Source organism: Streptomyces sp. LaBMicrA B280 (assembly GCF_049222185.1).
GTDB classification, from domain to species: Bacteria; Actinomycetota; Actinomycetes; order Streptomycetales; family Streptomycetaceae; genus Streptomyces; species Streptomyces murinus.
In genome coordinates this window covers 56557-282933 of sequence record NZ_JBMJCT010000001.1, presented here as the reverse complement: position 1 = coordinate 282933, position 226377 = coordinate 56557, and the positions used below count along the sequence as shown (strand labels likewise).

Here is a 226377-nt window from a genome sequence, read left to right as displayed (position 1 = left end):
GCTCCCCGGGGCGGGTGCCGGGCGGCCGGTCCCCGCGTGACAACCCTCACAGGGAAACGGCAACTGAGCCCCCCGGGTAGTAGGTGACCGTCTGACGACATATGGGATTTGTCCGCCTTGGTGTCGCGGCAAGCCGCTCCGGAGGCGGCCGATCCCAGAGGCCGCACAGCCGCTCCCTCATCACCCCCGTCACCACGCTCTTGACGGCCCGCCAGGCTTCAGCGAACGTCGCGATCGCGAAGTCGGCATCTTCGCGGGCGTCTGACAAGAGGCCCGCGCGGCTACGAGGCCGGGTAGTAGGAGGGCTCGTTGCGGTCTCCTCCGGCGCGTGCTGAGACTGGGCGCTCGGCGATCACCGAGCGAGGTTCACACAATGGGCAAGCATCGCAAGACGCAGCATTTCCGGCGCATGGTCATCGGCGCCGTCGCGGTCGGCACGGTGGGCGTACCGTCCGTCGCCCTGGCCTGTACGGACTGGCCGTCCGGCACCACGGACCGGAGCGCAGCCGCCACCGGCGCCACCGCTCTCGGTCTGGCGGACACCCCCGCGCCCACGGAGACGGCCACGGCCACGGCCGGGCAGACCGCGATACCCCAGCAGCCCGGCATGTCCCAGGCGATACCGAAGCAGCGGGCGCACCACCATCACCCCCGCCCTCTCCCGAAGGCCCCCGGCGCCCCGCTCACCACCGCGGCGCCCCAGACGGCCGCCGCACAGCAGGGCAGCACGCCCCCGGCCGCCCCGGCCGAGCAGACCGACGCTCCGGCGCCCGCCCCCGCCGCGTCGAGCGCCCCGGCCACGGCCACGCCGTCCGCCGACACCGCGTCCGCCGACACCGCGTCCGGCGTCACCGCGCAGATCGTGCGGCTGGTCAACGCCGAGCGCGCGAAGGCCGGTTGCCGACCGCTGACCCTCGACGCGAAGCTCACCAAGGCCGCGCAGGAGCACAGCGCGGACATGGCCGCCCACCAGAACATGTCGCACACCGGCTCCGACGGCTCCGACCCGGGCACCCGCATCACACAGGCGGGGTACACCTGGAGCGCGTACGGCGAGAACGTCGCGTACGGCTACTCGACCGCCGCCGAGGTCATGGCGGGCTGGATGTCCAGCCCCGGCCACCGGGCCAACATCCTCAACTGCGGCTACCAGGAGATCGGTGTCGGACTCGCGCAGCCCGACAGCTACTGGACACAGGACTTCGGCACGGCCCGGTAGCCGTCGGCCGTACGACGGGTCAGCGGTCGGCGAGCGGGTTGCGCAGCGGCAGATACCGCGCGTCCGCCCCGTCCGCGCCCGTCCACCGCAGCAGCAGATTGGTCTTGCCCGGCAGGGTCGGCGAGCCGAGCAGGGCGGGGATCTCGGGCAGCTCGTGCCGGGCCAGTGACCGGCGCACGGCGGGCCAGGGGTCGTACCCGCGATGCCGCTCGGCCAGGGCCCCGGCGATCTCCATGAGGTGGTTGACGATGAGGCAGTAGACCAGGCGCTCCCAGCCCGCGGCGCGCGGGACGTCCGGCAGCAGCTTGACGCCCTCGGCGTCCCGGAACAGCGCCTGGACGGGCGTACCGGCGGAGTCCACCGCGACCAGGGTGTTCTGGAGATGCGCCTCCAGGACGACGCCGTGCGCGTCGAACGCGGTCAGCGCGGGCGGCACGACCTGCTCCAGATACGCCTCCCACCAGGCCGCGGGGTCGGCCGTGGCGGCGAGCGGGCTGCCGTCGAAGCCCTCCGCGAGACCCGCGGCGAGCAGCGGCACGGCGCCCGGCAGCAGATGGTCGCGCAGCCCGTCGCGCACCACCACGGCCAGCTCCTCGTACGCGAAGGACGCGGTGCGATGGCCCCGGTCGGCGAGCCACGCGGCGGACATGCCCGACGCGGCCACGGCGGGTGCCCCCGGCGCGGCGGGCGCCCTCATGACCACGGCGGGTGCCCCCGGCGCGGCGGGCGCCCTCATCGCGGCGAAGGCGCGCCCCGCGGCACCGTCGGTGCGGCGCAGTCGGCGCAGGTCGTGGCGCCAGAGCCGGCGGATGTCGTTGGTGATCCGCACGTCCAGGCTGAACTTCAGGAACAGGTCGGCCCGCGGCTCGTACACCGTGCGGATCGCGGCGGTCGGCCAGGTGTCGAAGGGGGTCGTGCCGAGCCGGACGAGGCGGCCGTCGGCGAAGGCGGGGGCGAGGGTGTCGGCGACCAGGTCGAGCTGCCAGGGGTGGGCGGGCAGCAGCCGGTAGCCGGGCGGCGCGGCGCCCAGGGCGTCCAGGGCGCGGGTGTCGCCCTCCTCGGCCACCTGGTCCTCGCGCACCCCGAGCAGCACCAGCGGGAACCGGGCGTACGCCTCGGGCGCGTACGGCAGCCAGGACGCGACCGGGCCGCCGCCGCGCGCCTTGGGCGCCGGGTGGTAGGGGTGGCCGGTGATCAGGGACTGCTCGGAGCGCAGATAGGGATCGTCGGGCGGGGTCGTACGGGCGCGGGCGGCGAGCAGCGCGGCGACGGCCTCCCGGCTGTCGATCATCTCGGCGGGCAGATCCCCGCCGGGCAGCCCGGTGTGCCGGCGCAGTTCCTCGGCGACGAGTTTGACCAGTTCGGGATGGCCGACGCGGTGCCAGGCGGCGGCCGCGAACAGTTCGGGGTCGGCGGGGCGGCGGCCCGGGCGCACGCGCAGCAGCCGTCCGGTGCCGGGCAGCCGGTACACCGGCCCGCCCTCGGGGGCGCCGGGCAGCGGCTCGGCCACCTCCCGGAGCAGGCAGTTGAGCAGGGGGGCGGCCGCATAGGCGTCGGCGAGCCGGCCGACGGCGGCTGCGGGAGGCTTGAGGTCCACGCGATCCATTCGTTCTTCGCTGGCGTTCTTCTTCGAGCCGTGCTTCTTCGAGCCGTGCTTCTTCGAGCCGTTCTCCTACGAGCCGTTCTCCTACGAGCGTCGCACCCGGGAGGGCGCGTTCTTCGCAAGGGGCCCGGAAGCGATCAGTATGGCTTCGTATCCGACCATGGTGCTGTCTTCCGTACCCGACCATCGTGCCCCGTACCGGCCGCGATCGAGGAGCCGACCGTGTCCCACTCCCCCACCGCCGAGGCCGAGGTCGCCGCGGAGCTGCGGGCCGTACGCCCCGGGCTGCTGCCCCGGTACGACGCCGAGCTGCCCGGTGCCCGCGCGGCCGTGCTGACCCGGCTGTGGCGGGGGCTCGCGCACGAGCCGCTGCCCTGGATCACCGGCCGGGCGAGCGGCGCGTACGGCCTGACGCTGCGGCTGGCCGACGGCCGGGCGCTGCACGGCCCGCACCCGGACCCGTACGCCACGCACCCCTATGTCACCGCCGTACGCCTGGACCGGCGGCGGTACGAGGATCCGGCCCGGCTGATGGCGGAGCTGGCGGCCGGTGCCGGGGTGGGGCCGGGGGCCGAGGGGTTCGCGGCGGAGCTGGGGCACAGCGTGGCCTCCCTGGCGCTGTCCCGCGCCGCGGCCGATCACCCGGAAAGGTGGCCGGAACTCGACTGGGAGTGGGAGCAGCGGGTGGTGGACGGACACCCCTTCCATCCCAACTGCCGTTCCCGGCCCGGGTTCTCGGTCGCGGACCAGCTGGCGTACGCCCCGGAGCACCGGCCCGTGGTGCGGCTCGGGACGCTGCCGGTACCGGCCGCCGAGTGCCTGCTGACCGGTGAGTGGCCGGACGAACTGCGGGACGGGGAACGGCTGTTGGTGCCGGTGCACCCGTGGCAGGCGGCGCATGTGCTGAAACGGTCGCCCGACGACTGGCACCCGGCCCGTCCGCTGATGTCCCTGCGGACGCTGGCCGTGCCCGGCGGCCTCCATGTGAAGACGGCGCTCAGCTCTCGGCTGACCTCCTCGGTGCGGGACATCTCGCCGTACTCGGTCGAGGCGGCGGCCATCCTGTCCGACTTCGCGGCCGAACTCGCCGAGCGCACCGGCGGGTCGCTGGACATCACCCGCACCCTGGGCGCGGTCACCGCGGGGACCTCCGAACTGGCCGCGCTGCTGCGGGAGTCGCCCGAGCGGTGTGCCGGGCCGGGCGAACGGGTGCTGCCGGTCGCCGCGCTCGCCACCACGTCGCTGCCCCGGGATCCCGGGTGGCTGGCCGCGTTCACCCGGCTCGCGCTCACCGTGGGGCTGCGGCTGCTCGATCTCGGGGTGGCCCTGGAGGCGCACGGCCAGAACCTGCTGGTGGTGCTGGCCGCCGACGGGAGCCCGCGGCGGCTGGTCTACCGCGATCTGGCCGACATCCGGATCAGTCCGGCCCGCCTCGCCCGGCACGGCATCGCGCCGCCCGCGCTCGCCGGACGGCTGGTCACGGACGACGAAACCGCCCTGCGCCGCAAGCTGTTCGGCTCCCTGGTGGCGGGCGCGCTGGCATCGGTGGCGGGGTCGGGACCGGCGCTCGGGGCGGCCCTGGCGGCGGTCGTACCAGACCTTCCCGACACGTCCGATCTCGCGGCGCTGCGCCGAGGTCCGGTGCCCGCGAAGGCGCTGACGCTGATGCGGTTGTCGCCGGGGACGCCGGGCGACCAGTGGACGGAGCTGCCCCACCCGCTCGTTTTGGAGCCCGGCACGATTGATCAATAGGATCCGTCGATGATCAGAAGACAACGGCTGGCGGTAGGAGTGTGCGCCCTGCTCGCCGCACTGGCCGCCGGGCTCACGTTCCCGACAGCGGCGGCCGCCGACGAGACGGAGCAGGCCGCTCCGAAGGTCGAACTGGTGCTGGACGTCAGCGGATCCATGCGGACCCGGGACATCGACGGCGGCACCCGGATGGCGGCGGCGAAGCAGGCGTTCGACGATGTGCTCGACGCGACCCCGCAGGACGTGGAACTGGGCATCCGCACACTCGGCGCCAACTACCCCGGGAACGACCGCAAGGAGGGCTGCAAGGACACCGCGCAGCTGTATCCGGTCGGCCCGCTGGACCGGACCGACGCGAAGACCGCGGTGGCGACGCTGCAGCCGACCGGCTGGACGCCGATCGGGCCCGCGCTGCTGAAGGCGGCGGGCGATCTCGACGGTGGTTCCGGAACCCGCCGGATCGTGCTGATCAGCGACGGCGAGGACACCTGCCAGCCGCTGGACCCGTGCGAGGTGGCCCGGGAGATAGCCGCGAAGGGCATCGGCCTGACCATCGACACGCTGGGCCTGGTGCCGGACTCCAAGACCCGTGACCAGCTCAGCTGCATCGCGGACGCGACCGGCGGCACGTACACCTCCGTGCAGCACAAGGAGGAACTGACCGACCGGGTCGGCCAGTTGGTGCACCGGGCGGCCGATCCGGTGGTGACGCCGGTGGCCGCCTCGGGCGCCGGGCAGTGCACGAGCGCGCCGATGCTGAAGTCCGGTCTGTACACCGACCGCGCGGCCTTCGGGCAGCAGCGCTGGTACAAGGTCGACGTCAAGCCCGGCCAGGAGCTGCGCGCCTCGGTGAGCGTCGCGGACGACCGGGCCGTGAACCCCTCCTACGGGGTGCTGCTGCGGGCGGTGACCGCCAAGGGGCGGGAGATCGTCCGCGGTGAGGCGGCCGGTACCGGGCGCACCGACATGATCTCCACCGGGCTGCGCTACCCGAAGCCGTCGAGCGACGACGACAACGCGCCGGCGGAGACGGTGTGTCTGGAGGTCGCGCACTCCTTCTCGGCGCCCGCGGGCGTGAAGAGCACGCCGGGTCTGCCGCTGGAGCTGACCGTGGACCTGGTCAGCGGTCCCGACCAGGCGCACGACGTGGCCTCGTTCGGTCTCGGCCGCGGCTGGTGGCTGCTGGGCACGCTGGTGCTCGTCGGCTTCCTCGCGGGTGTGCTGTGGGGCTGGCTGTCGCGCTGGCGCGTCGCGATCTGGAGGACGAACTGATGCGTGCCGTACGAGTTCTGAGCGCCCTGGGTACGACACTGCTCGCCCTCGGCCTCGCCGCGGGACCGGCCGCCGCCGACTCCTCGCCCTCCCCGAGCGCCTCCGACGGCTCCGGCGCCTCGGCGCCCACGCAGGCGGGCACGTCCTTCCGTACGGCGACGGAGCTGCAGCAGGGTCAGCGGGCGACGGCCTCCGGGTCCACCGGTGACTACCTGTACTGGTCGTTCCCCGCGGACACCGGGCAGCGGCCGACGGTCGAGGCGACCGTGAAGCTGCCCCAGACGCACGGCGCCGAGACCTGGCAGCTCGATGTGTTCGACGGGCTGCGCCGCAGGCAGTCCTGCCAGTACGGCGCCTCCTCCCGCGCCGCCGAACAGGGCTCGAACTCGGTCGAGTTGGCCTGTGTGATGCGTACGGTGCGCGGCTGGGCGGAGCCGTGGGCCAACGACCCGCTGCCCGGCACGTACTACGTGCGGCTGACGGTCGTGGACATGGGCGCCGCCGACCTCGGCCAGCCGGTGAACGCCGAGATCCGGGTGGACTCCAAGGACATCGGCGGCCCTTCGGCCGTCGACGGCTCCCTGGGCAAGCCGCTGGTCCCCGGTATCGCGGTCAAGTCCGAGGCGCGGGGCGACGATTCCAAGACGGCCGTGCTCTCCAGCTTCGGCTCGCGCGACGGCTGGTCCTCCGGCTGGTGGTCCGACCGCTGGGTGTGGACGGGCATCGGCGCGGTGCTCGCCGCGCTGGCCGGCATCGGCGGATACGCGCTGACACGGGGACACGGCCGACCGCCGACCGTCTGACCCCGTCGTGGAGAAGGGCCCGCCCAGGTGGCGGGCCCTTTTCCGGTCCTCGGCCCCTTTGCCCCTGGCCTTCTGCGGCCTCCTGCTTCCCGCCCCGGTCGCGCGCGGCAGCCGATAGCTTGGCGCCATGTCCGCGTTCATACAGCAGCTTCCGGCGCTGTTCGGGGTCGTCATCGGCGCCGTCGGCTCGTATCTGGCGATCGCCCGCGGCGATCGGATCCGCTTCCACCGCGAGCGGGCGACCCGCTGGGAGGAGCGGCGGCTTGCGATCTACGCCGAGTACGCGAGGGCGCTCAAGCAGTCCGTCACCCTGGCCTACCGGATCGCGGCCCATCTGGGTGTCGACCCCCATCCGCACCCGCTGTCCCCGCAGCAGGCCGCTCCCCAGCTGGCCGAGGCGACCGACGCCCGGGACCCCGCCGGTGAGGCGCTGCTGATGCTCGGCAGCACCGAAGTGGTGGACAGGGCCCGCGAGTGGGTCGTCGCGGTGATGGACATGGAACGCTTCCTGCGCGAGGACGCCCACGACCCCGAGACCTGGCGGGCCATGATGGCGCGGCAGCGGGCGGCCCGGGAGGCGTACTACGCGGCTGTCCGGCGCGACCTCGGGCTGCCGCCCGGCCACTCGGGGGAATGGAGCCTGCCGGCCGCCTCGTGAACCCGCCACCCTGACCGTCGCGTCGGGGGGGTCCGTCAGCCCTCCCGCAGCGCCTTCGCCACCGGCCCCTCGCCCTCCACCGTGACCTGCCCGGCGCGCAGGGCCTCCAGGAGCGGGAGGGTGCCGCGGGCCACGTCCTCGGAGACCGGGGTCGGCAGGGTGAGGCGCGCGTCCGCGGGGGTGGGGGCGGGGCCGTCGCCGTACACCGGTGCCGCGGGCGCCGGTTCCCCGCCCGCGCGGACGTGGAAGTCGCCCTCTTCCAGGTGGACTTCGACCAGCCCCGCCACTCCGAGTCCCTCCAGCGCGCGCAGCAGCGGCAGGGCGAACCAGTGGGCGCGGACCGCGTCCGTCGGGCGGCGCTCACCGAGTTCGGCCTCGCCCCAGACGCCGAACGCCTGGAGGACGGGCAGCAACGCGCTTCCGCGCGGCGTGAGTTCGTAGACATTGGCCGCGCCGGGGGGCGGCAGTCGGCGCCGGGTGGCCAGGCCGTCGCGTTCCATGTCCTTCAGCCGGGAGGCGAGGACATCGGTGCTCACGCCGGGCAGGTCCGCGTGCAGGTCGGTGTAGCGACGCGGACCGGCGAGCAGTTCCCGGACGATCAGCAGGGTCCAGCGGTCCCCGACGAGGTCGAGCGCACGGGCCGCGGAGCAGTACTGGTCGTAGCTTCGGCGAGGTGGCATGCGACGCAGTCTAGACGCGTTGTTGGACTTTCCAAGCTCCAGCTTGGTAAAACCAAGCAACACGAGTTCCCGGAGGGACGCATGGAGTTCCGGCAGTCGAACAAGCTCAGCGAGGTCTGTTACGAGATCCGCGGCCCGGTGATCGAGCACGCGGACGCGCTGGAGGAGGCGGGCCACAGCGTGCTGCGCCTGAACACCGGCAACCCCGCCGCCTTCGGGTTCGAGGCACCGGAGGAGATCCTCCAGGACATGATCAGGATGCTGCCCCGGGCCCATGGCTACACGGACTCCCGGGGCGTGCTCTCCGCCCGCCGCGCCGTCGCCCAGCGCTACCAGAACCTGGGCCTCGAAGTCGACGTGGACGACGTCTACTTGGGCAACGGTGTCTCGGAGCTGGTCTCCATGGCCGTACAGGCGCTCATCGAGGACGGCGACGAGATCCTGATCCCCGCGCCGGACTTCCCGCTCTGGACCGCGGTCACCACGCTGGCCGGCGGCAAGGCCGTGCACTACCTGTGCGACGAGCAGGCGGACTGGAATCCGGACCTCGCCGACATGGCCTCGAAGATCACGGACCGCACCAAGGCCCTGGTCATCATCAACCCCAACAACCCGACGGGCGCGGTGTATCCGAAGGAGGTCGTCGAGGGCATCCTGGACCTCGCCCGCCGGCACGGCCTGATGGTGTTCGCCGACGAGATCTACGACCAGATCCTGTACGACGACGCCGTGCACCACTCGGCCGCCGCCCTCGCCCCCGACCTGGTCGTGCTCACCTTCTGCGGGCTCTCCAAGACGTACCGGGTGGCGGGCTTCCGCTCCGGCTGGCTGGTCGTCACCGGGCCCCGGCAGCACGCGAAGGACTACCTGGAGGGGCTGACCATGCTCGCCTCCATGCGGCTGTGCGCCAACGCGCCCGCGCAGTACGCCATCCAGGCCGCGCTCGGTGGCCGCCAGTCCATCAGCGAACTCACCGCGCCCGGCGGGCGGTTGTACGAGCAGCGCACCGTGGCCTGGGAGAAGCTCAACGAGATCCCCGGTGTCTCCTGCGTCAAGCCCAAGGGCGCCCTGTACGCCTTCCCGCGCCTCGATCCCAAGGTGCACCGCATCCACGACGACGAGAAGTTCGTCCTGGACCTGCTGCTGCGCGAGAAGATCCAGGTCGTCCAGGGCACGGGTTTCAACTGGCCCTCCCCCGACCACTTCCGCATCCTCACCCTGCCCCAGGCCGACGATCTGGAAGCGGCGATCGGGCGGATCGGGAGGTTCCTCGGGGGATACCGGCAGTAGCGCCGATCAGCGGTGCCGGGGGCGGCGAGCGGGGCGGGCGCCGGTGCGGTGGGCACGGCTCACGCGCCGCACCACGCCGCCGTGGCCGCGGTCCTGACGTCGGCGGCCAGCACGTCCGGGTCGGTGTGCCACAGCAGTACCGAGACCCCGAGGGCTCCCGAGGTGCCGGTGTGGGTCCGGCGGGCGGCCCGGCGGACGTGCACGAGTCGCTTGCTGGTCGTCTCGGGGGTGAGCCGGTACCGCTCGCCCGGCATGACGGGGACCCACACCCACGCGGCCTGGGTGCCCGTGGGGAGCGGCTCCGGGACGGGCAGGTCGGCCTGGAGGGCGAGGTTGGCCGTCTCCAGGTTCAACCCCGTGTGCAGCCTGGCCAGTTCGGAGACCAGGGCGCCGGGCGCCCGCCCCGCGACCTCCACCACGACCAGCTCACCGGCACCGTCGACGGCGAACTCCGTATGCACGACGAAGGCCCCCTCGGCGCCGAGGGCGGCGACCACCGCGCGGTTCAACTCGTGTGCGCGACCGGACAGTTCGCTGTCGTGCGGGACGGTCCAGCCGCCGAGGCGGCGGCCGTCGGGCAGGTCGAGCAGCGGGCCGAGATAGGTGCCGGTCTGCACCGGGGTGGGCACGCCGTCGCGGACCAGGCTGTTGACGTGGTGGAAGGTGCCGTCGAGGAACTCCTCGACCTGCCAGCCCTGTTCACCCCGGCGCCCGGCGAGCCAGTCCCGCAGTTCGGGCTCGGTGCGCAGGATGGCGACACCGCGGGAGTTGGCCTCCCGGCGGGGCTTGACGACGGCCGGTAGACCGATGGTCCCGGTGATCAGGGCGAGGCCGTCCCCCGCCTCCGGCACCCCCTCGGTGAGGGCGAGGAAGCGCGGCACCCGCACACCGGCCGCGGCCAGGCGCTCCTTCATCAGCACCTTGTCGATGTAGTGCGCGGGCCGGGCCGGGTGCCGGACGGGCAGGCCGAACTCGGCGCGCAGCTCGGCACAACTGATGAGGCAGTACTCGTCGTTGGTGACGATCTGCACCGCCCGGCCCCCGGCGAGGCACCGGATCCGAGTGGCCCAGGTGTCGCGCGGCGCCCGGTGGACGGCCGGGGTCCCGCCCGGCGCGTCCTCGCGCAGCACCGCTTCGGGCCCGCCGTCGGCGTCGGTGAGGACGACGGTCTCCCAGTGCGCCGGGTCGAAGGTGGCCGCCGGGTCGGTGGTGAGGGGCTGCCGGGAGTGCAGGAGCACCGCCAGGGGACGCGGGTCGGACACGCGGTCGCCGTCGATGATTTCCCCCAGAGCCCATGGATCCCGTCAAGACGCACGAGCTTCGGCCGTTATCGCTCGGGAGTCAAGAGCCCGTCCGGCGCAATCCGTCCTGCGGGCGCCGGTCCGCCGTGGCACGGTGCTGCCAGACGAGCGGGAAGGCGTGGGGATGGGTGACCTCTTTCTCGTCCGGCACGGTGAGACCGAGTGGTCGCGGTCCGGACGGCACACCGGCTGGACCGACGTACCGCTGACCGGGCGCGGCCGTCAGGAGGCGCGTCGGCTGGCGCCGCTGATCCGCTCGCAGCGTATCGGCGCCGCTTTCGTCAGCCCCCTGCGACGGGCCCGGGAGACCGCCGAGCTGATCGGCGTCCATGACGCCGGGGTCGACGCCGACCTGCGCGAATGGGACTACGGCGGCTACGAGGGCGTCACCACGCAGGAGATCCGGCGCACCCGCCCCGGCTGGTTCCTGTTCACCGACGGGGTCGCGCCGGGCCCGCCCGGCCATCCCGGCGAGAGCCCGGCACAGGTCGGCGAGCGCGCCGACCGGATGCTGGCCAGGGTCGACGCAGCCCTGTGCGACACCGAGGGCGCCGTGCTCCTCGTCGCCCACGGCCACTTCCTGCGCGTCCTGACCGCGCGCCGCCTCGGCCTCCCCGCCGGGCACGGCGCCCTGTTCCAGCTGGCCACGGGCGCGTTGTGCCGCCTCGGCACGGAGCACGGCCGGCCGGTGGTGGCGGGGTGGAACATCCGGCCCGGTTGAGGAAGGGCTCCGCGCCCCCCGCCGTCAGACCCTCGTCCCGTGCCCCGTTGTCAGACCCTCGTCCTACGCTTTTCCCCGGGTCGCCGGACCGGCGGCCTTACCCGGCGACGCCCGGAGGGGAGCGCACCGTGAGCCGAGAGCCGACCGCCGCCCAGCGGCGGGTGATCGACGCGGCCGACCCGCTCACCGGCCGGTTGCGCGGCACACCGGCGCAGCTCACGGCGCTGGTCCGGCGGGGCCTCGCCTTCCGGCACCCGCGCCCGCCGCACGACCACTTCCTGACCCCGGCGGGGCAGCGCATACGGGAGGGGGCACCCGGGACACCCGCGCAACAGGAGCAACAGGACCAGCAGGAGCAGCGAGAGCGATCGGCACCCTCCACCGGTGTCTTCGCGGCACGCGTCGGCGGAGCGCGGGAGGCGGCCCCGCCCTCGGACGCCGGGCGGTTGCGGGAGGTGCGCGGTGCGTGGCAGGGCCTGCTGGAGCTGCGCCGGATGACCAACCCGGACGGCTCGACGGACCGCCCGTGCGGCTGGGAGCGCGGCCATCTGGTGCGGGCCGCCGCCCTCGCCCTGGAGGCGGCCGGACACATCCCGGAGACGGCGTCCACCCCCGGCTACCGGGTGCGCGCGACCCCGCAGCCGGAGGCGGTCGCCGTGTACGCGCCGGACCCGGCGGCCCTCTCGGCCTGCGCGGACACGCTGGAGCGGGCGGGGTGGCAGCCGGGCGAGTACACCGAGCCGCGCACCCGCACGCGCTATCTGCTGGCGTCCCCGCGCCGCACCTGACCCGGGGACGCCGCTTCTGCCGCGCGTGGAAGGATCACCGGACGGGCGGCGCCGCCGTGCCGGGCAGCCGCCGTACCGGAGCAAGAGGGGAAAGCCGTGAGCGAACCGTTTTCCGTCCGCGTCACCGTCCGCGGGTACGAGACCGATGTGCAGGGCCATCTGAATCAGGCCGTGTACCTCCAGTACGCCGAGCACGCCCGCTGGTCGCTGCTCCAGTCCGCCGGGATCGGCCAGACCGGCCTGGTGCGCACCGGTGTCGGGCCGGTGGTCCTGGAGACGACGATCCGCTATCGGCGGGAACTCCTCGCCGGTGACGAGGTGGACGTGACCTGCGCCTTCGAGTGGACCTCCGGCAAGACCTTCAAGGTCCACCAGGAGATGCGCAAGGCCGACGGCACCCTGGCCGCCGACGTCACCGGCGTCGGCGGTCTGCTGGACCTGAAGGAGCGCAGGCTGGTCGCCGACCCGGCCGAGGTGTTCCGGGAACTCGCCTCCGACCCGGCCCTGTTCGGCCTGTAGCCACGAGGGCCGGGGGCTCCCGGTCAGGCGGCGCGGAACGCCCCCTTGTGCTCCTCGGCCCACTGCCTGAACGAGCGGGCCGGTCGGCCCAGCACCCGGGGCACCTCCTCGGTGACCAGCGCGTTGCCGCCGTCACGGACGTACCGCATCCCGGCGAGCGCGTCCGCCGCCCGGGTGTCGTCGAAGCCCCAGACGGTCCGCAGGAACGTTTGGGCCTCGTCCGGCGTCAGATCCCGGGTGCCCACCGGGCGCCCGAGGACCGAGGCGAGGACGGCCGCCTGGTCGGGGACGCTGATCGCCTCGGGGCCGGTCAGCGTGTACGTCCGGCCGCCGTGCCCGGCGTCGAGCAGCGCGGCGACGGCCACCGCCGCGATGTCCCGCGGGTCGATGACGCCCGAGGCCCCGTCACCGGTGAGGTTGGGCACCGGCTCCCCGGCGCGGACCGCCGCCGCCCAGCCGAGGGAGTTGGAGGCGAAGGAGGACGGCCGCAGCACGGTCCACGCGGCACCGCTCTCCCGTACGGCCCGCTCCCCGTCCTCGTGCCGGACGCCGAACCGGCCGACTTCGGGGTCGCCGGTGCCGATGGCGGAGAGCTTCACCAGCCGTCCGGCGCCCGCCGCACGGGCCGCCGACACGAGCGCCGTGTCATACCGGGCCGCGTCGGGGCCGGGCGGCGTCACCAGGAACACCGCGCTCACCCCGGCGGTCGCGGCGGCCAGGGAACCCGGGTCGGCGTAGTCCCCGCGCACCACCTCCACACCGGAGGGCAGGTCGGCCCGCGCGGGATCCCGGGTGAGCGCGCGCGTCTTCTCGCCGCGCGCCGCGAGCTGTCGTACGACCGCGCCGCCGATGGTGCCCGTGGCACCCGTCACAAGAATCATGCCGTCCACGATGGGCCGGGCGGGGTGCCGGTCTCTTGGAGATTCCGGCACGGTTCGACCGCCCGGCCGGGCGCCCGGCGCGCTTACCGTGGAAGGGTGCCGAACGCCATCGCCGGTCAGGCGCCGCCCGCGCCCGAGTCCCTGCGCCCCTGGTTCGCCGGGGTGCGCGGATTCTTCGCCGCCGGGCGGCCCGAGGAGACCTTCGTCCATCTGCCCGCCGCCGCCACCAAGGTGGTGCTGCGGGTGCGCGCGGACGGCCGACGCGATGTGCTCGCCGTGGGACCGCGCGTGCGGGCCTCCTACCACGCGAGCAAACAGGGCCTGTCCTGCGTCGAGTTGTGGCTCGCGCCGGGCGCGGTCCGGCCACTGCTGGGCGTCGCGGCCACCGAACTGGTGGGCCGCGCGATCCCCTTGCCCGCGCTCCCCGGCGCGGCCGCGCCCCGGCTCGCGGCCGCGCTGCACCGCCTGGACCCGCGCGACCCCCTGCCCGAACTCATCGAGACGCTGCCCACGTCGCTGCCCGCGGTGGACCCCGCCCGTACGGCGCTGCTGCGAGCCGGGGTCGACGCGCTGTCCGTGCACCCGGACCGGACCCCCGCCCGGGTCCGCGAGGTGGCCGGTGAACTGGCCGTCAGCGAACGGAAGTTGCGCAACCTCTTCGCCGACGGCGTCGGCGTCTCCCCCAAGCACTACGCCCGCATCGACCGCGTCCGCACGATCGTCACCCGCGCGACCACCACCCCCTGGTCCCAACTGGCCGCCGCCACCGGCTACTACGACCAGTCCCACATGACCACCGACTTCCGCACCCTGATGGGCGTCCCGCCCCGCTCCTACTTCACCGACCGCCTCCCGGCGCGATCACCCTGCGGGGCGCGCCTCGGCTGAGACGCCGCCCGGACGCGCCGGACCCGTCGCAGCGAACACCACACGGACACAGCCGTCCGGATCACGAAGGCGATCTCCGCCCCGTGCTGGCCGACGAACTCAACGATGTGCATCGTCCGTTCCTCCCTCGCTCCACCGAATTCCGCTGCTCGGGGCCGCCGTCCGGCCTTGTGACTCCGGTCTACGGGCCCTGTCCGTCCGGCCCGGAGCTCGTTCGGACAGGGCGCGGACGAGGCGGCCGTGACCTGCGGACGGCGCGCGCCGTCCGGATGTCCGAGGTGTCCGCGCGCGGACATGCGCGGTCGTCGGGCGGACGTGTGCGCCGACCCCGTAGGCTCGGTCGGCAGGCACGACGGGGCGGAGGGTCGGTATGACGACGAGCCGGGAGCGGAGGCCGTCGACGGGGGGACTCGCGCTGAAGCCCCTCGATCCGGACGCCCCGGAGCCGATGCGGAAGGTGGCTCGGCGGCTGCGGGAACTGCTGGCCGAGGCGGGGTTCACGGGTGTCCGGGACATCGCGTCCACCTGCGGTGTGGGCAGAAGTACCGTCTCGGACGCGCTGTCGGGCTCGCGCGCGCCGACCTGGACCACCGTGGCGGCGCTGCTCAAAGCGGCCGGGACGGGTGCCAGTACCCGGTGGAAGCGCGCCGTGGAGGAGGCGAAGGAGAGCGAGCGGGAGTGGAAGAGCGCCCGGCGGGGCCACTCGGACGGCACCGGGGCGGCGGCCTCCGGGAGCACGGCGGCCGCGCGCGAGGCGGCCGACGCCGGGCCCGGGACCTTCTCGGTCCGCGCGCCCTACGGTGAACTGCCGGGCCGGGTCCGCGGGCGCGACGAGCTGCTGGCCGCGCTCGAAGGGGACGTGACCGAGGGCTCCGACCGGGTCCAGGTGCTGTACGGGCTGGGCGGTTGCGGCAAGACCACGGTGGCCCTGCGGCTGGCACGGTTCGCACACGGCCTGGGCCACCATGTCTTCTGGATCTCCGGCGCCTCCCGGGACCGGCTGAGCACCGGGATGCGTCAGGTCGCGCGCGAACTGGGTGTGTCCGAGCACGACATCGACGCCGCGTGGTCCGGCCGGTCGAGCGCGACCGACCTGGTGTGGCGCGCCCTCGACGGTGCGGAGCGGCCGTGGCTGCTGGTGGTCGACAATCTGGACGAGCCGCCGGTGGCCGCGTCCGTGGACGGCTCGGTCGGTGACGGCACGGGGTGGATCCGGTCGAGTACGGCCGGGCTCACCGTGGTCACGTCACGGATCGGGAATCCCATGCTGTGGGGCGGCGCCGCGTGGTGCCGTCCCGTCGACACGCTGGCACCACAGGACGGGGCGGCCGTCCTGATCGACCTCGCGGGCGACGCGGGGAGCGAGGCGGACGCCCGGCGGCTCGCGGAGCAACTCGGGGGCCTGCCGCTGGCGTTGCGGCTGGCCGGGTCGTTTCTGGCCCGGGCGCGCCGGGGAGTCGGGCTGCTCACCGCGGGAGGAGACAACGGCCCGGTACGGGACTTCGCGGGCTATATGCGGGAGTTGGAGCGGCTGGGAGCGGAACTGCTCGATCGTGGCGAGCGCTCGGACGGGCTCGCGGACGAACGCCGGCTGCGACGCCTGGTGGGCCGTACCTGGGAGATGAGCCTCGACCTCCTGGCCCGGCAGGGCATGCCCGAGGCCCGGCGGCTGATGCGGCTGCTCTCCTGCTTCGGGCGCGCGCCCTTCCCGATGGACCTGTTGCGCACCGCTCTGGAGACGTGTCCCGAGCTGCTGCCCGGCGACGTGGAGCGGTGCGAGGCCGCCATCGAGGCCCTGGTGGACCTGAGCCTGCTGAGCGTGGAGGACATAACGCTGTCCGTCGACCACGCGGCCGGGTCGGTAAGCGCCCTGCCCTGGTTGACGGCCCACCCCCTGGTCCTGGAGACGAACGCGCTGCAGATCCGCAACGCCCCGGAGCGGACGCGGACACACCTGTGGCGAGCGGCTTCGGTGATCGTCACCCTGTTCGGTCAGATCCCGCCCGATCCCGAGATGTGGAAGATCTGGCAGCTCCTGGTTCCGCACGTCCGGACGGGTCTGCGCCAGGTACCCGACACACCCGAGGACGCGCTCGTCGCCTTCCTGCGCGCGGGCATGGTGGCGCGCAACTACGCGGCGGGGTCCAACAACCACGCGCTCTCGGCGGAGTTGGCCTCGGCACTGCGCGAGCGAGCCGCGGCCCTGCCCGAGGGACACCCGACCCGCCTGGCCGTCCGGCGCGTGAACTATGACGAAGGGGAAGACACGGACCGCTCCGCCGAGGCGAACCAGGTGTACGAAGCCTGTCTTCGACACTACGGCGCGGGCCACGAGGCCACGGTGTCGGCCCGGCTGGCATGGGCGGAGGCGCTGTCCCGGGCGGGCCGCGTGGCGGAGGCCGAACAGGAACTCCGGGCGATGGCCGAGGCGGCACATCAGCTCTCCCAGCCCAAGCCGGTGTTGGTCATCGCCGAGCTCGTGCGCATGCTGGTCGAGCAGGGCAAGGTGGACGAAGCCGCCGAGGAGGCACGCGAGTTGCTCGCGGACCGCGGCGCACGGAAGGAAAACGTCGTGCTCGCCCACCACGCGGCCCACGCCCTGGATGCCGCCGGGCTGCTGACCGGGGCCGAGACGTACTACCGCGCGATCCTCGGCCGGCTCGAAGAAGCCTCGGAGGAAGGCTCGCCGCTCTACCGCGACATGGCCTGGCACCTGGCGGACAACCTCGCCCAGCAGGACCGCGCGGACGAGGCGGCGGACCTGCTCGGCGGGCTGCTGGGCTGGTACCGGGCGAATCCCGCCACCGACACCGACCGCGTCGACACCCTGGAGTGGCTCGCCCACCGGCGGGCATGCCTCCAGATGGCGTCGGACCAGGCCGAGTTGGCGGAGGCCGAGCTGCGAGACGTCCTGGCCGAGGAGTTCGCGGGACTCGGCGCCGCCGATCCGGCCGTGACGCGCCTGCGGTTCCTGGTGGTGGAGACCCTGCTCGCCCAGCAGCGGCCCACGGACGCCGAACGGGCGTTGGACGAGGTCGAGCGGGACCTGACCGAGACCGACGACGACTCGACGTTCCTGCGCCGGGCCCTGTCCGTTTGGCGCGCCCGCTGCCGCTGTGCGCACGGCAGATGCGACCAGGCCGTCGTCCTCTACGACGAGGTCGTCGCGGCGCTGGCCGACGACCCGGCACTCGCCGGGCGCATCGCCGCGGAGGCCGAGCGGTGCCGCCACAGTCCGCGGTGCCCGGCCCCGCCGCCCGCCCCCACCCTCACTGCACCGACGCCAGCTCCTCCCCCGCCTCCATCGGATGCGTGACGTCCTGCGCGTCCCGGCTGCGGCCGAGGTGGTTGAAGACCAGGTTGAGCAGGACCGCCGTGACGCAGCCCGTGGAGATGCCCGAGTCCAGGACGATCCGCGCGGTGTCCGGGAAGGCGTGGTAGAAGTCCGGGGCCGTGATCGGGACGATGCCGATGGCCAGCGAGACCGCGACGATCAGGACGTTGTTGTCCTTGTCCAGGCCGGCGCGTACCAGGGTCTGGATGCCGCTCGCGGCGACCGAGCCGAAGAGGACGACGCCCGCGCCGCCGAGGACGGGGCGGGGGACGACGGCGATCAGGGACGCGGCCGCCGGGCACAGGCCCATCAGGACGAGGAAGCCGCCGCCGAAGGCGACCACGAAGCGGCTGCGGATGCGGGTCATGGCGACCAGGCCGATGTTCTGCGCGAAGGCGCTGCACATGAAGCCGTTGAAGAAGGGGCTGAGGGCGGAGCCCAGGGTGTCGGCGCGCAGGCCGGCCGCGATGGTCCGCTCGTCCGAGGGCCGTTCGACGATCTCGCCGAGGGCCAGCATGTCGGCGGTGGACTCGGTCATCGAGACCACCATCACCACGCACATCGACAGGATCGCGGCGATATGGAACTGCGGCGCGCCGAAGTGGAAGGGGGTCGGGAAGCCGACCAGGTCGGCCGACGCGACCGGGGAGAAGTCGGTGACCCCGAACGGGATCGCGATCAGCGTCCCGGCGATCAGGCCGAGCAGCACCGCGATCTGCTTGACGAACCCGCGGGTGAAGCGGCGCAGCAGCAGGACGATGAGGAGGGTGAGGCCGGCCAGGGTGAGGTTGGTGGTCGAGCCGTAGTCATGGGCCGACGGGTCGGGGCCCTGGGCCCAGCCGAAGGCGACCGGGAGCAGGGAGACACCGATCAGGGTGATGACCGTACCGGTGACGACCGGTGGGAAGAAGCGGACGGCCTTGCAGAACACCGGGGCGGCGAGGAAGCCGAGGAATCCGGCGACCATGACCGCGCCGAAGATCATCGGCAGGGCGTCCGACTTGTCCTTGGCCGAGGCGATGATCGCGGTCATGGGGGCGACACCGGCGAAGGTGACGCCGTTGACGAAGGGCAGCCGGGCGCCGATCTTCCAGAAGCCGAGGGTCTGGAGGAACGTGGCGAGCCCCGCGGTGAACAGGCAGGCGCCGGTGAGGAAGGTGAGGCCGGTGCCGGACAGACCGGCGGCCGCGCCGACGATCAGGGGCGGGGCGACGACGCCCGCGTACATGGCGGCCACATGCTGGAGGCCGCTGGTCGCCATCTTCAGGGCGGGGAGTTTCTCGTCCACCGGGTGGACGGGGACTGGCGCTGCTTCGGCGGATTGGGCGGACACGGCGGGCTCCTCCGGTCGGTTAAGACACGTCGGCTGTGGACGTGGGTTTCAGGGAGGTGGTGCGCGACGGGCATGGGGGCACCTCCCGCTCGAGCGCAGCCGAGAGTGGGGGAGGGACCGGGGACCCCGGCGGGGGTCGTGGACGGGGAACCGTAGGGGTCGTGGAGGGGAACCATGAGAGTCATGGTGGGGAACCGGTCCGGGGCGCGCACGCTCTCGCGCGCGCCCCGGAGCCGGCCGCCGTGGGCCCCGCTCGGGTCCACGGCTGCCGGCCGGGAGCCGTCCCTCCCGGCCGGAGTCGGGGGGTCAGCGCTGAGCGGCGAGCTGCGCCAGGCGCCGGGCCTCGTCGCGGGTGGCGCGCGCGACGGCGTCCTCGTCGACGGTCAACAGGCGTCCGTCCGCGACGATCTGACGGCCATTCACGAACGACGCGGTGACCGGGGCGGCCGCGCCGAAGACCAGGGCGGTCACCGGGTCGGCGATGGAGGCGTGGGCCAGCGTGTCCAGCTTCCACAGCACCACGTCGGCCAGCTTGCCCGCCTCCAGTGAGCCGGTCTCGGCGGCCCGGCCGAGGACGCGGGCGCCCCCGTGGGTGCCGAGCCGCAGGGCCTGGCGGGCGTTCAGCGCGGACTCCTTGTGGGCGCCGAGCCGGTTGATGAGCAGGGCGTTGCGCAGCTCGGTGTGGAGTTCGCCGGACTCGTTGGAGGCGGTGCCGTCGACGCCGAGGCCGACCGGGACACCGGCGGCGAGCATGTCCGGGACCCGTGCGATGCCCGCGGCGAGCCGGGCGTTGGACGAGGGGCAGTGGGCGACGCCGGTCCCGGTGCGGGCGAAGGCGGCGATGTCGGAGTCGTTCATATGGACGCAGTGCGCCATCCACACGTCCTCGCCCAGCCAGCCCGTGGACTCGAAGTAGTCGGTCGGGCCCATGCCGAACAGCTCGTGGCAGAACTTCTCCTCCTCCACGGTCTCCGAGCCGTGCGTGTGCAGCCGTACCCCGAGGTGTCGGGCCAACTCGGCCGCGTTGCGCAGGAGTTCGGTGGAGACGGAGAAGGGGGAGCAGGGGGCGACGGCGACCTGGGTCATGGCGTCGAAGGAGGGGTCGTGGTGCTCCTTGACGGTGGCCTCGGTCGCGGCGAGCGCACCGTCCAGGCTCTCCACGGCGAAGTCCGGGGGCAGTCCGCCGTCCGACTCGCCGCGGTCCATGGAGCCGCGGGCGAGGGTGAAGCGGACGCCCGTCTCCCGGGCGGCGCGGATGATCGCGCCGGACAGGTCGCCGGTGCCGCGCGGGTAGACGTAGTGGTGGTCCATGGCGGTGGTGACGCCGCCGCGGGCCATCATGGCGAGCGAGCCCCGGGCCGCCGTGTAGGCCATGGGTTCGTCGATGCGCGCCCAGATCGGGTAGAGCGCCACCAGCCAGTCGAACAGGTTGTGGTCCGTGGCCAGGCCCCGGGTGATCCACTGGTAGAAGTGGTGGTGGGTGTTGATCAGGCCGGGGGTCGCCAGATGTCCGGTGGCGTCGATCCGGCGGACCACGTTCTCCAGGCCCTCGGGTGCCGGCCCCGCGCCGAGCGCCTCGATGCGGTTGCCGGCCAGGACCAGGTACCCGGAGGCGTACTCGGTGTCGTCGGCGTCGACGGTCGCGATCGAACAGTTCTCGATGACGATGCGCTGGGCTGCTGCCATGGTTCGTCCTTTTCGCTCAGCGGACTTCTGTGGGGAGGGCACGGCAGGACCCTGGGGAGATTTGAGTGCCGCGGCCGGGCTCCGGTGGGGGTGGTACCCCGGCCGCGGGTGCCGAAAAGGAGGTCGATCAGGTGCGGGGGGTGGATCAGAGGTTGGTGAGGTCCACCGGGATCCGCGGTTCGCAGCCGTCCCGCAGGATCGTCGCCTCGATCAGGCCGTAGGGCCGGTCGGCGGCGTAGTAGACCTCGTTGTCGTTCTTGAGCCCGAACGGCTCCAGGTCGACCAGGAAGTGGTGCTTGTTGGGCAGCGAGAAGCGGACCTCGTCGATCTCGCTGCGGTTGTTGATGATGCGCGAGCCCATCTGGTACATGGTCTGCTGCAGGGAGAGCGAGTAGGTCTCGGCGAACGCCTGGAGCATGTGCTTCTTGACCTGCTCGTACGACTTCTCCCAGTGCGGCATCTTCTGCTCGTCGTCGGTCCAGTTGAACCGCCAGCGGCCGGAGACGGAGGTCGCCAGGATGCGGTCGTGGGCCTCCTGGAGGGTCGTGTACTTGTCCTTGACGAAGCCCCAGAACTCGGAGTTGGTCGAGTTCATGACGGTGAGGTCCTTGAGGCCGGAGACGACCTCCCAGGACGAGCCGTCGTAGGTGATCTGGGTCAGCCGGGTCTCCTGGCCCTTGCGGACGAAGGAGTGCTTGACCTCGTCGGCGCCGATGAACTTCGAGTTGGCGTCGGAGGTGCCGATCCGCTCCCAGGCGTACTCCTCGATCCGGATCCGGGCGCGCTGGATCGGCTCCTGGGAGGTGACGAAGTGCCGGGCGAGATGGATGCCGAACTGCTCGGCGGACTCGATGCCGAACTCCTTGGCGAACGCGAACACCGTGTTCTTGGTCGTGTCGGTCGGCAGCACATTCGCGTTGGAGCCCGAGTAGTGGACGTCCTCCATGTCACCGCTCAGCGACACGGAGACGTTGAGGTCCTTGATGTGATGGGTGGCGCCGTCCCGCGTGATCTTGACGACTCGGTTCTCAGCCTTGCCGTACTGGTTCTGTCCCAGGATCACAGGGCGGGCAGGGCGGGAATTGACGGTCATGTAGCTAGCTCCCTCGGTAAACGGAGTAGCCGAACGGGTTGAGCAGCAGCGGTACGTGGTAGTGCTCGCCCGGTACGACGGCGAAGGTGATCGCCACCTCGGGGAAGAACACGGCCGGTCCGCTGTCCCGATTCGCGGGGGCGTCCTGCTGCGCATCGGCTTGCTGGTTCGCTGATTGCTCTCGGAAATACGGCTCTACGGCGAAGTCGAGCCGTACCTGGGTGGTACCCACCGGTGGCGTCGGCAGGTCCTTGCACCGGCCGTCGGCGTCGGTCGCGGAGCCGCCGAGCGCGACCCAGTCCGCGCCTCCGCCCGGGCGGGCGGAGAGGCGGACGGCGACGCCCGCGGCGGGGCGGCCGATCGAGGTGTCCAGGATGTGCGTGGACACGGAGGCGGTGGTGCTGGTGCTCATGGGTCAGGCGTCCTCTTCGACGAGTCGGGCCAGTCGGATGCGGTTGATCTTCCCCAGCTCGGTGCGGACGATCTCCCGCTCCCGCTCCGGCGCGTTGCCGATCCGCTCCTTGACCGCGTCCCGCATCCGCTCGCCGGTCAGACCGGTGGCGCAGATCAGGAAGACATGCCCGAACTTCTCCTGGTAGGCCAGGTTGAGTTCGAGCATCTCGGCCTTGAGCCCATCGGACGCGCCGGCCATGCCGCGCTGCTCGCGGGCGGAGGCCGGATCGCCCGGCCGGGGCCGCCCGATCGGCGGGTGCCCGGCCATCGCCTCCGCCAGATCGGCGGCGGTCAGCTCGGCCAGGGCGGCGTCGCTCGCGGCGTAGAGCTCGTCGGCGGTGGCGTAGGGGCGGGCGGCGGTCAGCCGTCGTACCCACGTCATGGAGGCGCACGCCTCATGGAGGGCGGCGGCGGCCGCCGGCTCCTCCAGATCGTTGAACCGGGCCAGGCCCGGGGGCGTGAAAGTCGACGTCACGGGAGCCTCCGTGGCCGGATTCGGCCTATGTGCTGAACGGGCTGCCGATAGCTAACGCCCCCGGAAACGCCACGTCAACACTTTGTTGAAAATTCCGCGTTACGAGCCGTTACAAGCGGCGACACACCCCCCGGGGACCTCAGTTGCCCTTCTCCCGGTTGAGATAGTTGTAGACGGTGAAGCGGCTGACGCCCAGCGCGCTCGCCACGGTCTCCACCCCGTGCCGCACCGCGAAGGCGCCCCGCGCCTCCAGTATCCGCACGACCTCCTGCTTGGCCCTGCGGTCCAGGTCGGACAGCGGCCGCCCCTCCCTGCGCTCCATCGCGGCGAGGATGTGATCGAGGGAGTCGGCGAGCTGGGGCAGCCGTACGGCGACGACATCGGCGCCCTCCCAGGCGAGCACGACGTCCTCGGGACCGGCCTCGTCGGGCGGCACCATCGTCCCGCCCATGGCGTCGACCAGCGGCTTCACGGCCGCGATGAAGGGCTGCTCCCCGGTCATCTACCACCCTCCCCGTCGCCGTGGCCGCCCCCGCTGCCGTCGCCGTCGCCGCTACCGCCCTCGTCGCCCAGCACATTGACCTGGAGCGAGATCCGGGTGGCGCCGGCCGCGAGGCTCCTGCGCAGCAGCGCGTCCACCGCGGTGAGCACGGGCTCGGCGCCGCCCTCGGCGGTGTTGCCGAACGGGCCGACGTCCACGGCGTCGAGGGCCGCGGTCTCGATGACCTCGCGCGCCGCCAGGGCATGCGCGGGGGCCTCTTCCAGGTCGAAGGGTTCGGTCGTGAACTCCACTCTCAATCGCACGCGCACAACCTAACGCGCCGTGCGCGCCCCGGGGCGCCCCAGCCGGGACCGGCCTCCGGACCCCCTTGACAAGCACCGACACACGGCGGCAATCTTCCAATACGCAGAAACGAACTTCCGTAATGCGGAATTACTACCACGGAAGGGAGCGCGGCCCGACATGCCAGGTTCCGACTGGGGCACCGCCGCAGACCAGCGCTTCAACGTCAACCTGTCGATCCTCTTCACGGAACTCCCGCTCCTGGAGCGCCCCGCGGCCGCCGCCGCGGCGGGCTTCACCGCGGTCGAGCTGTGGTGGCCCTGGGTCGACTCACCCACCCCCGAGCAATCCCGCCTTGACGCCCTGAAACGGGCGATCGAGGACGCGGGCGTACGACTGACCGGGCTGAACTTCTACGCCGGGCGGCTTCCTGGCCCGGACCGCGGCGCCCTGTCCGTCCCCGGCGAGGAGTCCGAGCGGTTCCGCGCCAATGTCGAGGTGACCGCGGACTTCGCCGCCTCACTCGGCTGCACGGCGCTCAACGCGCTCTACGGCAACCGCGTGGACGGCGTGGACCCGGCCGAGCAGGACGCGCTGGCCCTGGAGAACCTGGCCCTCGCGGCCCGCGCCGCCGACCGGATCGGCGCGACGCTGCTGGTCGAGGCGCTGAACGCGCCCGAGTCGCCGCGCTACCCGCTGGTGTCGGCGCCGAGCGCGGTCGAGGTCGTCGACCGGGTCAACGCGGCGACGGGCCTCGGGAACGCGTCGTTCCTGATGGACCTGTACCACCTGGCCATGAACGGCGAGGACCTGCCCGCGGTGATCGACCGGTACGCGGCGAAGACCGGCCATGTCCAGATCGCCGACAGTCCGGGCCGCGGCGCCCCCGGCACCGGTTCGCTCCCGCTGGCGGAGCTGCTCGACCGGCTGCGGAAGGCCGGTTACGAGGGCTGGGTGGGCCTGGAGTACAAGCCGGGCGACCGCCCGAGCGCCGAGGCCTTCGACTGGCTCCCCCGCGAGGCGCGCCCGGCGCGCTGAACTCCCCCGACTTCGCACGGCAGTTGAGAGAGGCACCCCCGAACATGAGCACAACACTCCCGAAGATCGCCTGGATCGGCCTCGGCATCATGGGCTCCCCCATGTCCGAGAACCTGATCAAGGCGGGTTACGACGTCACCGGCCACACCCTGGAACAGGCGAAGCTGGACCGGCTGGCCGCCGCCGGTGGCATCGCGGCCCCCTCGATCGCCGAGGCGGTGCGGGACGCCGATGTGGTGATCACGATGGTGCCCGCGTCCCCGCAGGTGGAGGCCATCGCCTACGGCCCGGACGGCATCCTGGAGAACGTCCGTCCCGGCACCCTGCTGATCGACATGTCCTCGATCACCCCGGGGACCTCGATCGAGCTGGCTGCCGCCGCGAAGGAGAAGGGCGTCCGGGTGCTGGACGCCCCGGTGTCCGGCGGCGAGGCCGGGGCCGTCGAGGCGGTGCTGTCCATCATGGTCGGCGGCGAGCAGGCCGACTTCGACGAGGCGAGGCCCCTCTTCGAGGCGCTCGGCAGGACCATCGTGCTGTGCGGACCGCACGGCTCGGGCCAGACCGTGAAGGCGGCCAACCAGCTGATCGTCGCCGTCAACATCCAGGCGTGCGCCGAGGCCGTGGTCTTCCTGGAGAAGTCGGGCGTGGACCTCCCGGCCGCGCTCGACGTGCTCAACGGGGGCCTGGCCGGTTCGACGGTGCTCACGCGCAAGAAGGACAACTTCCTGAACCGCGACTTCGCGCCGGGCTTCCGGATCGATCTGCACCACAAGGACATGGGCATCGTGACCGACGCCGCCCGCAGCGTGGGCGCGGCCCTGCCGGTCGGCGCCGTGGTCGCCCAGCTGGTGGCGTCCCTGCGCGCGCAGGGCGACGGCGGTCTGGACCACTCGGCGCTGCTGCGGTCGGTGGAACGGCTGTCGGGCGCCCAGGTCTGACGCCTCGCCGGGGCCGGCCTCCGGGCCCCCTTCGAGACTTCCGGGTCGCGGTGCCGCTGACACCTGTCCCGTCGCGCCCAAGTGGTGCCGCGACCCGGAACCATATTCAACAAACTGTTGACGCCCCGTTCACCCCACTTCTAGGCTCCACGCAGACTTCTAGGCTCCACAAAGCGGAAGACGATTTCCGCTGCCACCCGCATGGAAGGTCCACGATGTCGCAGCGCGTGCTCACGACAGAGTCCGGCGCCCCGGTCGCCGACAACCAGAACTCCGCCACCGCCGGCGTCGGCGGCCCGCTCCTGCTCCAGGACCAGCACCTCCTGGAGAAGCTCGCGCGCTTCAACCGCGAGCGGATCCCGGAGCGGGTGGTGCACGCCCGGGGCTCCGGCGCGTACGGGCACTTCGAGGTGACCGACGATGTCACCGGGTACACCCACGCCGCCTTCCTCGGTGAGATCGGCAGGCGTACCGAGGTGTTCGCGCGGTTCTCCACGGTCGCGGACAACCTCGGCGGCGCGGACGCGGTGCGCGACCCGCGCGGCTTCGCGCTCAAGTTCTACACCGAGGAGGGCAATTACGACCTCGTCGGCAACAACACCCCGGTGTTCTTCATCAAGGACCCGCTGAAGTTCCCCGACTTCATCCACTCGCAGAAGCGGGACCCGTTCACCGGCAAGCAGGAGCCGGACAACGTCTGGGACTTCTGGGCGCACGCGCCCGAGGCCACGCATCAGGTGACCTGGCTGATGGGCGATCGCGGCATCCCGGCGTCGTACCGGCACATGAACGGTTACGGCTCGCACACCTACCAGTGGACGAACGCCGCCGGGGAGGGCTTCTTCGTCAAGTACCACTTCAAGACGAACCAGGGCGTCCGCTGCCTGTCCAGCGAGCAGGCGCAGGAGCTGGCGGGCAAGGACCCCAACTCCCACCAGACGGACCTGCTCCAGGCGATCGAGCGGGGCGTGCACCCCTCGTGGACGCTGTACGTGCAGGTCATGCCGGCGGCGGACGCGGCGGAGTACCGCTTCAACCCGTTCGACCTGACGAAGGTCTGGCCGCACCGCGACTATCCGCTGCGGCGGGTGGGCCGCCTGGTCCTGGACCGCAACCCGGACAACGTGTTCGCGGAGGTCGAGCAGGCGGCGTTCTCCCCGAACAACTTCGTGCCCGGCATCGGCCCCTCGGCGGACAAGATGCTCCAGGGCCGGCTGTTCGCCTACGCGGACGCCCACCGGTACCGCCTGGGCGTCAACCACACCCAGCTCGCCGTGAACGCGCCCCGGGCGACGACCGCGGACAACTACGGGCGGGACGGCCTGATGGCGGCCAACTCCCAGGGCCGGTACGCCAAGAACTACGAGCCGAACTCCTACGAGGGCCCCGCCGAGACCGGCCGCCCGCTCGCGGCGCCGCTGCCCGTCTCCGGCCACACCGGCACGCATGCCGCGCCGTCGCACACCAAGGACGACGACTTCTACCAGGCGGGCGAGCTGTACCGGCTGATGTCCGAGGAGGAGAAGCGGCGCCTGGTCGCGAACATCGCCGGGGGCCTCGCCCAGGTCTCCCGCGACGATGTGATCGAGAAGAACCTCGCGCACTTCCACGCGGCGGACCCGGAGTACGGCAGGCGGGTGCGGGAAGCGGTCGAGGCCCTGCGCGAGGACTGAGGGCGGCGATCGACCAGCAGGCGGCGTGCGGGGTCTGACGGGAGGTCATTCCCGCGCACGCGGCCCGCGCCGCACCGGACGGCCCGGTTTGAGGGGTGGCCGTCCGGGGCGGACGCGGGCAGGGCGAGGACCGCGGCGGCGTGCGAGCCAGTGCGGTGGTCAAGGTGCCGGGCCCCTTCTCGACCAGAGTGAAGAGCCCCGGTCTCCATCACACCCCCGCGGTCCCACCCACCCCCACCCCGTCCGGCGGCGCGACCTACCTGTCGCGCCCAGCGCCGCGCCGCCGGACGGCACCACCAGAACGCTCCCTACACCGGGCCGACGCCCACGGCGAGGGAGCGTTCGGCGTTGTCGAGGAGTTCCTTGTAGGTGAGGACCTCCACGCGGGTGACATGCGCGTTGAACGTGCGCAGCGTCTCGGCGACCTCCTCCTCCGGCACATCGGCGTGCAGGGCGGGGTGGCCGACGAGCACGAGGGCGCCGGCGCGGCGGGTCTCGATGCCGAACTCCGCACGGATCCGGGCCCGGTTCTCGTCCAGCCCGACGAGATAGTTGACGGCCTGCCCGACGGCTTCGTGCACGGCGTCGGCGGGCACCCAGGCATTGCGGTGCCGCTTGATCAGGGGCCTCTTGAGCCCCATGGACCGCTTCAGCTCCACGATGTGCAGGGCGCCGTCCGCGCGTATCAGCGGGATGTCCATCTCGTCACCGGGCACCAGCCGGCGCCGGGCGGCCTCCCCGACGTACCGCCCGCCGAAGATCCAGTGGTTCCCTTGCAGGGCGCGTTGCAGGTCCGCCTCCGTGGCGGTGGTGTCGTCCACGACGGCCCGTAGGGCCTGGAGATCCGCGGTACGGCGCTGGAGTTCGGCGGCCTGGAGGATCAGCCGCCCGTCCTGGTCGGCGGCGAGCAGCGCGAGCGCCTCCGGCGAGGTGGCGAGGCGACGGGCTTCCGACGCCGGGTTCTCGATCTCGATCCGGTCGCTGCGCAGCAGACGCTCCAGCCACAGGGAGATCTCCGACATGCCGCGCGGGATCACATAGCGCCCCGGCCGGTCGTCCGGGGCCTGGAGAAAGTTCGTGTCGGCGCGCTGGGACCTAAAGTGACTCAGTACCTCCTGCGCGCTCGCCCCGGGATGGTCACGCAGATACGCCTCGCTCGCCGCGATCAGCCATTCGTGCATGGCATGGAGGGAGGACGCGGCGAAATCCCGGTTCAGCTCCCTTCGTGCGCCGTCCTGGAAGATCCGGTACCGCTCGATAAAATCAAGCTGGTTGATGCGGCCCTCGGCATAGTCCAAGGAGTCCTGCAACAGCCGTACGACGTGCCACTCCCCCGCGCCCGCCGCCGCTCCGCGCGCGACCTCCAGGTGCGCCACGAGCGCCTTCCCCCCTCTGCGTCTGCCGTTGCCACCGCTGTGCATATGAGTGAAGGCGGCGGTCAGCGCCGACCGCACCGCCTCCTCGGCCGTCTCCTTCTCCACCGCGCCGAGCTGGATCTCCAAGGCCATATCACTGCGTGTCGCCATGCGTGCAAGTGTGCCCGCCGGGTCTGACAATCCCGGCGTGCGGGAATACCGCGGGCGTCGCACCCTGAACCCATGGGACATCCCGCTCAGCACCCCCACATCGTCGTCCACGCGCCCGCCCTGGACGGATCCCGGCGGGTCACCGAGGGGGAGGTGACGCTGGGGCTTGCGTCGCATCTGGACGATGTGGTGGAGATCCTCCGGCTGGCCGATCTGGACCGGGTCGAGGTGGAGGAGGACGACCTCATCGAGTGGCAGGGCGGCGGGCCCGAGGAGTGGCCGGGGCTCTCGGAGCACGAGGGGTAGGAGCGCGCACAGCGAAAGGGGCGGCCCGTCCACCGGGCCGCCCCTTCGCCGGGCCGTGTCAGCGCTTCGGCGCGCCGATCGCCGTCGGCGCGTGGGACGCCTCCGTGGCGAGGGGTTCGAACTCGGTGACATCGCTGATGTCCATCGTGCGGCTCATCGAGATGTTCGTGACCCGCTCCAGGATCGCCTCGACCACGACCGGCACCCGGTACCGGGCGGCCAGCTTCTTCGCCTCCTCGAAGGCGGGGCCCAGCTGGTCCGGCTCGGTGACCCGCAGGGCCTTGCAGCCGAGGCCCTCGGCGACCTTGACGTGGTCCACGCCGTAGACGCCGAGCTCGGGCGCGTTGATGTTCTCGAACTCCAGATTGACCTGGAAGTCGATGTCCAGGCCGAGCTGCGCCTGGCGGATCAGGCCCAGGTAGGCGTTGTTGACCAGGACGTGCACATAGGGGATGCGGTGCTGGGCGGCGGCCGCCAGTTCCTCGATCAGGAACTGGAAGTCGTAGTCGCCGGACAGCGCGACCACCGCCGCGTCCGGGTCGGCCTTGGCGACGCCGATCGCGGCCGGGATCGTCCAGCCGAGCGGTCCCGCCTGGCCGCAGTTGATCCAGTGCCGGGGCTTGTAGACGTGCAGCATCTGCGCGCCGGCGATCTGGGAGAGGCCGATCGTGGTGACGTACCGCGTCTCGGGTCCGAAGGCCCGGTTCATCTCCTCGTACACCCGCTGCGGCTTCATCGGCACGTCGTCGAAGTGGGTACGGCGCAGCAGCGTGGCCTTGCGCTCCTGGCAGGAGGCGATCCAGTCCGCGCGGTCGGGGAGCCGGCCCGCCGCCTTCAGTTCCCGCGCCACCTGCACGAACAGCTCCAGCGCCGCCCGCGCGTCGGACACCACGCCGTAGTCGGGCGGGAAGATCCGGCCGATCTGGGTGGGCTCGATGTCCACGTGCACGAAGGTGCGGCCCTTACGGTAGACGTCCAGCTTGTAGCCGGTGTGCCGGTTCGCCCACCGGTTGCCGATGCCGAGGACGCAGTCGGACTCCAGGAAGGTGGCGTTGCCGTAGCGGTGCGCGGTCTGCACGCCGACCATGCCCGCGTTCAGCTCATGGTCGTCGGGCAGCGCGCCCCAGCCCATCAGGGTCGGGATGACGGGGGTGCCGGTCAGCTCGGCGAACTCGGTGAGCAGGGCGCACGCGTCCGCGCCGATGACACCGCCGCCCGCCACGAGGACGGGCCGCTCGGCGGCGAGCAGGTACGACATCGCCTTCTCGATCTGCGCGCGGCTCGCGGCCGGCTTGTACACCGGCAGCGGCTCGTACGTCTCCGGGTCGAACTCGATCTCCGTGAGCTGGACGTCGATCGGCAGGTCGATCAGCACCGGGCCCGGCCGGCCGGAGCGCATCAGGTGGAACGCCTGCTGGAAGACGCCGGGGACCTGGGCCGCCTCCAGCACGGTCACCGCCATCTTGGTCACCGGGCCCGCGATCGCGGCGATGTCGACGGCCTGGAAGTCCTCCTTGTGGATCACGTGCGTGGGCGCCTGCCCGGTGATGCACAGGATCGGGATCGAGTCGCCGGAGGCCGAGTACAGGCCGGTGATCATGTCGGTGCCGGCCGGTCCCGAGGTGCCGACGCACACCCCGATGTTGCCGGGATGCGCCCGGGTGTAGCCCTCGGCCATGTGCGAGGCGCCCTCGACATGGCGGGCGAGGGTGTGCTGGATGCCGCCGCCCTCCTTGAGGGCCTTGTAGAACGGGTTGATCGCGGCGCCCGGCACACCGAAGGCGTCACTGACGCCCTCAGCTTTGAGGATCTCAACTGCCGCGCGGGCAGCGGTCATACGAGCCATCGAGTACTCCTGCCTCGGTGTCGGATGCGTACTCCCGGCGCGCCCCGCGGTGAGCACTGTCTCCAGAGGGTTCCAAATTCCGCATTATGGAATTTGTTTTCTACTATCTGGAAGCAATGTAGGGGTGAGTGTTGACCTCGTCAAGAGACACAAAGACACCGGCAAGTGGCGCGGGAACGCCGGACAAACGCGGTACGGCGGGAGCACCATGGGAGCGCTGTCCCGAGGTGTCGTGCGAGAGTGAGTGGGCCATGCCCGAGAGCGTTCCGGTGCGCTGTCCGGCCTGTCGGCGTGAGCATGTCTACACCGCCCCGGCATACCCCTGCGCCTGCGGAGCCCCGGCCGCCCCGCGGCTGGACCGCGTCGCCGCGCCGGTGGTGGCCGGGCACCGGTCCTGGGACGACGAGTGGATCGGCGCCGCGTGCGCCGGCTGCGGGCGGCTCAACCACTGGCCGCGCCCGGAACTGGGCTGCCCCTGCGGCACGGTGCTGCGGATCCCGGTGCTGGAGACGGACCCGGACCCGGGCCGGGACCCGGCGAAGACCTACGCCGAGGCTCCCGCCGCCCGCGCCGAGCCCGGTGCCGCCCGGCCGAAGGCCCCCGGCGCCGCCCAGATCGGAAGAGCACACCGGCCGAAGGCCCCCGGCGCCGCCCCGCCCCGCCGCGCCTTCCAGCCGCACGCCGTCCGCACCGCCCGGGACGCCGTCACCGCGACCGCGCTGTATCTGCGCTGGCTCGGGTACGGGGACATCCGGCGCGCCGACCAGCGGCCGGTGCACGGCATCGGGCTCGCCGCCCGGGGGCTGCTCGCCCAGGTGGACCCGACGGTACGGCCCGCCGCGCCCCGGGACGTGGAGTGCCTGTGGCTGACCGCAATGACGGAGTCCGCCGACTGCGTCTACTTCTCGCTCGCCGGGTACGGCGACGCCGCCCGCGCCTGCGCGGACTCGCTCGGCGTACCGCTGTTCGTCCTCGACCTCGCGGGCGTCCCGCAGCCGGTGAACGACCCCGCCGACGCCCTGAACGCCGACGGCGCCCCGGAAGCGGGGCGCCGCGCGCGACGGGGGTGAGGCGACGGCTCAGCCCCGGTGGCGCTCCCGCAGTTCGATCTTCCGCACCTTCCCCGACACCGTCATCGGGAAGGCGTCCAGGATGCTGAGCCTGCTCGGCACCTTGTAGTGCGCGAGCCGCCCCCGGCAGAAGGCGTGCAGCTCGTCGAGGGTCAGCGGGTCGCCCTCGTCGTGCGGGATCACACAGGCCAGCACCTCCTCGCCGTACTTCTCGTCCGGCACCCCGACGACCTGGACGTCCCTGATCTTCGGGTGGGCGTAGAGGAACTCCTCGATCTCGCGCGGGTAGATGTTCTCGCCGCCCCGGATGATCATGTCCTTGATGCGGCCGACGATCTCCACGTACCCGTCCTCGCGCATCATCGCGAGGTCCCCGGTGTGCATCCAGCGGCCCGCGTCGATGACCTCGGCGCTCTTCTCCGGCTCGTCCCAGTAGCCGAGCATCACGCTGTAGCCGCGGGTGCACAACTCGCCCGTCTCACCGCGCGGTTGGGTGACACCGGTGGCCGGGTCGACGACCTTGACCTCCAGGTGCGGCAGGACGCGGCCGACGGTGGCGGTGCGGTGCTCCAGGTCGTCGTCGGTTCGGGTCTGCAGGGACACCGGCGAGGTCTCGGTCATGCCGTAGCAGATGGCGACCTCGGCCATGTGCATCTCGGCGACGACCCGCTTCATCACCTCCACCGGACAGGGCGAGCCCGCCATGATGCCGGTGCGCAGGGTGGAGAGGTCGTACGACGCGAAGTCCGGCAGGTTCAGTTCGGCGATGAACATGGTCGGGACGCCGTACAGGGACGTGCACCGCTCCCGCTGCACCGCCTCCAGGCCGGCCCTCGGTTCGAAGGACGGGGACGGGATCACGATGCAGGCGCCGTGCGAGGTGGCCGCCAGGTTGGCCATCACCATGCCGAAGCAGTGGTAGAAGGGGACCGGGACGCAGATCCGGTCCTGCTCCGAGTACTTGACCAACTCCCCCACGAAATAGCCGTTGTTGAGGATGTTGTGGTGGGAGAGGGTGGCGCCCTTGGGGAAGCCGGTGGTGCCCGAGGTGTACTGGATGTTGATCGGGTCGTCGCAGGACAACTCCGCTTCCCGCGCCGCCAGTTCGCTCCGGTCGCCGGACTCGCCGCGCGCGGTGAACGCCGCCCAGCCCGGGTCCCCGAGGTAGACGACCTCGCGCAGCTCGTGGCAGTCGCCGCGGACCTCCTCGACCATGGCGCGGTAGTCGCTGCTCTTGTGGCTGAGGGAGGCGAACAGCAGCCGTACGCCCGCCTGGCGGAGGACGAAGCGCACCTCGTGGGTGCGGTAGGCCGGGTTGATGTTGACCAGGACGGCGCCGATCCGGGCGGTGGCGTACTGCACGAGCACCCACTCGGCCCGGTTGACCGCCCAGATGCCCACCCGGTCGCCCTTGGCGATGCCGCTCGCCAGCAGCGCGCGGCCGAGCCGGTCCACGTCGGCGTCGAAGGCGGCGTACGTCCAGCGGCGCCCGGCCGCCACGTCGACCAGGGCCTCGCGCTCCGGCCAGGTCCGCGCCGTACGGGCGAGGTTGGCGCCGATGGTGTCGCCGAGCAGCGCGGTGGTGCCCGTCCCATGGGCGTACGACAGCCGCGGGGCGCTCGCCGGAAGTCCTCCGCTCACCGGAAGTCCTCCTCACGGTACTCGTCCGCCGAGCCCTGCGCGGTGGCCTCGCGCAGCTCGATGCGGCGGATCTTGCCGGAGACCGTCTTGGGCAGCGCGCCGAACTCCAGGCGGCGGACGCGCTTGTAGGGGGCGAGCACCTGGCGGGAGTGCTCGAAGATCACCTTGGCGGTGTCGGGCCCCGGCTCGTAGCCCTCGGCGAGGACGACGTACGCCTTGGGCACCGCGAGCCGCAGCTCGTCCGGGGCGGGCACCACGGCGGCCTCGGCCACCGCCGGGTGCTCCAGCAGCGCGCTCTCCAGCTCGAAGGGGCTGATCTTGTAGTCGGACGCCTTGAAGACGTCGTCGGCCCGGCCGATGTAGGTGAGGTAGCCGTCCTCGTCGCGGGCCGCGATGTCGCCGGTGCGGTAGTAGCCGCCCGCCATGGCCTCGGCGGTGCGGTCCGGGTCGCCGTGGTAGCCGGCCATCAGGCCGATGGGCGGGTCGGCGAGGTCGAGCGCGATCTCGCCCTCGGTGGCGCCGGGCGCGCCGGTGACCGCGTCGAGCAGCTCCACCCGGTAGCCGGGGCTGGGGCGGCCCATGGAACCGGTCTTCAGCCGCTGGCCGGGAGCGTTGGAGACCTGGACGGCGGTCTCGGTCTGCCCGAAGCCGTCCCGGACCGTCAACCCCCAGGCGCTGCGCACCTGTTCGATGACCTCGGGATTGAGCGGCTCGCCCGCGGCCACCACCTCGCGTGGCGGCGTGCGCAGTTGGCCGAGGTCGGCTTGGATGAGCATGCGCCACACGGTCGGTGGGGCGCAGAAGGTGGTGACCCCGGCGCGGTCCATCTCGGCCATCAGCCGACCCGCGTCGAACCTCGTGTAGTTGAAGATGAAGACGGTCGCCTCGGCGTTCCACGGGGCGAACAGGTTGGACCAGGCGTGCTTGGCCCAGCCGGGCGAGGAGATGTTCAGATGGACGTCACCGGGCTTCAGGCCGACCCAGTACATGGTCGCCAAGTGGCCGATGGGGTACGAGACATGGGTGTGCTCGACCAGCTTGGGGCGGGCGGTGGTGCCCGAGGTGAAGTAGAGCATCAGCGGGTCGTCGAAGAGGGTGGGCCCGTCGGCCGTGAAAGCGGCGGGGGCGTCGTACGCGTCCTCGTACGCCAGCCAGTCCGGCTCCGGTGTGCCGCCGACCGCGATCCGGGTGTAGCGGCCGGGCACCTCGGCGAACTTGGCGGTGTCCTCGGCCCGCACCAGCACATGCCGGACCCGGCCGCGCTCGACGCGGTCGCGCAGGTCGGCGGGGCCGAGCAGCGGGGTGGCCGGGATGACGACCGCGCGCAGCTTCATCGCGGCCAGCATGACCTCCCACAGCTCGGCCTGGTTGCCGAGCATGACGAGGACGCGGTCCTCGGCGCCGACGCCCCGCGCGCGCAGCCAGTTCGCGATCCGGTCGGAGCGCTCGGACAGTTCGGCGAAGGACAGCCGGGTCTCGCGGCCGTCCTCCTCCACGATGTGCAGCGCGGTGCGCTCGTTGCCGGCGGCGATCACGTCGAACCAGTCCAGCGCCCAGTTGAAGTGCTCCGGCCGGGGCCACGCGAACCCGTCGTAGGCGGTGGCATAGTCCTCGCGGTGTGCCAGCAGGAAGTCCCGCGCGTTCCTGAAGGCATCGGTCGCCGTCGTCATCCGTCGTCCTCCTATGGTCCCGACCATTGCCGGGCGGCTCCCTGGCATCGTCTAATCCGTGATGCAGGTCTCACTACCCCCGAACGGGGGTGTGGTCCCCGCGCGCACGGGGGTGGGGTCCGCACATCAGCCGCACCGAAGGAGCGATGAGGTGGCAGCAGAGGCCGTGACGGCGGTGGAGATCCGCGGTGCGCTGCTCCGGCTGCGGCGCGCGACGGGGCTGCCGGTCGCCTTCGGCGGGCTGGTGGAGTCCGGCCGCCCGCAGGTGCGCATCAGCGAGCTGAGCGGCACGTCGACGGCCGCGCTGCGCTCTCTCGCGGTCAGCTCGGGCAGCGGCCTCGGCGGCAAGGCGGTGGCGCTGGCCCGGCCGTGCGCGGTCACGGACTACTCCAGCTCCCGGCACATCAGCCACGAGTACGACATCCCGGTGGCCGCCGAGGGCATCCGCTCGGTGCTCGCGGTGCCGGTGGTGGTACGGCGCCGGGTGCGCGGGGTGCTGTACGGCGCGCTGCGTTCGGCCCAGCCGCTCGGTGACCGGGCGCTCGGCGCGGCGGTCGCGGTGGCGCGGGACGTGGAGCAGACGCTGATCCTGCGGGACGAGGCGTGGGAGCTGCTGACGGCGGCCGGGCGGGGCCCCCTCGGGGGCGCGGGGGCGGGGCCCCGCCGTGCGGCCGCCCGCAGAACGCCGCGGGGGCCGGTACGGGCGCCTGGGAGCAGGTGCGTGAGGCGCACGCGGCGCTGCGGGCGCTCGCGCCCCGGATCACCGATCCGGTCCTGCGCGCGGATCTGCTGGCCGCCTGCGGGCTGTTGACGGCGCCGCGGCCGACCGGCGGACCGGCTCTGGCGCCGCGCGAACTGGACGTGCTGTCCTGGGTGGCGGCGGGCGCGACCAACGCCGCGGTGGCCGAGCGGCTGGGGTTGCGCCCGGAGACGGTCAAGGGCTATCTGCGTTCAGCCATGCGGAAGTTGGGCGCGCACACCCGGGGGGAGGCGGTGACCGCGGCACGCAGGGCGGGGCTGCTCCCGTAGCCCCCGAGACCCGAAGGAAACCTTCCTATTCATGCGCGGATGCTTTGAATTTCCTCATGCTTGACCGTTTGTTATTTCCCTCACCACGGCTTCCGTCCGTGTTTCAAGGATCGTTGCCTAGAATTTGGTCCGGACACGACATACGAGGGGAGCGGTGACCGTGCGACGGGACTTCCAGGAGTCTGCCCGATGCCGCTCGGACCTGGTCATCGGCCGCGAGGAAGTGTGCGCCGCCGCCCGCGCCCAACTCGCCTCCGGCGGCAGTGTGCTGCTCCACGGACCGGCCGGAATTGGGAAATCGACCATCCTGCGGGCATTGGCCGAGGAATACGCCTCGACCGCACACATCGTCCTGCGCTGCTCGGCGACCGAGTCCGAATCCCACCTTCCGTTCCTCGCCCTCGCCGATCTCCTCGGCCTGGTCCTCGACGACGTCTGCCCGCAGCTGCCCGCCGCCCAGCGCACCGCGCTGGAGTCGGCGCTCACCGGCCGGGGCGAGTCCACCCTCCAGCGCGACGGCCTCGCCCTGCGCCTCGCGGTCCTGTCGGCGCTGCGCGCGCTCGCCGCCCGTGGTCCGGTGCTGATCGTCGCCGACGACCTCCAGTGGCTGGATCCGGCCAGCGCCGAACTGCTCGGCTTCGCCGCCCGCCGGCTCGGCGGCACCCCGGTCCAACTCCTGTGCGCCGTACGGACGGAGGGCCAGGACAGCCAGGAGTACGACCGCCATCTGCGGTCCTGCCCGCCGGACACCCTCGCCGTGCGGCTCGGGCCGCTCTCGCACCCCCGGATCGCCGAGCTGCTCGGCCACCGCGGCCACGGGGGGCTGCCCCGCTCCACGGTCCGCGAGGTGCACCGCACCAGCGGCGGCAACCCGCTGTTCGCGCTCGAACTCGGCCGCGCCCTCGCCGAGAGCCGCACCCCGCCCCGGCCCGGCGAGCCGCTGCCGGTGCCCACCTCGCTGCGCGCCCTGGTGCTCAGCCGCCTGGACATGCTGTCCGTGGAGGCCCGCCGCACCCTGCTGGTGGCCAGCGCCGGTGCCCGGCCCACCCCGGCGCTGCTGCACGCGGCGGGCCGGGAGAACGCCGAGGCGGAGTGCGCCCAGGCCGCCGAACTCGGGCTGCTGGCAACGGAGTCGGACGCCCCCGCCGTACGCTTCGCGCATCCCCTCATCTCCGCCGCGCTGTACGCGGAGGCGCCCGCGCAGGAGCGGCGGGCCGCGCACGCGGCGCTGTCCACGGCCGCCTCCGACCCCATCGAGCGGGCCCGGCACCTCGCCCTCGCCACCACCGGCGCCGACCCGGCGGTCGCCGCCCGGCTCTCCGCTATCTGGTGGCGCTGAGCGCGTTCTGGCTGCTGGACGGCCCGGGCGTGAGCCAGATGACGTGGCTGCTCGGCTACTTCTGCTCGGGGCTGCTGGCCGCCCGGCACACCCCGGTGGACGGCGTGCCCAGCCCGGAGGAACGCCGGCTCGGCGCCGCCGAGGACGCCATCACCGCGGGCGAGGTGGACCTCGCCCGGGACATCGCCCGCGAGGTGCTCAAGCGGGCGAGCGTGCCCGCCGAACGGGTGCGCGCCTGGATCATCGTCATCGACACCGCGGGCCACACCATGGCCGAGGTCGACGCCCTCTTCCCGCAGGCCCTCGCGGACGCCGGTGACGACCCGCGGCTGCTCGCCCTGGTCCACTACCAGCTGGGCTGGCGGGCGCTGATCGTGGAGGGCGACTTCACCGCGGCCCGGGACGCCGCCGCGCACGCCGCCGAACTGGCCGCGCGCGGCAAGGACCGGCGCACCGAGCTGCTCGCCCTCGCCTTCCAGGCGCAGACCGAGACCCTGATGGGCCATCCGGAGGCGCCCCGCACCATCAAGCGGGCGCTGCGCGAACCCCAGGACCCGCGGGTGGTCTGGCATCACAACGGGGCGGGCAGCGCCCGGTTCCGCTGGCTGGTCATGGGCGACCAGCTGGCCGAGGCGCGGGCCACCGTCACCGGGCTGCTGCGCGAGGTGCGCCGACGCGGCTCGGTGGAGAGCGAGGTGCACTTCCTGCGCGGCCTCGCCGAGACCGAACTGCGCGCCGGGCACTGCGGCCGCGCCCTCGACCTCGCCCGGGACAGTCTCAAGCTGGCCCGGGACTCCGGGATCGGCGAGACCGCCTCGGCCATGCTCACCTCGCTCGCGGAGGCGTCCGGCGGGGACGTGGACCGGGCGCTGACCCTCGCCCGGGAGGCGGTGCAGCACGCCGAGGGGGACGGCGACCAGATGTACCTCTCCCGGGCCCTGGGCGCCCTCGGATACGCCCAGTTGGTGGCCGGGGACCCGGCGGGCACCGTGCGCTCGCTGCGCCGGGTGCGCAGCCTGGAGATGGGCCTCGGCATCACCGACCCGGCGCGCGGCCGCTGGCAGGGCGACCTCGCCGAGGCGCTGGTGCGCGTCGGGGAGCCCGCCGAGGCGCAGGACGTCATCGACACCGCGCGGGAGCACGCGCTGCGGCTCGGCCGGGAGAGCGTCCTCGCCGTGCTCGACCGCTCCGAGGCGCTGGTGCGGGCCGCGCAGGGCGCGGGCGAGGCGGCGCTCGACCGGCTGAGATCGGCTCAGGACCGGCTCGGCAAGCTGGGCTACGGCCTGGAGGAGGCGCGGGCCGCGTTCGCGCTGGCCCGGCTGCGCGGCCGGCGCCCCGGACCCGCGGCCTACGACGAGGCGACCCGGATGTTCCGCCGCTGCCGGGCGCTGCCCTGGCTGCGCCAGGTGGACGAGGCGCTCACCACCCTCGACGCGGAACCGGCCCGCACCGCCCCCGCCGCCCTGGACGCGCTCGACGTGCTGGACGTACTGGCCGCGATGGAGCGTCAGGTGGCCGCGCTGGTCATGGAGGGCGCCACCAACCGGGAGATAGCGGCGCGGCTGTTCATCAGCGTCAAGACGGTCGAGGCCACGCTCACCCGGGTCTACCGCAAGCTCGGGATCCGGTCGCGGGTCGACATCGTCCGATTGGCCGCAGGTCGGCGCGCGCACTGAGCACGGCGCCTGTTAACTGAGCCGGACCGAGGGTTTTCCCTCACCCGACCCCCTAGGGGGTTCCCTCATTGGGAGCCGAAGCTTCCGGGACCTAGCGTAATGGGCGTACCGCTCGCCCGGGTACAGGGGGTCGGACCCACCCCCCACCACCGTGCACAACCCCCCTACCCGTGCGAACCCCCCACCGGTGCAACCCCACTGAGGAGACTCATGTTCGGGCCCACACGTGCCAGACGCACCGCCGCGATCCTGGTGGCCACCGCCGCCGCCGCGACGACCGCGCTGCTCGCCTCCCCCACGGCGAGCGCGGCTCCCCAGCCCATTGTCGGCGGTACGACGACCACCACCACGGCGTACCCGTTCGTCATGCAGATCACGGACGCCTCCGGCAGCCAGTTCTGCGGCGGCACCCTGGTCGCCGCCACCAAGGTGGTGACGGCCGCGCACTGCATGGCCGGTGAAACCCCAGCCGGCGTCCGCGTCGTCGGCGGCCGTACCAAGCTCAACGGCAGCGACGGCACGGTGAGCAAGGTCAGCAAGATCTGGGTGAACCCGGACTACACCGACGCCACCAACGGCGACGACGTGGCCGTGCTGACCCTGTCGACGTCGATGCCGTACAAGCCGGTGTCGTACGTCTCCTCCTCCCAGACGGGGGTGTACGCGGCCGGTACCACGGCGCGGATCCTCGGCTGGGGAACGACTTCGGAGAACGGCAGCTCCTCCAACCAGCTGCGGACCGCGACCGTACCGCTCGTGTCCGACGCCAGTTGCCGTTCCTCCTACGGTTCGGACTACGTGCAGTCCGACATGGTGTGCGCCGGGCTCAGTTCCGGCGGCGTAGACACCTGCCAGGGCGACAGCGGCGGTCCCCTGCTCATCGGGGGCGTCCTGGCAGGGATCACTTCTTGGGGCGAGGGGTGCGCGGAGGCGGGCTACCCGGGTGTCTACACCCGGCTGGCCACCTTCGCGGACCAGGTCACCGCACAGGTGAACTCGTGACCCGGAAGATCTCCCGAGTACCCCTCGGGTAAGGCCAGGGGGGCGTTGCGAGCGACCACGAGCAGCCCGCAGCGCCTCCCTTTCCACTTCCACGGCCCGCGCCCACGCGCGCGGCGCTACTCGGCGAGGTGCAGGGCGAATCCGCTGCGGCCCGGCTTCTCCAGTCCCGGGCGCAGCCGGACCACCGGGATCTCGTAGTCCCCGCCGTTCTGTGCGCGGTAGGGGACGGGCTCGGTCTCCTCCAGGGACAGCAGCCGCTCGCGCCACCGCCCGGCCGCCGCCGCGAAGTCCTCGGGTGCCATCCGCCCCGCGCGGTACAGCACGAACGGCGGCAGCACCGCCATGCCGGGGTGGTAGAGGATGCCGTGCTGGACGGGGAACAGCAGGTCGTCGATCGGGCCGTTGATGCCGCGGTCGGAGTAGTGGGCCTCGGGGCCGCCGACCGTCACCGACAGCATGGCGCGCTTGCCCTGCAGGGCGCCCTCGCCGAAGCGGTCGCCGTACCGGGTGTCGCTGTGCTCGCCCACGCCGTAGCCGAAGCCGTAGGTGAAGACGCGGTCCACCCAGCCCTTGAGGATCGCGGGCATCGTGTACCACCACAGCGGGAACTGGAGGATCACGGTGTCGGCCCACCGCAGCTTCTCCTGTTCCGCGCGGATGTCGGCGGCGAGCGCGCCGCTCTCGTAGGCACGTCCGGAGTCGGGTACGACGGCCAGCGGATCGGAGGCGGCGGGGCCGAAGTCGGCGGCGTCGACGGTGGACTTCCAGCGCATCGCGTACAGATCGCTGACCCGGACCTCGTGGCCCGCGCCGGTCAGCGTCTCCACGGCGATGTCGGTGAGCGCGCCGTTCAGCGACCGGCGCTCGGGGTGGGCGTGCACGATGAAGACCTTCATATCCGCTCCTCGGATCGTCGGGGCTTCGATCCTCGCGGGATCCGGCGGCGCGGTTCAGGGGCGCTCGTTCCCCAGGTCCGCTGTTCCTGGTACCGGCAGGGCCACCCAACCAGGTTGTCCGGCACGGATACTGGGGCGATGGACGATCTCGCGGACTTCCTGCGCACACGTCGGGCCCGGGTCCGCCCGGAGTCCGTCGGCCTGCACGCCGACACCCGCCGCCGGGTCAGCGGGCTGCGGCGCGAGGAGGTCGCCCAGCTGTCGGGGGTGAGCGTCGACTACTACGTCCGGCTCGAACAGGGGCGGGCGCGCCGGCCCTCGGCCCAGGTGCTCGACGCGCTCGCCCGAACCCTCCATCTGGACGAGGTGGAACGCGAGCATCTGCACCGGCTCGCGAACCGCCCCGGGCGGCCGCGGCGGCGGCCGTCGGTCGCGCGGCCACGGCCCGAACTGCTGCGGGTGCTGGAACTCGTCGGCGACGCGCCCGCGTTCCTCATCGACCACCGGATGACGGTCCTGGCCGCGAACCGGCTCGCCGATCTGCTCTACGGCCGTTCCGTCGAGGGGCTGAACATCGCCCGGCACGTCTTCCTGTACGAGGAGGGGCGCGCGCTGCTCGCCGACTGGGAGGGCTGCGCCCTCGACGCCGTCGGCCATCTGCGGCTGGCCGCGGGCCGCTGCCCCGACGATCCCGAACTGGCGGCCCTCATCGGCGAACTCGCCATGCACAGCGACCGTTTCCGTCAGCTGTGGGCGCGCGCCGACGTCCGTACCCGCACCCACGGCCGCAAGGTCTACCGGCATCCCTCGGTCGGCCGCCTGGAGCTGCACCAGGAGAACTTCGTCCTGCCGGACTGCGCGGGCACCGAGCTGGTCGTGCAGTCGGCCGCGCCGGGCAGCGCCGACCACGACGGGCTGCGGCTGCTGGCCGCGCTCGGCGCCACCGCCGGCCCGCTCGTGCCGGACGCCGTCTGATCCTTCCGGGGCTTTTACCCGGCGGGGACCTTGGACGGGGACGGCGGAGGGAAGGGTTCCTCCTGCGGCCGGCGATGCCGGTGCGGCGTCGAAGACTGCTGAAGGAGCTGAGATGACCGAGGCGTTGGTGCTGGGCGGCGGCGGTGTGGGCGGGATCGCCTGGATGACCGGGCTGCTCGCGGGACTCGCCGATGCCGGGCAGGACGTCACCGGGGCCGGGTTGCTGGTGGGCACCTCCGCGGGCGCGACCGTCGCGGCCCAACTGGGCAGCGGGCTCGGCGTGGAGGAGCTGTTCGCGCGGCAGGTGGAGCCTTCGTTGCAGGCCCGCGAGATCACGGCCGAGATGGACATCGAGAGGTTCGCCGCGCAGATCGGCGCCACGATGGCCACGGCGTCCTCGTCGGCTCAGCTGCGCAGCGCGGTCGGCCGGGTGGCCCTGGCCACGCGAACGGTCGGTGAGCCGGAGCGGCTCGCGGTGATCGAGTCCCGGCTGCCCGAACACGACTGGCCGCGGCGGGCGTTGCGGGTGGTCGCGGTCGACGCGGAGACCGGTGACACGCGGGTCTTCGACCGCGACTCGGGCGTGCCGCTGGTCGACGCGGTCGCCGCCAGCTGCGCCGTTCCGGGGGTGTGGCCGCCGGTGACGATCGCCGGGCGCCGCTACATCGACGGCGGTGTCCGCTCCATGGCCAACGCCGACCTCGCCGCGGGCGCCGCCCGGGTCCTGGTCCTCGTCCCGCTGGGTCCCGTCGAGCCCCTGCCGAGCGACCACGCGTTGGACGACACGGTCGCGGGCCTGCGTGCCGAGGGCGCCGAGGTCGCCGTCGTCGGCCCGGACGAGGCCTCGGCCACCGCGATCGGCGCCAACCCGCTGGACCCGGCGACCCGGGAACCGGCGGCGCGGGCGGGCCGTGCGCAGGGGCGGAAGCTGAGGCTGGAGTGGGCGACGGCCTGACGGGCGACCGGCCCACCCCCTCCAAACCCCCTCCCCCTCAGGGCACTTGGTCGCACACCGACGGCAGCCAGGTCTGTCCCGGCGCCGACCTCAGCGTGTCCAACGTGCTGAGCAGGGACGCGAGACGGGCGGGGTGGGCCAGGTAGTCGATGGTGGCTTCGGCGAAGGCGTCGCGGACGGTGGGCGGCATGGCGTCGGAGGCGTCGAAGCAGTGCGTGGCGGCCGGGGAGCGGAGGGTCTCGTCGAGGGTCTGACGCCAGGTGGGGCCGGTGGCGGCGGGCCGGGCCCCGGTGTCGACGGAGAAGGCGGACTCGGCGTCGGCCCAGGCGCGTTGGGCGGCCGGGGAAGACAGATAGCGGATCAGCCGCTTCGCCTGCTCGGTGGCGTGCAGGAGGGCGACCAGGTCGCCGGAGACCTCCCAGGAGTCCTTGGCGGTGGCGCCCGGGATGAGGTCGGCCGAGGGGACGTAGCGGCCGTCGGCCCGCTTCCAGGCGGCGGACCGGGTGCGGATGAAGGACGCCTGGTGTTCGAGCGTGCAGCCCCGGGGGGTGGCCGTGACCGGTGCGGAGGCCTGCGCGTAGTCCGTCTTCAGGGTGCGGCGCAGCAGCTTCTCCGACGTGCCCGCGCCCATGAGGCGGCCCCAGGTCGTCCAGGCCCGCCGCACCTCGGGCGAGCGCCAGGACAGCGCCCCGCTCGCCCACGACTGGTAGACGCGCGGCCCGAGTTGCTGGAGCAGGATGTCCTCGATCCAGTCGGTGCCCGGCCAGCCGCTGGTCGCGCCGGAGCCCATCCCCACGCACCACTGCGCCGGATCGTCCCGGGCCGCGCGGCGCTGCCCCTCGCCGGTGCCCGCCGGGTACCAGACGATGCTCTTGAGGTCGGCCTTGAGCGGAAACCAGTACACATGCCCGTCCGCGAGCGGGGTCGCCCAGGACGTGCCGAAGTCCCGCCCGGGGATCAGCCCGTCGAGCGGCTGGAGCTGCTTGTGGCCCGCGTAGTCGGCGAGTTCACCGGGCCCGGTCAGCACCACCACGTCCGGCGGCGTCCCGGCCTCGACATCGGCGCCGAGCACCTGGCTCTCGGCCGAGCTGCCCTGGTAGTCCACGTGCACGTGGTACTCGCGCTCGAAGGGTTCGATCACCGCGCGGCGCAGGTTCGCCTCGTCGGGGCCCGTCCAGTTCGCCAGCAGGGTGACGGTCGGCTCCCGGCCGACGGCCCGGACCCCCAGCACGACGGCCGCCGCCAGCAGGACGAGGCAGCTCGCCACCACGGCGACCACCCGGGTACGGCCGCGCACTCGCCCGCTCACCGGGGCCTGAACCGGTACTCGTCGATGTGCCGCCGCAGTCCCGCCTCGGCCAGTGCCATGACCAGGATGCCTCCGATCAGGATCCACCCGGCAGCCGCGGCACGCAGACCGGTGTCCGCCAGGTACGCGGCGGTCGCCCGCCCCGCGTGGTTGAGTTCCCGCCCGGACAGCGGGCGGTCGAGCAGTCGCCGGGTGTCCGTCATCCCCGCGTGCGTCCACACCGTGAACAGCAGCGTGACGGCGAGCCCGGCCGCGAGCAGCGCGCCGGCGGCGAGCAGGCCCCGGTTGTAGCGGCGCCGGAAGCGGCGGCGCAGGAACAGCTGGGTCTCCAGCAGGCAGCAGACCAGCGCGAGCGCGAGCAGCAGCGTCGCGGCCCAGCCGCACCACAGCAGCGGTCCGAAGGAGGTCTGCCGGTGCACGGCCGCGCGCCGCTGCGCCTGGAGGGCCTTCAGCCGGGGCAGTATCCCGGAGCCCGGGTCCGCCAGGACGCTCGTCGCGTAGCTGAGGTACGCCTCGCGCAACACGCTCCCGGCGGGCTGGCGTTGGGCCTGCTGCACCTCGACCACGTAGACGGTGATCAGCGCGGCCACGGTCTGGAGCGCCTGGCGTCCCGACGGTCCCCCGGCATCGTCACCGGCTACGGCGGCGACGCTCTGCGCGGCGACCGAGATCTGCTTCTGGAAGTCGCTGGTGGGGGTCGCGGCACCGGCGTCCGCCTCGGCCTGCCCGAGGGCGTACAGGGCGGTGTCGAGGGAGAGCACCGCAGGGGCGCTGGAGGTGCGCAGCGGATCGGCGTCGCCGTGCACCCCCTCGTAGGACAGGAAGAGGGAGAGCGTCAGCAGCGCGGACAGGGCGAGCAGCAGGCGGTGGCGGACGGCCAGGTCGTGGGCGGTCGTGCTGCCGCCCGCCCGCTCCCCCGGCGCCCGCCGTCCGCCCCCGTCGCCGTCGCCGATGCCGTCCGTGGCGGGTAGGCGGCCGTCGCGGACGGGGTCCGTGCCCGCGCTCATGCCGACGGTCCGTCCAGGCGGCGGCCGCACTCGCCGCCGCAGTACACGGAGTCGGCCGGGCCGAGCCAGCCGCACCCCGGGCACTCCACGAGGGCGTCGGGGTCCGGGGGGACGCCGGGGCCGGGCGGCGGTCCCGCGGCCGGGGGGCGGGGCGGGGTGGTCAGGGCGCTGGAGAGGATCAGGTGCTGCCAGTCGACGTCCTTCAGACCGGTGCGGATCCGGCCGCCGCCGGGGGTGTCCTCGATCCGGCGCAGCGCGTCGCGGAGTTGGGGGTCGCCGAGTTCATCCGCCAGGCGCAGGGCCCGGGTGAGTTCGCGGTCCGCGGTGGCGCGGCCCTCGGTGCCGCGCAGCCAGGCCCGGTAGGCGCGGGCGACGGCGGCACCGGCCTGCCGGTACAGCTCCTGCCGGCGCACCCCGGGATGCCGCCGGGAGGCGTCGAGCGGGTTGTCGGTCCAGCGCACCAGGACGGGGCGCGGGCGGGGCAGCCGTACCGGATGCCCGAAGTCGGGTACGACGACCTCCACGGCGGCCAGTTGGAGGTCCTCGCCGCGCTCCCGGCCGGTCGGGTCGGCGGCCAGCACCACCTGGAAGTGCCGTACCTCCTCGCCCCAGGCGCGGGTGATGTACTCGGTGCCGCGTCCGGCGCCGTGGGCGGGCGGCAGTTCCTGTTCGCCGGGGACGACCTGTTTGACCTGGCGGACGACGGTGCCGGGGGTGGGGGTGAGCCTGATCCGCAGCTCGGGCACCGCCGTGCCGAGCAGGCCGGTCACCAACTCCTCGTAGGCGGCCGTCAGTTCGGCCTCCTCGCGGACGGCTCCGGCGCGGCCGTGCAGCCGTCGGGTGATGCGCAGCAGCAGTTCGGCGTCCCAGTCGTCGCCGATGCCCCAGGCGTCGCAGACGAAGCGGCCCTCGCAGGCGTCCAGCGCGGTCTCCAGGGTCATGGCGGCCCGGTGGTCGTGCTCGTTGCGGCCGTCGGTGAGCAGCAGGACGTGCTTGACCGGTGCGGGGTGGTCCTTCAGCAGCCGGCGCGCGAGGTCGAGCCAGGTGCCGATGGCCGTACCGCCGTCGGCGTCGAGGATGCGTACGGCCCGTACGGCGGCGGCGCGTTCGCCCGGCCCCGCGACGGCGAGCCCCGGGTGGTCGGGGCCTGGGTGCACGACGGAGGCGTGGAAGTCGCCGGAGAGCACGGCGAAGGCGGTCCCCTCGGGCAGCAGCCGGACGGCGGCCGCGGTGGCGTCCTTGGCCGCGTGCAGCTTGGCGGGCGGGAAGAGCATGGAGCGGGAGGTGTCCACGATCAGCACCTCGGCGAGCGCGGGCCCGCCGCCCGGCGTCCGTGCCCCGGCGAGGGCGGCGCCGCCGTGGCCGCGCACACCGATCTCCAGGATGGCGTGCATCTCCCGTTCCGCGCCCTCGCCCTGGGCGTACGGCTCGGCGGGCAGGTCCTTCTCCTGGCCGACCTCCAGGGTCACCTCGATCGGTTCGGCCACGGTCATCGGGGTCTCTCCGCGGGAGTCATGGGCGTCCTCAGAAGGTGGTCAACGGCCGTACGGAGTGGGCCAGATCGAGCAGTCGGCCGTGTTCCGGGGCGGTGCGGGCCTGGGCGGCCAGCTGACGGAAGGAGTGTTCGAGCAGGATGCGCAGGCCGCGCTCGTCGCCGGGCCCCAGGAGGCTCCCGGACGGCCAGGCCGCCGCGCCGCCGCCCAGCGTGTTCTCCCGGACCTCGGCGACCAGCCGGGCCCGGGACTCGCCGTCCTCGGCGCCGCCGTCCAGGCGCAGTTCGGGCAGCCGCCGGGCCGCGTCGGCCAGGTCGGCGGGGGTGGGCGGCAGTCCGCCGATGACACCGGCGCGGATACGGACGGCGGCGACCCGGGCGGCGTCGTGGTGGCGCGAGGTGGCCGGTACGCCGTCCAGGACGCGCACGGCGGCATCCCGGTCGCCACCGGCCAGATGGCCGCGGGCGAGCCCGAAGGCGGCGGCGGTGTGCGCGCTGTCCCGTTTCCACACGGCCTCGTAGAAGCGCATGGCGCGTGCGGTGCGGGCGCCGTGCTCGGCGCGGTGGCCGAGGGCGAGCTTGGGCACGTACTCGCCGGGCAGCGCCCGGTACACGGCCTCGAACCGGGCACCGGCCGGCCCGACCTCGCCCTTGCCGAGGTGCAGGACGCCCCGGTGCCAGGCGATCCGCCAGTCATGGGCGGCGGCGCGCTCGCCGAGCTGGGTCTCGGCCTCGGTGAGCCAGTCGGCGGCCGCGTCCCGGTCGCCGCCCCTGAGATAGGCGCGGCACAGCCACAGCGCGGTCTCCGGGGTGCCGAGGCGGGAGTCGCGGGGCCACTGCCGGGCCACCTGGTCGGGGGCGTCGGGCGAGAAGGTGTCCAGGACCAGGGCGGCGCCGTCGGCGGGATCGGGGACCGGTTCCGGCAGGGCACCGGCGACCTCGGCGGGCGACGGCGGGGACACGTCCAGCTCGGCCGGGCGCGCGCCGGTGCGGGCGGTCCAGTGGTCCAGGGCGGGGATCGCGCCGAGCCCGGCGTCGAGGCTGGCACCGGTGGCACGGAACCGGGTGGAGCTCTCGGGCAGTTGCTCCCCGAACTGGAGCGAGCGGAACTCCCGCAGGACCTCCCAGAGTTGGCGGGACATCTCGGCGGCCGACCGGAACCGGGCCCGGGGTTCGGGGTGCGTGGCGCGATCGACGAGGCGCCGAAAGGAGTCGTGCGCGAGCCCGCGGGCCGGTTCGGTGCCGCGGGCCAGCGCCTGGAGGGTCATGCCGACGGTGTAGAGGTCGCTGTCGACGTGCCAGCCGCGCCGTTCGATCTCCGCCTTCGGCGGCGCGAACGTCGCCGTGTACACATACGCGGACGCGCGGTCGCCGAGCGCGCGGACCGCGCCGAGGTCGATGACCTTCACGGCCCGCCCGAAGTGGATCACGTTGGCGGGCTTCATGTCGCAGTAGAGCAGGCCCCGTTCGTGCATGTACTCCAGCGCGCCGAGGATCTTGCAGCCGTAGCTGAGGACGTGGTCGAGGCGGGGGCGGCCGTGGAAGACGCGCTCGATGTCGTCGGCGTCGAAGAGCTGTTGCAGGGACCGGCCGCCGATGTAGTCCATGACCAGATAGCCGGTGGACGTCCCGCCCGGCGGCCGGTGATCGGCGTACGTGATGATCCGCACGATGTCCGGGTGGTGCAGTTCGGTGAGGGAACGGCGCTCCTCGACGGCGGTACGGCGGGCGAGGGCGCCGCCCGCGTCGATCTGGCTCTTGAGGACGACGCGGTGGCCCTCGGCGCGGGTGTCCTCGGCGAGATGGATCCAGCCGAGGCCGCCGCGCGCCAGGCAGCCGAGGACCCGGTAGTGCCCGGCGACCAGGTCGCCCCGGGCCAGTTGGGGCAGGAAGGAGTACGGCGTGCCGCAGCGGGGGCAGCGGCCGGTGGCGCGGGCGGGCTGACCGCCGTACCCCACCCCGATGAGCATGCCGCAGCCGTCCGTGCCGCAGCGGCGGCCCTCGGTGGGCGGGCGCGGGTCCTCGACCAGCAGGACGTCGTCGGGTTCGGGCACCTCGGGCAGGACGACCAGTGCGTGCTGGTCGAGTTCGCCGACGCCGGCGACGGCGTGCACGGTCGGCGGTCCCGGGCTCTCCTCGACCACGGCGGGCGGCGGCGCGGCCGGGGCGCCGAGCGGTGCGCTGCGCGGCTCGATGTGCCGGTGCCCGCAGGTGTCGCAGTAGCCGGTCCCCATGATGCGGCCCGCGCATCCGGGGCGGACGCAGGAGGTGGTCATGAGCCGCGCTCCGCTCGGGGGTCGGTGGCGCTACGGCGGGGAGGCGGGGGTGGTCGGGGGTGCGGGCGTGTTCGGGGGGTGGGGCGGGGGGCTCAGGGGGACGGGCCGGGGGCCCTGGCGGATCGGCGGGGGACGCGCCCCCAAAGCCCCCGTCGCGCGGGCTCTCGCCGCCCGGACCCCGGTCGTTGTCACCGGAGTCGACCGCGCCGCACGGCACCGCGTCGTCCTTCTCCCCTGCCGGGCCCCTCGCCCCGGCAGGCCCTCTCGCCCCGGCCGCCTGCGAGCAGAACCCGATGAACCGGTCCGCGGCGGCCTCCGCCCGCTCGATGTCGCAGGGTGTCTGCCGCAGCAGGAGGAGCGCGGCCTCGTAGAGCCGGTAGGCCTCCAGCACCCGGTCGCCCTGTTCCTCGGCGCGGCGGCGGCACAGCGGCCACTGGGCGGTGACCCGGCCGCGGAGTTCCGTCCAGCGGCGCAGCCGGGCGTCGAGCAGGCCGAGGGCCGCTTCCAGGCGCCGGGCGCGGCGTTCGGCGGCGTCCTCGAAGGTGAACAGCAGGTCGGCGCGCCGGGGTTCGCGGTCCTGTTCCGAGCTGTGGGCGATCCAGGCGCGCAAGATCAGGCTGCGGCCGACGGCGGCCTCGGCCTGGTCCAGCAGCGGCTCGGCGCCGGGCCCGGCGGTCACCCGGTCCCGGCGGGCGTCCAGCGCGGGCCCCAACTCATCCACGATGCGGTCGAGTTGGGCGGAGAGGTGGGACCAGCGCTCGCGCAGCGGCCGGTGCACCAGGGACTCGGCGGCCTGGGCGGCCCGGCCGCCCCGGCCGCGATGGACCAGCAGCAGCCTGGCCCCGTGCCGGGCGAGCCGGTCCAACAGGGCAAGCAGGGCGTCGGGGTCGGCGCTCCGGTCGACGCCGACGAGGACGGCGGCGAGCGGGACGCGCAGGGTGGTGAGCCGTTCGGGCCGGGGGTCGTCGCGGATACCGAGGCGCTCGGCGATGCGGTCCATGACCTGCCCGGCCGTCAACTGCCGTACGTCCAGGGCGAGATCGTGCGCACCGGCCGGGGGCACGGTCTCGGGCGGGTCGTGGCTGAAGGCGCTGGTGTTGCGCTGGGTGCGCAGTTCGCGGTCGGCGAGGGTGACGGCCCGCTCCAGGGTGAAGGCGCGGTCGCCGCGGGCCGGTACGACGGTGACGAGCACCGGCCAGCCCTCGCCCCGGAACCATCCGGCGAGTTCGGTGGCGAAGGGCACGTCGAGGCGCCCGGCGCCGCTCGGTGCCCGGCTGCGCAGCCGGGGGTCGACCGCGGAGGCGCCGTCGGTCCAGGCGGCGGCCTGCGGGAGATGGCTGAGGATGGTCTCGGTGGGGCTCATCTGGCTGAAGGCGGAGACCTGCCCCTCGTCCACGCTGAGCACGATCCCGATCACCTGGTCGGTGGCGTGGTCGACGACTCCGCCGCCGCTGAACCCGGGGGCGGCCAGCTCGCCGGGGGTGAGCGGGCGCAGCTGCACCCGGCTGTCCCGGCCGCGGGCGGCGACCAGGGTGGCGCCGTGCCAGCGGCCGCCGTCGTCGCCAGCCGGGAAGCCGTACATGCTCACCGGTCCGTGCGGCGAGGCCAACCGGTAGAGGCGGGTGGTGTGTTCGGCGGGCAGGGGTTCCGCGAGGCGCAGCAGGGCGAGGTCGCCGCTGCGGTCGCCGAACGCGTCCTCCTGCTCCGGTACGTGTTCGTCCGGGCGGACGGTCGCGGTGACCGCACCCTGTCCGGGCACGCCGACGAGCCGTACGGCGTACCGCGTGCCCGGGGCGACGACATGGCCCGCGGTGAGCACCCGGTCGGGGGCGAGCAGCACCCCGGCACCGAGCACCTCGCCGTCCGGTGCCTCGATGCGGGCGATCCATGTCGGCGTGCGTAAGCGGGACTTGACGGCTCGCTCCCCCGTGCGCGTCATGGTGCCGAGGCTACTCCCCGCACCGGCGGGGAACTACCGGTGTGCCGTGACCGCGTACGAGTCGGCGGCTCGGGCGCCGGGGAGTTTTATGTGAAGGTTCTCCCATATTCGAACAAATGAACTATAAAATATGTGTATAGTCCCGGCATGTTTCCTTCGAGCAAGAAAACCCGTACGCCGGTGTCCGCGACAGACAAGATGCGGGAACGGCGCCGCGGGTTCCGTCCGGCGACGCTCGTCTCGGCCGCCGTCGGCATGGCGCTGGCGCTGACCGGCTGCGCGCAGGTCGACACCACCTCGCCGAGCGACGCGCGCAAGGAGGCGGCGCAGGGGGCGCCGGCGAGCTTCGGCGGCGGCGTCGACTGCCGCAAGGCCAAGTGCATCGCGCTGACCTTCGACGCGGGCCCCAGCGAGAACTCCCCCAGACTGCTGGACATCCTGAAGGAGAAGAAGGTCCACGCGACGTTCTTCCTGCTCGGCAAGCGGCACATCGAGAAGTACCCGCAGCTGGTCAAGCGCATGTCGGACGAGGGTCACGAGGTGGCAAGCCACACCTGGGACCACAAGATCCTCACGGACATATCCGACGACCAGGTGCGCGAGGAGTTGCGGCGGCCGAACGACGCGATCAAGCGGATCACCGGGCGCAAGCCCACGCTGATGCGCCCGCCGCAGGGCCGTACGGACGCCAACATCCACGACATCTGCAAGGAGTTGGGGCTCGCGGAGGTCCTGTGGAGCGTCACCGCCAAGGACTACGCGACGACCGACTCGGCGCTCATCACCAAGCGCGTCCTCGACCAGGCCGACCGGGACGGGATCATCCTGCTGCACGACATCTACTCCGGCACCGTGCCCGCCGTACCGGGCATCATCGACGCCCTCAAGAAGCGCGGGTACACCTTCGTGACGGTCCCCCAGCTCCTCGCCCCGGGCAGGGCCGAGCCGGGCAAGGTCTACCGGCCCTGAGCCCCGCGAAATGGGCCGACCGGGTGAGCCGGGGCCGAACTCCCGGGCGCGCGCGGGTCATTGCCTACGATCGGCACGTGCCGACCTTCTCCCTCACCCGGACCGTGCCGCTCCCGCTGGACGAGGCGTGGCGCCGGATCACCGAGTGGCCCCGCCACACCGTCGCCGTGCCGCTGACCCGGATCAGGGTGCTCACCCCCGGCCCGACCCAGGTGGGCACCCGCTTCACGGCGCGCACGGGCGTCGGGCCGCTCGCCCTGGACGACACCATGGAGGTGACCGTCTGGCGCCCGCCCGCGGGCGACGAGGGCGGGATGTGCCGGCTGGAGAAGCGGGGCCGGGTCGTCCTCGGCTGGGCGCGGATCGAGGTCGTGCCGGGCCCCGGGGGCCGCAGCCGGGTGGTGTGGCAGGAGGAGCTGCGGGTGCGTTTCCTGCCCCGGGCGTTCGACGGCGTGGTCACGCGCATGGCCCGCGTCGTGTTCGGGCGCGGAGTGAACCGGCTGCTCAGGCGGGCGTGAGCGCCGGACGTCAGGCTCCTCGGCCCGGGGTGATCAGGCCCGTCTCATAGGCGAGGACGACGGCTTGGACGCGGTCGCGCAGGTCCAGCTTCGACAGGATGCGGCCGACGTGGCTCTTGACCGTGGTGTGGCTCAGGAAGAGCCGGGAGGCGAGTTCGGCGTTGCTGAGACCGGTCGCGAGCAGTCGCAGCACCTCCAGTTCGCGCGGGGTCAGGCCGGACAGGTCGCGGTGGGGGGCGAGGGTCCGGGGTTCCTCGGGACGGGCGAAGCGCTCGATCAGCCGACGGGTGATCGAGGGCGCGAGGAGCGCGTCACCGGCGCGCACCAGGCGGAGCGCGGCGACCAGGTGTTCGGGGGTGACGCTCTTGAGCAGGAAGCCGCTGGCGCCGGCCGTGAGCGCGGCGTAGACGTAGTGGTCGAGGTCGTACGTGGTGAGGATGACGACCCGGGTCTCCTGCGGGCCGTCGCCGTCGAGGATGAGCCGGGTGGCCTCGATGCCGTCCGTGCCGGGCATCCGGATGTCCATGAGGACGATGTCGGGCCGTGTGGCACGCACCGCGGCGACGGCCTCGGCCCCGTCGGCCGCCTCGGCCGTCACCTCGATGCCGTCCGCGGCCAGGATCATCCTGAAGCCGGTGCGTACGAGGGCCTGGTCGTCCGCGATGACGGCGCGCAGCGCCGGCCGGTCCGCCGTCATCGCGCGCTCCTCGGGATGCGGGCCGTGACCCGGTAGCCGCCGGCCGGTGTCGAGCCGGTCGTCAACTCGCCCCGGTAGACGGCCAGTCGCTCGCGCAGTCCCAGGTGGCCGCGGCCGCTGCCGCTGCCGCGCACCGCCGGGGAGCCGTCCGTGCCCCTGGTGTCCCTGCCCCTGGTGTCCCTGCCTCCGGTCTCCGTGCCCCCGGTGTCCGTGCCCCCCGTGTCCGTGATCTCGATCTCCAGGCCGTCGTCGGTGTGGCCGACGCGGACGTACGCCTGCGCGCCGGGCGCGTGTTTGATCGTGTTGGTGAGCGCCTCCTGCACCACGCGGTACGCCGCGAGGTCCACCCCCGGTGGCAGCGGTCGCGGCGGCAGCGAGAGGTCGAGGTCCACGGGTGTCCCGGCGGCGCGTACCCGGGCGACCAGCGCGTCGAGCCGCGCGAGGCCGGGCTGGGGCTCCAGGCCGTCGGGCCGTTCATAGTCCGGGGCCGTCAGCAGGCCCATCACATGGCGCAGTTCGGCCATGGCCGCCCGGCCGCCCGCCTCGACGGCGAGCAGGGCCTCCTTGGACTGCTCGGGCGCCATGTCCATCACCTTGCGGGCCGCGCCCGCTTGGATCACCATCACGCTCACATTGTGGCTCACCACGTCGTGCAGTTCGGCGGCGATCCGGGCGCGCTCCTCCGCCACGGCCCGCCGCTCGGCCGCCTCCTGAGCCGCCTTCAGCTCGGTGATCCGGTCCCGGCTCGCGGTCAGCCGCAGCTGGAGCAGGCGGACGAGGCTGGCCAGCATCCCGGCCACCAGCAGGACGAAGCCCGGGCTCGACCATCCGGGGACCACGGGGTCCGCGTGCCGGAAGGCGAAGCCGGACAGCAGGGCGGCGGCCACCAGGACGGCGATCGCCATGACCCGGAAACGGCTGTGCACGACGGCGCTGTAGGCGCCGACGACACAGGCCGTGACGGTGATCCAGGAGGCGGCGTCGCCGATGGCCAGGGCCGCGGCCAGCACGGTCATGAAGACGGTCAGCGCGTACCGGCGCCGCAGTGCCAGCGGCAGCGTCGACAGGACGACGAGGACCCAGGGTACGGGGGGAAGGTGCTGCGCGACGGGGGCCCGGTCCGGGCCGGGCGGCGGCGGGGCCGGCACCCCGGTCCCCACGTCGACCGTGGGCGGTGCGGTGTCCAGCGGCCCACTGCCGGGATGGCGCAGCGCGACGAACAGGGCGACGGCGGTCAGGGCGAGCGCCAGCGCCGCGTCGACGCGCACCGCCCGCCCGGTCGGCGGGGCGGCCTTCGCCTCGGGGCGCAGCGCGTCGACCAGCTTGTGCCACCGGCCGCGCGGGGCTTCCGTCTCCATCCGCACATTGTGGTGTGCTCGGCGCCCCGCCCACGTCCACCCGCACGACCAGGGGGTTGTCCCCGAGGACTACTCCTTGAGGAGGGCTGCCCGAGGGGCCCCGCCGCAGGAAGGCCTCGATGTCGGCTGTGCGGCCGACGCGCGCCGCGGGCCCCCGCTTCTAGGTTCGCTGGGCCGGCAACGACATGTGTCTCCCGCGACCGCAAGGACGGACAAGCCGTATGAGCCAAGTGATCGAACTCGAGGGCGTGGCGAAGCGCTACGACGGCGCCGGTGCCCCGGCGCTCGGACCGCTCACGCTCGGTGTCGCCGAGGGCGAGGCCCTCGCCGTGACGGGCCCCTCCGGCAGCGGCAAGTCCACGCTGCTGAACCTCGTCGCCGGGCTGGACAGGCCGACGGACGGCACCGTGACCGTGGCCGGGCGGCGGATCGACCGCTTGAGCGAGCACTCCCTCGCCAGGTTCCGCCGCGCGCACATCGGCATCGTCTTCCAGTTCTTCCATCTCCTCGACGACCTCACCGTCGCCGACAACATCCAGTTGCCGGCCCAGCTGGCCGGGGGCGGCCGACGCGCCACCGCGGCCCGCGCCGATGAGCTCATGGAGCGGCTGGGCATCCAGAGGCATGCCCGCGCCCACCCGGGCCGGCTGTCCGGAGGGGAGCGCCAACGCGTCGGTATCGCACGGGCGTTGATCAACCGGCCCGCGCTGCTGCTCGCCGACGAACCCACCGGCGCGCTCGACACCGCCTCGGGCCACGATGTCCGCGATCTGCTGGACGACCTGCACCGCGGCGGCCAGACCATCGTGCTGGTGACCCATGACCCGGCGCTGGCGCAGGCATGCGCGAGCCGCACGATCCACCTGGTCGACGGGCGCCTCGCCCTCGACACGCCCGCGCGGGCCGCCCGATGAGCCGGTCCGGGAATCGCGCGCTGGGCCGGGTCGTCCGCTCCGGGGTGGGGCGGCGGCGCACCCGGACCGTGGTCGTCGCCGTGGCCACGATGATGGCCGTGGCCTCGGCCGTCGTCGCCGGGTCGCTGATGGCCGCCTCGGCCGCGCCCTTCGACCACGCCTTCGCCCGGCAGCGGGGCGCGCATCTCACCGCCGAGTTCGATCCGGCGAGGACGAGTGCGGCAGGGCTGGCGCGGACCGGGAAGCTGACCGGCGTCACCGCCGCCGCGGGACCGTACCCGGCCCTCACGCTGCGCCCGGTGGACCGCGCGGGTTTCCCGCTGCCGGCGCTGACCCTGGTCGGGCGGCCGGCCGCGAACGCGGACGTGGACCGCGTGGAGCTGAGGTCCGGCCGGTGGGCGCGCGAGCCGGGCGAGATCGTGCTCAGCGCGTCGTTCGAGGGGCCGGGCGTCGAGCTCGGCTCCGCCCTCAGGGCCTCGGACTCGGCGGACGCCCCGGCCCTCTCGGTCGTCGGCTTCGCCGTGTCGGTGGGCAGGACCGCCGACGCCTGGGCGAGTCCGGCGCAGGTCGACGCGCTGGCGTCGCGGGGCGGTCGCCTCACGAGCCAGATGCTCTACCGCTTCGGCTCCGCGGCCACCGCGGGGCAGATCCGCGCCGACCGGGCGAAGCTCGCCGCGGCCGTGGGTCCGGGGGCGCTGCTGGGTACGCAGTCCTGGCTGGACACCAGGCGCGCCGCGAACCAGGGCGCGGCGGCGACGATCCCGTTCGTGCTGGCCTTCGGTGTGCTCGGCCTCGTGCTGTCGGTGGTCATCGTCGGCAGCGTGGTCAGTGGTGCGGTCGGCACCGGTCTGCGCAGGATCGGTGTCCTCAAGGCCGTCGGCTTCACTCCGCGCGAGGTCGTCCGCGCCTACGTGGCCCAGGCGATGATTCCGGCCGGCGCCGGGATCGCCCTGGGGGTCCTGCTGGGCGACCTCCTGGCCGGGCCGCTGCTCGCGGACACGGCGTCGGTGTACGGCACGGCCTCGCTCTCGGTGGCCTGGTGGGTGGACGTGGCGGTGCCGGCCGCCGCCCTGCTCGTGGTGGGGCTCGCGGCACTGGTTCCCGCGCGACGGGCCGGGAGGCTCCGTACGGTGGAGGCCCTCGCGGTGGGCCGGGCGCCGCGCGCGGGGCGCGGGCGGCGGGTACACCGGGTGCTGCGGCGGCTGCCGCTGCCACGGCCCGTGACCTATGGTCTCGCCACCCCCTTCACCCATCCCGTCCGTGCGCTGGCGATGCTGCTCGCCGTGGCGTTCGGCACGGTCGCGGCGACCTTCGCGGTGGGGCTGACCTCGTCCCTGAGCGCGGTCGGCGCGGCGCAGGATCCGGAGAGCCGGGCCGCGGTCACGGTCACGACGGCCGGGCCGGGCGATGCCGCCGCCCCGCCGCCGCCCGCCGTGGGCGGAGGGGGCCCCGCCGCCGCCCGCCGTGGGCGGCGGGGCGGTCCCGTCTCCCGTAAGCGGCGGCGCGAGCCGGACGTCCAGGGCGGGGGCGGCCGACCCGGGGCGGGTGCGGTCCGCCATCAGGTCGCGGCCCGGCCTGAAGTCGTACTACGGGAAGCTACGGACCGAGGTCCTGGTCGCCGGGGTCTCCGGCCCGGTCCGGGCCGATCTGTACCAGGGCGACGCGCGCGACGGCGGCTACGAGCTGCTCTCCGGCCACTGGCTCACCGGCAAGGGGCAGGTCGTGGTGCCCACCCGGTTCCTGGAACGCACCAGTACCCGGATCGGTGACAGGGTGCGGACGACCTACCGGAACCGGAGCGTCGATCTGCGGATCGTGGGCGAGTCCTTCGACACCTCGGGCGACGGGATGCGGATCCACGCGGACATGGCCGACTTCCCGGCGGCCGAGCCCAGTTCCTTCTTCCTCGAACTGGAGCCGGGCGTTTCGGCGGACGAGTACGCCCGCGGGCTCGCGGCGGTGGTGCGTCCGCTGGGCGGCGACGCGACGACCGTCTCCCCGGCGGAGCACAAGGGGGTCCTCCTCGTCATGGACGCCATCGCGGTGCTGCTCACCCTCATGCTTGTCTGCGTCGCCGGACTCGGTGTACTCGACTCCGTCGTCCTGGACACCCGGGAACGCGTCCATGAGCTGGGCGTCTGCAAGGCGATCGGTATGACACCGCGGCAGACCGTCGGCCTGGTGCTCGCCTCGGTGACCGCGGTCGGCGCGAGCGGCGCGCTGCTGGGGGTGCCGGCGGGCTGGGCGCTGCACCGCCTCGTCGTCCCGGTCATGGGGCACGCGGTCGGCACCCGTATGCCACCGCCGGTCCTGGAGGTGTACACGCCGGTCCAGTTGCTCCTGCTGGGGCTGGGCGGGGTCACGCTCGCGATACTGGGCGCGCTGGTCCCGGCCGGCTGGGCGGCCCGGACCCGTACGGCGATCGCACTGCGCACCGAGTGACGTCGGGCGGTTGGCCCGCCGAAGGCCTTGACCGGGGCGGGAGTTCAGTCCTTGCGGCCCGTCACCGCCACGGTCACGCCCAGGCCGATCATCGCCAGTCCGCCGACGCCGCCGACCGCGGACAGCCGGCGGGGCGAGCGGGCGAACCAGTCGCGGGCGGCGGAGGCGACGAGGCCCCAGACGCTGTCCGAGACCAGCGCGATGACATTGAAGACCAGGCCGAGCAGCAGCATCTGGAGGGGCACGTGCCCCTGGGCGCGGTCCACGAACTGGGGCAGTACGGCGGCGAAGAACACCATCGTCTTGGGGTTCGCCACACCGACCGCGAAGCCCTCGCCGAGGGTACGCAGACCACCTCGCCGCGGGGGGCCGGACCGAGCGAACGCGGCCCGCAGCGAACCGCGTTGCCGCCATGCCTTGACGCCGAGGTGGACCAGGTAGGCGGCGCCCGCGAGCTTGAGCGCGGTGAAGAGCGGGACCGAGCGTTCCACCACCGGTCCGATGCCGAGGGCCACGGCGGCGACGAGGACGTACGCGCCGAGGGTGTTCCCGGCGACCGTGGTCAGCGCGGCCCGACGACCGTGCGCGAGGGCCCGCCCGACGACGAAGAGCACGCTCGGACCGGGTATCACGATCAGCACAAGGGCCAACACCGAGAAGGCGACCAGCCGGTCGAGGGAGACCATGCCCTCATGGAACACAGGGCCCGGGACGGACGGCAATCGCTTTTCGGGGGGCAGCACCCGAAGGCCCGGGGCGGTCGGGGGCCGGGCGGCACACGGCAGCTCAGGTTTCGCAGGGGCCGAGCAGCACACGGCGACCCCGGGCTCTCGGGGCCGGACGACGCGCGGGGGCCCGGTCTCCCGAAGACCGGGGGACACACCGGGGGCCGGGGCTTCGCCGTGCCGAGCGGCACACGGCAGTTCAGGATTCACGGGGACCGAGCGGCATACGGCGACCCGGATTCCTCGGAGCCGGGCGACACGCGAAGGCCCGGATTCCGCAGGGGCCGAGCGGCGTGCGGTGGCCGGGGTCTCACCAGGCCGAGCGGCGTGCGGCGGCCGGGATTTCACCGGGTCAAGCGACACACGGCAGCCGGGGGTTTCACCGGACCAAGCGGCACGCGGCAGCCCGCGTCTCTCAGGAACCGGAGGCGCGCGAGGGCCCGGGGCTCTCGGGGCGGGCGGGGCTTGGGGCGCGGCAGGCCGGGGGCGGCACGCGCGGGCTCGGGTGTCAGGAGGGCCCGGCAGTTCGCGGTGGACCGGCGGTTCGCGGTGGGCCAGGTTTCAGGGGCCGGGCCGGGCGGGCGATATGGGTGGGGTCATGCCACCGAGTCGATGCGGGGGTGGGGTGTCGGGTCGTGGTGGATCGGGGTGTGGCCGCCGGTCAGGGTGGTGCCGGTGCCGCCGCGGCGGGTGGCGATGATCTCTGCGGCGATCGACAGGGCCGTCTCCTCGGGCGTACGGGCGCCGAGGTCCAGGCCGATCGGGGACCGCAGGCGGGCCAACTCGCGCTCGGTGAGGCCGACTTCGCGCAGGCGGCGGGCGCGGTCGAGGTGGGTGCGGCGGGAGCCCATCGCGCCGACGTAGGCGACCGGGAGGCGCAGCGCCACCTTCAGGAGCGGTACGTCGAACTTGGCGTCATGGGTGAGGACGCACAGGACGGTACGGCCGTCGGTCCCGGTGCGCTCCAGATAGGTGTGGGGCCACTCGACCACGATCTCGTCGGCCTCCGGGAAGCGGGTGCGGGTGGCGAAGACCGGGCGGGCGTCGCACACGGTGACGTGGTAGCCGAGGAACTTGCCGACCCGGACCAGGGCCGAGGCGAAGTCGATCGCGCCGAAGACGATCATCCGGGGCGGGGGCACGGAGGACTCCACCAGGACGGTGACCGGCGCCCCGCAGCGCGCGCCCCGGGCGCCGATCTCCAGGGTCCCGGTGCGGCCCCCGTCCAGAAGGGCGCGGGCCTCGGCGGCGACGGTGCGGTCCAGCTCGGGGTGGGCGCCGTAACCGCCGTCGTACGAGCCGTCGGGCCGCACGAGCAGGGCGCGGCCGGGGAGGCCGGCCGGGCCCGCCACGATCCGGGCGAGCGGGCCCGCAACGATCCGGGCGAGCGCCGCCGCCCGGCCACCGGCGGCGGCGGCCAGCGTGGCCGCGATCACCGGCCGGGCGGGGTCGTCCGCCCGGACCGGAGTCACCAGGATGTCGATGACGCCGCCGCAGGTCAGGCCGACCGCGAAGGCGTCCTCGTCGCTGTACCCGAAGCGTTCGAGGACGGTCTCGCCGTCCTTCAGCGCCTGTCGGCACAGCTCGTACACCGCGCCCTCCACACAACCGCCGGAGACCGAGCCGATGGCGGTGCCGTCGGCGTCCACCGCGAGCGCGGCGCCGGGCTGCCGGGGCGCGCTGCCGCCGACCGCCACGACGGTGGCGACCGCGAAGTCACGCCCCTGGCCGACCCAACGGTTCAACTCCTCGGCGATGTCCAGCATCTGTCGGTCTCCTCAAAGGGTGGTTGCCGGTGAAGGGCGTGGCGCTAGTGGACGCCGAGCCAGCTCTCGACGGGGTGCAGCGCGAAGTACACGAGGAAGATGACCGTCAGGCCCCACATGAACGCGCCGATCTCGCGCGCCCTGCCCTGCGCCACCTTGATGGCCGTGTAGGAGATGACTCCCGCCGCGACCCCCGTGGTGATCGTGTACGTGAACGGCATCAGGACGACGGTCAGGAAGACCGGGATCGCCGTGGCCCGGTCGCCCCAGTCCACGTGCCGCGCGTTCATCAGCATCATCGCGCCGATGACCACCAGCGCCGCGGAGGCCACCTCCTGCGGGACGATCGCGGTCACCGGGGTGAAGAACAGGCAGGCCGCGAAGAGCAGTCCGGTCACCGCGGAGGCGAGTCCCGTGCGGGCGCCCTCGCCGACGCCGGTCGCCGACTCGATGAAGACCGTCTGGCCGGAGCCGCCGGTCAGTCCGCCGATCGCACCGCCCGCCCCGTCGATGAACAGCGCCTTGGACAGGCCCGGCATCCGCCCCTTGTCGTCGGCAAGCCCGGCCTCCGTGCCGACGCCGATGATGGTGGCCATCGCGTCGAAGAACCCGGCCAGCACCAGGGTGAAGACGATCACCGCGATGGTCATCCCGCCGACCTTGTCCCAGCCGCCGAAGCCGATGTGCCCGAAGAGCGAGAAGTCCGGCATCGAGACGGCGCCGCCGTGCAGTTCGGGCGCGCCGGACGCCCACTGGCGGGGGTCGATGACGCCGAGCCCGTTGAGGACGGCGGCGGCGACCGTGCCGGAGACGATGCCGATGAGGATGGCGCCGGGGATGTTGCGGGCCTGGAGCATGAAGATCAGCAGCAGGGTCCCGGCGAAGAGCAGCACCGGCCAGCCGGTGAGCTGGCCCGCGGGACCGAGGCTCAGCGGGGTGCCCTTGCCCTGGTGCACGAAGCCGGACTTGTAGAAGCCGATGAGGGCGATGAACAGGCCGATGCCCATGGTGATGCCGTGCTTGAGCGCGAGCGGGATCGCGTTCATGATCATCTCGCGCAGGCCGGTGACGACCAGCAGCATGATGACGACGCCGTAGAGCACGCACATGCCCATCGCCTGCGGCCAGGTCATGTTGGGCACGACCTGCGCGGACAGCACCCCGGAGACCGAGAGGCCGGCGGCGAGCGCGAGGGGCACCTTGCCGACGAAGCCCATCAGCAGGGTGGTGAGGGCCGCGGCGAACGCGGTCGCGGTGATCAGGGCCTTCTGGCCGAGGGTGTCGCCCTGGACGTCCTTGCCGGACAGGATCAGGGGGTTGAGGAGGAGGATGTAGGCCATCGCCATGAAGGTGGTGAGCCCGCCGCGCACCTCACGCGCGACCGTGGATCCTCTCCGGGATATGTGGAAGTACCGGTCGAGCCAGGACCGGCCGGCCGGGACGCGGCTGCCGTCACCGGCGTCCTCGGCCGTGGTCCTGGGCTCCACTGATGGTTGGGTCATGGTGCCGTCTCCCAAGGTTCACAGGGGCACCCGGTCAACTCCTTTGAGCTGAACGGGATTTGGGATGTGCACATAACCCGGGGGACGGCCCGGTGTGGCACGTGTGGGTGGTGAGGGCCGGGGGTGAGCGATTGCCCGGCCCGGGGCGCCGCCGCGACCAGCCGTGCCGCCCGGGCCCATGAGGCTTGAGGAGACACGCGTGCCCGCGGCGGCGGGGCTGCTATCGGGCCGTGCCCGTCAGGTGCTCCGGGCGTACCGGCGTCCTGTCCAGCTCCAGGCCGGTCGCGTTGCGGATCGCCGCGAGGACGGCCGGGGTGGAGGACAGGGTCGGGGCCTCGCCGATGCCGCGCAGCCCGTACGGGGCGTGCTCGTCGGCGAGTTCGAGGACGTCGACCGGGATGGTCGGCGTGTCGAGGATGGTCGGGATCAGGTAGTCCGTGAAGGAGGGGTTCCTGACCTTCGCGGTCTTCGGGTCCACGATGATCTCCTCCATCACCGCGACGCCCAGGCCCTGCGTGGTGCCGCCCTGGATCTGCCCGACGACGGAGAGCGGGTTGAGCGCCTTGCCGACGTCCTGGGCGCAGGCCAGTTCGATGACCTTGACGAGGCCGAGTTCGGTGTCGACCTCGACCACGGCGCGGTGCGCGGCGAAGGAGTACTGGACATGGCCGTTGCCCTGCCCGGTGCGCAGGTCGAAGGCCTCGGTCGGCCGGTGCCGCCACTCCTCCTCCAGCTCCACCGCCTCGTCCTCCAGGACGTCCACCAGATCGGCGAGCACCTCGCCGCCGTCGGTGACGACCTTGCCGCCCTCCAGCAGGAGTTCGGCGGTGGCCCAGGCGGGGTGGTAGGAGCCGAACTTGCGCCGGCCGATGTCCAGGACCCGTTCGCGGACCAGCTCGCAGGCGTTCTTGACGGCGCCGCCGGTGACGTACGTCTGCCGGGAGGCGGAGGTCGAACCCGCCGAGCCCACCTGGGTGTCGGCGGGGTGGATGGTGACCTGGGCGACGCCGAGCTCGCTGCGGGCGATCTGGGCGTGCACGGTGACACCGCCCTGGCCGACCTCCGCCATCGCGGTGTGCACGGTGGCGACGGGCTCGCCCGCGATCACCTCCATGCGCACCCTGGCGGTGGAGTAGTCGTCGAACCCCTCGGAGAAGCCGACGTTCTTGATGCCGACCGCGTAGCCGATCCCCCGTACGACGCCCTCGCCGTGCGTGGTGTTGGACAGGCCGCCGGGCAGCTGCCGTACGTCGGCGCCCTCGCTGGACTCCCACTGGCGCTCGGGCGGCAGCGGCATCGCCTTGACGCGGCGCAGCAGTTCGGCGACCGGCGCCGGGGAGTCGACCGGCTGCCCGGTGGGCATGACCGTGCCCTGCTCCATGGCGTTGCGCTGCCTGAACTCGACGGGGTCCAGGCCGAGTTCCTTCGCCAGCTTGTCCATCTGGGCCTCGTACGCGAAGCACGCCTGGACCGCGCCGAAGCCGCGCATCGCGCCGCAGGGCGGGTTGTTGGTGTAGAGGGCGATGGCCTCGATGTCGACGTCATCCACGACGTACGGCCCGATGCTCAGCGAGGAGGCGTTGCCGACGACGGCCGGGGAGGCGGAGGCGTAGGCGCCGCCGTCCAGGACGATCCGGCACCTGACGTGGGTCAGTTTGCCGTCGCGGGTGGCGCCGTGCTCGTAGTACAGCTTGGCCGGGTGGCGGTGGACGTGTCCGAAGAAGGACTCGAAGCGGTTGTAGACGATCTTGACGGGCTTGCCGGTGCGCAGCGCCAGCAGACAGGCGTGGATCTGCATGGACAGGTCCTCGCGCCCGCCGAACGCGCCGCCGACGCCGGACAGCGTCATCCGCACCTTGCGCTCGGGCAGTCCGAGCACGGGCGCGATCTGGCGCAGGTCGGAGTGCAGCCACTGGGTGGCGATGTAGAGGTGGACGCCGCCGTCCTCCTCGGGCACCGCGAGCCCGGACTCGGGGCCGAGGAACGCCTGGTCCTGCATGCCGAAGGTGTACTCGCCCGTGACGATCACATCGGCCCGGGCGGCGGCCGCGGCGGCGTCGCCGCGCACGATGGGCTGGCGGTGCACGATGTTCGGGTGGTCGACATGCCCGATGTGGTGGTCGTCGCGGTGCTCGTGGACGAGGACGGCGTCGGGGCCGAGGGCCGACATCTCGTCGGTGATCACGGGGAGTTCGCGATACTCCACCTTGATCTTGGCGGCGGCGCGCCGGGCGGTCTCCGGGTGGTCGGCGGCGACGATCGCGACCGGCTCCCCGTGGTGGCGCACCTTGCCGTGCGCGAGGACCGGGGTGTCCTGGATCTCCAGGCCGTAGTGCTTCACCTCGGTGGGCAGGTCGTCGTACGTCATGACGGCGTAGACGCCGGGCAGGGCGAGGGCCTCGGCGGTGTCGATGGAGACGATCTCGGCGTGCGCGACGGTGGAGCGCAGGATCTGGCCCCACAGCATGTCCTCGTGCCACATGTCCGAGGAGTAGGCGAACTCGCCGGTGACCTTGAGGGTGCCGTCGGGGCGCAGGGTGGACTCGCCGATGCCGCCCTTGGTGCCCGAGCCCTGGGTGATCTTCGTGGGAATTCCGTTGGCCGGCATGTCAGACCCCCTCGGACTGGCGGGCGGCGGCCAGCCGGACCGCGTCCATGATCTTCTCGTAGCCCGTGCAGCGGCACAGGTTGCCCGACAGGGCCTCGCGGATGTCGGCGTCGGACGGGTTCGGGTGGCGCTCCAGGAGTTCGTCGGAGGCGACGAGCAGGCCCGGGGTGCAGAAGCCGCACTGGACGGCGCCCGCGTCGATGAACGCCTGCTGGATCGGGGCGAGTTCGACGCCCTCACCGGCCTGGGAGTCGGTGCCGCCCTTGGCCGCCCAGCCCTTGGCCGCGTCCAGGGGGACGCCGTCCGAGCCGCCGCAGGCGCGCTGCCGGGCGTGGTCGGCGAGGCCCTCGACGGTCACCACGTCCCGGCCCTCGGCCTGTCCGGCCGCGACCAGACAGGAGCACACCGGCACGCCGTCGAGCCGTACCGTGCAGGAGCCGCACTCGCCCTGTTCGCAGGCGTTCTTGGAGCCGGGCAGGCCGAGCCGCTCGCGCAGCACGTAGAGCAGGGACTCGCCCTCCCAGACGTCGTCGGCCTCCTGCGGGCGTCCGTTGACGGTGAAGTTGACGCGCATCACGCAGCTCCCTCGGTGTGGCGGGTGCCGCGGTACGACTCCCAGGTCCAGGTCAGGGTCCGGCGGGCCATGACGCCGACCGCGTGCCTGCGGTAGCTCGCGGTGCCCCGGACGTCGTCGATCGGATTGCAGGCGGCGGCGCACAGGTCCGCGAACTGCTTGGCGACGGCGGGGGTGATGATCTTCCCGTTGTCCCAGAAGCCGCCCTCCGCGAGCGCCGCGTTCAGGAACTCCTCGGCGGCCTTGGCGCGCACCGGTGTGGGCGCGGCCGAGCCGATGCCGGTGCGCACGGTACGGGTCCCCGGGTGCAGGGCGAGGCCGAAGGCGCACACGGCGATGACCATGGCGTTGCGGGTGCCCACCTTGGAGTACTGCTGGGGGCCGTCCGCCTTGTTCACATGGACGGCGCGGATCAGCTCGTCCGGCTGGAGCGCGTTGCGCTTGACGCCGGTGTAGAAGTCGTCGATCGGGATCATCCGGGTGCCGCGTGCCGCCGACGCCACCTCGACCTCGGCGCCCGCGGCGAGGAGGGCGGGGTGGGCGTCACCGGCGGGCGAGGCCGTGCCGAGGTTGCCGCCGACGCCGCCGCGGTTGCGGATCTGCGGGGAGGCGACCGTGTGCGAGGCGAGCGCGAGGCCCGGCAACTCGGCACGGAGCTGTTCCATGATCGTGCTGTAGGGCACGGAGGCGCCCAGCCGCACGGAGTCCTCGCCGGTCTCCCATTCGTAGAGATCGCCGATGCGGTTGAGGTCGAGCAGGTACTCGGGCCTGCGGTGGTCGAAGTTGATCTCGACCATCACATCGGTGCCACCCGCGATCGGCACAGCGGTGGGATGCTCGGCCTTCGCGGCGAGCGCCTCCTCCCAGCTGGCGGGGCGAAGGAAGTCCATGACCGGCTCTCTTCTTCGTCTCGTGGTTCTGCGGATTTGAGCCAATCCGTGTGCGGCGGGCCCGGCTCGTTCCTGTCGTGTTGACGTGGAGTGGAGTCAGTACACCGCCGGGTACTCCGACAGGGTCAGTCACTGAAACCATGAAGGAGTTCGCTGGCCAGGGGAAGCATCTTGTAGATTCGTATGAACGGAGGACATCGGTAACCTCTCCGTTTTCCCGGGGAAACGGTCACTCCCCCGTCACCCTCCGAAGATCCATCGTAGGTTTCGAGACACAGAAACGGCGGCAACTGAGATGCGGCTGCGCGCACTGCTGGACACCGACGCGCTGGGCCTGCTGCTGCTCGGCGGCGAGGACGAGCTGGACCGCTCGGTGCGCGGTGTGATGACGACCGACCTGCGGGACCCGAGCCGCTACCTCGCCGGCGGGGAGCTGGTGCTGACGGGCCTGGCCTGGCGGCGCGACGAGGCGGACTCCGAACCCTTCGTGCGCCTGCTGGTGCAGGCCCAGGTGGCGGCCCTCGCGGCGGGCACCGCCGAGCTGGGCGGGGTGCCGGAGGACCTGATCGCGGCCTGCGCCAAGCACCGGCTGCCGCTGCTCGCGGTGGACGAGTCGGTGGCCTTCGCGACGGTCACCGAGCATGTCGTACGACAGGTGTCCGGCGAGCGCGCCGGGGACCTGGCCGCCGTGGTGGACCGGCACCGCAGGATGATGACCTCGGGCCCGGCGGGCGGCGGCCCCGATGTGGTGCTCGACCTGCTCGGCAGCGATCTCGACCTGCGCGCCTGGGTGCTCTCCCCCACCGGCCGGCTGATCGCCGGTTCCAAGGTGGCGGGCCCCGAGCTGCCCGCCGGTACCTGCGCCCGGCTGGCCGCCGAGCAGCTGGCCGCCACCCGCACCGGCCGCCGCGGCCCGCACCGGGTCCAGCTGGACGGTACGACGTACTCGCTCTTCCCGATCCGCTCCTCGGGACGTACCCCGGGCGCCGCGCGCGATGTGCGCGAGACGGTGCTGTCGGACTGGCTGCTGGCCGTCGAGGCCGACGCGAGCGACTGGGACGGGCAGCGGATGGATCTGCTCCAGGGCGTCACGCAGCTGATCGCCGTGGAGCGCGACCGCCGGGAGGCGGCCCGTACGGTACGGCGGCGGCTCGCCCAGGAGGTCCTGGAGCTGGTGCAGACCGGTGCCGCGCCCGCGGAGATCGCGGCCCGGCTGCGGGTGGCCGCGCCGGTGCTGCTGCCCGGTCTCGGCGCGGCCCCGCACTGGCAGGTCGTGGTGGCCCGGGTGGAGTGGGACGGCGAGGAGATCGAGGGCGGCCCGGTGGCCCAGTCGCTGCTGGAGGAGGTGCTGGTCGACCCGTCGGCGACCGGCCCCGAGCCCGCCGACCGGATCGCCGTGGCGCACACCGGGGACGAGGCGGTGGCGCTGGTGCCGCTGCCCGCCGTACCGGCCGTCGCCGCGGACCGGGAGGGCGCGGAGACCGGGCTGCTCGCCGACGCGCTGCTCCAGGTGGTGCGTGAGCCGCTGTCGGCGGGCCTGGACGGCGACGGGCGGCTCACGCTCGGCGTCAGCGCGGCCGTGCACTCCGCGGAGGGCCTGCGCGGCGCCCTGGAGGAGGCGCGGCACGCCCGCCGGGTGGCGGCGGCCCGGCCGGGGCGGGTCTGCGCGGCCGGGCACCAGGAGCTGGCCAGCCATGTGCTGCTGCTCCCGTTCGTGCCGGACGATGTGCGCCGCGCCTTCACGGCCCGGCTGCTCGACCCGCTGACGGACTACGACCGCCGGCACCGCGCGGAGCTGATACCGACCCTGGAGGCGTTCCTCGACTGCGACGGCTCCTGGACCCGCTGCGCCACCCGGCTGCACCTGCACGTCAACACGCTGCGCTACCGCGTCGGGCGGATCGAGCAGTTGACGGGACGGGACCTGTCGCGCCTGGAGGACAAGCTCGATTTCTTCCTGGCACTGCGGATGAGCTGAGCCGGACGGGGCGAAGCGGACGAACCGGGTCCGCGCCCCGCCCCCACGACTTTGTGAAATCTTTCACCCACCCCCTTGGCCAGGCGTGGCGATCGATGCTGGAATGCCGCCACCACTCAACAGCCCGATGGCGTGCCTGGGGAGGTCAACGTGGCGTATACCGCCATGTCTGGGAACGGAACGACCGCCGGTGACGATCCTCTCCAGACCGCGGTATGGCGGTTGCGCTCGCGGGCCTGCTGGGCCGACGCCGCGGCCCTGCTGCCACCGGACACGCCGGGCGCGGCGCTGCAACGGGCGCTGCTGCTCGTGGAGCGCTGCCTGTACACGGAGGGCGGCTGGGCGGACGCGGAGGACGCGCTGCGTACGGCGGAGGCGCTCGCGCACACCGACGAGGAGCGGGGCGCCGCCGCCTGCGAGCGCGGGCAGCTCGCGTACGCCGCGACGCTGCACGGCATCCGGGACCGGGTGGACGAGGCGCGGGCCGCGCTCGGGCGGGCGGCGGCGCTGATCCCGCCGGGGGCGGCGGGGCGGGCGCTGCTGGACTTCCGGCGGGGGCTGCTCGCGGAGAACCTGTCCCGCTCCCCGCAGGCGGCGCGCGCCGCGTACCGCCGGGCGCACGCGGGCGCGACCGCGCACGCCGATCCGCTGCTGCTGTCGTTCACCTGGCGCCATCTCGCCGGACTCGCCCTGCGGGACGGGGAGTTGGCGGAGGCGCGGCACGGGTTCGCCGAGTCCCTGCGGATCCGGGAGGAACTGGGCTACCTCGTGGGTACGGCGCCCGCGCTGGTGTCCCTGGCCGACACGGAGGACGAACCGGCGGCGACCCGGCTGCGGGACGAGGCGCGGCGGCTGTTCCGCCTCCTGGGGGGCGTGCCGACCTGGCTGGCGGCGCAGCTCGCGCCCCCGGCGGCGGGGCCTGCCACGGCGTGAGCGGGGGGCGTGCGGGGCGCGGGGTGCTCAGGCCGCGCCCGCGAAGTGCTCCGCCACCAGTTCCCGTACCACCTCGAGGTCCCGGACCACCAGCGCCTCCAGCAGCGAGACATGTTCCGCCGCGTCCGCGACGAGGTCCGCGCGGGCGTGCCGGACGGGGCCCCCGACCAGGGGCCACTGGGCGCGGCGGTGGAGGTCGCAGGCGATGCGGACCAGTTCGTCATTGCCGGAGAAGGCCAGCATCGCGCGGTGGAAGGCGCGGTCGGACTCGGCGTACGTCGCGGGGCAGCCGGACGCCGCCGCCCGGACCGTGTCCTGCGCGAGCGGCCGCAGCTCGGCCCAGCGCGCGGCCGGGACCGTACGGGCCAGCCGCAGCATCACTGGGACCTCCAGCAGCTCCCGCACCTCCGCCAGCTCGGCCAGCTCCCGCGCGCCCCGCTCGACGACCCGGAACCCGCGGTTGGGGACCACCTCGACGGCGCCCTCCAGGGCCAGCTGCTGCATCGCCTCGCGCACGGGCGTCGCCGAGACCCCGAAGCGGTCCCCGAGCACCGGCGCCGAGTACACCTCGCCCGGCTTCAGCTCGCCCGCGACCAGTGCCGTGCGCAGCGCCTCCAGGATCTGCCCGCGCACCGAGGCCCGCTGGATCACGGGCCGCTCGCCCTCGGGCCTGCGCGGGCCCGGAACCAGTCCCTCACTGTGCGTGTACGCCGCCGCGGAGCCCTGCACGCCCTGCCTCACGGGGTCCTCCTGGCGGCTTGTCGGTACTTGGGGTCATTAACGACGGGTTGTCGGTTGTTCGTCAAGCACCCTAGACGTACCGAGCGGTACGTCAAACTCGATCGAGGTCGACCGAAGGCGATCAAGGGGCGTTCGGGGGGCGATCGGGCCCTCGCGGTCCACTAAGATCAACTCGAATCGGGCCGCCGCGTACGGACAGGTGATTCACCACTTCCTCACCGCTCGCAGGAACTTTCCGTTGAACCATCCGTACGGGTAGTCTTATTCGAACTCAACTCCCGCCCCTCATGCGGCAGTTCGAGCAGATCGCCGTCCCCGGGCATCCCCTCGCACCCTCTTGGCGGCCTCTTGCCGCGAAACCCCCTGAGGGCCGCCCGGAGTGGGTCAATATGGCGGGCGTTACGCCCTATCCCAATGCAAGGGACCCCTGATGAGACTGACCGACATATCGCTGAACTGGCTGCTTCCGGGCGCCGTACTGCTCCTGGGCATGGTGGCGGCGGTAGCGGTGCTCGCGCGCGGAAAGCGCTCCTCCGGGGAGAACGCGAGTGCGGACGACTCCTGGGAGCGCAGCGAGGAGCGCCGCCGGCGCAAGGAGGCCATCTACGGCACCGCCTCCTACGTGCTGCTGTTCTGCTGTGCGGCGGTGGCGGCCGCGCTGTCCTTCCACGGCCTCGTCGGCTTCGGCGAGCAGAACCTGGGCCTGACCGACGGCTGGCAGTACCTGGTGCCGTTCGGCCTCGACGGCGCGGCCATGTTCTGCTCCGTCCTCGCGGTGCGCGAGGCGAGCCACGGTGACGCGGCCCTCGGCTCGCGCATCCTCGTATGGATGTTCGCCGCGGCCGCGGCCTGGTTCAACTGGGTGCACGCGCCGCGCGGCGTCGACCACGCGGGCGCCCCGCAGTTCTTCTCCGGCATGTCCCTGTCGGCGGCCGTCCTGTTCGACCGCGCGCTGAAGCAGACCCGCCGCGCCGCGCTGCGCGAGCAGGGCCTGGTGCCGCGCCCGCTGCCGCAGATCCGCATCGTGCGCTGGCTGCGCGCCCCCCGCGAGACCTACCGGGCGTGGTCGCTGATGCTCCTGGAGGGCGTGCGCAGCCTGGACGAGGCGGTCGAGGAGGTCCGCGAGGACAACCGGCAGAAGGAGCAGTCGCGCCAGCGCAGGCGCGAGCAGCAGCGGATGGAGCGCGCCCAGCTCAAGGCCATCAGCCGGGGCCACGGCCGCTTCGTGAACCGGGTCGGCGGCCGGCAGGTCGAGGTGCAGGCGGTGGAGCGCGGCTCCTCGGGCGCCACCACCGCGGAGCCTGCCATAGCGACCGCGGAACAGCTGCCGGTGCCCTCCCGTCCCTCCCTCCAGCCGGTCCGCAAAGGGTCTGAGTCCCTGGCCAAAGGGTCCGAGCCGGTGACCGTCGACCTCACCGCCGAGGACGACACCATGGCCCTGCCCCGACTGGACTCCCTGGAGCGCAAGCTCAAGGAGATGGAGCAGCAGTTCGGCTAGGTGGGACCGGACTTCATGGGCCGGGGGTGCGATCGTACGGGTCGCACCCCCGGCCCATGTCCGTGCCCGGCCCCCGGCCGTCGCCGCTCACGCCCCTCACGCCGCCTCGGCACCCAGTTCGAACCACACCGACTTGCCGACCCCGTGCGGCCGTACGCCCCAGGCGTCCGCGAGGGACTCCACCAGGACCATGCCCCGGCCATGGGTGTCGTCGTCCGGGTCCGGGGTGCGCACCTTGGGTCTTCGGGGCACGAAGTCCCGTACCTCCACCCGGAGTCCGCCGGGCACCACGACCGCGGTGAGGACGGCGTCGTCGTCGGTGTGCACGAGCGCGTTGGTGACCAGTTCGCTGGTGAGCAGCTCGGCGATCTCCGAGCGTCCGGGTTTGCCCCAGTCCCGCAGCAGCTCGCGCAGCTCCCTGCGGGCCTCGGGCACGGAGCGCAGATCCGCCCGCCCGAGCCTGCGCCACAGCCGCTGCGGCGGCTCCACGACCCGGCCGCGCCCGCCGCGCCGCTCCCGCCCCTCCCATAAGGAATCGTCGGCGGGAAGGCGCACCAGACGCCCCGGTGGCTCCCCGGTGGCCCGTACGGACCGGAGCTCACCGGTGGTCTGCGCGCGCCCCGGCTCCCCCGCGGTCGCCGCCGTGCCCACCGTCTCCCGGGCGCCGCCCGGGACTTCCCCCGGGGTCTCCCCCGTACCGTCCCCCGGTTCCGCGGAGGGGGTCCCGGTGGTCACGGGACCGCCCCCTCGTGCCTGCCTCTTCATGGCCCCCGCCCGCACGCCGCTCGAACCCTGCCCCTCCTGGTCGAACACGTTCACGGGGGATGCTTGCCCAGTGGACCAACGGCCAGTCCTGGCACCGGAGCGATGACCGGCGGTTCGGCCATCCCCGGGGCCCGCCGCACCCGGGGGCGGGGCGGCCGCGGGAACCTGAGGACGGCCTTCCGGGCGGCCCTCTGACGCCGCTGACGCCCCGTGACGGCCGCACCGCCGCGTCCGGCACAGTCGGTCGGCGGACCGTCACGGGCCGTGAAACTGGCCGAAATCCGCTCCCCGGTCCGGGTGGTGTCAGGGGCGGGGCACGTTGCGCAGGTTGGAGCGGGCCATCTGGACCATGCGGCCGACCCCGCCGTCCAGCACGATCTTGGAGGCGGACAGCGCGAACCCGGTGACCATCTCGGCGCTGATCTTCGGCGGGATGGACAGGGCGTTGGGGTCGGTGACGATGTCCACCAGGGCCGGTCCCTTGTGCCGGAACGCGTCCTTGAGCGCGCCGGCGAGCTGCTTGGGCTTCTCCACCCGCACCCCGTACGCCCCGCAGGCGCGGGCCACGGCGGCGAAGTCCGGGTTGGCGTTGGCGGTGCCGTACGCGGGCAGTCCGGAGACCATCATCTCCAACTCGACCATGCCGAGGGAGGAGTTGTTGAACAGCACCACCTTGACCGGAAGATCGTGCTGCACCAGCGTCAGGAAGTCGCCCATCAGCATGGCGAATCCACCGTCGCCCGACATCGACACCACCTGCCGGCGCCGGTCGGTGAACTGCGCGCCGATCGCCATGGGCAGCGCGTTGGCCATCGAGCCGTGCGAGAACGAACCGATGATCCGGCGGCGGCCGTTGGGCGAGATGTAGCGCGCCGCCCAGACATTGCACATGCCGGTGTCCACGGTGAACACCGCGTCGTCGGCGGCGACTTCGTCCAGTACGGCGGCCACGTACTCGGGATGGATCGGGACGTGCCGGTCGACCTTCCTGGTGTACGCCTTGACCACGCCCTCCAGCGCGTCGGCGTGCTTCTTCAGCATCCGGTCCAGGAAGCGGCGGCTGGTCTTCTCCTTGATCCGCGGGATGAGGCAGCGCAGCGTCTCGCGCACATCGCCCCAGACGGCGAGGTCGAGCCGGGAGCGCCGGCCGAGCACCTCGGGCCGCACGTCGACCTGGGCGATCCGCACGTCGTCGGGCAGGAAGGCGTTGTACGGGAAGTCGGTGCCGAGCATGATCAGCAGGTCGCACTCATGGGTGGCCTCGTAGGCGGCGCCGTAACCGAGCAGTCCGCTCATACCGACGTCGAACTTGTTGTCGTACTGGATGAACTCCTTGCCGCGCAGGGCGTGTCCCACCGGGGACTTGACCTTCTCGGCGAACTCCATGACCTCCGCGTGCGCCCCCGCGGTGCCGCTGCCGCAGAACAGCGTGACCTTGCCCGCCTGGTCGATCATCTCCACGAGGGCGTCGATCTCGGCGTCGCCGGGGCGGACGGTGGGCCGGGAGGTGACCAGCGCGCTCTGCGCGGCCTTCTCCGGGGCGGGTTCGGCGGCGATGTCGCCGGGCAGCGAGACCACGCTGACGCCGCTCTGGCCGACCGCGTGCTGGATGGCGGTCTGGAGCAGCCGGGGCATCTGCTTGGCGCTGGAGATCAGCTCGCTGTAGTGGCTGCACTCCTGGAAGAGCCGGTCGGGATGGGTCTCCTGGAAGAAGCCGAGGCCGATCTCGCTGGAGGGGATGTGGGAGGCGAGGGCGAGCACCGGGGCCATGGAGCGGTGGGCGTCGTACAGGCCGTTGATGAGGTGCAGGTTGCCGGGGCCGCAGGAGCCGGCGCAGGCGGCCAGCTTCCCGGTGATCTGGGCCTCGGCACCGGCCGCGAAGGCGGCGGTCTCCTCATGGCGGACATGCACCCAGTCGATGTGGGAGTGGCGGCGGACGGCGTCCACGATCGGGTTCAGGCTGTCGCCGACGACGCCGTAGAGGCGGCGCACGCCGGCGCGGACGAGGATGTCGACGAACTGTTCGGCTACGTTCTGCTTGGCCATGTTCTCTCGTCTGCCCCTTCCGGGGTCCGGGATCCGCGGGTGGTCCCGGACCCGTCCCGGATCCGTGCGTGGTGCCCCGGTTCCATGGAGGCACACGGGGGCCGGTTACGCCTCCCACAGGGCCGCGGCCGTACGGTCGTCGGCGTAGCCCTTGACCCGCACCCGGGCGTCGGCGAGGAACGCGGCGAGGCCGGGCGCGCGGCGGCCGGACCAGCGGCGGGACAGATAGGCGCTCAGGGCGGGCTCACCGCGCAGCGGCTCCGCGAGGCCCGGTGTGCACATCAGCAGCGCATCACCCGGGCGGGCTAGCGAGACCTGGAAGCGGAAGGGGGCGCGGGCGGGCGGGGGCGGCGGCTCGGGCAGCTGTTCGTACGGGCCCTGCGGGACGCCGAGGTCGAGGGTGAGCCGGTCGTCGTCCTCCTCGGCGGGCCCGGGGGTCCTGGGCGGCGCGTGTTCCGCGGCGCGCGGTTCGATGTCCCGCCAGATGCCGTCCCGCAGCTGGAAGAGGCCGCCGTCGCCGACGCCGAAGAAGACGCGGGTACGGCAGTGCGGGTCGGCGGGCAGCAGCAGGCAGCGCAGGGCGGCCGTGTACTCCTCGGGCCGTGCGCCCCGTTCGACGGCGCTCGCGCGGAGCCGGCCGAGGCCCCGGTCGGTGAGCCGGTGCAGGCCCGCCTTCAGATCGGCGCGCCGGGTCGCCCGGATGTCCTCGGCGAGCCGCTGGTGGCTGCGTCCCACCGCCCGGCCGATCCAGCGGCACGCCTCGGCCGCCGCGAGGTGCGCCCCGGGGGTGGCCCGGGCGCCGGTGGCCATCGCGACGAGCACCAGCGCGTGTTCGCCGGTGCCGAACCGGGCGGTCAGCAGCGCGTCGCGGCGCGGCTCGCCCCGGTAGCGCGCCGAGTCCCCGCGCAGCGACACCGACCGCAGGGTCCATGTCCCGTACCGGGCCCCGTCCAGGACGGTGTCCGCCACCAGCTCCCCCAGCTCCTCCGGCTCGGCCTCGGGCAGGGCGGTGGGCTCGGGGTCGTAGGTGGGCGGCCCAGACCCCAAGAAGTCGAGCGCCGACGCGGGCTCGGGAACCACACCCGGGGACTCGTCCACCGCACCCCGACCCGGACCCTCGGACCGGACCGACTGGGTGGGGAGGCCGTGCCGGGTGGGTAGGCCGGGAGAACCTCCGATATCCGGCGAGGCGGGGAAATCGGGGGGACGTGGGGCGCCGGGCGGGGCGGGGAGGTTGGCGGGGGCCGGGGCAGCGGGCGGGGCGGGGAGGTCGGTGGGGGCCGGGGCAGCGGGCGGGGCGGGGAGGTCGGTGGGGGCCGGGGCGGCGGGCGGGGTACCGAGATCGGTGGGGGCCGGGGTGTTGGGTGGGGCGGGGGGATCGGCGGGACCCGGGGTGCGGGGCGGAGCGAAGCGGTCAGTGGGGTCCGGGGGGCCGGGCGGAGTGGAGAGATCGGTGGGGGCCGGGGTGCCGGGCGGAGCGAAGTGGTCAGTGGGGTCCGGGGGGCCGGGCGGAGTGGAGAGATCGGCGGGGGCCGGGGCGGCGGGCGGGGTACCGAGATCGGTGGGGGCCGGGGTGTTGGGTGGGGCGGGGGGATCGGCGGGGCCCCGGGTGCCGGGCGGAGCGGGGAAGTCGGTGAGGTCCGAGGCAACGGACGGAGCAGGGAAGTCGACGGGACCCGAGGTGCTGGGCGGAGCAGGGAAGTCGGTGGGGCCCGGAGTGCCGGGCGGAGCAGGGAAGTCGGTGGGGCCCGAGGCGACGGACGGAGCGGAGAGATCGGCGGAGCCCGGGGCGACGGACGGAGCGGGAAAGTCGCTGAGGTCTGGAGCAACGGGCCGTCCCGGTACGTCGGTTGGGGCCGTCGCATCGGCCGGGGCAGGGGCGTCGGGCGAACCCGGGACGTCGCCCCACGGCGGGGCATCGGCCGGCGACACGGCATCAGTCGGTCTCCTGACGCCCGTGGGAGCCGCGCCACCGGACGGCTCCGGAGCGCCGGACGCCGGGCCCGGCACATCACCCCAGGACGAACCATCGACCGGCGCCACCACGTCGGACGGCCCCCGAACGCCGACTGAGGGCGCCCCATCGGACGCCACCGGAACACCGGGCCCGCCCGGAGCGTCGGCCCGGGACGGGAGATCCGCCGAAGCCGCGAGATCAGACGGTCGCCACGCACCGGACAGGTCCGCGTCATCCGACGGAGCCGAAACATCACCCGGCCCCGAAGCACCACCCCGGGACGGGACGTTCGCCGAAGCCGAACCCTCCGGCAGTCGCCGAACATCCGCCGGAGCCGCGTCATCGGACAGGACCGGATCATCACCCGCCCCCGAAGCGCCGCCCCAAGACGGGACATCCGACGCCGAGACCGAACCCTCCCACGGCCGCCGGACATCCGACGGAGCCGAAACATCACCCGGCCCCGAAGCACCGCCCCGGGACGGGACATCCGCCGAAGCCGAACCCTCCGGCAGTCGCCGAGCATCGGACGGAGCCGGAGCATCACGCGGACCCGAGGCGCCGCCCCGAGAGGGGTCATCCACCGGGGCTACGGCATCAGACGCTCCCCTGAGAGCAGTTGGAGCCGCGTCAGTGGACGGGACGGTGCTCGTGGTCGAGACGTCGGGCGGCGGCGGCGGGGCGTCGGCCTGGGGCGGTCTCTCGCGCACCGTGTTGCGGGCCGAGGTGAAGCGGTCGTCCAGGGAGTCGGGCGCGGTCGTCGGGCCCGTGTCCCCGGTGGCGTCGTCGTACAGCTGACCCCACCAGTCGTCCTCGGGACGGGCGGTGGGCCTTCCCCGCTGCTGGCTCATGCCCTGATTGTCACCACGCGGGCGCGGGGAAAACGGGGCTTCGGGAAATTCCGGCCGCGAAAAGGTGAACGGCCGCCGGACGGTCCCACCCCCCACGGGGGGACCGCCCGACGGCGTGCTCGGTCCTCGCGGACCGGACGGTGTCGGCCACCCGCCGGGTGGCCGGATCACGGCGTACCGATGGCCGCCGTACCGAGCCCCACCTTGGCAGACGCACCTGTGATACGACGATGATGGCGGCGGCGGGTTTACGCCGTGGCCGGTTCCCGCCAGCCACGGCCCGCCGTGACGGCCGTTCTCGGACGGCCGTCGCACGGGATGCCGCGCGTTCAGGTGGCTTGTACGCGCTCGGGGCGTACTCAGGGGAGGGACGGCGGGCGATGCTGACGGCGATAGGTCTGGACGACAGACACGAGGCGGCGTACCGGGCGCTGGTCGCGGTGGGCGCGGCCGATGTGGCCGATCTGGCACGGCGGTTGACGCTCGGGGTGCAGGACACCGAGCGCGCGTTGCAGGGGCTGGAGCGGCAGGGGCTCGCGGCCCGTTCCTCGGCGCGGTCCGGCCGCTGGGTGGCGGCGCCGCCCGCGGTGGCGCTGGGCGCGCTGCTCACCCGGCAGCGGCACGAGCTGGAGCGGGCGGAGCTGGCCGCGGCGCTGCTCGCGCGGGAGTACCGGGCGGCGGCGGCCGAGCCCGCGGTGCACGACCTGGTGGAGGTGGTGACCGGGGCCTCGGCGGTCGCGCAGCGCTTCCTCCAGCTGCAGTTGGGCGCCGCCGAGGAGGTGTGCGCGCTGGTGACCGGGGCGCCGGTGGCGGTGACCGCGCCGGAGAACGAGGCGGAGGAGCAGGCGGCCGGGCGCGGGGTGCGCTACCGGGTGGTGGTGGAGCGTGCGGTGCTCGATCTGCCGCAGGCGCTCGGCGGGTTGACGGAGGCGCTCGGCCGGGGCGAGCGGGTGCGGATGGCGGACCGGGTGCCGACGAAGCTGGTGGTGGCCGACCGCTCGCTCGCGATGGTGCCGCTGACCTCGCACAGCGCGGAGCCGGCCGCGCTCGTGGTGCACGCCAGCGGGTTGCTGGAGCTGCTGGCCGGGCTGTTCGAGTCGGTGTGGCGGGAGGCGCTGCCGCTGCGGCTGAACACGGAGGGCGCGGCGGAGGAGGTGCCGGACGGCCCGGACGCCACCGATCTTGAGGTGCTGTCGCTGCTGCTGGCCGGGCTGACCGACGCAAGCGTGGCCAAGCAGCTGGCTCTGGGCCTGCGTACCGTGCAGCGCCGGGTGAAGCGGCTGATGGAGCTGGCCGGGGTGACCACCCGGCTGCAGCTCGGCTGGCACGCCTATGAGCGCGGCTGGGTCACCCGTGGCCGCCCTGACTGATCCGGCCGAGCGCCGCCCGGACCGTCTCCGCCACCGCCGCCATTCCCGCGTCGGTGAAGTGCAGATGGTCGCCGGGGTCGTACGCCGGGCGGATCCGGGTCGGCTCGGCGGGGTCGCGGACGATCGCGTCGGCGTCGGCGACCGCGTCGAAGGCGCCGCCGGTGCGGATGAAGGCGTTGACCCGCTGCCGTACGTCCTCGCGGCCGTCCGTGTAGGCGGCGTAGCCGCGGAACGGGGTGAGGGTGACGCCGACGACCCGGATGCCGCGGGCGTGGGCGCGGGAGACGAGGGTGCGGTAGGCGTCGGCGTAGGCGGCGGGGTCGTTCGCCGGGGGCAGGCCCTTGATGTCGTTGATGCCCTCGAAGACGACGAGGATCCGCGCCCCGGCCCGGTCGAGGGCGTCCGCGTCGAGGCGGGTCAGGGCGCTGGGTCCGGTGCCGTCGCGCAGCAGCCGGTTGCCGCTGATCCCGGCGTTGAGGACGCCGAGCCCGTGGTCGCGCAGCCGGGCGGCGAGCCGGTCGGGCCAGCGGTGGTCGGTGTCGGGGGTGGAGCCGGTGCCGTCGGTGAGGGAGTCGCCGAAGGCCACGACGCTGCCGGTGGCACGGCCGAGGACATCGACGCCGGTCACGTAGTACCAGGACTTGATGGTCTTCTTGTACGACGACCCGCTCGTGTCATCGGCATGGCCCGCGCCCTCGGGGGCCAGATAGCTGGTCTGGAGGGCGCTCGCGTGGTAGGTGGCGCGGCCGTCATCCTCGGGGGTGTACACGGTGACGAGCAGGTCGGCGGCGTCCGGCACGGTCAGCGGCACCCGGTCGCTGACGATGTCCCGGCCCGCCGCGACGGTCGTGGTGCGCGCGCCGCCGAAGGTGACGGCGTGCAGGGTACCGGGTACGGCGTCCGGTCCCTGCGCCCGGCGCAGCGCCACGGTGACCGCCCCGAGGCGCAGCGGCGCGGTGCCGAGCCGGTTGCTGAGCCGGATCCGTACGGCGGTGCCGCCGACGCTGAGCCGGACGACGTCGCGGATGGCCGCGCCGGGCCGCGCGGCGGTGGTCCCGGACGGCGCGGTCTCCCAACTGCCGGTCCAGCGCGGTGCGGTGTGGACGGCACCGGGTGCGGCGGCGACGCCGACGGTGGCCCGGGTGCCCGGCAGGGCCAGCGCCAGCAGCAGGACCGTGAGGACCCGTTTCACCTTGCCCATGCGCGCCCGCCCTTCCCCGTGTTCCGCCGGAGGTGACCGTGCCACAGCGGCGGCCCGCATCGCCGTAAGTCGGCGGCGATTCCACCCGGTCGGCCCAATGGACGACGGGGCGCGGCACCCGGGGCGGCGGGTGCGGGACGCGAGACCTAGGACGTTCAGCCGATGCGGGGGGCGGCCGGGGGTGCTTCGCTGGTGGCATGACCGGATTCAGCGCGGCGGAACTGTCATATCTGCGCTCCCAGCGCCTCGGCCGGATGGCCACCGTCGATCCGCACGGCCAGCCGCAGGCGAACCCCGTCGGCTACCGCCTCCAGGACGACGGCACGATCCTGATCGGCGGCTACGCGATGGGCGCCAGCAAGAAGTGGCGCAATCTGCGGGAGAACCCGAGGATCGCGCTCGTCGTGGACGACATCGTGAGCGTCGACCCCTGGCGGGTGCGCGGTGTCGACATCCGGGGCAGGGCCGAACTCCTCGTCGGTCCGCACGCGTTGGGGCCGCAGCTCAGCGAAGAGGTGATCCGGATCCATCCGGAGCGGGTGCTCAGCTGGGGCCTTGAGGAGCCCGCGCCGTGACCCTGCCCCGTTCGGCGTCGGCCATGAAGTCCAGCATCGCCCGGTCGGTCGCCGCCGCGTGGTCGATCTGGGGGCCGTGACCGGTGTCCGCGATGATCTCGGCGCGGGCCCCGGGGACGAGCCGGGGGACGCGCTCGACCTGCCGGCTGGGGTGCACGAGCAGGCTGCGCCGACCCAGCAGCAGGTACAACGGCGTGCGGACGGTGGCCAGTTCGGCGTCGGTGAGCGGCTTCGGCGCGGGCCGTCGGATGCGGTAGGCGCGCACCCCGGTGTGGGTCATCCGGCGCAGCTCGGGCACGACGAGGACCGGCTGCTCCAGCCAGGACGCGAGGCGGGGCCGCAGCGCCTTGGGCGCGAAGGTGGCGAAGAGGCTGACGAAGATCCAGGCGAAAAAGCGCAGTCCGACCTTCTCCAGGCCGCCCGGGTCGAGCAGGGTCACCGAGGCGAGCCGATCGGGCCGCCGGTGCGCCTGGTTGAGGGCGAGCCAGCCGCCGTAGGAGCTGCCGACCAGGTGCCCCCGGTCGAGGCCGAGCCCGGCGAGGGTCTCGTCCAGCCACCGGGCGGCGTGCTCGGGCTCGTGGAGGGCGGCGCGCGGCACGCTGCGGCCGGGGTCGCCGGGGGTGTCGACGGCGTAGACGGTCCGCTCGGCGCTGAGGTCGGCGGTGTTCGGGTACCACATCGCCGAGCAGCTGCCGGCGCCGTGCACCAGGACGACGGGTATGCGGTCCCGGGCGGCGGGGTCGGCGCCGCCGCCGGGGGCGGCCGGGGGGTCGTACCGGTAGACGTGCGTGGTGCCGAAGGACGTCTCCACGTCCTCCTCGAAGGACGCGGGCGCGCCCAGCGCGTAGAGCGCGTCGCAGGCGGCGAAGTGGCGCTCGCGCCAGGCGTCGCTGACGTAACGGCCGATGTCGGCCGGGGGACGGGGGGCGGTTGCGGGCTTGGACACGGCCACCTCCGGGGCAGTCGATTTTCGTGATACGAACGTACCATATTGATGGTACGGCTGTACCATCAAGGCGACCGGAGTGCGGGAGCGGAGGAGGGCGGACGATGCCCAGGCGCGTGGACCACGGCGAACGGCGGGCCGAGATCGCGGAGGCGCTGGTACGGGCCGCGGGGCGGCTCGGGCTGCACGCGGTAGGGATGCGCGACGTGGCCGCGGAGGCGGGAGTGTCGCTGCGGCTGGTGCAGTACTACTTCGAGTCCAAGGAGAAGCTGCTGCTCTTCGGACTGCGACAGCTGGCGGCCGGGTTCGGGGAGCGGGTGAGCGCGCGGATCGCCGCGGCCGGGTCCGATCCGGGGCCGCGGGCGGTGATCGAGGCGCTGCTGGCGGCCGCGCTGCCGGTGGACGCGCAGAGCCGTACGTTCCACCACCTCTACACCGCCTACGCCGTGCTCTCGGTGACCGACGAGGCGCTCGCCGCGCAGCCCTTCATCAAGGACCCCGACGCGGCGGAGGCGACCGTCACCGCGCTCCTCCGACGGGCGGCCGACGCGGGCCAGTTGCTCCCCGGCACGGATCCCGCCCCGGCCGCGGCCGGCCTGCTGGCCCTGTCCGCCGGCCTCGGCACGAGCGTCCTGGTCGGCCAGCGCAGCGCGGCCTCGGCCGCGGAGGTGCTGGCGTACCACCTGGACCGCATCTTCCGGCCGACGGACGGATCCGGCTGACGTCCTTCGAGGTCACACCCCTGAGATCAGCGCGAGCCCGGCGGCCACCGCGAAGAGCAGGACCACGGCGAGGACGACCACCAGCAGCTCGGCACCGCCACCGGGCCCGGACCTCGCGCGCATCGCGGAGACCTTTCCGGCGCCCCAGGTCATCCACAGGGGCGCCGACAGGAAGAGGCCGAAGAAGAGCACCACCACGAGGCCGTCCATGTCCACATCCCTCCGACCGCAGCAGGCGAACCGCGGCTCGATCAGCGTACGGCCACCTGCCCCCTCAACGCGCCTTCCAGGGTGAGCAGTCGGACCTTGCGGTCCAGGCCGCCCGCGTAGCCGGTCAGGGAGCCGTCGGCGCCGATGACGCGATGGCAGGGGCGCACCATCAGCAGGGGGTTGGCGCCGAGAGCGCCGCCGACCGCGCGGACGGCGGCGCGGGGTGCTCCGATACGGGCGGCCAACTCGCCGTAGGTGAGCACGCTGCCGTACGGCACCTCGTCCAGGGCGGCCCAGACCCGTCGGCGGAACTCGGTGCCCGGGGCCCGCAACGGCAGCCGGAACTCCCGGAGTTCACCGGCGAAATAGGCGTCGAGCTGCTCGCGCGCGGCGGCGAACGGCTCCGGATCCTCCCGCAGTCCCGCGGGGACGTCCCGCGCGCAGTGCAGCGAGGTGAGCGCCCCGTCCTGGTCGGCGGTGAGCAGCAGCCGGCCGAGGGGCGTGTCGAGATGGGTGAAGCTTCCGGCGGTCATCTGGGCAACTCTCCTGCCGTGTAGAGGTGTTGGAAGGCATATGTGCGCCAGGGGCGCCAGGCTTCGGGCGCCTGCGCGCCGGGCGGGGCCACATCGGGGTCGCCGAGCGCGCGGACCCGGATCAGCGCGGCGGTGGCCGCGTCCATCCCCGGCAGCGCGAGCAACTCCCGCTGGGCGTCGTCCCGGTCGGCGCCGGGATCCAGGCGGAGGGTGCCGTCGGCGAGGGCGGCGGCGAGCGCGGAGAGCGGTGCGGGCACCCCTTCCGCCCGCGCGAGCGCCGCCGGTTGGGGAAAGAGGCGGGTGAGGGTGCCGTCCGGGGCGTCCAGGGTCTTGCCGTACGCCTCGGCCAGGCGCCCGCACCCGGCCGGGCCCAGCAGCGCGCGGGCGGCCGCCTCCAGGGGGTCGACGGCGCCGGGGACGCGCAGTCCGGGGCGCGCCTCGACCAGGGGGGCGAGGCGGGGGTCGGCGCTCAGGCGCTCGTCGATCGCGTACGGGTCGGCGTCCAGGTCGAACAGCCGGCGCAGCCGCTGCACGGCGGTGGTGAGGTCCCGGGGGTCGGTGAGGTGCAGCCGCGCCTCCAGCCAGCCGCCCGGGCGCACGCCGGTGCCCGCGCGCGGCGCCCGAGATCGGAAGAGCGTCGTGGATGCCGGTGCCGTCGGCGGCCCGGCGGGCGGCGCCGCGCGGGGCGGCCGTGCGCACCTGCGTCGGGGTGGCCGCGTACACCTCGCGGACCGTGTCGTTGAACTGCCGCACGCTGGCGAACCCGGCCGCGAACGCGATCTCGGTGGCCGGCAGCTCGGTGGTCTGGAGCAGGACCCGCGCGGTGTGCGCCCGCTGCGCGCGGGCCAGCGCCACCGGTCCCGCGCCCAGCTCGGTGGTGAGCTGCCGCTGCACCTGCCGGGCGCTGTAGCCGAGCCGCGTGGCGAGCCCGGCGACGCCCTCGCGGTCCACCACGCCGTCGGCGATCAGCCGCACGGCCCGGCCGACGACGTCCGCGCGCGCATTCCACTCCGCCGAGCCGGGCACCGCGTCCGGCCGGCAGCGCCGGCAGGCCCGGAATCCGGAGCGCTGCGCCGCGGCGGCCGTCGGATAGAACCGCACATTGCGCCGTTTGGGGGTCACCGCGGGGCAGCTGGGGCGGCAGTAGATCCCGGTCGTCTCGACGGCGAAGAAGAACGCCCCGTCGAACCGTCCGTCCCGGCTGCGCACCGCCTCGTACCTGCTGTCCTCGTCCATCACAGGTTCCAGTGTGGCCCGCCGCCCGAGCCCCGGCTGGCGGAAAACGGACACGCAGTCGGCCCGTTACGATGGCCGGGGCCGGGTGCGCTCAGGAGCCACACGGACATCTCCCTGAACGGACATTCGACCTCATGGGCAACATCTGGGTCGCGCGCGCCGAGACCGGCGCCGACATCCCCGCCATCCGCGACATCAACCTCACCGCCTTCCCCACCCCCGCCGAGGCCGACCTCGTCGACGCCCTGCGCGCCGATCCGGCCGCCTGGATCGCGGGCCTCTCCCTCGTCTCGGTGGACGAGGCCGACCGCCCGGTGGGGCACGCGCTGCTCACCCGATGCCACATCGGCACCACCCCGGCCCTGGCCCTGGCCCCCTGCGCGGTCCGGCCGGAGCGGCAGCGGACCGGCGCGGGCGGCGCGGTGATCCACGCGGCTCTGGCGGCGGCGCGGGCACGGGGCGAACACCATGTGGTCGTCCTCGGGCATCCGGGCTACTACCCCCGGTTCGGGTTCACCCGTGCCTCGGCCCACGGCATCGGCCTGACCGTCGAGGTCCCGGACGACGCCCTGATGGCACTCAGTCTCCACCCCGGCCACCCGCTCCCCGGCGGCACCGTCCACTACGCCGCCGCGTTCGGCATCTGACCGCGCCCGGCCCCGCACGGCAGGGAGTGCTAGATGCTCTCCCACTGGTCCAGGATGTCGTCCGTGCTGTCCCCTGCCGGGTCCGCCGCCGGTGCCGGACCGTCCTCCTGGGGGGACAGCTCGGCCCAGATCACCTTGCCGCGGGCGGTGTAGCGGGTGCCCCAGCGGGAGGCCAGCTGGGCGACGAGGAACAGCCCCCGGCCGCCCTCGTCGGTGGCGGCCGCCCGGCGCGGGTGCGGGGCGGTGCTGCTGCCGTCGGCGACCTCGCAGATCAGGCCCCGGTCGTGGAGGAGGCGGACGCGGATGGGCGGGGAGCCGTAGCGGACCGCGTTGGTGATCAGCTCGCTGAGGATCAGCTCGGCGGTGTAGCCGACGTCCCCGAGGCCCCAGGCCTCCAGCGTGGCGGCGCACTCGGCGCGGACCGGGCCCACGGCCGCCGGATCGCGGGGCACCTCCCACTCGGCGACGTGCTCGGGGCCCAGCAGCCTGGTGCGGGCCACCAGCAGGGCGACGTCGTCGATCGGGCGGGCGGGCAGCACCGCGTCCAGGACGGCCGTGCACAGCGCCTCGGGGCCGTGTCCCGCCGAGTCCGCCAGGGTGTCGCGCAGCAGGTCGAGGCCCGCGCCGATGTCCCGCTGCCGGTCCTCCAGCAGCCCGTCGGTGTACAGCACCAGGTACGAGCCCTCCGGCAGCTCCAGCTCCAGCGTCTCGACCGGCATGCCGTCGCCGAGGCCGAGCGGCGGGGAGACCGGCACATCGGGGTAGGTGGCGGTGCCGTCGGGCAGGATGAGCGCGGGGCCGGGATGTCCGGCCCGCGCGATGGTGACGCGCCCGGCGACCGGGTCGTAGAGCGCGTACAGACAGCTGGCGCCGGTGACGTTCGCGATGCCGTCGCGCGCGACCCGGCCGTCCCGCAGCAGCCCGTCGAACTCCCCCGCGCCCTGGGCGTCGCCCCGCTCGTCGCTGTCGATGCGGCTGACCAGTTCGTCCAGATGGACGAGGAGTTCGTCGGGGCTGAGGTCGAGGGCGGAGAAGTTGGTGACGGCGGTGCGCAGCCGGCCCATGGTGGCCGCCGCGTGCAGCCCGTGCCCCACGACATCGCCGACGACCAGGGCCACCCGGGCGCCCGGCAGCGGGATGACGTCGAACCAGTCGCCGCCCACCCCGGCCTGCGCGGGCAGATAGCGGTAGGCCACCTCCAGCGCGGACTGGTCGGGGACGCCGCGCGGCAGCAGGCTGCGCTGGAGGGTGACGGCGGTGGTGTGCTCGCGGGTGTAGCGGCGGGCGTTGTCGATGGCGACCGCGGCCCGGGCCACCAGTTCCTCGGCGACCGCCTGGTCCTCCTCCTCGAACGGCTCGGCGTCCGCGGTGCGCCAGAAGCTCGCCACGCCCATCAGGACGCCCCGGGCGCGCACCGGCACCACCAGCATCGAGCGGATGCCGTGGGCGAGGATGCGGTGCGCGTTGTCGGGGTCGTTCTGCTCCCAGCCGCCGTCCTTGCGCAGATCGGGCTCCAGGACCGGGGTGCCGGTGCCCAGGCCGATGGCCTGCGGGGTCTGGGAGGCGAAGTCCACGAGGGTGCCGACGGGGTACAGCGGGTGATCGGAGTCGATGGCCGACAGAGCCGTACGGCGCATCATCGTGCCCTCGGGCTCACCGCCGCGCAGGACCGAGTCGAGCAGGTCCACACAGGCGTAGTCGGCGAACCGGGGCACGGTGAACCGGGTCAGCTCCTCGGCCGTGCGCTCCACGTCGAGGGTGGTGCCGATGCTGCTCATGGCGTCGTACAGCAGCCGCAGCCGCCGCTGGGCGACGGCGGCGCGCCCGGCGACGGCGCGCAGCTCGGTGGTGTCGCGCAGGGTGACGATGCTGGAGGGGCGGCAGCCGTGCGGCGCGGTCGGGCGGACGCTCACCGCGAGCAGCCGGTCGCCGGCCTCGCACACCTCGTCCGTGACCGGGCGGATGCTGGACAGCAGTGTGGCGAGGGACGGCGCGAGCCCGAGAGCGGTGAGCTGGCGGCCCTCCGCGTCCTCGGGGAGGCCGAGCAGGCGCCGGGCCTCGTCGTTGCTGAGCAGCAGGGTGCCGTCGGCGCCGACGATGAGGACGCCCTCGCGGGCGGCGTGCAGCACGGCGTCGTGATGGTCGTACATCCGGCGCAGCTCGGCCGGTTCCAGGCCCCGGGTCTGCCGCCGCAGCCGCCGGTTGACCAGGGCGATGCCGGCCGTCGCCAGCAGCAGCGCGCCGCCGCCGGCCACGAGCAGCAGGGGCAGCTGCCGGACGACCTGCTGGTGGATGTTGCGCACGGTGATACCGGCGGTGACCAGTCCGACGACCTTGGCGTGGTCGCCCAGGACGGGCACGGTGGACTCCACGGCCACGCCGATGGGGGTGGACAGCGTGTAGGTGCGTGGGTGTCCGTGCAGCGGCTGCGCGTAGTTGCCGATGACGTGCCGGCCGATGAGGTGGGTGTCGGGGTGGGTCCAGCGGATCCCGGCCGGGTTGAACGCCACGAGGTAGTCGATGCCGGTCTCCTTACGGACCTGCTCGGCGCGGGGCTGCAGCAGGGCGGAGGGGTCCGGGGAGCGCATCGCGGCCAGCGTGCCGGGGGCGTGCGCGAAACCGGCGGCGGCGGCGAAGGTGCGCTGCCGCGCCTCGTTCACACCGGCCTGCCTGGCCTGGACCACCAGGACGGTGCCGGCCGCCACGCCGAACAGCAGCAGGATGATCAGCTGGAGCACGAACATCTGTCCGGCGACGCTCCGGGCACCGGGCGGCAGCCACCTGAACCGACCGGAGTCGGCGGCAGCGGGGGACGCTCCGACCGGGGCGGAAGCGTCCCACCCCGAAAACAGGCCGAAACGCCTCTTCATGATGCATTTCTAGCATTCACCGAGGAGGGGGACACACCGCGACCTGCCGGGACCCCCGCCCGATCCCGGTCGAGTCGCGCCCTCCGCGGCCGTCACGTCCAGCGGCCCCGCTTGGCCTGCATCGCGGCGCGGCCCTCGGCGCCCTTGCGCTTCCAGTCGCGGCGGATCTCGGCGCGCAGGCGGGCGTCCGTCTTGGCCACGATCCACTGGTTCTCGCGGACCAGTTTGCGGTAGCTCTCCAGGCGGCGGACGGGCAGTTCCCCGGCGTCCACCGCGGCGCGCACCGCGCAGCCCGGTTCGCTCTCGTGGGCGCAGTCGTGGAAGCGGCACCGCTCGGCCAGTTCCTCGATCTCGGCGAACACCTGTCCGACTCCGCTCTCGGCGTCGTACAGGCCGACCCCGCGCAGCCCCGGGGTGTCGATCAGGACCCCGCCGCCGGGCAGGGCGAGCAGATTGCGGGTGGTGGTGGTGTGCCGGCCCTTGCCGTCGACGTCCCGGGCGGCCCGGACGTCCATCACGTCCTCGCCGATCAGCGCGTTGGCCAGCGTGGACTTGCCCGCGCCGGACTGGCCGAGCAGCACCGAGGTGCCGTCGCCGACGAGGGCGCGCAGGACGTCGAGGCCGTCGCCGGTGTGCGCGCTGGCGGCGACCACGGGCACGCCGGGCGCGGTGTTCTCGACGTCCTGCGCGAGGTGGGCCAGGGTGACCGGATCGGTCACCAGGTCGGCCTTGGTGAGCACGACCACGGGCTGCGCCCCGGACTCCCACGCGAGGGCGAGGAAGCGTTCGACGCGGCCGAGGTCGAGGTCGACGGCGAGGGACACGGCGACGACGGCGTGGTCGACGTTGGCCGCGAGGATCTGTCCGTCGGACCGCTTGGAGGAGGTGGACCGCACGAAGGCGGTGCGGCGCGGCAGATACGCCCGGACGTACCGGGGGTTGCCGCCCGCCTCGACGGCGACCCAGTCGCCGGTGCAGACGACCCGCAGGGGGTCGTGGGGGGTGACGAACGCGGTGTCGGCGCGGACGGCGCCGCCCGCGGTCACCACGTCGCACTGACCGCGGTCGACCCGCACCACCCGGCCGGGCAGCAGCCCTTCGGAGGCGTAGGGGCCGAACGCGTCGGCCCAGTCGTCGTCCCAGCCGTAGGGGGCCAGGGCGGAGTACACAGCGGAGCTGGAAGTCAAGGGAGACCCTTCAAGGGGTGGCCCCGGACGGGAGCGGTCGTCTGCGACGCGCTCGGGTCAGCCGGTGGCCACGGAGGTGGACTCGGGGAGTTCCTGGATGCGGGCAGCGCCCGGCACGGTGACAGCCATCGTCGACACCTCCTCTTCCGCACTCGCTCGTCGTCGGCGGCGGCCGACGGCCGCCTCACGAAGTGGTTCCCACCCTAGGGCCCCGACGGCCGCGCGGGCCACCGATTAACGGCTCGCCCGGCGCCCGGCCGAAGCGGGGCGGGGCGGCGGGCCACGGCGCTCGCGGGGCGCGGCCGGGTGGGCGAAGTCGCCGGGGCGGCACCGGCAATCACCGATACTCCCCCGCACCTCTTGAATGACAACGCTGTCGACCGCGACCCTGTAACACGAATTTGAACGTTCGGTTTCGCGGGCGAGTCCGGTGAGTATGCCAGGACGGCAGCCACCTCGAATCATCACCGATCATGATCGATACCAGTTCGAATTGAGTCTTGGACGGCTCGCGCGCCGATGCTGCACTTGATGCGCGAAGGACCACGCAGGCCAAACAGCCCCCACAGCAACGGTATATGGAAAGTAAATTTCTTCAGCTAATTCGGCGCAATCTGCGAGTGGCCGCCCACGGCCACCTTCACCTTGCACTTCCCGCGCCGACACCGCTAGCATCCATTCCGCCTTCAGGGGTCTTGGCCGGCGAAGTGACTACGCATCAGCTGCACCCCAAAGGAATTCCGGTTTCATTCGGCATTCTTGAATGCATCGATCAGGGCGACGGGGGACGGGGGAAATCGCCACCATGTGTCACTTATTTGTTGACACCGATTTTTCGCTGCGGTGCACGATAAGAACCACCTTTCTCACCCTCCCAGCCGCCACCTCGGACAGTCAACGGAGGAGACATGGTCACCAATCTCGATGTGACGCTGCGAGACGGGGGATACCGCAACAACTTCGGCTTCACCCTCGAATACGCCCTGGAGCACGCCCGGGAGAGCGTCGCGGCCGGTATCGAGTGGGTTGAGATCGGATACCGCAAGGGATCCTTCCAGCCCAAGCCGGGCCTGGGGCTGACGGGCATGGGCGCCGACGAGTACATACGCGCCATGGCCGAAGTCATACCGCCCGAGCGGATCTGCATGATCCTGCACCCGAAGAACATCGAGGACGAGGACCTCACCCAGATGTTCGAGGCCGGCGTGCGGCTCGTACGGTTCTGCCTGCCGTCCACGACGCCCGAGCCCGGTCTCGCCGTGCTCCGCAAGGCGGCGGACCTCGGCTTCACCACCACCGTGAACATCACCCGCGTCAGCCAGCTCGACCGGCGGCGCCTCGTCGAGCTCTCGGCGATGTCCGAGGACGCGGGCGCGGACGTGATCTATCTGGCGGACTCCAACGGCAGCCTGCTGCCGGACGAGGTCTCCCGCCTGGTCACCCTGGTGCGTTCGGTGACCCGCTCCGAGATCGGCCTGCACGCGCACAACAACCTGGGCCTGGCGCTGGCCAACTCCATCGCGGCGGTCGACGCGGGCGCCACCTGGATCGACTCCTCGGTCCTCGGCATGGGCAAGGGCCCCGGCAACCTGATCACCGAGCAGTGGCTGGCCTACCTGGGCCGCGCCGGGCGCACCGACCGGTACGACCTCGGGCGGATCCTCACCCTCGCGCACCGCATGGAGTCCGAGATCGCCGAGGCGAGACCCTCGCTGCCGCTGCCCGACCTGGTCCTCGGCCACTTCGACCTCTCCGTCGAGGAGCGCGCCAAGCTGCCCGTGGACCACATGGGCGCCGCCTTCAGCGCCGCGCGCGAGCTGACCGGACCGGTGGTCGCGGCATGATCTCGCCGGCCACGACGACCCCGCCGCGGGCCCCGGTCGCCGTGCGGCTGGGCGAGGCGGGCGCGCCCCGCACCGCCTGTGTGCTCGCGCCCGTCATGGCCCGCTGGGACCGGGGGGCCTTCTTCGAGCCCGTCGCCGAGGCGCTGGTGACGACCGGTCACCGGGTGACGGTGTACGACACCCTGTCGCTGCTGCGCGACGGGGACGACCTCGCGGCCCTCGCCGACCGGTGGGCGGGGGTCCTGCGCGCCGAGGAGCCCGACGTCCTGGTGGGCAACGCCCTGGGCGGCGCCGTCGTCCAGCGGCTCCTCGACCGGCCCTGGACGCATCGGGCCGATGTCGTCCTGCTGTCCTCCCCCACCCTCGCCGACGGGGTGCTCGACGCGACCCTGGAGCGCATCGCGGCGGCGGTGGCCGAGCGGGGTACGGCCGCCGCGCTCGACCTGCTGCACGAGGTGGTCCGCGGCCCGGCGGACCCCGCGCCCGCGACGGCCTCGGACAGCGGGCAGGGCATGGACACCGCCGACGACCCGCTGTACGGCTGGCGCCTGGCCACCGGTCTGCGCCTGCTGCGCCGCGCCGATGTCCGAGGCCCCGTCGAGGCGTTCCCCGGCAGGCTGTTGCACATCTACGGCACCGAGTCGAACCTCGTGGGCAGGCAGCACCTCGCAACCGGCCCCGGGCACCGCAGCGTCGGCATTGCGGGGGCGGGCATGCGCCCCCACGCCGACCGGCCGGAGGCCACCCGGCGGGCCGTCGCCGCGTTCCTGGCACCACAGCAGAAGAAGAGGATCCATGACCAGTAAGACCGTCGCAGTACTTCCCGGCGATGGCATCGGCCCCGAGGTACTCGATGCGGCCCTCCCGGTGATCGACGCCCTCGGGCTGCCCCTCACCCTCGAACACGGCGACATCGGCTGGGAGTTCTGGCGCACCGAGGGCACCCCGGTGCCACAGCGCACCTGGGACCTGATCGGCCGCAGCGACGCGGTGCTGCTCGGCGCCACCACCAGCAAGCCGGGCCGCGAGGCCCTGGCCGACCTGGCACCGCACCTGCGTGAGCGGGCCCCGCAGTACATCTCGCCGATCATCCAACTGCGCCAGCGCCTCGACCTGTTCGCCAACCTCCGGCCGGTCGAGAACTACCTGGGCGGCACCCCGTACCGCTTCTGCGTGGTGCGCGAGAACACCGAGGGCCTGTACGCGGGCCTCGACTGGGACCGGGTGCCCGAGGAGATGTGGCCGCTCCTCGCCGACCACCCCAACGCCCGGATCAGCGGCCGCGAGGACACCACCGCGAGCGTGCGGATGCTCACCCGGCACGGCCTCGACCGCATCCTGCGCTACGCCTTCGAGCACGCCCGCGCCCACGGGCACCCCCGGGTCACCCTCGCCGACAAGCCGAACGTCCTGCGGCGCAGCAGCGCCTACGCCCGCGAGCGTCTTGAGGAGATCGCCGCGGACTACCCGGAGATCGAGTACGAGATCCTGAATGTGGACGCCGTCGCACTGTGGATGGCACGCCGCCCGGAGCGCTTCGGGGTCATCGTCGCCGAGAACATGTTCGGCGACATCCTGTCCGACCTCGGCGGCGGTGTGATGGGCGGGCTCGGGCTCGCGCCCAGCGCCAACATCGGGGCGAACGGCAACTACTTCGAGCCGGTGCACGGCAGCGCCCCCGCGCTCGCCGGGACCGGCCGGGCCAACCCGCTCGCCGCCTTCCTGACCGTCGGCCTGCTCCTCGAACACCTCGGCTTCGGGGCGGCCGCGGGCCAGGTGCGGGACGCGGTCGCGCATGTGACGCGCCGCCGGGACCGGGTGACGTACGACCTGGGCGGCACGGCGACCACCACCGAGTGCGCCGCGGCCGTCCTTGACGCCTGCGGTGCCGTGCCGCGGGCCCACACCGCGGCCGTCGTCACCGTCGGGGACGAGCTGCTGCGGGCCGTCCTGGAGGACAGCAACGCGGGCGAGGCCTCCCGCAGGCTGGCCGCCCGCGCCGTACCGGTCCGCATCCGGCACACCGTCGGCGACGACGAGGCGGCGATCGCGGACGCCGTGCGCTCCTGCCTCGGCCGCGACGACGTGGTCGTGGTGATGGGCGGGCTCGGCCCCACCTCGGACGATGTGACCCGGGTCGGGGTGGCCCGTGCGGTCGGCCGTCCGCTGGAGCACCGCGAGGAGGCATGGCGGGGCGTCGTGGAGCGGCTCACCCGCTTCGGGGTCGCCGTCCACGAGGACAACCGCCGCCAGGGGCAGTTCCCCGAGGGCGCCGAGCTGCTGCCCAACACCAACGGCACCGCCTGGGGCTGCCGCCTCGACGTACAGGGCACCACCGTGGTGATGCTCCCCGGCCCGCCGCGCGAGTGCCTGCCGATGCTCGACGCCTTCCTGCGCGACGGCCTCGCCCACCTCCCCGAACCGGAGCCCGTCGACACGGTGTTCCGCCGTACCCTCGGGGTCATCGAGGCGGACGCCGCCGCCGCGGTGGACGCCCTGGTGCGGGACCTGGGGCTGCGGGTCAGGCCCGCCTACCGCTGGCACTACCCCTACGTGGACATCCGGATCGACTGCCCGCCACAGAGCGCGGCGGAGCTGGCGAAGCGGCTGGACGACGCGCTCGGCGCGTATGTCGTCACCGACCGGGAGCGCACCGCCGTCCAGGAGCTCGCGGAGCTGCTGGACACCCGCTCACTGGCCCTGGCGGCCGAGGACCGGGTCACCGGCGGCCGGTTCGCGGCCGAGCTGGCCGCCGAGCGGCGGCCGGCCGAGGACCGGGAGCCGTCCGCGCGGCTGTCCGTGACGCTGGACGCGGACTGGGCCGGCGGCGGTCCGCAGGACCACACCGGCACCGTCCGCCTGCTGTGCACGCTGCACGACGGGGCGCGGGAGCATACCGGCGAGCTGACCGTCCCCAACCGGGGTCCCGAAGTCCTCGCGTACGCCGCCCAGTTCGCCGCCTGGACCATCGCCCGCCGGCTCGTGGAGGAGACCGCATGACCACCGTATCCGCCGACCCGCTGCTCGACGGCGAGCTGCGCGCGCGCCTGGCCCGGCTGGACACGGCCGCCCTCTCCGACGCGATGGACAGCCTGCGGGCCGCGCCGTGCGTGCTGCCCGGCATCGCCGCCCGCACACCCGGCGGTGTGGCCTTCGGACCCGCGTTCACCGTGCGCTACCGGCCCATCGAGGACGACGGCGCGTTCCACAACGCCGCCAACTACATCGACGACGTGCCGCCCGGCTCGGTCGTGGTCGCGGACAACGGCGGCACCGGCGCCTGCACCAACTGGGGTTCCCTGCTCACCTCGGTGGCGCTGCGCCGGGGGATCGCGGGCAGCGTGGTGCACGGTGCCGTGCGCGACGTACGGGAGACCCGCGAGGCCGGGTATCCGCTGTTCAGCACCGCCGTCACCATGGTCAGCGCCAAGAACCGGGCGGTGCTCGAAAGCACCGGTGCCGACCTGGACATCGAGGGCACCGTGGTCCGCCCCGGCGACCTGGTGTTCGCGGACGACAACGGGGCCCTGCGCATCCCCGCCGACCTGGTCGCCGAGGTCGTCCGGCGCGCCGAGGCGGTCGAGCGGACCGAGCGGCGCATCAAGGAGGCAGCCGCGGACGGCACCCGGCTGGACGAGGCGCGGGCCCGCTACGGCTACGCGCGCCCCTGGGAGGACAAGGGCGACGATGACGCCTGAGCCCACGACCGCGGCCACCGCCGAACGGGCGGCGTTCGTGGACGTCCACTACCACGTCGGCCCCGACGCCTATGTACGACGGCACACCGCGGCCACGGCCGGCGATCAGTACGCCCGGCTCGGTGGCTGGGTGGTCCTGAAGAACCATCTGGGCTCCACCGCGGCCCAGGCGTGGGAGGCCCGTCAGCAGGGCCTGCCGGTCTCCGGTTCGATCGTGCTCAACGACATCGCGGGCGGCCTGGACACCCGGGCGGTGGAGCAGGCCGTGGTGCAGCACGGCGAGGACAGCGGGCTGCGCCTGATCGTCCATCTGCCGACGGTGACCGGGCGGACCCACAAGAGCCGGCTGTCCCGTACCCCGGCGCATCCGCTGCTGGCCCGGGACGGGCTGCGTCCGCTCACCGTCACGGACGGGGACGGCGCGCTCAGGGCGGAGGTGCGGGAGATCCTGCGGATGGCCCGGGACCTGCCGATCGTGGTCTCCACCGGGCACGCCGACGGCCGCGAGGTGGCCCTGCTGGTCGAGGAGGCGGTACGGCTCGATGTGCCGCGGCTGATGCTCAATCAGCCGGCCAACCCGATGACCGGTCTGAGCTGCGCCGATCTGCTGGACATCGCCTCGGCGCAGCAGGTGTACGCGGAGCAGACCGCGCTGACGTACCTGCTGGGCTACCAGGACTGGGACGACTTCGCCGCCGTCCTCGCCAAGGTGCCGCGCGCCCTCTACAGCTCCGATCTGGGGCAGACCTCCCAGATGGACATCGGGGAGTGGACGACGCACAGCCGGGACTGGTTCGAGAAGGCCGGTCTCGACGAGGGCCGGATCACGGAGGTCGTGCGGGACGCGCCGCTGCGGATGCTCGCCCTGTAGGACGGCCGGGCCGACCGGGTGCCGGCGCCCCGGAAGGGACCGAGGTCAGGGTCTCTTCCGGGGCGCCGTACGTGTGGAACGGGGTCGGTCAGGAAGTCCCCATGGTCTTGTGGCGGACCCGCGCCGCCGTCTCGGTGAGCAGTTCCAGCCGCATCGGGTCCGCGTTCTCCGGCAGCGCGAGGAACATGCGCATGGTGATGGGCTCACCGTCCAGCGGGAGCAGCGCGATCCGGCGCGAGGAGACCGTGTCGGCCGCCGTCGGGTACATCAGGGTCCAGCCGTCACCGCTCGCGCCGATCTCGGCGAGGGTGTCCTGGAATCCCGTGAAGGGCGCGCCGTAGGTGGGTTCGAAACCGGCCTTGCGGCAGGCGGCCACGACGGCGTCGTACAGCGCCGGGTTCTCGGCGCGGGAGGCGATACGCAGCGGAACTCCCGCCAGGTCGGCGAGGTTCAGGCTGGTGCGGCCGGACAGCGGGTGCGCGGCGGGCAGGGCGGCCACCAGGGGGTCGTACCAGAGGGTGAGCAGCCGCAGGCCGGGGGCGCTCTCCACACCGCGGACGAAGGCGGCGTCCAGCCTGCCCGCCCGTACCTCCTCCAGGCGGTGGTGGGCGCCGAGGGTCTGGAACTCGAAGCGGTTGCCGGATCCGGAGTCGGGCAGCGCGTCCAGGAAGTCGTCCAGGCGCTCGCCGAGGGCGGAGCTGATCCCGACGCGGAAGGTGGCGTCCTTCTGGGCGGCCAGCCGCTGGGCCTTGGCGGCGAAGGAGTCCAGCGCCTTCAGCAGCGACCGGCCCTCGGGCAGCAGGGCCTGCCCGGCCGGGGTGAGGGTGACCGTGCGGCTGGAGCGGTCGAAGAGCTGGGTGCGCAGCTCGCGTTCCAGTCGGCGCACCTGCTGGCTGACCGCGGGCTGGCCGATGTGCAGCCGCTGGGCGGCCCTGCCGAAATGCAGTTCCTCCGCGACGGCGACGAAGTACTGGATCTGGCGCAGTTCCACAGGACCCCCCAATCCTCGACGGGCGGCCCTGTGATGGAAGCTCAACACACCTATATTGATGAATAGATCAATACAGACCTCGGGGTCGCCGCAGAGGAATCCTCGCACACCTGACAGCGGCACCCGTACGCGCGTCAGCGCCGTGCGGGTGCCGCTGTCAGGGGTCGTACGGCCTCGGGTGGCCTTATTCCAGGGCGGCTTCCTGGAGGTCGGCGACCGGGCGGTCGGCGGGGTGCTCCCCGCCGCCCTGCACCGGTGCGGGCGCGGGCGCCGTCGTACGGGAGGCGAGCGAGAGGAAGAAGGCGAAGGCGCAGATGCCCAGCACCGCGGCGATCAGCACGAACCAGCCGAGGGCGAACAGGTCACCGGCGGGCAACCGGCTGGACAGATAGATGCCCAGCGAGGCGGAGAGCAGCTGGAGCGCGCCCATCAGGCCGGAGGCCGAACCGGCGGTCGAGCGGAACGTGGTGACGCCCGCGCTCATCGACAGCGGCAGCAGGAAGCCGTTGCCGAACGTCATCACCGGCATGAAGACCAGCACCAGCAGACCCCAGCGGCCACCGGCCCCGCTGAGTCCGAGGCCCAGCATCATCAGCGCGCCGACGAGGAAGAACCCGTGGCCCGTCCACAGCAGCCGGTTGACGGACCGGGTGCGGACCAGGGCGCGCGAGGTGAGGTTGCCCGCGACGTAGGAGAGCGAGACGGTGATGTAGCAGTAGCTGGTGGTCTCGGTGGCCAGCCGCATCTTCTCGAACACCAGCGGGGAGGCCGCCAGATAGCCGAAGTAACCGCCGTACGCCACGCACAGGTTGACCGTGTAGGCCCAGAACAGCGGGCGGGACAGCAGCTTCGGGTAGCCCTTGAGGGTGGCGCCCAGGTGCTTGCTGCGGCGCTCCGGCGGCAGGCTCTCGGGGATCGCGGTGATCATCGCGACCAGGGTCACCAGGCCGATCACCGCGGTGACCACGAAGGGCGCGCGCCAGGAGACGTACGTCGTCAGGTAGCCGCCGATCAGCGGGGCGACGGACGGGGAGACACCGACGATCGGCATGACCGTGGCGAACATCCGGGCCGCGTCCTTCTCCTCGTACAGGTCGCTGATCACGGCCCGGCCGAGCACCATGCCCGAGCCGGCGCCCAGCGCCTGGAGGAGGCGGCTCGCGCCGAACACCTCGACCGTGGGCGCCGCGGCGCACACCAGGGAGGCGAGGACGAACAGGCCGAGTCCGGAGACGATGACGCGCTTACGGCCGTACGCGTCGGATATGGGCCCGTAGACCGCCTGCGAGACCGCGATGCCGATCATGAAGGCGCTGAACGTCCACTGCACCGACGCGACCGGGGTGTGGAAGGCGTGCGCGGTGGCCGGGACGCCCGGCAGGTTGATGTCGGAGGCGAACAGGCCGCCCGCGTTCAGCGAGGACAGGACGGCGAGCAGCAGCGCGTAGGGCGTGCGTGTCGATGCGGACTTCATGGCACGTGGCAACTTCCTTGGTCAAGGCTCGGGTCGACCGAAAGGGGAAGCCGTTCCCGGGCGGAACGGGGGATGTGCGCCCGGGAACGGCGGCTCGGGTGTCGGCCCCGGATTCAGCGCTTGGCGGCGCGGGCGGCGAGCGTCTCACCGGCGATGGACCAGCTGTCGGTGCCGATCTCCTGGACGGTCACCCAGACGCTCTCCGGCTTGCTGCCGGTGGCCTTGACGTACGCGTCGGTCAGCTCGCGGACCAGCTCGGCCTTCTGCTCGGCGGTCTTGCCGGGGGTCTGCTGCACATGGATGAGAGGCATTGCGTTCTCCTGGATCGAGGTCGCGCCGATGGCGCACGGTCCGCGGCCGGTTCGGCCGGGATCCGCCGTGGATCCAGTCCAGCACCGGACCCGGGGCCGTCCAAGACGCAATACGCTCTGAGAACGATCACGACTCGTGATATGTCCAGGTGGGGTGGGCCGGTTGACGGCTCGTGAGGTAGAGACCAATGCCCGCGGGCGGGCGGTCGCGGCGCGGGCTACGCGCAGCGCAGGCCATTGAGCGTGAAGGCGTCCGGGGCGCGGTCGGCGTCCGTCCAGGTGCCGGTGAAGCCGAAGGCCACGGCGGTGCGGGCCGGTACGGCCCGGTCGTAGCCGGCGGCGGTGGCGGTGACCCGGGAGCCGTTCTGCCGGACGGTGGCGTCCCACACCCGGCCGATCCGCTGGCCGTCCGGGAAGGTCCAGTCGACCCGCCAGCCGTCCAGGGCCCGCTCGGTGGTGACGGTGACGGTGGCCTGGAAGCCGCCGGACCACTGGCTGACGAGGTCGTAGACGATCCGGCAGGGGGACGGCGGGGCGGCCGGGAGGCGCACCGGGCCGTGGACCAGGGAGGAGAGGCCCCTGGGCGGGGAGTCGGGGCCGGGCTCGGGCTTCGGGCGCCCGGAGCCCCGGCCGCCCGGACCGGCGGACGGCCGGGCGGAGACCGGCGGGGTCCCGGACTTCGGTACCGGCTCGGGCGTCGGCTCGCGCCCGGACGTCGGGGGCGGGGTCGGGGTCGGGGTCGGTGTCGGGGTCGGGGAGGAGCCCGCGGTGGTGGGGCGGGCGCCACCCCGGGCGCCGCCGTCGTCGGACGTGCCGCTGTCGCCGGACGCGCCGCTGTCGTCGGGCGCCGTGGTGTCGTCGCGGGTGGCGGCGGTGTCGTCCCGGGCGGTGAAGGAATCCGCGCCGGAACCGCCGGGCGGCATCAGCGAGGCGCCCAGCGCCAGCGCCGACAGCAGCAGGGCGGTGGCGAACATCCCGCCCCCGCGCAGCAGCCGCCAGAGCCCCGTGCGCTCCTCGGGTTCACCCCTCGGGGGCTCCCCCGCCCGGCCGGTCCCGGCCCGTGCCTCGGCGGTCCGCCGACGCCGCTCCAGATAGTCGAGCCCGCCCCAGCCGAGCACCCCGCCCGCCAGTACGGCGGCCAGCCCGGCGGCCTCGGGCTCCGGGGCGTCACCCCGGGCGCGCCGCCAGCGCTCCCTGAACAGCGCCCGTACCCGGTCGAGTTCGGCGCGGGCGGTGGCCGGGTCGAGTCCGAGCCGGTGCGCCGCCGTGCGCAGCGGCAGGGCCTCCACCTCGGCCAGCCACAGCAGCGCGGCGTCCGTGCCCCCGAGGTCGCGCAGGGCCCGCAGCGCCGGTGGGTGGGCGCGGGGCGAGCCGGTGAGACGGGACGCCTCGGGCGAGGACAGCCACTGGGGCAGGCCGGGGGCGAGCAGCCGGCCCTGGCCCGCGGCCGACCAGGCGGCGGCCATGGCGCGCACGGCGGTGAGCAGGGCCGGAACGGTGGGCAGCCGGCACGGCGGTGAGCAGGGCCGGAACGGTGGGCAGCCGGGCGGGGCGGCGGCCCGCGCCGCGCACATGGGTGCGCCCGGCCGCGCGGACCTCGCGCATGCCGAGGGTGAACGCCTCGGTGGCCAGCCGGTGGGCGGTGGCGGAACCGGAGGCGCACAGGGCGGCGTACGAGAGCACCGCGTCCCAGGACTCCGAGAACAGCGCGGCCTCGGCGTCGTCCTGAGGGGTCGGCAGGTCGGGCATGGAACTCCTGCATCACGGGCGAGGTCAACTCACCACAGGGACGACGGAGTTGTCATAAACCTCGCGGAGCCGAGCCTTTCATGGGCCCGGCCCCGCTGACAAGCGGCCCGTGCGCGTCCGGTCACGCACGGTGGCGGCTCACGCCGTGGCCGGCTCCTCCGCGGCCGTCTCCCGCGCGGGCAGGCTGTCCATGAAGGAGCTGACCGAGAAGACCGCGTGGCCGGGTCCGGGCGGGCCGTAGCCGGGCGGGGAGGACAGCCCGAAGTCCTCCATCGTCTGCCGGTAGGCCTGGAGCAGCCGGATGTGGTACTCCAGCGGCGCGCCCTGCGGGTTGGCCTTGCCGAGCGGGGTGGTCGGCTCCGGGCACCAGGTGGTGAAGCGGGGCGTGATGCCGTGCGACATGAAGAAGCGCAGGCCCTCGGTGGTGGACGCGATCGCCTCGTCGACGGTGGTGAAGCCGAAGGGCTCCGCCATCTCCACGCCCGCCACGAAGTTGGGGATCACATTGCGGGCGCCGAAGATCTCGGCGGAGTCCAGGATCCGCTTGTGCCACTCGTCGCGGCCGACGTAGCGCTCCTTGCCGGGGCAGTACAGCTCGAACAGCCGGCGGTCCCACACCTCGAAGTTGGGGTGGTAGATCTGCACGCCGTAGTCCTTGAACCGCTGCACGTCGTCCCGGGGCAGCGCCTGGGCGACGACCTTGCCGATCCAGCGGCCCGGGAAGCGCTCCTCGATGGCCTTGGCGTAGTGGCCGTAGAAGTCGGCCTCGTCGCGCCCGGCGACCGTCTTGGTGATGGCGCCGCCGGTGAGCGTGTAGGCCGTGGACGCCTTCTGGGTGTCGTACCGGTCGATGATCTCCAGGGCTTCCAGGACCTCTTCCACGTCCTTGACGCCCGTGTACGGCCGCCCCGCCGCCTTGTGCTGGCGCCAGTTGTGGTTGATGTCGCAGTACTGGCACTCCTCCTTGGCGCCGAAGTACTGGCAGACCCGGAAGACGGTCAGATAGATCAGGTAACCCCACTGGATGGTGGGCGCGACCTCCATCACGGACTTCCCGTTGGAGAGGGTGTGCCGGTAGTACTCCGGCATCGGGGGCACCCCGACGTCGGCGATGCGCTTGCCGTCGAGGTAGAGGCCGAGCACCCCCTCGTCGTCGGCGGCGACCCGGTAGGGGGAGGCGGGGTTCACCCGTACGGAGACAACCGTACGGCGCAGGTCGTACGGCCCGCCGGTGAGGATGATCTCCTCCGGGGGCCGGCGCAGCGCGGCCTCGCCCAGTTCGGGCAGGGTGCCGTGGTCGAAGGAGAAGATGAAGTAGGACTTCGGCTTGACGTCCCCGCTCTCGTTGTCACTGAGGGCGGATTTGTCGAAGGCGACACCGCCGCGGAGCAGGTCCTCCTTGAAGACGGCTTCCCGCGGCACGTGCGGGAAGCGCTCCATCAGATCCTCGACCAGTGCGGTGCGAGTGCCCATCCGTATGTCTCCTCCCGGCTCAGGTGTACCGCCCAACCGTATGCCCCCGGATCGGGCGGAGCGGTGCCGGGTCCCGCGGGCGCGTTCCCGGGCCCCCTCAGGCCATCCGGTCCAGCGTCCCCGGGTCGACCGCGTGGCGCGGGGCCGCGCCGGCCGCCAGCCGCGCGGCCTCCTCGACCACGACCCGGCCGAGGCGGGCCACCTCATTGCCCTGGGAACCGGCCAGATGCGGGGTGACGAAGGCGCCCGGCAGATCGAACAGCGGGGAGTCGGCGGGCAGCGGTTCGGGGTCGGTGACGTCCAGGACGGCGCGCAGGCGCCCGGTGCGCACCTCGTCGACCAGCGCGTCCTGGTCGACGAGGGAGCCGCGGGCGGTGTTGAGGAGCACCGCCCCGGTGGGCATCAGGGCCAGCTCCCGGGCGCCGATCAGCCGCCGGGTCGCGGGGGTCTCGGGGGCGTGCAGGGTGACGACGTCGCTGGTGCGCAGCAGGTCGTCCAGGGGCAGCAGCGGCACCCCGAGACGCCCGGCGGCCTCCGCGTCCAGGGTGGGGTCGGCGAGGGTGACGGCGAGGTCGTGCGGGCGCAGCAGTTCGATCAGCCGACGGCCGACGCGGGAGGCGCCGACGACGCCCACCCGGCGGCCGTGGTTGCCGAGGCGGGGGACGATCGCGCCGTACGGGAACTCCCGGCGGGCGCGCAGGTCCTCGCGCAGCGCGAAGACGTCCTTGCCGGTGAGCAGGATCATGGCGAGGGTGTACTCGGCGACGGGCAGCGCGTTGGCGTCGGCGGCCGAGGAGACGAGGATGCCGCGCCGCCACACCTCGGCGGTGGTGAAGCCCTTGACCGATCCGGCCGCGTGCAGCACGGCGCGCAGCTTCGGGGCGCCGTCCAGGGCGGCCGCGTCCAGGCGGGGGCAGCCCCAGCCGGTGACGAGGACCTCGGCGCGGGCGAGGGCCGCGCGCGCCCGGGGCTCGGTGAAGTCCTGGACCACCAGGCCGGGATCGAGGTCCAGGTGGGCGCGCAGCAGGGCGAGGAGGTCGGGCGGGAAGACGTACGGCACGTGCTCGGCCGCCATGGCGAGCACGGCCTGCGGGCGCTCGGGCAAGGACGGACCCTCCGGGCTCGGTGCGGCGCGGCCCTCCTTACCGTAGGGCGCGGCGGAGAAGAGGGTCAACGGACCCGCCGCCCCGGCGAGAGGAGCGGCAGCATGAGGGAGACCGTCACCAACTGGGCCCGCACCGTCACCTACGACGCGAGGGAGTACCGGCGCCCGGCGTCGCTCGACGCGCTGCGCGCCCTGGTGTCCGGTGCGGCGAAGGTGCGGGTCCTGGGCAGCGGGCACTCCTTCAACCGGGTCGCCGACCCCGGCCCGGACGGTGTGCTGCTGTCGACGGCCGGGCTGGCACCGGTGATCGAGGTGGACTCGGCGGCGCGCACGGTCCGGGTCTTCGGCGGGGTGCGCTACGCCGAGCTGGCCCGCGCGGTGCACGCCCGCGGTCTCGCGCTGCCCAACATGGCGTCGCTGCCGCACATCTCGGTGGCCGGTTCGGTGGCGACCGGCACCCATGGCTCGGGCCCGGCCAACCCTCCGCTGGCCGCCGCGGTGCGGGAGGTGGAGCTGGTGGTCGCGGACGGTACGACGGTGACGATCGCCCGGGGCGACGCCCGCTTCGACGGCGCGGTGACCTCGCTGGGCGCGCTGGGCGTGGTCGTCGCGCTCACCCTCGACCTCGAACCGGCCTTCGAGGTGGAGCAGCGGGTGTACACCGAACTGCCGCTTGAGGGGCTGGAGTTCGAGGCGGTCGCCGGATCGGCGTACAGCGTCAGCCTGTTCACGGACTGGCGGGACGCGGGCTTCCGGCAGGTGTGGGTCAAGCGGCGCACGGACCGGCCGGCGGTGGACTTCCCCTGGGCGGCACCGGCGGCGGGGCCGATGCATCCGGTGCCGGGGATGCCCGCGGTCAACTGCACCGAGCAGCTGGGCGTGGCGGGGCCCTGGCACGAGCGACTGCCGCATTTCCGGGCGGAGTTCACGCCGAGCAGCGGTGAGGAGATCCAGTCGGAGTACCTGGTGCCGCGCGCGGCGGCGATCGGCGCGCTGAACGCGGTCGAGGGGATCCGGGAGAGCGTCGCGGAGGTGCTCCAGACCTGTGAGGTGCGCACGGTCGCCGCCGATCCGCAGTGGCTCAGCCCGGCGCACGCGCGGGACTCGGTGGCGCTGCACTTCACCTGGGTGCCCGACGAGGCGGCCGTGGGGCCCGTGGTGCGGGGCCTGGAGGAGGCGCTGGAGCCGTTCGAGCCGCGTCCGCACTGGGGGAAGGTGTTCGCCATGCCGTCGGCGGTGCTGCGGGGGCGATACGAACGCCTCGACGACTTCCGGGCGCTCGCGCGGTCCCTGGATCCGACGGGCACGTTCACCAACGCGTTCGTCGCGGACGTCCTGGACGACTGACGCCGCTCCCCGGCCCCCTTGCCGGGGGCCGGGCGCCGTGCCTAGCCTCGCGTGAGCATCCCTCCCGGCTGACCCGGCCCCCGCGTCGGGTGGGGCACCAGATCGGAGACCGATGTCCGTCGACTCCACCCCCGGCAACGACACCGCCACCGAGTACGTCGAGGACGTGTCCCCCGGCTCCGGAGCGCTGCCGCCCCGTGCCTGGTACCCGTCCTCCGACGCCAAGTCCCTCTCGCTGAACGGCTCCTGGCGCTTCCGGCTGTCGCCGACGGCCGAGGCCGAGGCCTTCGCGCGGGAGGGGTACGACGCCGCCGGGTGGGCCGAGATCGCGGTCCCGGGGCACTGGGTCCTCCAGGGCCATGGCTCCCCGATCTACACCAACCACCGCTACCCGTTCCCGGTCGATCCGCCGCGCGTGCCGACCGAGAACCCGACCGGCGACCATCTGCGGGTCTTCGACCTCCCCGGGGACTGGCCGCACGGCGACGGCGACGGGGCGGTGCTGCGCTTCGACGGGGTGGAGTCCTGCGCCCGGGTCTGGCTGAACGGCACGGAGCTGGGCACGTTCAAAGGGTCCCGGCTGGCCCACGAGTTCGCGGTCGGGCCCCTGTTGAAGGCCACCGGCAATGTGCTCGCCGTACGGGTCCACCAGTGGTCGGCGGGCTCCTATCTGGAGGACCAGGACCAGTGGTGGCTGCCCGGCATCTTCCGCGATGTCACCCTGCTGCACCAACCCGCCGACGGCGTACGGGACTTCTTCGTGCACGCCGCGTACGACCACCGCACGGGCACCGGCACCCTGCGCGTCGACTCGGACACCGAGGGCCGGGTCACGGTCGCGGAACTCGGCATCGACGTCCCGACCGGGGAGGCGGTGACCGTGCCGGTGCGGCCCTGGTCGGCGGAGGTGCCCCGGCTGTACGGCGGGGTGCTGGCCACCGGCGGGGAACGGGTGCCGCTGCGGATCGGCTTCCGCACGGTGGAGGTGGCGGACGGTCTGATCGAGGTCAATGGGCGGCCGGTGCTGTTCAAGGGCGTCAACCGGCACGAGTGGCATCCGGAGCGGGGCCGGGCGCTGGACCTCGCGGCCATGCGCGCGGACGTGCTGCTGATGAAGCGGCACAACATCAACGCCGTACGCACCTCCCACTATCCGCCGCATCCGGCGTTCCTCGACCTGTGCGACGCGTACGGCCTGTGGGTGATCGACGAATGCGATCTGGAGACCCACGGTTTCACCGAAGCGGGCTGGCGGGACAACCCCGTCGACGACGACCGCTGGACCCCGGCCCTGCTGGACCGGGCGGCCCGCATGGTCGAGCGGGACAAGAACCATCCGTCGGTCGTCCTGTGGTCGCTGGGCAACGAGGCCGGCACGGGCCGGGGCCTGACCGCGATGGCCGAGTGGATCCGCGCCCGCGACCCCGCCCGCCCGCTGCACTACGAGGGCGACCGCGACTGCCGTGACACGGACGTGTACTCACGGATGTACGCCGGACACGCGGAGGTGGAGCGGATCGGCCGGCACCTGGACGGGGGCCCGGCGCGCAGGCGCCGGCTCCCCTTCCTGCTGTGCGAGTACGCGCACGCCATGGGCAACGGCCCCGGTGGACTCGCCGACTACCAGCGGCTGTTCGCGTCGTACGAGCGGCTCCAGGGCGGCTTCGTCTGGGAGTGGATCGATCACGGCATCGCGCATCCGGAGCTGGGTTTCGCCTACGGCGGCGACTTCGGGGAGGAGTTGCACGACGGGAACTTCGTCTGCGACGGGCTGGTCTTCCCCGACCGGCGGCCCTCCCCCGCACTGGCCGAGTACAAGAAGGTGCTGGAGCCGGTCGGCATCACGGGCGGCGGTACGCCCGGGGCGGTCCGGGTGACCAACGGGTACGACGTCGCCGATCTGTCGGCGCTCACCTTCTCGTGGTCGTACCAGGTGGACGGGGAGACGCTGGCCTCCGGCCCCCTGCCGGTGCCCGCCCTCGCGCCCGGCTGCTCGGCGGAGGTCAAACTGCCCGCGCCTCCGGCCGAGGCGCCGGACGGGGAGGCGCACTGGCTGGTCAGGGCGGCGCTCGCGGCCGACACCCCGTGGGCGGAGCGGGGGCATGTCGTCGCGTGGGGACAGTTCCGGGTCTCGGACCGCACGCCCCCGCGGGTCCCGGCGACCGCCCGACTCCGCTCCACCGAGGGCGCGTTCACCCTGGGCCCCGGCACCTTCGACGCGCGCACCGGCGCCCTGACGGCGGTCGGCGCCGTGCCCGTCACCGGTCTCCGGCTGGACGTGTGGCGGGCCACCACCGACAACGACGAGGGCGCCGCCTGGCAGGACGACCCGCGCTGCGGACCCCTGTGGCGCGGGCTCGGCCTGCACCGGATGCGGCACCGCCTGGACGCGGTTCAGGCGGGCGGCGACGCGCTGACGGTCCGCAGCCGAGTGGCGCCCGCCGGACGGGAGTTGGGGCTTTCGACGGTGTACCGCTGGACGGCGGACGGGGACCGGCTGCGGCTGGCCGTGCGCGTCGTACCGGAGGGCGACTGGACGCTGCCGCTCCCCCGGCTCGGCATCCGCCTCGGGCTGCCCGCGCCCGCGACCGACCGGGTGCGATGGTTCGGCGGCGGCCCCGGGGAGGCGTATCCGGACAGCAAGTCGGCCGCTCTGGCCGGGCGTTGGGAGTCGACGGTGGCCGGTCTCCAGACGCCGTACGTCCGCCCGCAGGAGAACGGCGCCCGGATCGACGTCCGCTGGGCGGAGCTGGGCGGTCTGCGCATCGAGGGCGATCCGGTGTTCCTCCTGACGGCCCGCCGCTGGACCACGGAGCAGCTGGACGCCGCCACCCACCGCACCGATCTGGTGCCGGGCGACACGGTCTGGGTCAACCTGGATCACGCGCAGCACGGCCTCGGCTCCCAGTCCTGCGGCCCCGGCCCGCTCCCCCGCCATCAACTGCGCGCGGAACCGGCCGAGTTCGCCTTCGTCTTCGCCCCCGATCCGGGCGCCGCGTAATTCGGAGGCTTCGGGGCGGGGCGGCGCGTACGGTCGGCCGGTCAGGACGATCGGCGCCCGGACCTCGGGCGCCGGACCCGGAGAGGACCAGCGATGACCGGCACGGCGGACGACGAGCGCGATCACTACGACAGCACGGGCGAGGGCCCGGTGCTGTTGCTGCTGCCGGGCGGCGCCGGGCATCCGATGGGGCTCGGGCCGCTGATCGGGGCACTGGCCGCGCGGTTCACCGTGGTGACGTACGACCCGCTGGGCCTCGCCCATGGCCGGCTCGGCCTGCCGGTGCCGGAGCAGCGGGTGGCGGACTGGAGCGAGGGGGCGCACCGGGTACTGGCGGCGGTGCTGCCCGAGGGCGAGTCGGCGTACGCGTTCGGGACCAGCTCGGGCGGGATCGCGGTGCTCGATCTGCTCGCCCGGCATCCGGCGCGGCTGACGCATGTGGTCGCGCACGAGCCGCCCTGTGTCACCGTGCTGCCGGACGGGGCGGAGCGGCGCGCCGAGCTGCTCGGACAGCTGGACGGCGGCGAACGGCCGCCCGCCGAGGGCGTGTCGGCGACCCCGATGGGGGTGTTCCTGGCCCGGGTGCTGCATCCGTTCACCGCGTACACACCGGTCCCCGCGTCGGATGCGGCCGCTCGGCTCACACTGGTCGCGGGCACCGGCTCACGCGGTCAACTCCTGCACCGTACGACCGAGTTCACGGCCGGGCGGCTGGGCGCGGCGTTCACCGAGTTCCCCGGCGGGCACCTGGGCGCGCTGGATCATCCGGGGGAGTTCGCCGACCTGCTGACCGAGACGCTGCGCTCCAGCGCGCACACCTCGTCGTAGGAGGGGGTGGTGCCGCCCGGCGTCCGGCCGGCGGCGATGTCGTCCATGGCGTCCAGGGCCGCGCCCAGCGCCCTGCGGTACAGCAGGGAACCGAGGCTGATCCGGGCCACACCCAGCTCGGCGAGGCGGGGGACGGTGGGCCCGGCGGGCGAGTGGAGGATGTTGAGGGGGACGCCGAGGTGCCGTACCAGACCGGCGATGCGGGCCGGGTCGGTGAGGCCGGGCACGAACACGCCGTCGGCGCCCGCCCGTTGATAGGCGTCGAGACGGCGGAGGGTGTCCCGCTCGTCGCCGTCCCCCGACCAGTACGTGTCGGTGCGGGCGTTGACGAACATCCCCGGTACGGCGGCCTTGACGGCGTGGATCTTCGCGGCGAGCAGGTCGCTCGCCCCGAGCCCGTCCTCCAGATTGAGGCCGGCCACGCCGACGGCCCACAACTCCGTGGCCAGCCGCGCCACTTCCGCCGGGTCGTCGCTGAAGCCGTCCTCGGCGTCCACGGACAGGTGGTACGGCTCGGAGCCGAGGGTCAGGGCGAGCCGCACCGTGTGCTCCCGGGTCGCCGCCGCCCCGTCGGGCAGCCCGACGCCCGCCGCCACCGCGAGGCTCGACGTGGCGATCGCGGGGAAGCCGCGGGCGGCCAGGGCGGCGGCCGAGGCATGGTCCCAGGCGTTGGGCAGCAGCAGCGGCTTGCCGGGGCGGTGCAGCGCGGCGAAGGAGATTCCCCTGAGGTCTGCGGTCATACGGCCACGCTAGCCCCGGGTCCCTTCGGCGCGGACCGAAACGTGCGCGGGTCCCCGGTGTCCTGCCCACCCCCTGGACACCCCCCGCCGCTCCCCCTCCCGGTGGACTAGCGTCACCGGTATGACCGGCAACGCTTCCACCCCCGCCCTCGCCGCGGCCCTCGCCGCCGGGACGGTCGTACTCGACGGCGGGCTGTCCAACCAGCTGGAGTCCGCCGGGCACGACCTGAGCGACGAGCTGTGGTCCGCGCGGCTGCTCGCCGAGCGGCCGGAGGCGATCACCGAGGCGCATCTCGCCTACTACCTGGCGGGCGCGAGCGTGGCGATCACCGCCAGCTACCAGGCCACCTTCGAGGGCTTCGCCCGGCGCGGCATCGACCGCCCGGCGGCGCAACGCCTGCTCTCGCTGAGCGTCCGGCTGGCCAAGGACGCGGCCCGGCGGGCCCAGGAGGCGGGCGTGGAGCGCCCGTTGTGGGTGGCGGCCTCGGCGGGACCGTACGGCGCGATGCTCGCGGACGGCTCCGAGTACCGGGGCCGCTACGGGCTCGACGTGGCCGAACTGGAGCGTTTCCACCGGCCCCGGCTCGAAGCGCTGGCCGCCGCCGCGCCGGACGTCCTGGCCCTGGAGACCGTCCCCGACACCGACGAGGCCCGCGCGCTGCTGCGGGCGGTGCGCGGCCTCGGGGTTCCGGCCTGGCTGTCGTACACGATCGACGGCCCCCGCACCCGGGCCGGGCAGCCCCTGGAGCGGGCCTTCGCGCTCGCGGCCGACGCGGACGAGATCATCGCGGTGGGCGTGAACTGCTGCGCCCCGAAGGACGCGGCCCCCGCCGTCGAACTCGCCGCCCGCGTCACCGGCAAGCCGGTCGTGGTCTACCCCAACAGCGGCGAGTCCTGGCAGCCCGACGCCCGCACCTGGACCGGCCCCAGCACCTTCACCCCCGCCCAGGTCACCTCCTGGCGCACCGGCGGCGCCCGGCTGATCGGTGGCTGCTGCCGGGTGGGCCCGGGGAGCATCGCCTCGATCGCGCGGACGCTGGGGGCGCAGCCGGGCTGACCGGGGGCGGCCGTGTCCTCCGACCGGAGGACACGAGGTCCGGCCGGTCATCGGTACCGGGCCGCGGGGGCGCGCGGCAGGGTGAGGAGCGTCCAGGTCTCCGGTTCAGGGAGCAGTCCCATGTCCACCACACCGAGCGGCGAAGGCGGCCGGCCCGCTCTCGTCGGTCTCATCATCGCCGTCTCGATGACCACGATCGACCAGACGATCGTCGCGCTCTGCGCGCCGACCGTCGAGACCGATCTCGCCCTCACCCACGACGCCATGCAGTGGGCCGTCAACGTGTACCTCGTGGCGACGGCCGCGTGCTTCCTGCTCGGCGGCAGGCTCGCCGACGTCGTCGGGCACAAGCGGATGGCGCTGATCGGTATCGCGTCCTTCGGCGCGACCTCCCTGCTGTGCGGTCTCGCGCCCGTCGGCGACTGGGCCGCCACCTGGCTCATCGCCGCGCGGGCCCTCCAGGGCGTCGCGGGCGCCCTGATGTTCCCCGCGGCCATCGGCATCGTCGTGCGGGGCTTTCCGCGGGAGGGCAGGGCCAAGGCCATGGCCACCTTCTTCGGCATCACCGGTGCGATGACCGCCATCGGCCCCATCGCCGGTGGATACCTCACCCAGTGGACCTGGCGCAGCGTGTTCTGGGTGAACGTGCCGCTGACGATCGTCTCGTTCGCCGTCGTCGCCCTTACGGCGCGCCCGGGGGAGCGGCGGCGCGAGCGCGTCGACGTCCCGGGCGCGCTCGTCATCGCCGCGGGCCTCGGCCTCCTCGTCTTCGGCCTCCAGCAGGCCGGCTCCTGGGGCTGGGCGAGCGCCGGGGTCATCGGCAGCCTGGTGGCGGGGGCGCTGCTCGTCGTCCTGTTCGCCGTGGTGGAGTCGCGCACCCGCGAGCCGCTGATGAACCCGCGGGTGCTGCGCGACCGCGGGTTCGCCGTTTCGGGCCTGGCCATGTTCTTCGCGGCGGCGGCGTTCCTCGCCACGTTCTTCTTCCTCAGCGTGTACGGCCAGGTCGCCCTCGGGCTCGGCGCGACCCAGACCGGTCTGCTGTTCCTGAAGTTCTTCATCGGCTTCGTCGTCGCCGCCCAGGTCGGCTCGCGCCGCTTCGACCGGTCCGGCGCGCGGGGCGTCTATCTGATCGGTGGCCTCGCGGGCGCGGCCGGTTTCCTGTGGCTCGCGCGCGCCGCGACGACGATCCCGGACCGGCCGGGCGCCTTCGTCAACGGCCAGACGCTGCCCATCATGCTGGCGGGCGCCGGGATCGGCTTCATGCTGAGCGCCGCGTCCACCGATGCGGTCAACCGCTCGATCGGCGCCTCGTACGGCGAGGTCACCGCGGTCTCGCAGACCTTGCGCAACCTCGGCGGCGCCCTCGGCATCGCGGTGCTCACCACCGTGGTGACGAACCGGCTGACCGCGCGGCTCATCCACTCGTTCACCGGGCTGGGGGCGAGCGCGGCCGAGGCCCGGGCCGCCGTCGCCCGGGTCGGCGGGACCGGCGCGGGCGGCCGTCGCCCGGGTCGGCGGGACCGGCGCGGGCGGCGGCAGCGGGCCGGCCGAGCTGCCCCCGGCGGTGCGCCGCCAGTTCCTCGACGCCGTACGGCACGACTACGCCCACGCCGTCCCCTGGGCGTTCGCGGGCGCGGCGATCGCGATGGGTGCCGTGGCGCTGCTCTCCTTGGCCTATCCGCGGCACCAGGTGTCCGCGGGCCCGGCGGAGGCGGACGGCGCGGAGGGGCCCGCATCGGCGCCGGTTAGGGTCTGAGCATGCCCGTGCCCGAGAAGGCCCACGCCGAAGAGGCCCACTTCCGCTCCTGGCTGTTGTTCTTCGGGCTTGCCACGCTGGGGACGGCGCTGGTGGTGGTCGCCTTCTCGGACGGGCCCGGCTGGCACGCCGCGACGGCCGCCGCCCTCCTCGTCGCCTCGCAGGTGCTGTACTGCGCGACGGCCCGGCCGAGCCTCGCGGGCGTGCACGCGAACTCGGGCCGCGCCTGGACGTTCGTGGCCGTCGCGGTCGTGGTCTTCGCCGCGTGCGTGACGCTGAGCCCGTGGGCCTCGATGGCGCAGTTCGTCTTCGCGCCCCAGGTGTTCATCCTGCTCACGCCGGGGCTGGCCGCGGCCGTCGTCGTGGTGCTCAGCTGCACCTGGCCGGTCCTGCAGTTCCTGTACGTGCCGCTCACCTCGGCCCAGGAGGTGCAGAGCATCGCCACGGCCGCGGCCATCGTCGTGTTCTCGTTGTTCTTCGCGGTCCGCATGCTCGACGTCACCCACCGGAGCCAGGAGCGCCAGCGTCTCATCGACGCGCTCCACGAACGGGAGGCGGAGGTCGCGGCGCTCTCCGCGGCCCAGGGCGCGGAGATGGAACGGGCCCGGCTCGCCCGGGAGATGCACGACACCCTCGCGCAGGGCTTCACGTCGATCGTGATGCTCGGTCACGCGGCCCGCGGCGAGCTGGAGTCCGATCCGGCCGCCGCGAGACGGCACGTCGAACTCATCACCGCGACCGCCCAGGAGAACCTCGCCGAGTCGCGGCGCATCATCGCCGCCCTGACCCCGGCGCGGCTGGACGGCGCGTCGCTGCCGCAGGCGGTCGAGCGCATCGCCGCCGCGTTCGCCGCCGAGACCGGCATGGCGGCGGCCCTGCGGCTGACGGGCGAGGTGGTGCCGTCGGCACCGTCCGTCGAGGTCGTGGCGCTGCGCGTCGCGCAGGAGGGCCTCGCCAACATACGCAAGCACGCGCGCGCCGCCCGGGTGGACCTCGTGCTCGCCTACGCCGCCGGCACCGTGAGCGTCGAGATCCGCGACGACGGGGTCGGGTTCGACCCGGACACGCCGTCCGCGGGATACGGCCTCGCCGGTATGCGGGCCCGGGTCGAGGAGGCGGGCGGCGGCCTGCGCGTCATCAGTGGACCCGGCGCGGGCACCATCGTGCGCGCGACCTTGCCCGGCGGGAGCGGAACATGATCAGGATCATGCTCGTGGACGACCATCCGATGGTCCGGGAGGGCATCCGCGGCATGCTCGCGGGCCAGTCCGACATCGAGATCGTCGGCGAGGCCTCGGGCGGCCCCGAGGCGGTGGCGCTGGCCGCGGCCGAGCGCCCCGACCTCGTCCTGATGGACCTGCGCATGCCGGGCGGTGACGGGGTGGAGGCCACCCGGGCCATCACCGCGGCGGGCAGCTCCCGTGTCGTGGTGCTCACCACCTACGAGACGGACCAGGACATCCTCCGGGCCATCGAGGCGGGCGCGTCCGGTTACCTGCTCAAGGACATCGTGCCCGACGCGCTCGCCCGTGCCGTGCGGGCGGCGGCGCGCGGTGAGACGGTGCTGGCGGAGCCCGCGCAGCACACCCTCCTCAACCGGGTGCGCAACCGCCACACCGCCCCGGCGCTGTCCCCGCAGGAGGTGGCCGTGCTCCGGCACGCCGCCCAGGGGCGGACGAACGCGGCCATCGGCGCGGCGCTCCACATCAGCGAGACCACCGTGAAGACGTACCTGAGCCGCGCCTACGAGAAGCTGGGCTGCGGCGACCGCACCTCGGCCGTCCGGGTGGCCGTGCAGCGGGGCCTGATCGTCTGACCCGTACGCCCCCTGACGGCGCCGGTGCCGACGGTGTCCCGTCCCGGCCGGGACCCGGGGGGTGCGCTCACGGGGTGCCGCGCAGGCCGGTCAGCAGGACCTCCAGGGCCAGATCGGTGGCTTCCCCGACCGGTGTCCCGTCCAGCAGCCGGCCGACGGCGAGCACGGCCAGGCCGTGGACGGCGGCGAAGGCGACCTGGGCGAGGCGCACCGCGTCGCCGGGGCGGACGGCGCCGGTCCGCTGGGCCTCGGCGATCAGCTCGGCCGCGATCTCCAGGCTGCGGTGCCCGAGCACCCGGATCTCGGCGTCCGGCTCCTGCTCGTGCTTGGCGGTGAACATCAGCTCCAGCAGGGCGGGCCGCTCGGTCGCGAACCCCACGTAGGCGCGCCCCAGTTCGGCCATCCGGCGCTCGACGGGGCCGGGGCCCCGGGACGCCGCCGCCATCCGCCGGTTCAGGTCGGTGAAGCCGTCGACCACCAGCGCGTCCAGCACCGCCTGCCGGTCACGGAAATGACGGGTCGGGGCGGCGTGGCTCACACCGAGGTCCCGGGCCAGCCCGCGCAGGGACAGCCCGACGGCGCCGCTCTCGGCCAGCACTCCCTCCGCCCGCTCCAGCAGGGCGGCCCGCAGATTGCCGTGGTGGTAGGAGCCTTCGGCCACGCTGTCTCTCCCGATGTTGTCAGTTGACTACAATGATGTCAGTTGCCTACATTGAGGGAACCGGCACACCTCGAACGAACGACCGAAGCGGAGCCATCTCCCATGCCCACCATGTCCTATCAGGGGACCGCGGCCCTGATCACCGGCGCCAGCTCCGGCCTGGGCGAGGAGTTCGCCCGGCAGTGGGCCGAGCGCGGCGCCGACGTCGTCCTCGTCGCCCGCCGCCAGGGCCGGCTGGAGACCCTCGCCGCCGAGCTGGAGAGCCGGTACTCCGTCTCCGCCACGCCCATGGCCGTGGACCTCGCGGAGCCGGGCGCCGCCACCGCACTGCGCGAGGAACTCGCCGCGCGGGGCAGATCCGTCCAGACCCTGATCAACAACGCCGGATTCGGCAGTCACGGCGCCTTCGCGGAACAGGACCCGGAGCAGATCGCGCGCATGGTCCGGCTCAACGTCGGGGCGGTCGCCGAGCTGTCCCGGGCCTTCCTGCCGCAGCTGGCCGCCGACGGCCGCGGCGCCCTGGTCAACGTCGCCAGCACGGCCGCCTACCAGCCCACCCCGGCCATGGCCCTGTACGGCGCCACCAAGGCCTTCGTGCTCAGCCTGACCGAGGCGCTCGCCCATGAGAACCGCGACCGGGCGCTGCGCGTGCTCGCGGTCTCCCCCGGACCGGTCGCCACCGAGTTCTTCGACGTCGTCGGCAGCAGGAAGGCGGTCGTCGGCCGGATGGCCACGGCCGCCGACGTGGTGGCGGCGACCCGTGGCGCCCTGGCCGGCCGCCGCACTCCGGCCAGCGTCATCGCCGGGTTCGGCAACCGGGTGTCGGCGACGGCGGCCCGGCTCGCCCCCCCCGCGCCGCGTCGCCCTGGCCGCGGCCGGCCGGGCCCTGGGGGCGTGAGCGGGCCGGTCGCGGCCCGCGCGATGACCGGAAGTGGTCCGTCCGCGAACCGTCGCCCTTGACCCGGACCTCGATGCGAGTGGCACGGTGCCCGAGGGCCGCGGCGGCGGACCGGCCCACCACGAACGAAGGAGCAGGCGATGCCGAGCACGTTGGTGAACAGATTCCGGCCGGTGGCCGTCGCGGCGATCGCCGCCGTCCGCAGACCCCTGGCGGTGGCGGACCCGTTCGCCGACGTCCAGGCCGCGACCCGGCGGCACCGGCGCGCCCACCGCTGCGGGGCATTCGCCTACGGGGAGGGGTCGCTGCCCGCGGCGATCGCGGCGGCGGTCGGCGCCGGGCGGATCGTGGAGGTCGGTACGGCACTGGGCTACACGGCTCTCTCGATGGCCCGCGCGGCGCCGGGCGCGCGCGTGCAGACCATCGACATGGACCCCCTCCATGTCCGCCTGGCCCGGGAGCAGATCGCCGCGCACCGGATGGACGACCGGGTGGCCGTCCTGCCGGGCGACGCCGGGACGGTCCTGAAGACGCTGGACGGCGGCTCCTACGACGTGGCGTTCTTCGACGGATTCACACCCACCGGCGATGTCGTCCGAGAACTCCACCGGCTGCTGCGGGTCGGCGGGACACTGATCGCCGGCAACCTCATCCTGGGCCCGGACCGGACGGTCACCTCCGATCTCTGCGACGCGTCCCGCTGGCAGACCCACTCCTTCGGCGAGACGGCGCTGTGCGTCAAACTCGCCTGAGCACACCGGCCACCCGCCCGCGAGCCGGATGGCCGGTCCCGGCCGAACCGGCCGGATTCTCCGCGGAGTTCCCCACCGAGTGCGGGTGCGCCCGGCCTGGGGATCAGCGCCGCCGCGCCCCCACCGAGCGGCGCAGGCGGCGCATGGCGGAGGCCAGTTCGGCGCCGGGGGCGCGCGGGACGGAGGCGGGGCGGGGTGGCGGGGTGCGGGGGGTGGTGGACCAGAGGGCGTACTCGGCGTCGCGGGGGCCCTGGGCGGTGTACGCCGGGCCGTCGCCGAAGACACGGACGGGGTGCGTGCGGTTCCAGGACTCCCAGCCGGGGTCACCGGTGGTCGCGAACCGCACCCAGGCGCCGTGCATCTCCTCGCACAGCTCGTGCGGGGCGCCCGCACCGGCCAGTTTCTGGGACTCCGGGAGATCGCCGGAGTCGAACACGAAGCCGAGTTCCAGGGCGTGGCAGGCGCGCAGGTCGGGGCGGAGCGAGGGCCAGGCGAACTCGTAGAGGTGGCTGGTGGCGGGGCGGGCGTCGGCGAGGCGGTGCAGCGGGACGCGCAGGATGTGGTCGGTGACCATCTGGCCGACGATCTCGGCGGCGCCCGCCTCCGGTCGCAGGGCCCGGTAGCCGCGCGGTATCTCATGGCTCGCGTGGCAGCGGGCCATGGCACCGGCGACGGCGACGGCCCCCAGCCGGTCGATGTGCTCCAGCAGCCCCCCGGGCACCAGCCACAGCCGGTACTCGTCCCGGGTCCAGCCCATCAGCAGGTCCACGCCCCGGGCGGTGTCGCCGTCGATCAGGGCCTGGAGCGGGTCGCGGGGCACCAGGTCGCCGTCCACGACGATGCCGAACGCCGGTCCGCCGAGCACCGGACCGGCGAGCCGGCCCGCCTCGGCCTGGGTGCGCAGCAGCAGTTCGGGGTCCACGGCGGCGAAGGCGGCGGCGGTCGCCGGGATCTTCAGCCGGGCGGCCATCCGGCGCACCATCCGCCGTACCTTGTCCCGCTCGAAGACCTCCGGCGGGCCGCTCTGCAGCACCGCGCGCCGGACCAGGCCGTCGGTGTGCGGCGAGGCGAGCAGGACGCCCGCGCTGATCGCGCCCGCCGACTGGCCGCACAGGGTGATCCGGTCCGGGTCGCCGCCGAACGCCGCGATCGCCTCGTGCACCCAGCGCAGCGCGGCGAGCTGGTCGCGCAGGCCGGGGTTGGGCGGCGCGTCCGGGAACAGTCCGTAGCCCTCGATGCCCAGCCGGTAGTTGACCGAGACGAAGACGACGCCGTCCCGGGCGAAGGTACGGCCGTCGTAGACCGGGACGGCAGAGGAGCCCCTGGTCAGGGCGCCGCCGTGCAGCCACACAAGGACGGGCAGCCTGGCGCCGGGGGCCGGGTCGGGCGTCCAGACGTTGAGGTTGAGGCAGTCGTCACCGGGGATCGAGGGGTCGGAGAGGTACTGGGCGAACGCCTCGGAGTACGGCGGTTTCGGCGCGGTCGGGCCGAACGCGGCCGCGTCCCGCACCCCGGCCCAGGGCTCGGGCGGCTCGGGGGGCCGGAAGCGGCGGGGGCCGACGGGCGGGGCGGCGTACGGGACGCCCCGGAACACGGCGACGCCGCGCTCGCGGCGACCGCGTACGGCGCCGTGGGGCGTGCGGACCACCGGGCCCATCGGGTCTGCCGTCATCGCCCACCAGCCCTTCGCGCCGTCATGCACCTTTCATAAGAGAGCACCACAAGAGGCCGGTGTATTCCGGTGCACAGACCTCCGGCTGGGCCGTTCGGGGTACCGACGAGGGCCGGGCGCCCCCTCGCGGGAGATACCCGGCCCTCGCCGCCCCGAGCACGCGGCCCTGTGTGCCGACCGCGTGAGCGCGCACCCTCCTCGGTCCGTCAGCAGTCCCTCAGTCCCTCAGTCCGTCAGCTCTTCGGTCCTCAGTCCTCGTCCGGCTTCGGTGGGTTGCCGAAGAGCGCCTCGATCGCGTCCACCGCGCTGCCGTCGTGGTCGCTGCCCGCGTCGCCCTTGCCGGTCTGCACATTGGCCGTGCGGTCGACCTCCAGCCAGGAGTCGGCGTGGGAGTTGTCGACCAGCGTGACCAGGCTGTTGTCGGCGAGCGCCGGAGCCGCGCCCGCGCCGAGGAAGGCCGCGGTGAGGGCGGCCGCCGTACCGATACGGGCGGCCCTCACACGCCCACGCTCTCGGGGACGAGGCGGTCGCGGGCGATGTTGCGTTCCAGCAGGGTGGTGGACGCCTGGACGCCGACCCCGCTCGCCGGGTCCACCACGGGCAGCCGGCCGTCGGCGGCCTTCAGCCCGGTGAGCGCCGAGTCCACCGCCTCGTGCGCGGCGAACAGGCAGGGCGTGCTGTAGATGGCGACGTCCACCCCGAGGTCGGAGAGTTCGCCGAGGGAGAGGCGGGGCGACTTGCCGCCCGCGATCTGGTTGAACAGCAGCGGCTTGCCGCCGACGACCTCCCGGATCCGCTTGATCCACTCCACGCTGCGCACCCCGTCGACCAGCACCACGTCCGCGTCGGTCGCGGCGAGCCGCTCGGCGCGGTGCAGGATGTCGTGCTCGTCGGTCGCGTCGGTGCGGGCGACGACGACCAGATCCGTGCGGGTCTCCAGGACCTGGTTCAGCTTCTCCAGGTACTCCTCCAGCGGCAGCACCTGCTTGCCGTCGGCGTGTCCGCAGCGGCGGGGCCGCTTCTGGTCCTCCAGGATCACCCCGGAGGCACCGATGCGCTCCAGGTGCTCGACGACATGGCAGGCGACCTCGGGATCGACGTACCCGTCGTCGATGTCCACGAGGAGGTGGTGGTGCGGGAAGGCGCCCCGCAGCCGCTGGACGAAGGCCACCATGTCGGGCCAGGCGATGAATCCGATGTCCGGCAGGCCGTAGTACGAGGCGGCGAAGCCGAATCCGGAGACGAACATACCGTCGTAGTGCTTGGCCGCGATCGATGCCGAATACATGTCGTAGACGCCGATCAGCGGTGTGGTCCCGGGCCCGGCGATGCGGTCGCGCAGCTTCTTACCGTGGGTCAAGGTCCGGCTCCTTCTGTGGGTACGGCACGGCGGCGAGGGCCACCGCACCTCAGTGCCCTTTACCAATCCAAGAGCATCTCTAGGTACTCACATTGACTTGCCATGACGCCACCTTTACTCACTGGAATGGCGCAATCCGTTCACCGCAGAAACGTCACTTGAGGGGCCGACCCGCCCAGCCGACTCCGCCGACCGGGTGAGCGAGAAAGCCCGGATCCCGACGGGCGGCACAGGCACGGGCGCTGGTGCGCGTGCGGCGGAGGAGGGGCGGGAGCATGCGGTGACCTCATGACGCGGGTCTACGTCAACTGGCCCGGGAGTTGCGGTCGATGAGGGACGTGCCCGCGTGACGGCCTTGAACGGGGCGGCCGTTGACCGTAGCCTCCCACGGGGTGAACGCCATTCCTGCGCATCTGGACCACCTTGTCCTCGCCACCCCCGATCTGGCCGCGTCCGTCGCCGAGTTCGCACGGCGCACCGGGGTGGCCCCGGCGCCCGGCGGCGCGCATCTCGGCCACGGCACCCGGAACCATCTGGTGGGGCTGGGCGGCCGGGCCTATCTGGAGATCGTCGGCCCGGACCCGGAGCAGCCGGCGCCGGTGGGTGAACGGCCGTTCGGGGTCGACCGGTTGCCCGGACCGTCCGTACTGACCTGGGCGATCAGCCCGCCGGACCTGGACCGGGCGATCGCGGCGGCCCGCGCGCGGGGCTACGACCCGGGGCCCGCGCACCCGATGAGCCGCCGCACCCCGGACGGGGAGCTGCTGCGGTGGCGGCTGACCGGTGGCGAACAGGCGCATCCCTCGGGCCTGGTGCCGTTCCTGATCGACTGGGGCGACTCGCGCCACCCCGCCGACTCGGGCCTGCCGGTCACCCCGCTGATCGGGGTGACCGCGACCGCGCCGGGACCGGAGGAGGTGCGCGGCCCGCTGGCGGCCCTGGGCACCGGCCTCGACCTGGCCGAGGGGCCGGTGGCGCTCCGCTTCACCGTGGACACGCCCCGGGGCCCGGTCACGTTCGGCTGAACGGGCCGGGTGTCCGTTTCCTTCAAGTCCCGCCGCCTCGGCCTGGTGTTCCCGGCGGGCGCCGGGGCCGAACTGCCCGGCGGGCTGGTCCTCGACCCCGACGGCAACGGCGCCGACCTGTTCGCGCCGCTACCGCTCGCCGAGGCGCACAGGCCGAGTCCGGCCGCCAGGGCACGGGCCGGCCGGGAACTCCGTTCGGCGTACGCGGGTGCCAGGGTACGACCGCGGGCGGGGGGCGCCCCGCCCGGTTCACCACTGGCGGTAAGGGTTCTCGCCGTTTCCGTCGCCGGGGATATGGGGGGCACCGCTGTTACCCGGGAGATGGGGGCCGTCGGCCCGCGGGCCGAGGCCGTTCGTCGGCCGCGGCTCGGTGCCGTTCACCTGCTCCCCGTCCCCCTTGTCCCCTCTCTCACCCTTCTCCCCCTTGGGCGTCACCCGTCGGTGCGCCCCGGAACCGCCCCACGTGGGCGTCCGCAGCCGCGAGGTGACGTCCTCCGGCGGCAGGAAGCGCGACCAGCGTTCGGGGAACTCGGACGGCATGTCCGGGTCGTCGGGGTCGTCGGAGAACGTCTCCCGCGTCGCCGTGGCCCGTGCGACGTACTCGGCGACCTGCGCGTGCCGCACCCGCTCGTTGGCCTCGCGGGCGGCGGCCGTCGCGGCGGCCGGCCAGACCCGGTCGATCGCGGCGTTGACCGCCGCGCCGACCAGCACGGCGAAGGCGGACACCCCGATCCAGAGCATGACGGCGACGGACGCGGCGAGGGAGCCGTAGATCGTGGCGCCCTCGATGGTGTGCACCAGGTAGATGCGCAGCAGGAAGCTGCCGAGGACCCACATCGCGAGGGCCACCAGCGCGCCGGGCACGTCCTCGATCCAGGGCGAGCGCACCGGCACGGACACGTGGTACAGCGTGGTCAGGAAGACGATGGACAGGACGATGACGACCGGCCAGTACAGGACCTGTACGACCGTCTCCGACCACGGCACCACCCGTACCACCGCGTCCGGTCCTGCGACCATCAGCGGCAGCGCCACCGAACCGATCAGCAGGGCCACGATGAACAGCACGAAGGACATGATCCGGGTGCGGACGATGCCCCGGACGCCGTCGAGGCCGTACATGACGGTGATGGTGTCGATGAAGACGTTCACCGCGCGGGACCCCGACCACAGGGCGAACAGGAAGCCGAGGGAGATGACGTCGGGCCGGCCGCCCTTGATGACGTCGTGCAGGATCGGTTCGGTGATCTCCTTGACGCCCTTGTCGGACAGCACGGTCCGGGAGGCGTCGAGGAGATTGGTCTCCAGGCTGCCGATGGTGTGCGCGCCGGTCCAGGTGTCGACGTAGGCGAGCAGCCCGATGAGGCAGAGCAGCAGCGGGGGCACCGACAGCAGGGTGAAGAACGCGGCCTCGGCGGCGAGGCCGAGGATGCGGTACTCCATGCAGGAGTTGACGGTGTCCTTGAGCAGCAGCCAGGCCGTCCTGCGCTTGGATACGTTCCGGTAGAGAGCGCGGGCCCGGTGGAGCCGTCCGACCGGCCGTTCGGGGGAATCACTTGCTGGCTGCACGACCCAAAGGTATCCGCAGCGAGCGCCCCTCCTCACCTCGCGGGGCGTTGCGGCGACCGCCCGCGCACGACCCGCACCCGGCTGTCCCGATTCCTCCCGCCGCCCCGGCCACCCGTGTCACCCTGGAGGCCCGCACCGCCGCCGTTCCGGGTAGGTTCGCCCTCATGGCAGGCTTCTCCACCCACACCGTGACGAACCAGCCGCCGCCACTGGCCGGCTACGACCTCTTCGCCACCGACCGCGCGCTGGTGGACGCCGTCGAGCGGCACACCCCGGCCGAGCTGCGCGGCGAGGTGCGCGCGGAGCTGTCCGCGCTGGGCCGGGCCGGGGGCTCGGCGCAGCTCCAGGAGTGGGGCAGACAGGCGGACGAGCAGCCGCCCCGGCTCCGCACCCACGACCGGTACGGCCACCGGATCGACGAGGTGGAGTTCCACCCGGCCTGGCACCGGCTGCTCGGCAAGGGCGTCTCGGCCGGGCTGACCGGCGCCTGGGCGCGGCCCGCCGGGCATGTGCGCAGGGCGGCCGGGTTCCTGCTGTGGAGCCAGGTCGAGGCGGGCACCTGCTGTCCGCTGTCCATGACCCACGCGGCCGTGCCCGCGCTGCGCGCCGATCCCGCGCTCGCCGCCCTGTGGGAGCCGCGGGTGACCTCCACGGTGTACGACCCCGAGCTGCGGCCCGCCGCGCGCAAGCCAGGCGCGCTCTTCGGGATGGGCCTGACCGAGAAGCAGGGCGGCAGCGACGTCCGCGCGAACAGCACCCGGGCACGGCCGCTCGCGGAGGCGGGGACCTACGCGCTCACCGGGCACAAGTGGTTCTGCTCGGCCCCGATGTCGGACGCCTTCGTGGTGCTGGCGCAGGCGCCCGAGGGGCTGACCTGCTTCCTGGTGCCGCGCGTCCTGGACGACGGCACGCGCAACGTGTTCCTGCTCCAGCGGCTCAAGGACAAGCTGGGCAACCGGTCCAACGCCTCCGCCGAGGTCGAGTTCGACGGCACCTGGGCGCGCCGGGTCGGCGAGGAGGGGCGGGGGGTGCGGGCCGTCATCGGGATGGTCGCGGCGACCCGGCTGGACTGCGCGCTCGGCTCGGCGGGCCTGATGCGGCAGGCGGTGGCGCGGGCGGTGCACCACTGCACGTACCGGGAGGCGTTCGGCGGGCGGCTGCTGGACAAGCCGCTGATGCGCAATGTGCTCGCGGACCTCGCGCTGGAGTCGGAGGCGGCGACCGCGCTGGCGCTGCGGTGCGCGGCGGCCTACGACGACGGGGGTGAGCGGGAGCGCGCCTTCCTGCGGCTCGCGGTGCCGGCCGCCAAGTACTGGATCACCAAGCGGTGTGCGCCCGTCGCGGTGGAGGCCGCCGAGTGCCTGGGCGGCAACGGGTATGTGGAGGAGTCGGGGATGCCCCGGCTGGTGCGCGAGTCGCCGCTCAACTCCGTGTGGGAGGGCGCCGGGAACATCCAGGCGCTCGATGTGCTGCGGGCGCTCCAGCGGGAGCCGGGGGCGCTGGACGCGTGTCTGACGGAGATCGGGCGGGCGCACGGCGCCGACCACCGGCTGGACCGGGCGGTGAAGGACCTGTTCACCGAACTCGCCGATCTGGAGGGCGCGGAGGGCCGGGCGCGGCGGCTGGCGGAACGGCTCGCGGTGGTGCTCCAGGGTTCCCTGCTGGTGCGGCACGCGCCGTCGGCGGTCGCGGACGCCTTCTGCGCCTCCCGGCTCGGCGGCGACCACGGCGGGACGTTCGGCACGCTGCCGGGGGGTCTGGATCTGGCGTCGGTGGTGGAGCGGGCCCGGCCGATGCCCTGAATCGCCGTGCCCTTGGGGGAGTTGGGCGCCCTGGCCGAAATCCGACGGTGCCCGGCCGGGGGTGGTGCTGCGCCGACACGGCACCACCCCCGCCGACTGGGCCCGTTGCGGCCCGTGGACGCCGCGCGGGGCGTCCTGGTCAAGTCTCGGCCGGGATCGGTCGGTTCACCAGGGTTGCAGGGGGTTGCAACATGTCGGCGCACATGCGCGGAGTCTGTGCCTCCGGCCTGTCCGGCCCGGCAGTATAGGAGGGACGACCGACCGGAAAGCGCCGCCCGGACGGCTGGAAGAGTGTGTACGACCCCCCGCTCCGGGAGGAGAACCCGTGGTGAACCCGCCGATGAACGTGGCGCGCCTGGCCGCCGTGGACGCGACGCGGGCGGCCCGGGTGCTGAGCGAGGTGCGCGAGGCGGCGCTCGCCGGGCAGCGGGTGCCGCTCGCGCCGCGGCCGGTGATCGAGCAGTCCTGGGGGCGGATGCTGCGCGGCGGCGTCGACCCGGACCGCGACTTCAGATCCGGGCTGCTGCCGCCCGACGAGGTGCGCAGACGGCGGGAGGAGTCACCGCTGCGGCATGTGCTGCCGGTGCTGCGCGAGGGGCTGCTTTCGGTCGCGGACGTCGCCCAGCACATCATGGTCGTCGCCGACGCGGACGGCCGGGTGCTGTGGCGCGAGGGGTCCGCGCCGGTGCTGCGCAAGGCGGACGGGCTCGGCTTTGAACTGGGCGCGGACTGGCGGGAGGACGTCGTCGGCACCAACGGGGTGGGCACCCCCGCGGTCGTACGGCGGCCGGTACAGGTGTTCGCCGCCGAGCACTTCGTACGGTCGCACACCTCCTGGACGTGCACGGGGGCGCCGATCACGGATCCGCGGGACGGGCGGCTGCTCGGGGTGGTGGATGTGAGCGGCCCGCTGGAGACCATGCATCCGGCGACGCTCTCCTGGGTGGACGCGGTGGCGAAGCTCGCCGAGGCGCGGCTGCGGGAGCTGCATCTGGACTCGCTGGAGCGGCTGCGGGCGATCGCGGCGCCGGTGCTGGCCCGGCTGGACGGGCGGGCGCTGGTGGTGGACCGGGACGGCTGGTCGGCGGCGGTGACCGGGATGCCGTATCTGCGGCGGGTGACGCTGCCCAACTCACCGGCCCCCGGGCGCCGGTGGCTGCCCTCGCTCGGCTGGTGCGTGGCGGAACCGCTCGGCGAGGGCTGGCTGCTGCGCGCCGACGAGGAGCCGGGCGCGACGCCCGCCTCCCGTGTCGTCCTGGACCTGTCCCGGCCGGAGCGCGCCGCGGTGACCGTCTCGGCGTCCGGCCCGGCGGGCGCCTGGTCGCGGGAACTGAGCCCGCGCCACGCCGAGTTGCTGTTCCTGCTGACCGAACACCCGGACGGGCGCGGGGCGGCGGAGCTGGCCGGTGACCTCTTCCAGGACCCGTCACGCACGGTGACGGTGCGGGCGGAGATGTCGCGAATCCGGCGCTATCTCGGGGGACTTCTCCAGCATCGGCCGTATCGGTTCTCCGAGGCGGCCGACGTCGAGGTCGTCCTCCCCGAGAACCCCCGTGACCTGCTGCCCCGCTCCACGGCGGCGGTGGTGGCGCACCGGCGGGCGGCCCCGCCGGCGGAGCGGCCGCGGCCGGCGTGACAGCGGGGGCATGACGCCCGCGGCGTGACTTCCGGGTATTTGCGGGGTCTTCGCCCTGCGCGGACCGTTACTGCCGTAGCATCCCCTACGGGCCCGACCACGCTGTCAACGCGACGACCGACGGGCGCAGTTGACCCGCCTCGGCCGGGGGGCCGGGGCGACGGCGCGCGCCGGAGCGCAAGGGCCCTGAAGAGGGGACGACATGAAGCAACGCGGCAGACATCGTCGGCGCAGGCGGGGCACCGCCCTGCGCGCCGTACTGACCGGGACCGCACTGGCCCTGACCGCGGCCGCCACCCTGATCAGCACCTCCCAGGCGCAGGTCACCGAGCGCCCCGGCGCGCTCAAGCCGCTCACCTCCCCCGCGGACACCGGCCTGCTGCGGCTGCGCGAGCACCTGGTGCCCGCCCGCACCCTGGACACCCTGGCCGCCTCGATGGGCCGGCCGGTCGGCGTGGACGCCGTGCTCCGGGACGCGGACCGCACCCTGCGCGAGGGCTCCGGCTGCGACGACACCGACCACGCCTCCCTGCCCGTTTCGCCCTCCCCCGCCCGCGCCTACTGCTGGGACCCGGCCGACACCGGCGTTCCGGGCTGGCGGCCGGCCTCGGTGACCACGTCCGGGGACGCCGACGACGGGGTGCGGGGCACCCACCGGGTCCTGCTCAGCGGCTGGACCCACAGCACCCGCACCGGCCCGGGCGCCGAGCGCGGTCTCGCCCGGGTCGCCGTCGTGGACGCCGACGACCCGGACCGCCTCACCTACCGCTGGGTGCTGCTGGTGGTCCCGGTGGACGGCGGCCGCGACTACCGGGGCCTGGCCTCCCGGGTGTCCTCCATGGTCTGGTACCAGGACAAGCTGCTGGTCACCGCCCGCCGGGGCGGCTCCGCCGTGCTCTATGTGTACGACCTCGACCGGATCCAGCGCGCCACGGTCGACGGGCCCGCGATCGGCCGGGTGCCCGGCGGCTGGTCCGCCGACGGGTACGGGTATGTGATGCCCGCGGTCGGCAGTTACAGCTACACCGCGGGCCGCTGCTCCGCCTCCGGGGCGCCCTGCCCGAGCGCGCTCGCCCTGGACTCGGGTACGGCACCGGCCAGCCTGGTCGCCGCGGAGTGGACCTCCCCCGGCGGCGAGGGCCCGGCCCGGCTGTGGCGGTACGCGTTCAGCACGGACCCGCGCCGCGCGGGGCTGCTCGCCACCGACGGCGCCGGACGGGTGGACGCGATGGAGGAGTACCGGACCAAGGTGACCGGGATCCGGGGCGTGCTGTCGTACCGGGAGCCCGGCGCCGAGCGCACGTCCTGGTATGTGGGACGGCTGCCCGGTTCGCAAGACGGGCACGGGGGGCTGTGGCGGCAGGACACCCGGGGCGCGAAGGCGGCGGAGTGCGGCGCGGACGCCACGCACCGCTGCTGGGCCGAGTCCGCGGGCTCCCTGTCGTACTGGCGTCAGACCGGTGAGGTGTGGTCGCTGTCCGACCGGATGCTGTTCGCGGTGCCGCTGGCGGAACTGGACCGGTCGCTGGGCTGACCCCCGCGCTCACCACCGGGCCGACCTCCGCGCACCGGGGGCCGATCGATCGACAGACACCGGGACGGGATGATTCCCTGGCCCGCATGAGCAGCGTCCCTGTCACCACCTGGTACCTGGAGCAGACGTCCCCGGCCGATCTGCTGCCCGCCGCCGCGCCCGAGGGCGATGTGCGGATCGTACGGGCCGAGGTGCCCTCCCCCGAGTTCAACCGGTTCCTCTACACGGCCGTCGGCGGGGACATCCGCTGGACCGACCGGCTCGACTGGCCGCACGCGCGCTGGCGGGAACTGCTGGAGGCGCCCGGCGTCGAGACCTGGGTGGCGTACGACCGCGGCACCCCGGCCGGGTTCATCGAGCTGGCGGCGCAGGACGACGGCGCCGTGGAGATCCTCTACTTCGGGCTGCTCCCCGCCTTCCGCGGCCGCGGCATCGGCGGCCATCTGCTGGCGCGCGGCACCGCCCGCGCCTGGGACCTCGCCGAGCGCTGGCCGGGACTCGCGCCCACGAAGCGGGTATGGGTGCACACATGCGACAAGGACGGCGAGTTCGCCATGGCCAACTACCAGCGGCGCGGCTTCGCGCTGTACGACACCCGGGTCGAGCTGGAGCCGGACGCGCCGAACCCGGGCCCCTGGCCGGGCGCATACCCTGCCTGACCTGCCCCGACAACCCTTCACGCGGCGCATGTGAGCCAACACACCCTTGTCCCGCGATACGAGACAAGGGTGTCCACATGCCGGAAGAAGCTGGACTGTGTCCAGAGCGCCGTGACACGCTGCCGTCATGCCTGGAACTGGAATTGCCTTGGTGAGTCGGCGGCACGTCGACCTCGGCCGCATGTCCAGCGCCATCTGTCCGGCGAGCTGACCTCTACAGCACCGCCGCTCCCCCGCCTCCCGCGCCCGCTCGACCGCCGCCCGCGCCCGGCCCCACCTTCCGCCGTGCGTCCGCTTTCGCGCAGGTCAGAGCCTTTCAGCGCCGCTTCTCCCTGTCCGCAGCCTGTCCGAAGGACGTAGCAATCATGGCCGCCTCCCCACCCGACCCCGCCGCCTCCGCGCCCCGCCGCAAGGTGAGCCGTCACCGCGGTGAGGGCCAGTGGGCCCAGGGCCACTTCACGCCGCTCAACGGCAATGAGCAGTTCAAGAAGGACGACGACGGTCTCAACGTACGGACACGTATTGAGACGATCTACTCCCAGCGCGGCTTCGACTCCATCGATCCGAACGATCTGCGCGGCCGGATGCGCTGGTGGGGTCTGTACACCCAGCGCAAGCCCGGGATCGACGGCGGCAAGACCGCGATCCTGGAGCCGGAGGAGCTGGACGACGAGTACTTCATGCTGCGGGTGCGGATCGACGGCGGCCGGCTGACCACCGGGCAGCTTCGGGTGATCGGCGAGATCTCCCAGGAGTTCGCGCGCGGCACCGCCGACATCACCGACCGGCAGAACATCCAGCTGCACTGGATCCGGATCGAGGACGTGCCGGAGATCTGGCGGCGGCTCGAAGCGGTCGGCCTGTCCACCACCGAGGCGTGCGGTGACACCCCCCGGGTGATCCTCGGTTCCCCGGTCGCGGGGATCGCCGAGGACGAGATCATCGACGGCACCCCCGCCATCGAGGAGATCCACCGCCGGGTCATCGGCAACCCGGCGTACTCGAACCTGCCGCGCAAGTTCAAGTCCGCGATCTCCGGCTCGCCGCTGCTCGACGTGGCGCACGAGATCAACGACATCGCGTTCGTCGGGGTCGAACACCCCGAGCACGGGCCCGGTTTCGACCTGTGGGTCGGCGGTGGGCTGTCCACCAACCCGAAGATCGGGGTCCGGCTCGGCGCCTGGGTGCCGCTGGCGGAGGTCGCCGATGTCCATGAGGGCGTCATCTCGATCTTCCGCGACTACGGCTACCGGCGGCTGCGCAACCGGGCCCGGCTGAAGTTCCTGGTCGCGGACTGGGGCGCGGAGAAGTTCCGGCAGGTGCTGGAGGACGAGTACCTGGGGCGCAAGCTGACCGACGGCCCGGCGCCCGCGCAGCCGGTGCGGCGGTGGCGCGACCATGTCGGGGTGCACCGGCAGCAGGACGGCCGTTTCTACGTCGGGTTCGCGCCGCGTGTCGGCCGGGTCGACGGCACCACGCTCGCCAAGATCGCCGAGGTCGCCGAGGCGCACGGCTCCGGCCGGGTGCGCACCACCGTCGAGCAGAAGATGATCGTGCTGGACGTCGAGCAGGACCAGATCGAGTCGCTGTCCTCGGCCCTGGAGTCGCTCGGCCTCACGGTCTCCCCGTCCACCTTCCGGCGCGGCACCATGGCCTGCACCGGCATCGAGTTCTGCAAGCTCGCCATCGTGGAGACCAAGGCGCGCGGCAGCGCCCTGATCGACGAACTGGAGCGCCGGCTCCCTCAGTTCGACGAGCCGCTGACCATCAACCTCAACGGCTGCCCGAACGCCTGCGCCCGGATCCAGGTGGCCGACATCGGCCTCAAGGGCCAGCTGGTCCTGGACGACGACGGCAACCAGGTCGAGGGCTACCAGGTGCACCTGGGCGGCGCGCTCGGCCTGGAGGCGGGCTTCGGCCGCAAGGTGCGCGGTCTGAAGGTCACCTCGGACGAGCTGCCCGACTACATCGAGCGGGTGCTGCGGCGCTATCTGGCCGAGCGCGCGGACGGCGAGCGGTTCGCCGTCTGGGCGGCCCGCGCCGATGAGGAGGCCCTGTCGTGAGCGAACGCGCGGCCCCCTTCTACTGCCCCTACTGCGGCGACGAGGACCTGCGCCCGAGCGAGCAGGGCCATGGCGCCTGGGAGTGCGGGGCGTGCAACCGGGCGTTCCAGCTGAAGTTCCTCGGACTGCTCGCGCAGGGCCTGCGCCGGGCCGACGACCAAGAGGACGGGCGGACATGACGACGGATCAGAAGCCGCGCACCGACGACGAGTTGCGGGCCCTCGCCGAGCGCGCGGGACGGGAGCTGGAGGACGCCCCGGCACTGGAGATCCTGCGCTGGGCGGTGGACACCTTCGGCGCGGGGTTCTGCGTCACCTCCTCGATGGAGGACGCCGTGGTCGCCCATCTCGCCTCCCGGGTGCGCCCGGGCGTGGACGTGGTCTTCCTGGACACCGGCTACCACTTCCCGGAGACCATCGGCACCCGGGACGCGGTGGCGGCGGTGCTGGACGTCAACGTGCTCACCCTCACCCCGCGGCAGACGGTGGCCGAGCAGGACGCCGAGTACGGCCCGCGGCTGCACGACCGCGACCCGGACCTGTGCTGCGCCCTGCGCAAGGTGCGCCCCCTGGAGGAGGGCCTGGAGAACTACCGGGCCTGGGCGACCGGTCTGCGCCGCGACGAGTCCCCGACCCGGGCGAACACCCCGGTGGTCGGCTGGGACGAGAAGCGGCGCAAGGTCAAGGTCTCCCCCATCGCCCGCTGGACCCAGGACGACGTGGACGCCTATGTCGCCGAACACGGCGTCCTCACCAACCCGTTGCTGACGGACGGCTACGCCTCCATCGGCTGCGCCCCCTGCACCCGCCGGGTGCTGGAGGGCGAGGACGCGCGCGCCGGACGCTGGGCGGGGCGCGCCAAGACCGAGTGCGGGCTGCACGGATGACGGCCCCTCAGGCACAGATACAGCCACCGACACAGCCACGGATACAGACACCGCCTCTGACTCAGGAGAACGACGTGACCACCGGAGCCACCGTCTGGCTCACGGGTCTGCCGAGCGCCGGCAAGACCACCATCGCCCATGAACTGGCGGGCCAACTGCGCGCCGGGGGCCGCCGGGTCGAGGTGCTCGACGGCGACGAGATCCGCGAGTTCCTCTCCGCGGGCCTCGGCTTCTCCCGCGAGGACCGGCACACCAATGTGCGGCGCATCGGCTTCGTCGCCGAACTGCTGTCCCGCAACGGCGTGTTGACCCTCGTACCGGTGATCGCGCCGTACGCGGACAGCCGGGACGCGGTGCGGGGGCGGCACGAGGAGAACGCCACCCCGTACCTGGAGGTGCATGTGGCGACGCCCGTCGAGGTGTGCAGCGTCCGCGATGTGAAGGGGCTGTACGCCAAGCAGGCCGCGGGCGAGCTGACCGGGCTGACCGGGGTCGACGACCCGTACGAGGAGCCCGCCGCGCCCGAGCTGCGCATCGAGTCGCAGCACCAGAGTGTGCAGGAGTCCGCGGCCGCCGTGTCCGCCCTGCTCAGCGAGAGGGGACTGATATGACCACGCTCGCCGAGGTGGAGGGCGGTACGGACAGCCCGTACGCCCTGTCGCACCTGGACGCGCTGGAGTCCGAGGCCGTGCACATCTTCCGTGAGGTGGCGGGCGAGTTCGAGAACCCGGTGATCCTGTTCTCCGGGGGCAAGGACTCGATCGTGATGCTGCACCTCGCGCTGAAGGCGTTCGCGCCCGCGGCGGTGCCGTTCTCGCTGCTGCACGTGGACACCGGGCACAACTTCCCCGAGGTGCTGGAGTACCGGGACCGCGCGGTCGAGCGGCACGGGCTGCGCCTGCATGTGGCCTCCGTGCAGGACTACATCGACCGGGGGGTGCTCAAGGAGCGCCCGGACGGCACCCGCAACCCGCTCCAGACCCTGCCGCTGACCGAGAAGATCCGGTCGGAGAGGTTCGACGCGGTCTTCGGCGGCGGGCGCCGGGACGAGGAGAAGGCCCGCGCGAAGGAGCGGGTGTTCTCGCTGCGCGACGAGTTCTCCCAGTGGGACCCGCGCCGCCAGCGGCCCGAGCTGTGGAACCTGTACAACGGCCGGCACGCGCCCGGCGAGCACGTCCGGGTGTTCCCGCTGTCGAACTGGACCGAGCTGGACGTGTGGCAGTACATCGCCCGCGAGGGCATCGTGCTGCCGCGGATCTACTTCGCGCACGAGCGCGAGGTGTTCCAGCGGGCCGGGATGTGGCTGACGGCCGGTGAGTGGGGCGGCCCGCGCGAGGACGAGCCGGTCGTCAGGCGCCTGGTGCGCTACCGCACCGTCGGTGACATGTCCTGCACCGGCGCCGTCGACTCCGACGCCACGACCCTGGACGCCGTCATCGCGGAGATCGCCGCGTCCCGGCTCACCGAGCGGGGCGCGACCCGCGCGGACGACAAGCTGTCCGAGGCCGCGATGGAAGACCGCAAGCGCGAGGGGTACTTCTAACCATGAGCACTGTCACCACCGAGGCCCTGGCGGCCACCACGCTGCTCAGGTTCGCCACCGCCGGTTCCGTCGACGACGGCAAGTCCACCCTGGTCGGCCGCCTGCTGCACGACTCCAAGTCGGTGCTCACCGACCAACTGGAGGCCGTGGCGCGGGCGTCGGCGAACCGCGGCCAGGACGGCCCCGATCTCGCGCTGCTCACCGACGGGCTGCGCGCCGAGCGGGAGCAGGGCATCACGATCGACGTGGCGTACCGCTACTTCGCCACCGCCCGGCGGCGGTTCATCCTCGCCGACACCCCCGGCCATGTGCAGTACACCCGCAACATGGTCACCGGCGCCTCCACCGCCGAACTGACGGTGATCCTGGTCGACGCCCGCAACGGGGTGGTCGAGCAGACCCGCCGGCACGCCGCGATCGCCGCGCTGCTGCGCGTCCCGCATGTGGTGCTGGCCGTCAACAAGATGGACCTGGTCGGCTACCGGGAGCCCGTCTTCGCGGCGATCGCCGAGGAATTCACCGCCTACGCCACCGAGTTGGGCATCCCCGAGGTCACCGCGATCCCGATCTCCGCGCTCACCGGGGACAACGTGGTGGAGCCGTCCGCGCACATGGACTGGTACGGCGGCCCCACCGTCCTTGAGCACCTGGAGACCGTCCCGGTCAGCCATGACCTGGCGCACTGCCACGCCCGGCTGCCCGTGCAGTACGTGATCCGGCCACAGAGCGCCGAGCACCCCGACTACCGGGGCTACGCGGGCCAGATCGCCGCGGGCAGCTTCCGGGTCGGCGAACAGGTCACGGTGCTGCCGTCCGGGCGGACCACCACGATCTCCGGCATCGACCTGCTGGGCGAGCCGGTCGACGTCGCCTGGACCACCCAGTCCGTGACGCTGCTGCTGGCCGACGACATCGACGTCTCGCGCGGCGATCTGATCGTGCCGACGAAGGACGCGCCGCCGACCACGCGGGACGTGGAGGCGACGGTGTGCCATGTCGCCGACGCCGCGCTGACCGTCGGCCACCGGGTGCTGCTCAAGCACGGCACCCGGACCGTGAAGGCGATCGTCAAGGACATCCCGTCCCGGCTCACCCTGGACGATCTGTCCCTGCACCCGCACCCCGGGCTGCTCGCCGCCAACGACATCGGCCGGGTGAAGATCCGTACCGCCGAGCCGCTGCCCGTCGACGCCTACGCCGACTCGCGCCGCACCGGCTCCTTCATCCTGATCGACCCCGCCGACGGCACCACCCTGACCGCGGGCATGGTCGGCGAGTCCTTCGCCGCGCCGGAGCCCGTCAAGGACGCGGCCGACGACGACGGCTGGGACTTCTGAGCATGAACGCACCCGATGTCTACTCCACGTTCGCGAAGGAGGGCGGCCGCGTCGGCAGCGGCGCCCTCGGCAGCGGACAGGGCGGGGTCGCGCGATGTGTGCGCTGACGTACGCGCACCGCTCGCGCGCCCTCACCCCCCACAGACGAAGACCTGCCGACCTCCCGGCCACGACCTGAGAGACCGTGACCCGCCGGGCCAACGAGAGGAAACCCTCCCGTGCCTGCCATCAACTCCTCGTTCCTGCGCCGCTCGATGGCCGCGCTCGCCGCGCTGCCGCTGCTCACCCTCGCCGCCTGCGGCTACGGCTCCGACGCCAAGAGCGACGACACCGCCAAGGTCGCCGCCGGTGCCAAGAAGATCGACGGTCTCGGCTCCGTCAAGATCGGCTACTTCCCGAACCTGACGCACGGCACCGCTCTGGTGGGCCGGGAGCGGGGCCTGTTCCAGAAGGAACTGGGCGCCACCAAGGCCGACTACGCCACCTTCAACGCCGGGCCCTCCGAGATCGAGGCGCTGAACTCCGGCTCCATCGACATCGGCTGGATCGGCCCGTCCCCGGCGATCAACGGCTACACCAAGTCCGACGGCAAGTCCCTGAAGATCATCGGCGGTTCGGCGTCCGGCGGGGTGAAGCTGGTCGTCGACCCGAAGAAGATCACGTCCCTGAAGGACGTCAAGGGCAAGAAGATCGCCACCCCGCAGCTGGGCAACACCCAGGACGTGGCGTTCCTCAACTGGGCGGCGGAGCAGGGCTGGAAGGTCGACCCGCAGAGCGGCAAGGGCGATGTCACGGTCGTCCGCAGCGACAACAAGGTGACCCCGGACGCCTTCAAGTCCGGCTCCATCGACGGCGCGTGGGTGCCGGAGCCGACCGCGTCCAAGCTGGTCTCCGAGGGCGGCAAGGTGCTCCTGGACGAGTCCTCGCTGTGGCCGGGCCACAAGTTCGTGATCACCAACATCATCGTGCGCCAGGCGTTCCTCAAGGAGCACCCGAAGGCCGTCGAGGCGGTCCTGAAGGCGTCCGTCGAGGCCAACAAGTGGATCAACGCCAACCCGGAGCAGGCGAAGAGCGCCGCGAACAAGCAGCTCGCGGACGACTCCGGCAAGGCGCTCCCGGCCGACGTGCTCGACCCGGCGTGGAAGTCCGTCCAGTTCACCGACGACCCGCTGGCCGCCACCCTCGACACCGAGGCGGCGCACGCGGTCAAGGCCGGGCTGCTCAAGAAGCCGGACCTCAAGGGGATCTACGACCTGACGATCCTCAACCAGGTGCTCAAGGCCGAGGGCGAGAGCCCGGTCGACGCCGCCGGCCTCGGCACCAGCTGACGCCCGCCCCGAAGACGTCCCAGGAGGTGACGACCATGGCCACGACCCTCGCCAAGGCCGCGCGGTCGGTGGAGTACGCCGCACGCCTTGAGCATGTCTCGAAGTCCTTCGCCACGCCGGGCGGCTCCCAGCTCGTCCTGGACAACATCAGCCTCGATGTCGCGCCCGGCGAGTTCGTCACCCTCCTGGGCGCCTCGGGCTGCGGCAAGTCCACCCTGCTCAACCTGGTGGCGGGCCTGGACGAGCCCACCACCGGCGCCATCCGCACCGACGGCCGCCCCGCGCTGATGTTCCAGGAACACGCCCTGTTCCCCTGGCTGACCGCCGGCAAGAACATCGAACTGGCCCTCAAACTGAGGGGAGTTCCCCGACCCGAGCGGCGCGGCAGGGCCGAGGAGCTCCTCGAACTCGTCCGCCTCCAGGGCGCGTACGGCAAGCGGGTGCACGAACTGTCCGGCGGTATGCGCCAGCGGGTCGCACTGGCCCGCTCGCTCGCCCAGGAGAGCCGACTGCTGCTGATGGACGAGCCGTTCGCGGCCCTGGACGCCATCACCCGGGACGTGCTGCACGACGAACTGACCCGGATCTGGTCGGAGACCGGCCTGTCGGTGCTGTTCGTCACCCACAATGTGCGCGAGGCCGTGCGCCTCGCGCAGCGGGTCGTGCTGCTGTCCTCCCGGCCGGGCCGGGTGGCCCGCGAGTGGGAGGTCGGCATCCCGCAGCCGCGCCGCATCGAGGACGCGCCCGTGGCGGAACTGTCCCTGGAGATCACCGAAGTACTGCGTGGGGAGATCCGCCGCCATGGCCAGCACTGACACGACACCCACCGACGCCCCGGCCGCGGGCAGCGTGGAGGCGGGCCTCGACGCGCTGGAGACGACCCAGCCGAGCCGGGCGCCCTTCCGCAGGACCCTGATCGACAAGATCCTGCCGCCGCTGGCCGCGATCGCCGTCGTCCTGCTGGTGTGGCAGGGCCTGATCACCCTGAAGATCGTGGACGACCCGACGAAGCTGCCCACGCCGGGCGCGGTCTGGGGCGCCTTCCGCGACGACTGGCTCCAGGGCAAGCTGCTCGGCTACATCTGGACGTCCGTCTCGCGCGGTCTGCTCGGCTTCTGCCTCGCCCTGGTGATCGGCACCCCGCTGGGGCTGCTGGTGGCCCGGGTGAAGTTCGTGCGTGCCGCGATCGGTCCGATCCTGTCCGGCCTCCAGTCGCTGCCCTCGGTCGCCTGGGTGCCCCCGGCCGTGATCTGGCTGGGCCTGGACAACTCCATGATGTACACGGTGATCCTGCTCGGCGCGGTGCCGTCCATCGCCAACGGGCTGGTGTCCGGCGTGGACCAGGTGCCGCCGCTGTTCCTGCGCGCGGGCCGCACCCTCGGCGCCACCGGCGTCAAGGGCACCTGGCACATCACGCTGCCGGCCGCGCTGCCCGGCTATGTGGCGGGCATGAAGCAGGGCTGGGCCTTCTCCTGGCGCTCCCTGATGGCCGCCGAGATCATCGCGAACTTCCCCGACCTGGGCACCGGCCTCGGCCAGCTCCTGGAGAACGCCCGTACGGCCAGCGACATGGCCATGGTGTTCGAGGCCATCCTGCTGATCCTGTTCGTCGGCATCGCCATCGATCTGCTGATCTTCAGCCCGCTGGAGCGGTGGGTGCTGCGCAGCCGCGGTCTGCTGGTGAAAGGCTGATCCGGATGGAAGCGCCCGTGCTCCTCGTCATCGCCCACGGCAGCCGCGACGCGCGGCACGCCGCCACCGTGCACGCCCTGGTGGAGCGGGTGCGCGCGCAGCGCCCCGGGCTGCGCGTGGAGACCGGCTTCCTGGACTTCAACGTGCCGTCCGTACACGGCGTGCTGGAGTCCCTGGCGGCGGAGGGCGTCCGGGACGTGGTGGCGCTGCCGCTGCTGCTCACCCGCGCCTTCCACGCGAAGGCCGACATCCCGGCGGTGCTGCGGGCGGCCCCGGCGCGGCTGCGGATCCGGCAGGCGGCGGTGCTCGGCCCGTCGCCGCTGCTGCTCACGGCGCTGGAGCGTCGGCTGTACGAGGCCGGGCTCAGCCCCGCCGACAAGTCCTCGACCGGGGTCGTCCTGGCCTCGGCGGGGTCCAGTGACCCGGAGGCGATCGCGGTGATCGCCGATATCGCGCGGGAGTGGCGGGGCACCGGTTGGTGCGCCGTGCGGCCCGCGTTCGCCTCCGCCCGGCTGCCGCGCACCGAGGACGCCGTACGGGAGCTGCGCGCGCTCGGCTGCGCGCGGGTCGCCGTCGCGCCGTACGTCCTGGCGCCCGGCTTCCTGCCGGACCGTATCGCGCGCGGCGCGGCCGGGGCGGACATCCTCGCCGAGGTGCTGGGGCCCGCGCCGGAGGTGGCGCGGCTGCTGCTGCGCCGGTACGACGCCGCGTGCCGCCCGGCGCTCCAGGCGCTCGGCGCCTGAGGGGCCGCAGCCGTCCGGGCGCGGCCGGGTGTCACAGCCCGAGGGCCTGCACCAGCTGCCGGGTGTAGGCGAGGCTGGCGGTGCCGGCGGACGCCCCGATGCAGATGTCGTCCAGGGCGGAGCGGATCCGGCCGCGGTTGGGCGGCAGTCCGTCGTCGGCGGACTCCGCGAACGCCGCCTCGATGATCTGGCCCTGCCGGACGAGCCCGGGGCACTCCCTGCGCAGTGCCTCGGTGAGCCGGGCGGAGACCGCGATCAGCGCCTGAAGCGGTGGCGTGCCGTGGGTCAGGTCGAGGCCGACGAACTCACCGTACTGTCCAGGTCCGTTGGGGTGTCCGTAGTCGTAGGTGCTCATGTCCTGTCCTCGCTCGTGGATCAGAGGTAGGCCGAAAATCGCCACTGTGCGGGCGGCCCGGCTGTCCGCCCGCGGCCCCGGACGCGGTAGCGGAACGGCGTGCACACGCTCCGGTGGGGGGATGGGCGGTGTCGTTCCGGCCGTCCGGCGTGCCTCACCCTAGGGACAACGGGGCGCACTTGTCGCGTTGTTCGCGGAGCCGCCCCCTTACGGGTGAGGACCGTGGTAAAAGCCGTCGCGGTCCGGCGTTCCCCTGTGACGTCGGACCGCGACGGCACTCCGTTCTGCGCCTCGGGTGATCCGGATGTCACAGGGGAAGGCCAAGTCGGGCCTCCGCGGGGGCGGTTATCAGCCACTCCGGCGGGGGTCTGTTCGAACTCCGGTTCAGGGGAAGCGGAGTGCGCCGTCCAGGACCGTTCGCCGCCGCTTCGAGGGAGGGTCAGGCCGACGCCTGTCGCGCCTCGTCGGCCAGCCGGACCAGGTCGGCGGGCGGCAGGGAACCGGCCGCCCGGTGCTCGCGGGCGAAGGTGCCGGCGAGGCGCTGGAGGAGTTCGTTCAGCGGGGTGGGCACGCCGTACAGGCGGCCGAGGAGGACGATCTCGCCGTTGAGGTAGTCCGCCTCGATGCTGCCGGTGCCGCGCACCAGGGACTGCCAGGAGGAGCCACCGCCGCGCGGGGCATCCGCCAGCGGGACCGGGTTCACCTTGTCCCCGCGCACCGCGCGCTGCTCCTCGACGCTCGCGTGGGCGATCCGGGCGGCGGCCAGGACGGCCTCCCCCTCGGCCCGCACCCTCGCGTACAGCCCCTCGGCCGCCGCGCCCTCGATGGGGCCGCTCAGGGCCTCCTGGGCGTTGGCGAGGTTGCCGAGCAGCTTGGCGTACTGCCAGCGGGCCACGTCCGGCACGACCGGCGCCTCGAAGCGCGCGGCGGCGAGGTCCCCGGCGATCCGCCGGGCGGTGTCGTCGGTGCCGCCCTCGGCGCGGCCCAGGTGGAGGATGCCGGTGAGCGGGGCGCCGGGGGCGGAGACGACGCCGGGCTCCACGAAGGTGGCGGGCAGCCAGACGCAGACGCCGTACACCCGGCGGAAGCGGCGCAGCGCGATCCGGGGGCTCTCCACGCCGTTCTGGAGGCAGAGCAGCGGCAGCCGCTGCCCCGCGGTGCCGCCGCCCGCCACCGGGGCGGGTGCCCAGGCGTCCAGGGCGGCCGCGGTGTCCTGGGTCTTCACGGCGAGCAGCAGGACGTCGTCCGCGCGCAGCTCGCCGAGCGGCTCCGGGCCCTCGACGGCCGGCAGCCGGTACGTCAGCTCCCCCTCGGGGACGCGCAGTCGCAGCCCGTGCCCGGCGAGTGCCGTCAGATGTCCGCCGCGGGCGACGAGGACGACCTCGCGTCCGGCCTGGGCCAGCCGTCCGCCGACGGTGCCGCCGACCGCTCCCGCTCCGATCACGATGTAGCGCATGGACCCGATCCCATCACAGGGGATCACGCCTCGGGGGCGGTCAGCTCGGCGAGTTTCAGCACGGTGTTCCAGTTCCGGCTGGTGGCGACCAGGTCCTTGGCGGCCCGCGGGCGGCCCAGCGCCTCGGCGAGCCTGGAGCGGCCGAGGCCGTCGGGGGCGTACAGGTACAGACAGCGGTCGCCGAGGCGGAACTCCTCGGGAAGGAGCGCGACTTGGTCGAGGTGCGCGTAGCGGTCGGGGGTGACGGGCGCGGAGAAGTAGGTGACGTGCAGCTGCCGGGCCGCCAGTTCGGCGGCCGGGAAGGGGCAGGCGCGGACCACCTCGGCCAGATAGGCGTGGTCGCGCACCAGCACGTCCACCGGGAAGCCGAAGCGGTCCTCGATCGCCCGGGTCAACTCCCCGGCCAGGGAGTCCTCGTCGCCCCGGTCGGTGGTGAACACGGCCTGTCCGCTCTGGAGATGGGTGCGCACACCGGTGTGGCCGAGGGTGTCGAGCAGGGCGCGCAGGTCGGCCATCGGGAGCTTCCGGTTGCCGCCGACGTTGATCCCGCGCAACAGCGCCGCATAGGTCGTCACCCGGTCAGTTTAGAGCGGCCGTCGTGCCCCGTGGGGGCGGGCACGACGGCCGGGGCCCGGCCCCCGTGGGGCGGGCTGCGCGAAACAATGCCGCTTCGGCGGGGGCCGGATCAACCTCTGAACGCAGCTGTGACTTGTTCAACAAGCTTTCGTAATCACAAAGTGGATCTCTGACGGCGGAACGGACATCCCATGACGCCCGGGCGGGTGCCGGGCCGCCCGGATGGGAGACTGACCGGGGAAACGGCGGGTGCCGGTCCCCCGGGAACGGCTCGCGGAAGACGGCGGCACGAGAGGCACCACGATGGACGAGGCACGGGCGCGGGACGTACTGGCCGCGGCGGGCGTGCCCGCGGCGGGGGCCGGGGACGCGGTGCTGCTCGCGCTCGGCGAGAACGCGGTGTTCGCCGCCGGTGACCTGGTCGTCAAGGTGGGGCGCGACGCCGAGCTGCTGGCGCGGGCCCGGCGCGAGGTGGACATCGCCGGGTGGCTCGCCGAGGCGGGCGTGCCCGCGGTGCGGGCGGCCGAGCCGGAGCCGCGGCTGGTCGAGGGCCATCCGGTGACGGTGTGGCACCGGCTGCCGGACGCCGTACGCCCCGCCGAGCCGCGCGACCTGGCCGGGCTGCTGCGCCTGGTGCACGCCCTGCCCGCGCCGTCCTTCGCGCTGCCGCCGCGTGAGCTGCTGGGCGGGGTGGAGCGCTGGCTGCGGCTCGCGGGCGAGGCGATCGACCCCGAGGACGCGGCCTTTCTGCGGGCGCGCCGGGACGGCTTCGCGGCGGCCGCGGCCGCGCTGACGCCCCGTCTGACGCCGGGGCCCATCCACGGTGACGCGCTGCCCCGCAATGTCCACATCGGGCCCGCGGGGCCGGTCCTGGTGGACCTGGAGACCTTCTCCGCCGATCTGCGCGAGCACGATCTGGTGGTGATGGCCCTCTCCCGTGACCGGTACGGGCTGCCCGCCGAGTCGTACGACGCCTTCACCGGGACCTACGGCTTTGACGTGCGCGAGTGGGAGGGCTGCTCGGTGCTGCGCGGCGCCCGCGAGACGGCCAGCTGTGCCTGGGTCTCCCAGCACGCGCCCAGCAATCCCAAGGCCCTGGCCGAGTTCCGCCGCCGGGTGGCGTCGCTGCGGGACGGGGACGAGTCGGTGCGCTGGTACCCCTTCTGATCACACCGGCCGGACGGCCGTCGTCACACCGTCTCGGGCGTCAGCTCGCGCAGCGGCCACACTCCGTCCACCACCGCCGTCGCGTCCCCCTTGCGGCGCAGGAAGGCCTGGAAGTCGGCGGCCCACTCGGCGTACCACTCGATCTGGCGACGGTGCAGTTCGGCCGGGCCGAGCGCGCCGACCTTGGGGTGCCGGACGGCTATCGCGGCGGCGAGGCGGGCCGCGGCGAGGGCGTCGGCGGACGCGTTGTGCGCCGCGCCCAGGACGATGCCGTACTCGGCGCAGACCGCTTCCAGGTTCCGCTTGCCGCGGCGGTAGCGGTCGGCCCGGCGGTCGATGGTGTACGGGTCGATCACCGGCGCGGGCGCGGCTCCGCCGAGGCGGTCGGCGAGGGACGGCAGCCGGTGGCGGCGCAGCTCGGCGGAGAGCAGGGTGAGATCGAACGCCGCGTTGTAGGCGACGACCGGGACGCCCGCCTTCCAGTACGACACCAGCGCCTCGGCGATGGCGTCGGCGACCCGGTCGGCGGGTTCGCCCTCGGCGGCCGCCCGCTCATTGCTGATCCCGTGCACGGCGACCGCGTCCGCCGGGATCTTGACGCCCGGATCGGCCAGCCACTCCCGGTGGCCCAGCGGCTCACCGGCCCTGACCTCGATCACCGCGCCGGTGACGATGCGTGCCTCGCGCGGATCCGTGCCGGTCGTCTCCAGGTCGAAGCCGACCAGCAGCTCCTGGTGCCAGCCCATGGGCGGTCCCCCTTCTCGATGGTGCGTTCCCCCAGTGGTCTCCACCCTCGCACGGGGCACTGACAATCAGAGGACCGCGTTCCGCTTTTCGGCGGAGCTCGGGGGACGGATCAGGACACAGGGCGCGAATCCGCCCATGCCAGTTCGAATTCCTCGCGGTAGGTCGGGAACAGCCCGGCGTCGCCCGCGTCGTCCGACGTGACCAGGCGGCTGCCGTTGCGCAGCACCAGGACCGGCGACTCCATCCCGCGCGCCCCGCGCAGATAGGACTGCACCACGGCGACGCCGTCGGCGCCGTCGCCGTCCACCAGATAGGCGGTGAAGCGCGGCGTCTCGTCGTACACCTGGATCTGGAAGGCGTCCGGGTCGCGCAGCCGGGAGCGCACCCGGCGCATGTGCAGGATGTTCATCTCCACCGAGCGGCTCAGTTCGCCCCGTTTCATCCCGAGTTCGCGCTCGCGGCGCTTGACCGAGCTGGAGGCGGGGTTGAGGAAGAGCAGCCGGACGCGGCAGCCGGTCTCGGCGAGCCGGACCAGGCGCCGCCCGGAGAAGTTCTGCACCAGCAGGTTGAGGCCGATGCCGATGGCGTCCAGGCGCCGGGCGCCGCCGAAGATGTCCTCGGCCGGGAACTGGCGCATCAGCCGCACCCGGTCGGAGTGCACGGCGACCACGTCGGCGTACCGGTCGCCGACCAGGTCCTCGACGGCGTCGACGGGCAGCCGGCGCGCGGAGGGCACGTCGCCGTCCGCGCCGAGCATCTCCAGGAGCCGGGCCGAGGCGCGCTCCGCCTGGCCGAGCACCGCCTGGGACAGGGCGCGGTTGCGGGAGACGACATTGCGGGTCACCTCCAGCTCGTCCAGGGCGAGTTCGAGGTCGCGGCGCTCGTCGAAGTACGGCTCGAAGCAGGGCCAGTGCTGCACCATCAGCTCGCGCAGCTGGGGCAGCGTCAGGAAGCTGAGCACATTGTCGTCCGCCGGGTCGAGCAAGTAGCCCTTGCGGCGGCTGACTTCGCGCACGGCGACCGCGCGCTGCACCCATTCCTGGCCGGCCGGTCCGGCGGCGGCGACCACCCACTCGTCGCCGTGCACGGGCTCGTACACCGGCCGCAGGACGGCGGCGACGACCGAACGCAGCCGCTGCTCCACGAGGTTCAGCCAGATGTAGGCCCGGCCGGCCCGCTGGGCGCGGGTGCGCACCTCGTGCCAGGCGTCGGCGCCCCAGTCCAGCTCCGGGCCGATGGAACCCGCGTCCATCGGCCGTGCCAGGGACACCGCGCCGGGCGGGACGTCCGTGGAGTCTCCCTCGTGACCCTCGCCACCAGGGGGCAGCTCCAGCCCTCCCGAGCCCACCCGTGCACCGCCTTCCGTCCCCGGGCCTTTCCCGTCTCGACGATCAAGGAAGGGTACTCCGGGAGCGCGGCGCGGTGCAGCCGGATGGACAGGTCGGTCCCCCTCCTGCTTTGCTCAACTGCTTGGCGTTCGTGGGCCGTTCCGCGCCGCCCGCACATGGGGAGTGAGCGGTTTCATAGCCGGGGGTACCCGGCCGGGCCCGTTCCTGCTTTCGGGGAGACTTCGTGCCGTCGCGCGGACCGGCCCCCGGGCGGGCCGCCCACCTGGGAGAGTCATTGCCATGCAGGTCTGGCCTGGAGAGGCGTATCCGCTCGGCGCCGCGTACGACGGCGCCGGTACCAACTTCGCGGTCTTCACCGAAGCCGCGGACCGAGTGGAGCTGTGTCTGCTGCACGACGACGGCTCGGAGACGGCGGTGGAACTGCGCGAGAGCGACGCGTTCGTGCGACACGCGTATGTGCCGGGGGTGATGCCGGGGCAGCGCTACGGATTCCGGGTGCACGGCCCCTACGACCCCGGGCGCGGGCTGCGCTGCAACGCGGCGAAGCTGCTGCTCGACCCGTACGCCAAGGCGGTGGCGGGCGCGGTGCGCTGGGGCGAGGAGGTGTACGGCTACCACTTCGACGCGCCCGAGCGGCGCAACGACCTGGACTCGGCGCCGCACACCATGACCTCGGTGGTGATCAACCCGTACTTCGACTGGGGCGACGACCGGCCGCCGCGCACCGAGTACCACCACACGGTGATCTACGAGGCCCATGTCAAGGGACTGACCATGCGTCACCCGGGCCTCCCCGAGGAGCTGCGCGGCACGTACGCGGCGCTCGCCCATCCCGCGGTCATCGAACATCTGACCAAACTCGGGGTGACCGCGCTGGAGTTGATGCCCGTGCACCAGTTCGTCAACGACCACCGGCTGGCGGACCTGGGCCTGAGCAACTACTGGGGCTACAACACCATCGGGTTCTTCGCCCCGCACAACGCGTACGCCTCCTGGGGCGATCGCGGCCAGCAGGTGCTGGAGTTCAAGTCGGCGGTGCGGGCGCTGCACGAGGCCGGGATCGAGGTCATCCTGGACGTCGTCTACAACCACACCGCCGAGGGCAACCACCTGGGTCCGACGCTCTCCTTCAAGGGCATCGACAACCCCTCGTACTACCGCCTCGCGGACGATCCCCGCTACTACACGGACACCACCGGCACCGGCAACTCGCTGCTGATGCGGTCCCCGCACGTGCTCCAGATGATCATGGACTCGCTGCGCTACTGGGTCACCGAGATGCATGTCGACGGCTTCCGCTTCGACCTCGCGGCGACCCTGGCCCGGCAGTTCCACGAGGTGGACCGGCTGTCCTCGTTCTTCGACCTGGTCCAGCAGGACCCGGTGGTCTCCCAGGTGAAGCTGATCGCCGAGCCCTGGGACGTGGGCGAGGGCGGCTACCAGGTGGGCAACTTCCCGCCGCTGTGGACCGAGTGGAACGGCAAGTACCGCGACACCGTACGGGACCTGTGGCGGGGCGAGCCGCGCGCGCTCGCGGAGTTCGGCTCCCGGCTGACCGGCTCCTCCGACCTCTACCAGGACGACGGCCGCCGCCCGCTGGCCTCCATCAACTTCGTCACCTGCCACGACGGTTTCACGCTGCGCGACCTGGTGTCGTACGACGACAAGCACAACGAGGCCAACGAGGAGGGCAACCGGGACGGCGAGAGCCACAACCGGTCCTGGAACTGCGGCACCGAGGGCGAGAGCGACGACCCCGGGGTGCTCGCGCTGCGCGCCCGCCAGACGCGCAACTTCCTCGCCACGCTGATGCTGTCCCAGGGCGTGCCGATGATCAGCCACGGCGACGAGTTCGGCCGTACCCAGCGCGGCAACAACAACGCCTACTGCCAGGACAACGAGATCTCCTGGCTGCACTGGCCCGAGGACGGCGGGGAACTGCTGGAGTTCGTGCGCACCATGGTGTGGCTGCGCCGGGACCACCCCGTGCTGCGGCGCCGCCGCTTCTTCCACGGCCGCCCGGTGGAGGGCGGCCACGGCCGGCTGTCCGACATCGCCTGGTTCACCCCGCAGGGCGCGGAGATGACCCAGCGGGACTGGGACGCGGCGGGGGCGTCCGCGCTGACGGTGTTCCTGAACGGCAACGCCATCTCCGAGCCGGGCCCGCGCGGCGAGCGGATCACCGACGACTCCTTCCTGCTGCTGTTCAACGCCTCCCCGGAGCCGCTGGACTTCCTGGTGCCGGTGAACCACGGCCGGCAGTGGCAGGTGGTGGTCGACACGGCCCGCGACGAAGGGATCCCGCCAGGTTCGGGGGCGAAGGCGGGGGCGGGCGACCGGCTCACCCTCAAGGACCGCAGCCTCATGGTCTTACGCCGTCCGGCGTAGGGCGCCGTAGGCCATGTGGGTGAGCGCGGATGAGCCGCCTCGCCCACCGGCCCGGTCCGGGTGACACGAAACGCGGCAGGGCGGGTACGTAGGTCTCCATGACCTCTGCGCGACCCGGACCGGGGGTGCCCACGGCCACCTACCGGCTCCAGCTCCAGCCCGCCTTCCCGTTCTCGGCCGCCGCGGCGGCCGTCCCGTACCTCGCCTCGCTCGGCGTGTCCCATCTGCATCTGTCCCCCGTCCTTGAGGCCGTCCCTGGTTCCACGCACGGCTACGACGTGGTGGACCACACCCGCGTCCGCGCGGAACTCGGCGGCGAGGAGGGGCTGCGCGCGCTGTCCCGGACCGCCCGCGAGCACGGCCTCGGCCTGGTCCTGGACATCGTGCCGAACCACATGGCGATGGCGCCCGGACACAACCGCGCCCTGTGGGAGACGCTGCGCGAGGGACCGGAATCGGCCTACGCCCGCTGGTTCGACATCGACTGGGACGCCGGGGGCGGCCGGGTGCTGCTGCCGGTCCTCGGCGCCCCGCTCGGCGCCGAGCTCGAACATCTGCGGATCGACGGCGACACGCTGCGCCTGCGCGACCAGGTGCTGCCACTGCGCGCCGGCACCGAGGGGCTGGCGCTGCCCGAGCTGCTGGACGCCCAGTGGTACCGCCCGGTGTGGTGGCGGCTCGCCCGGACCGAGCTGAACTACCGGCGGTTCTTCAGCATCTCGGAGCTGATCGGGCTGCGGGTGGAGGACCCCGCGGTGTTCGACGCCACCCACGCCAAGATCCTCCAGCTGCTGGACGAGGGCGTGGCCGACGGGCTGCGCGTCGACCACCCCGACGGGCTCGCCGACCCCGACGCCTATCTCGCCCGGCTGCACGAGGCGAGCGGCGGCCGCTGGACGGTGATCGAGAAGATCCTCGCCGACGACGAACGGCTGCCGCCCTCCTGGCCGGTCGCGGGCACCACCGGCTACGACGCGCTGCGCCGGGTCGACGGCCTGTTCACGGACCCGGACGGTGCGGTCGAACTGCTCACGGAATACCGGCGGTTCGCGGCCCCGCAGCAGGACCGGGGCGGCGTCTGGGACGCCACGGCCCGCCGGGCCGCCTACAAGGTGCTCACCCATGAGCTGGCCACCGAGACCGAGCGGCTCACCCGGGTCGCGGTGCGGCTGTGCGCGCACTCCCCCGACCTCGCGCTGCGCGACCGGGCCCCCTGGGCGCTGCGCACGGCCCTGGAGGAACTCCTGGTCCGGATGCGGGTCTACCGGCCGTACGCCTCCGGGGACGCGGCCGCCGTCATCACCGAGGAGGCCGCCGAGGAGGCCCGGCTCGCGTTCGTGGTGCCCGAGGAGGCGGCGGCCGTCGACCTCGTGCGCCACCTGCTCGTCGAGACGCCCGGGGACCCGGCCGCGCCGGACCACGCCGACCGGCTGGAGCTGCGCACCCGGTTCGCGCAGACGGCCTCCGCGCTGCGGGCCAAGTCGGTCGAGGACACGGCGTACTACCGCTATGTGCCGCTGCTGTCGGCGACCGAGGTGGGCGGCGACCCGGGCCGGCCGGGGATCTCCCCGCGCGAGTTCCACACGTACTGCGCCCGCGTCCAAGGCGAGCGGCCGCTCACCGGTACGGCCGTCACCACGCACGACACCAAGCGCAGCGCCGACGTCCGCGCGGCCCTCGCCGTCCTCACCGAATGCCCCGGCCGCTGGGCGGAGTTGGTGGCCGAGGTGACCCGGCCCGAGGAGGGCGCCCCGGACCGGCAGCTGGCCTGGGCGGCCTGGCAGACGGTGTTCGGGCTCGGCCCGGCCGACGAGGAGCGGGTACGCCGGTATCTGCTGAAGCATGCGCGCGAGGCGGGCATGTACACCAGCTGGACCGAGCGGGAGACGCCGTACGAGGAGGCGGTGACCGCCTTCGCCGCGGCCGGTCCCTGCGGGCCGCCCGGTGAGCGCGTGACCGCCTTCCGCAAGACGCTGGAGCCGCACATCCGGGCCAACGTCCTCGGCACGGCCCTGGTACACCTGACGATGCCGGGCGTCCCGGACGTGTACCAGGGCGCGGAGGGCGAGTTCCGCGCCCTGGTGGACCCGGACAACCGCCGCCCGGCCGCCCTGCCGCCCGAGAACCCGGGCGAGAAGGCCGCGTTGACCCGCGCGGCACTGCGGCTGCGCGCCCGCAGGCCCGACGCCTTCGGGGCGGCCGCGTCCTACGACCCGCTGCCCGCCGAGGGCCCGGCGGCCCAGCACTGCACGGCCTTCACCCGCTCCGGGGAGGTGATCACCGCGGTGACCCGCCTCTCCCTGCGGCTCGCGGAGTCCGGCGGCTGGCGGGACACCAGCCTGCCCCTGCCGCCCGGCCGCTGGGCCGATGTGCTGGACCCGGAGCGGGAGTTCACCGGCCGGGTACGCCTCACGGAACTGTTCGGACCCCGGCCGGTGGCACTCCTGGAGCGGGCCGCGCGGGAGTGAGCGGCAACCGCTCGGGCCCCGCCGGGAGACCGCTCACGGCGGGCCAGCGGGTGCGCAGCAGGTCCACGAAGGCCGCGGTGGCTCCGATGGGTTCCGTGCGGGCGTAGACGGTCAGCGGGCGCCGCCAGGGCGGGTCGGGGGTGAGGAGCACACAGTCCTCGCCCACGGCGCCGCGCACGATGTGGGCGGGCGCGGCACACACCCCGACCCCGGCGGCGGCCATCCGCACCGCCGTCGAGGACTGCTCGGTCCACACCGCGGTCCGCGGCGTGAACCCGGCCCGCCCGCAGGCCCAGTCGAGGAAGCGGGCGCCGTGCACCACGGGCTCCATGGCGCAGCGGACCCAGGCCCGGTCGGCCAGTTCGGGCAGGGTCACCGTCGAACGGCCCGCGAGCCGGTCGTCGAACGGCACCACCAGGACGATCTCCTCCGCGCCGATCGGTACGACGGTGCCGACCGGCTCGGCGGGCTCGGGGCCGATGGCGAGGTCGGCGGTGCCGCGCCGCACGGCGTCCTCCAGGGCCTCGGCGGTGGCGTACTCGTACAGCCGCAGCAGGACGTGGGGGCGGTCGGCGCGCCAGCGGGCGAAGACGTCGGGCAGGGCGCCGACGGCGATGGAGTGCAGGGCGGCGATGTGCAGTTCGCCGCCCTCGGCCCCGGCGGCGGCGCGGGCCGCTCGACGGGCCCGGGCGGCGGCGCGGGCCGCGCGACGGGCCCGGGCGGCGCTGCGCACGGCGAGTTCGGCGCCCGGCCAGAAGGCGCGGCCCATCGGGGTGAGCCGGGCGCCCCGGGGCAGCCGCTCCAGCAGCGCCCCGCCGACCTCCTTCTCCAGCGCCTTGATCTGGTGCGAGAGCGCGGACTGGGTGACATGCAGGGCGTCGGCCGCGCGGGTGAAGGACGCCTCCTGGACGACCGTCACGAAGTACTCCATCTGCCGCAGGCTCAACTCCGCGCCCTCCCATGAACGTTCCGCATGGATGCCACAAGAACATTGCCTTGGACTCATGGCAAGGGCCGGCCGCAGGGTGGTGGGCATGACCACGAACACAGCGGATGCCACGGACGCGGCCGGGGCGGCGGACACGGCGGATGTCATCGTCATCGGCGGCGGCACGGGCGGCTACGCCACCGCCCTGCGCGCGGCCGCCCTCGGCCTCTCCGTCGCCCTCGTCGAACGCGACAAGCTGGGCGGCACCTGTCTGCACCGCGGTTGCGTCCCGAGCAAGGCGATGCTGCACGCCGCCGAGCTGATCGACGGCATCGCCGAGGCCCGGGAGCGGTGGGGGGTGAAGGCCACGCTGGACTCCGTCGACTGGCCCGCGCTGGCCGCCACCCGGGACGACATCGTCTCCCGCAACCACCAGGGGCTGCGGGCGCATCTGGCTGAGGCGGGGGTGCGGGTGGTGCGGGGCAGCGCACGGCTGACGGGGGCGCGGACGGTGCGGGTGGAGGGCGTACGGGACGCGCCCGGCGTGCGCCAGCTCACCGCGCGCCGTGGCATCGTCCTCGCCACCGGTTCACGCCCCCGCGCGCTCCCCGGGCTGGTGCCGGACGGACGGCGGGTGGTGACGAGCGACGACGCGCTGTTCGCACCCGGGCTGCCGGACTCGGTCCTGGTCCTCGGCGGGGGCGCGATCGGCGTGGAGTACGCCTCCCTGCACCGCTCCCTGGGCGCGGAGGTCACCCTGGTGGAGGCGGCGGAGCGACTGCTGCCCCTGGAGGACGCGGACGTGAGCCGGCACCTCACCCGGGGGCTGCGGGGGCGCGGCATCGACGTCCAGGCGGGAGCGCGGCTGCTGGACGCGGAGGTGCTGCCCGACGGGGTACGGGCCCGGGTGCGCGGCGCGCGCGGGGAGACCCGGACGCTGACGGCGCGGCGGCTCCTGGTGGCGGTCGGCCGGGTCCCGGTCACCGAGGGCCTGGACCTGGGGGCGGCCGGTCTCGCGGCGGACGCCCGCGGGTTCGTCGTACCGGCCGACTGGGACCGGCTGGAGACGGCCGTGCCGGGGATCCATGTCGTCGGGGATCTGCTGCCGCCGCCGTCGCCCGGCCTCGCGCACGCCTCCTTCGCCGAGGGGCTGGTCGTCGCCGAGACGCTCGCGGGACTGCGGCCCGCGCCGGTCGACCACACGGCCGTACCCCGGGTCACGTACTCCTCTCCGCAGACCGCCGCCGTCGGGCTCACGGAGGCGGAGGCGCGGGCCCGGGGGCACGAGCCGGCCGTGCGCGCCATGCCGCTGACCGCGCTGGCGAAGGGCATGGTGCACGGCCGGGGCGGCATGGTGAAGGTGGTCGCCGAGGCCGGTGGCGGGCGGGTGCTCGGGGTGCATCTGGTCGGCCCGCAGGTATCCGAACTGATCGCCGAGGCCCAGCTGATCGTCGGCTGGGAGGCCGAACCCGCCGATGTGGCCCGGCATGTGCATCCGCATCCGACGCTCTCGGAGGCGGTGGGCGAGGTGTTCCTGACGCTCGCGGGGCGGGGGCTGCACCAGCGGTGAGCACCGTGAACGCGGTGGCACCGGCTCCGGTTGGCACCTGCCGACCGGGCATCCGGCCGGACGCTTGACAGCCACCGCGCACCGTGCGGGACTGGGAGGGCGAAGCAGGGCGGACGCATCGGGGGTGAGTCTCCTGCCGGAGCTGCGCTATCCCAGCGTTCCCGAACTGGTGGCCTGCGCACGGGCGTTGGCCGCTTCGGAGCCTGGGCTGTGCGCGCTGCGGCAGGTGGGCCGCTCGCGCGCGGGGCGCCCCCTGCACCTGCTGTCGGTGGGACACGCGCGACAGTCGGTGCTGGTGGTGGCGGGCGCCCACGCCAACGAACCGACCGGCGGTTCGACCCTGCGGACGCTGGCCCGACGGGTGCTGGCGGAACGCGAGTTGCGCACCGGCACCTCCTGGCACTTCCTGCTGTGCGCGGACCCGGACGGCGCCGCCCTCCATGTCACCCCGGCCCCGCGCAGCCTGCTCGACTACCACCTCGGCTTCTACCGCCCCACCGGCGCCGAGCAGCCGGAGTGGTCGCCGTCCGTGCTGCCCCCGGACCGGCTGCCGCCCGAGACCCGGGCGCTGACCGGGGTGATCGACGAGCTGCGCCCCTACCTCCAGGTGACCCTGCACGGCACCGATCTGGGCGGCAGCTGGGTGCAGTTGACCCGGGACGTGCCGGGCCTCGCGGAGCCGTTCGCCAAGTCGGCGGCGCAGTTGCACATCCCGGTGGAGACGGGCGCCTCGGACGCCGCGGGCTGGCCGGCGTCCGGGCCCGGGGTGCATGTGATGCCGGGGCCCGACAGTGGCGTGGCCTACCCGAGCATGCCGGACGACGCCCGGCACAGCACCTGGTACCACGCGCACCGCTACGGGGGTCTGACCGCCGTGGTGGAGGTGCCGATGTGGGCCAGTGACCTGGTGGACGACCCGGCGCCGCACCCGGCACCGGCCGCGGCGATGCGGCGGCTGGCCGGGCGGCTGCTGCGGGACTCACGGGAGGTGGAGCGGGTGCTGGCCGAGGCGCTGCCCCGGCTCGACGGCGCCGACGGGCCGCTGCTGCGGGCCGCGCGCTGGGCGCTGGAGCTGATCCCGGGCCTGGCCGAGGACTGGACCCACACCGCCCCGGCCGCCTCCACGATGGCGTACGTCGGCAGCGTGGACGCCTTCGGGCGGCGGCTGCCGCTGCGGGCGGCCGCGATGCTGCTGCGGGTGCTGCGGGAGAGCGGCGACCGGGCGGCGCCGGACCTCGAACGGCTCGTCGCCACCTGGTCCGACGCCTTCGCCCGGCGCTTCCGGGCCCGCTGGGTGCCCCTGGACCACCAGGTGGAGCACCAGTCGCGCACGGTGCTGCTGGCGGCCCAGCAGGCCCGGGAGCAGGCGGATCGGTAGGGCGGGGCGGTCTCCCCGGGGGAGGTCAGTCGCCGAGGTCGAAGACCGAGCCCGTGCGCGCCCGCAGTTCGCAGGAATTGGTGTACGTCCGCCGGAAGTCGACCGTCCGGCCGTTCCAGCGGCCGTGCGCCGTGGCGGTGACCGGGGAGTAGATCCGCGGGCAGAACACCTTGCGGGCCGGGATGCGGTCGATGTCGCCGCGGGCGGCGGTCAGTTCGGCGCAGGCCACGACCGCGTACGGATGGCCCTGCGGCGGCAGGCAGCGCAGCAGGGCGCTGCGGCCGCTGTCGGCCCGGGCGCCCGAGCGGGTGATCGTGAGGTGCAGCCGGTTGCCGTGCGGATGGGATGCCGCCTGGGCCGGGCCCGCGGCGAGGAGACCGGCGGCGGCCAGGAGCATACCGGCGGCCGCTGTCGCTCTGGTGAAGTACGTCATGCCCGTTGCATCGGCAGGACGTCCGGCGTTCCGCAGTGCGGGTCACCCGTACGAACGACCGGGGCGCCGCGGCCGCGCGCTCAGCTCAGCTCAGCTCAGCGACAGGCGGTACGCCACCCGCCCGAACGCCACCTGGTCGCCCTCGCGGACCGCGACCGCGCCGATCACCCGGCGGCCGTTGACGGTGGTCCCGTTGGTGGAGCCGAGGTCCCGCAGGATCCACAGCCCGCCCTGCCGGCTGAGTTCGGCGTGCACCCGGGAGACCGTCTCGTGCGTCAGCCGCAGCCCGTTGCCCGGGTCGCGGCCTATCCGCAGCCGGGTGTGGGCCGGTCCCGGCAGCAGCAGCTTGGGCAGCCGCTCGGCCTGCCAGGCGCGGCGCAGTCGTACCGTGAAGCCGGAGACGGCCTCGACGGTGCCGAAGATCGCGCGGGAGAAGCGGTTGTCGCGGGGCAGGTCGGCGACGAGGACGGCGAGTTCGTCGGCGTGCCGCGCGGCGAGCGCCAGTTCCATGCGGCGCACGAACGTCTCGTGCGACAGCCGGCCCTTGGCCGCGCCCTCCCGCAGCACCACGAGCGCCGCTTCCCGCTCCGTGTCGGACAGCCGCGCGGACGCCGGGGCCGGGGCGGTGGGGAACTCGAAGGACGACGTCACGCCTGTGATTGTCGGTCAGCGGGCGGCGGGTGTCCAGAAAGCGGGTGATCGGCGCACGCCCGCCGGTACTTCCGCGCGGCCCGCCGGGAAACATCGCACGACACCTGGGGGGAAAGGGCCCGATCGAAGGGGAGATCGGCGGTGGGGGCGGGCACGATGGGAGCGCGGGACATCACGGTGAACAGACGAAGGGGAACCGTCCGTGCAGTTCGAGGTGTGGGCACCGCAGGCAGACCGGGTGACGCTCCAGTGCGAGGGCGCCACGCGGGCGTTGGCGCGCGATCCGGAGCGCGAAGGCTGGTGGCAGGGGGAGGCGACGGCGGGTGACGGCGCCCGGTACGGGTTCGCGCTGGACGACGGTCCGGTGCTGCCCGACCCGCGCTCGCGCCGGCAGCCGGACGGCCCGGACGGGCTGAGCGCGGTCGTCGACCAGGAGCGGTACCGGTGGCGGGTGCCGTGGCCGGGGCGGGAGTTGCCGGGCGCGGTGCTCTATGAGCTGCATGTGGGCACGTACACCCCCGAGGGCACCCTGGACGCGGCGGCGGCCCGGCTCGGTCATCTGGCGGAACTGGGCATCACCCACGTGGAGTTGATGCCGGTGTGCCCGTTCCCCGGGCGGCACGGCTGGGGGTACGACGGGGTGTCGCCGTGGGCGGTGCACGAGCCGTACGGCGGCCCCGAGGCGCTGAAGCGGTTCGTGGACCGGGCGCACGAGCTGGGGCTCGGTGTCGTACTGGACGTGGTGCACAACCACTTGGGGCCCTCCGGCAACCATCTCCCCTTCTTCGGGCCGTACTTCACCGACACGCACACCACTCCGTGGGGCGCGGCGGTGAATCTGGACGCGCCCGGTTCGGACGACGTGCGCGCCTTCCTCGTCGAGAGCGCGCTCGCCTGGCTGCGGGACTTCCGGCTCGACGGGCTGCGCCTGGACGCGGTGCACGCGCTGTACGACACCCGGGCCGTGCACTTCCTGGAGGAGCTGTCGGCGGCCGTCGACCACCTCGCGGCGGAGGTGGACCGGCCGCTGTTCCTGATCGCCGAGACCGACCTCAACAACCCGCGCTTCATCACGCCGCGCACACGAAACGGGCTCGGGCTGCACGCGCAGTGGAACGACGACTTCCACCACGCCCTGCACACCGCGCTGACCGGCGAGTCCCAGGGCTACTACGCGGACTTCGCGCGCGATCCCTTCGCCGCGCTGGCCAAGACGCTCACCGGGGGCTACTTCCACGACGGCACCTACTCCGGCTTCCGGGAGCGGCACCACGGCCGGCCGCTGGACCGCGCGCGGGTCGCCGGGCACCGGCTGCTCGGCTACGCCCAGACCCATGACCAGATCGGCAACCGCGCCCAGGGCGACCGGCTTTCGGCGCACCTCTCCCCCGGTCTGCTGGCGGGCGCGGCGACGCTGGTGCTGACCGCGCCGTTCACCCCGATGCTGTTCATGGGCGAGGAGTGGGCGGCCGGGACGCCCTGGCAGTACTTCGCCGACCACACCGACCCGGGCCTCGCGGAGGCGGTACGGCGCGGGCGGCGCCGGGAGTTCGCGGCGCACGGCTGGGCCGAGGAGGACGTACCGGACCCGGGGGACCCGGCGACCCGGGAGCGCTCCTGCCTTGACTGGTCGGAGCCCGAACGCGCCGAGCACGCACGGATGCTGGACTGGTACCGGCGGCTGATCGCGCTGCGCCGCGACCAGCCGGACCTCACCGACCCGGATCTCGCCGACACGAAGGTGGCCTACGACGGGCAGGCCCGCTGGCTGGCCTTCCGGCGGGGCGACGTACGGGTCGCGGTGAACCTGGGCGAGGACGTGGCCGCCATCCCGCTGGGCTCCCGCCCGGCCCTGGTCCTCGCCGCGTGGGGGCCGGTGCGGGCGCCGGGCGCGGACGGGATCCTCCAGCTGCCCGGGGAGTCGTGCGTGGTGCTCAGCCAGCCCTGAGGCGAGGGACGCCGGTCACAGCTCCTCCCCCGCCGACTTGAAGTCGGTCACCCGCTCCAGCAGGATCGGCTCCCACGCCCGGCGCAGCTGGGTGCGCAGCAGCGTCGCATCGCCCGGGGCGCGGCCGTCGAGGCGGTCCGCGAGGCGCAGCACCGTGTCGCAGCGGGCGAGCCAGAGGCCGCGCAGGCAGGGGCGGGCGCCGTACCCGGCGAGGGTGGCGGCGCGGACGGCGGCCGGGGAGCCGACGGCGACGGCGAGCCCCGCGATGTCCTCGGCGGGATCGCCGAGCGCCGTCTCGGTCCAGTCGAGGACGCCGCGCACCCGCCCGTCGGCGCCGACCACCACGTGTTCGCCGGTCAGCCCGTGGTGGGTGAGCACGGCGACACCGGGCTGCGCGGCGAGCTGGGCGGCCCCGGCCGGGGTCAGCTGGTACATCGGCGCGGCGTCGAACTCGTCGGCGGCGGCGAGCTGTTCGGCCGCGTGCACCGCCATCCGGCGCAGCGCCTCCAGGGAGCGCGGGGCGGCGCGCGGCACACCGAGGGACTCGGCCTGCCGTACCGGCACCGCGCGCAACCCGGTGAGCAGCCCGGCGAGATCGGCCTCGCCGGCCGCCGAGACCTCGTGCTCCTCGGCGGTGCCACCGGGCACCACCGTGTCCAGGGTGCAGGCGAGGCCGGGTGCCCAGTCGGCGTGCGCGACGCTGACCGGCACCGCGACCGGGACGTGCGGGCGGACCAGGGCGCGCAGCCGCAGCTCCCGGCGGCGGCGGGCGGACGCCTCCCGGTCGGGGGCGAGGCGCAGCACCTGGCGGGTGCCGACCCACCAGGTGTACGCGTGGCCCTCCCGGACCAGCCGGACGTCGGGTCCGTCGCCCTCGGGGCCTTCCTTGAGCAGCGAACGGACCAGCTGGCGGACGGTGTCCGCGGTGGGGGTCGGTGCCTGGGTCATGGATCGCGCGTTGCCGTTCCGGGTGTCGTCGGGGGTGGTCGCCCTGGGCCCGCGGGGGCCCTCAGTCCACTGTCACCAGCTCGCGGCCGGTGTTGTTGAGACGGCGGCCGCCGTCCTCGGTGACCGTCACGATGTCCTCGATGCGCACCCCGAACCGGCCGGGCAGATAGATGCCGGGCTCCACCGAGAAGCACATCCCGGGCACCAGCGGCAGCTCCTCGCCCTCGATCATGTACGGCGGCTCGTGCGTGGTGACGCCGATGCCGTGCCCGGTGCGGTGGATGAAGTACTCGCCGTACCCGGCGTCGGTGATCACCTCGCGGGCGGCCCGGTCGACCTCCTGGCAGGCGACGCCCGGCCGCACCGCCTGGTAGCCGGCCTCCTGGGCCTCGCGCACGATGTCATGGACCCGGCGCTCCTCCTCGGTGGGCTCGCCGACGTGCACGGTGCGCGTGGTGTCGGAGCCGTAGCCGTCCTTCAGGCCGCCGAAGTCGAGGACGACCATGTCGCCGCGCCGGATGACGCGGTCGCCGACCTCGTGGTGCGGGTTGGCGCCGTTGGGGCCGGAGCCGACGATGGTGAAGTCGACCTGGGAGTGGCCGAAGCGGCGCAGCAGCGCGGCGAGGTCCCGGCCGAGGTCGGACTCGCGGCGTCCGGCGAAGGTCACCTTGCGGATCTCCTCGAACGCGGCGTCGGCCGCGGCTCCGGCGGCCGCCAGCAGCTCCACCTCGGCGGCGTCCTTGACCGCGCGCAGCATGGGCAGGGCGTCGGTGAGGGCGGCGTACGAGCTGCCGGGCAGGGTGCGCTGGAGGCCGAGGACGTGCATCCCCCAGGTGTTGTCGCTGATGCCGTAGCGGCCGCGGCCGTCGAGCAGCCCGGCGGTGACGGCGTAGGGGTCCTTGCCGTCGGTCCAGTCGCGCAGGGTGAGCACCTCGCCCGCGGCGGAGTGCTCGGCGTCCGGGGCCTCCAGGGTGGGGACGACCAGGACGGGATCCTGGCCGGGGGCGAGGACCAGCAGGGTGAGCCGCTCGGTGACGGCGGTGGGGGTGTAGCCGGTCAGCCACACCATGTCCGGGCCCGGCGCCACGAGCAGCCCGGCGAGACCGGCGTCGGCCGCGGCGCGCGCGGCACGCTCCATGCGGGCCCTGTGGTCGGCTGCGCTGAAGGGCGTGGTCGTACTACCGGTCATCCGGGCCTCCGGGCGGTTCGGGCTGGTCGGGCTGGTCGGGCAGGTACCGGGGCGCGCGGAAGGCGCCCCCGGCAGCATCCTGCCCGCCCGCACCGGGCCCCGCGACCCGATCGGAGGATCCCGCGGCGCTCAGGTCACCACGCCCGGCACCACCGTCAACTGCTGGAAGCCGCCGCCGCTGTGCCGCACGGTGAGCAGGATCTCGCTGCCGGGGCGGGCGCGGGCGACGGCCCGGGCCAGGTCGGCGGCGGTGTCGACGCGGGCGCCGCCGAACTGGAGCAGGACGTCCCCGCGGGCCAGGCCCGCCCGGTAGCCGGGGCCGGGCGTGTGCACGCCCACCACCAGCGCGCCGGGGCTGCCGTAGTCGACGGCCTCCACGCCCAGGGTGGCCCGGGGGGGCGCCGCCGCGGCCCGGGGGTGCGGCGCGCTCGCTCCTGCCCCGCCGAGCACCGTGGCGCCGACCGCGCCGATGCCCACGCCGGACAGCACCAGCAGGGTGCCCGCGCAGGCACCGAGCAGCAGGGTCCGCAGCCGCCGCCGTCGCCGGGCCGCGGCGTGCGGGTGGTGGGCGGGGCCGCCGCCGGTCCGGGGGCCCCGGCCCGGCAGCGGCCTGGGCCGCAACGCAGTGTGTTCCATGGTTCGCTCGCCTCCGGCCGGTCATCTACCCGGCGCACCGGCCCCTGACGAGACACGAACGAGTGAGACTGTCCGGAGGCCGGCGGCGGGTAGTCACTACGGACGCCCCGCGCACCGGCCCCGGCTCAGGAGCGGCTCAGGGCCGGCTCAGCCCAGGTGCCCTCCGTGGCCGCCGTCGTGCATCGCCCCGTGGTCGAACTTCATCGCCTCGGCCGGCATCACGACGAACGGGCGCATCATGCCCATGTCCTCGTGCTCCAGCAGATGGCAGTGGTACATGAACCTGCCGTACGCCCCGTCGAAGCGCCCCATGACCCGCAGCAACTGGCCGCCGGGCACCCGGAAGACGTCCTTGTGGCCCTGCTCGTTGGGTGCGAGCGGGATCGCGGTGCCCGCGTCGTAGCGGATCGGGGCGCGGGTGCCGCCGATCGCCGGGTCGAAGCCGGAGACGTCGTAGGCGTCCCGGCCCAGCAGCTGGAAGTCGGCCAGGTGGATGTGCATGGGGTGCACGATGGGCGCGAGGTTGAGGAAGCTCCACTGCTCGTAGCTGCCCTCGCCGATGGTGAATCCGAGCCCGTCGTTGAAGGTCCGCGCGATGCGCCGGTACGTCTTGGTGGTGCCGTCGGAGCCGGTGAGCCGGATGACCCCGTCGGCCGGGAGCGCCGGTCCGTCGGTGCCGGTGACCTCGGTCATCTCCCAGATCTCCGGGTGGCCGCCCGCGCCCTTGGTGGCGGGCGGGGTGAGCACGACCAGCCGGTGGCCGTGCGGCAGGTCGTGGGTGAGGCGGCGGAAGGAGCCGGACAGGACCTCGGGCAGCTCGAAGGTGTCGCGCTCGGCGGCCTCGCGGACCCGGAACTCCATGACGGCCGGACAGCGCACGTCACCGGCCGCGTCGGGCACGCCCGCGGGCTGGTTGGGGCCCTTGTTGACCAGCCGCAGGGTGCGGCCGGCCAGCCGCCGGAAGTCCACCAGCAGATCGAAGCGCTCGGCGGGCGCCGCGGTCAGGGTGGGCAGTTCCGCACCGAAGTCCACCGGCACGGGCCGCGGCAGCAGCCCTCCGTCGCTGCCGATCTGGTGCACGATGCCGGGCACCGGGTCGCCGTCCTCGTCGATCAGCACCAGGTCGAAGATGCGCGCGTTCGAGGCGTTGACCAGGCGGAAGCGGTACCAGGCCGAGTCCACCTCGGCGTACGGCCAGATGCGGCCGTTGACCGTGGTGTAGGGCCCGGTGAACGGGATGGTCACCGGCTTGCCGGTCTCCGGGTCGCTCTGCTGTACGACGACCGTCTTGTGCAGCAGCCGTCCGTTGAGCCGTCCGTCCTCGTCGGTGTCGAGGTTGCGGTCGGCGAGCAGCAGCGGGATCTCCCGCTCCCCGGACGGCAGATGGAGGGCGTCCTCCTCGTCGTCGCGGACGAGGTAGGTGCCGTAGAGCCCGGACATCACGTTCCAGCGGGTGATGTTCATGGCGTGGTCGTGGTACCACCACTGCGTCGCCTGATGGTCGTTCGGGTACTCCGACAGCTGGGCGTCGCCGGAGCCGACGGCGTTGTCCGCCCAGCCGTCGTTGCCGCCGCCGGTCTGAGCGCCGTGCAGATGGGTCACCGTCCAGGCGGGCAGGGCGGCGACGTCCTTGTCGGGTTCGGCGCCGCCGCGGCCGGGTTCGGTGGTGGCGGGCGCGGTGCCGGGCGCGCGGACCGGCACCGCCACCGAGGTCACCGGGTACTCGGCGTCCCTGGGGACGCGGTTGGTCCAGGCGATGCGGATCCGGCGGCCGCGCCGCACCTCGATGGTCGGGCCGGGGACATGGCCGTCGTAGCCCCACATCAGGGTGGGCGGCAGCTGCGGGTGCAGCCGCACCCAGGTCGGGCGCAGGGCGATCTCGGTCTCCCGCCGGACGTCGGCCCCGGCCGGCCGCAGCACCGGCGGCACGGTCAACGGCGCGACATACGGCCGCAGTTCGCCCGGCGCCCGCTTCTTCTCGCCCGTGGCGCCGGTGATCCCCTCGACGGCCTTCTCGATGATCTCGGTCAAGCTCGAACACCCCCCGTGTTCTCGCGTGGTGTCGTTCCCCTTGACTGTGAAGACCGCGAAGAGTCCACCGAAGTTCCCTGAATGCCCTACTCCGTACGAGTAGATTCCGAAACGGCCGGTCAGCCCGGAGTGAGCAGCGGGCGCACGGGCGGGCGGTCGGGCAGGAAGCCGTGGGCGCGCCGGGACAGCCACGCGTCCTTGTAACGGTCCACGCCCCGGTGCCAGTTGAGGATGCCCGCGAGCCAGTTCCGCAGGTCGTCGACGTAGCCGTCCACCGCCGCCCGGGCCTGCGGGGACAGCCCGAAGTCGTCGTACAGCACGGGCAGTTCATGGGCGACCACATGCTCGAACTGCCGCATCCGCTGGGTGGTCAGGTCGTGGACGACGCCGAGCGCGGTCGGGTAGTCGACGCCGAAGAAGTTCTGCACCACCAGGACGGCGTTGTGGATCTCACCCTCGTACTCGATCTCCTTCTGGTACGAGAAGATGTCGTTGAGCAGGCAGGCATAGTCGATGGCGGCGTTCTCCAGGGAGCGCACCGGGCCGCTGCGGTAGACCTCCGGCGGGACCGCGGGGCCCCGGCCCATCCGGCACAGGCTCAGGGTGAGGTCGGAGCCGAAGGTGGCGCGGCGCATCTCCAGGTAGTCGACCGGGTCGGGCACGCGGTTCTGGAGCTGGTTGGACAGCTCCCACACCCAGCTCTCGGTCATGGTGTCCACGGCCCGCTTGAGGGTGCGCCGCTGCGCGGTGCTCATCGGGGCGGTGGTCCGGGCCCACAGGTCGCTCAGGGAGCGTTCCAGGGCGTTGCCGGGCACCAGCGGGGGCTCGCCGTCCACGGGCATGCAGGCCGACAGCCGGGCGGTGGCCAGGCGGGCCCCGGCCAGGTCGCCGCGGCGGCCGTGGACCAGCGGGTAGTAGTCGTCGCCGTAGGTGCCGAAGGCGAGCCACTGGGCGCTGAGGTCGAGGGCCTCGGGGGTGGCGTCGGGGTCGAGGCCCGCGGAGCACAGGGCGAGGTCGCAGGCGCGCAGTCTGTCCTCGTCCCAGACGCCCTCCTGGAGGATGCCCACCTGGTCGCACCAGGCGCGCAGATTGCGGCGGGCGGCCTCCAGGTGCGGGCTGAGCTCCAGGGCGAACGGCATGTGGAACTCGGGCAGGATCGAGGGGCCGACCTTCTGATGGGGCACATGCGCGTAGGCGCGCAGCCGCTCGTGCGCGGCGGAGGCGAGCAGGGCGCCGACGCGCGCGGCGGAGGTGCCGGGGCCGCTGGGCAGCAGCCAGGGCGCGTCGTTGCGCGCGCCCTGGTTCATGTAGCGGCTGGAGCGCAGGTGCCATTCGTGGCCGCCGCTCTGCCAGTCCTGGAGTCCCTTGGCGTAGGCGGCGATCGCGGCCGTCTCGGGCGGGGTGAGGCCGTGTTCCAGGGCGACCGCGGGCACCTCGGTGAGCGCGGTGTGCTCGAACTGGTGCAGGCGTGAGGTGAGGATGTCGTTGACGGTGTCGGCGGCCTGCTGGGTGGTGCAGCCGAAGAAGGTCTCCAGGACGAGCACGCCGTTGCTGTTCTCGCCCTCGTCCTCGACCTCGCGCTGGTAGGAGAACAGGTCGTTGCGCAGATGCACGGCGTCGGCGAAGGTCTCCATGAGCACCCGCAGCGGCCTGGTACCGGCGACGGATGCGGGCACCTCGGCGGTCGCGTACTCCACGAGCCCGGCGGACCAGGGCGCGCCGCCCACCTTGCGGCGCATCTCGATGTACTCGACGGGGTTGGCGATCCGCCCCTCGTTGATGTTGGACAGCTCCCACATCGACTCGTTGAGCAGATGCTCGGTGGCCACCGAGAAGCGGCGGCGCCAGTCCACCGACATCGCGGGCACCGTACGCGCCCACAGGTCCTTCAGACCCGCCTCGACGGGGTTCTCCGGCTCGGGTACGGGGGTCGCGGGATCGATGGGCATGAACAGCGGGAGGCGGTCGAGGTGGGCCTTGCCCGCGGCGCGGTCCTGGGTCCGCTTGAACATGTCCAGGAAGTGGTCGTCGAAGAAGAACACCCATACGTACCAGTCGGTGATCAGCGAGAGGGCGGCGCCGTCGCAGTCGGGGTGGGTGTAGGCACACAGCAGCCCGTAGTCGTGCGCGTCCAGGTCGGCCCGGTCCCAGATCCCGGAGCCCTCCAGCATGCCCATCTCGCGCGCCCACCCGGCGGAGTGGGCGCGGGCCTCGTCGAGGTGCGGATTGAGCCGCGCGGGAAACGGCATGTAGAAGTGCGGGAGTTCGAACGGCTGCGTCATGGCCGGGCCCTACCCGGGGCCCCGAACACCCATCCCACGCGCGGGACATGATCACACCATCGCGTGAACCGCCCCCGAGGTGTGCCCCGTCCGCGCCCTTGCCGTGCTCGGGCACCCGGGCCACGGTGGGCGCATGAACTCCTTCGTGCTGCCCCATGAGGTGCACGGCGACGGCGCCCACCGGGTGTTCGCCGTGCACGGCTGGTTCGCCGACCGCTCCGCCTACGCGGCCGTCCTCCCGGACCTGGACCGCACCTCCTTCACCTATGTGCCGGTCGATCTGCGCGGCTACGGGGAGGCCGCGGCCGCGCCGGGGCCGTATACGACGGCGCAGGCGGCCGTGGACCTGGTGGCGCTGGCCGACCGGCTCGGCTGGGCCAGGTTCTCGGTGGTCGGGCACTCCATGGGCGGCGCGGTGGCCCAGCGGCTGCTCGCGCTCGCCCCCGAGCGGCTGCGCCGGATCGTCGGGGTCTCCCCGGTGCCCGCCGCGGGGATGCCGCTATCGGGCGAGCAGGGCGCGCTGTTCATGGACGCGGCGCACAAGGCGGGCAACCGGCGCGCGATCATCGACTTCACCACCGGTGGCCGCCGCCCGGCCGCCTGGCTGGACCGGATGGTCTGGAACTCGTTCCAGCGCAGCGACGCGAAGGCGTTCCGGGCCTGGCTGGACTCCTGGGCGGGCGAGGACTTCCACGCCGAGGTGACCGGCAGCGAGGTGCCCGCGCTGGCCGTGGCGGGCGAGCTGGACCCGGCCCTGTCGCCCGGCCTGATGCGGGAGACCTGGCTGTCCTGGTACCGGCACGGCGATCTCGTCGCCCTGCCCGGGGCCGGGCACTACGCGATGGACGAGACACCGCTGGAGCTGATCCGGGTGGTGGAGGACTTCCTGCGCGCGGACGGGAGCGACGAGGCGTGAGCACCAGGACCGCCGGTCCGGTGCCGGACGTCTTCGACCCGCGCCGGTACGCCTCCGGGGTGCCGTACGACGCCTACCGCGTGCTGCGCGAGGAGCACCCGGTGGCCTGGCAGGAGGAGCCCGAGGTGCTGGGCTGGCCCGCCGGGCCCGGGTTCTGGGCGGTGACCCGGCACGCGGACGTCGTCCGGGTCCTGAAGGACTCGGCCGTGTACTCCTCGCACCTCGGCGCGACCCAGATCCGGGACCCCGACCCGGAGGACCTGCCGTTCGTCCGGCGCATGATGCTCAATCAGGATCCGCCCCAGCACGGCAGGTTGCGGCGGCTGGTGAGCCGGGCGTTCACCCCGGGGCGGATCGAGCGGTTCGCGGACCTCGCCCGGGAGCGGGCGCGGACCCTGCTCGCGGCGGCCCGGGAGCGGGCCGCGCACGGGGGCGGCACGGTCGATCTGGTGGCGGCCGTCACCGATGAGTACGCCCTGCTCAACCTCACGGATCTGCTGGGCGTCCCGGAGAGCGACCGCGGGCTGCTGCTGGACTGGACGCGGCGGGTGATCGGCTACCAGGACCCGGACGAGGCCGCCGCCCCGGTCCTCGACGGCTCGGGCAGGCCGCTGAACCCGCGCTCCCCGGCGCTGCTGCGGGACATGTTCGGCTACGCGCACGAACTGGCCGCGCACAAGCGCCGGCACCCCGCCGACGACATCATGACGACCCTCGCCACCGACCCCGAACTCACCGGGCCCGAGCTGGAGATGTTCTTCTTCCTGCTCACGGTCGCGGGCAACGACACCGTCCGCAGCGCGGCCCCGGGCGGTCTGCTGGCCCTGGCCGAACACCCTCGGTCGTATGCGCTGCTGCGCACCGGAAAGGCCGGACTCGCCCCTACTGTGGATGAGTTGCTGCGCTGGCACCCGCCCGTGCTGACCTTCCGGCGCACCGCCGTCCAGGCCACCGAGCTGGCGGGCCGGCGCATCCCGGCGGGCGACAAGGTCGTGGTCTTCCACGCCTCCGCCAACCGCGACGAGCGGGCCTTCGCCGACCCCGGGCGGCTGGACCTCGCCCGCTCCCCCAACCCGCACGTCTCCTTCGGGGACGGCCCGCACGTCTGCCTGGGCGCCCACTTCGCCCGGCTGCAACTGCGGCTGCTCTACGCGGAGGTGGCGCGCGCCCTGCCCGGGCTGCGCCCCGCGGGCCCGGCCGAGCGGCTGGTGTCGAACTTCATCAACGGGATCAAGTCGCTTCCCGTGCGGATCAGTTGACCTGGATCAGCGCATGTGTGCCGTCCGTGCGCCAGCGCTGCCCCTCCGCCGCCACCAGCCGCTCCTCGGTGGCGGCGGTCAGCCCGGTGATCACCTCGGACTTCAGGGTGCGCAGCGCGGCCACCGGGCCCGGGAAGTAGCCGGTCGCGTCGGCGAAGGGGGTGGTCGGCGGCCATCGCCGGTCCCCCACCAGGCGGCGGTAGTTGAGGTCGCCCTTGACGACGGTGAGGGTGGCGGCGGCGAACTCGGCGCGCAGGTCCCGGGGCATCCGCTCGTACGGCAGCGGGGCGCAGAAGAAGGGGTGGGCGCGGACCGTGAGCCGCCCGTCGGCCATGGCGGAGCGGAGCAGCCGCCCCAGCTCACCGGCCGCGCCCGGCGCCGTCCGCAGCCGTTCCAGGCCGTCGAGCACATCGGCCATGATCGCGTCCGAGACGTAGTAGGGGTACGGCTTCACCTGGAGCACCGCCCGCGCGATCCGGCCCCCGGCGAGCAGATGGGCGATCAGCAGCAGGTCGGGGACGAGTTCACGTCCCGCGTTGTCCGCGACGAGGACCAGGTCGGCGGCGCCGCCGGGCGGCAGCAGCGACCACAGCCGCTCGCTGTCGTCGGCCACCAGCGCGGGCGCCGGGTCCCGGGCCTCGGCACCCTCGGCGGACAGCCGGAAACCCAGGTCGGCGCGGTTGCCCCAGAGCGAGCCGTGCAGCAGGGCGCGGCCCCGCTCGGGCTCGGAAAGTTCCCGCAGGTCATCGAGGGCGGCGAGCTCCCGGTCGGTCTCCGGGGCGTCCAGTTCGGCGCGCTTGACGGGCCGGAAGGGGTCGATGCCCCGCCAGGGTCCGGGCGCGAAGTAGCCGACGGCTTCGAGGAGTCGGCGGTAGAAGTAGCTCTCGGACCACAGCCACGGCACGTCGAACCAGGACCGCCCGGCGTACTCGGCCAGGTCCCACTCATGCCACGCCGCGCGGTCCGGGGCGTCGGCGGGCAGGGGTGGCACGGTCCCCTCGGCGCAGCTCTCCAGCAGTTCGTCCAGCGCCCGGTGCTGCCCGGGGCCGTACGGGAGGGCGTCCCGCACCTGGCGGATGATCGCCGGGTGCCGCTCGGCCAGCACGCCGTGCGGGAACGAGCCGGGCTCATTGCCGAGAATCACGGATGCGAACGGGGTTCGGGGCATGTCCGTCACCGTACCGCGCGTCTCACGCGGTCCTGATCTCCCGCTCCAGCTGCGTGGCGAGGGTGACGTAGCGGGGGCGGCGGTGCACCGGGACCAGGCCGCGGATCATCAGGTGCCACATCTCGGCGACCCGGCGCGGCAGGCGTCCCACGGGTTCGAAGCGGCCGGCGACGCGGGTGCCGAAGAAGAAGCAGACGAGCGAGTGGGAGGCGGCGGAGACGTCCAGGTCGCCGTGCACATCGGCCTCGCGTACGGCCCCGGTGAACTTGCGGGCGGCGAACTCCAGCCATTCGGTGTAGGGGTGGCGCAGCGGCGGCCGTACGGTGACGTCGGCGGTGGCGAGGCGCAGTCCGGCGCGCGGCACCGGGTCGTCCACGGCGAGCCGGGCGATCCCGAAGGTGGTGCGCATCAGGCCCTCGAGGGAGGAGTAGCCGCGGCCGTCGAGGTCGGCCACCAGGCGGCGGGCCGCGCGGTTCTCCAGCTCCAGGATCGCGTGCGCCAGATCCTCCTTGGCGGCGAAGTGGAAGTAGAGGGCGCCCTTGGTGACCTTCGCGTGTGCGACGATGTCGCTCAGACTGGTGGACTCGTAGCCGTGTTGGTCGAACAGATCGGCGGCGGCCGTGATGATCGTGGCCCGGGTCTGTTCGGCGCGTAACTGCCTCGCCATGCTGGGACCCCTCCTCGCGAGACGAACGAACGGGACATGCGGTTTGTTTTTAACCCCTTGCATACGATAACTCACCGAATGACAACGGGAGTCCCCATGATCGCCACGATACGAGGCGGACGGCCGGCTCCTCAACGGCGTCTCACCGGCGGGCCGGAAAAGACCAACTGCCTTACGGGTCAAGGCAGTACGGCCCTTTCGGCGGGATGGCACACAGCAGGGCGGCGCCGCCGCGATGCCTGAGTGCACCGCGTCGGCGCCGCCTGGGCGCTGCGTTCAGGACGGCCCGAAACGACCGCCCGGGGGACGTCAGTTGACGTAGACCGATGCCCCGCCGTCGGTCACCGGTGCGTACTTGGCGCTGAAGTACGCGGTGGAGAAGCAGAGCGAGGACCCGGAGGTCTTGCTGAACTGCTGGTTGGTGAAGGTGATGCTGTTGTCGGCGTTGGCCGTCTTCCCGGCCAGGCTCGGGCCCTGGTAGACACAGGTGACACTGCCCAGCAGGGTGCTCAGCTTGACCGTGGACTGGATGACGGAGCCGCTCGGGGGCGTGACGGTGAGGGTGCCGCTGGAGGACGCCGCCGCCGTGTAGGGCAGGTTGTCGATGGTCACGCTAGTGACGCCGAGGACACCGGTGACATTGCTGGTGCAGCCGCTGAAGGTCTGCCCGGTGAGGGACTCGGTGGCGGTGCCCGGCGCGGTCGGGTTGGCGGTGACCTTGGCGGTGAACTGGGAGGTGCCGCACTTCACGCCGCTGGTGCCGGTCGAGCTGGAGTAGAAGGTGGCCGAGGTGCCGCCGGCCAGGGGCGCGGTGAGGGTGTCGCCGACCGCGACGGCGGTGCCGCCGGCGCTGCCCGTGGTGAGGACCGTGCCGGCCGCGGAGGCCGGACCGGCCGACACGAGGGCGAGCGCGGTGGCGGTGGCGGTGCCGGCGAGAGCGATGAGGGTACGCGTACGCATGCGGATGCCTCTCTGATGGGGTGGGGAAACGCGGACGTGGGGGGTGGGGGCGGTTGCACGGCGGTGCGGATTCGCCGCCGGCGCGGGTCCGTCACGCCTTCTCCTTACGCGACGGACCGGCGACGGCGGCGGGCCGGACACCGGCCGGTACCCGGGGGGAATCGGCCGGGCCGGACGAACAGGGGGGTGCCGGTACGGACCCGTGGGGGAGCTGTCCGTGCCGTACTCGCGCGAAGTGCGGGAAGATCACCGTTCGCGACGATCGCCGCGCAGTGGAGCGGGTGCCGCGTAAGGGCCGGGAACGCGGCCGGTGCCCGCAGGGGGCACGGCCGCTGCCGCTCGGGGGATCCGGCGCCACGGATCCGTGGAATCTGAAGAATTTGTAACCCCGTCAACCATCGGCGTCAACCCGTCTGACCGTTCAACGCATCTGTACACAGGGGAAGTTGAGGGTTCTCAGGGCCCGCACGCACCGTCGACACCCTTTTTTCACATCTCCCTTGACCCCAAAATGTAACCGGCGGTAACTTCCTCGAAAGGCTACCGCCGCGTAACGAGAAAGCCCTTGCACCCGCCGGGAGTGCGAGGAGGCGTCCGCGGCGGCCGCTGTCCGCGCCAGGACATCGCGCCACTGAAGCCCAACCCGCATTGATCCATGCCCACGGGAGCAGACATGGCCTCGTCCCCGGACCTCTCGTCCACCGGCAACACCCCCGAGAACCCGGAAAGCGGTTCACCGTCCGAAGCACCGAGCGGCACCCCGGCCCCCGCGGCCGGGAGACGGGGCCGCGTCCGGGCCCGTCGCGCCGCGGTGATGGCGGTGCCCGCCACCCTCGTCGCCGCCGGCCTCGCGGTCCTCACCGCGCAGGGCGCGCTCGGTGTGCAGTTCGCCATCTCCGGCATGCCGTTCACGGTCACCGCGAGTCAGCTGGACGGCACCGGGTTCGAACAGTTCGGCGGCCTGGACAACATGGCCGACGGCAGCCCCAACGCCGGTGACACCGGCGGCCAGGAACTCATCGTCACCTCGGCGATCAAGAAGGCCACCCTGACCAAGCTGTGCCAGAGCGTCGACCTCGGCGGCACCAACCTGCTGATCACCGCGGGCAGCGGCGCGACCAAGGTCAGCGCGTCCGATCTGACCACCGACTCCACCGAGATGTCGGGTGACGCCTCGTTCAACCACATCGAGATCGGCAACGACGCAAGCACGCTGACCGAGGCCAACGCGAAGGGCCCGATCGGCGTCTTCAGCCAGCAGGCCGACAGCGTGCACATCGACAACCTGCGGCAGACCAACTACGCGACCACGGCAGGGGTGTTCAAGCTGCCGGGTCTCAAGCTGCGCTTCAGCGACTCGGGTTGCTGAGCGCCGTGGAGGAGAGTCCCCGACCGGTTCCCCGGCGCTCCTTCCGGGCCTGGCGGGCCCGTCGGCCGTTCTGGGGCGGGCTGCTGCTCGCCCTGGGCGGCGGCGAGGTCCTGCTGACCGAGAAGGCGTCGCTGAAGGTCGTGATGCACATCGGCATGCAGGGGCTCGCCGGCTATCTGCTGCCGGTCCTGATGGCGCTGCTGGGCCTGCTGGTCCTCTTCAACCCCGCCCAGCGGCTCTTCTACTCCATCCTCGGGGTGCTGGCGTCGCTGGGCACCTGGGTCACGTCCAACCTGGGCGGCTTCTTCATCGGCCTGCTGCTCGGGGTCGTCGGCAGCTGCCTCGCCTTCGGCTGGCTGCCGGACCAGGAGCCCCGGGTGAGCCGCCGCAGGCGCCGCCGCCAGGCACGCGCCCTCGCCGAGGAGGCCGGGACGAGCGCGGTGTGACGTCCCGGAACTTTCCGGCCCCACCGTCAGTTTCTACGGTGTTGTAGAAGTTGCCGGTGGGTGCCGCGGGGCACCTGCCGTTGATATGAGGAGCGAGCATGGCCCTGTGGGACCGCGTCAAGGAATCCGCGTCGCAGATGCAGAACCAGCTGGTGGCGAAGAAGAACGACCTGAAGAGCGGCGCTTTCCGGGACGCGAGCATGGCGATGTGCGCCCTCGTGGCCGCCGCGGACGGCACCGTCGACCCCTCCGAGCGCCAGCGCGTGGCCCAGCTCATCGCCACCAATGAGGTGCTCCAGAACTTCCCGGCGGACGACCTGCGCCGCCGCTTCGAGGACAATCTGAACAAGCTCACCACCGACTTCGCCTTCGGCAAGGTGAGCGTCCTCCAGGAGATCGCCAAGGCCAAGAAGAAGCCCGCCGAGGCCCGTGCCGTCATCCAGATCGGCATCGTCATCGGCGGCGCCGACGGCGACTTCGACAAGACCGAGCAGTCCGTCGTCCGCGAGGCCTGCTTCACCCTGGAGCTGCCGCCGCACGAGTTCGACCTCTGACGGACCGGACACAAGGGCGGGGGGGGGGGGGGTTTTATTATTTTTTTCTCCCCCCCCCCCTCCCCCCCCCTCCCCCCCCCCCCCCCCCCCCCCCCCCCCCCCCGCCCTTCGTGTCGCGGGTGCCTCAGTCGAGCCCCGCCGACTTCAGCCACGCCTTCGCCACGTCCAGCGGGTCCTTGTGCTGGAGCTGGACCTGGGTGTCCATGTTCAGCAGGGCCGCGGTGTCGAGCTTGGCGGAGACCGCGTTCAGGGCGGCGACGCCCTTCTTCGGCAGCGCGGTCCTGGAGACGACGGGCTGGATGTTCTGGAAGCCGAAGAGGTTCCGCGGGTCCTTGAGGACGACGAACTTCTCCTTGGCGATGGTGGGATCGGTGCTGAAGATGTCGGCGACCTGGACGTCGTTCTTCTTCAGCGCGGTCTGGGTGAGCGTGCCGCCCGCGTCCAGGGCCTTGAAGGACTTGAAGTCCAGGCCGTAGACGGACTTCAGGCCCACCAGGCCCTGCTGCCGGGTCTGGAACTCCGGCGAGCCCCCGATCACCAGGTCCTTGGCGACCGCCTTGAGGTCGGCGGCGCTGGAGTCCGCGGTGAGGTGGTACTTCCGGGCCGTCTCGGCGTTGACCGCGAGGGAGTCCTTGTCCTGCGCCGCCGAGGGGTCCAGCAGGGTCAGCTTGGCGGCGAGCTTGGCCTTGATGGCCGCCGTGGTCTCCTCGGCGCTCTTCGGCGTCGCCTTGGGGTCGAGGTAGGCCAGCAGCGCCCCGTTGTACTCGGGCAGTACGGCGACGGAGCCGTTCTTCAGCAGACCGTAGGTGGTCTCGCGGCTGCCGATGTTCGGCTTGTACGTGACGTCGATCCCCTTGGCCTTGAGCGCCTCGCCGTAGATGTCGGCGAGCAGATTGCTCTCGGGGAAGTTGTTGGAGCCGACGACCACGCCGCCGGACTTGGCGGAGCAGCCCGCGAGCAGGGCCGTCGCCATCGCGAGCGCGACCGCCGCCGCCGCGCCCCGGTTCCTCCGTATGGACCTGCTGATCTGGCTTGTTGAAGTCACTACCTGATCCAATCCACGGGCTCGACGCCGAGTCAACGGCGGGCCCGGCTCTTGTAACGCATTTTTGATGAAGGGGAAAGAAGGGGAACGCGGCGGGCCGGTCAGGCACTTCTGCGTACGCCGCGCGACACCGTGACCCGGGCGGCCGCCCAGAACAGCAGGAGGGTCACCAGGGCGAGCCCGGCGACCAGGGCGGCGCCGCCCACGACCTTCTCGTAGTCGCGCTGGTAGAGGCCGTCGATGATGTAGCGGCCGAGCCCGCCGAGCCCGACGTACGCCGCGATGGTCGCGGTGGAGATGATCTGCACGGCCGCCGTGCGCAGCCCGGACAGGATCAGCGGCAGCGCGACCGGCACCTCGACCCGGAACAGCACCCGCGCCTCGGACATCCCCATGCCCCGGGCGGCGTCCACCGGGGACGGGTCGACGGTGCGCACCGCCTCGTAGGTGGTGACCAGGATCGGCGGTACGGCGAGCACCACCAGCGGGATCATCACCGGCAGCAGCCCGAGCCCGATCCACAGGACCATCAGCACCAGCAGTCCGAAGCTGGGCAGCGCCCGCCCCGCGGTGGCGATCAGCGCGAGCGCGTTGCCGCCCCGGCCGTAGTGCCCGGTGACCAGGCCGACGGGCAGCCCGATCACGGCGGCGATCAGCAGCGCCTCCAGCGAGTAGCCGATGTGCTCGGCGAGCCGGGTCGGTATGCCGTCGTAGCCGTGCCAGTGCGCGCCGTCGCCGAAGAAGGCGTGGACGAGGTTCAGTACGTTCACCGGGCGGCGCCCTTCCGCGGCATCCAGGGGGTCAGCAGTCGGCGCACGAGGACCAGCAGGGCATCGGCCAGGACGCCCAACACCGCCGTGGTCAGGACCGAGTTGACGGCCAGAGCGGGCCGGTGGTAGGTGTTCGCGTCGTAGAGCATGTTGCCCAGGGCGCCCTGGTTGCCGATGAGCATGCCGACGCTGACCAGGGACAGGCTGGAGATGACCGCCACCCGCAGGCCGGCGATGATCGCCGGTGCGGCGATGGGGAGTTGGACCTGGAGATAGCGGCGCAGCGGGCCAAAGCCCATCGCCTCGGCGGCGGCCAGTGTCTCCTGGGGCACCGAGCGGACGCCGTCCACGATGCCGGGGACCAGCACCACCAGGCTGTAGACCGCGAGCGGGATCATCACCGTGGCCTCGCTCTGCCCGAAGTAGTCGATGAGGACGACGAAGAAGGCGAGCGAGGGGATGGAGTAGAGCACGGTGGTCAGGCCGAGCACGGGCGGGTAGATCCAGCGGAAGCGTGCGCACAGCTGGGCGATGGGCAGCGCGACGACCAGCCCGGCCAGCACCGGGATCAGCGCCTCGCGCAGATGCAGTCCGACGAGACCGAGGTAGCTGTACTGGAGGTCGCTCGGCAGATCGAAGAAGCCGTTCATCGGGCGGCCTTCGCCTCGGCGCCGGCCCGGCCGTGCGCGGCGCGGATCGCCTCCCCGACGGCCTGCTGCGACACGACGCCCACGGCGCGCCCGTCGCCGTCCACGGCGACCGCCCAGCCGGTCGGCGACAGCACGGCCCCGTCCAGGGCGGTGCGCAGCGAGTCGGTGCCGGGCCGGAACGGCCGCCCGTGGTCCAGGAGCCGGTCCCGGTCGAGGGGCGCGCCGGGCTCGGCCCAGCCGAGCGGCCGGCCGTCGGCGTCGGTGACCAGGAGGTAGGGCGCGTCGGCGGCGGCGAGCCGTTCGGCGTCCGCGTCGAGCGGGACCAGCGGCGCGGTCGCCAGCTCCAGGCTGTCGGACGGGAAGAAGGACAGCCGCCGGATGCCCCGGTCGGCGCCGAGGAAGTCCTCCACGAAGGCGTCGGCGGGCGCGCTGAGCAGCTCGGCCGGCGGCGCGAACTGGGCCAGCCGGCCGCCCTCGCGCAGTACGGCGACCATGGTGCCCAGCTTGATCGCCTCGTCGATGTCATGGGTGACGAAGACGATCGTCTTGCCCAGTTCGTCCTGGATCCGCAGCAGTTCGTCCTGGAGTCCCTTGCGGACCACGGGGTCGACGGCGGAGAACGGCTCGTCCATCAGCAGCACCGGCGGATCCGCGGCGAGCGCGCGGGCCACGCCGACGCGCTGCTGCTGGCCGCCGGAGAGCTGGTACGGATACCGCTTGGCCAGCGAGGTGTCGAGGCCGACCCGCGCCATCAGTTCCGCGGCCCGCTCGCGCGCCTTCGGCTTGCTCCAGCCGAGCAGCCGGGGCACGGTGGCGATGTTGTCGAGGATGGTGCGGTGCTGGAAGAGCCCCGCGTTCTGGATGACGTACCCCATGGAGCGGCGCAGGGAGTTGACCGGCTGCTGCCGGATGTCCGCGCCGTCCAGGAGGATGCGGCCCTCGGTGGGCTCCACCATCCGGTTGATCATCCGCAGGGTCGTCGTCTTGCCGCAGCCGGAGGGCCCGACGAGGACGGTGATCGCGCGGTCCGGTATCTCGAGCGACAGCCGGTCGACCGCGACCGTGCCGTCGTCGTACCGCTTCGTGACTGCATCTATCCGTATCAAAACGCCGGGCACCCTTCGGGTCTGACAGCTCTCCGCCCGCCCGCGGCCACGGCACGGCCGACGACGCACGGGCCGTTGCCCGCGAGAGTCTAAACGGCAACGGCCCACTTCATCCGGCCTGCTCCAGGCGGGTCAGCCCTCCTCGGGCGCCAGCCTCAGCGAGATCGAGTTGATGCAGTACCGCTGGTCGGTGGGGGTCGCATACCCCTCCCCCGCGAAGACATGCCCGAGGTGCGAGCCGCAGCGGGCGCAGCGCACCTCGGTGCGGACCATCCCGTGGGAGCGGTCCTCGATCAGCTCCACGGCGTCGGTGTCCTTCGGGTCGAAGAAGGACGGCCAGCCGCAGTGCGAGGCGAACTTGGTCTCCGAGGTGAACAGTTCGGCCCCGCAGGCGCGGCAGGAGTAGACGCCCTTGGCGGTGGTGTCCGTGTACTCACCGGTGAACGCGGGCTCGGTACCGGCCTGGCGGAGCACCGCGTACTCGGCCGGGTCCAGCTCCGCGCGCCACTGCTCGTCCGGCTTCTCGATGTCGTACGACATGGGTCTCAGCCCCTTACTGCTGCGACAGGCGGTCCAGGATCAGCGGGCCCAGGTCGGTCACATCACCCGCGCCCATGGTGAGAACGAGATCACCGGGCCCGGCCATTCCCGCGATCACGGCCGGGATCTCCGCCTTGTCGTGCACCGCGGTGACCTGGGCGTTCGCGGCGCGCGCGGCCTCGATGATCAGCTCGCTGGTGATGCCCGGGATCGGGTCCTCGCGGGCCGGGTAGATGTCCAGGACCACCGAGGCGTCGGCGAGCGCCAGGGCCTGGCCCATCTCCTTGCCCAGCTCCTGGGTGCGGGAGAACAGGTGCGGCTGGAAGACGACGAGGATCCGGGCGTCCCCGGCGGCGCCCCGCATGGCCTCCAGGTCCGCGGTCATCTCGGTGGGGTGGTGGGCGTAGGAGTCGATCACCTGCACCCCGGCGGCCTCGCCCTTGAGCTGGAGGCGCCGCTTGACCCCGGTGTAGGCGGCGACGGCGGGCGCCAGCTCGGCGGCCGGGATGCCGAGGGCGGCGCCGGCGGCGAGCGCGGCGACGGCGTTGAGCGCGTAGTGCCGGCCGGGCACGGAGACCGCGAAGGTCAGCTCCTCGCCGTCGATCACCGCGGTGACCAGGCTCTTCAGGCCCTGCGGGACGATGGCGGTGACCCGGACATCGGCATCGGCGGCCTCGCCGTACGTCACCGTCCGCACCGATCCGGCCAGCCGCCGGGTCAGCTCGCGGGCGCCCTCGTGGTCGGCGGAGATCACCAGGGTGCCGCCGGGCACGATCTTCCCGGCGAAGGTCTCGAAGGACTCGTAGATCTCGTCCATCGAGGCGTAGTTGGCGTGGTGGTCCAGCTCGACGTTGAGGACGATGGCGACCTCGGGCGCGTACTTGTGGAAGCTGCGGTCCGATTCGTCCGCCTCGGCGACGAAGATGTCACCGGCGCCGTGCAGCGCGTTGGAGCCGGGCTCGTCCAGGTCGCCGCCGATGGCGTACGAGGGCTTCAGGCCCAGCTCGCCGAGGGAGACGGCCAGCATCGAGGTGGTGGTCGTCTTGCCGTGCGTGCCGGCCACGGCGATCGGGCGCAGCCCGGTCATCAGCGCGGCCAGCGCGTCCGAGCGGTGCACGACCGGGACGCCCAGCTCGGCGGCGCGGGCCAGCTCCGGGTTGTCCTCGCGGATCGCCGAGGAGACGACGACACAGCTGGCGTCGTCGGCGAGGTGCCCGGCGGCGTGCCCGAGGTGCACGGTGACCCCGAGCGCCCGCAGCGCCCGGGCGGTCGCCGAGTCCTTGGCGTCGCTGCCGGCGACCTCGGCCCCGCGCTGGGCGAGGATCTTCGCGATCCCCGACATCCCGGCGCCGCCGATGCCGATGAAGTGCGGTCGGTCCATGGCGGCAGGAAGGCCGGGTGCCATGCGTTTCTCCCCAGAGACGGTACGAGCTGAAGCGGGGCCTAGCCTATGCGCTCGGCCCCCGCCTTCGGTGAAGCCCCTACGCCTTGCTGTGCGAGAACAGCTTCAGCACCGGCACCCCCACCTTGTGCCGGGCCCGCGAGGCCCAGTCCCGGTGGAAGAACTCCTCCACGTAGTGCGGATCGGTGAGCACGATCACCTCGTCGGCGCCCACCTCCGCCACCATCGCCTTGAGCGCGTCCAGCGGATGGTTCTCGACCAGCCGCCCGTCGGCCACGCTGCCGGAGGCCCGCAGGGCGGTGACCGAGACGTCCAGGGCCTGCCGGCCGACGCTGCGCGCGTCCTCCCCCTCCGGGGTCTCGTGCTCGCGCACCGCCTCGTCCAGCTCGCCGAGCGCGATGTCGTCGATGGCCCGCAGCAGGCGGTCCGCCTGGTCGCCGCGCGGCTGGAGAAGCACATGGAAGGCGACCGGCTCGTCGCCGTGCAAGGTGGTGACGAACTCGACGTCCGCGGACGTCATTGCCTTCTCGATCATCAGAACGCTTGTGAACACCAAACGCCTCTTCTCCTCCGTGGGCCGTGGCCGGGCCCCTGCGGAAACCATTTTCCCCCGCGCCTGCACGGGTACTGCGGGTCTAAGTGTGCCCGCCGAAGGCCAAACGGAACGACAGATTCCGCTGATTTCAGGGCCGGCGGTAACGACCGAACAGAAATCCGTCCTCCTCCAGGAGGGACGCGAGTTCGAATCGGCGCGGCACGGTGACCGACGGCCCCCCGGCGATGCGCTGCGCGTCCCCCGCCGTGAGCGTCGGCGAAAGGGTCAGGCACAGCTCGTCCAGCACCTCGGCGGCGATCAGCTGGCCGAGCAGCCGGGGCCCGCCCTCGGTGAGCAGCCGGTGGTGGCCGAGCCCGGCGAGGGCGCGCACGGCGCGTCCGGGGTCGACGCCCATGCCCTCCCCCGCGACGACCACCCGGGCGCCCGCCTTCTCGGCGGCGGCGACCTTCTCGGGCGCGGCCGCGGCGCCGGTCAGGATCAGCGTGGGCACCAGGGGCGCGGCGAACAGCGGGAGCGAGAAGTCCAGGTCCAGGCTCGCGGTGACGACCGCGATCGCCGGTGCGGGGGCCTGCCCGGCCGCCTGCCGCGCCGCGGCGAACTCCGCCCGCGCGCGGGCCGGGCGGTACCCCTCCTGCCGTACCGTTTCTGCGCCGACGACCACGACATCGGCGAGCGCCCGCAGCGTGCCGAAGATCCGCATGTCGGTGGCGCTGGAGATGGGCTGGGAGTGGCCGTCGTGCTGGGCGGCGCCGTCCAGCGAGGAGACCATGTTGCCGCGCAGCCAGGGCCGCTTCGCCGGGTAGGCGTAGGCGGCGGCCAGCTCGGCGAGGCTCCACTCGCGGTCGGCGCCCGCGGCGCCCCTTTCGCCCCCGCCAAAAGCCTGGGCTGGTGTTTCGTCGGTCACAGGGAACAGGCGTCGCATGTCGTGCAGTGTGACACGGCGCTTAGCATGGGTAACCGTGTCGTCCTCCACCACCGCCCCCGGATCCAGCGCCCTGACCGAAGCGGGCCCCCTCTCCCTCTGCGAGCGCGAGCCGCACGTCCCCGCGGACCGGCTGGTCGCCGAGATGGTGCCGCCACCGCGCTTCGACTCGGTCCGCTTCTCGACGTACATACCGGACCCGAACCAGCCCAGCCAGACCGAGGCCGTCACGGTCCTGGAGGGCTTCGCTGCCGGGCTCGGCGGGGCGCACGCCTCCGGCGCGGGCCGGCGCGGCTTCCTCGGCTTCGGCCGGGCGAAGGCGCCCAGGACCCCGGCGGGCCCCCGCGGTGTCTACCTCGACGGCGGTTACGGCGTCGGCAAGACCCATCTGCTCGCCTCCCTGTGGCACGCCACCCCCGCCGAGCCCTCCCGCAAGGCGTTCGGCACCTTCGTGGAGCTGACCAACCTGGTCGGCGCCCTCGGTTTCCAGCAGACCGTGCGGACCCTGTCCGAGCACCGGCTGCTGTGCATCGACGAGTTCGAGCTGGACGACCCGGGCGACACGGTGCTCGTCTCGACGCTGCTCGGCAAGCTGGTCGAGGCCGGGGTCGCGCTCGCCGCCACCTCCAACACGCTGCCCGGCAAGCTGGGCGAGGGCCGGTTCGCGGCCGCCGACTTCCTGCGCGAGATCCAGGGCCTGTCCGCCCACTTCCGCGCCCTGCGCATCGACGGCGAGGACTACCGCCACCGGGGCCTGCCCGAGGCACCCGCGCCGTTCACCGACGAGCAGGTGACCCGGGCCGCGTACGCCACCGAGGGCGCCTCCCTCGACGACTTCCCGCATCTGCTGGAGCACCTGGCCAAGGTGCACCCGAGCCGGTACGGCGCGCTGACCGACGGCCTTTCGGCGGTCTGCCTCACCGATGTGCGGCCGGTGCCGGACCAGTCGACGGCGCTGCGCCTGGTGGTGCTCGCGGACCGGCTCTACGACCGCGAGGTCCCGGTCCTGGCGTCCGGGCTGCCGTTCGACCAGCTGTTCAGCGAGGAGATGCTGAACGGCGGCTACCGCAAGAAGTACTTCCGCGCGATATCCCGTCTCACCGCGCTCGCCCGGGACGCGAAGGGGCTCGTCGGGGCCTGAACGAAGGGGCCCGTCGGGCCCTGAGCAGGGGGTCGATCCCCCCATAGGGTGAATTTCCGCCCGTGGGGGGCTTTGCCACGCTAATGTCTTTCTTGACCTTCCATTGACCAATGGTTGGCCCGGACGAGAGGCATGGATGGCCCCCTATGCAGCCCCTCATCGACAACGCCCGTAGCTTCGGCGACCGCCCCGAGGAGTTCGCCCGGCACGGCGCCGGACAGTCCCCGCAGGTCCTGTTCATCACCTGCTCCGACTCCCGGGTCGTCCCGGCCCTGATCACCGGCGCCCGCCCCGGCCAGCTGTTCGAGCTGCGCACGGCGGGCAACATCGTCCCGCCGCACACCTCCGCCCACCCCACCAGCGAGGCGGCCACCATCGAGTACGCCGTGGAGGTGCTCGGCGTCCGCGACATCGTGGTCTGCGGCCACTCGCACTGCGGCGCCGTCGGCGCGCTGGTGCGGGGCGACGACCTGACGGCCGTACCGGCCGTGCGGGACTGGCTGGCGCATGCCGCGCCGCGCCCGTCCGGCGCGCCGGAGGATCCGGAGGTGGCCGAGGCCGTGCAGTGCCATGTGCTGACCCAGCTGCTGCGGCTGCGCTCGTACCCGTGCGTGGAGCGGGCACTGGCCGAGGGCCGGCTGGGGCTGCACGGCTGGTACTACGAGGTGCACACGGGCGCGGTGCGGGCCCACCGGACGGAGACGGACACCTTTGAATCCCTCTGATGAATCCCTCTGATCCCTTGACGTCAAAAAAGGCATATCGTTGCATCGACGGATGAAATAGGCGCATCAGACCTCTAGGTGAGGAGGTCGTCATGGTCCCGGAGCTGACGGGGGCGATCGTCGCGCTGATCTGCGTCGCCCTGGTGTACATGGGGATGGCGGCCCGCGTGGTCAAGCAGTACGAGCGCGGGGTGCTGTTCCGGCTCGGCCGGGTCGCCGGTGATGTGCGGCCGCCGGGCCTCACGCTGATCATTCCCTTCGTGGACCGGCTGGCGAAGGTCAACCTGCAGATCGTCACGCTGCCGATCCCCGCCCAGGAGGGCATCACCCGCGACAATGTCACCGTGCGGGTGGACGCGGTCGTCTACTTCCGGGTGGTCGACGCGACGAGCGCGCTGGTGAAGGTCGAGGACTACAAGTTCGCCGTCTCGCAGATGGCGCAGACCTCGCTGCGTTCGATCATCGGCAAGAGCGACCTGGACGATCTGCTCTCCAACCGCGAGCAGCTCAACCAGGGTCTGGAGCTGATGATCGACAGCCCGGCCGTGGGCTGGGGCATCCAGGTGGACCGGGTCGAGATCAAGGATGTCTCGCTGCCCGACACGATGAAGCGGTCCATGGCCCGCCAGGCCGAGGCGGACCGGGAGCGCCGGGCGCGGATCATCAACGCCGACGCCGAGCTCCAGGCGTCCAAGAAGCTCGCCGAGGCCGCCCAGCAGATGTCCGGCACCCCGGCCGCGCTCCAGCTGCGCCTGCTCCAGACGGTGATGGCGGTCTCCGCCGAGAAGAACTCCACCCTGGTCCTGCCGATCCCGGTGGAGCTGCTGCACTTCCTGGAGCGCGGCAACCGGCCGGACGCACCGCCCGCCGGGGGCACCGCGCAGCAGGCCCCGGAGCAGCCCCCCAAGGAGATCGCCCCTGAGGAGACCACCCCGAACGGCGACCGGGCACAGACCCCGGACCTGAACGGCGCCCCCGGCCCCGAGATCGGCCACCACCACCTCACGCCGAACCCGGGCGGAGGCCCTCACCCCGAGTAGCGTGCGGACATGCGCACGAGCTTGGCGGGCACGGCGGTCGTCCTGATCGCCGCCACGGGCCGCGGAGGCGGCACCGGCGACGCGACCGGTGCCGCCTCCCCCACCGGCAGGACGGACACGACGACCCCGGCCGCCGCCCGCCGCTTCCCCTGCGAGAGCGGACGTCTCGCCCCCGATCGCCCTCTCCGGGGTGCCCGCGGGCACCCGCTCCCTGGCCGTGACGGTGCGGGGCCTCGACGCGCACACCCGCCGGCTGTCCGCCGGGGCGCACCCGCCGGGCGCCGTCGAGGGCCGCGACGGTTTCGGGAGGACCGGCTACAGCGGCCCCTGCCCGCCGCCCGGCGACCACCCCTCTCCCCCGGCACCCTGACCGGCCGCCACGGACGCTGAGCCGCGCCCGGGCCGGGTGCCGGGGGAGACACCATCGAAGGACGCCGAGCCGGAAGGAACGCCCGTGGCGAAACGAGATCTGCGGCGGCTGCTGCGCCTGGCCCCGGGCGAGACCGTCGACCTGGCCGCACACGACCCGGCGGCCGCACCGGGCGCCCCCGGCGGCAAACAGGCCGCGCTCGCCGACGCCGAGCGCATGGGCGAGGAGCTGGCCGGGCTCCAGGAGCGGCTGTGGGCGGCGGGCACCGCGGGCGACCGGCGCCGGGTGCTGCTGGTGCTCCAGGGGATGGACACCAGCGGCAAGGGCGGCACCGTCAAGCATGTGATCGGCCACCTCAACCCCTCGGGCTGCCGTATCCGGGCGTTCAAGGCGCCCACCGCCGAGGAACTGCGGCACGACTTCCTGTGGCGGGTGCGGCAGGCGCTCCCGGGGCCCGGCGAGATCGGCATCTTCGACCGCTCGCACTACGAGGACGTCCTGGTCGCCCGCGTCCGGCGGCTGGTGCCGGACGCCGAGATCGGCAGCCGCTACGGCCGGATCAACGACTTCGAGCGCGCCCTCGCCGAGGACGGCGTGACCGTGGTGAAGTGCTTCCTCCATCTCTCCTACGAGGAGCAGCGCCGCCGGCTGCTGCGCCGCCTCGACCGCCCGGACAAGCGCTGGAAGTTCGCGCCCTCCGACATCGACGAGCGGGCCCTGTGGCCCGCCTACCAGCAGGCGTACGAGCTGGCCCTCGAACACTGCGCCACCCCGCCCTGGTACGTGATCCCCGCCGACCACAAGTGGTACCGGAACTGGGCCGTCGGCCGCCTCCTGCTCGAACACCTGCGGGAGATGGACCCCAGGTATCCGCGGTCCCCGTTCGATCTGGCCGAGTGCCGGCGGCGGCTGCTGAACGAGACGTGAGCCGCCCCCGGCCAGGGGTACCCGGCGGCCATGCGCAAGGTCACCGAGTCGTACTGGCTGGACACCGCACCCGGTCCCGCCCACCCCGCTCTCACCGAGGACATCGAGGCCGACGCGGCCGTGATCGGCGCCGGGATGGCCGGGCTGAGCACCGCGTACGAGCTGGCCAGGGCCGGGCTGCGGGTCGTCGTACTGGAGGCGGGCCGGGTGGCGGCCGGGGTCACCGGCTACACCACGGCCAAGCTGACCGCCCAGCACACCCTGGTCTACGACCGGCTGCGGCGCACCCGCGGGCCCGAGGGGGCGCGGCTGTACGCCCGTTCGCAGTCGGAGGCGATCGCGCACGCGGCGGACCTGGTGGCCGAGCTCGGCGTCGACTGCGAGTGGGAGACCCGGGACGCGTACACCTATGTCCGGGGCCCGGAGCGGGTGGACGAGGTGCGGGCGGAGGCGCGGGCCGCGCGGGAGGCGGGCCTGGACGCGTCGTTCACCACGGAGACCGGGCTGCCGTTCCCGGTGGCGGGCGCGGTGCGGGTGCGGGGGCAGGCGCAGTACCACCCGGTGAAATACCTGCGGGCGCTCACCGCGGACCTGATCGCGCGCGGCGGCCGGGTGTACGAGGGCACCCGGGTCGTCGGCCTGGACGAGGGCGGCGCCTCGGGGCCCCGCACGCTGACGACCGAGTCGGGCCGTACCGTCACCGCCCGGGACGTCGTCGTGGCCACGCACTACCCGGTGTTCGACCGTGCCCTGCTGTTCGCCCGGCTGCAGCCGCGCCGCGAACTGGTCGTCGCCGGGCCGCTGGGCGACGGGCCCGACCCCGGGGGCATGTACATCACCCCCGAGGAGAACACCCGTTCGGTGCGGACCGCGCCGGGCGACGGCGGGCGGCTGCTCGTGGTCACCGGGGAGCACTTCACGCCGGGGACCGGCGATCCGGGCGCGGCTCTCGACGGGCTCGCCGGGTGGGCCGAGCGACACTTTCCCGGGGTGCGCCTCGACCGTGCCTGGGCCACCCAGGACAACGACGCCACCGACACCGTTCCGCTGGTCGGCCCGCTGCACCCGGGCGCCCGGCACACCTATGTGGCCACGGGCTTCGGCGGCTGGGGGCTGAGCGGCGGCATCATGGCCGGGCTGCTGCTGACCGCGCTGATCACCGGCCGGGACAGCCCCTGGCGTGAGCTGTACGACCCCCGGCGCCTGAAGTCGGTGGTGCGCGAGGCGCCCGCGCTGCTCAGGGCGCAGGCCGAGGTGGCCCGGCACTTCGTCGGCGACCGGCTGAAGCCGCCCGTCGGCCTCGACGACCTGGCACCGGGCGACGGCGCGCTGGTCCGGGCCGGTGAGCAGCGGCTCGCCGTGCACCGCGACGACGCGGGCGCGCTGCACGCCGTCTCGGCCCGCTGCACCCATCTGGGCTGCCTGGTCGCCTTCAACCGCGCCGAACGCGCCTGGGAATGCCCCTGCCACGGCTCCCGCTTCGATGTCGACGGGCGGGTGCTCCAGGGGCCCGCGGTACGGCCGTTGGAGCAGCGGGACCTCGAATCGACCCCGGTCACGACGGCGGACGACCCCGAGCAGGACGCCGAGTGACCCCTGAGCGGACCGCCGCGCGGGTGACCGTACCGCCGCGCCACGGGACATATCGCCATACAAACGATCAAACAGTCCTACGTTCGTACGGTGATCCCACTAGTACGCCGTATGACCGCCATTTGTGCCCTGGGCGCGGCTCTCGCCGCCTGCGGAACCGCGGGTCCCACGGGCAGCACCCGCCCGGCCCCGGCCAAGTCCCCCGTGTCCGCCTCCCCGTCCGCCACCCGCCCGCCCGTGCTCACCCCGGGTCCCGGCGGCCTCACCCCGGTCTTCGAGCACGGCCCGCGCGACAAGGGCAAGATCGTGGCGTTCAGCTTCGACGCCGACATGACCGCCGACGAGGGGCCCCGCGCCGCCCGCGGCGAGCGCTTCGACAACCCCGGTCTGATCGGCGCCCTGCACACGCTGAAGGTGCCCGCGACCATCTTCATGACCGGCCGCTGGGCCGAGGAGTACCCGGACGAGGCCCGCAGTCTCGGGGGTGACCCGCAGTTCGAGGTCGCCAACCACTCCTACAGCCACTACGCGTTCACCCCGAGCTGCTACGGCCTGCCGACCATGGACGCGGACCACGCCCGTGCGGACGTCGAGCGGGCCTACACCGCCTTCCGCAAGGCGGGGCTGCGCAACGCGCTGCCGTACTTCCGCTTCCCCGGCGGCTGTTACGACCAGCGGTCGCTGCGCGCGCTCAGCGGGCTCGGGGTGACCGCGATCCAGTGGGACGTGGTGAGCGGGGACGCGTTCGCCACGGACGCCGACGCGGTGGCCAAGCAGGTGCTGGACGGGGTGCGGCCCGGCTCGGTGGTCATCATGCACTGCACCCGCAGCGCCGCCCCGACCACGGAGCAGGTCGTCCGCACCGTCGTGCCGGAGCTGCGCAAGCGCGGCTACCGGTTCGTGAAGGTCTCCCAGATGATCGCCGCGAGCCAGGGCCACCGCTGACGCTCAGGGTGTCCTGCGGGCGGTGAACGCGCAGGCCGCGGCGAAGGCCGCGGCCGTGAGCAGGGCCGCCCCGGCCAGCGGCAGCAGCGGCACCGGCACCCGGCCGGACCGCGAACCGGTGACCAGGCCGCTGACCGCGGCCTGGGCCGGGGACCCCCCGCCCACTGGAGCCCCCGAGCACCGTCGCCAGCAGCGCGCCGAGCAGCATCGCGGGCACCGCGCGCCCGGCGGAGCGCAGCAGCGGCCAGTGGGTGAGCGCGCCGACGGCCGCGCCGAGCAGCGCACAGGCGTACGCGGCCGCGAGACCGGCCGCGCCGGCGCCCAGGCGATCCACCCTGACCTGGGCGCCGTTGCTCGCCGGGTCGCTGATCAGGGTGACGACGAGCGTCGCCGCCGTACCGAGGACGGCCGCCGCGAGCAGCGCCGTCAGCAGACAGGCGAGGTGCGCCCGCGCGGGTCCGTGCGGCGCGGCCACGACGGCACGGGCGGCGGGCGGCTCCCCGGTGACGCAGATCCGCACCAGCCAGGCGGCCACCGGCAGCAGCCCGGCGGCCGCGTACCCGAGCGAGTCCAGCACCGGCTGCCCGCCCTGCACCCCGACCCCGAGGAACGCGGCGTACAGGATCAGCGGAGCCGGCCAGCGCTGCGAGCGCAGCAGCAGTTCGACGTGGTACCGCAGGAGTGCGCTCATACCCGGCTCCGGGGGTCGAGGGGTGGCTCGGCGTTGTCGGCGGGTGGTGCGACGCTGACGATGTGCCAGGGCGGGCGGGTCGCGAGGAGGGTGCGCAGCAGGACGTCGGAGTGGGAGGCGGGGACGGTCAGCCGGTGCCGGCCGGGGCCGGTCCGCTCGGCGTCGGTCACGAGCCGTGCCGCGTCGGGCGGCAGCTGCCCACCGCCTCGCACCACGATGACGGCGAGCGCCCCGGCGGCCGGACCGCCGCCGCCCGTAGGGGCCTTGAGCCCGCCGTCGGCCACGGTATATGTCGCGTCCGGCGCCCCCGCGAGCCGTCGCGGGTCGTGGTCCACGAAGACGACGGCGCCGCCCGCCGCGGTCCGCTCGGCCACCGCCCGCTCCAGCTCGTCCCGCGCGTCCGCGTCGAGCCCGGTCCACGCCTCGTCCAGGACCAGCAGCTCGGGGTCCGCGAGCAGCGCCTGCGCGACGGCGATCTTCTGGCTGCTTCCCTTGGACAGCCGCGCCATCGGCGTCCCCGCGTACGCGGCCGCCCCGAACCGCTCCAGCCAGGCCCCGGCGGCGCGGGCGGCGGACGCGCGGGACAGCCCGTGGACGGTGCCGAGCCGGGTCAGGTATCCGGCGGCCGTGAAGGGCAGCGCGGACGGGAACCGCTCCGGTACGTAGGCCGTGCGGGGGCGGCCGGTGATCCGGCCCTCGGTGGGCGCGTCGAGCCGGGCGAGCAGGCGCAGCAGGGTCGACTTCCCGGTGCCGTTCGCCCCCTCTATCCGGGTCAGGGTGCCGGGGGCGATGGTGAGGTCGACGCCTCGTAACACCCAGGGGCCGCGGACGCCGTAGCGGCGGCCCACGGCGGTCAGTCGCAGGTCACGGTGCATGGGCCCATTCTTCTTCAGACGGCCCGCCGGGCGGGGACGGTCCTCGCGATACCCGACGCCCGTTGCGCGGCGCGTGTCCGGGGCGCGCGTTCCGGGGCGCGTGTCCGGGGCGCGCGTTGATCGGCGCGCGTGCGGCTTCGTAGGGTGGCCCCTCGTGAGCGATGTTCCGATCCCCGCCGACAGTCCCCTTCCGTCCCCGCGCGACGAGGCCCCGCAGTACGTGCTGCCCCTCGTCGTCCGCCTCGAACGCGATGCGCCGCCCGCCCGTACCGACGCCCTGGAGACGTCCGCGCGGGCGGTCCTGACGCTGCTCGGCGACGAACGGGCCCGCGGCGACGGCGAGTGGGCCGAGGCCGTACGGAACTGGGAGGACGCCCGGATCCGCAAGGTGGTCCGGCGGGCCCGGGGGGCGGAGTGGCGGCGCGCCGGGACGCTGCCCGGGATCACGGTGACCGGCAGGACCGCGGAGGTACGGGTCTTCCCGCCGATCCCCCTGGACGGCTGGCCCAAGGACCTGGCCAAGCTCCAGGTCTCCGGCACCGAACTGGACGACCCCGAGCCCCCGTCGGACCCCGACCGCACCGCCCCCGTCCTGTGGCTCAACCCGGACCTCGCGATGTCCGCGGGCAAGACCATGGCCCAGACCGGCCACGCCGCCCAACTCGCCTGGTGGGACCTGCCCGACACGGCCCGCACCGCCTGGCGCGCCGCCGGCTACCCCCTCTCCGTCCGCACCGCCACCCCCGCCGAATGGACCCGGCTCACGCACAGCGGGCTGCCGTTGGTCCGCGATGCCGGATTCACGGAGATCGCCCCCGGTTCGTGCACGGTGGTGGCGGATCATCCGGCGCTGCGCTGACATGGGGACCGCGACCGCATCACCGGACACCGTCGGCACGCCCTTGCGGAACCCCGCCTTCCGGCGGTTCGTGGCGGCGAATCTCGTCTCGGCGACCGGGTCCGCGATGGCGCCGCTCGCGCTCGCGTACTCGGTGATCGAGGAGGGCGGCGGGGCCGGGTCGCTGGGGGTCGTGCTCGCGGTGAACACCGTGCCCACCATCCTGTTCCTGCTCATGGGCGGCCTGTTCGCGGATCGGTGGTCGCGCAGCCGGATCCTGTTCCTGGGGAATCTGGTGGCGGCGGGCGCGCAGGGGGCGCTGGCCCTCACCGTGGCCACGGGGCATGCGACGACGGTGTCGATCGCGGCGTGCGGCTTCGTGTCGGGCACGGCGGCGTCGTTCATCGTGCCCGCCACCCAGGGTGCCGTCGCGCAGATCGTCCCCGCGAAACACCTCCAGCGGGCCAACGCGCTGCTCAGGCTGCCGAGCAACGCGGTGAAGGTGCTGGGCCCGGTCGCCGGGGGCTTCGTCGTCGCCCTGAGCGGCGCGGCCTGGGCGCTGGCCTGGGACGCCGGCACGTTCGCCGTCGCCGCCGTCCTGCTGCTGGGCCTGCGCCTGGCCGCGGCGCCCGCCGCGGCCCGCGGTGTCCTGGCCGACCTGCGGGCCGGCTGGACGGGGTTCTGGTCGCGTACCTGGCTGTGGACCTACACGGCCGCCGGGACCGTCCTCGTCGCCGCGTGGCTGGCGGGCTTCCAGCTCCTCGGCCCGCTCGTCGCCGCCCGCCGGTACGCCGGGGCACGCGACTGGGGCCTGGTCCAGGCGGCCTTCTCCTGCGGGCTGCTGGCCGGAACCCTGGTGTGTCTGCGGTGGCGGCCGTACCGGCTGCTGGCGGTCGCGGTCGTCGCGGGCGGCGGGCTCGCGCTTCCGCTGGCGGCCATGGCCTGGGGTCTGCCGCTGCCGCTCGTCCTCGTGGCCGCCTTCCTCGCGGGGGTCGGGCTCGATGTCGCGATCGTCGCCTGGACCACCGCGTTCCAGCAGCATGTGCCCTCGGCGGAGCAGGGCCGCATGAGCGCGTTCAACGGTGTCGGCGAACGGCTCGCCATCCCCCTCGGCTATCTCGTCACCGCCCTCGCGGTGCACGCGTGGAGCGGCCAGGGGGTGCTCCTGGCCTGCGCCGCGCTGATCGTCGCGGCGACCGTGCTCAACCTCTGCGTCCCGGATCTGCACCGCGTCAACCGCGTCCCCCGGGAGGCCGACCCGGCCTGAAGCCCGACCCGGTGGGAAGCCCGGCGCGAACCTCAAATGTTGCTCTGAAGGCGGCCGGAGGGGGTTCGGGGCGGGCCGCCGGGGTCATGTACGACGCGTGCGCCGGGGGGCGAGGAGGGGGACAGGTCATGGGGAGACTGGGGACGGGGATCGGCTGGCGGCCGGAGATCGCCGAGGCCGTGGAGCGGATGCCCGGGATCGACTGGGTGGAGGTCGTGGCGGAGAACGTCTGCCCCGGCCATCTCCCCGCGTCGCTGGTGCGGTTGCGGGAGCGCGGGGTGACCGTGGTCCCGCACGGTGTCTCCCTCGGGCTCGGCGGCGCGCGGCGGCCCGACGCCGGACGGCTCACGGCGCTCGCCGAACGCGCCCAGGCGCTCGGGTCGCCGCTGGTCACTGAGCACATCGCGTTCGTCCGGGCGGGCGGCGCGCTCACCGCGTCGCCGCCGCTGGAGGCGGGCCATCTGCTGCCGGTGCCGCGCACCCGGGACGCGCTCGACGTGCTCTGCGAGAACGTGCGCATCGCCCAGGACGCGCTGCCGGTGCCGCTCGCCGTGGAGAACATCGCCGCGCTGTTCTCCTGGCCGGACGAGGAGCTGACCGAGGGGCAGTTCCTGTACGAGCTGGCCGAGCGGACCGGCGTACGGCTGCTGATCGACGTGGCCAACCTGCACACCAACCATGTCAACCGCGGCGAGGACCCGGCCGAGGCGCTGGACGGGCTGCCGCTGGAGGCGATCGCCTACGTCCATGTCGCGGGCGGCGTCGAGCGCGACGGCGTGTGGCACGACAGCCACGCGCACCCGGTGCCGGGCGCGGTGCTCGGCATCCTCGCCGACCTCGCCGCCCGGGCCGCCCCGCCCGGCGTGCTGCTGGAACGCGACGAGAACTTCCCCGAACCGGCCGAGCTGGAGCGCGAGTTGGCGGCGATCCGGAAGGTGGTGGAGGGCGGACGGCAGGCAACGGCCACGGCGCGGCCCGCCGCACCGGCGCGCACGGACTCCGGAGACACCGAGGACACCGGGGGCGCCCGGCAGCGGCTCGGGGTCGCGCAGGCCGCCGTGCTGTCCTCGCTGGTGGCCGGGACGCCCGTGCCCGAGGGGTTCGACCGGGCACGGCTGGGGGTGCAGGCGCGAGCGCTCGCGGCGAAGCGGGCGGACGTGGTGGCGAAGGTGGCGCCGGAGCTGCCGGTACTGCTGGGGGCGTCGTACCGGGAGGCGTTCCTGGAGTACGCGCGGGAGCGGCCGATGCGCGCGGGGTACCGGCGGGACGCGCTGGACTTCGCCGGGTTCCTGCTGGACGGAGACCGGACGGATCTCCCGAGGCGGGAGCTGCGGGAGTGGTGGCTGGACCGCTCCGGCCCGGCCCCGCGGCGACGGGTGGCGCGGGCGGCCCGCCGGGTGCTGCTGGGGCGCGCCCGGAACGCGCCGTCCGTACGCGCCTGAAGCGCACCGTCCGCATGTGAAAAATCCTGGCGCCGACCGCCACCCCTGACATACAAAACACCTCATGTTCTGGCTCCTCCTCCTGCTCCCCGCCTGGGCGTTCACCGCCACGGCCTGCGTCCGTCTCTGTCTCGCGGCGATGCGCGCCGCAGCCGCGGACCCGGACCCCGCGGGAGTGCTCGGAGAGCCTGATCTGAGCCTGTACGAGGCCGCGTTCCTGTCCGGTGGGCCCCAGCGCGTCGCCGATGTCACCCTCCTGTCCATGGCCCGCCAGCGGCGCCTGCACCTCGCCCACACCGGCTGGGCCACCGTCGTCGACCCGCTCGGCCGGGACGAGATCGAGCGGTCCGTCATCGGGGCGATCGGCCCCGAGGGCCAGTCCCGCATCGCGCCCGTGCGGACCCGCGCCGCCCGCGCCGACGCCGTACGACGCCTCGCCGACCGCCTCGTGCGCAGCGGCCTCGCCGTCCCCGACGCCGGGGGCCTCACCATCGGCGCGGCCGTGCGCCAGGTCCGCGCCGCCGCGCTCGCGGTGGCGGTCCTCGCCGTCGCCGCGCTGCTGCTGCCCCTTGAGGCCGACACCTCACGGCTGATGGTCGGCCTGTGGTTCCTGCTGCCGTTCACGCTGTCGCTGAGCTGTCTGGCCATAGCCCGCTTCGAGGTGCACCCGTACTCGCCGTGGGCCTCCGCCGCCGGGCAGCGGGTGCTGGGCGCGCTGCTGCGGCGGCGGCGCTCCGGGGACGAGCCGTCGTTCCTCACCTCCGTCGCGCTGCGCGGCATCCGCGCGATCGGCGAACCGGAGCTGCGCGCGGCCTTCGCCCACCGCGACGCGCCACACCGGGAGTAGGGGGCGCATCGGAGCGCGGGCGCCGACACCCGCCGGGCGGTGCTTGCCTTCCCCGGCGGCGGGACGAAACATCCCTGGTGTCCGCCTCGGTGACCGAAGGGATGCCGGATGAAAGCCGCAGCCGTCCACTCGGCCGCCGTCTCGCTGCTGCTGACCGCCCTGGCCACCGCCCCGGTGGGCGCCACGCCGCGCCTGCCCGGCGTGCCGTTCCCCTCCGGCGCCGCCGAACTGCGCGGCACGATCGTCGCCGCCCTCCGCGCCCGTGCCACCGGCCCGCGCTACGGCGCCTGCGACCCCGCCGAGGTGCCGCCCGTCCCGCACGCCCCGGCCGGTCTGCGCTGCGGCACCGTCTCCGTCCCCCTGGACTACGCCCACCCGGACGGCAAGCAGATCGCGCTCACCGTCAGCCGGGCCCCGGCCACCGGCGAGGACGGCCAGCGCACGGTCTCCCGGCAGGGCGCCCTCGTCTACGACCCGGGCGGCCCCGGCGCCTCCGGCATGTACTTCGCGCTGGCCGGCACCCTGCCCGCCTGGAAGCGGATCGCCGCCGCGTACGACCTGGTCGGCTACGCCCCGCGCGGGGTGGGCCGCTCCGCGCCGCTGTCCTGCGAGGACCCGAAGCGGTTCGGCAAGGCGCCCACCCTCGCGCCGACCCGGCCCTCGGAGTCGTACAAACGTGAGCGCGTGGCGGAGGCGAAGGCGTACGCCCGCGGCTGCGCCCGGCGCTCGGGCCCCGGGCTGCGCTTCTTCAACTCCCTGAACAACGCGCGGGACCTGGACGTCCTGCGGGCCGCACTGGGCGAGGACCGGCTGACGTTCCTCGGCGCGTCGTACGGCACGTACTACGGCTCGCTGTACGCGGCGATGTTCCCCTCCCATGTGCGCCGGATGGTGCTGGACGCGGCGGTGAACCCGGATCCGGAGCAGATCTGGTATCGCGGCAACCTCAACCAGTCGGCCGCGTTCGAGCGGCGCTGGGCGGACCTCCGGGACTGGATCGCCCGGCACGACGACGTGTACCGCCTCGGCGCCACGCCGCGGAAGGTGCAGGGGAGTTACGACACCGCCGCCGCGCGGCTCGCCCGGAGACCGGCGGGCGGGAAGGTCGGGCCGGGCCAGTTGCAGAACGCGTTCCTGACGGCCGGCTACTACGACTCCGCCTGGCCGAGCCGCGCCGCCGCCCTCTCCGCCTATCTGCACGGCAACCCGAAACCGCTGGCCCAACTGGCCTCCCCGGATCCCGGATCGGCGACCGCGGCGGAGAACGGCACCGCCGTGTACACCGCCGTCGAGTGCAATGACGCGCCCTGGCCCACGCGTTGGGCGGTGTGGGACCGGGACAACACCCGGCTGGCCCGCGTCGCGCCCTTCGAGACCTGGGACAACGCGTGGATGAACCTGCCCTGCGCGTACTGGCCGGCGCCCCGGCAGCGGCCCCTGGACGTGCGCACCGAGCCCGGCGCGCTGCCCCCGGTGCTGATCCTGGCGGCCGAACGGGACGCGGCCGCGCCGTACTCGGGGGCCCTGGAGATGAACCGGCGGCTGGCCGGCTCCCTGCTGGTGACCGAGCGCGGCGCGGGCACGCACGGCATCGGCGGCGGCCCCAACAAATGCGTCAACGCCTACATGGACGACTATCTGCTGACGGGCCGCCTCCCGGCGCGGAACGCGTCCTGCGCGCCCCGCGCCGAACCCGTCCCCGGCCGGGGACGGACCGCGGGCTGAGTCTTACGCCAGCCCCGCCACCAGGTCCGCCACGTCCTTGCGGCGGCCTGTGTAGAACGGGACCTCCTCGCGGACATGCATCCGGGCCTCGGAGCCGCGCAGATGGCGCATGAGGTCGACGATGCGGGACAGGTCGTTCGCCTCGAAGGCGAGGATCCACTCGTAGTCGCCCAGCGAGAACGAGGCGACCGTGTTGGCGCGCACGTCCGGGTAACCGCGGGCCATCTTGCCGTGGTCGGCGAGCATCCGGCGGCGGTCCTCGTCGGGCAGCAGGTACCAGTCGTACGAGCGCACGAAGGGGTAGACGCTCACATAGTCGCGGGGCGTCTCGTCGGCGAGGAACGCCGGGATGTGCGAGCGGTTGAACTCGGCCGGGCGGTGCAGCGCCATGTTGGACCACACCGGCTCCAGCGCGCGGCCCAGCCTGGTGCGGCGGAACAGGCTGTACGCCTCCTGGAGCTGGTCGCTGGTCTCCGCGTGCCACCAGATCATCACATCGGCGTCGGCCCGCATACCGGACAGGTCGTACGTGCCGCGGATCGTCACGTCCTTGGCGGCGAGCTGGTCGAACAGCTCCTGGACCTCGTCGGCGTAGCCCGCGCGGTCGGCCGGCAGCACGTCCTTCAGCTTGAAGACCGACCACAGGGTGTAGCGGATGACATCGTTCAGGTCCTTGGCCAGCTTGCCCTTGTTGGGGATCCTGCCGGACTCGGTGGTGGGGGCGTCGTCACTCATGGTTCCTATTCTCCTGCTCCGCCGTGAAGGCTCTGCACCGGGTGGGCCGTCAGCTCCTCGGCCCCGCGCGGATCACCGGACAGCTGATCCACGGCCGCGTTCGCGCTCGCGATACACGCGGGGATGCCCACGCCGTCGTACTGCGCGCCGCAGACCGCGAGGCCCGGAAGCTTGGCGATGTGCTCGCGGATCCGGGCCACCCGGCCGTGGTGCCCGACCGGGTACTGCGGCAGCCCGTCGGTCCAGCGGGTGACCCGGGTCTCGACGGGCGCGGCCCCGATGCCGACGGCCTCGCGGAGGTCCTGCCGGGAGACCTCCACCAGGTCGGCGTCGTCCCGGCCGAGGACCGCCGTCTCGCCGTACCGCCCGACCGAGGTGCGCAGCACGACCGTGTCCGGGTCCTGCTCGGCGATCCAGCCCCACTTCTGGGAGGCGAACGTGGCGGCCTTGATGGTGCGTCCGTCGACCGGCGGCACCAGGAAGCCGCTGCCCTCGGGCAGGTCCAGGTCGGCGCGCCGGTAGGCGAGGGTGATCAGGGCCATCGAGGCGTACTCGACGGCGGCCAGTTCGGCGGCGGCGGCCGGGGACTCGGGGCGCAGCAGCCGGGCGGCGGCGGGGGCGGGTACGGCGACCACCACGGCGTCGGCGTGCAGCTGCCGCCCGGCCGCGGTGATCCGCCAGCCGCCCGTGGGGTCCCGGCGCAGCTCGGTGACGGGCGCCTCGGTGCGGATCTCGCCGCCGCGCGCCCGGACGGACTCGGCGACGGCGAGCGGCAGGGTGCCCACGCCGCCCTCGATGCCCATGAACACGGGCCCGCTCTGCTGATGGGCGGCGGCCTTGGCCTGGATCTCGCGGACGCCCTCGGTCAGGGAGGCGTGCGCGCGGGCGGCCTGGAAGAGCTGGGGGACGGCGGAGCGCATCGAGATGCGGTACGCGTCGCCCGCGTAGACCCCGCCGAGCAGGGGTTCGACGAGGCGGTCCACGACCTCGCGGCCGAGGCGCGCCGCCACGTACTCCCCCACCGCCACGTCGTCGCCGACCTCGGTGCGGGGCAGCACGGCGTCCTGTTCGATGCGGGCCAGGCCGTCCGCGGACAGGACTCCGGTGAGGGCGGCGGCGGTGCCGGGCACGCCCATCACATGGCCCTTGGGCATGGGGCGCAGCGCGCCGCGGGTCCAGATCGCGGCGCCCGCGACCGCCGGGGGCCGCAGCCGGCCGTCCAGGCCGACCTCGCGGGCGAGGGCCACGGCCTCGGGGCGGCGGGCGAGCATCGACTCGGCGCCGAGGTCGACCCGGACGCCCGCGATCTCGCCGGGCAGCAGCTTGCCGCCGACCCGCTCGGACGCTTCGAGGACCGTCACCCGCGCGCCGCGCTCCAGCAGCCGGTGGGCGGCGGCAAGACCGGCGACACCGGCTCCGATGACGACGGCGTGCCCCGAACTCGTACCCGTTGCGCTCATGGTCCCCACTCTCTCAGACCCCACTGACAGCGCTGACAGGGCCGTAGGTCCCGCGTCGCGCGGCGGCCGGGACCCTCTAGCGTGTCCTCATGAGCATGCATCAGGGGCGGGAGCGGCTGGTCGTCGTCGGCGGGGACGCGGCGGGCATGTCGGCGGCGTCGCAGGCGCGGCGGCGGAAGGGGCCCGAGGAGCTGGAGATCGTGGCGTTCGAGCGCGGTCACTTCACCTCGTTCTCGGCGTGCGGCATCCCCTACTGGGTGGGCGGCGCGGTCCCCGAGCGGGACGACCTGATCGCCCGCACCCCCGAGGAGCACCGCGCCCGAGACATCGACCTGCGGCTGCGCACCGAGGTCACCGAGCTGGACGTGGCGGGGCGGCGGGTCCGCGCGCGGGACGTGGATTCCGGCGCCGCGTCATGGGTGTCGTACGACAAGCTGGTGATCGCCACGGGGGCCCTTCCGGTCCGCCCGGAGCTGCCGGGCGCGGACGCCCCCGGGGTGCACGGCGTGCAGACCCTGGGCGACGGGCAGGCGCTGATCGACACGCTGGCCCGGGCGAAGGGCCGGCGCGCGGTGGTCGTGGGCGCCGGGTACATCGGCGTGGAGATGGCCGAGGCGCTGATCGACCGGGGCTTCGAGGTGACGGTCGTCAACCGCGGCGAGCAGCCCATGTCGACCCTCGATCCGGACATGGGCCGCCTGGTGCACCGCGCCATGGAGGGCCTCGGCATCACCATGGTGAACGGCACCGAGGTCACCAAGATCCTCACCGGCGCGGACGGCCGGGTCCGCGCGGTGGCCACCCGGCACGCCGAGTACCCGGCCGACGTGGTGGTCCTCGGCATCGGCGTCCGCCCCGAGACCGCCCTCGCGCGCGCCGCCGGGCTGCCGCTCGGCGCCCACGGCGGGCTGCTCACCGACCTGGCCATGCGGGTGCGCGGCCACGAGAACATCTGGGCGGGCGGCGACTGCGTGGAGGTGCTGAACCTGGTCTCGGGGCAGGAGCAGTACGTCCCGCTGGGCACCCACGCCAACAAGCACGGCCAGGTCATCGGCACCAACGCGGGCGGCGGTTACGCGACCTTCCCGGGTGTGGTCGGTACGGCGGTCAGCAAGGTCTGCGACCTGGAGATCGCCCGCACCGGTCTGCGCGAGAAGGACGCGCGCCGGGTGGGCCTGGAGTTCGAGGCGGTCACCATCGAGTCGACCAGCCGGGCCGGCTACTACCCGGGTGCCTCCCCGATGACCGTCAAGATGCTCGCCGAACGCCGCACCGGGCGGCTCCTCGGCGTGCAGATCGTGGGGCGGGAGGGCGCGGCCAAGCGGGTGGACATCGCGGCGGTGGCGCTGACCGCGCGGCTGACGGTGGAGCAGATGACCGCCCTGGACCTCGGCTACGCGCCGCCGTTCTCACCGGTGTGGGACCCGGTCCTGGTGGCCGCGCGCAAGGCGGCGCGGCAGGTGCACGGGAGCTGACCGGCGCCCGGCCGCCCGCCGGTCCACCCGGTTGGGCGCGGGCTCGCCGGGCACTACTCCTTCGTGGTCATCCCCGTCCATGACATCAATCCGGTGCGCCGCACCCCCTGGGTGACGTACGCGCTGATCGCCGCGAACGTCCTGGTGTTCCTGTCGACGCCCGGCATGCCCGGCTCGCTGACCGGCGGCGAGAACCTGGCGCAGCTGTGCCATCTGGAAGCCTTCATGGACCGCTTCGCGGCGGTCCCGAGCGAGCTGATCCACGGCCGGGTCCCGCATCTGGTGCCGACCGGCCAGGTGGGCGTCGGCCCGCACGGCCCGGGGTGTGTGGTGGCCCCGCGCGGCTTTCACAAGTCGCCGCCGCTGTCGGTGTTCACGGCGATGTTCGTGCACGGCAGCTGGCTGCACCTGCTGGGCAACATGCTGTTCCTGCTGATCTTCGGCAACAACGTCGAGGACCGGATGGGCCACATCCGCTTCTTCGTCTTCTACCTCGTCTGCGGCTACGCGGCCGGATACGGCTTCGCGCTGCTGAACGCCGGTTCGGGCGACCCGCTGATCGGCGCGTCGGGCGCGATCGCCGGGGTGCTCGGCGCCTACATCGTGCTGTGGCCGAGGGCCCGGGTCTGGGTGCTGGTGCCGTTCCTGGTGTTCCTGCCGCTGCGGCTGCCGGCCTGGCTGGTGCTGGGCTTCTGGTTCGTGCTCCAGGCCGTGTACTCGTCCGGGCAGGGGGTCTCCGGCGCGGGGACGGTGGCGTACGTCGCGCACGTGATCGGCTTCCTGGTGGGCCTGCTCATCGCCCTGCCGCTGAAGCCCGGCACCCCGCCCCCGCCGGAGCCGCCCGGCCTGCTGTTCGGCAGGCGCGCGCGGCCCTACTACCAGAACTGGTGAGCGTCAGCGGGCGCTCGCGCCGTGCACGTACTCCACGAGGCGGGTCAGCGCGTCCGGGTCGGTCTTGGGCATCACGCCGTGGCCGAGGTTGAAGACATGGCCCTCCAGACCCGCGGCGGCGTCCAGCACCTCCTGGGCCTTGGCCTCGACGACGTCCTTGCCCGCGAACAGCACGGTCGGGTCCAGGTTGCCCTGGAGCGCCTTGCCGGGGCCGACGCGGCGGACGGCCTCGTCCAGCGGGACGCGCCAGTCGACGCCGACGACGTCCGCGCCGGCCTCGCCCACCAGGCCGAGCAGCTCGCCGGTGCCGACGCCGAAGTGGATGCGCGGCACGCCGTAGCCCGCGACCGCGTCGAAGACCTTGGCCGAGGCGGGCATCACCGAGCGCCGGTAGTCGGCGGGGGCGAGGGCACCGGCCCAGGAGTCGAAGAGCTGCACCGCGGAGACACCGGCGTCGAGCTGCACCTTGAGGAAGGTGGCGGTGATGTCGGCGAGGCGGTCCAGCAGGTCGGCCCACAGCTCGGGGTCGCCGTACATCATCGCCTTGGCGTTCTCGTACGTGCGCGAGGGGCCGCCCTCGACCAGGTAGCTGGCGAGGGTGAAGGGGGCGCCCGCGAAGCCGATCAGCGGGGTGGCGCCCAGCTCGCGGGTGAGCATCCCGATGGCCTCGGTGACGTACGGGATGTCCTCGGGGGTCAGGTCGCGCAGCCGGGCCAGGTCGGCGCGGGTGCGGATGGGCCGCTCCACGACCGGGCCGACGCCGGGCTTGATGTCGAGGTCGAGGCCGATGGCCTTGAGCGGGACGACGATGTCGCTGTAGTAGATCGCCGCGTCCACGTGGTGGCGCCGCACCGGCTGGAGGGTGATCTCGGTGACCAGCTCGGGCCGGGTGCAGGACTCCAGCATGGAGATGCCCTCGCGGACCTTGTGGTACTCGGGCAGCGAGCGGCCGGCCTGGCGCATGAACCACACGGGGGTGTGCGGCACGGGTTCGCGCCTGCACGCCTTGAGGAAGGCGCTGTCGTACGTCGCGGTCGGCTGCTTGCCCGCAGGGGCGTCGTTGGCGGTCACGGGAAAAGTCTCGCATGCGGTGTGGACGGGCCGTGCACAGGCGGCGAGCAAGCGCACGTCGCGGGGTGTCTTGCCTGCGCAGAGGCCCGATTCCCCTTACTCTTCCCCGCATGGCTGCGGCTCACGGACACAGGTCGGAAGGCGCTGACGGATTGGGCGACGTGAAGGACACCGAGGAGGCGGACCGGCACCCGGGTGCCGCGGGTCCGCCGGCGTTCCGGGCCGCGGTCGAAGCCCTGCGCGGCTGCCGGCTGCGCCCGCAGGTCGAGGTGGAGCCGACCCCCGCGCCGCAGCGGCTCGCGCCGTACGCGTACGCGCTGGAGGCGGTGGTGGTCGACGGCGAGCAGGAGCTGGCCGACGGGCGCCTGGTGCTGCTGCACGACCCGGCCGGGCACGACGCCTGGCGGGGCACGTTCCGGCTGGTGACGCTGGTGCGGGCGGAGCTGGAGCCGGAGATGGCGGCCGATCCGCTGCTGCCGGAGGTGTGCTGGTCCTGGCTGACCGGGGCGCTGGGTGCGCGCGGCCTCGGCTACGGCGAGCCGAGCGGCACCGTCACGCGCGCGAGTTCGCACTACTTCGGCGGTCTCGCCGACCGGCCGGCCGCCTCGCAGATCGAGATCCGGGCCTCCTGGACGCCGCGCGAGGGCCGCGGCGGGGTGCCGGACGCGGCGGCCCACCTGATCTCCTGGTGCGATCTGCTGGCCCAGGTCGGGGGGCTGCCGCCGGCCGGTCCCGGTGACACCTCGGTGGTGACGCTGCCGCAGCGCAGGGGTCCGCAGTCCCGGTGAAGTGACGGCGGGTGACGGCCGCCGTCATCCTCCGGGGCGCCTTATTGACCATCTCTTTGTCGATACGGCCACATTGTGAACTCGAATCGCATCCGCTCGGACCGATTCGATCTTCGGGTGATCGAGCGTGTGTCCGAATTGCACGGATTGTTACTCACTAGATCGTGATCACTCTCTAAAGGCGGACACGTTTGCTGCCGAAGACGACTGTGACCTTGAAAGCACGGTTCGTCCCGGCTTCTTCCCCACAAGCCGGCCCCGTCCCCCCACCCAGGAGGCCTGGTGTCCGTTCTCCTTGAGCAACCCGCAAGCCTGGTCGCCTACCGCCCGAACAAGCCGACCGCCATGGTGGTCGTGGCCGACCCGCGCGTGCGTTCCACCGTCACCCGCCATCTGTGGGCGCTCGGTGTGCGCGATGTGATCGAGGCCTCGTCCATCGCGGAGGCTCGTCCCCGCATCGGCAACCCCCGCGACATCTGCGTCGCCGACGTCCACCTGCCCGACGGCTCCGGCCTGACCCTGCTCTCCGAGACCCGCGCCGCGGGCTGGCCCAACGGGCTCGCCCTCTCCGCCGCCGACGACATCGGCGCGGTCCGCAACGCCCTGGCCGGCGGGGTCAAGGGCTACGTCGTCACCGGCACCCGCACCAACATCGGGCTCCCCACCCGGCCCGGTGCCGCCCCCCTCGGCGGCGCCGCCCGTATGCACCGCCGCCCCCCGGGTGCCCCGAGCCACCCGGGCGGCTACCGCGAACTGTCCGGACGCGAGGTCGAGGTGCTGCGCCTGGTCGCGGAGGGCCAGTCGAACAAGGCGATCGGCGTGTCCATGGGCCTGTCCGCCCTCACCGTGAAGAGCCACCTCGCCCGCATCGCCCGCAAGCTGGGCACCGGCGACCGGGCCGGCATGGTCGCCGTGGCCCTGCGCACCGGCATCATCCACTGACCCGTCCCCCACTGCCCCGTTCCCCCCACTCCCCCCACTCCCCCCTTCCCACCGACCTCTTCCGGAATACGGCCGTTTCACCCCTCTGAACCGGCGATTTCACCGGGCTGACTGGTTTACGACCCCTCGGCGCCCGTCGACGGAACGTTCCGGCGACGGGTGCTGTCCACGCATGGATACCCTTGACAGGTGACCGACGCCCAAGACACCGCAGCAGACAGCACCCGGCGCAGCAATGGAGACACGTCTCCCGACGACGCCGGATCTTCTGTGACGGAGGCGCCGACACCCCTTCTCGAACCCCGCGAGGGCATTCCGCCCGTGGTCGCCGACGAGACGGCGCTCGCCGAGGTGGTCGCCGCCTTCGCCGCCGGCTCCGGGCCGGTCGCCGTGGACGCCGAGCGCGCCTCCGGGTATCGCTACGGCCAGCGCGCGTATCTGGTGCAGCTGCGCCGCGAGGGCGCCGGCACCGCACTGATCGACCCCGTCGCCTGCCCCGACCTGTCCGCGCTCGGCGAGGCGCTGTCCGGCGTGGAGTGGGTGCTGCACGCGGCCACCCAGGACCTGCCGTGCCTGCGCGAGATAGGCATGCTCCCCACCCTGCTGTTCGACACCGAACTGGCCGGGCGGCTCGCCGGGTTCCCCCGGGTGGGCCTCGGCGCCATGGTGGAGAACGTGCTCGGCTTCGTCCTGGAGAAGGGCCACTCCGCCGTCGACTGGTCCACCCGCCCGCTGCCCGAGCCGTGGCTGCGCTATGCCGCGCTCGATGTCGAGCTCCTCGTGGACCTGCGCGACGCCCTGGAGAAGGAGCTGGACCGCCAGGGCAAGCTGGAGTGGGCCCTCCAGGAGTTCGACGCGATCGCGAGCGCCCCGCCGGCCGAGCCCCGCAAGGAGCCCTGGCGCCGTACGTCCGGGATGCACAAGGTACGGCGACGGCGGCAGCTGGCCGTCGTACGGGAGCTGTGGGAGACGCGGGACCGCATCGCGCAGCGGCGTGACGTCTCGCCCGGCAAGGTGCTGCCGGACGCGGCGATCGTGGAGGCGGCGCTGGCCGTGCCGGGCAATGTGCACGCGCTGGCCGCGCTGACCGGGTTCGGGCACCGCACCGGGCGGCGGCAGCTGGAGCAGTGGCAGGCGGCGGTGGACCGGGCGAAGGCGCTGCCGGAGTCCGAGCTGCCGCAGCCGGGACAGCCGGTGACGGGTCCGCCCCCGCCCCGGGCGTGGGCCGACAAGGACCCGTCGGCGGCGGCACGGCTCTCCGCGGCGCGGGCTGCGGTGACGGCGCTGGCCGAGCAGTTGTCCATGCCGCAGGAGAACCTGATCTCCCCGGACACGGTCCGCAGGCTCTGCTGGCAGCCGCCCGCCGCGGTCGACGCGGGATCCGTCTCGACGGCGCTCGCGGGATACGGCGCGCGTGCGTGGCAGGTGGAACTGGTGACGCCGGTCCTGGTGACCGCGCTGTCGGGAAAGGGCGCCTGAGCGCCGCGGGCGGTCGGCGAGGCACGGCGGCCACGGGTCGCCGCGGGTGGCTCACGCAGCTCCCGCGCCCCTCGGGGGCGCGTCCGGGGCGTCGTAATCGCGCCAAGATAGCGGCCGTCGGTGTGACCTTCGCCGCTCCCCAACGGTGGGCTGGGCAACTACATTACTCGCAAGTAGCATGGGCTTAAGCAAGCGCTCAGCGTCCCGCACCATGGAGGAGAGCCATCGTGCCTCGTACCGTCAGGGACGTCGTCTTCGTCGACGGCGTCCGCACCCCGTTCGGCAAAGCGGGCCCGAAGGGCATCTACCACGAGACTCGCGCCGACGACCTCGTCGTCAAGGCGATCCGGGAGCTGCTGCGCCGCAACCCCGGCCTGGACCCGAAGAAGATCGACGAGGTCGCCATCGCCGCGACCACGCAGATCGGTGACCAGGGTCTGACCCTCGGCCGCACCGCCGGCATCCTGGCCGGCCTGCCGCAGTCGGTGCCGGGTTACTCCATCGACCGGATGTGCGCCGGTGGTCTGACCGCCGTGACGTCCGTCGCCGGTTCCATCGCCTTCGGCGCCTACGACGCCGTCATCGCCGGTGGTGTCGAGCACATGGGCCGCCACCCGATGGGCGAGGCCGTCGACCCCAACCCGCGCTTCGTCAGCGAGAAGCTGGTGGACGAGTCGGCCCTGTTCATGGGCATGACCGCGGAGAACCTGCACGACCGCTACCCGAGCATCACCAAGCTGCGTGCCGACCAGTACGCGGTGCGCTCGCAGGAGAAGGCCGCCAAGGCGTACGCCGACGGCAAGATCCAGCAGGACCTGGTGCCGATCTCGGTGCGCCGCACCACCGACGTGGGCGGCGAGACCGGCTGGGGCCTGGTCACCGCCGACGAGCCGATGCGCCCGGGGACCACCCTGGAGGGCCTGGCCAACCTGAAGACGTCGTTCCGCGTCCACGGCCGCGTCACCGCCGGTAACTCGGCCGGTCTGAACGACGGTGCCACCGCGTCGATCGTCGCCAGCGAGGACTTCGCCCGCGAGCACGGCCTCCCGGTCAAGATGCGCCTGGTCTCCTACGCCTTCGCCGGGGTGGAGCCCGAGGTCATGGGCTACGGCCCGATCCCGGCCACCGAGAAGGCGCTCGCCCAGGCGGGCCTGTCCATCTCTGACATCGGCCTGTTCGAGATCAACGAGGCCTTCGCCGTCCAGGTGCTGGCCTTCCTGGAGCACTACGGCATCGCGGACGACGACGCGCGCGTCAACCAGTACGGCGGCGCCATCGCCTTCGGCCACCCGCTGGCCTCCTCCGGCATCCGTCTGATGACGCAGCTGGCCCGCCAGTTCGAGGAGCAGCCGCACGTCCGCTACGGCCTGACCACCATGTGCGTCGGCTTCGGCATGGGCGCGACGGTCATCTGGGAGAACCCGCACTTCGAGGGGGACAAGTGAGCACCACCGAGCTTCTGAAGCAGGCTTCGGGCCTGTTCCCCGACGAGGTCGTCACCAGTGCGCACGTGCGCCACTTCGACCTCCCCTTCGGCGCCGGCCGCTTCGCGCTGATCACTCTGGACAACGGCCTGGACCACACCAAGCCGACCACCTTCGGCCCGGCCTCGCTCGCCAATCTGAACGCGGCGATCGACCAGGTCGAGCAGGAGGCGGCCGAGGGCGCGATCGCCGGTATCGGCATCACCGGCAAGCCGTTCATCTTCGCCGTCGGCGCCGACCTCAAGGGCGTCGAGCTGCTGAAGGAGCACGAGCACGCGCTCGCCATCGGCAAGGGCGGCCACGAGGTCTTCAAGCGCCTCTCGGGCCTCGCCGTGCCGACCTTCGCCTACTACAACGGCGCGGCCATGGGCGGCGGTGTCGAGGTCGGTCTGCACTGCACCTACCGCACCGTCTCCCAGGCGATCCCGGCGTTCTCTCTGCCCGAGGTCTTCCTCGGTCTGGTCCCCGGCTGGGGCGGCTGCACCCTGCTGCCGAACCTGATCGGCGCCGACAAGGCCGTCTCGGTGATCATCGAGAACTCGCTGAACCAGAACAAGCAGCTCAAGGGCAAGCAGGTCTTCGAACTGGGCATCGCCGACGCCCTGTTCGAGGGTGCCGACTTCCTGGAGCAGTCGCTGCTGTGGACCGCCCAGGTCCTCAAGGGCGACGTCACCGTCGAGCGTCCGGAGATCGACCGCGGCGAGGCCTGGGACCAGGCCGTCGCCAAGGGCCGCTTCATCGCCGACTCCAAGGTGCACGGCGCGGCCCCGGCCGCCTACCGCGCCCTGGAGATCATCGAGGCCGCCAAGAACGGTGACCTCCAGCAGGGGTACGACGCCGAGGACCAGGCGCTCGCCGACCTGATCATGGGCGGCGAACTGCGCGCCGGCATCTACTCGTTCAACCTGGTGCAGAAGCGCGGCAAGCGCCCCGTCGGCGCCCCGGACAAGAGCCTGGCCCGCCCGGTCACCAAGGTCGGCGTCGTCGGCGCCGGTCTGATGGCCAGCCAGCTCGCGCTGCTCTTCCTGCGCCGCCTGGAGGTGCCGGTCGTGCTGACCGACATCGACCAGGAGCGCGTCGACAAGGGTGTGGGCTACGTCCACACCGAGATCGACAAGCTGCTCGGCAAGGGCCGTATCCACCAGGACAAGGCCAACCGCCTCAAGGCGCTGGTCACCGGTGTCCTGGACAAGGCCGAGGGCTTCGCGGACGCGGACTTCATCATCGAAGCCGTGTTCGAGGAGATGAGCGTCAAGCAGAAGGTGTTCGCGGAGGTCGAGGCGGTCGCCCCGGCGCACGCGATCCTCGCGACCAACACCTCCTCGCTGTCGGTGTCGGAGATGGCCGCCAAGCTCCAGCACCCCGAGCGGGTCGTGGGCTTCCACTTCTTCAACCCGGTCGCGATCCTGCCGCTGCTGGAGATCGTGCGCGGCGAGCAGACCGACGACGCCTCCCTGGCCACCGCGTTCGCGGTCGCCAAGAAGCTGAAGAAGACCGCGGTGCTGGTCAAGGACGCCCCGGCGTTCGTCGTGAACCGCATCCTGACCCGCTTCATGGGCGAGATCCAGAACGTCATCGACGAGGGCACCCCGGTCGAGGTCGCCGAGAAGGCGGTCGAGCCGCTGGGCCTGCCGATGTCCCCGCTGGTCCTGCTCGAACTGGTGGGCCCGGCGATCGGCCTGCATGTCTCGGAGACCCTCAACCGGGCCTTCCCGGACCGCTTCACGGTCTCCCCGAACCTGAAGGCCGTGGTCGAGGCCGGCAAGCGCGGCTTCTACGTCTACGACAGCGGCAAGCCGGAGCTGGACCCCGAGGTCGCGGCGCTCCTCAAGCAGGGCGATGTGGTCCTGACCGAGGCGCAGGTGCGCGAGCGCGTCCTGGACGCGGTGGCGCAGGAGATCGGGCTGATGCTGGACGAGGGCGTCGTCGCCGAGGCCCAGGACATCGACCTGTGCCTGATCACGGGCGCCGGCTGGCCCTTCCACCTGGGCGGCATCACGCCGTACCTGGACCGCGAGGGCGTCTCGGAGCGGGTGAACGGCAAGCCGTTCCTGGCGCCGGGCGTGGCGAGCGTTCCGGCGTAACACCGGCAGCGCCAATGTGAAGGGCCCCCGCCTCGGCGGGGGCCCTTTCGCCTGTGCCCGTCCGTGCCCGCGCGCGCCCGTCCATGCCTGTCCGTGCTCGTCCGTGCCCGTCCGCACTCGATACGGTCGTATCGCTCTCGATCCGCTCAGACCGCTCGCCATGCCTCCAGCGCGAGGCCCGGTTCGTCCTTGCGGCGGGTCAGCAGGAGTTGGCCGATCGACGGGGAGAGGGTCGCCGCGACCACCCGGCCGTCCTCGTCCGTCGTGAGGGACACCCGGGCGTCCACCGTGAGCCGGGGGCCCGATTCGGTCCACCAGGCGCCCGCGGACTCCAGTTCGGTCGGGTAGGCGGCGAAGGCGACGCGGCCGGTGGCGGAGCGCTGGGCCAGCAGGGTGCAGTCATGGCCGTCGAGGTCGCAGCGGACGGCGCTGACCGGGCCGTGGCCCGCGGCCGTCAGCAGGGTGACCGGTTTGCCGCCGGGGCGCCAGGCGCGCAGTTCGCCGTCGGTGCCGGTGAAGTAGAGCGTCGTGTTCCCGGCGGACGTGGCGAGGGCGTACAGGGTCCTTGGGCGGACCGGGGTCTTCAGGGGCTCCTGGAGTACCGGCTGGGCGCCGGGGGCCTCCTGGCGCCAGTACAGGACGCCCTCGGGGCCCGCCGCGTACAGCTCGACCCGGCCGGACTCCCCCGTCACCGCGGCGAGTCCGTCCTGGACGCCCTTGCCGCCGAGGTCCCGCCAGGGTTCCCAGCCGCCCTTCTCCTTCTGCGCGAGCATGCTGACGCCGCCGCCCTTGTTGCGCACGAAGACATGGGCGCGGCCCTGCGCGTCCACGGCGACGGCAGGCCCTCCGGTGCGGTCGCCCTTCTTGTCGGGGGGGCCGACCGGGCTCCAGTCCAGGGCGGCGAGGTGGGCGCGGAAGTGGGTGGAGTGCACGAGGCCCGACTCGCCGTTGCCGGTGGGCCGCCAGGACACCAGGTGGGTGTAGCCGTCCGCGCCCTGGCCGAGGGCCGGGACGGGATGCAGTTTCTGCTCGCCGCCGACCTTGCGCGGACCGGTCCAGGGGCCGCCGGGGGCGCTCTCCGCCCGGCACAGGACGGCGTCGCCCGACGACTGGTAGACGCTGAGCCGGCCGTCTCGGCCGCGAAGGAGCCAGTCTCCGTTCACCCGGTCACTTTAAGCCGGGAGCCTGTGCGCCCGGCGGGCGGGCACCATGGCAGGCATGAGGAACCTCCTGCCCCTGCTCATCGTCGACGGCGCCAATGTGGTCGGCTCGGTGCCCGACGGCTGGTGGCGCGACCGGCGCGGGGCCGCCGAACGGCTGCGCGACCGCCTGGTGGCGTACGCCGCCTCGGGTACGGCGGAGCTGCCCGGGCCGCTCGAACTGGTGCTGGTGGTCGAGGGCGCCGCGCGCGGGGTGGCGTCCGTGCCGGGGGTGCGGGTGGCGGAGGCGCCCGGCAGCGGGGACGACCGGATCGTGGAGCTGGCCGGGGAGGCGGCGGGCCGTACCTGTCTGGTCGTCACCGCGGACCGTGAGCTGCGGGGCCGGGTGACGGCGCTGGGGGCGCGGGTGACCGGGCCGCGCGCGGTGCTCGGCTGAGCCGCCCGCCGACGTGTGCTCTTCCGATCTGGCTGAGCCGCCCGCCGGTCCGCCCCGCGCCGCCGGGCCGCGCCGCCGGGCCGGTCACGAGATCGGCGGTGCGGGTTCCGGTTTCGTGGGCTGCTCGGGGTGGGCGAGACGGCTGTGCGAGCGGCCGTAGAGGAAGTAGACGGCGAAGCCGATCACCATCCAGATGGCGAAGCGCAGCCAGGTCTCGGCGGGCAGATTGAGCATCAGCCAGAGCGTGGCGCACACGGAGACGATCGGAACGACCGGAACCCAGGGGGTGCGGAAGGCGCGGGGCAGGTCGGGGCGCGTCTTGCGCAGAATGATCACGCTGATCGCCACGACCACGAACGCGAACAATGTGCCGATATTGACCAGTTCGGCAAGCTCGCTGAGGCTGGTGAAACCGGCGACGATCGCGATGATCACACCGAGCAGGATGGTCGGCCGGTGCGGGGTCCGGAACCGGGGGTGCACCCGGGAGAAGAAGCGCGGCAGCAGCCCGTCGCGGCTCATCGCGAAGAACACCCGGGTCTGGCCGAGCAGCAGGATCAGGCACACGGTGGTCAGTCCGATGGCGGCGCCGAAGCTGATCACGCCCGCGTACCAGGGGTGTCCGATGGATTTGAAGGCGTCGGCGAGCGGGGCGTCCACGGACAGCTGGGTGTAGTTCTGCATGCCGGTGACGACGATGGAGACGGCCACGTAGAGCACGGTGCAGATGATCAGCGAGCCGAGGATGCCGCGCGGCACGTCCCGCTGCGGGTTGCGGGTCTCCTCGGCGGCGGTGGCCACGATGTCGAAGCCGATGAAGGCGAAGAACACCACCGAGGCGGCGGTGAAGATGCCCATCACGCCGAAGTTGGCGGGCGCCCAGCCGAACATCAGCTGCACCAGCGGCGCCTTGAGGCTGGCACCGGCGGGCACGGGCTGGGCCGGCGGGATGAAGGGGTGGTAGTTGTGGGCGCGCACGAAGAAGGCGCCGGCGATGATCACGATGAGCACGACGGCCACTTTGATCGCGACGACCAGCGAGGTGATCCGAGCCGAGAGTTTCATGCCGAGGACGAGGATCGCGGTCAGGACGAGCACCAGGAGCGCGGCGAGGATGTCGAAGCCGAAGCCGTGGGCGCCGTCCCGTCCGGAGAGGTATTCCGGCAGGTGCCAGCCCGCGTTGTCCAGCAGTGAGCGGATGTAGCCGGACCAGCCGACCGCGACCACCGCGGTGCCGAGCGCGAATTCGAGGACCAGGTCCCAGCCGATGATCCAGGCGGGCAGCTCGCCCAGGGAGGCGTAGCTGAAGGTGTACGCCGAGCCCGCCACCGGGACCGTGGACGCGAATTCGGCGTAGCACAGGGCGGCGAGGGCGCAGACCACACCGGCGGCGACGAAGGCCAGGGCGACCGCGGGGCCGGCGTTGTTCTTCGCGACCTGTCCGGTCAGCACGAAGATTCCGGTACCGATGATCACGCCGACGCCGAAAACGGTCAGGTCGAGCGCGGAGAGCGACTTCTTGAGCGCGTGTTCCGGTTCCTCGGTGTCCCGGATCGATTGCTCCACGTTCTTCGTCCGGAAGAGCGAGCTGCTCACGTTGCTGCCTCCCACGCTTGTCGTCCTCGACCTGGTCGACTTGATCGAGAGGACCGGGACGCGAGTGTCCCGTGACAGGCAGGCTGACGCAGACGGGCCGGTTCCGCCACCGCAAGGAGGGGCGGAACCGGCCCGGTTGAGAGCGCCGGTCCTAGTCGCGCGCGTTTTCCACGGAGTCCACCGAGTCCGCCGTACGGTCGAACCGGCCGTCCAGCTTGGCGACCAGTCCGGTCACCTGGCGGGCGATGTCGGGCGCGGTGAGCCCGATCTCGGTGAGCACCTCGGCGCGCGAGGCGTGGTCAAGGAAGCGCGGCGGGATGCCGAAGTCGCGCAGCGGCACGTCGACGTCCGCGTCGCGCAGCGCCTGCGCGATGGTGGAGCCGACGCCGCCGACCCGGCTGTTGTCCTCGACGGTGACGACGACCCGGTGCCGCTCGGCCAGCGGGGGCAGCACCTCGTCCACGGGCTTGACCCAGCGCGGGTCGACCACGGTGGTGGAGATGCCCTGCCGGTCGAGCAGGGCGGCGATCTCCAGGCACATCGGGGCGAGGGCGCCGACGGAGACCAGGAGGACGTCGGGCCGTTCGGTGCCCGCCTCGCGCAGCACGTCCATGCCGCCGACCCGGCCGACGGCGGGGACGGCGGGGCCGACCGCGCCCTTGGAGAAGCGCACCACGGTCGGCGCGTCCTCGACGGCGACGGCCTCGCGCAGCTGGGCCCGCACCTGGTCGGCGTCGCGCGGCGCGGCCATCCGCAGGCCCGGGACGACCTGGAGGATCGACATGTCCCACATGCCGTTGTGGGAGGCGCCGTCGGTGCCGGTGACGCCGGCCCGGTCGAGCACGAAGGTGACGCCGCACCGGTGCAGCGCCACGTCCATCAGGACCTGGTCGAAGGCGCGGTTGAGGAAGGTGGCGTAGACGGCGAAGACGGGGTGGGCGCCCGCGTGGGCGAGGCCCGCGGCGGAGACGGCGGCGTGCTGCTCCGCGATCCCGACGTCGTACACCCGTTCGGGGAAGCGCTTGGCGAACTTGTCGAGGCCCACCGGCTGGAGCATGGCCGCGGTGATGGCGACGAGGTCCTCGCGCTCCTCGCCGAGCCTGACCATCTCCTCGCCGAACACGGAGGTCCAGTCGGCGCCGGACGCGGCGATCGGCAGGCCGGTGTCGGGGTGGATCTTGCCGACGGCGTGGAAGCGGTCGGCCTCGTCCTGGAGGGCGGGCTGGTAGCCGCGGCCCTTCTCGGTGAGGCAGTGCACGATGACCGGGCCGCCGAACCGCTTGGCGCGGGCCAGCGCCGACTCCAGCGCCTCGATGTCATGGCCGTCGATCGGGCCGACGTACTTCAGGCCGAGGTCCTCGAACATGCCCTGCGGGGCGATGAAGTCCTTCAGGCCCTTCTTGGCGCCGTGCAGGGTCTCGTAGAGCTGGCGGCCGACGACGGGGGTCTTCTCCAGCACCTCGCGGGTGCGGGCGAGGAAGCGCTCGTAGCCGTCGGTGGTGCGCAGGGTGGCCAGGTGGTTGGCGAGGCCGCCGATGGTGGGGGCGTACGACCGCTCGTTGTCGTTGACGACGATGACGAGGGGGCGGTCCTTGGCGGCGGCGATGTTGTTGAGCGCCTCCCAGGCCATGCCGCCGGTCAGCGCGCCGTCACCGATGACGGCGGCGACATGGCTGTCGCGCTTCATCAGCTGGTTGGCCTTGGCTATGCCGTCGGCCCAGCCGAGCACCGTGGAGGCGTGGCTGTTCTCGATGACGTCGTGCGCGGACTCGGCCTGTGCAGGGTAGCCGGAGAGGCCGCCCTTCATCTTCAGCCGGGAGAAGTCCTGCCGTCCGGTGAGGAGCTTGTGCACATAGGACTGGTGGCCGGTGTCGAAGAGCACCTTGTCCCTGGGGGACTCGAACACCCGGTGCAGGGCGATGGTGAGCTCGACCACGCCGAGGTTCGGGCCGAGGTGTCCGCCGGTCTTGGAGACCTCCTCCACCAGGAAGGTCCTGATCTCCCCTGCCAGCTGGTCCAGCTCCTCCAGGCTGAGCCGGTCCAGATCGCGCGGTCCCGTGATACGGGTCAGCAGCGGCACCCGTGCCTCCTTGCAATAGAGCTGATCGAGCTTGCCGGGCTCGCCAGAGTCTAACTTTCCGGTACGGCGACAAACGGGCAGCCCCCGCGCCGCACGGCACGGGGGCTGCTCGTCGTCCGCGTCAGGCGCGGCCTGCCGTCTTCTGCGTCTTGCGGGTGATCGAGTCGATCACGACGGTCGTGAGCAGAACGGCGGCGGTGATCATGTACTTCACCGGCTCCGCGATGGACTCCAGCTGGAGCCCGTACTGGATGGAGACGATCACCAGGACGCCCAGCAGGGCGTTCCAGGTGCGGCCCCGGCCGCCGAACAGCGAGGTGCCACCGATGACGGCGGCCGCGATCGCGTTCATGAGCAGGTCGCCGGTACCGGCGCTCTGGTTCGCCGAGGCGATCTTCGAGGCCAGGAACAGGCCGCCGATCGCCGCGAAGCCACCGGAGATCGCGAAGACGGAGATGCGCACCGCCGTCACGTTGATGCCCGCGCGCCGGGACGCCTCGACGCTGCCGCCGAGCGCGAAGATCTTGCGGCCGTACGCGGTGCGCCGCAGCACGAAGTCCGAGCCGATCAGGAACACCAGGAAGATCACGGTGGCCAGCGGCAGGCCCTTGTACTGGTTGTACATGTACGCGGCGGCGAACGAGATCACGGCCAGCAGTACGGTCCGCAGGACCGTGTCGCTGAGCGGCCGGGCGGGGACACCCGCGGCCTCCCGGCGCCGGTTGGCGAGGAACGAGGTGAGGAAGAACACGGCGACCACGACCACGGCGAGCCCGTAGGCGGCGGCCACGTCCGAGAAGTAGTACGTGGTGAGCTTGCCGACCAGGCCGTCCGAGTCGAGGTTGATCGTGCCGTCCGCGCCCAGCACCTTCAGCATGAAGCCGAGCCAGAACAGCAGGCCGGCCAGGGTGACGGCGAAGGCGGGCGCGCCGAGCACCGCGAAGAAGAAGCCGTGCAGCGCGCCGATGGCGGCGCCGGAGGCGATGGCGAGCAGCACGGCCGCCCACTCCGGCCAGCCCTGGTTGACCGCGAGGACGGCCGCGAGGGCGCTGGCCGCGCCGCTGACCGAGCCGACGGACAGGTCGATCTCGCCGAGCAGCAGCACGAAGACGATGCCGACCGAGATCATGCCGGTGCCGACCATCGTGATCGTGATGTCGTTGATGTTCTGCGCGGACAGGAAGTTGGAGTTCAGGACCTGGAAGATCACGCAGATGATCGCGAGGCCCACGATGACGGGCATGGAGCCCAGCTCGCCGGCCTTCATCTTGCGCTTGAACTCGCTCCAGTAGCCCATCAGGCCCTGTTCGCGGACGAGGAGGCGGGGGTCGACCGCGGTGACCGCTGCGGTCGCCGCCTCGGGGTTCTCCACTACGGCGTCCTGGGGAGCGGGGTCCTCGGGAGGCGTGGAGGTCTTGTCCAGGCTCACTTCTGGACCTCCTTGGTGCTACGCGCCGCACGGCGGGTCACAGCGTTGTCGGTGGCGCCGGTGATGGCGGAGATGATCTCCTCCTGCGAGGTCGTGCCGACCTCGAAGACGCCGTTGTTGCGGCCGAGGCGCAGTACGGCGACCTTGTCGGCCACCGCCTTCACGTCCGCCATGTTGTGGCTGATGAGGACGACGGCGTGGCCGCGCTCGCGCAGCCGCTCCACCAGGTCGAGGACCTGGGCGGTCTGCTCGACGCCGAGGGCCGCGGTGGGTTCGTCCAGGATGACCAGCTTGGGCTCGCCGAGCATGGAGCGGGCGATGGCCACCACCTGGCGCTGACCGCCGGAGAGGGAGGCGATCGGGATGCGGACGCTCGGGATGCGGATCGACAGCGTGGTGAGCAGCTCGTGGGAGCGGCGCTCCATCTCGACCTCGTCCAGCACGCCCCACTTGCTCAGCTCGCGGCCGAGGAAGAGGTTGCCGACGACGTCGATGTTGTCGCACAGCGCGAGGTCCTGGTAGACCGTCGCGATGCCCAGTGCCTGGGCGTCTTGGGGCCGGCCGATGGAGACGGGCTTGCCGTCCCACTCGATGACACCCTCGTCGATCGGGTGCACACCGGCGATCGTCTTGACCAGTGTGGATTTTCCGGCACCGTTGTCGCCCACCAGGGCGACCACCTCACCGGCGTGGACCTCAAGCTCTACGTCGGTGAGCGCCTGGACGGCACCGAACCGCTTGGAGACCCCGCGCAACGCCAGCACGGGCGTAGCGGACACGTGAACCATCTCCTTCGCCGCCTGACCCGGCGGGAGGTTGTGCAGAGAGTTTGGGGGGTTCCGTCCGGCGCCCCGCGCCGAGCTTGCGGGGCTGTATGTGTCGCGGAGCGCCGGAGGGCAGTGGGACGCCCTCTCCCCTCACGGGGGGTCTCCGGGGAGTTACGGGGGTGAACTCTCCGGAGACGAGGGCGTGTTGCCGTGGCTCAGCTCAGGCCGAGCTTGGCGCAGGCGGACTTGTACTGCGCGGTGCAGATGTCGGCGACCGTGTAGACGCCGTCCTTGATGACGGTGTCCTTGACGTTGTCCTTGGTCAGCGCGGTGACCGGGACGAGGACCGACGGGACGTCCTTCTGGGAGGTGCTGGAGACCTTGTCCTTGGCGACGGAGTCCAGCGACTTGCCCTGGGCGAGGGCGACGGCCATCTCGGCGGCGGCGTCGGCCTCGGGGGCGTACGGCTTGTAGACGCTCATGTACTGCGTCCCGGCGACGATGCGCTGCACACCGGCCAGCTCGGCGTCCTGGCCCGTGACCGGGACCTTGAGGCCGGCCGCGCTGAGGGCGGTGATGATACCGCCGGCCATGCCGTCGTTGGCGGAGTAGACGCCCGCGATCTTGTCCTTGCCGACCGCGGAGATCGCCGCCTCCATCTCGGAGTTGGCGTTGTCCGGCGACCACTCCTTGGTGTCGTACTCCTTGGCGATCGTCACCTTGCCGTTGAGGACCTTGTGGGCGCCCGCCTTGAACTGGGCGGCGTTCGGGTCGGTGACCGAGCCGTTGATCATGACGATCTTGGAGGACTTGGTGGCCTTGCCGCCCAGCGCCGTCAGCAGGGCCTGGCCCTGGGTCTCGCCGACCTTCTCGTTGTCGAAGGAGGTGTAGGCGCTGATCGGGCCCTCGGCGAGGCGGTCGTAGGCGACGACCTTGATGCCGGCGTCCACGGCCTTCTGCACGGAGTTCTGGATGGCCTTGGCGTCGACCGCGTCCACGATCAGGACGTCCACCTTGTTGGTGATCATGGTGTCGACCTGCTGGGCCTGCAGGTTCGCGTCCTGGCGGGCGTTGTTGTAGTCGATCGTCGCCTTGCCGTTCGTCAGCTCCTTGATCTTCTTCTCGATCAGCGGGCGGTCGAACTTCTCGTACCGGGCGGTCTTGTTCTCCGGGAGCAGGAGGCCGACCTTGATGTTGTCGCCCTTCTTCGCGGAGGACGCGGAGGAAGAGCTGTCGCCCTTCGACTCCTTGGCGCTGCCGCAGGCGGCGAGCGAGACGGCCATGGCACCAGCGGCAACGGCGAAGGCCGCACGACGCATACGCGTGTTCACTTCTCAAACCTCCCTGACGAGGCCGCGTCGTTGCGGCCGAGGTGGCTGGAAGTCAACTCGGCCACACGTGCGACGTCAAGAAGTAAATCCTTAACGAGATGGCAACGGTGCCATTCCTTCTCTAAGTGAAGGCAGGGGCGGACACGGCCGGGGCGCCGGTGGCGGATCCGTCCAGAAGGGCCGAATCGCCCATCTCGCTCAGGGCGAGGGCGAGGGCGCCCAGCACCTCGGCGCGGCCCCCAAGTGCCCCGGGGAGCACGGTGAGTTGGCGGGCGGCGCTCGGGATCGCGTAGCGGCTGACGGACTCCCGGATGGGCCCGAGGACCAGCTCGCCGGCCTCCGCGAGATCGCCGCCGAGGACCACCCGGCTGGGGTTGAGAAGATTGCAGAGGTTGGCCACGCCGCTGCCGATGTGGCGGCCGACGTCGGCGACCACCCGGCGGCAGCCCGGGTCACCCTCCCTGGCGAGCCGTACGACGCCCTCCATGGTCAGATCGGTGCCGTGGCTCGGCTGGAGCAGCGGGAGGACGTAGCGGGCTGCCGCGAAGGTCTCCAGGCAGCCGCGGTTGCCGCAGCGGCAGACCGGGCCGGACTCGTCCAGGGTGATGTGGCCGATCTCGCCCGCGGTGCCGCCCGGCCCGCGGTAGATCGTGCCGTCGATGACCAGGCCCGCGCCGACGCCGCTGGCGACCTTGATGTAGGCGAGGTCGCGCACGCCCTTGCCGCTGCCCCAGACCAGCTCGCCGAGGGCGCCGAGGTTCGCGTCGTTGTCCACGTGGACGGGCACGCCGAGGCGTTGTTCCAGTTCCTCGGCGGGCTTGGTGCCGCCCCAGCCGGGCAGGATGGCGCTGTGTCCGAGGGTGCCGGACTCCAGGTCGATGGGGCCCGGCACGCCGAGGCCCACGCCCGCGATCTTGGCGCGGTCCACGCCGGTGGCCACGATCAGCCTGCTGACCAGTTCCTCGGCCCGGTCGAAGCCCTGGGCGGCGGAGGCGTCCACGTCCAGCGGCTCGGCCTCCTCGGCCAGCACCTGGTGGGCGAGGTTGCCGACCGCGACCCGCAGGTGCTGGTGCCCGAAGTCGACGCCGATCACGATGCCCGCGTCGCCGCTGAGGCTGACACTGCGGGCCCGGCGCCCGCCCGCCGAGGTGGGCGTGACCTCGACCGTCCCGCCGTCCTTCAGCTCCCGCACGATGTTGGAGACCGTGGCGGCGGACAGGCCGGTCGTCCGCGCGATCTCCGCCTGCGTGAGCGAACCGGCAAGCCGGACGGCCCGTACCACCCGCTCCAGGTTGGCTCGGTGCAGTGACGACTGCGACCCTGGAGTCTCCACGACGACCTCCTGAGCGCGGGGCCGCTTCGGCGAGGCCCCGTGTATGTCCAACTAGTGAACTCTAAGCTGAGCCGTTCGGGGCGACTCACGTCAAGAGGTTGAGCCAGATCCGGGGTACACCACAGCGGCGCACGCCGCCCGGGGATCCGGTACGGCGTGCGCGTGTACGACCACGGGGCGTCACCCCGGCGTGCCGGGGCGGCCTACTTCAGCGCCCCCGCGGTGAGCCCCTGCACCACCTGCCGCTGGAAGACGATGTACGCCCCGAGCACCGGCAGCATGGCCATCACCAGGCCCGCGAAGAGGCCCGACCAGTCGCCCTTGTAGCCCTGGCTGACGGCGAGCTGGACCAGGCCCTGGGTGAGGACCTTCTTGTCGGGGTCGGTGTTGAGGACCGTGGGCAGCATGTACTGGTTCCACTGGCCCAGGAAGTTGAAGATGCCCACGCTGATCAGACCGGGCTTGGCCATGGGCAGCATGATCTGGAAGAACGTACGCGTGTGCGAAGCCCCGTCCACGAACGCCGCTTCCGCCACCGAGGTCGGCAGGGTGCGGAAGAACGCCGTGAGGAAGAAGACGGTGAAGGGCAGCGAGTAGGCGATGTAGACCAGGATCAGCCCGTGGATGGTGTTCAGCAGGCCCATGTTGTTCACGACGTAGAACAGCGGGACCAGCGCCAGCATGATCGGGAAGCTCATGCCGCCGATGAACAGGTAGTAGATGAAGCGGTTGCCCGGGAAGTCGAACCGGGCGAGCACATAGGCGGCCATCGAGCCGAGCACCAGGGTGCCGATGAGCGAACCGCCCACCACCAGGACGGTGTTGAGGAAGTAGCCGCTCATGTTGGCCTCGGTCCAGGCCCGCGCCCAGTTCCCGAAGTGCAGCCGGTCCGGCAGCGCCCAGGGCGAGCCGAAGATGGAGCTGTCGTCCTTGAAGGACGTCATCACCGCCCACAGCAGCGGCGTGACCACCATGATCGCCCAGATGACCAGCACGCCGTGGGAGAAGACGTTGAGGACGGCGCCCTCCTTTTTGCGGCGGCCCGGCTTCAAAACCGGCGCGTCCACCTTGGAGACGCTCGCACCGGGCTCGGCCGGCGGCGGGGCGGGGGTCTCGGTCGTCTTCATCGCTTCAGAACTCCAGCCGCTCGCGACGGCCCAGCCGCATCACGATCGCCGCGAAGGCGAGCGTGACGACCAGCAGGGCGACGCCGATGGTGGTGGCGTAGGCGGCCTGACCGTCCCGGAACGCCTTCTGGTACACGTACAGGACCAGCACGGTGGTCGAGTAGTCGGGCCCGCCCGGACCGGTCGTCATGATCTGTACGACCGCGAACGACTCGGCGCCGAGCGCGAGGATGCCCATGTAGACCCAGCCGGACTGCACGGTGTCCCACAGCAGGGGCAGGGTGATGCGGAAGAAGGTGGTGGCGCGGCTCGCGCCGTCGATCAGCGCGGCCTCGTACAGCTCGGCCGGGATCGAGGCCATGCCCGCGGAGAAGAGGACCACGAAGAAGCCGGTGGTGGACCAGACGAGCACCGCCATCACACACCACAGGGCGAGGCTCGGATCACCCAGCCACAACGGCTGCACATGATCGAGTCCGATCCCGCGCAGGAGCGAATTGATCGCTCCGCTGTCCGGGTTGTAGGCGAACTGGAAGAGGAGCGCGACGATCGCGATGGACAAGACCTGCGGAAAGAAATAAACGATCTTGTAGAAGGAGGAGCCCCGCACACCTGTGATCGCGGGGCCGCCCCTTCTGCGTCGTCCGCCCACATTGATCATGAAGGCGAAGAAAAGCGCCAGACTGATCGTCACGATCGGCAGCACCAGAGCGAAGAGCAGGCTGTGCTGCAACGACTTCCAGAAGATGTCGTCGTGCAGCATCCTCTTGTAATTGTCGAAGCCGACCATCTTGAATTCGGGGCTCAGCCCTGTCCAGTCCGTGAACGAGTAGTAGATGGACTGGATGAAGGGCCACACCACGAACAGCGCGTACAGTCCCAGGGGTACGACCAGGAACCCCACGATGAACCGGTACTTGCCGTGCTGCATCGTTACTCCGGTGCGCTCGGGGGTGCTGGTTACTGGTGCTTGTAGTGCTTGATGGTGGTGTCCTTGGCCGCCTCGTCGGCGAAGCCCTGGATCTTCTTTATGGTCTCCGCCGGGGTGAGCCGGCCCGCCATCATCTCGCCGAGGGCGCCCACGCCGATCTTCTCCTTCTGCAACTGGACGTACCAGTCCTGCAGGCGCGGGTTCACCACGTTGGTGCCGGCGAGCTTGAGCGCCGCCACGCCGGACTTCAGGCCCGGGGTCAGCTCGATGCCGTCGGTGCCGCCGTTGTAGGCGGACAGCGACTTCACCTTGGAGGTGAAGTTCTTCGAGGACGCCTCGGAGAGCATGATGCGCAGCTGCTCCATGCCGCCCTCGGGGTTGGCCGCCTTGGAGGGCACGATGAACGGCTCGCCGCCGGACGCCCAGATGGTGCCGAAGGGCATCTTGTCGCCGCCGTCGATGCCGGAGGGCGCCGAGACCGCGAGGTCGAAGTCCTTGGGGATGACGTTCGCCGACTCGTTCTCCACCCAGGAGCCGTTCGGGATGAACAGGGCCTCGCCCTTGGCCCACGCCGTCTGCGACTGGATGTGGTCGAGACCCGGGGTGCCCTTGAGGATGTAGCCCTTCTTGAACAGCTCGTAGTACGCCTCGAAACACGCCTTGACGGCCGGGTGCTTCCAGGCGTTCGGCTCCAGGTTGTCGATGGCGTTCAGGACCTCGACGCCGCCGACCTTGCCGATCATCGGGTAGAGCGAGAAGGGGATGTAGTACGGGTACTTGCCCGCGTACGTCCAGCCCGCCATGCCCTTCTTCTTGGCCTTCGCACAGACCTGGAGCATCTCGTCCCAGGTCTTCGGGTACTCGGCGTCCAGCGAGTCGAGCGCCTTCTGCGAGTACCAGACGCCGTAGACCGTGTACGCGTAGTACATGATCCACACCGGGTTGCCGTCGAACTGGCCCATCTCCACGATGCCGGGGCGCAGCGTGTCGCGGACCTTCTTGCTCGGGTCGTCGTACGACGGCGCGTCGAGCAGCGGGGTGAGGTCGGACAGCTGGTTCTTGCCGACCAGGACGCCCATGTCCATCTGCTCGGCGCCGGAGTTGTCGATGAGGTCCGGCGGGTTGCCCTGGTTGAAGCGGGGCTGGAGCGTGGACTGGATCTTCTGGGTGGCGGCGAACTTCACCTGGGCCTTGGGGAAGTCCTTCTGGTAGATCTTGACCGCGTCCTGCGCGTACTCCTTGCCGAAGCCGCCGTCGAAGAGGACGAACTCCATCTTGGCGGTGTCGTTCACGCCGAGCGGGTTCTTGGCGGTCTTCTTTCCGGCTTTCGCCTTGGCCTGGCCGTCGCCGCCGCTGCTCGCGCAGGCGGACAGCAGGCTCATCCCCGGAACGGCGACCAGGCCGAGTGCGGCGGACCGCCTGATCAGTTCTCGGCGGCCGACACCCTCACGGTCGTGCGCAGTGGATCCCATGCTCAAGTCCTCGCCTTCTCCAGGACTCAGGCGGTGAACCGGATCCTGCCCGGCACCGCGGTCGGGTCAAGCTGGGTGGTGCAGGAAGTGCTTCGTGCATGAACTGCCGGGATTGCTCTTGTACCGGGCGCCGACAGGTATAGTCCACTTCCCGCCAGCGGAGCAAGATCGAATGCAGGGTTGGCTCTGGGTCTTTTCCGAGTTGAGACCTCGCCGACATGGGAACGGGCCGCGCGCGGCCCCCGGGAAATCCGCGCGACATCAACCCCTGAATGACACGCCCAACACCCTTGACATCACCCCTCACTTGACCACCTACTTGGTTCCTGTGTACCGCCTATGACAACGTTGTCGGTAACGGCGCGGGGAGGAATTCCGTCCATGCAGCGGAGAACTCGGCACAGATCTCGGCCCACATGGGGCCCGGCGGCCGTGCTCACGGCCGCCTTCGTGATGGCCGTGAGCGGGCAGGGCGCCGCGGTGGCGCTGCCCGCCAAGGCCCCGGTGACCGACCGGAAGTTCGCCTCCTCGTTCGAGGCGGGTGATCCCGCCCCGGACTGGCTGAACACGGTCGACACCGGCGCGGACGGCACCCCGCGTGCCTCGGGCGTGGACGGCGGCTACAGCACCGGCATACCGGGCAATGTGAACGACCATGTCACCGAGGTCCGGGCGAGCGGCGAGAACGCGGGCGCGGGCGAGGTGAAGGAGAACCTGGCCGACGGCGAGTCCGGCACCAAGTGGCTGACCTTCCAGCCCACCGGCTGGGCGGAGTTCGATCTGGACAAGCCCATCGACGTGCGGACGTACGCGCTGACCTCGGCGAACGACGCCGCCGAACGCGACCCGCGGGACTGGACGCTGCTCGGCTCCACCGACGGCAAGGACTGGAAGACCCTCGACACGCGGGCGGGCGAGACCTTCGGGGAGCGGTTCCAGACCACGTCGTACGACCTTCAGCAGGCGGCGGAGTACCAGCACTTCCGGCTTGAGGTGACGAAGAACAACGGCGCCCCGGACATCCTCCAGCTCGCCGATGTGCAGTTCTCCACGGGCGGGAGCGGCGGCCCGGTGCCGCAGGACATGCTGACGCTGGTCGACAAGGGCCCGACCGCCTCGCCGACGGCCAAGGCGCGGGCCGGGTTCACCGGGACGCGGGCGCTGCGGTACGCGGGGCGGCACACGGCGGGCGGGCGCGCGTACTCGTACAACAAGGTGTTCGACGTGAACGTGAGGGTCGGTGGCGACACGCAGTTGTCGTACCGGATCTTCCCGTCGATGGCCGACGGCGACCGGGACTACGACGCGACGAACGTCTCCCTGGACCTCGCCTTCACCGACGGCACCTACCTCAGCGACCTCGGCGCGCTGGACCAGCACGGGTTCGGGCTGTCGCCGCGCGGGCAGGGCGACTCCAAGTCGCTGTACGTCAATCAGTGGAACGACGTGGTCGCGCGGATCGGCTCGGTCGCGGCGGGCAAGACGGTCGACCGGATTCTCGTCGGGTACGACTCGCCCACCGGACCGGCGAAGTTCCGCGGCTGGATCGACGACGTGTCGCTGAAGCCGGTCGCGCCGGAGAAGCCGAAGGCGCATCTGTCCGACTACGCGCTGACCACGCGCGGCACGAACTCCAGCGGCAGTTTCTCGCGCGGCAACAACTTCCCCCCGACCGCGCTGCCGCACGGTTTCAACTTCTGGACGCCGGTGACCAACGCGTCGTCGCTGAGCTGGCTCTACGAGTACGCGCATGCGAACGATGACGCCAATCTGCCGACGATCCAGGCGTTCAGCGCGAGCCATGAGCCGAGCCCGTGGATGGGTGACCGGCAGACCTTCCAGGTGATGCCGTCGGCCGCGGCCGGCACCCCGGACACCGGGCGGCAGGCGCGGGCGCTGGCGTTCCGGCACGAGAACGAGACGGCGCGGCCGTATTACTACGGCGTACGGTTCGAGAACGGGCTCAAGGCGGAGATGGCGCCGACCGATCACGCGGCGGTGATGCGCTTCACCTACCCCGGCTCCGACGCGAGCGTGCTCTTCGACAATGTCACCGAGCAGGCGGGTCTGACGCTGGACAAGGAGCACGGGATCGTCACCGGCTACTCGGACGTCAAGTCGGGCCTGTCGACGGGCGCGACCCGGCTGTTCGTGTACGGCGTGTTCGACAAGCCGGTCACGGACGGGACGGCGAGCGGGGTGAAGGGCTATCTGCGGTTCGCGGCCGGTGCCGACCACCGGGTCACGCTGCGGCTGGCGACCTCGCTGATCAGCGTCGACCAGGCGAAGGACAATCTGCGCCAGGAGATCCCCGACGGCACCTCCTTCGACACCGTCAAGGCACGGGCCCAGCGCACCTGGGACCAGCTCCTCGGCAAGGTCGAGGTGCAGGGCGCGACACCGGACCAGCTGACCACGCTGTACTCCAGCATGTACCGGCTGTACCTGTACCCCAACTCGGGCTACGAGAAGGTGGGCGGGAAGAACCGGTACGCGTCGCCGTTCTCGCCGATGCAGAGCCAGGACACCCCGACGCACACCGGCGCGAAGATCGTGGACGGCACGGTGTACGTCAACAACGGCTTCTGGGACACCTATCGGACGACCTGGCCCGCGTACTCGTTCCTGACGCCCTCTCAGGCGAGCGCGATGGTCGACGGGTTCGTGCAGCAGTACAAGGACGGCGGCTGGACCTCGCGCTGGTCCTCCCCCGGTTACGCGGACCTGATGACCGGCACCTCCTCGGACGTGGCGTTCGCCGACGCCTACGTCAAGGGCGTGACGTTCGACGCGAAGGCGGCGTACGAGGCGGCGCTGAAGAACGCGACTGTGGTGCCGCCGAGTTCGGGGGTGGGCCGCAAGGGCATGAGCACCTCGCCGTTCCTCGGCTACACCGGCACCGACACCGCCGAGGGGCTGTCCTGGGCGATGGAGGGGTACGTCAACGACTACGGCATCGCGAAGATGGGCGCGGCGCTGTACGAGAAGACGGGCGAGAAGCACTACAAGGAGGAGTCGGACTACTTCCTCAACCGCGCCCGCGACTACGTGAACCTCTTCGACCCGAAGGCCGGCTTCTTCCAGGGCAAGGACGCCCAGGGGAACTGGCGGGTGGATTCGTCGCGTTACGACCCCCGGGTGTGGGGTTACGACTACACGGAGACCAACGGATGGGGCTACGCCTTCTCCGTGCCGCAGGACACCCGGGGCCTCGCCGATCTGTACGGCGGCAGGAAGCAACTCGCCGACAAGCTCGACCAGTTCTTCGCCACGCCGGAGACCGCGTCGCCCGAGTTCGTGGGCTCCTACGGCGGGGTCATCCATGAGATGACCGAGGCGCGGGACGTGCGGATGGGCATGCTCGGGCAGTCCAACCAGGTCGCGCACCATGTCTCGTACATGTACGACGCGGCGGGGCAGCCGTGGAAGACGCAGGCGGCGGTGCGGCAGATCCTGTCCCGGCTCTACCTGGGCAGCGAGATCGGGCAGGGCTACCACGGTGACGAGGACAACGGCGAGCAGTCGGGCTGGTTCCTCTTCTCCGCGCTCGGCTTCTACCCCCTGGTCATGGGCAGCGGCGACTACTCCATCGGCTCCCCGCTGTTCAAGAAGGTCACCGTGCACCTGGAGAACGGCCACGACCTGGTGGTCAGGGCGCCGGGCAACAGCGCGAAGAACGTGTACGTGCAGAGCGTGACCTTCAACGGCCGCCCCTGGACGTCCACTTCGCTGCCGCAGTCGCTGCTCGCCAAGGGCGGGGAGCTGACGTTCGCCATGGGGCCGCGGCCCTCGGCGTGGGGCTCGGGGAAGAACGCGGGGCCGGTGTCGATCACCCAGGACGACCAGGTGCCCGTGCCCCGGACGGACCTGCTGCGCGGTGCGGGCGCCCTGTTCGACAACACGTCGGCGACGGAGGAGACGTTCACCTCCGTCGAGCTGCCGGTGAGCGGGGCCGGGAAGCCGGTGCAGTACACGCTGACGTCGGCTGCGGACCACACCACGGCGCCGACCGGCTGGACCCTCCAGGGCTCGGCCGACGGCACGAACTGGCGGACGCTGGACCACCGTTCCGGGGAGACCTTCCCGTGGAACCGGCAGACCCGGGCGTTCACCATCGCGGCGCCGGGGGCGTATGCCAGGTACCGGCTGGTGCTGGACGGTTCGGCGACGCTGGCGGAGGTGGAACTGCTCGGATGAGGTGACCGGGGGGTGGGAGCCCAAGAGTTGGTAAACCGGGTCCTTTATGATTCTGTTTGCCGACTTCGTTCCCACCTCCCCGCAGGAAGCTCCCGTTGATCGCCATAGCAGCAGCCCTCGTAGAGATCGCGCTCATCGCCGTACAGCGTTGGCGCGCCCCGTCCGGTGCCCCGAAGCAGATGTCCTGGTCCCATGCGGCCGCGGCGCCGGCCGCGGGCGTGGTGGGCTGGCTGCTCATCGGCAGGCCCGAGACCACGTGGGACGATCTGTGGCTGCCGCTCTTCTTCGGGGTGATCCTCGGCACCGAGGCCGCGCGGGCGGCGCGGATCCTCTCCGGCAAGGAATGGACGGGCTGGGCGACGGCCTGCGGCAGCGGAGCGGCCTCGGCCAACTGGCTGCTGGCCACCCCGCTGCCCTTCATGTGACGGCCCTTCACATCAGGGCGAACTCGCACCACACGATCTTGCCGGGGTTCCGCTCCCCCACGCCCCACGTGTCGGCCAGCGCCGACACCAGCAGCAGCCCGCGGCCGCCCTCGTCCAGAGTGGGGTGCGCGACCTGCGGGACGCCCGTTCCGCTGTCATGGACCTCGACCCGGACGACGGTTCCGTCCCGGCGCAGCCGCAGCAGGAAGCCCCGGCCCGGCGGGACACCGTGCACGACCGCGTTCGTCGCCAACTCGCTCACGCAGAGCAAGACGTCCGCGCTCCGCTCCCAATCGGTCAGCCCCCAGTACGACAACGACCACTCCGCGAACCGTCTGGCAGCGGGGACGGAGCGGCGGGCCCGCGCGTAGAACTGGTCGCGCTGACGCAGGAGTTCAATCTGCTCGTTCACGGGGCGAATGTCGCGCAGCGTGACTAGCCTGCGGCAGTAGGTGATCCCGTACAGATTATTTGTACGGGATCGTGCGGGGTGGCGTTCCGATGGCACGGGGAGTTCAACAGACATGACAGCTACACGGAGGAAGAACCAGTCGGCCATGAAGATGCTCGGCCGTCAACTGGGCGCGGCACGGCGGGCGGCCGGTCTGAGCCAACTCGCACTGGCCGCGAAGCTCAGTGTCAACGACGAGACGATCGCATCGATCGAACAGGGCCGACGCCCGCTGAAGTTCGACATCGCGGAGAGGTGTGACGAACTTCTGGGCACCAAGGGGACGTTGGCGGCCGGGGTGATGAACCTCCCGGAGATCGACCAGTTTCCGCTTTGGGTCGAGGAGTACATGGACCAAGAGAAAGTTGCCGTCACGCTGTCGTGGTACGACGCGATGGTCGTGCCTGGCCTGCTTCAGACTGAGGCTTACGTGCGCACGGTTCTGCAAAATCGCGTTCCCGCGTACGAGGAGGAGGAACTGGAGAGAATGCTGCGACTGCGGCTCAATCGCCAGGAGATCCTTAACCGCAAATGCCCCCCGACACTGAGCTTCGTGGTGTGGGAGCCAGCACTGCTGCTGCATATCGGCACCGAGACGATCCGTAGAGAGCAGATGCGATATCTGCGCGAGGTAGCCGAACTGCCTTTCGTCTCACTCCAAGTGCTACCACTGGACAGCCCCCTGCACGCAGGGGTCGCGGGCCCCTTCGCCATCCTGGAAACCCCGGACCACCAAACGCTCGCCTACACCGAATCGCAGCGCGGAAGCCAGTTGGTCTCCGATCCAGAAAGGGTGTCTCGCCTGGCACGCAAATATGCGATGCTGCGGACACAGGCCCTGAACATCCAGTACTCCAAGGGCTTGCTCGACCGCCTGCTAGGAGAGCAATGAGCACGGAAGCACTTCAGTGGTTCAAGTCGACGTACAGCAGCGACGAAGGCGATGCCTGTCTCGAAGTCGCTGTCTCCTGGCGCACGTCGAGCCATAGCAGTAGCGAAGGCGGCCAGTGCGTCGAAGTCGCCTCCTGCCCCCACTCCGTCCTCGTCCGGGACTCCAAGCAGGACCCCTCCCACGCGCCCACCCTCCGCGTCAGCCCCCTCACCTGGGCCGCCTTCACCTCCGCCGTGCGATGAACAGCAGACGCGCGCCGTCCTCGCCGTCGAGATCTCAAGAGAACTGCTTGATCGTCTACTAGGAGAGCAATGAGCGCCGCACTTCAGTGGTTCAAGTCGACCTACAGTGGGAGCGAAGGCGGCGCCTGCCTCGAAGTGGCCCTCTCCTGGCGTAAGTCGAGCTACAGCGGCAGCGAAGGCGGCCAATGCGTCGAAGTCGCCTCCTGCCCCCACTCCGTCCTCCTCCGGGACTCCAAGCAGGACCCCTCCCACGCGCCCACCCTCCGCGTCAGCCCCCTCACCTGGGCCGCCTTCACCTCCTCGGTGCGATGAACAGCAGACGCGCCGTCCTCGCCTCCGTCGCCGCCCTCGCCGCCGGGCTGCCCACCGTCAACGCCGTCGTCAGCGGCTCCGGTGCCACCCCGGCGAGCGCGGCGGACCAGTACGGGTCCAACACGGAGCTGTACACCCGTACCGCGGACCGTGAGGGCACCGACTGGGTGCGCCGGTTCCGGATCGGCGCACCGGCGCAGGTCACGGACAACGCCCGGGCCACCAGCAGCCCGCTCGGCGGCACCGCGGTGATCGCGCCGCACGGGGGCGGGATCGAGGCCGGTACGAGTGAGCTGTGCATGGCGATCGCCGGGTACACGCCGTTCGAGACGGACACCGACCCGGCGGGCGCGGCCGTACCGGGAGAGCCGCAGCGGGACTACTGGATGTTCGAGGCGCTGGCGAACTCCGCCGCGCAGCATGTGACGTCCACGCACTGCGACGACCCGGCGGCGCTGGCCGTCTGCACGGGCAACCTGTACGCCGTGTCCCTGCACGGGTTCGACGACACGTCCGTGAAGAAGGTGATCGTCGGCGGCCGGGACGCGCGGCTGAAGCGGAACCTGCTCGCGGCGTTCACGAAGTACGGGCTGACGTCTCCGGCGGCCAAGTCCGACTGGGACGTCACCGTGGTCCTCGCGGACCCCTCGACCTCGATCGACGGCGACGACCCGGCCAACATCGTCAACCGCACCCGTACCGGCGGCGGCGCCCAGCTGGAGATATCCACGGCGCTGCGCAAGGCGATGTTCGGCGACTTCTCCGGCGCGGCCAAGCGCCGGACGACCGCGGGCGTGCCGAGCACGGCGAGTCCGTACGCCGACCACTTCTGGACCGGCTTCGTGGGTGCCGTACGCGAGGCGGTCAAGAACCATGAGCGGGGCCTGGACGCGCTGTAGGGACCGGCGCCGGATCATCGGCGGTTCCACCCCCTAGAACACCTGTCCAATCTATGGACGGACCATGGCCACACAGCGGACCCCGGTGCTACAAATGCGGCATGTCGGACACCGTTGCTCGATTCAGACGCCTGCTCTGGCGTTCTGTGGTCGGCGGGAGGCAGTGGAGCGTCGCCAAGCAGGTCTTTCTGCTCCAGGCGGCCCTCGTGGTGCTGCTGGTGCTCAGTGGCGTACTCGCCCTCTTCCTCCAGTCCGAGCGGGACACCACGGCCGAGGCCCGGCGGCGTTCCGTGGCCGTGGCGGAGACCTTCGCGCACTCCCCCGGCGTCCTCCAGGCGCTGGACACCCCCAGGCCCTCCACGGTGCTCCAGCCGCTCACCGAGGCCGGGCGCAAGGCGGCCGGGGTCGATTTCATCGTCGTCATGGACACGCACGGCATCCGCTACACGCATCCGATACCGAGCAAGATCGGCCAGCGGTTCGTGGGCAACATAGCGCCCTCGCTGGCCGGGCAGGTCTACACGGAGAGCGTGCACGGTCCGCTGGGCCGCGAGATGCAGGCCACGGCGCCGATCGAGGACGCGCACGGCAAGGTGGTCGCCCTGGTCTCCGCCGGGCTCAAGGTCAAGAACGTCACCAGCGAGGTGGACCGGCAGATCCCGATCATCCTGACCGCCGGGGCGGGCGCGTTCGTGGTGTCCACCGGCGGCACCGCGCTGGTCGGGCGGCGGCTGCGGCGGCAGACGCACAGCCTCGCGCCGGACGAGATGACCCGGATGTACGAGCACCACGACACGGTGCTGCACTCGGTGCGCGAGGGCGTCCTCATCGTCGGTGACGACGGCCGGCTGCTGCTCGCCAACGACGAGGGGCGGCGCCTGCTGCGGCTGCCGCCCGACGCCGAGGGCAGCCATCTGTCCGAGCTGCCCGGTCTGGACCCCGAGACGGTGGAGCTGCTGGCCTCCGGGCGGGAGGCCACCGACGAGGTGCTGTTCGCCGGGGAGCGGCTGCTCGCCGTCAACCAGCGGCCCACCGACCACGGCGGCGCCCCTGGCGGCACCGTGGTGACCCTGCGGGACACCACCGAGCTCCAGGCGCTCTCCGGGCGCGCCGAGGTCGCCCGGGAGCGGCTGAAGCTGCTCTACGACGCCGGTCTCGGCGTCGGCACCAGCCTGGACGTGCGGCGCACCGCGGAGGAGCTGGCGCGGATCGCCGTACCGCGCTTCGCGGACTACGTCACCGTCGATCTGGATGACGGCATCCTGCACGGCGAGGAGCCCGCCCCCACCGCGGCCACCCTGCGCCGTATCGCCGTGCACGGCATCCGGGGCGACCATCCGCTGTACGAGCAGGACCGGCTGATCGACTTCAAGCCGTTCACGCCCCAGGCGCGCGGCTACGGCTCCGGACATTCCGAACTGGTGTCCGACCTGGCCGCCGCGACGGACTGGCGGGCGCAGGACCCGCAGCGCACCGAGAACATCCTCGAATACGGCATCCAGTCGCTGATCTCGGCTCCGATCCGGGCCCGCGGGGTGGTGCTGGGCATCGCCAACTTCTACCGGGCCAAGCGTGACCCCTTCGACGAGGAGGATCTGACGCTCGCGGACGAGCTGGTGGCCCGGGCCGCCGTCAGCGTCGACAACGCCCGCCGCTACGCCCGTGAGCACACCCTCGCGGTCACCCTCCAGCGCAGCCTGCTGCCGCGCGCGCTGCCCGAGCAGAGCGCCCTGGACGTGGCCTACCGGTATCTGCCCGCCCAGTCGGGGGTGAGCGGGGACTGGTTCGACGTGATCCCGCTGCCGGGCAGCCGGGTGGCGCTGGTGGTCGGCGACGTCGTCGGGCACGGGCTGCACGCCGCCGCCACGATGGGCCGGCTGCGGACCGCCGTACACAACTTCTCGACCCTGGATCTGCCCCCCGACGAGCTGCTCAGCCATCTGGACGACCTGGTCGGGCGGATCGACCAGGACGAGGGGGACGGGGAGGACTCGGACGCGATCGTGGGGGCCACATGTCTGTACGCGATCTACGACCCCATCACGCGCCGGTGCGCCATGGCCCGCGCCGGGCATCTGGCGCCCGCGCTGGTGCATCCCGACGGCAGCGTCACCTACCCCGAGCTGCCCGGCGGTCCGCCGCTGGGGCTCGGGGGCATGCCGTTCCAGACGGCGGAGCTGGAGCTGGCCGAGGGGACGCAGCTGGTGCTGTACACGGACGGGCTGATCGAGGACCGTACCCGCGACCTGGACGAGGGCCTCGAACTGCTGCGGCGGGCGCTGGCCGGGCACCCCGACCGCACCCCGGACGCGAGCTGCGGGGCGGTCCTTGAGGAGCTGCTGCCGCAGGGGCCCAAGGACGATGTGGCGCTGCTGGTGGCGCGGACCCGGGCGCTCACATCCGAGCAGGTGGCCGACTGGGACGTACCGGCCGATCCGTCCGCCGTGGCGGGGCTGCGGCGGGCCGTGACGGAGCGGCTGGAGGAGTGGGGGCTGGAGGAGCAGGCGTTCGGCATGGAGCTGGTGCTCAGCGAGCTGGTGACCAACGCGATCCGGTACGGCTCCGAGCCGATCAGGCTGCGGCTGATCCGGGACCGGGCGCTGATCTGCGAGGTGGCGGACGGCAGCAACACGTCGCCGCATCTGCGCTACGCCGCGACGACGGACGAGGGCGGGCGGGGGCTGTTCCTGGTCCAGCAGATGACGGAGCGGTGGGGGACGCGGTATTCGCCGCAGGGGAAGGTGATCTGGGCGGAGATGGCGCTGCGGGGGGCTCCGCCGGTCATGCCGGAGTTGACGCTGGACTCGTTCGACGCGATCTGAGGGGGCCGGGGTGACGCGGCCACGGGGGCGGGGGTGCGGCAAGAGAGAGGGCCGCACCCCCGTTGCCGGGGGTGCGGCCCTCAACTGCTGGTGCTGATCGCTTACTTGCGGATCAGGCTGCGCAGCACGTACTGCATGATGCCGCCGTTGCGGTAGTAGTCGGCCTCACCGGGGGTGTCGATGCGGACGACCGCGTCGAACTCGACGCCCGTGTCGGTGGTGACCTTGACCGTGCGCGGCGTGGTGCCGTTGTTCAGCTCGGTGACACCGGCGAAGGAGAAGGTCTCCTCGCCCGTCAGACCGAGGGACTCGGCCGAGGTGCCCTCGGGGAACTGGAGCGGCAGGACGCCCATGCCGATGAGGTTCGAGCGGTGGATGCGCTCGTACGACTCGGCGATGACGGCCTTGACGCCGAGGAGCGCGGTGCCCTTGGCGGCCCAGTCGCGGGACGAACCGGAGCCGTACTCCTTGCCGGCCAGGACGACCAGCGGGGTGCCGGCGGCCTGGTAGTTCTGCGAGGCGTCGTAGATGAAGGACACCGGCGCGTCGGCCTGGGTGAAGTCGCGGGTGTAGCCGCCCTCGGTGCCCGGCGCGATCTGGTTGCGCAGGCGGATGTTGGCGAACGTACCGCGAATCATGACCTCGTGGTTGCCGCGGCGCGAGCCGTAGCTGTTGAAGTCGCGGCGCTCCACACCGTGCTCGGTGAGGTACTTGCCGGCCGGGGTGTCGGCCTTGATGGCACCGGCCGGGGAGATGTGGTCGGTGGTGACCGAGTCGCCCAGCTTGGCCAGCACGCGGGCGCCGGTGATGTCGGCGACCGGGGCCGGCTCCATGCCCATGCCCTCGAAGTAAGGGGGCTTGCGCACGTAGGTGGACTCGGCGTCCCACTCGAAGGTGTTGCCGGTCGGGACCGGGAGCGACTGCCACTGGGCGTCACCGGCGAACACGTCCTGGTAGGACTTGTTGAACATGTCCTCGCCGATGGCGCTGGCGACGACCTCGTTCACCTCGGCCTCGGAGGGCCAGATGTCCTTCAGGTAGACCGGGTTGCCGTCCTGGTCGGTGCCCAGGGCGTCCCGGGTGATGTCCACCTTCATGGAGCCCGCGATGGAGTACGCGACGACCAGCGGCGGGGACGCCAGGTAGTTCATCTTGACGTCGGGGTTGATGCGGCCCTCGAAGTTCCGGTTGCCGGAGAGGACCGAGACGACGGCGAGGTCGTGG

General features: G+C 73.0%; 191 protein-coding genes and 6 pseudogenes (1 of these 197 only partly in view). 104 read left to right on the top strand and 93 right to left on the bottom strand.

The window, feature by feature from the left end; all coding sequences use genetic code 11:
* The first annotated feature begins 373 nt into the window (after positions 1-373).
* On the top strand, positions 374-1219 hold the full coding sequence (locus tag ACLF5H_RS01245) for a CAP domain-containing protein (RefSeq protein ID WP_421674199.1): 846 nt from the start codon (positions 374-376) through the stop codon (positions 1217-1219).
* A 19-nt stretch (positions 1220-1238) separates the two neighbouring features.
* On the opposite strand, the gene ACLF5H_RS01240 is transcribed toward ACLF5H_RS01245, so the two are convergent.
* Positions 1239-2825 carry an IucA/IucC family protein gene (locus ACLF5H_RS01240; protein WP_421674198.1) on the bottom strand — a complete coding sequence of 529 codons (1587 nt, stop codon included), beginning with the start codon at positions 2823-2825 and terminating at the stop codon, positions 1239-1241.
* Positions 2826-3044: 219 nt separating this feature from the next.
* Here ACLF5H_RS01240 and ACLF5H_RS01235 point away from each other — a divergent pair, with 219 nt between their 5' ends.
* The 4 genes from ACLF5H_RS01235 (at position 3045) to ACLF5H_RS01220 (ending at position 7307) form a co-directional block, all read left to right on the top strand.
* Complete coding sequence (locus tag ACLF5H_RS01235; RefSeq protein WP_421674197.1) at positions 3045-4574, top strand: IucA/IucC family protein; 1530 nt, start codon at positions 3045-3047, stop codon at positions 4572-4574.
* A 9-nt stretch (positions 4575-4583) separates the two neighbouring features.
* On the top strand, positions 4584-5846 hold the full coding sequence (locus ACLF5H_RS01230) for a VWA domain-containing protein (RefSeq protein ID WP_421674196.1): 1263 nt from the start codon (positions 4584-4586) through the stop codon (positions 5844-5846).
* Positions 5846-6649 carry a hypothetical protein gene (locus ACLF5H_RS01225; protein ID WP_421674195.1) on the top strand — a complete coding sequence of 268 codons (804 nt, stop codon included), beginning with the start codon at positions 5846-5848 and terminating at the stop codon, positions 6647-6649. The genes ACLF5H_RS01230 and ACLF5H_RS01225 overlap by 1 nt, the downstream gene beginning before the upstream one ends.
* A gap of 127 nt (positions 6650-6776) precedes the next feature.
* Positions 6777-7307, top strand: a complete 531-nt coding sequence (locus tag ACLF5H_RS01220; RefSeq protein WP_421674194.1) for a hypothetical protein — start codon at positions 6777-6779, stop codon at positions 7305-7307.
* Positions 7308-7342: 35 nt separating this feature from the next.
* Here the strand turns inward: ACLF5H_RS01220 and ACLF5H_RS01215 are convergent, their stop codons facing one another.
* The gene (locus tag ACLF5H_RS01215; RefSeq protein ID WP_421674193.1) at positions 7343-7987 is read right to left on the bottom strand and encodes a winged helix-turn-helix transcriptional regulator; all 645 of its coding nucleotides are present in this window, start codon (positions 7985-7987) and stop codon (positions 7343-7345) included.
* 81 nt (positions 7988-8068) lie between these two features.
* On the opposite strand from ACLF5H_RS01215, the gene ACLF5H_RS01210 reads away from it, so the two are divergent.
* The gene (locus ACLF5H_RS01210; protein ID WP_421674192.1) at positions 8069-9277 is read left to right on the top strand and encodes a pyridoxal phosphate-dependent aminotransferase; all 1209 of its coding nucleotides are present in this window, start codon (positions 8069-8071) and stop codon (positions 9275-9277) included.
* A gap of 59 nt (positions 9278-9336) precedes the next feature.
* Here the strand turns inward: ACLF5H_RS01210 and ACLF5H_RS01205 are convergent, their stop codons facing one another.
* Positions 9337-10539 carry an ATP-grasp domain-containing protein gene (locus ACLF5H_RS01205; protein ID WP_421674191.1) on the bottom strand — a complete coding sequence of 401 codons (1203 nt, stop codon included), beginning with the start codon at positions 10537-10539 and terminating at the stop codon, positions 9337-9339.
* Between the two features lie 163 nt (positions 10540-10702).
* Between ACLF5H_RS01205 and ACLF5H_RS01200 the strand changes: the two genes are divergently transcribed.
* The 3 genes from ACLF5H_RS01200 (at position 10703) to ACLF5H_RS01190 (ending at position 12606) form a co-directional block, all read left to right on the top strand.
* On the top strand, positions 10703-11299 hold the full coding sequence (locus tag ACLF5H_RS01200; protein WP_421674190.1) for a histidine phosphatase family protein: 597 nt from the start codon (positions 10703-10705) through the stop codon (positions 11297-11299).
* 128 nt (positions 11300-11427) lie between these two features.
* The gene (locus ACLF5H_RS01195; protein ID WP_421674189.1) at positions 11428-12087 is read left to right on the top strand and encodes a hypothetical protein; all 660 of its coding nucleotides are present in this window, start codon (positions 11428-11430) and stop codon (positions 12085-12087) included.
* A 96-nt stretch (positions 12088-12183) separates the two neighbouring features.
* Positions 12184-12606, top strand: a complete 423-nt coding sequence (locus ACLF5H_RS01190) for an acyl-CoA thioesterase (protein WP_421674188.1) — start codon at positions 12184-12186, stop codon at positions 12604-12606.
* Between the two features lie 23 nt (positions 12607-12629).
* On the opposite strand, the gene ACLF5H_RS01185 is transcribed toward ACLF5H_RS01190, so the two are convergent.
* On the bottom strand, positions 12630-13487 hold the full coding sequence (locus tag ACLF5H_RS01185) for an NAD(P)H-binding protein (RefSeq protein ID WP_421674187.1): 858 nt from the start codon (positions 13485-13487) through the stop codon (positions 12630-12632).
* Positions 13488-13583: 96 nt separating this feature from the next.
* Between ACLF5H_RS01185 and ACLF5H_RS01180 the strand changes: the two genes are divergently transcribed.
* Together ACLF5H_RS01180 and ACLF5H_RS01175 are read left to right on the top strand one after the other, a co-directional pair.
* On the top strand, positions 13584-14375 hold the full coding sequence (locus tag ACLF5H_RS01180; protein ID WP_421674186.1) for a helix-turn-helix domain-containing protein: 792 nt from the start codon (positions 13584-13586) through the stop codon (positions 14373-14375).
* A gap of 370 nt (positions 14376-14745) precedes the next feature.
* Positions 14746-17691: a hypothetical protein gene (locus ACLF5H_RS01175; protein ID WP_421674185.1), complete on the top strand. Its 2946-nt coding sequence runs from the start codon at positions 14746-14748 to the stop codon at positions 17689-17691.
* Here ACLF5H_RS01175 and ACLF5H_RS01170 read toward each other — a convergent pair.
* The 7 genes from ACLF5H_RS01170 to ACLF5H_RS01140 form a co-directional block, all read right to left on the bottom strand.
* A complete protein-coding gene (locus ACLF5H_RS01170; protein ID WP_421674184.1) occupies positions 17645-19042 on the bottom strand; it encodes a nucleobase:cation symporter-2 family protein in 1398 nt (465 codons plus the stop codon). The two genes, ACLF5H_RS01175 and ACLF5H_RS01170, sit on opposite strands and share 47 nt — an antisense overlap.
* A 306-nt stretch (positions 19043-19348) precedes the next feature.
* Positions 19349-20728, bottom strand: a complete 1380-nt coding sequence (locus ACLF5H_RS01165; RefSeq protein WP_421674183.1) for an 8-oxoguanine deaminase — start codon at positions 20726-20728, stop codon at positions 19349-19351.
* 145 nt (positions 20729-20873) lie between these two features.
* Entirely contained in the window at positions 20874-21821 is a 948-nt protein-coding gene (gene pucL, locus ACLF5H_RS01160; protein ID WP_421674182.1) for a factor-independent urate hydroxylase, read from the bottom strand.
* Positions 21822-21825: 4 nt separating this feature from the next.
* Positions 21826-22233 (bottom strand): hydroxyisourate hydrolase, encoded by a 408-nt coding sequence (gene uraH, locus ACLF5H_RS01155; RefSeq protein WP_421674181.1) that lies wholly within the window; start codon positions 22231-22233, stop codon positions 21826-21828.
* 3 nt (positions 22234-22236) lie between these two features.
* Entirely contained in the window at positions 22237-22749 is a 513-nt protein-coding gene (gene uraD, locus ACLF5H_RS01150) for a 2-oxo-4-hydroxy-4-carboxy-5-ureidoimidazoline decarboxylase (protein WP_421674180.1), read from the bottom strand.
* Positions 22750-22888: 139 nt separating this feature from the next.
* The gene (locus ACLF5H_RS01145) at positions 22889-23251 is read right to left on the bottom strand and encodes a helix-turn-helix domain-containing protein (RefSeq protein WP_421674179.1); all 363 of its coding nucleotides are present in this window, start codon (positions 23249-23251) and stop codon (positions 22889-22891) included.
* Positions 23248-23553: a hypothetical protein gene (locus tag ACLF5H_RS01140; RefSeq protein WP_421674178.1), complete on the bottom strand. Its 306-nt coding sequence runs from the start codon at positions 23551-23553 to the stop codon at positions 23248-23250. The genes ACLF5H_RS01145 and ACLF5H_RS01140 overlap by 4 nt, the downstream gene beginning before the upstream one ends.
* 160 nt (positions 23554-23713) lie before the next feature.
* On the opposite strand from ACLF5H_RS01140, the gene ACLF5H_RS01135 reads away from it, so the two are divergent.
* The 3 genes from ACLF5H_RS01135 to ACLF5H_RS01125 all read left to right on the top strand — a co-directional run bounded on the left by ACLF5H_RS01135 (position 23714) and on the right by ACLF5H_RS01125 (position 27182).
* Positions 23714-24571, top strand: coding sequence for a TIM barrel protein (locus tag ACLF5H_RS01135; RefSeq protein WP_421674177.1), 858 nt, complete (start codon positions 23714-23716; stop codon positions 24569-24571).
* Between the two features lie 44 nt (positions 24572-24615).
* Positions 24616-25509, top strand: coding sequence for a 2-hydroxy-3-oxopropionate reductase (locus tag ACLF5H_RS01130; protein WP_421674176.1), 894 nt, complete (start codon positions 24616-24618; stop codon positions 25507-25509).
* Positions 25510-25724: 215 nt separating this feature from the next.
* The gene (locus ACLF5H_RS01125) at positions 25725-27182 is read left to right on the top strand and encodes a catalase (protein ID WP_421674175.1); all 1458 of its coding nucleotides are present in this window, start codon (positions 25725-25727) and stop codon (positions 27180-27182) included.
* A gap of 308 nt (positions 27183-27490) precedes the next feature.
* Here the strand turns inward: ACLF5H_RS01125 and ACLF5H_RS01120 are convergent, their stop codons facing one another.
* Positions 27491-28708: a Shedu anti-phage system protein SduA domain-containing protein gene (locus ACLF5H_RS01120; RefSeq protein WP_421674174.1), complete on the bottom strand. Its 1218-nt coding sequence runs from the start codon at positions 28706-28708 to the stop codon at positions 27491-27493.
* A gap of 72 nt (positions 28709-28780) precedes the next feature.
* Here ACLF5H_RS01120 and ACLF5H_RS01115 point away from each other — a divergent pair, with 72 nt between their 5' ends.
* Positions 28781-29014, top strand: coding sequence for a hypothetical protein (locus tag ACLF5H_RS01115; RefSeq protein WP_421674173.1), 234 nt, complete (start codon positions 28781-28783; stop codon positions 29012-29014).
* Positions 29015-29072: 58 nt separating this feature from the next.
* Here ACLF5H_RS01115 and gcl read toward each other — a convergent pair whose 3' ends face one another.
* Positions 29073-30851, bottom strand: a complete 1779-nt coding sequence (gcl, locus tag ACLF5H_RS01110) for a glyoxylate carboligase (protein ID WP_421674222.1) — start codon at positions 30849-30851, stop codon at positions 29073-29075.
* A 260-nt stretch (positions 30852-31111) separates the two neighbouring features.
* Between gcl and ACLF5H_RS01105 the strand changes: the two genes are divergently transcribed.
* Positions 31112-31930, top strand: coding sequence for a hypothetical protein (locus ACLF5H_RS01105; RefSeq protein ID WP_421674172.1), 819 nt, complete (start codon positions 31112-31114; stop codon positions 31928-31930).
* Positions 31931-31939: 9 nt separating this feature from the next.
* Here the strand turns inward: ACLF5H_RS01105 and ACLF5H_RS01100 are convergent, their stop codons facing one another.
* Together ACLF5H_RS01100 and ACLF5H_RS01095 are read right to left on the bottom strand one after the other, a co-directional pair.
* Positions 31940-33571, bottom strand: coding sequence for an AMP-binding protein (locus ACLF5H_RS01100; RefSeq protein ID WP_421674171.1), 1632 nt, complete (start codon positions 33569-33571; stop codon positions 31940-31942).
* Complete coding sequence (locus ACLF5H_RS01095; RefSeq protein ID WP_421674170.1) at positions 33568-35241, bottom strand: AMP-binding protein; 1674 nt, start codon at positions 35239-35241, stop codon at positions 33568-33570. Before ACLF5H_RS01095 ends, ACLF5H_RS01100 begins: the two co-directional genes overlap by 4 nt.
* Before the next feature lie 181 nt (positions 35242-35422).
* Between ACLF5H_RS01095 and ACLF5H_RS01090 the strand changes: the two are divergent.
* From ACLF5H_RS01090 to ACLF5H_RS01075, 4 genes and pseudogenes are all read left to right on the top strand, one after another.
* A pseudogene (locus tag ACLF5H_RS01090) lies at positions 35423-36270 on the top strand (LuxR C-terminal-related transcriptional regulator).
* 154 nt (positions 36271-36424) lie between these two features.
* Positions 36425-37598 (top strand): annotated as a pseudogene (locus ACLF5H_RS01085) (AAA family ATPase); the annotation flags it as partial.
* Positions 37599-37677: 79 nt separating this feature from the next.
* Positions 37678-39285 (top strand): annotated as a pseudogene (locus ACLF5H_RS01080) (helix-turn-helix transcriptional regulator); the annotation flags it as partial.
* 210 nt (positions 39286-39495) lie between these two features.
* Positions 39496-40287: a S1 family peptidase gene (locus ACLF5H_RS01075; protein ID WP_421674169.1), complete on the top strand. Its 792-nt coding sequence runs from the start codon at positions 39496-39498 to the stop codon at positions 40285-40287.
* Between the two features lie 116 nt (positions 40288-40403).
* Here the strand turns inward: ACLF5H_RS01075 and ACLF5H_RS01070 are convergent, their stop codons facing one another.
* Positions 40404-41183, bottom strand: coding sequence for an NAD(P)H-dependent oxidoreductase (locus ACLF5H_RS01070; RefSeq protein WP_421674168.1), 780 nt, complete (start codon positions 41181-41183; stop codon positions 40404-40406).
* Positions 41184-41321: 138 nt separating this feature from the next.
* Here ACLF5H_RS01070 and ACLF5H_RS01065 point away from each other — a divergent pair, with 138 nt between their 5' ends.
* Positions 41322-42158 carry a helix-turn-helix transcriptional regulator gene (locus ACLF5H_RS01065; protein ID WP_421674167.1) on the top strand — a complete coding sequence of 279 codons (837 nt, stop codon included), beginning with the start codon at positions 41322-41324 and terminating at the stop codon, positions 42156-42158.
* Between the two features lie 112 nt (positions 42159-42270).
* Positions 42271-43113 (top strand): patatin-like phospholipase family protein, encoded by an 843-nt coding sequence (locus ACLF5H_RS01060; RefSeq protein WP_421674166.1) that lies wholly within the window; start codon positions 42271-42273, stop codon positions 43111-43113.
* A 37-nt stretch (positions 43114-43150) separates the two neighbouring features.
* Here the strand turns inward: ACLF5H_RS01060 and ACLF5H_RS01055 are convergent, their stop codons facing one another.
* The 5 genes and pseudogenes from ACLF5H_RS01055 to ACLF5H_RS01035 all read right to left on the bottom strand — a co-directional run.
* Positions 43151-44422, bottom strand: a complete 1272-nt coding sequence (locus tag ACLF5H_RS01055; protein WP_421674165.1) for an ABC transporter substrate-binding protein — start codon at positions 44420-44422, stop codon at positions 43151-43153.
* On the bottom strand, positions 44419-45429 hold the full coding sequence (locus ACLF5H_RS01050; protein WP_421674164.1) for a hypothetical protein: 1011 nt from the start codon (positions 45427-45429) through the stop codon (positions 44419-44421). The genes ACLF5H_RS01055 and ACLF5H_RS01050 overlap by 4 nt, the downstream gene beginning before the upstream one ends.
* The gene (locus ACLF5H_RS01045) at positions 45426-46922 is read right to left on the bottom strand and encodes a VWA domain-containing protein (protein WP_421674163.1); all 1497 of its coding nucleotides are present in this window, start codon (positions 46920-46922) and stop codon (positions 45426-45428) included. Before ACLF5H_RS01045 ends, ACLF5H_RS01050 begins: the two co-directional genes overlap by 4 nt.
* A 31-nt stretch (positions 46923-46953) precedes the next feature.
* Positions 46954-49197, bottom strand: coding sequence for a tetratricopeptide repeat protein (locus ACLF5H_RS01040; RefSeq protein ID WP_421674162.1), 2244 nt, complete (start codon positions 49195-49197; stop codon positions 46954-46956).
* A 1453-nt stretch (positions 49198-50650) separates the two neighbouring features.
* Positions 50651-51136 (bottom strand): annotated as a pseudogene (locus ACLF5H_RS01035) (trypsin-like serine peptidase); the annotation flags it as partial.
* Between the two features lie 198 nt (positions 51137-51334).
* Between ACLF5H_RS01035 and ACLF5H_RS01030 the strand changes: the two are divergent.
* The gene (locus ACLF5H_RS01030) at positions 51335-52105 is read left to right on the top strand and encodes a polysaccharide deacetylase family protein (RefSeq protein WP_421674221.1); all 771 of its coding nucleotides are present in this window, start codon (positions 51335-51337) and stop codon (positions 52103-52105) included.
* Positions 52106-52182: 77 nt separating this feature from the next.
* A complete protein-coding gene (locus ACLF5H_RS01025; protein WP_421674161.1) occupies positions 52183-52623 on the top strand; it encodes an SRPBCC family protein in 441 nt (146 codons plus the stop codon).
* Positions 52624-52633: 10 nt separating this feature from the next.
* On the opposite strand, the gene ACLF5H_RS01020 is transcribed toward ACLF5H_RS01025, so the two are convergent.
* On the bottom strand, positions 52634-53320 hold the full coding sequence (locus ACLF5H_RS01020) for a response regulator (RefSeq protein ID WP_421674160.1): 687 nt from the start codon (positions 53318-53320) through the stop codon (positions 52634-52636).
* Positions 53317-54678 carry a sensor histidine kinase gene (locus tag ACLF5H_RS01015; RefSeq protein ID WP_421674159.1) on the bottom strand — a complete coding sequence of 454 codons (1362 nt, stop codon included), beginning with the start codon at positions 54676-54678 and terminating at the stop codon, positions 53317-53319. The genes ACLF5H_RS01020 and ACLF5H_RS01015 overlap by 4 nt, the downstream gene beginning before the upstream one ends.
* 221 nt (positions 54679-54899) lie before the next feature.
* Here ACLF5H_RS01015 and ACLF5H_RS01010 point away from each other — a divergent pair, with 221 nt between their 5' ends.
* Genes ACLF5H_RS01010 through ACLF5H_RS01000 form a run of 3 tightly spaced genes read left to right on the top strand, consistent with a single transcriptional unit; the run spans position 54900 to position 58034 of the window.
* Positions 54900-55592, top strand: a complete 693-nt coding sequence (locus ACLF5H_RS01010; RefSeq protein WP_421674158.1) for an ABC transporter ATP-binding protein — start codon at positions 54900-54902, stop codon at positions 55590-55592.
* Positions 55589-57361 carry an ABC transporter permease gene (locus ACLF5H_RS01005; RefSeq protein ID WP_421674157.1) on the top strand — a complete coding sequence of 591 codons (1773 nt, stop codon included), beginning with the start codon at positions 55589-55591 and terminating at the stop codon, positions 57359-57361. Before ACLF5H_RS01010 ends, ACLF5H_RS01005 begins: the two co-directional genes overlap by 4 nt.
* Positions 57315-58034, top strand: a complete 720-nt coding sequence (locus ACLF5H_RS01000) for an ABC transporter permease (RefSeq protein ID WP_421674156.1) — start codon at positions 57315-57317, stop codon at positions 58032-58034. The genes ACLF5H_RS01005 and ACLF5H_RS01000 overlap by 47 nt, the downstream gene beginning before the upstream one ends.
* Before the next feature lie 44 nt (positions 58035-58078).
* On the opposite strand, the gene ACLF5H_RS00995 is transcribed toward ACLF5H_RS01000, so the two are convergent.
* The 6 genes from ACLF5H_RS00995 to ACLF5H_RS00970 form a co-directional block, all read right to left on the bottom strand.
* Positions 58079-58720, bottom strand: coding sequence for a LysE family translocator (locus ACLF5H_RS00995; protein ID WP_421674155.1), 642 nt, complete (start codon positions 58718-58720; stop codon positions 58079-58081).
* 635 nt (positions 58721-59355) lie between these two features.
* Positions 59356-60525, bottom strand: a complete 1170-nt coding sequence (locus tag ACLF5H_RS00990) for an XdhC family protein (RefSeq protein WP_421674154.1) — start codon at positions 60523-60525, stop codon at positions 59356-59358.
* A gap of 44 nt (positions 60526-60569) precedes the next feature.
* Positions 60570-62027 (bottom strand): NCS2 family permease, encoded by a 1458-nt coding sequence (locus ACLF5H_RS00985; RefSeq protein ID WP_421674153.1) that lies wholly within the window; start codon positions 62025-62027, stop codon positions 60570-60572.
* A 220-nt stretch (positions 62028-62247) separates the two neighbouring features.
* Positions 62248-64635 (bottom strand): xanthine dehydrogenase family protein molybdopterin-binding subunit, encoded by a 2388-nt coding sequence (locus tag ACLF5H_RS00980; protein WP_421674152.1) that lies wholly within the window; start codon positions 64633-64635, stop codon positions 62248-62250.
* A 1-nt stretch (position 64636) separates the two neighbouring features.
* Positions 64637-65209 carry a (2Fe-2S)-binding protein gene (locus ACLF5H_RS00975; protein ID WP_421674151.1) on the bottom strand — a complete coding sequence of 191 codons (573 nt, stop codon included), beginning with the start codon at positions 65207-65209 and terminating at the stop codon, positions 64637-64639.
* Positions 65209-66099, bottom strand: coding sequence for an FAD binding domain-containing protein (locus ACLF5H_RS00970; protein WP_421674150.1), 891 nt, complete (start codon positions 66097-66099; stop codon positions 65209-65211). The genes ACLF5H_RS00975 and ACLF5H_RS00970 overlap by 1 nt, the downstream gene beginning before the upstream one ends.
* A gap of 295 nt (positions 66100-66394) precedes the next feature.
* On the opposite strand from ACLF5H_RS00970, the gene ACLF5H_RS00965 reads away from it, so the two are divergent.
* Positions 66395-68077, top strand: a complete 1683-nt coding sequence (locus tag ACLF5H_RS00965; protein WP_421674149.1) for a PucR family transcriptional regulator — start codon at positions 66395-66397, stop codon at positions 68075-68077.
* Positions 68078-68242: 165 nt separating this feature from the next.
* Positions 68243-69010 (top strand): hypothetical protein, encoded by a 768-nt coding sequence (locus ACLF5H_RS00960; RefSeq protein WP_421674148.1) that lies wholly within the window; start codon positions 68243-68245, stop codon positions 69008-69010.
* 27 nt (positions 69011-69037) lie between these two features.
* Here ACLF5H_RS00960 and ACLF5H_RS00955 read toward each other — a convergent pair whose 3' ends face one another.
* The gene (locus ACLF5H_RS00955; RefSeq protein ID WP_421674147.1) at positions 69038-69751 is read right to left on the bottom strand and encodes a GntR family transcriptional regulator; all 714 of its coding nucleotides are present in this window, start codon (positions 69749-69751) and stop codon (positions 69038-69040) included.
* A gap of 430 nt (positions 69752-70181) precedes the next feature.
* On the opposite strand from ACLF5H_RS00955, the gene ACLF5H_RS00950 reads away from it, so the two are divergent.
* On the top strand, positions 70182-71249 hold the full coding sequence (locus tag ACLF5H_RS00950) for a DUF2637 domain-containing protein (protein ID WP_421674146.1): 1068 nt from the start codon (positions 70182-70184) through the stop codon (positions 71247-71249).
* 96 nt (positions 71250-71345) lie between these two features.
* Here ACLF5H_RS00950 and ACLF5H_RS00945 read toward each other — a convergent pair whose 3' ends face one another.
* The 3 genes from ACLF5H_RS00945 to ACLF5H_RS00935 all read right to left on the bottom strand — a co-directional run bounded on the left by ACLF5H_RS00945 (position 71346) and on the right by ACLF5H_RS00935 (position 75158).
* Positions 71346-71738 (bottom strand): ATP-binding protein, encoded by a 393-nt coding sequence (locus ACLF5H_RS00945; RefSeq protein WP_421674220.1) that lies wholly within the window; start codon positions 71736-71738, stop codon positions 71346-71348.
* A gap of 579 nt (positions 71739-72317) precedes the next feature.
* Complete coding sequence (locus ACLF5H_RS00940) at positions 72318-74060, bottom strand: pyruvate dehydrogenase (protein WP_421674145.1); 1743 nt, start codon at positions 74058-74060, stop codon at positions 72318-72320.
* 105 nt (positions 74061-74165) lie between these two features.
* A complete protein-coding gene (locus tag ACLF5H_RS00935) occupies positions 74166-75158 on the bottom strand; it encodes a protein phosphatase 2C domain-containing protein (protein WP_421674144.1) in 993 nt (330 codons plus the stop codon).
* 1492 nt (positions 75159-76650) lie between these two features.
* Between ACLF5H_RS00935 and ACLF5H_RS00930 the strand changes: the two genes are divergently transcribed.
* Both ACLF5H_RS00930 and ACLF5H_RS00925 read left to right on the top strand, forming a co-directional pair.
* Positions 76651-76815, top strand: a complete 165-nt coding sequence (locus tag ACLF5H_RS00930; RefSeq protein WP_421674143.1) for a hypothetical protein — start codon at positions 76651-76653, stop codon at positions 76813-76815.
* Between the two features lie 433 nt (positions 76816-77248).
* Positions 77249-78238 (top strand): helix-turn-helix transcriptional regulator, encoded by a 990-nt coding sequence (locus ACLF5H_RS00925; RefSeq protein WP_421674142.1) that lies wholly within the window; start codon positions 77249-77251, stop codon positions 78236-78238.
* On the opposite strand, the gene ACLF5H_RS00920 is transcribed toward ACLF5H_RS00925, so the two are convergent.
* Positions 78216-79439, bottom strand: coding sequence for an SGNH/GDSL hydrolase family protein (locus tag ACLF5H_RS00920; protein WP_421674141.1), 1224 nt, complete (start codon positions 79437-79439; stop codon positions 78216-78218). The genes ACLF5H_RS00925 and ACLF5H_RS00920 overlap by 23 nt on opposite strands.
* 197 nt (positions 79440-79636) lie before the next feature.
* Between ACLF5H_RS00920 and ACLF5H_RS00915 the strand changes: the two genes are divergently transcribed.
* Positions 79637-80014 carry a PPOX class F420-dependent oxidoreductase gene (locus ACLF5H_RS00915; RefSeq protein ID WP_421674140.1) on the top strand — a complete coding sequence of 126 codons (378 nt, stop codon included), beginning with the start codon at positions 79637-79639 and terminating at the stop codon, positions 80012-80014.
* Here the strand turns inward: ACLF5H_RS00915 and ACLF5H_RS00910 are convergent.
* Positions 79983-80966 carry an alpha/beta fold hydrolase gene (locus tag ACLF5H_RS00910; RefSeq protein ID WP_421674139.1) on the bottom strand — a complete coding sequence of 328 codons (984 nt, stop codon included), beginning with the start codon at positions 80964-80966 and terminating at the stop codon, positions 79983-79985. The two genes, ACLF5H_RS00915 and ACLF5H_RS00910, sit on opposite strands and share 32 nt — an antisense overlap.
* A gap of 98 nt (positions 80967-81064) precedes the next feature.
* Between ACLF5H_RS00910 and ACLF5H_RS00905 the strand changes: the two genes are divergently transcribed.
* On the top strand, positions 81065-81682 hold the full coding sequence (locus ACLF5H_RS00905) for a TetR/AcrR family transcriptional regulator (RefSeq protein ID WP_421674138.1): 618 nt from the start codon (positions 81065-81067) through the stop codon (positions 81680-81682).
* Between the two features lie 12 nt (positions 81683-81694).
* Here ACLF5H_RS00905 and ACLF5H_RS00900 read toward each other — a convergent pair whose 3' ends face one another.
* The 3 genes and pseudogenes from ACLF5H_RS00900 to ACLF5H_RS00890 form a co-directional block, all read right to left on the bottom strand.
* Complete coding sequence (locus ACLF5H_RS00900) at positions 81695-81892, bottom strand: hypothetical protein (protein ID WP_421674137.1); 198 nt, start codon at positions 81890-81892, stop codon at positions 81695-81697.
* A 41-nt stretch (positions 81893-81933) separates the two neighbouring features.
* Positions 81934-82425, bottom strand: a complete 492-nt coding sequence (locus ACLF5H_RS00895) for a methylated-DNA--[protein]-cysteine S-methyltransferase (protein ID WP_421674136.1) — start codon at positions 82423-82425, stop codon at positions 81934-81936.
* A pseudogene (locus ACLF5H_RS00890) lies at positions 82422-83661 on the bottom strand (DNA-3-methyladenine glycosylase 2 family protein). The gene ACLF5H_RS00895 and the pseudogene ACLF5H_RS00890 overlap by 4 nt, the downstream one beginning before the upstream one ends.
* A 134-nt stretch (positions 83662-83795) precedes the next feature.
* On the opposite strand from ACLF5H_RS00890, the gene ACLF5H_RS00885 reads away from it, so the two are divergent.
* Positions 83796-84308: a GNAT family N-acetyltransferase gene (locus tag ACLF5H_RS00885; RefSeq protein WP_421674135.1), complete on the top strand. Its 513-nt coding sequence runs from the start codon at positions 83796-83798 to the stop codon at positions 84306-84308.
* 29 nt (positions 84309-84337) lie between these two features.
* Here the strand turns inward: ACLF5H_RS00885 and ACLF5H_RS00880 are convergent, their stop codons facing one another.
* A complete protein-coding gene (locus ACLF5H_RS00880; protein ID WP_421674134.1) occupies positions 84338-87052 on the bottom strand; it encodes a SpoIIE family protein phosphatase in 2715 nt (904 codons plus the stop codon).
* 218 nt (positions 87053-87270) lie between these two features.
* Positions 87271-88365 carry a ribosome small subunit-dependent GTPase A gene (gene rsgA, locus ACLF5H_RS00875; RefSeq protein ID WP_421674133.1) on the bottom strand — a complete coding sequence of 365 codons (1095 nt, stop codon included), beginning with the start codon at positions 88363-88365 and terminating at the stop codon, positions 87271-87273.
* A 908-nt stretch (positions 88366-89273) separates the two neighbouring features.
* Here rsgA and ACLF5H_RS00870 point away from each other — a divergent pair.
* From ACLF5H_RS00870 to ACLF5H_RS00850, 5 genes are read left to right on the top strand one after another with little or no spacing between them, the layout of a single operon-like run.
* Positions 89274-90209, top strand: coding sequence for a hypothetical protein (locus ACLF5H_RS00870; RefSeq protein ID WP_421674132.1), 936 nt, complete (start codon positions 89274-89276; stop codon positions 90207-90209).
* Positions 90206-91015: an alpha/beta fold hydrolase gene (locus ACLF5H_RS00865; RefSeq protein WP_421674131.1), complete on the top strand. Its 810-nt coding sequence runs from the start codon at positions 90206-90208 to the stop codon at positions 91013-91015. The genes ACLF5H_RS00870 and ACLF5H_RS00865 overlap by 4 nt, the downstream gene beginning before the upstream one ends.
* Entirely contained in the window at positions 91005-93209 is a 2205-nt protein-coding gene (locus ACLF5H_RS00860) for an isocitrate/isopropylmalate family dehydrogenase (protein ID WP_421674130.1), read from the top strand. The genes ACLF5H_RS00865 and ACLF5H_RS00860 overlap by 11 nt, the downstream gene beginning before the upstream one ends.
* Positions 93206-93907, top strand: coding sequence for an RraA family protein (locus ACLF5H_RS00855; RefSeq protein WP_421674129.1), 702 nt, complete (start codon positions 93206-93208; stop codon positions 93905-93907). Before ACLF5H_RS00860 ends, ACLF5H_RS00855 begins: the two co-directional genes overlap by 4 nt.
* Positions 93897-94778, top strand: coding sequence for a DUF6282 family protein (locus tag ACLF5H_RS00850; RefSeq protein ID WP_421674128.1), 882 nt, complete (start codon positions 93897-93899; stop codon positions 94776-94778). The genes ACLF5H_RS00855 and ACLF5H_RS00850 overlap by 11 nt, the downstream gene beginning before the upstream one ends.
* An 88-nt stretch (positions 94779-94866) precedes the next feature.
* Here ACLF5H_RS00850 and ACLF5H_RS00845 read toward each other — a convergent pair whose 3' ends face one another.
* From ACLF5H_RS00845 to ACLF5H_RS00830, 4 genes are all read right to left on the bottom strand, one after another.
* The gene (locus tag ACLF5H_RS00845; protein ID WP_421674127.1) at positions 94867-95769 is read right to left on the bottom strand and encodes a LysR family transcriptional regulator; all 903 of its coding nucleotides are present in this window, start codon (positions 95767-95769) and stop codon (positions 94867-94869) included.
* Between the two features lie 184 nt (positions 95770-95953).
* A complete protein-coding gene (locus tag ACLF5H_RS00840) occupies positions 95954-97243 on the bottom strand; it encodes a multidrug effflux MFS transporter (protein ID WP_421674126.1) in 1290 nt (429 codons plus the stop codon).
* A gap of 113 nt (positions 97244-97356) precedes the next feature.
* Positions 97357-97554: a tautomerase family protein gene (locus ACLF5H_RS00835; protein ID WP_031050342.1), complete on the bottom strand. Its 198-nt coding sequence runs from the start codon at positions 97552-97554 to the stop codon at positions 97357-97359.
* A 218-nt stretch (positions 97555-97772) separates the two neighbouring features.
* The gene (locus ACLF5H_RS00830; protein ID WP_421674125.1) at positions 97773-99128 is read right to left on the bottom strand and encodes a cellulose binding domain-containing protein; all 1356 of its coding nucleotides are present in this window, start codon (positions 99126-99128) and stop codon (positions 97773-97775) included.
* 29 nt (positions 99129-99157) lie between these two features.
* Here ACLF5H_RS00830 and ACLF5H_RS00825 point away from each other — a divergent pair, with 29 nt between their 5' ends.
* On the top strand, positions 99158-99283 hold the full coding sequence (locus tag ACLF5H_RS00825; RefSeq protein WP_421674124.1) for a hypothetical protein: 126 nt from the start codon (positions 99158-99160) through the stop codon (positions 99281-99283).
* 158 nt (positions 99284-99441) lie between these two features.
* Here ACLF5H_RS00825 and ACLF5H_RS00820 read toward each other — a convergent pair whose 3' ends face one another.
* Complete coding sequence (locus ACLF5H_RS00820) at positions 99442-100776, bottom strand: radical SAM protein (protein ID WP_421674123.1); 1335 nt, start codon at positions 100774-100776, stop codon at positions 99442-99444.
* Positions 100777-100873: 97 nt separating this feature from the next.
* Complete coding sequence (locus tag ACLF5H_RS00815) at positions 100874-101881, bottom strand: hydroxyacid dehydrogenase (protein ID WP_421674122.1); 1008 nt, start codon at positions 101879-101881, stop codon at positions 100874-100876.
* Positions 101882-101983: 102 nt separating this feature from the next.
* Between ACLF5H_RS00815 and ACLF5H_RS00810 the strand changes: the two genes are divergently transcribed.
* The 3 genes from ACLF5H_RS00810 (at position 101984) to ACLF5H_RS00800 (ending at position 107057) form a co-directional block, all read left to right on the top strand.
* Complete coding sequence (locus tag ACLF5H_RS00810; protein ID WP_421674121.1) at positions 101984-103228, top strand: FAD-binding protein; 1245 nt, start codon at positions 101984-101986, stop codon at positions 103226-103228.
* 112 nt (positions 103229-103340) lie between these two features.
* Positions 103341-106229: a glycoside hydrolase family 2 TIM barrel-domain containing protein gene (locus ACLF5H_RS00805; protein ID WP_421674120.1), complete on the top strand. Its 2889-nt coding sequence runs from the start codon at positions 103341-103343 to the stop codon at positions 106227-106229.
* A 93-nt stretch (positions 106230-106322) separates the two neighbouring features.
* Complete coding sequence (locus tag ACLF5H_RS00800) at positions 106323-107057, top strand: alpha/beta fold hydrolase (protein ID WP_421674119.1); 735 nt, start codon at positions 106323-106325, stop codon at positions 107055-107057.
* Here ACLF5H_RS00800 and ACLF5H_RS00795 read toward each other — a convergent pair.
* Positions 106991-107797, bottom strand: a complete 807-nt coding sequence (locus ACLF5H_RS00795) for an isocitrate lyase/PEP mutase family protein (protein ID WP_421674118.1) — start codon at positions 107795-107797, stop codon at positions 106991-106993. The two genes, ACLF5H_RS00800 and ACLF5H_RS00795, sit on opposite strands and share 67 nt — an antisense overlap.
* A 121-nt stretch (positions 107798-107918) precedes the next feature.
* On the opposite strand from ACLF5H_RS00795, the gene mmuM reads away from it, so the two are divergent.
* The 4 genes from mmuM to ACLF5H_RS00775 all read left to right on the top strand — a co-directional run bounded on the left by mmuM (position 107919) and on the right by ACLF5H_RS00775 (position 112426).
* Positions 107919-108854, top strand: coding sequence for a homocysteine S-methyltransferase (gene mmuM, locus ACLF5H_RS00790; RefSeq protein ID WP_421674117.1), 936 nt, complete (start codon positions 107919-107921; stop codon positions 108852-108854).
* Positions 108855-108974: 120 nt separating this feature from the next.
* Positions 108975-110603, top strand: coding sequence for an MFS transporter (locus ACLF5H_RS00785; RefSeq protein WP_421674116.1), 1629 nt, complete (start codon positions 108975-108977; stop codon positions 110601-110603).
* A gap of 9 nt (positions 110604-110612) precedes the next feature.
* On the top strand, positions 110613-111809 hold the full coding sequence (locus ACLF5H_RS00780; RefSeq protein WP_421674115.1) for a sensor histidine kinase: 1197 nt from the start codon (positions 110613-110615) through the stop codon (positions 111807-111809).
* On the top strand, positions 111806-112426 hold the full coding sequence (locus ACLF5H_RS00775) for a response regulator (protein ID WP_421674114.1): 621 nt from the start codon (positions 111806-111808) through the stop codon (positions 112424-112426). Before ACLF5H_RS00780 ends, ACLF5H_RS00775 begins: the two co-directional genes overlap by 4 nt.
* A gap of 67 nt (positions 112427-112493) precedes the next feature.
* On the opposite strand, the gene ACLF5H_RS00770 is transcribed toward ACLF5H_RS00775, so the two are convergent.
* The gene (locus ACLF5H_RS00770) at positions 112494-113087 is read right to left on the bottom strand and encodes a TetR/AcrR family transcriptional regulator (RefSeq protein WP_421674113.1); all 594 of its coding nucleotides are present in this window, start codon (positions 113085-113087) and stop codon (positions 112494-112496) included.
* Positions 113088-113198: 111 nt separating this feature from the next.
* On the opposite strand from ACLF5H_RS00770, the gene ACLF5H_RS00765 reads away from it, so the two are divergent.
* Together ACLF5H_RS00765 and ACLF5H_RS00760 are read left to right on the top strand one after the other, a co-directional pair.
* Positions 113199-114047, top strand: coding sequence for an SDR family NAD(P)-dependent oxidoreductase (locus tag ACLF5H_RS00765; protein ID WP_421674112.1), 849 nt, complete (start codon positions 113199-113201; stop codon positions 114045-114047).
* A 78-nt stretch (positions 114048-114125) separates the two neighbouring features.
* Positions 114126-114737, top strand: a complete 612-nt coding sequence (locus tag ACLF5H_RS00760) for an O-methyltransferase (RefSeq protein WP_421674111.1) — start codon at positions 114126-114128, stop codon at positions 114735-114737.
* A gap of 103 nt (positions 114738-114840) precedes the next feature.
* Here the strand turns inward: ACLF5H_RS00760 and ACLF5H_RS00755 are convergent, their stop codons facing one another.
* From ACLF5H_RS00755 to ACLF5H_RS00745, 3 genes are all read right to left on the bottom strand, one after another.
* On the bottom strand, positions 114841-116409 hold the full coding sequence (locus ACLF5H_RS00755) for a carboxylesterase/lipase family protein (RefSeq protein ID WP_421674219.1): 1569 nt from the start codon (positions 116407-116409) through the stop codon (positions 114841-114843).
* Positions 116410-116657: 248 nt separating this feature from the next.
* A complete protein-coding gene (locus ACLF5H_RS00750) occupies positions 116658-116909 on the bottom strand; it encodes a hypothetical protein (protein ID WP_421674110.1) in 252 nt (83 codons plus the stop codon).
* Positions 116906-117769, bottom strand: coding sequence for an isocitrate lyase/PEP mutase family protein (locus ACLF5H_RS00745; RefSeq protein ID WP_421674109.1), 864 nt, complete (start codon positions 117767-117769; stop codon positions 116906-116908). Before ACLF5H_RS00745 ends, ACLF5H_RS00750 begins: the two co-directional genes overlap by 4 nt.
* 392 nt (positions 117770-118161) lie before the next feature.
* On the opposite strand from ACLF5H_RS00745, the gene ACLF5H_RS00740 reads away from it, so the two are divergent.
* Complete coding sequence (locus tag ACLF5H_RS00740) at positions 118162-118794, top strand: VOC family protein (RefSeq protein ID WP_421674108.1); 633 nt, start codon at positions 118162-118164, stop codon at positions 118792-118794.
* A gap of 249 nt (positions 118795-119043) precedes the next feature.
* On the opposite strand, the gene ACLF5H_RS00735 is transcribed toward ACLF5H_RS00740, so the two are convergent.
* Positions 119044-120363, bottom strand: a complete 1320-nt coding sequence (locus ACLF5H_RS00735; RefSeq protein ID WP_421674107.1) for a YihY/virulence factor BrkB family protein — start codon at positions 120361-120363, stop codon at positions 119044-119046.
* Between the two features lie 164 nt (positions 120364-120527).
* Between ACLF5H_RS00735 and ACLF5H_RS00730 the strand changes: the two genes are divergently transcribed.
* The 15 genes from ACLF5H_RS00730 (at position 120528) to ACLF5H_RS00660 (ending at position 135586) form a co-directional block, all read left to right on the top strand.
* The gene (locus tag ACLF5H_RS00730; protein WP_421674106.1) at positions 120528-122165 is read left to right on the top strand and encodes an acyl-CoA dehydrogenase family protein; all 1638 of its coding nucleotides are present in this window, start codon (positions 120528-120530) and stop codon (positions 122163-122165) included.
* Positions 122166-122505: 340 nt separating this feature from the next.
* Positions 122506-123801: a GAF domain-containing protein gene (locus ACLF5H_RS00725; protein WP_421674218.1), complete on the top strand. Its 1296-nt coding sequence runs from the start codon at positions 122506-122508 to the stop codon at positions 123799-123801.
* 202 nt (positions 123802-124003) lie between these two features.
* Positions 124004-125335, top strand: coding sequence for a hypothetical protein (locus ACLF5H_RS00720; protein WP_421674105.1), 1332 nt, complete (start codon positions 124004-124006; stop codon positions 125333-125335).
* Positions 125336-125421: 86 nt separating this feature from the next.
* Positions 125422-125994, top strand: coding sequence for a GNAT family N-acetyltransferase (locus ACLF5H_RS00715; protein ID WP_421674104.1), 573 nt, complete (start codon positions 125422-125424; stop codon positions 125992-125994).
* A gap of 127 nt (positions 125995-126121) precedes the next feature.
* Positions 126122-126205: a putative leader peptide gene (locus tag ACLF5H_RS00710; protein WP_310739661.1), complete on the top strand. Its 84-nt coding sequence runs from the start codon at positions 126122-126124 to the stop codon at positions 126203-126205.
* A gap of 154 nt (positions 126206-126359) precedes the next feature.
* Positions 126360-128057, top strand: a complete 1698-nt coding sequence (locus ACLF5H_RS00705) for a nitrite/sulfite reductase (protein WP_421674103.1) — start codon at positions 126360-126362, stop codon at positions 128055-128057.
* Positions 128054-128236 carry a hypothetical protein gene (locus ACLF5H_RS00700; protein ID WP_086808075.1) on the top strand — a complete coding sequence of 61 codons (183 nt, stop codon included), beginning with the start codon at positions 128054-128056 and terminating at the stop codon, positions 128234-128236. The genes ACLF5H_RS00705 and ACLF5H_RS00700 overlap by 4 nt, the downstream gene beginning before the upstream one ends.
* On the top strand, positions 128233-128943 hold the full coding sequence (locus tag ACLF5H_RS00695) for a phosphoadenylyl-sulfate reductase (protein ID WP_421674102.1): 711 nt from the start codon (positions 128233-128235) through the stop codon (positions 128941-128943). The genes ACLF5H_RS00700 and ACLF5H_RS00695 overlap by 4 nt, the downstream gene beginning before the upstream one ends.
* A gap of 74 nt (positions 128944-129017) precedes the next feature.
* Complete coding sequence (gene cysC / locus ACLF5H_RS00690; protein WP_421674101.1) at positions 129018-129554, top strand: adenylyl-sulfate kinase; 537 nt, start codon at positions 129018-129020, stop codon at positions 129552-129554.
* On the top strand, positions 129551-130486 hold the full coding sequence (cysD, locus tag ACLF5H_RS00685) for a sulfate adenylyltransferase subunit CysD (protein WP_421674100.1): 936 nt from the start codon (positions 129551-129553) through the stop codon (positions 130484-130486). Before cysC ends, cysD begins: the two co-directional genes overlap by 4 nt.
* 2 nt (positions 130487-130488) lie before the next feature.
* A complete protein-coding gene (locus tag ACLF5H_RS00680; protein WP_421674099.1) occupies positions 130489-131823 on the top strand; it encodes a sulfate adenylyltransferase subunit 1 in 1335 nt (444 codons plus the stop codon).
* Positions 131824-132041: 218 nt separating this feature from the next.
* A complete protein-coding gene (locus ACLF5H_RS00675; RefSeq protein WP_421674098.1) occupies positions 132042-133151 on the top strand; it encodes an aliphatic sulfonate ABC transporter substrate-binding protein in 1110 nt (369 codons plus the stop codon).
* Between the two features lie 35 nt (positions 133152-133186).
* Positions 133187-133966: an ABC transporter ATP-binding protein gene (locus tag ACLF5H_RS00670; RefSeq protein ID WP_421674097.1), complete on the top strand. Its 780-nt coding sequence runs from the start codon at positions 133187-133189 to the stop codon at positions 133964-133966.
* Complete coding sequence (locus ACLF5H_RS00665) at positions 133953-134843, top strand: ABC transporter permease (protein ID WP_421674096.1); 891 nt, start codon at positions 133953-133955, stop codon at positions 134841-134843. Before ACLF5H_RS00670 ends, ACLF5H_RS00665 begins: the two co-directional genes overlap by 14 nt.
* Before the next feature lie 5 nt (positions 134844-134848).
* Entirely contained in the window at positions 134849-135586 is a 738-nt protein-coding gene (locus ACLF5H_RS00660; protein WP_421674095.1) for a sirohydrochlorin chelatase, read from the top strand.
* A 31-nt stretch (positions 135587-135617) separates the two neighbouring features.
* Here the strand turns inward: ACLF5H_RS00660 and ACLF5H_RS00655 are convergent, their stop codons facing one another.
* From ACLF5H_RS00655 to ACLF5H_RS00645, 3 genes are all read right to left on the bottom strand, one after another.
* A complete protein-coding gene (locus ACLF5H_RS00655) occupies positions 135618-135941 on the bottom strand; it encodes a hypothetical protein (RefSeq protein WP_421674094.1) in 324 nt (107 codons plus the stop codon).
* A gap of 439 nt (positions 135942-136380) precedes the next feature.
* A complete protein-coding gene (locus ACLF5H_RS00650) occupies positions 136381-137397 on the bottom strand; it encodes a ketopantoate reductase family protein (RefSeq protein WP_421674093.1) in 1017 nt (338 codons plus the stop codon).
* A 23-nt stretch (positions 137398-137420) separates the two neighbouring features.
* Positions 137421-137972 carry a DUF1697 domain-containing protein gene (locus tag ACLF5H_RS00645; RefSeq protein ID WP_421674092.1) on the bottom strand — a complete coding sequence of 184 codons (552 nt, stop codon included), beginning with the start codon at positions 137970-137972 and terminating at the stop codon, positions 137421-137423.
* A gap of 304 nt (positions 137973-138276) precedes the next feature.
* Here ACLF5H_RS00645 and ACLF5H_RS00640 point away from each other — a divergent pair, with 304 nt between their 5' ends.
* Positions 138277-139140 (top strand): phosphotransferase, encoded by an 864-nt coding sequence (locus tag ACLF5H_RS00640; RefSeq protein ID WP_421674217.1) that lies wholly within the window; start codon positions 138277-138279, stop codon positions 139138-139140.
* A 23-nt stretch (positions 139141-139163) separates the two neighbouring features.
* On the opposite strand, the gene ACLF5H_RS00635 is transcribed toward ACLF5H_RS00640, so the two are convergent.
* Complete coding sequence (locus ACLF5H_RS00635; protein ID WP_421674091.1) at positions 139164-139886, bottom strand: 3'-5' exonuclease; 723 nt, start codon at positions 139884-139886, stop codon at positions 139164-139166.
* Positions 139887-139996: 110 nt separating this feature from the next.
* The gene (locus ACLF5H_RS00630) at positions 139997-141235 is read right to left on the bottom strand and encodes an SAV2148 family HEPN domain-containing protein (protein WP_421674090.1); all 1239 of its coding nucleotides are present in this window, start codon (positions 141233-141235) and stop codon (positions 139997-139999) included.
* Positions 141236-141515: 280 nt separating this feature from the next.
* Here ACLF5H_RS00630 and glgX point away from each other — a divergent pair, with 280 nt between their 5' ends.
* A complete protein-coding gene (glgX, locus tag ACLF5H_RS00625) occupies positions 141516-143624 on the top strand; it encodes a glycogen debranching protein GlgX (RefSeq protein ID WP_421674089.1) in 2109 nt (702 codons plus the stop codon).
* A gap of 98 nt (positions 143625-143722) precedes the next feature.
* Positions 143723-146092 (top strand): malto-oligosyltrehalose synthase, encoded by a 2370-nt coding sequence (gene treY, locus ACLF5H_RS00620; protein WP_421674088.1) that lies wholly within the window; start codon positions 143723-143725, stop codon positions 146090-146092.
* Here the strand turns inward: treY and ACLF5H_RS00615 are convergent.
* Entirely contained in the window at positions 146034-147023 is a 990-nt protein-coding gene (locus tag ACLF5H_RS00615) for a LysR substrate-binding domain-containing protein (RefSeq protein ID WP_421674087.1), read from the bottom strand. The genes treY and ACLF5H_RS00615 overlap by 59 nt on opposite strands.
* 103 nt (positions 147024-147126) lie before the next feature.
* On the opposite strand from ACLF5H_RS00615, the gene lpdA reads away from it, so the two are divergent.
* Both lpdA and ACLF5H_RS00605 read left to right on the top strand, forming a co-directional pair.
* Positions 147127-148590, top strand: a complete 1464-nt coding sequence (gene lpdA, locus ACLF5H_RS00610; RefSeq protein WP_421674086.1) for a dihydrolipoyl dehydrogenase — start codon at positions 147127-147129, stop codon at positions 148588-148590.
* 124 nt (positions 148591-148714) lie between these two features.
* A complete protein-coding gene (locus ACLF5H_RS00605; RefSeq protein WP_421674085.1) occupies positions 148715-149968 on the top strand; it encodes a M14 family zinc carboxypeptidase in 1254 nt (417 codons plus the stop codon).
* Between the two features lie 25 nt (positions 149969-149993).
* On the opposite strand, the gene ACLF5H_RS00600 is transcribed toward ACLF5H_RS00605, so the two are convergent.
* Positions 149994-150401 (bottom strand): SSI family serine proteinase inhibitor, encoded by a 408-nt coding sequence (locus ACLF5H_RS00600; RefSeq protein ID WP_421674084.1) that lies wholly within the window; start codon positions 150399-150401, stop codon positions 149994-149996.
* A 90-nt stretch (positions 150402-150491) separates the two neighbouring features.
* A complete protein-coding gene (locus ACLF5H_RS00595; protein WP_421674083.1) occupies positions 150492-151052 on the bottom strand; it encodes an FHA domain-containing protein in 561 nt (186 codons plus the stop codon).
* Between the two features lie 202 nt (positions 151053-151254).
* On the opposite strand from ACLF5H_RS00595, the gene treZ reads away from it, so the two are divergent.
* Positions 151255-153000 (top strand): malto-oligosyltrehalose trehalohydrolase, encoded by a 1746-nt coding sequence (gene treZ, locus ACLF5H_RS00590; RefSeq protein ID WP_421674082.1) that lies wholly within the window; start codon positions 151255-151257, stop codon positions 152998-153000.
* Between the two features lie 15 nt (positions 153001-153015).
* On the opposite strand, the gene ACLF5H_RS00585 is transcribed toward treZ, so the two are convergent.
* The 5 genes from ACLF5H_RS00585 to cyc2 form a co-directional block, all read right to left on the bottom strand.
* A complete protein-coding gene (locus tag ACLF5H_RS00585; protein ID WP_421674081.1) occupies positions 153016-153948 on the bottom strand; it encodes an aminoglycoside phosphotransferase family protein in 933 nt (310 codons plus the stop codon).
* Positions 153949-154009: 61 nt separating this feature from the next.
* Complete coding sequence (locus ACLF5H_RS00580) at positions 154010-155137, bottom strand: M24 family metallopeptidase (protein WP_421674080.1); 1128 nt, start codon at positions 155135-155137, stop codon at positions 154010-154012.
* A gap of 129 nt (positions 155138-155266) precedes the next feature.
* Positions 155267-155773 (bottom strand): PDZ domain-containing protein, encoded by a 507-nt coding sequence (locus ACLF5H_RS00575; RefSeq protein ID WP_421674079.1) that lies wholly within the window; start codon positions 155771-155773, stop codon positions 155267-155269.
* Positions 155774-155920: 147 nt separating this feature from the next.
* Entirely contained in the window at positions 155921-157804 is a 1884-nt protein-coding gene (gene phsA, locus ACLF5H_RS00570; protein ID WP_421674078.1) for an O-aminophenol oxidase PhsA, read from the bottom strand.
* A gap of 119 nt (positions 157805-157923) precedes the next feature.
* The gene (gene cyc2, locus ACLF5H_RS00565) at positions 157924-160086 is read right to left on the bottom strand and encodes a germacradienol/geosmin synthase Cyc2 (RefSeq protein WP_421674077.1); all 2163 of its coding nucleotides are present in this window, start codon (positions 160084-160086) and stop codon (positions 157924-157926) included.
* A 133-nt stretch (positions 160087-160219) separates the two neighbouring features.
* Here cyc2 and ACLF5H_RS00560 point away from each other — a divergent pair, with 133 nt between their 5' ends.
* Together ACLF5H_RS00560 and ACLF5H_RS00555 are read left to right on the top strand one after the other, a co-directional pair.
* Complete coding sequence (locus tag ACLF5H_RS00560) at positions 160220-161002, top strand: alpha/beta fold hydrolase (RefSeq protein ID WP_421674076.1); 783 nt, start codon at positions 160220-160222, stop codon at positions 161000-161002.
* Positions 160999-162261, top strand: a complete 1263-nt coding sequence (locus ACLF5H_RS00555) for a cytochrome P450 (protein WP_421674075.1) — start codon at positions 160999-161001, stop codon at positions 162259-162261. The genes ACLF5H_RS00560 and ACLF5H_RS00555 overlap by 4 nt, the downstream gene beginning before the upstream one ends.
* Here ACLF5H_RS00555 and ACLF5H_RS00550 read toward each other — a convergent pair.
* From ACLF5H_RS00550 to ACLF5H_RS00540, 3 genes are all read right to left on the bottom strand, one after another.
* A complete protein-coding gene (locus tag ACLF5H_RS00550) occupies positions 162254-163429 on the bottom strand; it encodes a damage-control phosphatase ARMT1 family protein (RefSeq protein ID WP_421674074.1) in 1176 nt (391 codons plus the stop codon). The genes ACLF5H_RS00555 and ACLF5H_RS00550 overlap by 8 nt on opposite strands.
* Before the next feature lie 22 nt (positions 163430-163451).
* Complete coding sequence (locus tag ACLF5H_RS00545; RefSeq protein WP_421674073.1) at positions 163452-164096, bottom strand: ScbR family autoregulator-binding transcription factor; 645 nt, start codon at positions 164094-164096, stop codon at positions 163452-163454.
* A gap of 309 nt (positions 164097-164405) precedes the next feature.
* On the bottom strand, positions 164406-165056 hold the full coding sequence (locus ACLF5H_RS00540) for a Tat pathway signal sequence domain protein (RefSeq protein WP_421674072.1): 651 nt from the start codon (positions 165054-165056) through the stop codon (positions 164406-164408).
* Positions 165057-165729: 673 nt separating this feature from the next.
* Between ACLF5H_RS00540 and ACLF5H_RS00535 the strand changes: the two genes are divergently transcribed.
* The 3 genes from ACLF5H_RS00535 (at position 165730) to ACLF5H_RS00525 (ending at position 167425) form a co-directional block, all read left to right on the top strand.
* Positions 165730-166425 carry a DUF6230 family protein gene (locus ACLF5H_RS00535; RefSeq protein ID WP_421674216.1) on the top strand — a complete coding sequence of 232 codons (696 nt, stop codon included), beginning with the start codon at positions 165730-165732 and terminating at the stop codon, positions 166423-166425.
* 5 nt (positions 166426-166430) lie between these two features.
* Positions 166431-166871 (top strand): DUF6114 domain-containing protein, encoded by a 441-nt coding sequence (locus ACLF5H_RS00530; protein WP_421674071.1) that lies wholly within the window; start codon positions 166431-166433, stop codon positions 166869-166871.
* A 98-nt stretch (positions 166872-166969) separates the two neighbouring features.
* Complete coding sequence (locus ACLF5H_RS00525) at positions 166970-167425, top strand: tellurite resistance TerB family protein (protein WP_085567128.1); 456 nt, start codon at positions 166970-166972, stop codon at positions 167423-167425.
* Between the two features lie 124 nt (positions 167426-167549).
* Here the strand turns inward: ACLF5H_RS00525 and ACLF5H_RS00520 are convergent, their stop codons facing one another.
* From ACLF5H_RS00520 to ACLF5H_RS00485, 8 genes are all read right to left on the bottom strand, one after another.
* Complete coding sequence (locus ACLF5H_RS00520) at positions 167550-168470, bottom strand: ABC transporter substrate-binding protein (RefSeq protein WP_421674070.1); 921 nt, start codon at positions 168468-168470, stop codon at positions 167550-167552.
* 101 nt (positions 168471-168571) lie between these two features.
* Complete coding sequence (locus tag ACLF5H_RS00515; RefSeq protein ID WP_421674069.1) at positions 168572-169240, bottom strand: ABC transporter permease; 669 nt, start codon at positions 169238-169240, stop codon at positions 168572-168574.
* Complete coding sequence (locus tag ACLF5H_RS00510; protein WP_421674068.1) at positions 169237-169890, bottom strand: ABC transporter permease; 654 nt, start codon at positions 169888-169890, stop codon at positions 169237-169239. The genes ACLF5H_RS00515 and ACLF5H_RS00510 overlap by 4 nt, the downstream gene beginning before the upstream one ends.
* Positions 169887-170996: an ABC transporter ATP-binding protein gene (locus ACLF5H_RS00505; protein WP_421674067.1), complete on the bottom strand. Its 1110-nt coding sequence runs from the start codon at positions 170994-170996 to the stop codon at positions 169887-169889. Before ACLF5H_RS00505 ends, ACLF5H_RS00510 begins: the two co-directional genes overlap by 4 nt.
* 132 nt (positions 170997-171128) lie before the next feature.
* A complete protein-coding gene (gene msrB, locus ACLF5H_RS00500; protein ID WP_421674066.1) occupies positions 171129-171536 on the bottom strand; it encodes a peptide-methionine (R)-S-oxide reductase MsrB in 408 nt (135 codons plus the stop codon).
* Positions 171537-171549: 13 nt separating this feature from the next.
* Positions 171550-172941, bottom strand: a complete 1392-nt coding sequence (murC, locus tag ACLF5H_RS00495) for a UDP-N-acetylmuramate--L-alanine ligase (RefSeq protein WP_421674065.1) — start codon at positions 172939-172941, stop codon at positions 171550-171552.
* A gap of 76 nt (positions 172942-173017) precedes the next feature.
* Complete coding sequence (locus ACLF5H_RS00490; RefSeq protein ID WP_421674064.1) at positions 173018-173491, bottom strand: indole-3-glycerol phosphate synthase; 474 nt, start codon at positions 173489-173491, stop codon at positions 173018-173020.
* Between the two features lie 130 nt (positions 173492-173621).
* Positions 173622-174416 carry a pyrimidine reductase family protein gene (locus ACLF5H_RS00485; protein WP_421674063.1) on the bottom strand — a complete coding sequence of 265 codons (795 nt, stop codon included), beginning with the start codon at positions 174414-174416 and terminating at the stop codon, positions 173622-173624.
* 37 nt (positions 174417-174453) lie between these two features.
* Between ACLF5H_RS00485 and zapE the strand changes: the two genes are divergently transcribed.
* The 7 genes from zapE to ACLF5H_RS00450 all read left to right on the top strand — a co-directional run bounded on the left by zapE (position 174454) and on the right by ACLF5H_RS00450 (position 181157).
* Entirely contained in the window at positions 174454-175557 is a 1104-nt protein-coding gene (zapE, locus tag ACLF5H_RS00480) for a cell division protein ZapE (protein WP_421674062.1), read from the top strand.
* Between the two features lie 146 nt (positions 175558-175703).
* Complete coding sequence (locus tag ACLF5H_RS00475) at positions 175704-176282, top strand: carbonic anhydrase (RefSeq protein WP_421674061.1); 579 nt, start codon at positions 175704-175706, stop codon at positions 176280-176282.
* A gap of 92 nt (positions 176283-176374) precedes the next feature.
* On the top strand, positions 176375-177322 hold the full coding sequence (locus ACLF5H_RS00470) for a slipin family protein (RefSeq protein WP_421674060.1): 948 nt from the start codon (positions 176375-176377) through the stop codon (positions 177320-177322).
* Positions 177323-177410: 88 nt separating this feature from the next.
* Positions 177411-177692 carry a hypothetical protein gene (locus tag ACLF5H_RS00465; protein ID WP_421674059.1) on the top strand — a complete coding sequence of 94 codons (282 nt, stop codon included), beginning with the start codon at positions 177411-177413 and terminating at the stop codon, positions 177690-177692.
* A gap of 84 nt (positions 177693-177776) precedes the next feature.
* The gene (locus tag ACLF5H_RS00460) at positions 177777-178619 is read left to right on the top strand and encodes a PPK2 family polyphosphate kinase (protein ID WP_421674058.1); all 843 of its coding nucleotides are present in this window, start codon (positions 177777-177779) and stop codon (positions 178617-178619) included.
* Positions 178620-178649: 30 nt separating this feature from the next.
* Complete coding sequence (locus ACLF5H_RS00455) at positions 178650-180212, top strand: FAD-dependent oxidoreductase (RefSeq protein ID WP_421674057.1); 1563 nt, start codon at positions 178650-178652, stop codon at positions 180210-180212.
* A 90-nt stretch (positions 180213-180302) separates the two neighbouring features.
* Positions 180303-181157, top strand: a complete 855-nt coding sequence (locus ACLF5H_RS00450) for a polysaccharide deacetylase family protein (protein ID WP_421674056.1) — start codon at positions 180303-180305, stop codon at positions 181155-181157.
* A 3-nt stretch (positions 181158-181160) separates the two neighbouring features.
* Here the strand turns inward: ACLF5H_RS00450 and ACLF5H_RS00445 are convergent.
* Positions 181161-181848 (bottom strand): annotated as a pseudogene (locus ACLF5H_RS00445) (ABC transporter).
* Positions 181845-182723 carry an ABC transporter ATP-binding protein gene (locus ACLF5H_RS00440; RefSeq protein ID WP_421674055.1) on the bottom strand — a complete coding sequence of 293 codons (879 nt, stop codon included), beginning with the start codon at positions 182721-182723 and terminating at the stop codon, positions 181845-181847. Before ACLF5H_RS00440 ends, ACLF5H_RS00445 begins: the two are co-directional and overlap by 4 nt.
* 154 nt (positions 182724-182877) lie before the next feature.
* Here ACLF5H_RS00440 and ACLF5H_RS00435 point away from each other — a divergent pair, with 154 nt between their 5' ends.
* From ACLF5H_RS00435 to ACLF5H_RS00415, 5 genes are all read left to right on the top strand, one after another.
* Entirely contained in the window at positions 182878-183582 is a 705-nt protein-coding gene (locus ACLF5H_RS00435) for a peptidyl-tRNA hydrolase (RefSeq protein WP_421674054.1), read from the top strand.
* Position 183583: 1 nt separating this feature from the next.
* Positions 183584-184828 carry an MFS transporter gene (locus ACLF5H_RS00430; protein WP_421674053.1) on the top strand — a complete coding sequence of 415 codons (1245 nt, stop codon included), beginning with the start codon at positions 183584-183586 and terminating at the stop codon, positions 184826-184828.
* 128 nt (positions 184829-184956) lie between these two features.
* Positions 184957-186270 carry a DUF692 domain-containing protein gene (locus ACLF5H_RS00425; protein ID WP_421674052.1) on the top strand — a complete coding sequence of 438 codons (1314 nt, stop codon included), beginning with the start codon at positions 184957-184959 and terminating at the stop codon, positions 186268-186270.
* Positions 186271-186334: 64 nt separating this feature from the next.
* Complete coding sequence (locus tag ACLF5H_RS00420) at positions 186335-187117, top strand: TIGR04222 domain-containing membrane protein (RefSeq protein WP_421674051.1); 783 nt, start codon at positions 186335-186337, stop codon at positions 187115-187117.
* A gap of 108 nt (positions 187118-187225) precedes the next feature.
* Entirely contained in the window at positions 187226-188842 is a 1617-nt protein-coding gene (locus tag ACLF5H_RS00415) for an alpha/beta hydrolase (RefSeq protein ID WP_421674050.1), read from the top strand.
* Between the two features lie 3 nt (positions 188843-188845).
* Here the strand turns inward: ACLF5H_RS00415 and hemQ are convergent, their stop codons facing one another.
* On the bottom strand, positions 188846-189577 hold the full coding sequence (gene hemQ, locus ACLF5H_RS00410; protein WP_086812596.1) for a hydrogen peroxide-dependent heme synthase: 732 nt from the start codon (positions 189575-189577) through the stop codon (positions 188846-188848).
* A 5-nt stretch (positions 189578-189582) separates the two neighbouring features.
* Positions 189583-191037 (bottom strand): protoporphyrinogen oxidase, encoded by a 1455-nt coding sequence (hemG, locus tag ACLF5H_RS00405; protein WP_421674049.1) that lies wholly within the window; start codon positions 191035-191037, stop codon positions 189583-189585.
* 89 nt (positions 191038-191126) lie between these two features.
* Between hemG and ACLF5H_RS00400 the strand changes: the two genes are divergently transcribed.
* Both ACLF5H_RS00400 and ACLF5H_RS00395 read left to right on the top strand, forming a co-directional pair.
* Positions 191127-192512 (top strand): FAD-dependent oxidoreductase, encoded by a 1386-nt coding sequence (locus ACLF5H_RS00400; RefSeq protein WP_421674048.1) that lies wholly within the window; start codon positions 191127-191129, stop codon positions 192510-192512.
* 63 nt (positions 192513-192575) lie between these two features.
* Positions 192576-193403, top strand: coding sequence for a rhomboid family intramembrane serine protease (locus ACLF5H_RS00395; RefSeq protein ID WP_421674047.1), 828 nt, complete (start codon positions 192576-192578; stop codon positions 193401-193403).
* Positions 193404-193406: 3 nt separating this feature from the next.
* Here the strand turns inward: ACLF5H_RS00395 and hemE are convergent, their stop codons facing one another.
* Positions 193407-194474, bottom strand: coding sequence for a uroporphyrinogen decarboxylase (gene hemE, locus ACLF5H_RS00390; RefSeq protein WP_421674046.1), 1068 nt, complete (start codon positions 194472-194474; stop codon positions 193407-193409).
* Between the two features lie 110 nt (positions 194475-194584).
* On the opposite strand from hemE, the gene ACLF5H_RS00385 reads away from it, so the two are divergent.
* The 5 genes from ACLF5H_RS00385 (at position 194585) to ACLF5H_RS00365 (ending at position 201251) form a co-directional block, all read left to right on the top strand.
* Positions 194585-195262 carry a DUF3000 domain-containing protein gene (locus ACLF5H_RS00385; RefSeq protein WP_421674045.1) on the top strand — a complete coding sequence of 226 codons (678 nt, stop codon included), beginning with the start codon at positions 194585-194587 and terminating at the stop codon, positions 195260-195262.
* 282 nt (positions 195263-195544) lie between these two features.
* Positions 195545-196204, top strand: coding sequence for a response regulator transcription factor (locus ACLF5H_RS00380; protein WP_046419368.1), 660 nt, complete (start codon positions 195545-195547; stop codon positions 196202-196204).
* Positions 196205-196393: 189 nt separating this feature from the next.
* A complete protein-coding gene (locus tag ACLF5H_RS00375) occupies positions 196394-197683 on the top strand; it encodes a ribonuclease D (protein WP_421674044.1) in 1290 nt (429 codons plus the stop codon).
* Between the two features lie 227 nt (positions 197684-197910).
* Positions 197911-199128 (top strand): thiolase family protein, encoded by a 1218-nt coding sequence (locus ACLF5H_RS00370; RefSeq protein ID WP_421674043.1) that lies wholly within the window; start codon positions 197911-197913, stop codon positions 199126-199128.
* Positions 199125-201251, top strand: a complete 2127-nt coding sequence (locus ACLF5H_RS00365; protein WP_421674042.1) for a 3-hydroxyacyl-CoA dehydrogenase NAD-binding domain-containing protein — start codon at positions 199125-199127, stop codon at positions 201249-201251. Before ACLF5H_RS00370 ends, ACLF5H_RS00365 begins: the two co-directional genes overlap by 4 nt.
* A gap of 146 nt (positions 201252-201397) precedes the next feature.
* On the opposite strand, the gene ACLF5H_RS00360 is transcribed toward ACLF5H_RS00365, so the two are convergent.
* Positions 201398-202414: a hypothetical protein gene (locus tag ACLF5H_RS00360; protein WP_421674041.1), complete on the bottom strand. Its 1017-nt coding sequence runs from the start codon at positions 202412-202414 to the stop codon at positions 201398-201400.
* A 55-nt stretch (positions 202415-202469) separates the two neighbouring features.
* Here ACLF5H_RS00360 and ACLF5H_RS00355 point away from each other — a divergent pair, with 55 nt between their 5' ends.
* Complete coding sequence (locus ACLF5H_RS00355) at positions 202470-202847, top strand: NTP pyrophosphohydrolase (RefSeq protein WP_421674040.1); 378 nt, start codon at positions 202470-202472, stop codon at positions 202845-202847.
* An 84-nt stretch (positions 202848-202931) separates the two neighbouring features.
* Here the strand turns inward: ACLF5H_RS00355 and ACLF5H_RS00350 are convergent, their stop codons facing one another.
* From ACLF5H_RS00350 to ngcE, 9 genes are all read right to left on the bottom strand, one after another.
* Positions 202932-204443 (bottom strand): amino acid permease, encoded by a 1512-nt coding sequence (locus ACLF5H_RS00350; protein WP_421674215.1) that lies wholly within the window; start codon positions 204441-204443, stop codon positions 202932-202934.
* 151 nt (positions 204444-204594) lie between these two features.
* Positions 204595-206523 (bottom strand): 1-deoxy-D-xylulose-5-phosphate synthase, encoded by a 1929-nt coding sequence (gene dxs, locus ACLF5H_RS00345; RefSeq protein WP_421674039.1) that lies wholly within the window; start codon positions 206521-206523, stop codon positions 204595-204597.
* A gap of 121 nt (positions 206524-206644) precedes the next feature.
* The gene (locus tag ACLF5H_RS00340; RefSeq protein ID WP_421674038.1) at positions 206645-207952 is read right to left on the bottom strand and encodes a sugar ABC transporter permease; all 1308 of its coding nucleotides are present in this window, start codon (positions 207950-207952) and stop codon (positions 206645-206647) included.
* On the bottom strand, positions 207949-208740 hold the full coding sequence (locus ACLF5H_RS00335; protein ID WP_421674037.1) for an ATP-binding cassette domain-containing protein: 792 nt from the start codon (positions 208738-208740) through the stop codon (positions 207949-207951). The genes ACLF5H_RS00340 and ACLF5H_RS00335 overlap by 4 nt, the downstream gene beginning before the upstream one ends.
* 194 nt (positions 208741-208934) lie before the next feature.
* The gene (locus tag ACLF5H_RS00330; protein ID WP_421674214.1) at positions 208935-210038 is read right to left on the bottom strand and encodes a sugar ABC transporter substrate-binding protein; all 1104 of its coding nucleotides are present in this window, start codon (positions 210036-210038) and stop codon (positions 208935-208937) included.
* 133 nt (positions 210039-210171) lie between these two features.
* The gene (locus ACLF5H_RS00325; RefSeq protein WP_421674036.1) at positions 210172-211383 is read right to left on the bottom strand and encodes an ROK family transcriptional regulator; all 1212 of its coding nucleotides are present in this window, start codon (positions 211381-211383) and stop codon (positions 210172-210174) included.
* Positions 211384-211586: 203 nt separating this feature from the next.
* Positions 211587-212510 (bottom strand): carbohydrate ABC transporter permease, encoded by a 924-nt coding sequence (locus ACLF5H_RS00320; RefSeq protein ID WP_421674035.1) that lies wholly within the window; start codon positions 212508-212510, stop codon positions 211587-211589.
* A gap of 4 nt (positions 212511-212514) precedes the next feature.
* Positions 212515-213441 (bottom strand): carbohydrate ABC transporter permease, encoded by a 927-nt coding sequence (locus ACLF5H_RS00315; RefSeq protein WP_421674034.1) that lies wholly within the window; start codon positions 213439-213441, stop codon positions 212515-212517.
* 29 nt (positions 213442-213470) lie between these two features.
* On the bottom strand, positions 213471-214913 hold the full coding sequence (gene ngcE, locus ACLF5H_RS00310) for an N-acetylglucosamine/diacetylchitobiose ABC transporter substrate-binding protein (protein WP_421674033.1): 1443 nt from the start codon (positions 214911-214913) through the stop codon (positions 213471-213473).
* A 381-nt stretch (positions 214914-215294) separates the two neighbouring features.
* Between ngcE and ACLF5H_RS00305 the strand changes: the two genes are divergently transcribed.
* Both ACLF5H_RS00305 and ACLF5H_RS00300 read left to right on the top strand, forming a co-directional pair.
* A complete protein-coding gene (locus tag ACLF5H_RS00305; RefSeq protein WP_421674032.1) occupies positions 215295-219110 on the top strand; it encodes a GH92 family glycosyl hydrolase in 3816 nt (1271 codons plus the stop codon).
* A gap of 95 nt (positions 219111-219205) precedes the next feature.
* On the top strand, positions 219206-219535 hold the full coding sequence (locus ACLF5H_RS00300; protein ID WP_421674031.1) for a hypothetical protein: 330 nt from the start codon (positions 219206-219208) through the stop codon (positions 219533-219535).
* Positions 219536-219542: 7 nt separating this feature from the next.
* Here ACLF5H_RS00300 and ACLF5H_RS00295 read toward each other — a convergent pair whose 3' ends face one another.
* Positions 219543-219947, bottom strand: a complete 405-nt coding sequence (locus ACLF5H_RS00295) for an ATP-binding protein (protein ID WP_421674030.1) — start codon at positions 219945-219947, stop codon at positions 219543-219545.
* 145 nt (positions 219948-220092) lie between these two features.
* On the opposite strand from ACLF5H_RS00295, the gene ACLF5H_RS00290 reads away from it, so the two are divergent.
* From ACLF5H_RS00290 to ACLF5H_RS00270, 5 genes are all read left to right on the top strand, one after another.
* Positions 220093-220878 (top strand): helix-turn-helix domain-containing protein, encoded by a 786-nt coding sequence (locus ACLF5H_RS00290; RefSeq protein WP_421674029.1) that lies wholly within the window; start codon positions 220093-220095, stop codon positions 220876-220878.
* A complete protein-coding gene (locus tag ACLF5H_RS00285; protein WP_421674028.1) occupies positions 220875-221120 on the top strand; it encodes a DUF397 domain-containing protein in 246 nt (81 codons plus the stop codon). Before ACLF5H_RS00290 ends, ACLF5H_RS00285 begins: the two co-directional genes overlap by 4 nt.
* A gap of 69 nt (positions 221121-221189) precedes the next feature.
* Positions 221190-221432: a DUF397 domain-containing protein gene (locus ACLF5H_RS00280; RefSeq protein ID WP_421674027.1), complete on the top strand. Its 243-nt coding sequence runs from the start codon at positions 221190-221192 to the stop codon at positions 221430-221432.
* Positions 221429-222331, top strand: coding sequence for a poly-gamma-glutamate hydrolase family protein (locus ACLF5H_RS00275; protein ID WP_421674026.1), 903 nt, complete (start codon positions 221429-221431; stop codon positions 222329-222331). Before ACLF5H_RS00280 ends, ACLF5H_RS00275 begins: the two co-directional genes overlap by 4 nt.
* Positions 222332-222432: 101 nt before the next feature.
* Entirely contained in the window at positions 222433-225153 is a 2721-nt protein-coding gene (locus ACLF5H_RS00270; RefSeq protein WP_421674025.1) for a SpoIIE family protein phosphatase, read from the top strand.
* Between the two features lie 101 nt (positions 225154-225254).
* Here the strand turns inward: ACLF5H_RS00270 and acnA are convergent, their stop codons facing one another.
* A protein-coding gene (acnA, locus tag ACLF5H_RS00265; RefSeq protein WP_421674024.1) for an aconitate hydratase AcnA crosses the window boundary here: on the bottom strand, positions 225255-226377 show its end. It continues 1595 nt past the right edge of the window; the window shows 1123 of its 2718 coding nt (coding positions 1596-2718); the start codon falls outside the window, past its right edge; the stop codon is at positions 225255-225257.

What these genes read in the sequence shown, in the direction of transcription:
- ACLF5H_RS01245 (WP_421674199.1), top strand. Translation starts at nt 374, where the DNA reads ATGGGCAAGCATCGCAAGACGCAGCATTTCCGGCGCATGGTCATCGGC.
- uraH (WP_421674181.1), bottom strand. Translation starts at nt 22,233, where the DNA reads ATGAGCACCAGCACCACCGCCTCCGTGTCCACGCACATCCTGGACACC.
- ACLF5H_RS01145 (WP_421674179.1), bottom strand. Translation starts at nt 23,251, where the DNA reads ATGACCGGGGAGCAGCCCTTCATCGCGGCCGTGAAGCCGCTGGTCGAC.
- ACLF5H_RS01075 (WP_421674169.1), top strand. Translation starts at nt 39,496, where the DNA reads ATGTTCGGGCCCACACGTGCCAGACGCACCGCCGCGATCCTGGTGGCC.
- ACLF5H_RS00660 (WP_421674095.1), top strand. Translation starts at nt 134,849, where the DNA reads ATGGAAGCGCCCGTGCTCCTCGTCATCGCCCACGGCAGCCGCGACGCG.
- ACLF5H_RS01115 (WP_421674173.1), top strand. Translation starts at nt 28,781, where the DNA reads ATGGGACATCCCGCTCAGCACCCCCACATCGTCGTCCACGCGCCCGCC.
- ACLF5H_RS00905 (WP_421674138.1), top strand. Translation starts at nt 81,065, where the DNA reads ATGCCCAGGCGCGTGGACCACGGCGAACGGCGGGCCGAGATCGCGGAG.
- ACLF5H_RS01070 (WP_421674168.1), bottom strand. Translation starts at nt 41,183, where the DNA reads ATGAAGGTCTTCATCGTGCACGCCCACCCCGAGCGCCGGTCGCTGAAC.
- gcl (WP_421674222.1), bottom strand. Translation starts at nt 30,851, where the DNA reads ATGACCGCTGCCCGCGCGGCAGTTGAGATCCTCAAAGCTGAGGGCGTC.
- ACLF5H_RS00285 (WP_421674028.1), top strand. Translation starts at nt 220,875, where the DNA reads ATGAGCACGGAAGCACTTCAGTGGTTCAAGTCGACGTACAGCAGCGAC.
- ACLF5H_RS00970 (WP_421674150.1), bottom strand. Translation starts at nt 66,099, where the DNA reads ATGGACTTCCTTCGCCCCGCCAGCTGGGAGGAGGCGCTCGCCGCGAAG.
- ACLF5H_RS00920 (WP_421674141.1), bottom strand. Translation starts at nt 79,439, where the DNA reads ATGGGCAAGGTGAAACGGGTCCTCACGGTCCTGCTGCTGGCGCTGGCC.
- ACLF5H_RS00270 (WP_421674025.1), top strand. Translation starts at nt 222,433, where the DNA reads ATGTCGGACACCGTTGCTCGATTCAGACGCCTGCTCTGGCGTTCTGTG.
- ACLF5H_RS00895 (WP_421674136.1), bottom strand. Translation starts at nt 82,425, where the DNA reads ATGACCGCCGGAAGCTTCACCCATCTCGACACGCCCCTCGGCCGGCTG.
- ACLF5H_RS00640 (WP_421674217.1), top strand. Translation starts at nt 138,277, where the DNA reads ATGGACGAGGCACGGGCGCGGGACGTACTGGCCGCGGCGGGCGTGCCC.
- ACLF5H_RS00855 (WP_421674129.1), top strand. Translation starts at nt 93,206, where the DNA reads ATGACCACCGTATCCGCCGACCCGCTGCTCGACGGCGAGCTGCGCGCG.
- ACLF5H_RS00835 (WP_031050342.1), bottom strand. Translation starts at nt 97,554, where the DNA reads ATGCCTCTCATCCATGTGCAGCAGACCCCCGGCAAGACCGCCGAGCAG.
- ACLF5H_RS00680 (WP_421674099.1), top strand. Translation starts at nt 130,489, where the DNA reads ATGAGCACTGTCACCACCGAGGCCCTGGCGGCCACCACGCTGCTCAGG.
- ACLF5H_RS01060 (WP_421674166.1), top strand. Translation starts at nt 42,271, where the DNA reads ATGACCGAGGCGTTGGTGCTGGGCGGCGGCGGTGTGGGCGGGATCGCC.
- ACLF5H_RS00940 (WP_421674145.1), bottom strand. Translation starts at nt 74,060, where the DNA reads ATGGCCAAGCAGAACGTAGCCGAACAGTTCGTCGACATCCTCGTCCGC.
- ACLF5H_RS00810 (WP_421674121.1), top strand. Translation starts at nt 101,984, where the DNA reads ATGAGGGAGACCGTCACCAACTGGGCCCGCACCGTCACCTACGACGCG.
- ACLF5H_RS01130 (WP_421674176.1), top strand. Translation starts at nt 24,616, where the DNA reads ATGAGCACAACACTCCCGAAGATCGCCTGGATCGGCCTCGGCATCATG.
- ACLF5H_RS01095 (WP_421674170.1), bottom strand. Translation starts at nt 35,241, where the DNA reads ATGACGACGGCGACCGATGCCTTCAGGAACGCGCGGGACTTCCTGCTG.
- ACLF5H_RS00635 (WP_421674091.1), bottom strand. Translation starts at nt 139,886, where the DNA reads ATGGGCTGGCACCAGGAGCTGCTGGTCGGCTTCGACCTGGAGACGACC.
- ACLF5H_RS00545 (WP_421674073.1), bottom strand. Translation starts at nt 164,096, where the DNA reads ATGGCGAGGCAGTTACGCGCCGAACAGACCCGGGCCACGATCATCACG.
- ACLF5H_RS00805 (WP_421674120.1), top strand. Translation starts at nt 103,341, where the DNA reads ATGTCCGTCGACTCCACCCCCGGCAACGACACCGCCACCGAGTACGTC.
- ACLF5H_RS00550 (WP_421674074.1), bottom strand. Translation starts at nt 163,429, where the DNA reads ATGCCCCGAACCCCGTTCGCATCCGTGATTCTCGGCAATGAGCCCGGC.
- ACLF5H_RS01220 (WP_421674194.1), top strand. Translation starts at nt 6,777, where the DNA reads ATGTCCGCGTTCATACAGCAGCTTCCGGCGCTGTTCGGGGTCGTCATC.
- ACLF5H_RS00575 (WP_421674079.1), bottom strand. Translation starts at nt 155,773, where the DNA reads ATGGAACACACTGCGTTGCGGCCCAGGCCGCTGCCGGGCCGGGGCCCC.
- ACLF5H_RS01230 (WP_421674196.1), top strand. Translation starts at nt 4,584, where the DNA reads ATGATCAGAAGACAACGGCTGGCGGTAGGAGTGTGCGCCCTGCTCGCC.
- ACLF5H_RS01005 (WP_421674157.1), top strand. Translation starts at nt 55,589, where the DNA reads ATGAGCCGGTCCGGGAATCGCGCGCTGGGCCGGGTCGTCCGCTCCGGG.
- ACLF5H_RS00985 (WP_421674153.1), bottom strand. Translation starts at nt 62,027, where the DNA reads ATGACCCAACCATCAGTGGAGCCCAGGACCACGGCCGAGGACGCCGGT.
- ACLF5H_RS00290 (WP_421674029.1), top strand. Translation starts at nt 220,093, where the DNA reads ATGAAGATGCTCGGCCGTCAACTGGGCGCGGCACGGCGGGCGGCCGGT.
- ACLF5H_RS00655 (WP_421674094.1), bottom strand. Translation starts at nt 135,941, where the DNA reads ATGAGCACCTACGACTACGGACACCCCAACGGACCTGGACAGTACGGT.
- ACLF5H_RS00580 (WP_421674080.1), bottom strand. Translation starts at nt 155,137, where the DNA reads ATGACCGGTAGTACGACCACGCCCTTCAGCGCAGCCGACCACAGGGCC.
- ACLF5H_RS01045 (WP_421674163.1), bottom strand. Translation starts at nt 46,922, where the DNA reads ATGACCGTGGCCGAACCGATCGAGGTGACCCTGGAGGTCGGCCAGGAG.
- ACLF5H_RS00865 (WP_421674131.1), top strand. Translation starts at nt 90,206, where the DNA reads ATGATCTCGCCGGCCACGACGACCCCGCCGCGGGCCCCGGTCGCCGTG.
- ACLF5H_RS00925 (WP_421674142.1), top strand. Translation starts at nt 77,249, where the DNA reads ATGCTGACGGCGATAGGTCTGGACGACAGACACGAGGCGGCGTACCGG.
- ACLF5H_RS00710 (WP_310739661.1), top strand. Translation starts at nt 126,122, where the DNA reads ATGCCTGGAACTGGAATTGCCTTGGTGAGTCGGCGGCACGTCGACCTC.
- ACLF5H_RS00355 (WP_421674040.1), top strand. Translation starts at nt 202,470, where the DNA reads ATGAGGAACCTCCTGCCCCTGCTCATCGTCGACGGCGCCAATGTGGTC.
- ACLF5H_RS00950 (WP_421674146.1), top strand. Translation starts at nt 70,182, where the DNA reads ATGAGACTGACCGACATATCGCTGAACTGGCTGCTTCCGGGCGCCGTA.
- murC (WP_421674065.1), bottom strand. Translation starts at nt 172,941, where the DNA reads ATGGCACCCGGCCTTCCTGCCGCCATGGACCGACCGCACTTCATCGGC.
- ACLF5H_RS00980 (WP_421674152.1), bottom strand. Translation starts at nt 64,635, where the DNA reads ATGCCGGCCAACGGAATTCCCACGAAGATCACCCAGGGCTCGGGCACC.
- ACLF5H_RS00585 (WP_421674081.1), bottom strand. Translation starts at nt 153,948, where the DNA reads ATGACCCAGGCACCGACCCCCACCGCGGACACCGTCCGCCAGCTGGTC.
- ACLF5H_RS00870 (WP_421674132.1), top strand. Translation starts at nt 89,274, where the DNA reads ATGGTCACCAATCTCGATGTGACGCTGCGAGACGGGGGATACCGCAAC.
- ACLF5H_RS00990 (WP_421674154.1), bottom strand. Translation starts at nt 60,525, where the DNA reads ATGCTGGACATCGCCGAGGAGTTGAACCGTTGGGTCGGCCAGGGGCGT.
- ACLF5H_RS00725 (WP_421674218.1), top strand. Translation starts at nt 122,506, where the DNA reads ATGAACGTGGCGCGCCTGGCCGCCGTGGACGCGACGCGGGCGGCCCGG.
- ACLF5H_RS00560 (WP_421674076.1), top strand. Translation starts at nt 160,220, where the DNA reads ATGAACTCCTTCGTGCTGCCCCATGAGGTGCACGGCGACGGCGCCCAC.
- ACLF5H_RS00730 (WP_421674106.1), top strand. Translation starts at nt 120,528, where the DNA reads ATGGCAGGCTTCTCCACCCACACCGTGACGAACCAGCCGCCGCCACTG.
- ACLF5H_RS00965 (WP_421674149.1), top strand. Translation starts at nt 66,395, where the DNA reads ATGCGGCTGCGCGCACTGCTGGACACCGACGCGCTGGGCCTGCTGCTG.
- ACLF5H_RS00800 (WP_421674119.1), top strand. Translation starts at nt 106,323, where the DNA reads ATGACCGGCACGGCGGACGACGAGCGCGATCACTACGACAGCACGGGC.
- ACLF5H_RS00425 (WP_421674052.1), top strand. Translation starts at nt 184,957, where the DNA reads ATGGGGAGACTGGGGACGGGGATCGGCTGGCGGCCGGAGATCGCCGAG.
- ACLF5H_RS00755 (WP_421674219.1), bottom strand. Translation starts at nt 116,409, where the DNA reads ATGACGGCAGACCCGATGGGCCCGGTGGTCCGCACGCCCCACGGCGCC.
- ACLF5H_RS00485 (WP_421674063.1), bottom strand. Translation starts at nt 174,416, where the DNA reads ATGCGACGCCTGTTCCCTGTGACCGACGAAACACCAGCCCAGGCTTTT.
- ACLF5H_RS00960 (WP_421674148.1), top strand. Translation starts at nt 68,243, where the DNA reads ATGTCTGGGAACGGAACGACCGCCGGTGACGATCCTCTCCAGACCGCG.
- ACLF5H_RS00670 (WP_421674097.1), top strand. Translation starts at nt 133,187, where the DNA reads ATGGCCACGACCCTCGCCAAGGCCGCGCGGTCGGTGGAGTACGCCGCA.
- ACLF5H_RS00330 (WP_421674214.1), bottom strand. Translation starts at nt 210,038, where the DNA reads ATGCGTCGTGCGGCCTTCGCCGTTGCCGCTGGTGCCATGGCCGTCTCG.
- ACLF5H_RS00455 (WP_421674057.1), top strand. Translation starts at nt 178,650, where the DNA reads ATGCGCAAGGTCACCGAGTCGTACTGGCTGGACACCGCACCCGGTCCC.
- ACLF5H_RS01120 (WP_421674174.1), bottom strand. Translation starts at nt 28,708, where the DNA reads ATGGCGACACGCAGTGATATGGCCTTGGAGATCCAGCTCGGCGCGGTG.
- ACLF5H_RS00385 (WP_421674045.1), top strand. Translation starts at nt 194,585, where the DNA reads ATGGCTGCGGCTCACGGACACAGGTCGGAAGGCGCTGACGGATTGGGC.
- ACLF5H_RS01240 (WP_421674198.1), bottom strand. Translation starts at nt 2,825, where the DNA reads ATGGATCGCGTGGACCTCAAGCCTCCCGCAGCCGCCGTCGGCCGGCTC.
- ACLF5H_RS00780 (WP_421674115.1), top strand. Translation starts at nt 110,613, where the DNA reads ATGCCCGTGCCCGAGAAGGCCCACGCCGAAGAGGCCCACTTCCGCTCC.
- hemG (WP_421674049.1), bottom strand. Translation starts at nt 191,037, where the DNA reads ATGAGCGCAACGGGTACGAGTTCGGGGCACGCCGTCGTCATCGGAGCC.
- glgX (WP_421674089.1), top strand. Translation starts at nt 141,516, where the DNA reads ATGCAGGTCTGGCCTGGAGAGGCGTATCCGCTCGGCGCCGCGTACGAC.
- ACLF5H_RS00535 (WP_421674216.1), top strand. Translation starts at nt 165,730, where the DNA reads ATGGCCTCGTCCCCGGACCTCTCGTCCACCGGCAACACCCCCGAGAAC.
- ACLF5H_RS00840 (WP_421674126.1), bottom strand. Translation starts at nt 97,243, where the DNA reads ATGAAGTCCGCATCGACACGCACGCCCTACGCGCTGCTGCTCGCCGTC.
- ACLF5H_RS01020 (WP_421674160.1), bottom strand. Translation starts at nt 53,320, where the DNA reads ATGACGGCGGACCGGCCGGCGCTGCGCGCCGTCATCGCGGACGACCAG.
- ACLF5H_RS00525 (WP_085567128.1), top strand. Translation starts at nt 166,970, where the DNA reads ATGGCCCTGTGGGACCGCGTCAAGGAATCCGCGTCGCAGATGCAGAAC.
- ACLF5H_RS00695 (WP_421674102.1), top strand. Translation starts at nt 128,233, where the DNA reads ATGACGACGGATCAGAAGCCGCGCACCGACGACGAGTTGCGGGCCCTC.
- ACLF5H_RS00315 (WP_421674034.1), bottom strand. Translation starts at nt 213,441, where the DNA reads ATGCAGCACGGCAAGTACCGGTTCATCGTGGGGTTCCTGGTCGTACCC.
- ACLF5H_RS01185 (WP_421674187.1), bottom strand. Translation starts at nt 13,487, where the DNA reads ATGATTCTTGTGACGGGTGCCACGGGCACCATCGGCGGCGCGGTCGTA.
- ACLF5H_RS01165 (WP_421674183.1), bottom strand. Translation starts at nt 20,728, where the DNA reads ATGGCAGCAGCCCAGCGCATCGTCATCGAGAACTGTTCGATCGCGACC.
- ACLF5H_RS00760 (WP_421674111.1), top strand. Translation starts at nt 114,126, where the DNA reads ATGCCGAGCACGTTGGTGAACAGATTCCGGCCGGTGGCCGTCGCGGCG.
- lpdA (WP_421674086.1), top strand. Translation starts at nt 147,127, where the DNA reads ATGACCACGAACACAGCGGATGCCACGGACGCGGCCGGGGCGGCGGAC.
- ACLF5H_RS00420 (WP_421674051.1), top strand. Translation starts at nt 186,335, where the DNA reads ATGTTCTGGCTCCTCCTCCTGCTCCCCGCCTGGGCGTTCACCGCCACG.
- ACLF5H_RS00705 (WP_421674103.1), top strand. Translation starts at nt 126,360, where the DNA reads ATGGCCGCCTCCCCACCCGACCCCGCCGCCTCCGCGCCCCGCCGCAAG.
- ACLF5H_RS01015 (WP_421674159.1), bottom strand. Translation starts at nt 54,678, where the DNA reads ATGGAGACGGAAGCCCCGCGCGGCCGGTGGCACAAGCTGGTCGACGCG.
- mmuM (WP_421674117.1), top strand. Translation starts at nt 107,919, where the DNA reads ATGACCGGCAACGCTTCCACCCCCGCCCTCGCCGCGGCCCTCGCCGCC.
- cyc2 (WP_421674077.1), bottom strand. Translation starts at nt 160,086, where the DNA reads ATGACGCAGCCGTTCGAACTCCCGCACTTCTACATGCCGTTTCCCGCG.
- msrB (WP_421674066.1), bottom strand. Translation starts at nt 171,536, where the DNA reads ATGTCGTACGACATCGAGAAGCCGGACGAGCAGTGGCGCGCGGAGCTG.
- ACLF5H_RS00820 (WP_421674123.1), bottom strand. Translation starts at nt 100,776, where the DNA reads ATGGGCACTCGCACCGCACTGGTCGAGGATCTGATGGAGCGCTTCCCG.
- ACLF5H_RS01030 (WP_421674221.1), top strand. Translation starts at nt 51,335, where the DNA reads ATGCGGGAACGGCGCCGCGGGTTCCGTCCGGCGACGCTCGTCTCGGCC.
- ACLF5H_RS01010 (WP_421674158.1), top strand. Translation starts at nt 54,900, where the DNA reads ATGAGCCAAGTGATCGAACTCGAGGGCGTGGCGAAGCGCTACGACGGC.
- ACLF5H_RS00915 (WP_421674140.1), top strand. Translation starts at nt 79,637, where the DNA reads ATGACCGGATTCAGCGCGGCGGAACTGTCATATCTGCGCTCCCAGCGC.
- ACLF5H_RS01040 (WP_421674162.1), bottom strand. Translation starts at nt 49,197, where the DNA reads ATGACCACCTCCTGCGTCCGCCCCGGATGCGCGGGCCGCATCATGGGG.
- ACLF5H_RS00320 (WP_421674035.1), bottom strand. Translation starts at nt 212,510, where the DNA reads ATGAAGACGACCGAGACCCCCGCCCCGCCGCCGGCCGAGCCCGGTGCG.
- ACLF5H_RS00765 (WP_421674112.1), top strand. Translation starts at nt 113,199, where the DNA reads ATGTCCTATCAGGGGACCGCGGCCCTGATCACCGGCGCCAGCTCCGGC.
- ACLF5H_RS00825 (WP_421674124.1), top strand. Translation starts at nt 99,158, where the DNA reads ATGCCGAGGGTGAACGCCTCGGTGGCCAGCCGGTGGGCGGTGGCGGAA.
- ACLF5H_RS00475 (WP_421674061.1), top strand. Translation starts at nt 175,704, where the DNA reads ATGCAGCCCCTCATCGACAACGCCCGTAGCTTCGGCGACCGCCCCGAG.
- ACLF5H_RS00600 (WP_421674084.1), bottom strand. Translation starts at nt 150,401, where the DNA reads ATGACGTACTTCACCAGAGCGACAGCGGCCGCCGGTATGCTCCTGGCC.
- ACLF5H_RS00860 (WP_421674130.1), top strand. Translation starts at nt 91,005, where the DNA reads ATGACCAGTAAGACCGTCGCAGTACTTCCCGGCGATGGCATCGGCCCC.
- ACLF5H_RS01125 (WP_421674175.1), top strand. Translation starts at nt 25,725, where the DNA reads ATGTCGCAGCGCGTGCTCACGACAGAGTCCGGCGCCCCGGTCGCCGAC.
- ACLF5H_RS00795 (WP_421674118.1), bottom strand. Translation starts at nt 107,797, where the DNA reads ATGACCGCAGACCTCAGGGGAATCTCCTTCGCCGCGCTGCACCGCCCC.
- ACLF5H_RS00430 (WP_421674053.1), top strand. Translation starts at nt 183,584, where the DNA reads ATGGGGACCGCGACCGCATCACCGGACACCGTCGGCACGCCCTTGCGG.
- ACLF5H_RS00400 (WP_421674048.1), top strand. Translation starts at nt 191,127, where the DNA reads ATGAGCATGCATCAGGGGCGGGAGCGGCTGGTCGTCGTCGGCGGGGAC.
- ACLF5H_RS00305 (WP_421674032.1), top strand. Translation starts at nt 215,295, where the DNA reads ATGCAGCGGAGAACTCGGCACAGATCTCGGCCCACATGGGGCCCGGCG.
- ACLF5H_RS00720 (WP_421674105.1), top strand. Translation starts at nt 124,004, where the DNA reads ATGAAGCAACGCGGCAGACATCGTCGGCGCAGGCGGGGCACCGCCCTG.
- ACLF5H_RS01210 (WP_421674192.1), top strand. Translation starts at nt 8,069, where the DNA reads ATGGAGTTCCGGCAGTCGAACAAGCTCAGCGAGGTCTGTTACGAGATC.
- ACLF5H_RS00540 (WP_421674072.1), bottom strand. Translation starts at nt 165,056, where the DNA reads ATGCGTACGCGTACCCTCATCGCTCTCGCCGGCACCGCCACCGCCACC.
- ACLF5H_RS00335 (WP_421674037.1), bottom strand. Translation starts at nt 208,740, where the DNA reads ATGGTTCACGTGTCCGCTACGCCCGTGCTGGCGTTGCGCGGGGTCTCC.
- ACLF5H_RS00900 (WP_421674137.1), bottom strand. Translation starts at nt 81,892, where the DNA reads ATGGACGGCCTCGTGGTGGTGCTCTTCTTCGGCCTCTTCCTGTCGGCG.
- ACLF5H_RS01200 (WP_421674190.1), top strand. Translation starts at nt 10,703, where the DNA reads ATGGGTGACCTCTTTCTCGTCCGGCACGGTGAGACCGAGTGGTCGCGG.
- hemQ (WP_086812596.1), bottom strand. Translation starts at nt 189,577, where the DNA reads ATGAGTGACGACGCCCCCACCACCGAGTCCGGCAGGATCCCCAACAAG.
- ACLF5H_RS00880 (WP_421674134.1), bottom strand. Translation starts at nt 87,052, where the DNA reads ATGTTCGTGCTCCAGCTGATCATCCTGCTGCTGTTCGGCGTGGCGGCC.
- ACLF5H_RS00615 (WP_421674087.1), bottom strand. Translation starts at nt 147,023, where the DNA reads ATGGAGTACTTCGTGACGGTCGTCCAGGAGGCGTCCTTCACCCGCGCG.
- ACLF5H_RS01175 (WP_421674185.1), top strand. Translation starts at nt 14,746, where the DNA reads ATGACGACGAGCCGGGAGCGGAGGCCGTCGACGGGGGGACTCGCGCTG.
- ACLF5H_RS01105 (WP_421674172.1), top strand. Translation starts at nt 31,112, where the DNA reads ATGCCCGAGAGCGTTCCGGTGCGCTGTCCGGCCTGTCGGCGTGAGCAT.
- ACLF5H_RS00650 (WP_421674093.1), bottom strand. Translation starts at nt 137,397, where the DNA reads ATGCGCTACATCGTGATCGGAGCGGGAGCGGTCGGCGGCACCGTCGGC.
- ACLF5H_RS00715 (WP_421674104.1), top strand. Translation starts at nt 125,422, where the DNA reads ATGAGCAGCGTCCCTGTCACCACCTGGTACCTGGAGCAGACGTCCCCG.
- ACLF5H_RS01135 (WP_421674177.1), top strand. Translation starts at nt 23,714, where the DNA reads ATGCCAGGTTCCGACTGGGGCACCGCCGCAGACCAGCGCTTCAACGTC.
- ACLF5H_RS01225 (WP_421674195.1), top strand. Translation starts at nt 5,846, where the DNA reads ATGCGTGCCGTACGAGTTCTGAGCGCCCTGGGTACGACACTGCTCGCC.
- ACLF5H_RS00510 (WP_421674068.1), bottom strand. Translation starts at nt 169,890, where the DNA reads ATGAACGGCTTCTTCGATCTGCCGAGCGACCTCCAGTACAGCTACCTC.
- ACLF5H_RS00995 (WP_421674155.1), bottom strand. Translation starts at nt 58,720, where the DNA reads ATGGTCTCCCTCGACCGGCTGGTCGCCTTCTCGGTGTTGGCCCTTGTG.
- ACLF5H_RS00775 (WP_421674114.1), top strand. Translation starts at nt 111,806, where the DNA reads ATGATCAGGATCATGCTCGTGGACGACCATCCGATGGTCCGGGAGGGC.
- ACLF5H_RS01065 (WP_421674167.1), top strand. Translation starts at nt 41,322, where the DNA reads ATGGACGATCTCGCGGACTTCCTGCGCACACGTCGGGCCCGGGTCCGC.
- ACLF5H_RS00975 (WP_421674151.1), bottom strand. Translation starts at nt 65,209, where the DNA reads ATGCGCGTCAACTTCACCGTCAACGGACGCCCGCAGGAGGCCGACGAC.
- ACLF5H_RS00470 (WP_421674060.1), top strand. Translation starts at nt 176,375, where the DNA reads ATGGTCCCGGAGCTGACGGGGGCGATCGTCGCGCTGATCTGCGTCGCC.
- ACLF5H_RS00665 (WP_421674096.1), top strand. Translation starts at nt 133,953, where the DNA reads ATGGCCAGCACTGACACGACACCCACCGACGCCCCGGCCGCGGGCAGC.
- treY (WP_421674088.1), top strand. Translation starts at nt 143,723, where the DNA reads ATGACCTCTGCGCGACCCGGACCGGGGGTGCCCACGGCCACCTACCGG.
- ACLF5H_RS00280 (WP_421674027.1), top strand. Translation starts at nt 221,190, where the DNA reads ATGAGCGCCGCACTTCAGTGGTTCAAGTCGACCTACAGTGGGAGCGAA.
- ACLF5H_RS00885 (WP_421674135.1), top strand. Translation starts at nt 83,796, where the DNA reads ATGGGCAACATCTGGGTCGCGCGCGCCGAGACCGGCGCCGACATCCCC.
- ngcE (WP_421674033.1), bottom strand. Translation starts at nt 214,913, where the DNA reads ATGGGATCCACTGCGCACGACCGTGAGGGTGTCGGCCGCCGAGAACTG.
- ACLF5H_RS01050 (WP_421674164.1), bottom strand. Translation starts at nt 45,429, where the DNA reads ATGAGCGCGGGCACGGACCCCGTCCGCGACGGCCGCCTACCCGCCACG.
- cysD (WP_421674100.1), top strand. Translation starts at nt 129,551, where the DNA reads ATGACCACGCTCGCCGAGGTGGAGGGCGGTACGGACAGCCCGTACGCC.
- pucL (WP_421674182.1), bottom strand. Translation starts at nt 21,821, where the DNA reads ATGACCGTCAATTCCCGCCCTGCCCGCCCTGTGATCCTGGGACAGAAC.
- ACLF5H_RS00850 (WP_421674128.1), top strand. Translation starts at nt 93,897, where the DNA reads ATGACGCCTGAGCCCACGACCGCGGCCACCGCCGAACGGGCGGCGTTC.
- ACLF5H_RS00785 (WP_421674116.1), top strand. Translation starts at nt 108,975, where the DNA reads ATGTCCACCACACCGAGCGGCGAAGGCGGCCGGCCCGCTCTCGTCGGT.
- ACLF5H_RS00440 (WP_421674055.1), bottom strand. Translation starts at nt 182,723, where the DNA reads ATGCACCGTGACCTGCGACTGACCGCCGTGGGCCGCCGCTACGGCGTC.
- ACLF5H_RS00275 (WP_421674026.1), top strand. Translation starts at nt 221,429, where the DNA reads ATGAACAGCAGACGCGCCGTCCTCGCCTCCGTCGCCGCCCTCGCCGCC.
- ACLF5H_RS00830 (WP_421674125.1), bottom strand. Translation starts at nt 99,128, where the DNA reads ATGTGCGCGGCGCGGGCCGCCGCCCCGCCCGGCTGCCCACCGTTCCGG.
- ACLF5H_RS00415 (WP_421674050.1), top strand. Translation starts at nt 187,226, where the DNA reads ATGAAAGCCGCAGCCGTCCACTCGGCCGCCGTCTCGCTGCTGCTGACC.
- ACLF5H_RS01215 (WP_421674193.1), bottom strand. Translation starts at nt 7,987, where the DNA reads ATGCCACCTCGCCGAAGCTACGACCAGTACTGCTCCGCGGCCCGTGCG.